Source organism: Candidatus Bartonella washoeensis Sb944nv (genome assembly GCF_000278135.1).
Classification (GTDB): Bacteria; Pseudomonadota; Alphaproteobacteria; order Rhizobiales; family Rhizobiaceae; genus Bartonella; species Bartonella washoeensis.
Genome location: NZ_JH725022.1, coordinates 181,200 through 411,885, shown reverse-complemented (window position 1 = coordinate 411,885; position 230,686 = coordinate 181,200). Strand labels below are relative to the sequence as shown.

The 230,686-nt window shown below is 37.9% G+C and carries 188 protein-coding genes, 2 tRNA genes and 3 pseudogenes (1 of these 193 running past the window's edge); 75 read left to right on the top strand and 118 right to left on the bottom strand.

Going from position 1 to position 230,686, the window contains the following annotated elements; genetic code table 11:
• Positions 1-96 precede the first annotated feature (96 nt).
• From MCQ_RS01750 to tatA, 9 genes are all read right to left on the bottom strand, one after another.
• Positions 97-957, bottom strand: coding sequence for a phytoene/squalene synthase family protein (locus tag MCQ_RS01750; protein WP_006923168.1), 861 nt, complete (start codon positions 955-957; stop codon positions 97-99).
• Positions 954-1,340, bottom strand: a complete 387-nt coding sequence (locus MCQ_RS01745; protein ID WP_006923167.1) for an Mth938-like domain-containing protein — start codon at positions 1,338-1,340, stop codon at positions 954-956. Before MCQ_RS01745 ends, MCQ_RS01750 begins: the two co-directional genes overlap by 4 nt.
• A 494-nt stretch (positions 1,341-1,834) precedes the next feature.
• Positions 1,835-2,275: a preprotein translocase subunit YajC gene (gene yajC / locus MCQ_RS01740; protein WP_006923166.1), complete on the bottom strand. Its 441-nt coding sequence runs from the start codon at positions 2,273-2,275 to the stop codon at positions 1,835-1,837.
• 363 nt (positions 2,276-2,638) lie between these two features.
• On the bottom strand, positions 2,639-3,811 hold the full coding sequence (locus MCQ_RS01735; protein ID WP_006923165.1) for a M23 family metallopeptidase: 1,173 nt from the start codon (positions 3,809-3,811) through the stop codon (positions 2,639-2,641).
• 164 nt (positions 3,812-3,975) lie between these two features.
• Complete coding sequence (locus MCQ_RS01730; protein ID WP_006923164.1) at positions 3,976-4,635, bottom strand: protein-L-isoaspartate(D-aspartate) O-methyltransferase; 660 nt, start codon at positions 4,633-4,635, stop codon at positions 3,976-3,978.
• A 133-nt stretch (positions 4,636-4,768) separates the two neighbouring features.
• Entirely contained in the window at positions 4,769-6,046 is a 1,278-nt protein-coding gene (serS, locus tag MCQ_RS01725) for a serine--tRNA ligase (RefSeq protein WP_006923163.1), read from the bottom strand.
• 60 nt (positions 6,047-6,106) lie between these two features.
• On the bottom strand, positions 6,107-6,889 hold the full coding sequence (gene tatC, locus MCQ_RS01720) for a twin-arginine translocase subunit TatC (protein ID WP_006923162.1): 783 nt from the start codon (positions 6,887-6,889) through the stop codon (positions 6,107-6,109).
• A complete protein-coding gene (gene tatB / locus MCQ_RS01715; RefSeq protein ID WP_006923161.1) occupies positions 6,886-7,326 on the bottom strand; it encodes a Sec-independent protein translocase protein TatB in 441 nt (146 codons plus the stop codon). The genes tatC and tatB overlap by 4 nt, the downstream gene beginning before the upstream one ends.
• A gap of 55 nt (positions 7,327-7,381) precedes the next feature.
• Positions 7,382-7,696, bottom strand: coding sequence for a twin-arginine translocase TatA/TatE family subunit (gene tatA / locus MCQ_RS01710; protein WP_006923160.1), 315 nt, complete (start codon positions 7,694-7,696; stop codon positions 7,382-7,384).
• 1,982 nt (positions 7,697-9,678) lie between these two features.
• Between tatA and MCQ_RS01705 the strand changes: the two genes are divergently transcribed.
• The 3 genes from MCQ_RS01705 (at position 9,679) to pgsA (ending at position 13,606) form a co-directional block, all read left to right on the top strand.
• Entirely contained in the window at positions 9,679-10,542 is an 864-nt protein-coding gene (locus MCQ_RS01705) for a 23S rRNA (adenine(2030)-N(6))-methyltransferase RlmJ (protein ID WP_006923156.1), read from the top strand.
• Positions 10,543-10,965: 423 nt separating this feature from the next.
• Positions 10,966-12,951, top strand: coding sequence for an excinuclease ABC subunit UvrC (gene uvrC / locus MCQ_RS01700; RefSeq protein ID WP_006923155.1), 1,986 nt, complete (start codon positions 10,966-10,968; stop codon positions 12,949-12,951).
• A 73-nt stretch (positions 12,952-13,024) separates the two neighbouring features.
• A complete protein-coding gene (gene pgsA / locus MCQ_RS01695) occupies positions 13,025-13,606 on the top strand; it encodes a CDP-diacylglycerol--glycerol-3-phosphate 3-phosphatidyltransferase (RefSeq protein ID WP_006923154.1) in 582 nt (193 codons plus the stop codon).
• Positions 13,607-13,706: 100 nt separating this feature from the next.
• Here the strand turns inward: pgsA and ndk are convergent, their stop codons facing one another.
• The 5 genes from ndk to MCQ_RS09165 all read right to left on the bottom strand — a co-directional run bounded on the left by ndk (position 13,707) and on the right by MCQ_RS09165 (position 24,472).
• The gene (gene ndk, locus MCQ_RS01690; protein ID WP_035007772.1) at positions 13,707-14,129 is read right to left on the bottom strand and encodes a nucleoside-diphosphate kinase; all 423 of its coding nucleotides are present in this window, start codon (positions 14,127-14,129) and stop codon (positions 13,707-13,709) included.
• 403 nt (positions 14,130-14,532) lie between these two features.
• The gene (gene bafA / locus MCQ_RS01685; RefSeq protein WP_006923152.1) at positions 14,533-17,118 is read right to left on the bottom strand and encodes a BafA family autotransporter; all 2,586 of its coding nucleotides are present in this window, start codon (positions 17,116-17,118) and stop codon (positions 14,533-14,535) included.
• 385 nt (positions 17,119-17,503) lie between these two features.
• A complete protein-coding gene (gene bafA / locus MCQ_RS01680) occupies positions 17,504-20,068 on the bottom strand; it encodes a BafA family autotransporter (RefSeq protein ID WP_006923151.1) in 2,565 nt (854 codons plus the stop codon).
• A 370-nt stretch (positions 20,069-20,438) separates the two neighbouring features.
• Positions 20,439-24,317, bottom strand: a complete 3,879-nt coding sequence (gene bafA, locus MCQ_RS01675; protein ID WP_006923150.1) for a BafA family autotransporter — start codon at positions 24,315-24,317, stop codon at positions 20,439-20,441.
• Positions 24,318-24,328: 11 nt separating this feature from the next.
• Positions 24,329-24,472, bottom strand: a complete 144-nt coding sequence (locus tag MCQ_RS09165) for a hypothetical protein (RefSeq protein ID WP_159052265.1) — start codon at positions 24,470-24,472, stop codon at positions 24,329-24,331.
• A gap of 461 nt (positions 24,473-24,933) precedes the next feature.
• Between MCQ_RS09165 and MCQ_RS01670 the strand changes: the two genes are divergently transcribed.
• Positions 24,934-26,223 carry an MFS transporter gene (locus tag MCQ_RS01670; protein ID WP_006923149.1) on the top strand — a complete coding sequence of 430 codons (1,290 nt, stop codon included), beginning with the start codon at positions 24,934-24,936 and terminating at the stop codon, positions 26,221-26,223.
• On the opposite strand, the gene MCQ_RS01665 is transcribed toward MCQ_RS01670, so the two are convergent.
• The 3 genes from MCQ_RS01665 to MCQ_RS01655 are packed head-to-tail and all read right to left on the bottom strand — an operon-like array spanning position 26,220 to position 27,120.
• Positions 26,220-26,483 carry a hypothetical protein gene (locus MCQ_RS01665; protein WP_006923148.1) on the bottom strand — a complete coding sequence of 88 codons (264 nt, stop codon included), beginning with the start codon at positions 26,481-26,483 and terminating at the stop codon, positions 26,220-26,222. The genes MCQ_RS01670 and MCQ_RS01665 overlap by 4 nt on opposite strands.
• Positions 26,484-26,521: 38 nt before the next feature.
• Entirely contained in the window at positions 26,522-26,674 is a 153-nt protein-coding gene (locus tag MCQ_RS01660) for a hypothetical protein (RefSeq protein WP_006923147.1), read from the bottom strand.
• The gene (locus tag MCQ_RS01655) at positions 26,674-27,120 is read right to left on the bottom strand and encodes a DNA polymerase III subunit chi (protein WP_006923146.1); all 447 of its coding nucleotides are present in this window, start codon (positions 27,118-27,120) and stop codon (positions 26,674-26,676) included. The genes MCQ_RS01660 and MCQ_RS01655 overlap by 1 nt, the downstream gene beginning before the upstream one ends.
• A gap of 413 nt (positions 27,121-27,533) precedes the next feature.
• Here MCQ_RS01655 and lptF point away from each other — a divergent pair, with 413 nt between their 5' ends.
• The 6 genes from lptF to rsmA all read left to right on the top strand — a co-directional run bounded on the left by lptF (position 27,534) and on the right by rsmA (position 35,065).
• Entirely contained in the window at positions 27,534-28,724 is a 1,191-nt protein-coding gene (gene lptF, locus MCQ_RS01650) for an LPS export ABC transporter permease LptF (RefSeq protein WP_006923145.1), read from the top strand.
• Positions 28,721-29,818 carry an LPS export ABC transporter permease LptG gene (lptG, locus tag MCQ_RS01645; RefSeq protein ID WP_006923144.1) on the top strand — a complete coding sequence of 366 codons (1,098 nt, stop codon included), beginning with the start codon at positions 28,721-28,723 and terminating at the stop codon, positions 29,816-29,818. The genes lptF and lptG overlap by 4 nt, the downstream gene beginning before the upstream one ends.
• Positions 29,819-32,173, top strand: a complete 2,355-nt coding sequence (locus MCQ_RS01640; RefSeq protein WP_006923143.1) for an LPS-assembly protein LptD — start codon at positions 29,819-29,821, stop codon at positions 32,171-32,173.
• Between the two features lie 101 nt (positions 32,174-32,274).
• Entirely contained in the window at positions 32,275-33,231 is a 957-nt protein-coding gene (locus MCQ_RS01635) for a SurA N-terminal domain-containing protein (RefSeq protein WP_006923142.1), read from the top strand.
• On the top strand, positions 33,231-34,244 hold the full coding sequence (gene pdxA, locus MCQ_RS01630; protein ID WP_006923141.1) for a 4-hydroxythreonine-4-phosphate dehydrogenase PdxA: 1,014 nt from the start codon (positions 33,231-33,233) through the stop codon (positions 34,242-34,244). The genes MCQ_RS01635 and pdxA overlap by 1 nt, the downstream gene beginning before the upstream one ends.
• Positions 34,235-35,065, top strand: coding sequence for a 16S rRNA (adenine(1518)-N(6)/adenine(1519)-N(6))-dimethyltransferase RsmA (gene rsmA / locus MCQ_RS01625; protein WP_006923140.1), 831 nt, complete (start codon positions 34,235-34,237; stop codon positions 35,063-35,065). The genes pdxA and rsmA overlap by 10 nt, the downstream gene beginning before the upstream one ends.
• A gap of 45 nt (positions 35,066-35,110) precedes the next feature.
• Here rsmA and gmk read toward each other — a convergent pair whose 3' ends face one another.
• From gmk to MCQ_RS01590, 7 genes are all read right to left on the bottom strand, one after another.
• Positions 35,111-35,776: a guanylate kinase gene (gmk, locus tag MCQ_RS01620; protein WP_006923139.1), complete on the bottom strand. Its 666-nt coding sequence runs from the start codon at positions 35,774-35,776 to the stop codon at positions 35,111-35,113.
• Between the two features lie 65 nt (positions 35,777-35,841).
• Positions 35,842-36,951: an endolytic transglycosylase MltG gene (gene mltG / locus MCQ_RS01615; protein WP_006923138.1), complete on the bottom strand. Its 1,110-nt coding sequence runs from the start codon at positions 36,949-36,951 to the stop codon at positions 35,842-35,844.
• Between the two features lie 108 nt (positions 36,952-37,059).
• Positions 37,060-38,322 (bottom strand): beta-ketoacyl-ACP synthase II, encoded by a 1,263-nt coding sequence (gene fabF / locus MCQ_RS01610; RefSeq protein ID WP_006923137.1) that lies wholly within the window; start codon positions 38,320-38,322, stop codon positions 37,060-37,062.
• Between the two features lie 101 nt (positions 38,323-38,423).
• On the bottom strand, positions 38,424-38,660 hold the full coding sequence (locus MCQ_RS01605) for an acyl carrier protein (protein WP_004860281.1): 237 nt from the start codon (positions 38,658-38,660) through the stop codon (positions 38,424-38,426).
• 264 nt (positions 38,661-38,924) lie between these two features.
• Entirely contained in the window at positions 38,925-39,662 is a 738-nt protein-coding gene (fabG, locus tag MCQ_RS01600) for a 3-oxoacyl-[acyl-carrier-protein] reductase (protein WP_006923136.1), read from the bottom strand.
• A gap of 19 nt (positions 39,663-39,681) precedes the next feature.
• Entirely contained in the window at positions 39,682-40,626 is a 945-nt protein-coding gene (gene fabD / locus MCQ_RS01595) for an ACP S-malonyltransferase (protein ID WP_006923135.1), read from the bottom strand.
• 76 nt (positions 40,627-40,702) lie between these two features.
• On the bottom strand, positions 40,703-41,290 hold the full coding sequence (locus MCQ_RS01590) for an undecaprenyl-diphosphatase (RefSeq protein ID WP_006923134.1): 588 nt from the start codon (positions 41,288-41,290) through the stop codon (positions 40,703-40,705).
• A gap of 350 nt (positions 41,291-41,640) precedes the next feature.
• On the opposite strand from MCQ_RS01590, the gene rpsF reads away from it, so the two are divergent.
• From rpsF to MCQ_RS01545, 9 genes are all read left to right on the top strand, one after another.
• Complete coding sequence (gene rpsF, locus MCQ_RS01585) at positions 41,641-42,048, top strand: 30S ribosomal protein S6 (RefSeq protein ID WP_006923133.1); 408 nt, start codon at positions 41,641-41,643, stop codon at positions 42,046-42,048.
• Positions 42,048-42,296 carry a 30S ribosomal protein S18 gene (gene rpsR, locus MCQ_RS01580; protein ID WP_006923132.1) on the top strand — a complete coding sequence of 83 codons (249 nt, stop codon included), beginning with the start codon at positions 42,048-42,050 and terminating at the stop codon, positions 42,294-42,296. The genes rpsF and rpsR overlap by 1 nt, the downstream gene beginning before the upstream one ends.
• Positions 42,297-42,454: 158 nt before the next feature.
• On the top strand, positions 42,455-43,435 hold the full coding sequence (locus tag MCQ_RS01575; protein WP_006923131.1) for a hypothetical protein: 981 nt from the start codon (positions 42,455-42,457) through the stop codon (positions 43,433-43,435).
• 24 nt (positions 43,436-43,459) lie between these two features.
• Entirely contained in the window at positions 43,460-44,041 is a 582-nt protein-coding gene (rplI, locus tag MCQ_RS01570) for a 50S ribosomal protein L9 (RefSeq protein ID WP_006923130.1), read from the top strand.
• A gap of 628 nt (positions 44,042-44,669) precedes the next feature.
• Positions 44,670-46,160, top strand: coding sequence for a replicative DNA helicase (locus tag MCQ_RS01565; RefSeq protein ID WP_006923129.1), 1,491 nt, complete (start codon positions 44,670-44,672; stop codon positions 46,158-46,160).
• A 6-nt stretch (positions 46,161-46,166) separates the two neighbouring features.
• Positions 46,167-47,561: a DNA repair protein RadA gene (radA, locus tag MCQ_RS01560; RefSeq protein WP_006923128.1), complete on the top strand. Its 1,395-nt coding sequence runs from the start codon at positions 46,167-46,169 to the stop codon at positions 47,559-47,561.
• 121 nt (positions 47,562-47,682) lie between these two features.
• Positions 47,683-48,252 (top strand): CvpA family protein, encoded by a 570-nt coding sequence (locus MCQ_RS01555; RefSeq protein ID WP_006923127.1) that lies wholly within the window; start codon positions 47,683-47,685, stop codon positions 48,250-48,252.
• Positions 48,253-48,340: 88 nt separating this feature from the next.
• Positions 48,341-49,834, top strand: a complete 1,494-nt coding sequence (gene purF / locus MCQ_RS01550) for an amidophosphoribosyltransferase (protein ID WP_006923126.1) — start codon at positions 48,341-48,343, stop codon at positions 49,832-49,834.
• Positions 49,834-50,586: an SDR family NAD(P)-dependent oxidoreductase gene (locus tag MCQ_RS01545; RefSeq protein ID WP_006923125.1), complete on the top strand. Its 753-nt coding sequence runs from the start codon at positions 49,834-49,836 to the stop codon at positions 50,584-50,586. Before purF ends, MCQ_RS01545 begins: the two co-directional genes overlap by 1 nt.
• Before the next feature lie 71 nt (positions 50,587-50,657).
• Here the strand turns inward: MCQ_RS01545 and pssA are convergent, their stop codons facing one another.
• The 5 genes from pssA to cysS all read right to left on the bottom strand — a co-directional run bounded on the left by pssA (position 50,658) and on the right by cysS (position 56,548).
• Positions 50,658-51,497 carry a CDP-diacylglycerol--serine O-phosphatidyltransferase gene (gene pssA, locus MCQ_RS01540; RefSeq protein WP_006923124.1) on the bottom strand — a complete coding sequence of 280 codons (840 nt, stop codon included), beginning with the start codon at positions 51,495-51,497 and terminating at the stop codon, positions 50,658-50,660.
• Positions 51,498-51,505: 8 nt separating this feature from the next.
• Positions 51,506-52,204, bottom strand: coding sequence for a phosphatidylserine decarboxylase (locus MCQ_RS01535; RefSeq protein ID WP_006923123.1), 699 nt, complete (start codon positions 52,202-52,204; stop codon positions 51,506-51,508).
• Between the two features lie 114 nt (positions 52,205-52,318).
• Positions 52,319-54,202, bottom strand: coding sequence for an ABCB family ABC transporter ATP-binding protein/permease (locus tag MCQ_RS01530; protein ID WP_035007679.1), 1,884 nt, complete (start codon positions 54,200-54,202; stop codon positions 52,319-52,321).
• 126 nt (positions 54,203-54,328) lie between these two features.
• Positions 54,329-55,000, bottom strand: coding sequence for a DUF421 domain-containing protein (locus MCQ_RS01525; protein ID WP_006923121.1), 672 nt, complete (start codon positions 54,998-55,000; stop codon positions 54,329-54,331).
• A gap of 39 nt (positions 55,001-55,039) precedes the next feature.
• Positions 55,040-56,548 carry a cysteine--tRNA ligase gene (cysS, locus tag MCQ_RS01520; protein ID WP_006923120.1) on the bottom strand — a complete coding sequence of 503 codons (1,509 nt, stop codon included), beginning with the start codon at positions 56,546-56,548 and terminating at the stop codon, positions 55,040-55,042.
• Positions 56,549-57,055: 507 nt separating this feature from the next.
• Here cysS and MCQ_RS01510 point away from each other — a divergent pair.
• Positions 57,056-57,427: a TIGR02301 family protein gene (locus tag MCQ_RS01510; RefSeq protein ID WP_006923119.1), complete on the top strand. Its 372-nt coding sequence runs from the start codon at positions 57,056-57,058 to the stop codon at positions 57,425-57,427.
• Positions 57,428-57,630: 203 nt separating this feature from the next.
• Here the strand turns inward: MCQ_RS01510 and MCQ_RS01505 are convergent, their stop codons facing one another.
• The gene (locus tag MCQ_RS01505) at positions 57,631-58,959 is read right to left on the bottom strand and encodes a dihydroorotase (protein WP_006923118.1); all 1,329 of its coding nucleotides are present in this window, start codon (positions 58,957-58,959) and stop codon (positions 57,631-57,633) included.
• Positions 58,960-59,023: 64 nt separating this feature from the next.
• Between MCQ_RS01505 and ygfZ the strand changes: the two genes are divergently transcribed.
• Together ygfZ and MCQ_RS01495 are read left to right on the top strand one after the other, a co-directional pair.
• Positions 59,024-59,890, top strand: coding sequence for a CAF17-like 4Fe-4S cluster assembly/insertion protein YgfZ (gene ygfZ, locus MCQ_RS01500; RefSeq protein WP_006923117.1), 867 nt, complete (start codon positions 59,024-59,026; stop codon positions 59,888-59,890).
• Entirely contained in the window at positions 59,890-60,510 is a 621-nt protein-coding gene (locus MCQ_RS01495; RefSeq protein ID WP_006923116.1) for a YfbR-like 5'-deoxynucleotidase, read from the top strand. Before ygfZ ends, MCQ_RS01495 begins: the two co-directional genes overlap by 1 nt.
• A gap of 464 nt (positions 60,511-60,974) precedes the next feature.
• On the opposite strand, the gene panB is transcribed toward MCQ_RS01495, so the two are convergent.
• The 11 genes from panB to rpoZ form a co-directional block, all read right to left on the bottom strand.
• Complete coding sequence (gene panB, locus MCQ_RS01490) at positions 60,975-61,796, bottom strand: 3-methyl-2-oxobutanoate hydroxymethyltransferase (RefSeq protein ID WP_006923115.1); 822 nt, start codon at positions 61,794-61,796, stop codon at positions 60,975-60,977.
• An 11-nt stretch (positions 61,797-61,807) separates the two neighbouring features.
• A complete protein-coding gene (gene panC, locus MCQ_RS01485) occupies positions 61,808-62,653 on the bottom strand; it encodes a pantoate--beta-alanine ligase (RefSeq protein WP_006923113.1) in 846 nt (281 codons plus the stop codon).
• A 26-nt stretch (positions 62,654-62,679) separates the two neighbouring features.
• Complete coding sequence (recO, locus tag MCQ_RS01480) at positions 62,680-63,426, bottom strand: DNA repair protein RecO (protein ID WP_006923112.1); 747 nt, start codon at positions 63,424-63,426, stop codon at positions 62,680-62,682.
• Position 63,427: 1 nt separating this feature from the next.
• A complete protein-coding gene (era, locus tag MCQ_RS01475) occupies positions 63,428-64,333 on the bottom strand; it encodes a GTPase Era (RefSeq protein WP_035007672.1) in 906 nt (301 codons plus the stop codon).
• Positions 64,326-65,033 carry a ribonuclease III gene (rnc, locus tag MCQ_RS01470; protein WP_006923110.1) on the bottom strand — a complete coding sequence of 236 codons (708 nt, stop codon included), beginning with the start codon at positions 65,031-65,033 and terminating at the stop codon, positions 64,326-64,328. Before rnc ends, era begins: the two co-directional genes overlap by 8 nt.
• The gene (gene lepB, locus MCQ_RS01465; RefSeq protein ID WP_006923109.1) at positions 65,014-65,826 is read right to left on the bottom strand and encodes a signal peptidase I; all 813 of its coding nucleotides are present in this window, start codon (positions 65,824-65,826) and stop codon (positions 65,014-65,016) included. The genes rnc and lepB overlap by 20 nt, the downstream gene beginning before the upstream one ends.
• Before the next feature lie 80 nt (positions 65,827-65,906).
• Positions 65,907-66,308, bottom strand: coding sequence for a holo-ACP synthase (acpS, locus tag MCQ_RS01460; protein ID WP_006923108.1), 402 nt, complete (start codon positions 66,306-66,308; stop codon positions 65,907-65,909).
• Complete coding sequence (locus tag MCQ_RS01455; RefSeq protein WP_006923107.1) at positions 66,305-66,907, bottom strand: DUF2062 domain-containing protein; 603 nt, start codon at positions 66,905-66,907, stop codon at positions 66,305-66,307. The genes acpS and MCQ_RS01455 overlap by 4 nt, the downstream gene beginning before the upstream one ends.
• Positions 66,908-67,005: 98 nt before the next feature.
• Positions 67,006-67,584 (bottom strand): orotate phosphoribosyltransferase, encoded by a 579-nt coding sequence (pyrE, locus tag MCQ_RS01450; protein WP_006923106.1) that lies wholly within the window; start codon positions 67,582-67,584, stop codon positions 67,006-67,008.
• A 17-nt stretch (positions 67,585-67,601) separates the two neighbouring features.
• The gene (locus MCQ_RS01445) at positions 67,602-69,830 is read right to left on the bottom strand and encodes a RelA/SpoT family protein (RefSeq protein WP_006923105.1); all 2,229 of its coding nucleotides are present in this window, start codon (positions 69,828-69,830) and stop codon (positions 67,602-67,604) included.
• 115 nt (positions 69,831-69,945) lie between these two features.
• Complete coding sequence (gene rpoZ, locus MCQ_RS01440) at positions 69,946-70,344, bottom strand: DNA-directed RNA polymerase subunit omega (RefSeq protein ID WP_006923104.1); 399 nt, start codon at positions 70,342-70,344, stop codon at positions 69,946-69,948.
• 576 nt (positions 70,345-70,920) lie between these two features.
• On the opposite strand from rpoZ, the gene MCQ_RS01435 reads away from it, so the two are divergent.
• Complete coding sequence (locus tag MCQ_RS01435; protein WP_006923103.1) at positions 70,921-71,589, top strand: uracil-DNA glycosylase; 669 nt, start codon at positions 70,921-70,923, stop codon at positions 71,587-71,589.
• Positions 71,590-71,633: 44 nt separating this feature from the next.
• On the opposite strand, the gene smpB is transcribed toward MCQ_RS01435, so the two are convergent.
• Positions 71,634-72,110: an SsrA-binding protein SmpB gene (gene smpB, locus MCQ_RS01430; RefSeq protein ID WP_006923102.1), complete on the bottom strand. Its 477-nt coding sequence runs from the start codon at positions 72,108-72,110 to the stop codon at positions 71,634-71,636.
• 17 nt (positions 72,111-72,127) lie between these two features.
• The gene (gene dapA / locus MCQ_RS01425; RefSeq protein WP_006923101.1) at positions 72,128-73,012 is read right to left on the bottom strand and encodes a 4-hydroxy-tetrahydrodipicolinate synthase; all 885 of its coding nucleotides are present in this window, start codon (positions 73,010-73,012) and stop codon (positions 72,128-72,130) included.
• Positions 73,013-73,257: 245 nt separating this feature from the next.
• On the opposite strand from dapA, the gene MCQ_RS01420 reads away from it, so the two are divergent.
• Complete coding sequence (locus MCQ_RS01420; protein ID WP_006923100.1) at positions 73,258-75,351, top strand: lytic transglycosylase domain-containing protein; 2,094 nt, start codon at positions 73,258-73,260, stop codon at positions 75,349-75,351.
• A 113-nt stretch (positions 75,352-75,464) separates the two neighbouring features.
• Here the strand turns inward: MCQ_RS01420 and MCQ_RS01415 are convergent, their stop codons facing one another.
• Positions 75,465-76,247, bottom strand: coding sequence for an energy transducer TonB family protein (locus MCQ_RS01415; RefSeq protein WP_035007667.1), 783 nt, complete (start codon positions 76,245-76,247; stop codon positions 75,465-75,467).
• A gap of 243 nt (positions 76,248-76,490) precedes the next feature.
• On the opposite strand from MCQ_RS01415, the gene MCQ_RS01410 reads away from it, so the two are divergent.
• The 5 genes from MCQ_RS01410 to MCQ_RS01390 all read left to right on the top strand — a co-directional run bounded on the left by MCQ_RS01410 (position 76,491) and on the right by MCQ_RS01390 (position 82,754).
• Entirely contained in the window at positions 76,491-78,668 is a 2,178-nt protein-coding gene (locus tag MCQ_RS01410) for a TonB-dependent hemoglobin/transferrin/lactoferrin family receptor (RefSeq protein ID WP_006923098.1), read from the top strand.
• A 228-nt stretch (positions 78,669-78,896) separates the two neighbouring features.
• A complete protein-coding gene (locus MCQ_RS01405; RefSeq protein ID WP_006923097.1) occupies positions 78,897-79,940 on the top strand; it encodes a hemin-degrading factor in 1,044 nt (347 codons plus the stop codon).
• A 17-nt stretch (positions 79,941-79,957) separates the two neighbouring features.
• Positions 79,958-80,845: a heme/hemin ABC transporter substrate-binding protein gene (locus MCQ_RS01400; RefSeq protein ID WP_006923096.1), complete on the top strand. Its 888-nt coding sequence runs from the start codon at positions 79,958-79,960 to the stop codon at positions 80,843-80,845.
• A gap of 20 nt (positions 80,846-80,865) precedes the next feature.
• Entirely contained in the window at positions 80,866-81,963 is a 1,098-nt protein-coding gene (locus MCQ_RS01395) for a FecCD family ABC transporter permease (RefSeq protein WP_006923095.1), read from the top strand.
• Entirely contained in the window at positions 81,960-82,754 is a 795-nt protein-coding gene (locus tag MCQ_RS01390) for a heme ABC transporter ATP-binding protein (protein WP_006923094.1), read from the top strand. Before MCQ_RS01395 ends, MCQ_RS01390 begins: the two co-directional genes overlap by 4 nt.
• A gap of 505 nt (positions 82,755-83,259) precedes the next feature.
• Here MCQ_RS01390 and MCQ_RS01385 read toward each other — a convergent pair.
• Entirely contained in the window at positions 83,260-84,240 is a 981-nt protein-coding gene (locus MCQ_RS01385) for a phage tail protein (RefSeq protein WP_006923093.1), read from the bottom strand.
• Between the two features lie 2,988 nt (positions 84,241-87,228).
• Between MCQ_RS01385 and thiC the strand changes: the two are divergent.
• From thiC to MCQ_RS01330, 9 genes and pseudogenes are all read left to right on the top strand, one after another.
• Positions 87,229-89,063 (top strand): annotated as a pseudogene (gene thiC / locus MCQ_RS01370) (phosphomethylpyrimidine synthase ThiC).
• Positions 89,060-90,010, top strand: a complete 951-nt coding sequence (locus tag MCQ_RS01365) for an FAD-dependent oxidoreductase (protein WP_006923088.1) — start codon at positions 89,060-89,062, stop codon at positions 90,008-90,010. The pseudogene thiC and the gene MCQ_RS01365 overlap by 4 nt, the downstream one beginning before the upstream one ends.
• Before the next feature lie 3 nt (positions 90,011-90,013).
• Positions 90,014-90,211, top strand: coding sequence for a sulfur carrier protein ThiS (gene thiS, locus MCQ_RS01360; RefSeq protein WP_006923087.1), 198 nt, complete (start codon positions 90,014-90,016; stop codon positions 90,209-90,211).
• A 4-nt stretch (positions 90,212-90,215) separates the two neighbouring features.
• The gene (locus MCQ_RS01355) at positions 90,216-90,989 is read left to right on the top strand and encodes a thiazole synthase (protein WP_006923086.1); all 774 of its coding nucleotides are present in this window, start codon (positions 90,216-90,218) and stop codon (positions 90,987-90,989) included.
• Entirely contained in the window at positions 90,986-91,591 is a 606-nt protein-coding gene (locus tag MCQ_RS01350; protein ID WP_006923085.1) for a thiamine phosphate synthase, read from the top strand. The genes MCQ_RS01355 and MCQ_RS01350 overlap by 4 nt, the downstream gene beginning before the upstream one ends.
• The gene (locus tag MCQ_RS01345) at positions 91,582-92,340 is read left to right on the top strand and encodes a hydroxymethylpyrimidine/phosphomethylpyrimidine kinase (protein WP_035007770.1); all 759 of its coding nucleotides are present in this window, start codon (positions 91,582-91,584) and stop codon (positions 92,338-92,340) included. The genes MCQ_RS01350 and MCQ_RS01345 overlap by 10 nt, the downstream gene beginning before the upstream one ends.
• Before the next feature lie 142 nt (positions 92,341-92,482).
• Positions 92,483-93,301 (top strand): uracil-DNA glycosylase, encoded by an 819-nt coding sequence (locus tag MCQ_RS01340; RefSeq protein ID WP_006923083.1) that lies wholly within the window; start codon positions 92,483-92,485, stop codon positions 93,299-93,301.
• A gap of 79 nt (positions 93,302-93,380) precedes the next feature.
• On the top strand, positions 93,381-96,008 hold the full coding sequence (gene pepN, locus MCQ_RS01335) for an aminopeptidase N (protein ID WP_006923082.1): 2,628 nt from the start codon (positions 93,381-93,383) through the stop codon (positions 96,006-96,008).
• Between the two features lie 286 nt (positions 96,009-96,294).
• Entirely contained in the window at positions 96,295-98,616 is a 2,322-nt protein-coding gene (locus tag MCQ_RS01330; RefSeq protein WP_006923081.1) for a sensor histidine kinase, read from the top strand.
• 3 nt (positions 98,617-98,619) lie between these two features.
• Here the strand turns inward: MCQ_RS01330 and MCQ_RS01325 are convergent, their stop codons facing one another.
• The 13 genes from MCQ_RS01325 to MCQ_RS01265 form a co-directional block, all read right to left on the bottom strand.
• Entirely contained in the window at positions 98,620-99,147 is a 528-nt protein-coding gene (locus MCQ_RS01325) for a methylated-DNA--[protein]-cysteine S-methyltransferase (RefSeq protein ID WP_006923080.1), read from the bottom strand.
• Between the two features lie 442 nt (positions 99,148-99,589).
• A complete protein-coding gene (locus MCQ_RS01320) occupies positions 99,590-100,417 on the bottom strand; it encodes an outer membrane protein (protein ID WP_006923079.1) in 828 nt (275 codons plus the stop codon).
• Positions 100,418-101,345: 928 nt separating this feature from the next.
• Positions 101,346-104,270: a bifunctional [glutamine synthetase] adenylyltransferase/[glutamine synthetase]-adenylyl-L-tyrosine phosphorylase gene (locus MCQ_RS01315; protein WP_006923078.1), complete on the bottom strand. Its 2,925-nt coding sequence runs from the start codon at positions 104,268-104,270 to the stop codon at positions 101,346-101,348.
• A gap of 101 nt (positions 104,271-104,371) precedes the next feature.
• Entirely contained in the window at positions 104,372-105,754 is a 1,383-nt protein-coding gene (locus tag MCQ_RS01310; protein WP_006923075.1) for a sensor histidine kinase, read from the bottom strand.
• Entirely contained in the window at positions 105,751-106,437 is a 687-nt protein-coding gene (locus tag MCQ_RS01305; RefSeq protein ID WP_006923073.1) for a response regulator transcription factor, read from the bottom strand. The genes MCQ_RS01310 and MCQ_RS01305 overlap by 4 nt, the downstream gene beginning before the upstream one ends.
• Before the next feature lie 80 nt (positions 106,438-106,517).
• Entirely contained in the window at positions 106,518-108,035 is a 1,518-nt protein-coding gene (locus MCQ_RS01300; protein WP_006923071.1) for a Do family serine endopeptidase, read from the bottom strand.
• A gap of 186 nt (positions 108,036-108,221) precedes the next feature.
• The gene (locus tag MCQ_RS01295) at positions 108,222-108,680 is read right to left on the bottom strand and encodes a cytochrome c-type biogenesis protein (RefSeq protein WP_006923069.1); all 459 of its coding nucleotides are present in this window, start codon (positions 108,678-108,680) and stop codon (positions 108,222-108,224) included.
• Position 108,681: 1 nt separating this feature from the next.
• Complete coding sequence (locus MCQ_RS01290) at positions 108,682-110,661, bottom strand: heme lyase CcmF/NrfE family subunit (protein ID WP_006923068.1); 1,980 nt, start codon at positions 110,659-110,661, stop codon at positions 108,682-108,684.
• 7 nt (positions 110,662-110,668) lie between these two features.
• Positions 110,669-111,148 carry a cytochrome c maturation protein CcmE gene (gene ccmE / locus MCQ_RS01285; protein WP_035007768.1) on the bottom strand — a complete coding sequence of 160 codons (480 nt, stop codon included), beginning with the start codon at positions 111,146-111,148 and terminating at the stop codon, positions 110,669-110,671.
• A gap of 191 nt (positions 111,149-111,339) precedes the next feature.
• The gene (locus tag MCQ_RS01280; RefSeq protein ID WP_006923066.1) at positions 111,340-112,077 is read right to left on the bottom strand and encodes a tetratricopeptide repeat protein; all 738 of its coding nucleotides are present in this window, start codon (positions 112,075-112,077) and stop codon (positions 111,340-111,342) included.
• Positions 112,078-112,337: 260 nt separating this feature from the next.
• Entirely contained in the window at positions 112,338-113,750 is a 1,413-nt protein-coding gene (locus MCQ_RS01275; RefSeq protein WP_006923065.1) for an ATP-binding protein, read from the bottom strand.
• Positions 113,750-114,415, bottom strand: coding sequence for a response regulator transcription factor (locus MCQ_RS01270; protein ID WP_006923064.1), 666 nt, complete (start codon positions 114,413-114,415; stop codon positions 113,750-113,752). Before MCQ_RS01270 ends, MCQ_RS01275 begins: the two co-directional genes overlap by 1 nt.
• Before the next feature lie 18 nt (positions 114,416-114,433).
• The gene (locus tag MCQ_RS01265) at positions 114,434-114,670 is read right to left on the bottom strand and encodes a hypothetical protein (RefSeq protein ID WP_006923063.1); all 237 of its coding nucleotides are present in this window, start codon (positions 114,668-114,670) and stop codon (positions 114,434-114,436) included.
• 344 nt (positions 114,671-115,014) lie between these two features.
• Here MCQ_RS01265 and MCQ_RS01260 point away from each other — a divergent pair, with 344 nt between their 5' ends.
• From MCQ_RS01260 to MCQ_RS01245, 4 genes are all read left to right on the top strand, one after another.
• Positions 115,015-117,165 carry a transglycosylase domain-containing protein gene (locus MCQ_RS01260; RefSeq protein ID WP_006923062.1) on the top strand — a complete coding sequence of 717 codons (2,151 nt, stop codon included), beginning with the start codon at positions 115,015-115,017 and terminating at the stop codon, positions 117,163-117,165.
• A 17-nt stretch (positions 117,166-117,182) separates the two neighbouring features.
• Entirely contained in the window at positions 117,183-117,779 is a 597-nt protein-coding gene (locus tag MCQ_RS01255; protein ID WP_006923061.1) for a DUF1214 domain-containing protein, read from the top strand.
• A complete protein-coding gene (locus MCQ_RS01250) occupies positions 117,772-118,311 on the top strand; it encodes a DUF1254 domain-containing protein (protein WP_006923060.1) in 540 nt (179 codons plus the stop codon). The genes MCQ_RS01255 and MCQ_RS01250 overlap by 8 nt, the downstream gene beginning before the upstream one ends.
• 623 nt (positions 118,312-118,934) lie before the next feature.
• Positions 118,935-119,720 carry a DUF1499 domain-containing protein gene (locus tag MCQ_RS01245; protein ID WP_006923059.1) on the top strand — a complete coding sequence of 262 codons (786 nt, stop codon included), beginning with the start codon at positions 118,935-118,937 and terminating at the stop codon, positions 119,718-119,720.
• 1,217 nt (positions 119,721-120,937) lie between these two features.
• Here the strand turns inward: MCQ_RS01245 and MCQ_RS01235 are convergent.
• Positions 120,938-121,276: a hypothetical protein gene (locus MCQ_RS01235; protein ID WP_006923055.1), complete on the bottom strand. Its 339-nt coding sequence runs from the start codon at positions 121,274-121,276 to the stop codon at positions 120,938-120,940.
• A gap of 370 nt (positions 121,277-121,646) precedes the next feature.
• On the opposite strand from MCQ_RS01235, the gene MCQ_RS09500 reads away from it, so the two are divergent.
• From MCQ_RS09500 to MCQ_RS01220, 4 genes are read left to right on the top strand one after another with little or no spacing between them, the layout of a single operon-like run.
• On the top strand, positions 121,647-122,012 hold the full coding sequence (locus MCQ_RS09500) for an ABC transporter transmembrane domain-containing protein (protein ID WP_245256372.1): 366 nt from the start codon (positions 121,647-121,649) through the stop codon (positions 122,010-122,012).
• The gene (locus MCQ_RS01230) at positions 121,927-123,198 is read left to right on the top strand and encodes a peptidase domain-containing ABC transporter (protein WP_245256371.1); all 1,272 of its coding nucleotides are present in this window, start codon (positions 121,927-121,929) and stop codon (positions 123,196-123,198) included. The genes MCQ_RS09500 and MCQ_RS01230 overlap by 86 nt, the downstream gene beginning before the upstream one ends.
• Positions 123,188-124,513, top strand: coding sequence for an HlyD family type I secretion periplasmic adaptor subunit (locus MCQ_RS01225; protein WP_006923052.1), 1,326 nt, complete (start codon positions 123,188-123,190; stop codon positions 124,511-124,513). The genes MCQ_RS01230 and MCQ_RS01225 overlap by 11 nt, the downstream gene beginning before the upstream one ends.
• A gap of 12 nt (positions 124,514-124,525) precedes the next feature.
• Positions 124,526-124,921, top strand: coding sequence for a toxin-activating lysine-acyltransferase (locus MCQ_RS01220; protein WP_244595342.1), 396 nt, complete (start codon positions 124,526-124,528; stop codon positions 124,919-124,921).
• Between the two features lie 1,132 nt (positions 124,922-126,053).
• Here MCQ_RS01220 and MCQ_RS01215 read toward each other — a convergent pair.
• A tRNA-Gln gene (locus tag MCQ_RS01215) sits at positions 126,054-126,128 on the bottom strand.
• A gap of 1,027 nt (positions 126,129-127,155) precedes the next feature.
• Between MCQ_RS01215 and MCQ_RS01205 the strand changes: the two genes are divergently transcribed.
• Positions 127,156-127,758 (top strand): superoxide dismutase, encoded by a 603-nt coding sequence (locus MCQ_RS01205; protein WP_006923050.1) that lies wholly within the window; start codon positions 127,156-127,158, stop codon positions 127,756-127,758.
• A gap of 70 nt (positions 127,759-127,828) precedes the next feature.
• On the opposite strand, the gene MCQ_RS01200 is transcribed toward MCQ_RS01205, so the two are convergent.
• Entirely contained in the window at positions 127,829-129,922 is a 2,094-nt protein-coding gene (locus tag MCQ_RS01200; RefSeq protein ID WP_006923049.1) for a S9 family peptidase, read from the bottom strand.
• A gap of 924 nt (positions 129,923-130,846) precedes the next feature.
• Here MCQ_RS01200 and MCQ_RS01195 point away from each other — a divergent pair.
• Positions 130,847-131,284 (top strand): Ros/MucR family transcriptional regulator, encoded by a 438-nt coding sequence (locus tag MCQ_RS01195; RefSeq protein WP_006923048.1) that lies wholly within the window; start codon positions 130,847-130,849, stop codon positions 131,282-131,284.
• A 100-nt stretch (positions 131,285-131,384) separates the two neighbouring features.
• On the opposite strand, the gene MCQ_RS01190 is transcribed toward MCQ_RS01195, so the two are convergent.
• The 3 genes from MCQ_RS01190 to MCQ_RS09765 form a co-directional block, all read right to left on the bottom strand.
• Positions 131,385-131,795, bottom strand: a complete 411-nt coding sequence (locus MCQ_RS01190) for a SufE family protein (RefSeq protein WP_006923047.1) — start codon at positions 131,793-131,795, stop codon at positions 131,385-131,387.
• A gap of 192 nt (positions 131,796-131,987) precedes the next feature.
• Positions 131,988-132,293 (bottom strand): DUF5330 domain-containing protein, encoded by a 306-nt coding sequence (locus MCQ_RS01185; protein ID WP_006923046.1) that lies wholly within the window; start codon positions 132,291-132,293, stop codon positions 131,988-131,990.
• Positions 132,294-132,754: 461 nt separating this feature from the next.
• A complete protein-coding gene (locus MCQ_RS09765) occupies positions 132,755-132,877 on the bottom strand; it encodes a hypothetical protein (protein ID WP_280176708.1) in 123 nt (40 codons plus the stop codon).
• A gap of 1,165 nt (positions 132,878-134,042) precedes the next feature.
• Here MCQ_RS09765 and MCQ_RS01180 point away from each other — a divergent pair.
• Positions 134,043-134,867: a peptidoglycan-binding domain-containing protein gene (locus tag MCQ_RS01180; protein ID WP_006923045.1), complete on the top strand. Its 825-nt coding sequence runs from the start codon at positions 134,043-134,045 to the stop codon at positions 134,865-134,867.
• Positions 134,868-135,440: 573 nt separating this feature from the next.
• On the opposite strand, the gene ppdK is transcribed toward MCQ_RS01180, so the two are convergent.
• The 3 genes from ppdK to MCQ_RS01165 form a co-directional block, all read right to left on the bottom strand.
• Entirely contained in the window at positions 135,441-138,113 is a 2,673-nt protein-coding gene (gene ppdK, locus MCQ_RS01175; protein WP_006923044.1) for a pyruvate, phosphate dikinase, read from the bottom strand.
• A 185-nt stretch (positions 138,114-138,298) separates the two neighbouring features.
• On the bottom strand, positions 138,299-138,955 hold the full coding sequence (locus MCQ_RS01170) for a DsbA family protein (RefSeq protein ID WP_006923043.1): 657 nt from the start codon (positions 138,953-138,955) through the stop codon (positions 138,299-138,301).
• Positions 138,956-139,040: 85 nt separating this feature from the next.
• Entirely contained in the window at positions 139,041-139,556 is a 516-nt protein-coding gene (locus MCQ_RS01165) for a DUF721 domain-containing protein (RefSeq protein ID WP_006923042.1), read from the bottom strand.
• Between the two features lie 209 nt (positions 139,557-139,765).
• On the opposite strand from MCQ_RS01165, the gene mutY reads away from it, so the two are divergent.
• Entirely contained in the window at positions 139,766-140,824 is a 1,059-nt protein-coding gene (mutY, locus tag MCQ_RS01160) for an A/G-specific adenine glycosylase (protein WP_006923040.1), read from the top strand.
• A gap of 53 nt (positions 140,825-140,877) precedes the next feature.
• Here the strand turns inward: mutY and MCQ_RS01155 are convergent, their stop codons facing one another.
• Positions 140,878-141,966 carry a site-specific DNA-methyltransferase gene (locus MCQ_RS01155; protein WP_420021777.1) on the bottom strand — a complete coding sequence of 363 codons (1,089 nt, stop codon included), beginning with the start codon at positions 141,964-141,966 and terminating at the stop codon, positions 140,878-140,880.
• Between the two features lie 395 nt (positions 141,967-142,361).
• Between MCQ_RS01155 and MCQ_RS01150 the strand changes: the two genes are divergently transcribed.
• The 6 genes and pseudogenes from MCQ_RS01150 to MCQ_RS01125 all read left to right on the top strand — a co-directional run bounded on the left by MCQ_RS01150 (position 142,362) and on the right by MCQ_RS01125 (position 151,862).
• Positions 142,362-143,063 carry an HAD family hydrolase gene (locus MCQ_RS01150; RefSeq protein ID WP_006923038.1) on the top strand — a complete coding sequence of 234 codons (702 nt, stop codon included), beginning with the start codon at positions 142,362-142,364 and terminating at the stop codon, positions 143,061-143,063.
• A gap of 582 nt (positions 143,064-143,645) precedes the next feature.
• Positions 143,646-143,732: pseudogene (locus tag MCQ_RS09900) on the top strand (DUF4102 domain-containing protein); the annotation flags it as partial.
• 560 nt (positions 143,733-144,292) lie between these two features.
• The gene (locus tag MCQ_RS01145; protein ID WP_006923037.1) at positions 144,293-144,640 is read left to right on the top strand and encodes a hypothetical protein; all 348 of its coding nucleotides are present in this window, start codon (positions 144,293-144,295) and stop codon (positions 144,638-144,640) included.
• A gap of 1,152 nt (positions 144,641-145,792) precedes the next feature.
• A complete protein-coding gene (gene thrC / locus MCQ_RS01135) occupies positions 145,793-147,190 on the top strand; it encodes a threonine synthase (protein WP_006923036.1) in 1,398 nt (465 codons plus the stop codon).
• A gap of 83 nt (positions 147,191-147,273) precedes the next feature.
• Positions 147,274-148,548 carry a M16 family metallopeptidase gene (locus MCQ_RS01130; protein WP_006923035.1) on the top strand — a complete coding sequence of 425 codons (1,275 nt, stop codon included), beginning with the start codon at positions 147,274-147,276 and terminating at the stop codon, positions 148,546-148,548.
• A gap of 440 nt (positions 148,549-148,988) precedes the next feature.
• On the top strand, positions 148,989-151,862 hold the full coding sequence (locus tag MCQ_RS01125) for an EAL domain-containing protein (protein WP_006923034.1): 2,874 nt from the start codon (positions 148,989-148,991) through the stop codon (positions 151,860-151,862).
• A 60-nt stretch (positions 151,863-151,922) separates the two neighbouring features.
• On the opposite strand, the gene MCQ_RS01120 is transcribed toward MCQ_RS01125, so the two are convergent.
• Entirely contained in the window at positions 151,923-152,507 is a 585-nt protein-coding gene (locus tag MCQ_RS01120; protein WP_006923033.1) for a YqgE/AlgH family protein, read from the bottom strand.
• Between the two features lie 71 nt (positions 152,508-152,578).
• Here MCQ_RS01120 and MCQ_RS01115 point away from each other — a divergent pair, with 71 nt between their 5' ends.
• Entirely contained in the window at positions 152,579-153,457 is an 879-nt protein-coding gene (locus MCQ_RS01115) for a protein-disulfide reductase DsbD domain-containing protein (RefSeq protein WP_006923032.1), read from the top strand.
• Between the two features lie 27 nt (positions 153,458-153,484).
• On the opposite strand, the gene rnhA is transcribed toward MCQ_RS01115, so the two are convergent.
• The 4 genes from rnhA to cyoE all read right to left on the bottom strand — a co-directional run bounded on the left by rnhA (position 153,485) and on the right by cyoE (position 157,111).
• On the bottom strand, positions 153,485-153,952 hold the full coding sequence (rnhA, locus tag MCQ_RS01110; protein WP_006923031.1) for a ribonuclease HI: 468 nt from the start codon (positions 153,950-153,952) through the stop codon (positions 153,485-153,487).
• Positions 153,953-153,957: 5 nt separating this feature from the next.
• Positions 153,958-154,917 carry a homoserine kinase gene (locus tag MCQ_RS01105; protein ID WP_006923030.1) on the bottom strand — a complete coding sequence of 320 codons (960 nt, stop codon included), beginning with the start codon at positions 154,915-154,917 and terminating at the stop codon, positions 153,958-153,960.
• 60 nt (positions 154,918-154,977) lie between these two features.
• Positions 154,978-155,973 carry a 4-hydroxy-3-methylbut-2-enyl diphosphate reductase gene (gene ispH, locus MCQ_RS01100; RefSeq protein ID WP_006923029.1) on the bottom strand — a complete coding sequence of 332 codons (996 nt, stop codon included), beginning with the start codon at positions 155,971-155,973 and terminating at the stop codon, positions 154,978-154,980.
• A 202-nt stretch (positions 155,974-156,175) separates the two neighbouring features.
• Positions 156,176-157,111 carry a heme o synthase gene (cyoE, locus tag MCQ_RS01095; RefSeq protein ID WP_006923028.1) on the bottom strand — a complete coding sequence of 312 codons (936 nt, stop codon included), beginning with the start codon at positions 157,109-157,111 and terminating at the stop codon, positions 156,176-156,178.
• 391 nt (positions 157,112-157,502) lie between these two features.
• On the opposite strand from cyoE, the gene MCQ_RS01090 reads away from it, so the two are divergent.
• Both MCQ_RS01090 and tldD read left to right on the top strand, forming a co-directional pair.
• A complete protein-coding gene (locus MCQ_RS01090; RefSeq protein ID WP_006923027.1) occupies positions 157,503-158,060 on the top strand; it encodes an invasion associated locus B family protein in 558 nt (185 codons plus the stop codon).
• Between the two features lie 119 nt (positions 158,061-158,179).
• On the top strand, positions 158,180-159,598 hold the full coding sequence (gene tldD / locus MCQ_RS01085; RefSeq protein WP_006923026.1) for a metalloprotease TldD: 1,419 nt from the start codon (positions 158,180-158,182) through the stop codon (positions 159,596-159,598).
• A gap of 893 nt (positions 159,599-160,491) precedes the next feature.
• Here the strand turns inward: tldD and MCQ_RS01080 are convergent.
• The 8 genes from MCQ_RS01080 to MCQ_RS01045 all read right to left on the bottom strand — a co-directional run bounded on the left by MCQ_RS01080 (position 160,492) and on the right by MCQ_RS01045 (position 169,106).
• The gene (locus tag MCQ_RS01080) at positions 160,492-161,745 is read right to left on the bottom strand and encodes a class I SAM-dependent RNA methyltransferase (RefSeq protein WP_006923025.1); all 1,254 of its coding nucleotides are present in this window, start codon (positions 161,743-161,745) and stop codon (positions 160,492-160,494) included.
• A complete protein-coding gene (locus MCQ_RS01075) occupies positions 161,742-162,488 on the bottom strand; it encodes a TlyA family RNA methyltransferase (RefSeq protein WP_006923024.1) in 747 nt (248 codons plus the stop codon). Before MCQ_RS01075 ends, MCQ_RS01080 begins: the two co-directional genes overlap by 4 nt.
• A gap of 1 nt (position 162,489) precedes the next feature.
• Positions 162,490-164,412, bottom strand: a complete 1,923-nt coding sequence (gene dxs / locus MCQ_RS01070; RefSeq protein WP_006923023.1) for a 1-deoxy-D-xylulose-5-phosphate synthase — start codon at positions 164,410-164,412, stop codon at positions 162,490-162,492.
• 228 nt (positions 164,413-164,640) lie between these two features.
• Positions 164,641-164,895: an exodeoxyribonuclease VII small subunit gene (locus MCQ_RS01065; RefSeq protein WP_006923022.1), complete on the bottom strand. Its 255-nt coding sequence runs from the start codon at positions 164,893-164,895 to the stop codon at positions 164,641-164,643.
• A gap of 7 nt (positions 164,896-164,902) precedes the next feature.
• Complete coding sequence (gene ribB / locus MCQ_RS01060) at positions 164,903-166,015, bottom strand: 3,4-dihydroxy-2-butanone-4-phosphate synthase (RefSeq protein WP_006923021.1); 1,113 nt, start codon at positions 166,013-166,015, stop codon at positions 164,903-164,905.
• 15 nt (positions 166,016-166,030) lie between these two features.
• Entirely contained in the window at positions 166,031-167,119 is a 1,089-nt protein-coding gene (aroC, locus tag MCQ_RS01055; RefSeq protein WP_006923020.1) for a chorismate synthase, read from the bottom strand.
• A 144-nt stretch (positions 167,120-167,263) separates the two neighbouring features.
• On the bottom strand, positions 167,264-168,082 hold the full coding sequence (fabI, locus tag MCQ_RS01050; protein ID WP_006923019.1) for an enoyl-ACP reductase FabI: 819 nt from the start codon (positions 168,080-168,082) through the stop codon (positions 167,264-167,266).
• Between the two features lie 121 nt (positions 168,083-168,203).
• Positions 168,204-169,106 carry a DnaJ C-terminal domain-containing protein gene (locus MCQ_RS01045; RefSeq protein WP_006923018.1) on the bottom strand — a complete coding sequence of 301 codons (903 nt, stop codon included), beginning with the start codon at positions 169,104-169,106 and terminating at the stop codon, positions 168,204-168,206.
• A 322-nt stretch (positions 169,107-169,428) separates the two neighbouring features.
• Between MCQ_RS01045 and pdxH the strand changes: the two genes are divergently transcribed.
• Entirely contained in the window at positions 169,429-170,052 is a 624-nt protein-coding gene (gene pdxH, locus MCQ_RS01040; RefSeq protein ID WP_006923016.1) for a pyridoxamine 5'-phosphate oxidase, read from the top strand.
• Positions 170,053-170,519: 467 nt separating this feature from the next.
• Here the strand turns inward: pdxH and ubiA are convergent, their stop codons facing one another.
• Positions 170,520-171,524 carry a 4-hydroxybenzoate octaprenyltransferase gene (gene ubiA / locus MCQ_RS01035; RefSeq protein WP_006923014.1) on the bottom strand — a complete coding sequence of 335 codons (1,005 nt, stop codon included), beginning with the start codon at positions 171,522-171,524 and terminating at the stop codon, positions 170,520-170,522.
• Between the two features lie 90 nt (positions 171,525-171,614).
• Here ubiA and purD point away from each other — a divergent pair, with 90 nt between their 5' ends.
• Positions 171,615-172,889 carry a phosphoribosylamine--glycine ligase gene (purD, locus tag MCQ_RS01030; protein WP_006923012.1) on the top strand — a complete coding sequence of 425 codons (1,275 nt, stop codon included), beginning with the start codon at positions 171,615-171,617 and terminating at the stop codon, positions 172,887-172,889.
• Positions 172,890-173,441: 552 nt separating this feature from the next.
• Here the strand turns inward: purD and MCQ_RS01025 are convergent.
• The 7 genes from MCQ_RS01025 to MCQ_RS00995 form a co-directional block, all read right to left on the bottom strand.
• Positions 173,442-173,969, bottom strand: a complete 528-nt coding sequence (locus tag MCQ_RS01025) for a DUF6101 family protein (RefSeq protein ID WP_006923009.1) — start codon at positions 173,967-173,969, stop codon at positions 173,442-173,444.
• Positions 173,970-174,119: 150 nt separating this feature from the next.
• Positions 174,120-175,529 (bottom strand): FAD-binding oxidoreductase, encoded by a 1,410-nt coding sequence (locus MCQ_RS01020; RefSeq protein ID WP_006923007.1) that lies wholly within the window; start codon positions 175,527-175,529, stop codon positions 174,120-174,122.
• Positions 175,530-175,531: 2 nt separating this feature from the next.
• Positions 175,532-176,494 carry an L-threonylcarbamoyladenylate synthase gene (locus MCQ_RS01015; protein ID WP_006923005.1) on the bottom strand — a complete coding sequence of 321 codons (963 nt, stop codon included), beginning with the start codon at positions 176,492-176,494 and terminating at the stop codon, positions 175,532-175,534.
• Positions 176,491-177,162 (bottom strand): ribonuclease HII, encoded by a 672-nt coding sequence (locus MCQ_RS01010; RefSeq protein ID WP_006923003.1) that lies wholly within the window; start codon positions 177,160-177,162, stop codon positions 176,491-176,493. The genes MCQ_RS01015 and MCQ_RS01010 overlap by 4 nt, the downstream gene beginning before the upstream one ends.
• Positions 177,163-177,415: 253 nt before the next feature.
• The gene (locus MCQ_RS01005; RefSeq protein ID WP_006923001.1) at positions 177,416-178,324 is read right to left on the bottom strand and encodes a 4-(cytidine 5'-diphospho)-2-C-methyl-D-erythritol kinase; all 909 of its coding nucleotides are present in this window, start codon (positions 178,322-178,324) and stop codon (positions 177,416-177,418) included.
• 256 nt (positions 178,325-178,580) lie between these two features.
• Complete coding sequence (locus MCQ_RS01000; protein WP_006923000.1) at positions 178,581-179,432, bottom strand: S49 family peptidase; 852 nt, start codon at positions 179,430-179,432, stop codon at positions 178,581-178,583.
• A 187-nt stretch (positions 179,433-179,619) separates the two neighbouring features.
• A complete protein-coding gene (locus MCQ_RS00995; protein WP_006922993.1) occupies positions 179,620-180,408 on the bottom strand; it encodes a tRNA1(Val) (adenine(37)-N6)-methyltransferase in 789 nt (262 codons plus the stop codon).
• A gap of 256 nt (positions 180,409-180,664) precedes the next feature.
• Between MCQ_RS00995 and MCQ_RS00990 the strand changes: the two genes are divergently transcribed.
• From MCQ_RS00990 to glyS, 4 genes are all read left to right on the top strand, one after another.
• Positions 180,665-181,681, top strand: a complete 1,017-nt coding sequence (locus tag MCQ_RS00990) for a polyprenyl synthetase family protein (protein ID WP_006922992.1) — start codon at positions 180,665-180,667, stop codon at positions 181,679-181,681.
• 101 nt (positions 181,682-181,782) lie between these two features.
• The gene (locus tag MCQ_RS00985) at positions 181,783-183,477 is read left to right on the top strand and encodes a tetratricopeptide repeat protein (RefSeq protein WP_006922991.1); all 1,695 of its coding nucleotides are present in this window, start codon (positions 181,783-181,785) and stop codon (positions 183,475-183,477) included.
• Positions 183,478-183,578: 101 nt separating this feature from the next.
• The gene (locus tag MCQ_RS00980; protein WP_006922990.1) at positions 183,579-184,523 is read left to right on the top strand and encodes a glycine--tRNA ligase subunit alpha; all 945 of its coding nucleotides are present in this window, start codon (positions 183,579-183,581) and stop codon (positions 184,521-184,523) included.
• Positions 184,523-186,745 (top strand): glycine--tRNA ligase subunit beta, encoded by a 2,223-nt coding sequence (gene glyS / locus MCQ_RS00975; RefSeq protein WP_006922989.1) that lies wholly within the window; start codon positions 184,523-184,525, stop codon positions 186,743-186,745. Before MCQ_RS00980 ends, glyS begins: the two co-directional genes overlap by 1 nt.
• Before the next feature lie 232 nt (positions 186,746-186,977).
• Here the strand turns inward: glyS and MCQ_RS00965 are convergent, their stop codons facing one another.
• The 8 genes from MCQ_RS00965 to MCQ_RS00930 all read right to left on the bottom strand — a co-directional run bounded on the left by MCQ_RS00965 (position 186,978) and on the right by MCQ_RS00930 (position 194,759).
• Positions 186,978-187,472 carry a F0F1 ATP synthase subunit B gene (locus tag MCQ_RS00965; RefSeq protein ID WP_006922987.1) on the bottom strand — a complete coding sequence of 165 codons (495 nt, stop codon included), beginning with the start codon at positions 187,470-187,472 and terminating at the stop codon, positions 186,978-186,980.
• Positions 187,473-187,483: 11 nt separating this feature from the next.
• Positions 187,484-188,050, bottom strand: a complete 567-nt coding sequence (locus MCQ_RS00960) for a F0F1 ATP synthase subunit B (protein WP_006922986.1) — start codon at positions 188,048-188,050, stop codon at positions 187,484-187,486.
• A 105-nt stretch (positions 188,051-188,155) separates the two neighbouring features.
• Positions 188,156-188,386, bottom strand: coding sequence for a F0F1 ATP synthase subunit C (locus MCQ_RS00955; RefSeq protein WP_004855165.1), 231 nt, complete (start codon positions 188,384-188,386; stop codon positions 188,156-188,158).
• 54 nt (positions 188,387-188,440) lie between these two features.
• Positions 188,441-189,199 (bottom strand): F0F1 ATP synthase subunit A, encoded by a 759-nt coding sequence (locus MCQ_RS00950; RefSeq protein ID WP_006922985.1) that lies wholly within the window; start codon positions 189,197-189,199, stop codon positions 188,441-188,443.
• A 7-nt stretch (positions 189,200-189,206) separates the two neighbouring features.
• Positions 189,207-189,632: an AtpZ/AtpI family protein gene (locus tag MCQ_RS00945; protein WP_006922984.1), complete on the bottom strand. Its 426-nt coding sequence runs from the start codon at positions 189,630-189,632 to the stop codon at positions 189,207-189,209.
• A gap of 651 nt (positions 189,633-190,283) precedes the next feature.
• Positions 190,284-191,711 carry a ribosome biogenesis GTPase Der gene (gene der / locus MCQ_RS00940; protein WP_006922983.1) on the bottom strand — a complete coding sequence of 476 codons (1,428 nt, stop codon included), beginning with the start codon at positions 191,709-191,711 and terminating at the stop codon, positions 190,284-190,286.
• Positions 191,712-191,715: 4 nt separating this feature from the next.
• A complete protein-coding gene (locus MCQ_RS00935) occupies positions 191,716-192,387 on the bottom strand; it encodes a DUF2659 family protein (RefSeq protein ID WP_006922982.1) in 672 nt (223 codons plus the stop codon).
• Between the two features lie 602 nt (positions 192,388-192,989).
• Complete coding sequence (locus tag MCQ_RS00930) at positions 192,990-194,759, bottom strand: SLC13 family permease (protein WP_006922981.1); 1,770 nt, start codon at positions 194,757-194,759, stop codon at positions 192,990-192,992.
• 376 nt (positions 194,760-195,135) lie between these two features.
• On the opposite strand from MCQ_RS00930, the gene MCQ_RS00925 reads away from it, so the two are divergent.
• From MCQ_RS00925 to MCQ_RS09280, 3 genes are all read left to right on the top strand, one after another.
• Positions 195,136-196,830, top strand: a complete 1,695-nt coding sequence (locus MCQ_RS00925; RefSeq protein WP_006922980.1) for a hypothetical protein — start codon at positions 195,136-195,138, stop codon at positions 196,828-196,830.
• Positions 196,831-196,984: 154 nt separating this feature from the next.
• Positions 196,985-198,346, top strand: a complete 1,362-nt coding sequence (gene nhaA, locus MCQ_RS00920) for a Na+/H+ antiporter NhaA (protein ID WP_006922979.1) — start codon at positions 196,985-196,987, stop codon at positions 198,344-198,346.
• A 467-nt stretch (positions 198,347-198,813) separates the two neighbouring features.
• Positions 198,814-198,987 carry a hypothetical protein gene (locus MCQ_RS09280; protein ID WP_181461106.1) on the top strand — a complete coding sequence of 58 codons (174 nt, stop codon included), beginning with the start codon at positions 198,814-198,816 and terminating at the stop codon, positions 198,985-198,987.
• 1,461 nt (positions 198,988-200,448) lie between these two features.
• Here the strand turns inward: MCQ_RS09280 and MCQ_RS00905 are convergent.
• The gene (locus MCQ_RS00905) at positions 200,449-201,705 is read right to left on the bottom strand and encodes an aspartate kinase (protein WP_006922978.1); all 1,257 of its coding nucleotides are present in this window, start codon (positions 201,703-201,705) and stop codon (positions 200,449-200,451) included.
• Between the two features lie 193 nt (positions 201,706-201,898).
• Here MCQ_RS00905 and ubiG point away from each other — a divergent pair, with 193 nt between their 5' ends.
• On the top strand, positions 201,899-202,645 hold the full coding sequence (ubiG, locus tag MCQ_RS00900; RefSeq protein ID WP_006922977.1) for a bifunctional 2-polyprenyl-6-hydroxyphenol methylase/3-demethylubiquinol 3-O-methyltransferase UbiG: 747 nt from the start codon (positions 201,899-201,901) through the stop codon (positions 202,643-202,645).
• A gap of 35 nt (positions 202,646-202,680) precedes the next feature.
• Here ubiG and grxC read toward each other — a convergent pair whose 3' ends face one another.
• Positions 202,681-202,938, bottom strand: coding sequence for a glutaredoxin 3 (gene grxC, locus MCQ_RS00895; RefSeq protein WP_006922976.1), 258 nt, complete (start codon positions 202,936-202,938; stop codon positions 202,681-202,683).
• Positions 202,939-202,986: 48 nt separating this feature from the next.
• Complete coding sequence (locus tag MCQ_RS00890) at positions 202,987-203,772, bottom strand: ComF family protein (RefSeq protein ID WP_006922975.1); 786 nt, start codon at positions 203,770-203,772, stop codon at positions 202,987-202,989.
• A 190-nt stretch (positions 203,773-203,962) separates the two neighbouring features.
• Here MCQ_RS00890 and MCQ_RS00885 point away from each other — a divergent pair, with 190 nt between their 5' ends.
• The gene (locus tag MCQ_RS00885; RefSeq protein ID WP_006922974.1) at positions 203,963-204,847 is read left to right on the top strand and encodes a methyltransferase domain-containing protein; all 885 of its coding nucleotides are present in this window, start codon (positions 203,963-203,965) and stop codon (positions 204,845-204,847) included.
• A 3-nt stretch (positions 204,848-204,850) separates the two neighbouring features.
• Here MCQ_RS00885 and MCQ_RS00880 read toward each other — a convergent pair whose 3' ends face one another.
• Positions 204,851-206,206 carry an L-cystine transporter gene (locus tag MCQ_RS00880; RefSeq protein ID WP_006922973.1) on the bottom strand — a complete coding sequence of 452 codons (1,356 nt, stop codon included), beginning with the start codon at positions 206,204-206,206 and terminating at the stop codon, positions 204,851-204,853.
• A 1,016-nt stretch (positions 206,207-207,222) separates the two neighbouring features.
• Here MCQ_RS00880 and MCQ_RS08530 point away from each other — a divergent pair.
• Positions 207,223-207,462 carry a hypothetical protein gene (locus tag MCQ_RS08530; RefSeq protein ID WP_146739232.1) on the top strand — a complete coding sequence of 80 codons (240 nt, stop codon included), beginning with the start codon at positions 207,223-207,225 and terminating at the stop codon, positions 207,460-207,462.
• 767 nt (positions 207,463-208,229) lie between these two features.
• Here the strand turns inward: MCQ_RS08530 and MCQ_RS00865 are convergent.
• Entirely contained in the window at positions 208,230-209,603 is a 1,374-nt protein-coding gene (locus MCQ_RS00865) for a glutamate--cysteine ligase (protein ID WP_006922972.1), read from the bottom strand.
• A gap of 69 nt (positions 209,604-209,672) precedes the next feature.
• Entirely contained in the window at positions 209,673-210,416 is a 744-nt protein-coding gene (locus MCQ_RS00860) for a 16S rRNA (uracil(1498)-N(3))-methyltransferase (RefSeq protein WP_035007645.1), read from the bottom strand.
• Between the two features lie 236 nt (positions 210,417-210,652).
• Between MCQ_RS00860 and MCQ_RS09275 the strand changes: the two genes are divergently transcribed.
• A complete protein-coding gene (locus MCQ_RS09275; protein WP_006922970.1) occupies positions 210,653-210,796 on the top strand; it encodes a hypothetical protein in 144 nt (47 codons plus the stop codon).
• A gap of 89 nt (positions 210,797-210,885) precedes the next feature.
• Here MCQ_RS09275 and MCQ_RS00855 read toward each other — a convergent pair whose 3' ends face one another.
• On the bottom strand, positions 210,886-212,766 hold the full coding sequence (locus MCQ_RS00855) for an AsmA family protein (protein ID WP_006922969.1): 1,881 nt from the start codon (positions 212,764-212,766) through the stop codon (positions 210,886-210,888).
• Between the two features lie 313 nt (positions 212,767-213,079).
• On the opposite strand from MCQ_RS00855, the gene folD reads away from it, so the two are divergent.
• Positions 213,080-213,979, top strand: a complete 900-nt coding sequence (folD, locus tag MCQ_RS00850) for a bifunctional methylenetetrahydrofolate dehydrogenase/methenyltetrahydrofolate cyclohydrolase FolD (protein WP_006922968.1) — start codon at positions 213,080-213,082, stop codon at positions 213,977-213,979.
• Positions 213,980-214,035: 56 nt separating this feature from the next.
• Here folD and edd read toward each other — a convergent pair.
• From edd to MCQ_RS00815, 5 genes and pseudogenes are all read right to left on the bottom strand, one after another.
• Positions 214,036-215,858: pseudogene (gene edd, locus MCQ_RS08655) on the bottom strand (phosphogluconate dehydratase).
• 58 nt (positions 215,859-215,916) lie between these two features.
• The gene (gene pgl / locus MCQ_RS00830) at positions 215,917-216,675 is read right to left on the bottom strand and encodes a 6-phosphogluconolactonase (protein WP_006922962.1); all 759 of its coding nucleotides are present in this window, start codon (positions 216,673-216,675) and stop codon (positions 215,917-215,919) included.
• 13 nt (positions 216,676-216,688) lie between these two features.
• Positions 216,689-218,164 carry a glucose-6-phosphate dehydrogenase gene (gene zwf, locus MCQ_RS00825; RefSeq protein ID WP_006922961.1) on the bottom strand — a complete coding sequence of 492 codons (1,476 nt, stop codon included), beginning with the start codon at positions 218,162-218,164 and terminating at the stop codon, positions 216,689-216,691.
• 118 nt (positions 218,165-218,282) lie between these two features.
• A complete protein-coding gene (locus tag MCQ_RS00820; RefSeq protein ID WP_006922960.1) occupies positions 218,283-219,566 on the bottom strand; it encodes an NAD(P)/FAD-dependent oxidoreductase in 1,284 nt (427 codons plus the stop codon).
• An 11-nt stretch (positions 219,567-219,577) separates the two neighbouring features.
• Positions 219,578-221,005: a glutamine synthetase family protein gene (locus MCQ_RS00815; protein WP_006922959.1), complete on the bottom strand. Its 1,428-nt coding sequence runs from the start codon at positions 221,003-221,005 to the stop codon at positions 219,578-219,580.
• A gap of 921 nt (positions 221,006-221,926) precedes the next feature.
• Between MCQ_RS00815 and MCQ_RS09270 the strand changes: the two genes are divergently transcribed.
• Complete coding sequence (locus MCQ_RS09270) at positions 221,927-222,259, top strand: hypothetical protein (protein ID WP_199805778.1); 333 nt, start codon at positions 221,927-221,929, stop codon at positions 222,257-222,259.
• 428 nt (positions 222,260-222,687) lie between these two features.
• Here MCQ_RS09270 and MCQ_RS09480 read toward each other — a convergent pair whose 3' ends face one another.
• The 6 genes from MCQ_RS09480 to MCQ_RS00785 form a co-directional block, all read right to left on the bottom strand.
• The gene (locus MCQ_RS09480) at positions 222,688-222,924 is read right to left on the bottom strand and encodes a hypothetical protein (RefSeq protein ID WP_006922958.1); all 237 of its coding nucleotides are present in this window, start codon (positions 222,922-222,924) and stop codon (positions 222,688-222,690) included.
• Complete coding sequence (locus MCQ_RS09160) at positions 222,912-223,367, bottom strand: ApeI family dehydratase (protein ID WP_006922957.1); 456 nt, start codon at positions 223,365-223,367, stop codon at positions 222,912-222,914. The genes MCQ_RS09480 and MCQ_RS09160 overlap by 13 nt, the downstream gene beginning before the upstream one ends.
• 17 nt (positions 223,368-223,384) lie before the next feature.
• Positions 223,385-223,711: a hypothetical protein gene (locus tag MCQ_RS00800; protein WP_006925633.1), complete on the bottom strand. Its 327-nt coding sequence runs from the start codon at positions 223,709-223,711 to the stop codon at positions 223,385-223,387.
• An 86-nt stretch (positions 223,712-223,797) separates the two neighbouring features.
• On the bottom strand, positions 223,798-224,394 hold the full coding sequence (locus tag MCQ_RS00795; protein WP_006922955.1) for a site-specific DNA-methyltransferase: 597 nt from the start codon (positions 224,392-224,394) through the stop codon (positions 223,798-223,800).
• Between the two features lie 583 nt (positions 224,395-224,977).
• A tRNA-His gene (locus MCQ_RS00790) sits at positions 224,978-225,054 on the bottom strand.
• 142 nt (positions 225,055-225,196) lie between these two features.
• A complete protein-coding gene (locus tag MCQ_RS00785; protein WP_006922953.1) occupies positions 225,197-226,288 on the bottom strand; it encodes a quinone-dependent dihydroorotate dehydrogenase in 1,092 nt (363 codons plus the stop codon).
• Between the two features lie 571 nt (positions 226,289-226,859).
• Between MCQ_RS00785 and mscL the strand changes: the two genes are divergently transcribed.
• On the top strand, positions 226,860-227,267 hold the full coding sequence (gene mscL, locus MCQ_RS00775; protein ID WP_006922952.1) for a large conductance mechanosensitive channel protein MscL: 408 nt from the start codon (positions 226,860-226,862) through the stop codon (positions 227,265-227,267).
• Between the two features lie 16 nt (positions 227,268-227,283).
• On the opposite strand, the gene MCQ_RS00770 is transcribed toward mscL, so the two are convergent.
• The 3 genes from MCQ_RS00770 to MCQ_RS00760 form a co-directional block, all read right to left on the bottom strand.
• The gene (locus MCQ_RS00770) at positions 227,284-228,666 is read right to left on the bottom strand and encodes a sensor histidine kinase (RefSeq protein ID WP_006922951.1); all 1,383 of its coding nucleotides are present in this window, start codon (positions 228,664-228,666) and stop codon (positions 227,284-227,286) included.
• Between the two features lie 18 nt (positions 228,667-228,684).
• The gene (locus MCQ_RS00765; RefSeq protein WP_006922950.1) at positions 228,685-229,260 is read right to left on the bottom strand and encodes a hypothetical protein; all 576 of its coding nucleotides are present in this window, start codon (positions 229,258-229,260) and stop codon (positions 228,685-228,687) included.
• 415 nt (positions 229,261-229,675) lie between these two features.
• On the bottom strand, positions 229,676-230,686 hold the 3' portion of the coding sequence (locus MCQ_RS00760; protein ID WP_006922949.1) for a DNA translocase FtsK. It continues 1,548 nt past the right edge of the window; the window shows 1,011 of its 2,559 coding nt (coding positions 1,549-2,559); its start codon lies off the right edge, out of view; it ends in the stop codon at positions 229,676-229,678.

The following is a 230,686-nucleotide window of genomic DNA, read 5'->3' as shown; positions in this document are numbered from 1 at the left end:
ATAAAAAAATAGATTAGAATCACAATATCACTGCTCATTTTCAATGAAAAATCTTTCTGTATCTTTATTGTTTTTTTCTGTTAGTGTTTTTTTATTTTACAATACCTTTGGAAGATGACCACTCACCGCTGCCTTTGTTATCAACCAATAGCGATGAAGCAATGGTAAAGTTGCGCTTTCTTGAAAAACTGCTGCTCCCAATTGTAATGCCTTTTGAAGAGATGCTGGTATAATTGCCAATGGAAGAAATGCTGGTTTAAGCGTTGTAGGCAAAACACTAAAATGCTCGTAAAACTTAGTATAATGCTCTCTTGATAATGCCACCATAGCTTCAATGATGTGGCATTTTTGTTCATTACTGATACAATTGGCCTCCAATTCTTCCCTATTCACCCCTAAAACTTTGAGTATATCGGCAGGTAAATAATATTGATAGCGTGATGGCATGAATGATAAAAGACGCAATATACCACTTAATCCCTGAGCAATTCCTCCATGTTCATAGGCATCTGCAAAATCTTGTTCCACATCAGGATCTAATATCTGACAAGAAAGTTGTAAAACTATACTTGCTGTCTCGCCACAATAGAATTCTAGATCGTGAAGAGTTTCTACCGGATTGTGGTAAAGATCTAAAATTTGTGCATCGCAATAACGTAAAAAAGCTGTCTTAGGTAAACTAAAAAGACTGATTGCCGTAAACAAATCACTCAAAATTGGATTGTTTTTACTCTCTTGCATTTCATTGTTAGCGATAGAATCATACCACCAACGTAATCGTATCTCACCGATAAGCGGATCATGCACACTTTCACGAATACGAGCAACTTCTGCATTAAAAGCATAAAGAGCGGCCAATGCTCTACGCTTCTTTTTAGGTGCAAATAAAACTGATATATAGCGATCACGATCTGTAGCACGTAAAATATCAAAACTATAAGGAAGAAAATTGATCATTCTACAGCAAACAATAATGCAGCAACTGCACGATCTTCTGCTAACAAAACGTTAAATGTACGTACTGCTGCCCCTGTACTCATTGTATCTGATGAAATATGCTTTCCCCATAAAAGCGCTCGTAACTCTTCGGGCAATGGCAATAATTCAACACCAGTACCTACCAATAAAACCTCAATCTTATCTGACTCTTCTAATATACGAGATATGTCCTTTTGGGTGGGAACTGGTCTTGCCATATCAATACCATAAACACCTGATGGTACACAAATAATAGATCCTCTATGCGACATATCAGCAAAACGAAAACCACCATTTCCATAAGCATCAATAGGTGCACGCCCTGGAAAATGTGCCTCACGGATTTGAATTGCATCAAACATCAGTAAGTGTCCTTTAATTTTTGAAAAATCAATCGCGTTTTTTCCTTCAACCTTTAGAGACCAGAAAAGAAACAATAATAACCCACATAGCAATATTTATGCAAAGTCTTTCATACAAAAATATTACCCTGACACTGCAAAAAACAATAGATGAATACTCTTACAGATAATATAAAAAAGTTTGCGATAAAACGCCGTCAAATACCACATCCATTTAAATATCATTCACTGAAAAAGAAATTCTTATCTCTCCCTTTTCGCTCAAAAAAGCAATTTCGATCATATGAAAAAATGGATTTAATTTAAAAGGCAATAAAAATTACCAGCATACTCTATAATAAAATAACTCTTTTTTCTGGGGGGGGGATAAAAAAGAATATTACGTTTGTTTATTGACTATAAAACCACCCATACAGTCAAAAAGCCCTTATACAAGGGCTCTGCATTTTTATAAAAATGAATTATAAAAAAAGATAATAAATTTTTATTATACTTCAGGATCGGCTTTCCTTTGATACAGCTTTCTTCTCTTTGTCCACATTCTTCTTCGTTACAGCTTTAGATTTTTGTGGTGTTTTTGTTTTAGCATTAAGTTTTGTTTTTTCTTCCGAAACTGGTTCTCCTTTAACCCGAACATCAGACAATGTTGAACGGATAACGCGAATACGCATTCCATCACAAATTTCCACCTCTAATTCACCAATTTCATCGTAAACTTTCGTAACCTTGCCGATAATACCACCACCCGTTATAACTGTATCACCACGGCGCACAGCATTAAGCATTTCCTGCCGCTTTTTCATTTGCACACGCTGTGGGCGAATTATAAAAAAATACATAATTCCAAAAATCAAAATGAACGGGACGAAAGTAACAAGTGAGGTCCCATTGGAAACACCGCCTGCAACTTGAGCATGAGCGTTAGTAATAAACATTTTTATCTCCTATAGATTAAACTTCAGGTATTTCCCACTCTACTAAAATAAGCTTTCCTAGAGGATCTATCATACAGAGCAATAACTACATAATGTAAATACAACTTCGTTGAAAGGCAATAAATCCTTAAGAGATAAAAGGCAACGAGAAAAAACTTCTAAAAAACAGATTTATTTTTCTTTTGGTATATCATGAATATAAGCAATCTCACTAATCAGAAAAACAATTTTTTCCTTTCAATGAGCCACACTCATTGCTCCCCCCAACGTATAACTTTTTCCACTGGAATAGGATTAAGTACATTGATTGTTTTGCTTGAAATTAATATAAGCCGTGAATTTTCAAAATAATGTCATCATGCGTTAATTTTCCAAATATTTGATAGGGTCAACAGGTAAAGAATTCTTACGCACCTCAAAATAAACACGGGGAGTTTTAACATCTCCTGAAACACCGGATTTAGCAATCTCATCACCACGTCGTATCCTTTGCCCTCTATTAACAACAAGCTTGCTGTTATATCCATAAATAGTAATAACATTGTCTTCGTGCCGAATCATAACAACATTGCCGAGCTCTTTTAACCCGTCACTCGCGTAGATAACGATACCGTTTTCCGCTGCCTTTACCGACGAGCCTTCAGGCACAGCAATATCTATTCCCCGATTAGTTGTTGTTCCTTTCTTTTGACCAAACTGACTTAATAAACGCCCTCGTACCGGCCAACGCATTTTAGAAATTCCTGTGGCTTGTGGGGTCTCATCATTATCCGTATTCATTACTGTATCTACCACACCTGTGTCATAGTTCAGTGAAGAAATCTGTCTGGAAGAATTCTGCACAACATTTGACTTGTCAACTTTTGCAGGAGGTACGGTTGTTGCAGGAGTTTTATATAGAGGTAGAACCTTCTGGTGTTGTATAGAAGACGTAACTTGAGACTGAAGTGAGGTTTCTGTTTTTGATGCACCCCAACCTTCATTGTGAGTATTGGAAGTTTCTACTGTACGCCTGTTTGGAATCATAAGTATCTGACCGATATAAATGGAATTACTACTTATACCATTTTCTAATTTTAATGCCTCTACACTGATCCCTATTTGCCGTGCAATGCTTAACAGTGTATCCCCGCTCTGGACAATATAAGAGCTTTGTCGAAACATAGGAGCAATATTCATCTGTGAACGAGAAAGTGTTCCAAGATTGCGTGGCGGCGTCCCCATGATTCGACTATTAGGAGAGAGCGTTTCACCTTGTTGTGAAGAATTATATGCAGAATCCTTAGAAGCCCATGAGCCATTACCCGGTTCCACAGGTGGTAATTCAGTGCTTTGTATCATACCATCATACGATAGCATTTGTGGATCTGTAGGCATATTTGAAGAAATATTTGACCGAGTAGAAACCGCACGATGAAAAAAACTATTAGCGAAACGCTGCGTACCAGAACTACACCCTGCGAGAACCGTTATCATCGCTAAAAGAGCAATCTCTTGATTATACCGAAAAATATTACCCAAAACCTTTAAACACATAGTTTTGCTCACTCGCCAATACTCAACTGACTCTATTAGAACTTTTTAATATTACCTAAGAGTTAAAATTAAGGTGTTTTACTCATAAATATCTTTACAATAAAATCAAAATGAATTTATCTTTAAAAAAGAGAAAATAGTTTACGATGTCTACATTCTGAAAATCACATTGCTTCTGCAATACCTTCAATAAAGGGTTGATAGCGCACTTGAAACATCTCTAAACATTCAAATCGACCACCAATTTTTGTATAACGCGTAACCGTTTGTACCCCCTCATCAGGTCCTATAGCTTGAATGAGAATTCCATTTTCAGCTAAAAGTTCTAAAAATTCCTTTGGTTCATCAGAACGTGATGGCCAAACAAGAATCCGATCAAATGATCCCAACCCTGTAACAATCCGGCTTCCATCAATTTGCCGTACAACAATATTTTCAATTCCCAGAGTTTGAAATTTTTGACGTGCTAAATCAACAAGTGTTTTATAGCGATCAACTGTTATTACACGATCACTAAGACATGCCATAAGAGCAGTACAAAAACCAGAACCTGTACCAACTTCTAAGACACGATGTTTTTTTCTTAACGATAAAGCAGAAAGAATCAAGAGCTGCTCTTCCAAACGCTCAATATATTCACCACACTCAATTGGAATAATTTTATTATCATAAGCGCTGTTATACCAAGGAGAAGCCACAAACTGTTGACGCGGAATTTTCTCAAGTGCCGTAAAAAAGCGAACATCATCAATTCCTTTGCTGCGCATTTTTAACACAAGAGCCGCCAACTCCTCACGAAATCGCAAAATACCCTTTTGCCCCATAGTATCATTCAATCTCCAATGGAGTAACTATCTTATCATCAGCACAAGTCATTTCTTAAAAAACTGCAAAACTTTGCGTTTGATGCGATTATATTGCAGTAATAAACGCATATCGTTTCTCCTTTTGCAAAAATTAAGCAGTAATATAACGGATACCATTCATATAGGGCTGTAAAACATCTGGAACAATAATTGACCCATCAGCTTGCTGATAATTCTCAAGAATAGCAATGAGACAGCGGCCAACAGCCGTACCAGAACCATTAAGACTATGAACAAAGTGCAATGTTTTTTCGCCTTCTTTACGATATCGGGCATTCATACGTCGCCCTTGAAAATCTCCACAAACTGAACAACTAGAAATTTCACGATAGCATCCCTGTCCAGGAAGCCAAACCTCAATATCATAAGTTTTACATGCAGCAAATCCCATATCACCAGTAGAAAGAACAACTGTACGAAAAGGCAAACCAAGACGTTTCAACACATCTTCTGCACACTCTGTCATACGTTCCAGTTCAATTAAAGACTGCTCTTTAGTGGTAATCGATACCATTTCTACTTTCCAAAATTGGTGTTGACGCAACATACCACGTGTATCACGACCTGCAGATCCCGCTTCTGAACGAAAACAGGGAGTTAAAGAAGAAAAGCGCAATGGCAAATCTGATACCTCAAGAATCTCATTGTTCACCAAATTGGTTAACGGCACTTCTGCTGTAGAAATAAGCCACCGTCCATCTGTCGTCCGAAAGAGATCGTCGGCAAATTTTGGCAACTGGGCTGCTCCGTAAACAATCTCATCTCGAACAAGAAGAGGTACCGAAACCTCTGTATAACCGTGCTCCTCAACATGTACATCAAGCATAAATTGACCCAATGCACGTTCAAGCCGTGCCAATGCCCCTGAAAGTATTGTAAAGCGTGCCCCTGACAAACGACTCGCCCGATCAAAGTCCATCTGCTTGAGATTTTGACCAAGATCAAAATGTTCTTTTGGTACAAAATCAAACGTTGGCGGTGTACCAAAATGTCTAATGATAACATTATCGCTTTCATCTTTACCCTCTGGAACATCATCCAATGGAATATTCGGGAGTGCTGAAAGAATCTTCTCAAAGCTTTCTGTCAACCGTTTTTCTTCCGCTGTAGCAGAAGAAAGAAAGCCTTTAATCTCTTCAACCTCAGCTTTAAGGCGTTCTGCCATTTTCTGATCACACGCAGCTAGAGCCTGTCCTATTTCCTTTGAGGCTATATTGCGACGCTCCTGCGCAGATTGCACTTTAGCAACATGTGACCGACGCTCAAGATCAAGTTTTATTAACTTTTCAGCTTGTGGCTCACTGCCTCTCTTTGCCAACGCTTCATCTAGTTTCTCAGGGTGTTCACGAATCCACTTAATATCAAGCATCAAAATTCCTCATTTGCATCGTTTCTATTCATTTCTTATCGCACAATTTATAAACCTCCCTTAAGAGGATTTTTTTCTCTTTTCCATACAATAAGCAATTAAAATTGAAATCTCGTAAAGAGCTATTGTTGGTAAGGCCACTGCAAACATAGTAAAAAAATCGGATGGAGTTATTATCGCCGCAATTATAAAAGAAGTAAGAATAGCCCACTTTCGATTAGATACCAAACCATGCGATGTTAAAAGTCCAACTTTTATTAAAAGGCTGGTGATAAGGGGTAATTGAAACATTAAGCCAAAAATCAGAATAAACGATGTCATAAAACTCAAATAATCAGAGATACGAACTATAAACTCTATTCTTAAATGAGCATCTGGAAGAAATTGCTGAGAAAGGCTAAACCAAAGCATTATCGGCGCTAAAAGAGTATAAACAAAGATAGCCCCAATACAAAATAAAATTGGTCCACCAATGAGAAATGGTAAAAAAGCCACACGCTCATTTTTATAAAGTCCTGGTGCAATAAAGCTATAAAACTGAAAAGCCGTATAAGGAAACGACAAAAGTACCGCCCCAAAAGCAGCAAGTTTCATCTTCGTTAAAAAAGTTTCCCATACTTGTGTTGATTGCAAACGAATACCCTCAGGATTACCATCTGATATTTTCATCGCCCACTGATAAGGCCATATCAAAAAATTCAAAATGTAATCTTTTACAAAAAAACACACAATAAAAGCTATCAAAAATGCAATCAGAGTCGCAATAATTCGCTGACGGAGTTCAATCAAATGTTCTAAAAGTGGTGCCATATTGGCATAAACTTCATCTTTTTTAACATTCATGACGCACCTTCTTTATCTGTAGAAGTTACAGAAATGTCCCCCGTATTAAGAGGATCACCAGATATGGTTAAATCTTCATTGGTTTTGTTGTGATCACATCCCAAAATTTCTTTATCTTTTCCCAGTTTATGGTGCGTTGTATTTACATCAAAATTATTGCAGATATCCTCTACTGCATCATGAATAGGATTAAAAACCTCTTTTAACTTCTTGTCGGGATTAAGATCATTAATATCTGATAATGTTTTTTGCCAATCATCGAGCTCAACTTGTCTTACTGCATCATCAAATTGGTGACGAAATTCATTTACTGTTGAACGCACATAAGCTATTGCCTTTGCCATTGTTCTTAGCACTTTAGGTAAATCTTTTGGTCCAACTACGATGATAAGAACAAGTAAAATCAAAAGAAACTCTGGCCCATCAATACCAAACATCACTTATACTCTACTTCCTGATTAAGAAAATAATGCACAATTTATGGCTGTGCCTTTATTCTTTTACGCGCTTATTTTTAGTAACAGACGTCTTACCTGCTTGAGAGGAAGAAGAACTTTTCCTGCGTGCTGCTATACGCTTCACCGATAATGGTTGAGATTGTTGAGGTTCAATATCAATTGTTTTGGAATAATCAGTCGTTTTAAGCTTATCCTCAACACTCTCCTCTTCTTCTTTCATGTTCTTTTTAAAAGCTTTAATTCCCTTAGCAACATCGCCCATTAATTCAGAAACCTTACCACGCCCGAAAAGCACAAGGATAATCAGTAAAATTACAATTAAATGCGTTGGTGAAAAAATATTACCCATTACTCTCTCTCACTGCTTTTAAATTTGATTTCATTTGTTAATGCTACGGACAGACGCTCACTGTGTAAAGAATGTAGCAAATATATTCATATCTTACTTGTATATTTTTTATCCAAGTTAAAAACAATCACACGTTTTTTATTGCCAACTAACTTTTTAGCCTCTCTCCACTTTGCTCAGCATATTATAATAAAGGCAGATAATTGAGAAATAATACGTACTAAAAGGCTTGAGGAATCTTCTCTTAAAGCTGTTTCACCTGATCTCCCTAAATTGCAAAATTCTTGTGCAACTATCATACATGTTTTGTCTTCTAAGACGGTGTCGTATGCACAATCGTAAACAACTCTTCACAATTATCAATGAAGAACAATATCACTGCTTAGCGAAAAAAAATTACATATCAAATCTGAAACATTGTCCGAAAACGTATTGTCTGAAAAAGCTTTCATTGATCCATCATAAGAGAATTTTAAATGAGAAAATCTACAAGTATTCGTGGCTCTTACTCAAGTTGCAAAAAAATGAATTATTATTATAAATCAACATTTTGTGTCACAAGAAAAACTCTCTATCCAAAAGTCATTGAACTATCGTGCGCTGTAAAGCTGTAACGATTTATATTTTGAAACATAAGTACGACGTTCTAATAATATTATGTGATCCGCTGACTGAGACATCTAAGATGATAATTAGCATTTATGCCAAACTTCACTAAATCAAAAATATGAAGTCAAGACTAAGCCATGCAGCACAAATCTCCTTATTCTAATATTTTTTAACCAAAGTTACAGCTGCTGGATAATACGCTCCCCAAAGGTCAAGGAAATTTTTACCCTTCCTTCTTCCTAATCAATAAAATGAAAATATCACCACCTCCACTTACCTCACGTAAAGATATGGTAAACGTCTGATATCATCGTTGAACTCAATAATTGCGCGCAAATGAAGAAGGCTTATGCTCAGCAATAAAGGATTTTTTAGGAAAAAACAGAAACACCAGTAATCATAGTTTTTATTTCTGACACTACCACAACATCTTGATGTTTATGATTTAATAATCCTTAGTTTGCTTGAGGAAGCTTGTATATCTCATGTCAATTTTTTAGAGCTATATTTCGATAGCATACCCAAACCCTAGCGATTTCGCACATGAAAATAAAATTTGAGATCCAACCAACAAAAATCATTACTTAAAATGTTTTCGTCGGAAATCTATCTACACATCATGCTCGCATTTTTTACTGCTCTTGTTCATAGACTTATATCGGCTTTTTAAAACACAACTAACAGGTTAGTTTAACAGAAATTTATCAGATGTGTATATAAATCTTCACAGCAATTGTAGCTTGCCACCAGTTTTTGTATCATTTAACAGCAGGTTTTGTACCAATTTGTTTTTTCAAAGGTTTTTAAAGAAGTTCTCAAAGGATCTTCAAAGACCTTTCAAAGCCTTCTCTCATTTTTACAATGAAAATACCCTTTTTTCTGATTTTAGCTCTTTTTCGCAATTTTAGGTGTCAAAATCTATTTTGAAAAACACGCATTTGATGGTAAAAGATATCGATAAAAACAACAAATTACCACGTATTCTTACCTAATCCCACCTCTTCCTACTTAGTACAAAACTGACAGTCAAACTACACTCCTGTGAAACAGTCTCATAAAGGAATTCCTTACAATATGACAAATGTCTTAAATCGAAGTGACTGTGATTGCTCTCTCACTGTCCATGATCTGGTAAAAGATTTAAGATATTATTGCTTGTTTCAGTTAATATAAATTGCATCGATATAAAACGATATAAAAATAGCATAGCCAATAACACAAATCTTTGACATTGATAAGATTCTGAATATGCGGAATTTTTTGATCAAAATATTATTTTATCTCTACAATAGAGCTTTTGTTGATAAAAAAGCTGTCGTTTTATGTTAATAAAGGGATCTGGTGGAAAATCATATGTATGATAGAGTTTACTCATGAATTATCGGCATATTTATCATGCTGGCAATTTTGCTGATGTTTTTAAACATATTATTGTCACTCGCATTGTAGAGTATCTTAAACGCAAAGAAAAAGCTTTTCGCGTTATAGATACGCATGCTGGAATTGGCGTTTATGATCTCTCCTCTTTAGAGGCACATAAAACAGGAGAATGGCGTGAAGGGGTTCTACGGCTCCTATCAGCTCCTATCCCAAAAGACTTAAAGGCACTCCTTTACCCGTGGTGCAATATCATTGATGCGCTCAATAGGGATAAAAAAGAAATCGTATTTTATCCTGGATCTCCTGTTCTTATTCGTCAACTATTGCGTAAACAAGATCGGCTAACAGCAATTGAATTGCATTGTGAAGATTATCACATTTTAGCAAGCCATTTTTCTGGTGATTATCAAACCAAAGTCTTGCATTTGGATGGTTGGCTTTCCTTAAATGCCCATCTACCACCAAAAGAAAAACGTGGATTTATTCTCGTCGATCCTCCCTTTGAAAAACCTGGTGAATTTTCCCGTCTTGTTGAGGGACTGGTGAAGGCCTATCGTCGTTTCCCTGGAGGAATCTATGCTTTATGGTATCCTGTTAAATATGACAAAGAAATTGAAAATTTTCTTCATGCACTTCATCAAACAGGAATACCCAAAATTCTGCAACTCGAAATGCGTATTCGAAAAAGCTCAATACCGCCGACAATGAATGGAAGTGGTATGATTCTTATTAATCCGCCTTATCTTCTTGAAGAAGAAATGAAAAAACTCAGCCCCTTTCTTATCGCTCGTCTTGGACAAGATAAAAATGCAAGAATGACTCATAAATGGCTCCAGAAAGAACATCTATTATGTTAGATTTTTTTGTTTTATTCTTACCTCAATCAAAATTGTCTTCGTGAAAATTAAGAGCTATTGCACTCCTTAGAAGTGTAACATTACGCGAATTCCCTGAATTTTTAGGTCATGCCAGTCCAAAATGCACATCATAGCTAAAAACAGGAATTTGATTTTTTTCTTTAAAAAGCCTATTTTTATTAGTCTCTTATCGTAATCAATTTATCCTTTAAATTCAATTCATTGAATAAAGGTTGTAACCTTGTAAAACTGTTTTCTGAAATTGCTTTCGTATTTTTTATGAAAAATAATAACTGCAAAATCGTATGATCTCATTACAATAATGCGTTATTTATAGAAAAAAAATATAAATACATAAAGAATAGTATTTGAGGGAAAAGCACGTTTTATATGACAATCATAAAATATTTCTGGTTAAATTAAATGATCTTGAAAAACAATACAGCTTGTCCCACGAATGAACTAGAAAAGCTATCTTTTCTCTCTAACATACCATGGGACAATGCCCATCTAGGAAACGATAGAAATCAATTCAAAGGTGCAAAACTCATACAAGAGTTTGTCAAACATCTCCCACATAGACCAGGGGTTTATCGGATGTTTGATGAAAATGGCGATGTTCTCTATGTTGGAAAAGCGCGTAATCTAAAAAAACGTGTTTCAAACTATACCCGTGAACAGGGGCATAATAACCGTATTACGCGTATGATTCGTGCGACATATCATATGGAATTTGTCGTTACTCACACAGAAACAGAAGCCTTACTCTTAGAAGCAAATCTCATTAAAAGATTGCACCCCCGTTTTAATGTGTTACTGAGGGATGATAAAAGCTTTCCTTATATTATTATTACCAATGACCATCGAGCAGCCGCACTTTATAAACACCGTGGTGCAAAAACACGAGAAGCCGATTATTTTGGTCCTTTTGCTTCTTCAGGTGCAGTTACACAAACAATCAACGTTTTACAACGTGCCTTTTTATTACGCACCTGTACCGATTCAGTTTTTGAAAACCGTACACGCCCGTGTTTGCTTTATCAAATCAAGCGATGTTCTGCGCCCTGTACTCATCAAATTAGTGACAGTGCTTATCGAGAACTCGTTAGAGAGGCCAAAGCTTTTCTTTCAGGAAAAAGCCAATCTGTTAAAAAGGATATGGTTCAAGCTATGCATAAAGCCGCAGAAAATTTTGATTTTGAACAAGCAGCAACCTATCGCGACCGCTTAACGGCGCTTTCTCATATACAAAGCCATCAAGGTATTAATCCTCAAAGGGTAGAAGAAGCAGATGTATTTGCAATTGCACAACAGGGAGCTATGACCTGCATTCAAGTATTTTTTTTTCGCATGGGACAAAATTGGGGAAACCGATCCTATTTTCCTAAAGCAGATCCATCTTTTTCTCGTACTGAAATTTTAACGAGTTTCCTTGCCCAATTCTATGATGATAAACCACTTCCAAAACTCATTCTTTTATCTGAAGCAATCGAAGAAAAAGCACTTCTTACAGAAGCATTCAGTCTAAAAGCAAATCGTAAAATACTCCTCTCCTTACCAAAACAAGGTGAACGCAAAACCCTTGTTAATCACGCCTATATTAATGCTCGTGAAGCGCTCGAACGCAAACTTGCTGAAACAGCAACACATACAAAATTACTTCAAAGTCTTGTTGAAATATTCCAACTGCCTCATGCCCCACGCCGTATAGAAGTCTACGACAATTCCCATATTATGGGAACAAATGCAGTAGGTGTAATGGTTGTTTCTGGTCAAAAGGGGTTTATTAAAAATCAATATCGCAAATTCAACATTCGTTCGACCGATATCATGCCCGGCGACGATTTTGGCATGATGAAAGAAATGATTAAACGAAGATTTTCACGCCTTATCAAGGAACATGGACTGCCTAATGACAGCAACGATACAAAAGATATAGACGACGATCCTTTTCCCATTTGGCCTGATCTTATATTAATCGATGGTGGAGAAGGACAAATAAATAGTGTGCATACAATATTATCTGAATTAAGATTAGATAATCTTATCACGGTCGTGGGAATAGCTAAAGGTGTTGACCGTAGAGCGGGCAATGAACGATTTTTTATAAAAGGAAAAACACCCTTTACTCTCCCTCCGCGTGACCCTATCCTTTATTTTTTGCAACGCCTCCGTGATGAAGCGCATAATTTTGCAATTGGAACGCATAGAGCAAAACGCAAAAAAGAAACATTCAAAAATCCGCTTGATGAAATTGAAAATATTGGTCCAACAAGAAAGAAGGCGTTACTTCATCATTTTGGAAGCGCTAAAGCTGTTGCCAACGCTTCTCTCGAAGATTTAATAAAAGTCAAAGGCATTTCTGTTATGATTGCACAAAAAATTCATAACCATTTTAATGAAAAATAATACTTGTTTCACAATCTTTGCCTTGTTACGTTTACCAAGTATATCGTATTTCACAAAGAATTGAAAATAGCCTATGAAAAATTATACTTTTTCTTTTCCAAATATTTTAACTTACGCACGAATTGTAGCTGTACCAATGGTTGTTTCTTGTTTTTTTTTAGAAGGACGGCTGCAATCAAGTGATATCGCACGTTGGGTTGCTGTCTCGATTTTTGTGGTTGCATCCATTACTGACTTTCTTGACGGCTATCTTGCCCGTATTTGGGAACAAACATCAAATATTGGTCGCATGTTAGATCCAATTGCAGATAAACTTCTCGTATCTGCCTGTTTGCTCTTGCTTGCCGCAGACAGTACAATTGCTGGATGGACATTATGGGCTGCCATTATCATTCTTTGTCGAGAAATTCTTGTCTCAGGATTACGTGAATATTTAGCTGAATTGAAAGTCAGTGTTCCTGTCTCTCGTCTTGCAAAATGGAAAACTTTTGTACAAATGGTAGCTATTGTCTTTCTTTTAGCGGGACCAGCTGGTAATAAAATTTTTCCTTATACAATAGAATTTGGCATCATTATGCTGTGGGTTGCAGCTCTCTTTACATTGTGGACAGGGTGGGATTATTTTCGTGCAGGCTTAAAACATGTCATCACATGAAAAATTGTAAAAAAACACTCTTTTAAAGAAATCTATAGCCTCATAAAAAAAATCCCGAAACATACATTTCGGGACCCTTTGGTTGTTATATGCGCTCTTATTAACCAACAATTTCCATTTCAGAAAACCAAAAAGCGATTTCTGTTTTTGCGGTTTCAGCACTATCTGAACCATGGACAGAATTTTCACCAATCGACAAAGCATGGATTTTACGAATTGTCCCTTCCTCTGCTTCTGTAGGATTCGTAGCACCCATCACTTCACGGTTTTTCGCTATTGCATTCTCGCCTTCTAAAACTTGCACAATTGTTGGTCCAGAAGACATAAACTCAACCAATTCGCTGAAAAATGGGCGTTCTTGATGAACAGCATAAAATTTCTCAGCTTCACGCTTGCTCATCCACACACGTTTCGATGCGACAACACGCAACCCTGCATCTTCAAGCATTTTTGTAATCGCTCCTGTTAAACTACGACGGGTTGCATCTGGTTTAATCATTGAAAAAGTTCGTTCTACAGCCATTTGACCACCTTTATTATTCACAATATTATCTCGCTGTTCTATAGCGAGCAAGAATCCTCTTGCCAAGTGACTCTGAGAAAATGCGCACGAATTTTCAAAAACGCATCACTAATCATAAAGTAAATTTCAATAAAATAGAAATGCCAATGGTACCTGATGCCTTCAGAATAGTGCCATTGCCTTTTTTACAAAAGTCAAATCTCTTTGCGTAGCCCGCGATACCCCTCCCCTTAAAGATTTCTCATCAAAGAGAAAGAAAAAATATAAGCAAAAACATAACATGCAGCAAAGCATACAGACTTTAATAACAAGTTTTCTTCTCTCAAAGAACATTATCCAGATACCAAATGGCTGCGTGCAAAACACCTCCACATTTAAAGCTAAACAGAGAGAAAACATACTGTTAGAAACTATAGCGCACACCCAAAATACCTTGAAGAGCCTGCTTTGTTTTACGCCCCTTGACATAATGTGCTTCCGCATAAAGCTTTAATCTGTCACTGACTAAACTGCTCAAACCAAATCCTAATTTACCTGCATTCCCTGACAAATCCGTGGTAAATTGATGCTGTTGATTAATCGTCGTGTGATTGTTATCTCTATTCTCACGCAACCATGCAGCCGTAATGTAAGCCAGAGATGATGTATCTCTGCCCAATCCAAATTCATACCCTAACGATAAGCCAACCTCACTGCGCAAGGAAATAAAAGGTTTGATATCACCAGTCATCTCATTCGAGAGCTTGATCTCTTTGCCTTCAACTTGCAACCACGTGAATTGCGCATAAGGTTGCAGCCAACCGCTCCCAGCCATCTTAAAGCGATAACCCGCTTCAAATGACGACCCAACGGCCCATTGATTATAATTTCCTTCAATGTCTAACCCATTCGTGGAAACAGCTTTCAGATTAGTTTGATATTGATTGTATTTCAAAACACCGTCCAGATACAATCCACTATGGTCAAAATAAGTTGCATAAGCTCCGATGCTATAAGTGTTTATACCACTGATCCCACCTCGTGCATGCGTGACATGGGCTTGATCATAACTGCCAAAACCACCAATATAAAATTCCCCATCCGCTAACTCGCTTAAACCACTTATCCCTAAGACGATACCCGTTTGCTCAAGTTTAAAATCTATATGCTCTGCAACGACAGTCTCTTTACTCTTGATCGCATATGTCCATAGCGCCGTATTTTTCTTATTTCTATCTAGAGTTCCTCGCCCTGTACGTACAGTTTGCAACTCATTGTGAAACACAAGCCCTGGTGTCACGGACATCGACAACACCGCATCCGTAGAGGGAGTGGTTAAAAAGTCAGAAACTGACAGCTCCTGGTTCAATTGTGCAGAAGGTTGATCTTGATCACTTGGGCGCACAAGCATCTGATCAGCTAAAGAGGAAGCATCTGCAGAAACAGCAGGCTGCTGTTGCACATCAGAAGAAGGATGCCTACCATCTGGACGTGACAACTCAATAGCTCGATCTTCTGGTAATGAAACACTCAAAGGAGCAGGATCTTGCTGAGCCTCTCTCAAATGCCGTGGAGGTCTTAAAAGGGTCGTCTCCTTTCCTTTCCCTTTACCATTACGAGATGCAGGGCGCTTCTGATGAGACTGCGTACGAGTGTCCATATTACTAGACGTAACAACAGAAATCTTAGATTTCTGATTTACACACTGAGAGGAAGTATTCGCACGGACCGCGCTTGCATTACTTATACCTAAATACCAAATTGTGAAATTACCATTAGAATCAGCACATCTCTTTCTTTTATACAAACTGTAAATATAAGTTCCACCATCAATAGTTGTAATTTCCTTACCAAGGTGATTTTCTAGAGTAAAATTAGCTCCTTCGTTTTGACTTCTATCAGTAACCAAATTAAGCTGGGTAGTGAAGCTACTCGTTTGCGAGAAAAGAGGTGTAATTTCCCGACCAGAATCGGAAACGGTTATTTTGTGATTACCTGTACCATTGTCAATCAATAAGTAATCGCTGCTATCACCTGTGGCACTAATATTGAAATAAAAATGTAAATTACCTGACAAATGTGCAACATGAAGGGAAATATGACGCGGATCATATGGGACAGAAGTAAAATGAACAGTTCCTTCATTCCCACTTAAACTATCCATATCAATCCGAGATTTATCTTTGTTATGCCGCATCCCAACAGAAGATAGTACTTCATCACTTCTTCCCTTTATAGAAACCCTTTCTTTTGTCATATGATTTGTTCTATCGCCAGCATACAAATAAAGATGTCCTCTACCATTGACCTCTATATTCCCACTTACTTCAGCACCAACATATAACCACGAACTGGCAGAGTCAGTAATCGTTAAGCCATCCACAATCCCACCCGGATATACAACTTGAGTAGCTTTATCTTTTAAGGTAGTATTAGCAGCTGTTCCTTCTTCTAAAACGTGCTGCCTACCATTCCCTGAAACCATGGTATTTTGTGCAAAACCGCCACCCGTTTTCTTGTCCCCCATATAAAGATTTTGTTCACCTCCACTCATAACTTTCGTATTCCAAGCTTTTCCACTATCATATATATTTTGCTGCCCTATAACTCCTCCATTTCCACTAGAAATTGTGGCATCATAAGCACTGCTTGGTTTCCCTACGCTTTCAAGATTTACAGGACTCTCCTCAAAAACAAACTGCCTACCCCCATTAACTTTAGTCCCCATCGCAGTTCCTTGGCGCGTAACTATCTGTTTTCCACCTGTTTCAATAGTGGCTCCCATAGAAGTGCCACCATTATCGACAACCTCTACACCGCCATCCTCGATTGAAATATTATTACTGACCAGAAATGTAATTAACGCTGAACCTTTTTGCACCTTCCTCCCATTCGTCACACTTGTCATCCTTGTTAGTGCCCCATTCTTGCTTTCAACCGCACTTGCGAATTGCACGAGACAACTACTAATCATCAATACTGAAAAACTCAATTTGCATTTATGTCGCATCATCCACACTCCACTCTAAATTATTAGACAACATCCCGCAATTACGCAGGTAGTCTCTTGTAGATTGTATCGTAATGTGTTTTATTTATGGTTAAATGCAATTTTTAGGTGTATTATTTGCTGCAATTACAACTATTAATTGTAAAATTACGTCAAAAAGAAGCTTCTAGTCTGAGGCTGTATAACTCAAAAAAATGCAAATTATGCCTTTGTATTCAAAGCATAATTTGCAAGACTTATAATAATCATTGAAAAACTGATATTGCCTTTAAGAGAGTGTAAGATCACCATCAATGTCTATACATTCTCAAGAGTGTATAGACATTGAATATTTAGCTCATGAAAATAATGAGATCTCAGATTAACCAGTGCGTAAAACGTATATTTAAAAACTATAACGTAATCCAAATATACCTTGAAGGGACTGCTTAATCTTATGCCCTTTCAGATAATGCGCTTCCACATAAAGTTTTAATTTGTCATTAACAAAACTGTTCAAACCTATTCCTAATTTACCCGCATTTCCTGATAAGTCCGTGATAAATTGATACCGGTTATTAATTGTCGTATGATTATTATTTATATTCTCACGCAACCAAGCTGCCGTAATATAAGCCGTTAATGAATTTTCTGTACCAACAATAAATTCATGACTTGCTGTTAACCCAACTTCACTACGGAATGAATTTAATGAACTTATATCACCTGTCATTCCGTTGGAAAGCTCGATTTTTTTACCTTCAGCCTGCATTCCTGTTAGTTTGATATAAGGCTGCATCCAACCTCTCTGTGCCGTCTCAAAACGACAACCAATCTCAAATGATCCACCTATCGCCCACTGATTATAATCACTTTGAATAGCTAAACCGTTCGTTGAAATAGCTTTCAAATTATCTCTGTAATAATTATATTTCAAAACACCATCCATATACCATCCGCGATTATCAAAATAAGTTGCGTAAGTTCCAATGCTATAACTGCTTATATCACTATCACCACCTCGTGCATGAGCAACGCGTACCTGATCATAACTGCCGAAACCACCAACATACAAATCTCCATGTGTTAGTTCGTTTAAATGATCAACGCCGAACACTATACCTGTTTGCTCAAGCTTAAAATGTGTATGACCTGTAGCAATGCGTTCTCTGCTCTTAATCGCATAAGCCCATAAATCTGTATTTTTCCTATTCTGATCCAGAATTCCTCTGCCAGTACGCGCAATTTGCAGCTCATTGTTAAAAATAAGCCCAGGAGCTACCGCTAGAGAAAGCACTGCATCAACTGAAGGAGTTGTTGACGCAGGAGCTAACGGATCTGTTGGATTAGGAAGTGAAGATTCTGGTCCACTAATGCGGTCCGCAGTCAAAAACCAAACTTTTCCATTTTTGTCTTTTCTCTCTTTCAAATCATATATATAGGTTCCACCATCGATAGCATTAATTTTTTCACCCGAGAGATCTGTCAGAGTAAACTGCGCTCCACCGCTTTGATCAGTAATTAAATCACGCTTATTTGAAAAAGGATCCGTGATTTCAACTCCAGAGTCAGCAACACTTATTGTGTGATGACCTTTTCCATTTTCAACAAAGAGATAATCACCACGGTTCCGTGCAAGAGTGGTATTGAATTTAAAATGTAAACTTCCGGAAAGATTATTAACATGAAGCTGAGAATAATAAGGATCAGAGCCAGTAAATGCAAAAATAACACTCCCCTCACCACTTAATTTCTGAATGCGAGAGCTTTTTCCATCAAACTCTCCTGTAATGGAGTATAATTTTGTATCTTGTCCATTTAAAATAACGTCTTCTAATGTGGTACGGTGTTGATCATTTCCAGCATAAAAATGAAGCTGTCCAGAATGATTTACAAGGGTTTTCCCTTCTAATGTTGCTCCTGCACGCACCCATGATTTTGCTTCATCATTAATCGTTAGATTTTTCACAGAACCATCAGCATATATTTCCTGAATAGCCGTCTCATTTAAAGAGACGCCTATAGCTTTCCCTCCTTCTAAGACACGCTGTTTACCACCACCAAAGATTTGTGTATCAAACGCAAAACCACCACTTTTGGTGCTTTGAGACTTTTTTGCAACCTCTTGTACACCTCCTTGCATAACTTTCGTATTCCAAGCACTTCCCCCATCGTATATCTTCTGTTGTCCTAGTGTTTTGCCTTGACCATAAACTACTGTATCCGCAGCACTACTTCCTTTAATCTGTCCTCCGATATCACCCTCCCCGAAAATAAGCTGCTCACCACCATAGATTTTCGTCCCTTCTACTTTTCCTCCATTCCTAACATTTTGCCGCCCACCTTCTTTAACGATAGCATTTTTTGAAAAACCTTGTTTTCCTTTTGAAGCCTGAACAGTTTCAGTTCCTCCATGTTCAATTTTGCTATTCTCACTAATACCTCCTGCATAAACATAGATCTCTCCACCATTTCTAACCGTGTTATTTATAGATAGCCCCGGACTATCTATCTTACCATTATTTGAAAAATAAGCTTTACCATTATTATCGAGCACAAAATTTTCCAAAAATGCCCCATCATTAACAAAAATGAGTTCAGGATTTTTACGCCCAGCAATATTTTTTTCTTGCGCATAGAATTCGGTATTGCCAGTACTCTTGCCAACTGAAACCTGCATTTTTCTGGCTAATATTTCACTACTCTTATCCGTAGCAATATCATTAGGCATTTCAAAAGCCCCTGACCCGCCACCTACTTCGACAATGGTATCACTTTTAGATGCCCTAATCTTTATGCATTTACCTGTTCTCATATCTCCATTGTTTTGACTATGGAATATTTTCTCATTTATGCTATAATTCGAAGGTTGACAAAAAAACAACGTCCCGCCCTCATCTGCAACAGCTGCTTGAATAAAACAGCTGCTAATCATGAGTACCCAATAGCCTTGTTTCCACTTATATTGCATAACTATATCCTCCCCCTTTCACGTCTGAGTAGACATCAAAGGTAATTAGCTCTGCAAAATTTATTTTCAACCTAAACTTTTAAGAATTCTCTTTAACACTTTATTAATATTATAAAAATTACTCTTTGTATTTGACCAAATTTTTGTTTAATGGAGAGTGTAAGGCAGTGCCTCCATTGCTTTTTTGACCGCCCACCCCCAATTTTATCAAAGAGAAAGAATAAAATACGAGAAAAAACCATTATGAGGTATATAACTTATTATAAAAATCTTTCTTCTCTCACAAATTATTTCCCGAGCACGTTTAACTGAGTGCTTCATTTTAAAATTAGCCATAAGCTAAGGATTGGTCAAAGAAAAAAACAGCGCGTTAGAAACTATAGCGCACACCCAAAATACCTTGAAGAGCCTGCTTTGTTTTACGCCCCTTGACATAATGTGCTTCCGCATAAAGCTTTAATCTGTCACTGACTAAACTGCTCAAACCAAATCCTAATTTACCTGCATTCCCTGACAAATCCGTGGTAAATTGATGCTGTTGATTAATCGTCGTGTGATTGTTATCTCTATTCTCACGCAACCATGCAGCCGTAATGTAAGCCAGAGATGATGTATCTCTGCCCAATCCAAATTCATACCCTAACGATAAGCCAACCTCACTGCGCAAGGAAATAAAAGGTTTGATATCACCAGTCATCTCATTCGAGAGCTTGATCTCTTTACCTTCAACTTGCAACCACGTGAATTGCGCATAAGGTTGCAGCCAACCGCTCCCAGCCATCTTAAAGCGATAACCCGCTTCAAATGACGACCCAACGGCCCATTGATTATAATTTCCTTCAATGTCTAACCCATTCGTGGAAACAGCTTTCAGATTAGTTTGATATTGATTGTATTTCAAAACACCATCCAGATACAATCCACTATGGTCAAAATAAGTCGCATAAGCTCCGATGCTATAAGTGTTTATACCACTGATCCCACCTCGTGCATGCGTGACATGGGCTTGATCATAACTGCCAAAACCACCAATATAAAATTCTCCATCCGCTAACTCGCTTAAACCACTTACCCCTAAGACAATACCCGTTTGCTCAAGTTTAAAATCTATATGCCCTGTAGCGACACTCTCTTTACTCTTGATTGCATATGTCCATAGCGCCGTATTTTTCTTATTTCTATCTAGAGTTCCTCGCCCTGTACGTACAGTTTGCAACTCATTGTGAAACACAAGCCCTGGTGTCACGGACATCGACAACACCGCATCCGTAGAGGGAGTGGTTAAAAAGTTAGAAACTGACAGCTCCTGGCTCAATTGAGCAGAAGGTTGATCTTGATCACTTGGGCGCACAAGCATCTGATTGGCTAAAGAGGAAGCATCTGCAGAAACAGCAGGCTGCTGTTGCACATCAGAAGAAGGATGCCCACCATCTGGACGTGACAACTCAACAGCTCGATCTTCTGGTAATGAAACACTCAAAGGAGCAAGGGGTAAACGTCTGTGATCGAAACGCACACGATTTCTCTTCGAACCTAACGCCTCATGAGCTGGATTTTCGAAAATTGTAACAGTTGAAAGAACAGAAACTGGTTGATTTTGACTTAAAGATCGCGGAGCTCTGTTCCTACTGCGTGGTAAACCGTTAATAAATGAAACATTATCAATAAATACCGCAGATAAAGACCAAATTTTTTCATTTTCATCATCACCCTCCCTCTGTTTTAAACCATACATATAGGTTCCACCATCAACAGCGCTTATTTCTGCACCAGAAAACTTTTTCAGAGTAAAATGTGCTTTTCCACTTTGATCAGTAATTAAATCAAGATTGGTTGAAGAAGGATCGGCGATTTCAATACCAGAATCTACAACACTTATTGTGTGATAACCACTACCATGCTGAATAAAGAGGGAATCACCCTCTCCTTCTGCTAGGCTAACATGAAATTTAAAATGTAAACTCCCTGAAAGTTCATCAATATAAAGCCGAGAGTAGTATAAATCAGAATCAGCAGACGTAAAAATAACTCTCCCTGCACCACCCAACTTCTGAATGTGAGTCCTTGCATCTTCATATCCACTAGCAATAGCATATAATCTAGCCTTTTCACCCTCTAAATTAATATTTTCGACTGTAGTTTGCTCCTCATCATCTCCAGCATAAAGATGGATCTTTCCAGAATGATGAACTGTTGTTTCTCCTCCTAACATCGCACCAGCAAAGACCCATGAATTAGCTTTGCCTTCAATCGTTAGATTTTTCACGGATCCACCAGAATAGACTTCTTGAACCGCATGGCTGTGTAAAATAACAGTATCCGCCTCACCTCCAGCGAAAACACGCTGCATACCACCCGCGAAAACCTCAGTATTGAATGCTAAACCACCACTTTTTTGTGCAAAATTATCATCATCTGGAAACCATTTAGCAAGAACTTGTATCCCTCCATTCATAATTTGTGTTCCCACCGCCAATCCATCATCATATACATTCTGTTGTCCCAGTATTCCACCTTGACCATAAATTCTGGTGTTATAAACACTGCTCCCCACAACCCCACCGTTCACATAACCATCTCCAGAAACAAACTGTTCACCGCCATAAATTTCAGCTTTTAATGCAGATCCCCCTCCCTCTACCCTTTGTTTTCCACCTGCGTAAATGATTGTAGATTCTGAAATTCCTTGTTCTACCACAATCTCAGAACCACCATCCCCAACTGTAGTATTTTTACTGAAACCACCTGCTTCAACATAGAGTATTCCAGATCCCTCAACCATGTTGTTAAAGGACCATTTAGGATTCTCTGTCCCTCCATCATCCGAAATATAAACTGTGTTATCATCACTGAGTACAGAGCTTTGTAGGATTTCTCCTCCCTGCCCCATAATGAAATCATCTGGATAAAAAGTGAAATCATTTGCATAAGAACTGACTATAGAATCTTTCAAAGATGCAATATCTTCTTCTTTTTCAAGAGTTTCAGTTATAGGCAATACTGTCTTAGATGGAGTGATTAAGGAAGCAGACGGCTTTTCTGACACCGCCAAATACCAAATTTTTTCTTCTCCATTCTTACCATTTCTCTGTTGCAAACTATACATATAAGCTCCCCCATCAACAGCCTCCACTTGTTTACCATGTTCACCGGAATGGTTTTTTAAAGAAAAATGAGCTCCTCCACTTTTGTCTGTAATTAAATCAACTGTGTGGAAGGAAGAATTGGTAATTTCAGCACCAGAATCTACAATGCTTATTGTATGATTACCTGCCCCTTTCTCAACAACAAGATAATCACCATACCTCTCTGCAAAATTGACCCTCAAATTAAAATCTATACTTCCCGAAAGATCAGCAATATAAAGTAGAGAATAGTACGAATTCAACTTATTAGAATCAGTAGAAATAGAAGTAGCAGTAAAAATAACACTCCCTTGACCACTTAATTTCTCAATCAGAGTGCTTGAGCCATTAACTTCAGTGGCAACAGAGTATAATTTTGACTCTTTTCCATTTAAAATAATTTCTTCTGCTTTCGTTTGCTGCCCCTTATCTCCAGCATAAAGATGAAGTTTTCCAGAATCATTAATTTTTACTTCCCCTTCTAATACCGCACCAGGATAGATCAATGAATTGGCTTTATCATTAATCGTTAGAGTTTTTACACGTCCACCAGTATAGACTCTTTGAAGAGCTCCTTCTTCCAAAGTAACGGTATTTGCCTTACCACCAGAAAAAACATTCTGCACCCCAGCTGCAAAGACCTTCGTATCTACTGCTAATCCCCCCTCATCTCCAAACCATGTATCAATATTTTGTTCTCCTCCACTCATAACATCTGTGAAAAAAGCCGCTCCACCATCATACACATTCTGTTGTCCCAGCGTTTCACCTTTTCCATGAATTTCAGTGTTATAAGCATAGCTATCTTCTCCTAAAATACTCTGCTCACCACCATAAACTTTAGCCTCCTCTGTTTGTCCTCCATACTCAACACTTTGCAATCCATATTTGCCAATATGAATACCTTTTGAAGTTTCTCCCTTCTTAACAATCTCAACTTGACCATTCTTAACTGTAAGATTTTCACTAACGATATTTTCGCCTATTTCTCCTAACTGCCCACTTAAGCCTACTGGAATTCTTGGTCTCTCTCCTGGTGCAGCTAATGCAACTGTATTTGCAACCTTTACAAAAAAACTACTGGTCATTAATGCCCAAAAACTCAGCCTCAATTTGCGTTGCATTCTCCACTCCATCATTGCAAATAAAAAAATCCGCATATTTTTAAGAGTGCATATACAAAAATAACATGACGCAACTGCTCAATTTGATGTTTTTCAAGACGATAAATCGTCCTACCCAAAGCATTCAGGGCACTAAGCTCTGAATAATCAAACATTATACAGTCTGTGTTTTTAAGCTCATGCACAATTAAAAGTTGAAATATTTTCTTATACAGCAAAAAAGTGTTCTAATTACATCTCGTTCTAATTACATCTCTATAAAGAGTTTTTTAATATTCTTGAGATATTAAAACTGATCCACGACACGAAGATTGCTTCCTAATACAGATAAAAATAGTGTCTGTATTTTAAAGGGAACAGCAATATAAGATTAAAGAAATTGCATCGTCTATAAAAACAGACCTTCTATCTTCTATGGCATTTAAAACGATGCCTTTATTGTATTCAATTCAGATACATTTACAGTGTAATCATCCATGCTTATAGTACCCTTATTAATTGTTCTCATGCACTAGAATCATAATAATATCGACTCGACACTGAATTGAAATTTTTATAGTTTAAGGTGTTAGTTTCATAATTTGATTTGTTATATACTGAAAGGGACATTCTATTCATGTCTATAAACTCAGAAATACAAGGCGCAAGCAAAAGAAACTCTCCTCGTCGAATTTTGTTTGCAAGTCTTATTGGCCCAACAATTGAATTTTTTGATTTTTATGTCTTTGCAACTGCTGCAGCTCTTATCTTTCCTCATGTGTTTTTTCCAACGCAAAATGACCAACTGGCTATTTTACAGTCTTTTCTGATCTTTGGAGCAGCCTTTTTTGCGCGCCCCCTTGGATCTATTGTTTTTGGACATTTTGGAGATAAAATAGGACGAAAAGCCACACTTATCGCCGCTCTTCTTACAATGGGTCTGTCAACAGTCATTATCGGTTTCCTTCCTACTTATGAAACAGCTGGATGGTGGGCGCCTTTCTTTTTAACTTTGTGCCGTATTGGACAAGGAATGGGATTAGGAGGCGAATGGGGAGGGGCTGTTCTGCTCGCAACAGAAAATGCACCACCAGAAAAACGTGGCTGGTACGCGATGTTCCCTCAATTAGGCGTTCCAATCGGTTTATTCTCTTCTATTATTGTTTATTTAGGTTTATTGCACTTCCTTGATCATGATGAACTTTTAGCATGGGGATGGCGTATTCCTTTTATTGGATCGATTGTTCTTATGATCATAGGGTTATGGGTTCGTCTTTCAATTAATGAAACAGTCGCATTCAAAAAAACCCTTGAGCGTAAAGAGCGTGTCAAAGTCCCTATAATAGAAGTCTTTTTAAAATGTCCAAGAATTCTATTTCTTGGGACATTTTCTGGAATGGCAACATTTGTTTTATTTTACTTGGTCACCGCATATTTGTTAAGCTATTCAACAAACTATTTGCAATTGTCATTTTATCAAGCTCTCCAAGTAGAAGTCATCGGTGCTGTTTTTTGTGGAATTTTTACTGTCCTAACTGGAAAACTCGCTGATCGTATTAGGCGCAGAACTTTAATGATTTGGATCACAATCATTACTGGACTCTATTCTTTCGCAATTCCTTATTTCTTAGACTCTGGAATTATAGGAGTTCTTGCCATGTCTACAATTGGTTTGTCGATTATGGGTATGATCTATAGTCCGCTTGGTGCTGTTTTGGCTTCACCATATCCAACAGCAATTCGATACACTGGTTCTTCTATAACTTTCAACCTATCTGGTATCGTAGGCGCATCTCTTGCACCTTATATTGCAGAACATCTGGTGCAACATTTTGATACTTCCTATATCGGGTATTACTTACTTCTTTCCTCCTTTATTTCACTGATTTGCTTCGTTGGATTTACGGAAGATGAAATATCCAATTAAAACATAGTAAAGAACAATAAAACGAGTACTGGCGGCAAAAATGCTGCCAGTTTTATTTTCAAAGGCATTGGTTGAGGCACTATCCACCACAATACTCCAGCAAACAGTGCACTGAGAAACAAAAACAATATGTCCACGATATTACCAATATAAGTAATAGGAAATATTTGTGATAGAATATGCGTTGTTCCCAACCATGAAACGCAAAGAAAAGCTAACATCACAGCCCATAAAATAAGCAAGAGCCGATCAACAATCATTATCATTCCGTTTGAATATTTTGCGAGAAGAAAAACAATTAGCGATTGTTGAACACATCTTTATTGCCCCCAGAAAAAAAATCACAATAAAAACCCAACGCCTTCCCCCCCGTTCCTTCTGCAATAAAAATCTCTGGATTCATTATGCCCATCAATCCTATAAAAATCAAAATAATAGACGTTACACGCATCAAACCTGTTTTTTCCAACCGCGATCTTCAGTCTGCTGCCAATAAGTTAAATTATGATTTTCCATTTTATATTTCTTCCACTGAGCACGAACGAGACCCAATTGCTCATCGCTTCGTCCATCAAATATCACGACAACTCGTTGATAAGCGTCAACATCCGAGCAAATTGCTCCCTCTATAAGAAAACGTATCTTTGAATCATTCGGATTTTCATGACTCGTGGTAAGAAATACAGGCTGAAAACTTGGATATTGATCACATTCCGTGCCATGTCCAATAAACGCTTCATCAGCATAAACCCATAAATGTGTATCTATAGCATCGCGTTGTTCTTTACTCACACATTGTATTGTGATCTTACCAAAACGAACGAGCGCACGCTCTACAAGTGTTGGCAAAATATCTTCCAGCGTTGACTGCGTCAAATGATAGAAAAAAATATCCATCCTCTTAGCCCTCATCACTCTTTATAAAAAAGCCAACATCTTTTTGGAGAAGCGTCTACGTCGCTAGTATATAAAAGAAATTATTAAAGACAAAATCATTCTTCTTTTTTACTGTACAAATTATCTTTTTTTTCATCGATGTTAAAGATATAAAAGAAAAAAGGCAAATTGTCATTCTAATTAAAAAAGATTTATTTTGGCTCGTTTTTTAGCTTCTTTGTAGACTACGTTTGAAAAGGGAATTATAATGTATGGCAGAATAAGTTGAATTTAATGGGCTATCTTATACTATTTATTTGGTAACAATGTACAATATATGAAAAGGTAGTTCTTAAATTTTAGTTATGTTTTTAAACATAAAATAGTATAGAGCACCTGCTCTCTAATTAAAGACTGAGGATGTTAGCTAATCTATGCGTATTATTGAGTTATACATCCTGAAACGCATCCTTATCCTGTTCAGTGCTGTCATGATTGCAGCAATCAGTATTAGTTGGACAGTGCAAATCCTTGCACGGATAAACTTTCTCACAACAAGTAGACAAACACTCGTCACAGTCGTGCAGTTTTCATTCTCATTGGTTCCTTCTGTTATTTTTCTTGTCATTCCATTTGCCTTAGTGATTGCAATTACGAGCACCCTTTCGGCAATGAATAAAAACTCAGAACTCGCCATTATCAGTGCCTCTGGTTTTCCCCAAAATACTGTTTGGAAACCAATTCTTCTTCTCGCTCTTCTTGCATCATGTGCATCTTTTTTTATAGCCAATTTTGTTGTTCCTCAAGCACGTCTTAATATGCGACAAATGCTAGCAAGTGCCCATTCTGATCTTATTAATCTCTTCATGAGTGAAGGTAGCTTCCAAAAACTAACCAATAATCTTTACATAGAAATTGGCGAACGCAATTCGGATGGAACTCTTGCACGCCTTTTCATTGCTGACCAGCGCGATCCTAAGATTGATCTTTTCTATTATGCAACAAAAGGATCAGTTGTGAGCAATAAAAATGGCAATTTTCTAGTCCTTAATAATGGTGAAATAGAAAGAATCAATCATCAAAATGACAGTGTTTCTATCGTTCAATTCAGCTCGTATACCTTTAGCCTAGCGGAATTCATCCCCCACGATAAAACACCCACACTTTATCCAAAAGATAGGCCTCTTTCTTATTTGCTGCATCCTGACCAGAAGGATCCCTACTACCAGCGCAAACCACTTCAATATAGGGCTGAATTTCACCGCAGACTTACAGAATGGCTCTATCCAATTGTTTTTTCATTAATTGCATTAGCAGCAGCAGGAGATGCATGCTCATATCGACAAGCACGTAACTCTGCAAATTTCTCCGCGATTGCCTTGTCTTTGTTGGTTTATTGGATAGGATATTTTTTTGCCGAAAAAGCAAAAAGTGATCTTGCATACGTTCCTCTGCTTTATATTACACCAATAGGAATGAGTATGCTCATTTTTTTCATGCTCTTAACAAATCATAAAATCGGTATTCCCAAAAAACTTAATGAAATTATTCAAACAGCTTTTCAAAAAGTGATGAACAAATTTGAACATCGAAAATCTCAATCTCCCTCGGATGAGATACCATGATTGGGTGGACGCTTGGACGATATTTTTTTATACATTATCTTAAAACGACCTGTTGTTTTTTTTGGAGTATTTTTGTTTTGGCTCTTTTAATCGACTTTACAGAAAACTCTGGTCGGCTATCCTATCTTCCCCATTTTACGGCAAAAGATGCACTTCTCATCTCCGTTTTACGCATCCCTTTTATCATGCAACAACTCATCCCCTTTATTGCACTCTTTTCTGCAATGACAATGTTGATCTCGCTTAATCGAAAATCTGAGCTTGTTGTAACTCGTTCAATCGGTATTTCTGCATGGCAATTTCTCATGCCTGCTTGTTTTGGAGCTTTTCTTTTTGGATTATTTTCAATTCTTGTCGTTAACCCACTTGCCGCATGGGGATTTTCCCAAGCAGAAAAAATGACGTCTCAATGGCACAGTAATAGTAATAATGTGCTAACATCTCTCAACAACACGCGTATCCCATGGTTAACACAACGTACAAATTCAGGCAGAACAACCATTGGTGCTAAATCTGTCACTGATCAAGGACTTTCTCTTATCGACGCAACCTTTGTACAATACAATGATAATGGAACAGTCAAAAATTGGATTAACACTAGAAAAGCAACATTGACAAACGGCGCCTGGTTGTTAACAAATGGAACAATCTATAAAATAGGACAAACTCCTGAAAAGTTTACTGAATTTCAAATAAAAACCAATTTAAAGCCCGATTTTTTAACTGAACGTTTAGCAAATCCCGCAACGATCCCATTTTATCAATTGCCAACAAAAATTATGATTGCACGCTCATTTGGCTATTCTGCCAATAGTTTTGATATGTATTTACAATCTCTGATCGCATTACCAGCGCTGCTTATAGCAATGACTCTCATTGCAGCAACTGTATCTTTAAACTTTACGCGCTTTGGACAATCTGGGACATTGATTCTTGGCGGCATCATCGCTGGTTTCACACTTTATGTGATTTCCGTACTCGTTCAAGCTTTTGGTAATGCTGGATACATTCCACCAATTATTGCAGCTTGGACACCAGTTGTTATTGCATTATTTCTGGGAATCTCCTTTCTACTTCATAAAGAGGATGGCTAGGTGAAACCATTAACGAGTAAGAAAATCAATTTAACAAAATTAAGAGCACTCGCTTTAAAAAGTGTTTTTGGTTTTATCTCAGGTGTATTTCCATCCTGTTATGCACTTGCGCAAAATCTGACTCCCCCTAGCCAAAATCGTATCCCTAATTCAGTACGTCCTCTCTTGCTCTCCGCAGAGGAACTCATCTACAATCGTGATGACAATACTGTTTCTGCACAAGGCAATGTCCAAATCGAATATGATAGCAATAAACTTGTCGCCCAAAAAGTCACTTATAATCAAAAAACAGGACGTATCATTGCACAAGGAAATGTTGAAATTGTTCAAAAAGATGGAAATAAAATTTATTCTAATCAGATTGATATGACAAAAGATTTTGGCGAAGGCTTCGTAAATGCCTTACGTATTGATACAGCCACCAATGTTCATTTCGCAGCAACAAGTGCTACACGCAGCAATAGCCAGACAACAGTCTTCGATAATGCAACCTACACAGCCTGTGAACCTTGCTCTTATAAACCAGATAGAGAAGTCTTGTGGAAAATTAGAGCAAGAAAAATCATATGGAATAACACCACCAAAAAAATTCGGTTTGAAAATAGCCGTTTTGAAGTTTTTGGTATGCCGATTCTGCAGTTCCCAACTTTTGAACTCAATGATCCAACTGTGAAACGCGCTAGCGGTCTCCTTGCTCCTCATTTTTTTTATGCTGATTATCTCGGCATAGGCATAAAAAACTCTTACTTTTGGAATCTCTCCCCCCATTATGATTTCACACTGTCTTCTACTGTTTATACCCAACAAGGGCTTTTAACTGAAGGTGAATGGCGTCAACGTTTAAAAACAGGAAATTACAATATTCGCTTTGCCCATATATACCAAATGAAACCCCATAATTTTGACAAAGATACGATTGATGCACAGCATAAAAACCGATATATGCTAGCAACAAAGGGGGATTTCCGTATTAATTCACACTGGACTTATGGATGGGATATTCTCACACAATCCGATCGACATTTTAGTCGTGCCTATAAACTTGAAAACTATAACAATCCTACACAACTTTCCCAACTTTATTTGAATGGCCTTGCTGGTCAAAACCGCTTTGATATGCGTTTTTACCATTTTAAGGTTCAAGATTTGATATTAGATGACTCCTATTATGAACGCCATTCTCGGCAAGCATGGGTTCTCCCTCGTATCGATTATTCTTTCACACCAGATAAATCAGTTTATACTGGACTGCTCACCTTCCACAGCAATATGCAATCAATTTATCGTCGTCATACCGATTTTAACTTTACCGATTGGAACGGCCATCCACTTAATGCTGCTAGGCTTTCAGGTGTCGCTGGAAACAGTTTTCGTTTAACAAACGAACTAGAATGGAAAAAACGCTTCACCACACATAGTGGACTTATATTAACCCCTATCCTCTCTTTACGTGCTGATATCATTACAACAAATATGCACAAAAACCATGGTGTTCATATAACAAACGCCTCCTCATCAGCATTCCGTGGTATGGCAACAGCGGGTTTGGAATTACGTTATCCTCTCCTCATTACATTTGGCAGTTCTACACATATTATAGAACCAACCGCACAATTTTTTATACGTAATAATGAACAATATATCGGACAAATCCCTAATGAAGATGCACAAAGCTTCGTATTTGATGCAACTACTCTCTTTCAACGTGATAAATTCTCTGGTTATGACCGCGTAGAAGGTGGAACAAGAGCCAATATAGGTCTAAGATATTCTGGAAATTTTAACAATGATTGGTCTCTTTATGGTCTTGTTGGACAATCTTTTCATATTGCAGGAAAAAACTCTTTTGCAGAAAAAGATTTTGTTAATGTAGGTATTCATTCTAGCCTCGAAGCAACACGTTCAGACTATGTTGCAATGTTTGGTGCAAATCATAAAAGTGGTTTTTCCTTGGAAACACGTGGAGGTTTTGATAAAAAAACAGGGAAAATTCACCGTAGTGAAATTGAAGTATCACAGAAATGGCAAAATTTTTGGGCGGCTCTACAATATGCCTATATCACAAACCAACCAGCTTATGAATATCCACAAGAGCGCCAAGAAATTTCTTTTCAAACCGGTATTAAACTAGCTAACTATTGGTCTATTAATAGCACTGCCGGTTATGATTTAGTATCCGGTGCATTTGTAAAGCGGGGAATTAATTTGAGTTATAAAGATGAATGTTTTGGGCTAACATTCGGTTATCAGCAAGTAACGAATCCAGGAAAAAAAACACCCTTGCAAAACTTTAATTTTTCTCTTTCATTGCGTACAATCGCAGATATTGGAAAAAAGATAAAATCAGATTTATAAACAGGATCTATAAGTATTTAACTTATCATTGTTTTTATGAAAAAAAACGTATATTTAAAATGATTGATGAGAATTGATAAACAATGCGAAGGCTTATTTACATGAAAAAATTTAAAAAGCGTACTCGTGCTTTATTTTGTGTTGCTGCTTTGAGTATAAGCAGTCTACTTGCAAATGAATTGTTAATTCCGTCAGTCTTCGCCCAGACTGCCATTGTTGTCACAGTCAATGGCAATCCTATTACAAATTACGATATCCAAAAGCGCGTTGCTTTTCTCAAATTGCAACAGAAGCAAGGGAATCTTTTTGCCCAAGCTAGAAATGAGCTTATCGATGAAGCCCTTAAAAATAGTGAAATCAAGCACCGTAATATTGAAGTGAATGATAATGAGGTTGAAAATGCTTTTGTGAACTTTGCAACACAAAATAATATGACGATTGATCAACTCAACCAAATTCTGACTGAAAATGATATCACAGTGCAACACTTTAAAGATTACATCCGTGGACAAATAGGATGGGGACGTCTTGTTAATGCACGCTATCAAGCTGAAACTGGTATGATTACGGAACAAGAAGCCGTACGCAGAATATTAAAAAATGGTGGTATTAAACCTTCAACAAATGAATATACACTACAGCGAATTATTTTTGTCATTCCTGCACATCGCCGTTCAGAAATCTTTGAAAGGCGCCAAAGAGAAGCGAACAATTTTCGCGCACGTTTCCAAGGGTGTAATAACGCCCAAAGCCAAGCGAAAGGTATTTTAGATGTTACTATCCGTCACTTGGGCAAATTTCTGGAACCTCAGCTTCCCAAAGATTGGGAACAAGCTATCCGTGCAACCCCTGTTGGAAAAATGACTCAATTTCAAGAAACATCTGATGGAATTGAAGCGCTTGCTGTGTGCAAAATAAAAAGAGTTTCTGATGATTACGTGGCTCGGCTGATATTTTCTCTTCAAGATAATAAGCAAAAAAGCCCGCAAAAACTTGAGATCTTAAGCGAGAAATATTTAAAAGAATTGCGAAAGGTGGCGCGTATTAAAAATTCATAATGACTGCACTTGTTGTTAGCGGTGGTGATCCTGCCGGAATTGGTCCTGAAATAGCACTAAAGGCGTGGAATTTGCGTGTTACCCGTCAAGTTCCGCCTTTTGTTCTTATCGCTGATCCAGATATTATTCGTGCACGTGCTCGTTTTTTACAGATCGATGTCGGAGTGGAATCTGTTTTAACAGATAATCTTGTAAAAAACTTCCAAGCAGCTCTTCCTGTAATACCATTAAAAAACCGGCAAAGTGATCAACTGGGATTGCCTTCTCATGATAATGCTGCTGGAATAATTGAAGCGATCAAACGCGGAGTTCAGTTGATTCAAAGTGGTCGTGCGTACGCACTCGTCACTTGCCCTATTGCAAAAAAAAGCCTTTATGATGCTGGGTTTGAATTTCCAGGCCACACAGAGTTTTTAGCTCATTTGGCTCATCAAACTTCTGGTAAATGCTATCATCCAGTTATGATGTTATCCGGACCTCGATTGAGGACGGTACCAATCACTGTTCATATTCCATTCAACAAAGTTTCCTCACACCTGAGCCGCCATTTAATCATTCAAACGGCGTTCATTACTGAAAATGACTTAAGAACGCGATTTAAAATAACTTCACCCCGTCTTGCTGTTGCTGGTCTTAATCCTCATGCGGGAGAAGAAGGTGCAATGGGAAAAGAAGATATTGAAATTATCACACCCGCTATTGAATATCTTAAAAATAAAGGAATCAATATTATAGGCCCACTGCCTGCCGATACAATGTTCCATGAACGTGCAAGAAGAACATATGATGCTGCCCTTTGCATGTATCATGACCAAGCCCTTATTCCTGTTAAGACACTGGACTTTGATACCACTGTCAATATCACTTTAGGACTCCCTTTTATTCGTACTTCTCCCGATCACGGAACTGCTTTTGACATTGCTGATAAAGGGATAGCCTCTCCCGAAAGCTTTATTGCTGCTCTTAAACTTGCAAATCAACTTGCCGAAAATAGTTTTATACCATGCCAATAGATAATCTACCTCCTCTTCGCGAGGTAATTGATACATATGGATTGCAAGCTCATAAATCTTTGGGCCAAAATTTCCTTTTTGATCTTAATTTAACCTCTAAAATTGCTCATCAAGCAGGAAATATAGAAGGAAAACCTGTTATTGAAGTTGGCCCAGGTCCTGGAGGTCTTACACGCGCTTTGCTTGCAAAAGGCGCCATTGTAGCAGCAATAGAGCGTGATGAACGCTGTATGCCAGCTCTCTTAGAGATAGAAAAACACTATCCGCAAAAACTAAAACTTATTTGTAATGATGCATTGAAGCAAGATTTCTCAAAACTCTTTGAAAAAGATGCAGAAAAACCACGCATTATTGCAAATCTTCCCTATAATATTGGCACAAAACTCTTATTAAATTGGCTGTTGGCTGAACCGTGGCCTCCTTTTTATGAATCAATGACATTAATGTTTCAACGAGAAGTTGCCAAACGTATTACCGCAAAACCTCAATCCACACATTATGGACGTCTTAGTGTCTTAACTGGCTGGCGTACGACTGCAAAAATTGCTTTTGATGTACCGCCTCAAGCCTTCATACCAGCACCTAAAATAACTTCTTCCGTCGTTCATATCATTCCACGAATACAACCTCTCGCCTGCTCTGCACAAAAATTAAGCTTTGTAACAAAAACTGCTTTTGGACAAAGACGAAAAATGCTTCGTCAAAATCTCAAAACGATTGGAGGTGAAATGCTATTAGAAAAAGCTGGCATTGATGGAACACGCCGCGCTGAAACACTCTCAATTTCCGAATTTGTGACTTTAGCTAATTTGGTGATCTAAAAAAGTGCAACTTTTTGTTCATCATCCCTTAAAAAAATGAAGGCCTTAATCAATCTTTTCAGCAATAAGCCCATCAATAAAAGATTTGAGAAAGGAGCACCGCTCGCGTTTTGCTGTTTCGGCTAAATAAATCGATTTAATAAGCGACACAGACTGATTTAAATCCTCATTAATGATAACATAATCATACAAACGCCAATGCTGCATTTCTATTCGTGCATTCTTCAATCGCAAATTAATTATGTCTTGGCTATCTTCTGCCCGACGATGTAAACGCGAAATGAGTTCTTTCATTGATGGTGGAAGAATAAAAACAGATACTGTATCCTCTGGCATTTTTTTTTGAAGTTGATCGGTGCCTTGATAATCAATATCGAACAATATATCTCTACCAGCACTCAATGCATTTTCAACGTTTTTACGTAAAGTTCCGTAATAATTTCCATGAACTTCTGCCCATTCAATAAACTCATCACCATCCCGCTTGCGTTCAAATTCTTGCTTTGAAATAAAATGATAATGAAGACCATCCACCTCACTAGGGCGTCTTTGCCGTGTCGTCATACTTATGGAGAGCTCTAATTGTCCATCTTTCAGAAGTAACCGAGAAAGGGTTGATTTACCAGCTCCTGAAGGTGAAGAGAGAATAAATAAAAAACCACGACGCTGATCTGTTTTCTCAGCACTCAATTCATTCTTAAAGAATGCCATCATACCGCTCTACTTTTTTAATTTTGCTTTAAAATTTTAATCATATCTTCTACATTCTAGAAAATTTAATGTGTCTGCTTTAATGCGCGCCATTTACGAACATTTATATTATGTTCATCCAAAGTTCTAGAAAAAACATGCCCTCCTGAACCATCAGCTACAAAATAGAGCACATCACTACTGGGTGAATGCGCCACTGCTTTCAAAGAATCTCTTCCTGGATTCGCAATAGCTGTTGGCGGTAAACCATCAATTTTATAAGTATTATATGGTGTTTCCCTCTCAAGATCTGAACGGTAAATTGCACGACCAGGAGGCTTTCCTTTTCCACCAAAAAGACCATAAATAACTGTTGGATCAGACTGAAGACGCATACGTTTTGCAAGACGATTATAAAAAACCGCAGCAACCTTTGGTCTCTCTGCTGCAATTCCTGTTTCTTTCTCAACAATCGAGGCCAATATAACAAACTCATCAATAGATTTGATTGGTAAATCAGGTGAGCGCGTAGCCCATATTGCATTAATTAATTTTGTTTGTCCTTCACGCAATCTGTTTATAATTTCTTTGCGCGTTGTCCCCCGAGTAAAACGAACAGTATCGGTCATCAAGCTGCCCTCTGGGGGCAAAATTTCCGGAAGATTTCCAATCAAAATTTCATTAGCAGCTAATCGATCAAAAACTTGTTGAACCGTCAAACCTTCTGGTACTGTAAACGTATATTCGATAGATTTTCCTTTCACAAGGATATCCATAATATCACGCATTGAAGCATGTGCTGGAATTAAATATTCACCAGCTTTAAGATGCGTTGTTTTCTGATGATAACCAACCCCATAAACAAAAACGTCAGCAGACCGAACCAAACCACATTTTTCAAGCAATGAAGCAATTTCACGAATTCCTGTCCCAGGATGGATAAGAACAACTTGCTCTTCCTCAGCCGTTCCCTTCCCTTCAAAAATACTTTTTCCAATATAAAGGGGGATACTTATGGCCAAAACAATAACCACAATCAGCATTAGAAAAAAATGACCGAGAATAACCAATGGATTACGTACGATAAATGACTTCCTTCGATTCTTATGCTCTAATATACCATCATTATCTGCTAAATGATTCGAAGAGGAAGCATTTACATCCTTCAGTGGTCTTTCATTTTTCACATCGGACATAACTATCAACCTCAACAACTTTTAGGTATTACAATAACTATAATCTCTCACTTAACCTTATAATAAAGTAGAAAACTTAGAAACACAGAAAATCAATAAGAATGTTGATTATTCACTACAACGCTGAATTACCAAAGATGCGTTTGTCCCTCCAAAACCAAAAGAATTAGAAAGAACTGTATCAATTTTTCGTTCACGTGGTTTGTGTGGGACAAGATCGATTTTTGTTTCAATTGATGGATTATCAAGATTGAGTGTCGCTGGAGCTATATTATCTCGTATAGCTAAAATACAAAAAATAGCCTCAGCCGCACCTGCCGCACCAAGTAAATGTCCCACAGATGACTTCGTTGATGACATAGATACTTGTGGTGCATAATGACCTAAAACACGTTCAACAGCTGCCAACTCTATGACATCAGCCATCGTTGATGTACCGTGGGCATTAATGTAATCAAGATCGCTCACATTCACTTTTGCACGCTTAAGAGCAGCCAACATACTACGTTGTGCACCTTCACCACTCTCTGAAGGCGCTGTAATGTGGTAAGCATCACCGGATAAACCATAGCCAATAATCTCAGCATAAATACGAGCACCTCGTTTTTTTGCGTGTTCAAGCTCTTCTAAAACGACAATCGCCGCCCCCTCACCCATCACAAAACCATCACGATCAGCGTCATAAGGACGCGAAGCCCGTTCAGGATCATTATTACGACAAGTAGAAAGAGCTCTACACGCAGCAAAACCGGCAAGAGATATTCTATTTATCGGAGATTCGGTGCCCCCTGCTACCATTACATCGGCATCACCGAATGCAATCAAACGTGCAGCATCACCAATTGCATGAGCACCTGTAGAACAAGCCGTTACAACTGAATGATTAGGACCACGCAAACCATATTTAATAGACACATAGCCAGAAGCAAGATTAATCAAACGTCCTGGAATAAAAAAAGGAGAAACACGCCGTGGACCTTTATCGCGAAGCGTATAACCGGCCTCAACAATGCCTTCAATGCCACCAATACCCGAGCCAATCAATACCCCTGTGCAAACCTGATCTTCATCACTCTTGGGAAACCACTCAGCATCTGCAAGTGCTTGACCAGCAGCAGCCATTGCATAAACAATAAACGCATCAACCTTACGCTGTTCTTTGGGTTCCATATGCAAATCAGCATTATACGTACCATTTGTTCCATCCCCTAAAGGGATACGGGCAGCAATCTGACATGGCAAATCGGACACATCAAATTCAGTAATGCGGCGAACACCACTTCTTCCTTCAAGAAGCCTTTTCCAACTATATTCGACATCACCAGCTAATGGAGACACCAATCCTAAACCAGTAACAACAACACGTCTCATAACTTTAACCTTGAATTGAGAGACACTCCCCAAAGCTCACTTCTCAAAACAGCCCCCAAAGAATACAGGCAAAAGCATTTCACACCTTTGCCTTTCAGTAATTACGCAGAAGCTTTATCAATAAACTTTACTGCATCACCAACTGTGAAAATTGTTTCAGCAGCCTCATCTGGGATTTCTACACCAAATTCTTCTTCAAAAGCCATAACGAGCTCAACCGTATCAAGGCTATCTGCTCCTAGATCATCGATAAAGCTTGCATTCTCTACTACCTTATCTGCATTAACGCCAAGATGCTCCACAATAATTTTTTTTACGCGCTCTACTGTATCACTCATGTTGAAATCCTCGAATTTATATTATTTCCTAATAATTTGGTTAGCTATATCGGGTCGTCTAATCAAGCAATAGATGCATTACTCTAAAAATTTTAGCAGAGATTTAAAACATCCTGTGGATATCCCCTACAAAATGAACTAATATGACATTCCGACATAAATTGATCAACCACCAAATGTTAAAGAAACAGATGGTTTCTTCCATTTCAATTGCTACTACTAAAATAATACGACCTATAAATCAATGTGGGAATAAAGCAATACTTAGATCATTGCCATCCCACCGTTGATGTGAAGTGTCTGACCAGTCATATATGCCGCTTCATCGCTCGCTAAATAAACAGCAGTAGCAGCGATTTCTTCTCCCATTCCCATACGCTTCATTGGAATCGCAGCCATAATGGCCTCTTTTTGCTTTTCGTTAAGTTTGTCGGTCATTGCAGACTTAATAAATCCTGGAGCAATACAATTGACAGTAATGTTTCGTGAGGCAATTTCTTGTGCTAATGCTTTAGAAAACCCTATCAAACCAGCTTTTGCAGCACAATAATTTGTTTGTCCAGGATTTCCGACAACACCAACAACAGATGTTATGTTAATAACCCTTCCATAGCGACGCCGCATCATGGAATGTGTCAATTCACGTGTTAAAGTGTAAGCAGCTGTTAGGTTGACAGCTAAAACATCATCCCAGTCTTTATCCTGCATACGTACAAAAAGACCATCTCGGGTGATTCCAGCATTGTTAACCAAAATATCAACACCACCCATTTCTTTTTCCGCTGTTTCAGCCAATTGTCTAATTGATTTACGATCAGAAAGATTCGCTGGAAATACAAAAACATCTTGTCCAAAATCTGCAGCTACTTCTTTAAGCTTGTCTTCACGGGTTCCATGGAGCCCAACAATTGCACCTTGTGCATGGAAACAACGTGCAATTGCCTCACCGATTCCTCCCGATGCTCCCGTCACAAGAGCTTTACGACCTATTAATTTAAACATTTTTTAGACTCCTTGCAGATTAAACGCCAAGCACCCGTAGTGCTACTTCTATTTCCTCAGCTGTTCCAATTGTTAATCCCTTGATATCCTTATTAATACGGCGCGCTAAACCTGTTAATATTTTTCCAGAACCAACCTCAAAAAGCATATCAACTCCATTGGCACCCATCCATTCTACCGTTTCACGCCATCGCACTCTCCCAGTCACTTGTTGGACCAGAAGCGTAACAATACGCTCTGGATCACTCTCTGGTGCGACAGAAACATTGGCAACAAGAGGAACAATAGGAGCCATTGCGTTAACAGTCAAAAGTGCATTCTTCATGGCATCCGCAGCAGGTTGCATTAAGGACGAATGAAAAGGCGCAGAAACTGGAAGAAGAAGTGCACGTTTAGCACCTTTTTTCGACGCAATCTCTACTGCTACCTCAACCGCTTTTGCTTTACCTGAAATAACAATTTGCCCACCACCATTATCATTGGCAATCTGACAGAGTCCTTCTCCAGAAACAATTTCACAAATTTTTTCCACATCTTTCTCATCCAAACCAATGAGCGCTGCCATAGAGCCTTCACCAACAGCAACAGCAGCCTGCATAGCATTCCCCCGAATCCGCAAAAGCCTTGCTGTATCAGTAAGACTAAATGTACCAGCGGCACAAAGAGCCGAATATTCACCTAAAGAATGACCTGCAACAAATTTCACTTTTGTTTCTATATTAAGGCCCAATTGTTCCATCACACGAATAACCGCCAAGGATACAGCCATCAATGCTGGTTGGGCATTTGCTGTTAACGTCAAAACATCCGCAGGCCCTTCAAAAATGATATCTGATAATTTCTCACCTAAAGCATCATCCACTTCTTCAAAAACCATCCGTGCTGCAACAAACTGCTCTGCAAGCACTTTGCCCATACCAACAAGCTGACTTCCCTGACCTGGAAAAGTAAAAGCTGCCACCATCAATCGACTCCTAAATTGTGCAATTAAATTGTTTTCTTTTGATCCTATTCATCAGCACAAATCAAGACAAAGCGACTTATTGAGGATGAATATCTCTCTTAAAATTATATTTTAAGGGCGGAATATGATATAAGAACTTAGGGAAATGGGGTGCTATAAATTGAATAACACACCAACTTATGAAACTTCCTAAAATTGTACCGGCTAGAATATCAAAGGGATAATGTACACCAACAAAGACGCGCCCCCAACAGATCAAGCATAAAAATATCGCTGCAAACTTAGAAGCAGCTTTGTATCGATAAAAATAAAGACTTGCCATATAAGATGCAATCGTTAAGGCATGATTACTAGGAAAAGAAGCTGTTGCACGATGCTTAATCAGCGGTGTTGTTAATCCCATAACAAACGGACGTGGATGAAAATAAATAAGAGAAATGAAATAGCCTATAAAAAGAGCAGCACAAACACTCACGCAAATGCTTAGTACTACGCGTCGTTCCCTATCACCACCGCAAAACCACAGTACAACAAGATGTAGTGGAATAATATAAATCAAAAACTTTGCACAAAAAATACTAAACAAAACTAAAACTGACCATGATTGATGAGTGCCAGCAAACATTTTAAAAAGTGCAACATCAATCTGGTTCAAAAAATCCATTCTTCTCTCCTTCCTTCATTCTTAAATAGCTTTACAGTATTGTCTCTCTTGTAGAAGAGTGAAACGTATAAAATAAGATTTAATAAATCACATTTTTTATACGCATAAACTTGCTATTTTTAAAGATAAGCTGTAAATGTCACATGTTCGTTACCGGCACTTTGGCTGGAGGTTGAACGGAGGACTGAAAAATAACCAGTAGGAAGTGCAGTATTTCCGGCCTCCCGTATCTCCGCTCTCGGATGTCTCGAATTGTAAACGCGTCCTTTCTTCTTTGGATCTCCAAAAAAGACAAGTCGCAGAGGCTTTGCGCTAAAACCGGTAAAGTTTAATTGAAGAAAGGCAAAATAATGGCTCTTTATGAACATATGTTTCTTGCCCGACAGGATATTGCACCGCAGCAAATTGATGAGCTTTTGAATATATACAAAGGTGTCATTGAAGCACATGGTGGAAAAGTTGGGCGTGTAGAAAACTGGGGTCTTCGTTCCCTCGCTTATCGTATTCGCAAAAACCGTAAGGCTTATTATGTACTGATCAATATTGACGCTCCAGCCGCAGCGATTGCTGAAGTTGAACGTCAGATGCGTATTAATGAAGACATTTTGCGTTACATGACTATTCGTGTAGAAAAACACGAAAAAGAAAAGTCTGCTATGCTCTCGCGTCTTGATCGGAATAGTCGCATTGGCCAAGATGAAGAGCGTCCTCGCTCTCCACGTCGTCAACGTGAAGATGTCATAGAAGGAGTAGAATGATGACTGAGCTTAATCAAACTGCAGTACGTCGTCCCTTTCACCGCCGTCGCAAAACATGTCCGTTTTCAGGTGCTAATGCTCCCAAAATTGATTATAAAGACATCAAATTGTTGCACCGTTATATTTCAGAACGTGGGAAAATTGTTCCTTCGCGAATTACAGCCGTCAGTCAGAAAAAACAGCGTGAGTTGGCTAATGCCATCAAACGTGCCCGTTTCCTCGGCTTGCTTCCTTACGTTATAAAATAATATTGTAAGTGTAGTCTGCAGCTGGGGATATTCCCAGCTGCTTCTCTTCTATGGTTCAGCGATGCACTTAATTGTGTATTATACGGACATATAATATAAAAAAGACCAAAGTTGGGGCATTACAATGCTCCTAACTGCAGAGAGCAGGACAGCGATAAATGAAAAATTTTCGTACTTATGAAATAATGACCGGTATTTTAGCTGGTTTATTTGCTGTCGTTATAGGAATGGCAATTATCAGCATCGTGGGTATTGCACCCTATTTTTCTCTCTTTCTTGGTTGCTTTCTTTCACTCCCAATTTTCATTGTTGCATTTGGTCGAGGAACATTAGCCAGTCTTGTTGCCTTAATAAGCGCTACTGTTGTTCTTGTCCTTGTTACTAATGTTTACATTGGTTTTGGCTTTATGTTATTATTCTTCCTTCCTGCTGTCTATGCTTCTTGGCTTCTTGGACTCGCACGACAAGCACAAAACGAAAATTCACTGATATGGTATCCATTATCATTAGTTATTTTTCATTTAACCAACTTTATTGCCCTTATATCTAGCCTCATTGGACTCTATGTCGAAACGCGTCCGTCCACACCTCTCATTGCAAAAAAAATCACTGCAAATATAGCACAAGCTATGCAACAATCACAATCAGTAAAGGAAATTGATGTACTTACCTTTAGCGAACTTCTAATGACACATGCAGCGACTTTGACAGCTATTGCTCTGGCTGTTTACAGTTTGATTTTTCTTATTGGTAATCTTTATTTTTCAATGATAACAGCACAATATATGAAGTGGCTGAAAAGACCCCGAGATGATTGGAGCCAGACTCTTCGCCTCCCAATTTCTGCAATTTTTATTTTCATTGTTGTGTGCATAGCCTCTATGATTGAATTGGGTTTTACCCTTAATTTAACCGCGCGTGTTTTCAGCACTGCATATACTATCGTCATATCAATCAGTGGCTTAGCATATCTCCACAATATTACAAAAGGAATAAAAGGTAGAATCGTTATACTCTCTCTTGTTTATATTGCTATTTTAACCGTTGTTTTTGCTCCACCTCTTTCTTTCATGTTACTTCTCATGGGTATTTGGGCAGCTCTTCAATACAACTTTCAATCACGCAAGAAACTTCACTGATTTATTTGTTCGAAAGGAAAAACTATGGATATTATTTTACTTGAGCGCGTTCCCCGTCTTGGTCAAATGGGTGATATTGTCTCAGTTAAAGATGGTTATGCACGTAACTTTCTCTTACCCCAAGGCAAAGCTTTACGAGCTAATGAAGCTAATAAAAAACATTTTGAAACACAGCGTGCGCAGCTTGAAGCTCGTAATCTTGAACGTAAAAGCGAAGCACAAAAAATCGCTGAAAAACTTGATGGTCAATCCTTTATTGTCGTCCGTTCAGCTGGGGAAACAGGGCAGCTTTACGGCTCTGTATCAACACGCGATATTTCTGAAATAATAACAAATGAAGGCTTTTCTATTAGCCGCAATCAGATTGAACTTAATCATCCAATAAAAACTATTGGCCTCCATACCATCACTCTTAGCTTACATCCTGAAGTTCAAATTTCTGTTATCATCAATGTTGCACGTTCAGTCAGTGAAGCTCAACGCCAAGCAGAAGGTGAGACTCTTACCTCTGCTGAAGCAATATATGATGTTCAGAAAGAGCCATTAGTGGAAAATCAAGAAGAAATGAATGAGGATGACGTAAACAGCTTAAACGAAGAAGCTTAATCATCATTTTTTCTCTCTATATGTATTTTTTAATATGTATTTTTTATCGTTTGTCGTTTATCATTGCGATATCATAAAATGCTCAGCTCCAAAAGCTGAGTATTTTATTATGGCAACACCTAAAAATGAATTCTTATGGAAAAATCAATCTTGAATGTATTATAGAAAGCATAAAATACTTAAAACTATGAATAAAGTGATGAAAAATGCTCCCATATGTTGTTTCATTAAAATAGAAACAAAAAATCTTTTGAAATCTTGCACTTTAAAAGGATGATTTTTCTATGAATAGTAAATTCTTATACTCCTATATCGTCTAAAATGATTCCAATCATATGACTTTAAACACTTGAAAAATAGATGTCGTGATTTTTTAAAAAACTGGAAATATAACTTTGAAAATTTATCCGATATTCTTACCGAAATTTCTAAATTGTAAAAAAATAAAATTAATATGCTACATATAAGTGATACACATATTATGAATAAAGGATTGAGAAATAAGAATCTTTAAAAACTTAAAGTGTGGCTTTTTAAAACGAAAATTTGTAATCTTATTCTTATGTACAAAACTCAATTTACTACTTAAAAGTAGCTCCAAACGCAAAATTTTAGTGGAAAAATTTTTATGGAAGAAACAAGCGTTGTCAATTTCAGCTCTTCACAAAAAGAAGATTCGTCTTCTTTTCGACAACTCCCGCATAATATTGAAGCCGAACAAGCATTGCTTGGGGCAATCCTTATTAACAATGATGCACTTGATCGCGTTTCAGATTTTCTCAAACCAGAGCATTTTTTTGAACCCTTGCATCAAAAAATCTATGATGTTTTGTTTCAAATTATCCAAAAAGGAAAACTTGCAAATCCAGTTACCATTAAATCCTTTATTCCAGCAGAAGAAAAAATTGGAGACATCACTGTATTCAATTACATTGTACGATTAGCAAAAGAAGCAGTCACTATCATTAATGCTGAAGATTATGGTCGAGTTATCTATGATCTTTTTATCCGACGGTCCTTGATTAATCTTGGAAACGAAGTGGTCAATACAGCCTTTGATGCTCCTGTAGAACTTACACCAACCCAACAAATTGAAATTGTTGAACAACGTCTGTTTGAGTTAGCAGAAAAAGGGAAATATGGAGGTGGATTTGAAAATTTTAATGAGGCTGTCAAAAAAGCTGTTGACATGGCTACCGCTGCAAAAAAGCGTTCCTCACAGTTATCAGGGATAGCCACCCACATTAAAACACTTGATGAAAAAATGGGAGGATTACAACCATCTGATTTAATTATCCTTGCTGGACGCCCTGGTATGGGGAAAACCGCACTTGCAACCAATATTGCCTTTAATATTGCCAATGCTTACAAGGGTGATGCCTCAACACAAGAAAATGAGGGAGGTATTGTTGGATTCTTCTCGCTTGAAATGTCAACAGAACAACTTGCAACACGTATTATTTCTGAACAAACAGAAGTCTCTTCTTCTGACATTCGACGTGGTAATATTTCAGAAGAGCAATTTTCAAAAATAATCCGTGCAATGAATCGGTTACAAAAAGCACCGCTTTTTATCGATCAAACAGGTGGTATATCAATCACACAACTGGCTGCTCGTGCACGTCGCCTCAAACGGCAACACGGTTTGGATGTCTTGATTATTGACTATATCCAGTTAATGACAAGCAATTCAAAGCGCTCGTCTGAAAATCGCGTTCAAGAGATTACGGAAATTACCACAGGATTAAAAGCGTTAGCTAAAGAACTCAATGTTCCTATTATTGCTCTTTCACAGCTTTCGCGCCAAGTTGAAAATCGAACAGATAAACGCCCACAACTCTCAGATTTACGCGAATCTGGTTCGATTGAGCAAGATGCTGACATCGTGCTTTTTGTCTATCGCGAAGAATATTATCTCAAAAATGAAGAACCCAAAATAGGGACTCTTGAATATGAAAAATGGCAAGATACAATGGACAACGCTTTTGGGAAAGCTGACGTTATTGTCGCAAAACAACGCCACGGACCAACGGGAACTGTTCATCTTGCCTTTCAATCTGACTTCACACGTTTTAGCGATCTGGCAGACAGTAATTATCTTCCAGAACAAATTGGTTAAATTACTATGGCACGCATTCGTGTTCAATTTATCTGCCAAAATTGTGGTACTGTCCATTCACGCTGGGCTGGGAAATGTAATTCCTGTGGAGAATGGAATTCCCTTATCGAAGAAAATATAAGTGGCGGCATCGGCACTGGCCCTGTGCAAAATATTCGTAAAGGGCGTATCGTTGCACTTACGTCTCTTTCTGGAAATATGGAGGATGCTCCACGTATCCATTCTGGCATTGCGGAATTCGATCGTGTTACTGGAGGTGGTTTTGTCCGTGGTTCAGTCTTACTTGTTGGTGGGGATCCCGGTATTGGGAAATCAACATTACTCACACAAACAGCAGCGGCTTTATCGCGAAAAGGACATCGCGTCATCTATGTTTCAGGTGAAGAAGCCATTGCACAAATCTGCCTTCGTGCACAAAGGCTTAATGTTGAAAATACAAAAGTTAAGCTCGCCGCTGAAACCAATGTTGAAGATATCCTCGCAACCTTAAGCGAACATAAAAACCTTGATATGGTTATTATCGATTCTATCCAGACCCTATGGTCAGATGCAGCGGATTCAGCACCCGGAACCGTCACACAAGTGCGTATCAGTGCTCAAGCAATGATCGGTTTTGCAAAAAAAACAGGAGCAGCCGTTGTTCTTGTTGGCCATGTTACAAAAGATGGGCAAATTGCTGGCCCTCGGGTTGTCGAACATATGGTTGATGGTGTTCTCTATTTTGAAGGTGAAGGTGCTCATAATTATCGAATTCTTAGAACTGTAAAAAATCGCTTCGGGCCAACTGATGAAATTGGCGTTTTTGAAATGTCTGATAAAGGATTACGGGAGGTGATGAATCCATCTGAACTTTTTTTGGGTGAAAGGAATGAAAAAGCACCAGGGGCTGCTGTTTTTGCAGGAATGGAAGGGACACGCCCAATCTTAGTAGAAATTCAAGCGCTTGTTGCACCCTCTTCACTAGGGACACCACGACGAGCCGTTGTTGGATGGGATGGAAATCGCCTTTCAATGATTCTCGCTGTCTTAGAAGCCCATTGTGGCGTTCGTTTTGGGCAACATGATGTCTATCTTAATGTTGCAGGTGGATATCGCATATCAGAACCAGCAGCTGATTTAGCTGTTGCAGCAGCTTTGGTATCCTCTCTCACAAATATTCCTCTCCCAACTGATTATGTATATTTTGGTGAAATAAGCCTTTCAGGAGCTATCCGCGCTGTTGCACATTCAGGACAACGCATTAATGAAGCTAGAAAACTTGGCTTTCAAGGATCTGTTCAACCGACTGCAACAACGGAAATGATAAAATCGCTAACCTTTCAACAAAAAACGTTCTCCGACCTTCCTGAGTTGGTCGCTTCCATTGCCGCAGGTCAAAAACGACCTGCATCACACCCATGATAATAAAGAAAAATATACAAAATACAAAAGATCTTTGCTATAAGAATAAAAATTGGCATAACTAGAAAAGTACTTTTTGCTGTTTAAACAAAACGCAATTTTACGCATAAGGAATAAACAAATGATCATAACAGTTCTTGATGGAATTGTCGTAGCAATCATCCTGTTTTCTGCCTTTCTCGCCATGCTCCGAGGATTTTCACGTGAAGTATTGTCGTTGATGTCTTGGGCAATTGCAGCTATTGCTACACTTTTTTTATTCAAACCCGTATTGCCCTTCTTTGAGCAATATATCTCTAACAAAATGGTCGCATTGATTACTACATTGGTTACGATTTTCATTATTATCTTAATTATTACTTCCATCATTACAATGAAAATATCTGATTTTATTATTGATAGTCGAATTGGTATACTTGACCGCACTATCGGTTTTCTCTTTGGAGCGCTGCGCGGCTTATTAATCATGGTCATTGGTATGTTACTCTTTAATTCACTTGTCAAACCTGAACAACAATCTGACTGGCTGAAAAATGCAAAAACAAAACCTATGCTGGATTCACTCGGTCAAAAAATTGGAGACTTATTGCCTAAAGATCTCGACACTGTACTCGAAAAAGCAGAAAAACTTTTTAAAAAAGATGATGCAAATACAAATGATAAGCATCCTCATGAAAATATGTCTCGATAAAACGGGAAATAATTTACAATTGGGGAAACGATCCAAATAATATATAACGTGTGATATTAACCATTTCTCACAGCATGACCGAAAGAATATGATGACAAAAATCGATATTCCCTTTCCGGGGTTTTCATTGGATGACGATACCCTTCATGAAGAATGTGGAGTTTTTGGTATTCTCGGCCATGAAGATGCAGCAACATTAACAGCTCTTGGGCTCCATGCACTTCAGCATCGTGGACAAGAAGCCGCTGGAATTGTTTCCTATCATAATAAAATGTTTCATCAAGAAAAGCATCTAGGTCTTGTTGGTGATCACTATACAAACCCCGCAACACTTGCGCGTTTACCAGGAGACCGCGCTATCGGCCATACCCGTTATTCAACAACTGGGGAAGTAGCATTACGTAATGTACAGCCCCTTTTTGCTGAATTAAAAGCTGGAGGTATTGCTATTGCTCATAATGGCAATCTTACTAACGGCCTTACATTGCGCCGAGAACTTATTGCCTCTGGTGCTATCTGCCAATCAACATCAGACTCAGAAGTTTTTCTGCACCTTATCGCTCGTTCGCGTTATGAATCATCATCTGATCGTTTTGTTGATGCTATTCGGCAAGTAGAAGGCGGATATGCCATGCTGGCGCTCACACGCACCAAGCTTATTGCTGCACGCGATCCAATAGGTATTCGACCTCTTGTGATGGGTGAACTTGATGGTAAACCAATCTTTTGTTCTGAAACCTGTGCTCTTGATATCATTGGAGCAAAATATGTCCGCGATGTCAAAAATGGAGAAATCATCATCTGCGAAATACAAAAAAATGGGGAAATTACTAAAAAAACTATCCCTCCCCAGAATGAGAAGCCAGAAAAACTTTGCCTTTTTGAATATGTCTATTTTGCTCGTCCCGATTCAATCGTTGGAGGACGAAATGTTTATATGACACGTAAAAATATGGGGATTCGTTTAGCGCAAGAAGCACCCTGTGAGGCGGATGTTGTGGTTCCCGTTCCTGATGGAGGAACGCCCGCTGCAATTGGTTATGCACAAGAAATTGGAATTCCTTTTGAACTTGGTATTATTCGTAATCATTACGTTGGGCGCACTTTTATCGAACCAACACAGCAAATTCGTGCTTTTGGAGTTAAATTAAAGCATTCTGCAAATCGTCCTATCATCGAAGGAAAACGTGTTATTCTGATTGATGATTCCATTGTACGTGGAACAACATCCGTCAAAATTGTGCGAATGCTTCGAGATGCAGGAGCAAAAGAGGTTCATATGCGTGTTTCTAGCCCTATGATTTTTTATCCTGATTTCTATGGTATTGATACGCCTAAAGTTGAAAGCCTTTTGGCTAATCAATACCCAGACTTAAAATCCATGTGCAATTTTGTGGGAGCTGACTCGTTAGAATTTCTTTCAACGGATGGCCTCTACCTTGCTGTGGCAGGAGAAAAACGAAACAACGCGGATCCACAATTTACTGATCATTATTTTACCGGACATTATCCTACACATCTAGTTGATCAACAAAGTATTCCTCAAGTTCATCAATCATCAGTTCTCAAAACAAGTAACTAATGATAAAAAATTTTGATTTTAGTCTCTTTGACCGTGTTGCACTTGTTACAGGTGCTTCAAGGGGAATTGGCTATCATTTAGCGTTAGAGCTTGCAACGCGCGGTGCTCATATCATCGCCCTTGCACGAACGATGAGTGGGCTTATTGAACTTGACAAAAAAATCCGAGAAAAAGGTGCTTCTGCAACGCTCATCCCACTCGACTTACATCACATGGAAAAGATTGATGCTCTTGGTGTTTCAATTGCTAAGCGCTCGGAAAAACTCGATATTATGGTCGCAAATGCAGGAATTCTTGGAACACTCTCACCAATAGGTCATATCGAAAATACGGTATTTGAAGATGTTTTTCAAATAAATCTCGTTAGCCAATGGCGCTTAATGAAAGCAGTAGAACCGTTATTGCGTAAATCTGATGCTGGACGAGTAATTCTGTTATCCTCAAGCGTTGCGCATATTGCACGCGCTTTCTGGGGACCTTATGCAGCCTCTAAAGCCGCTTTAGAAACTATTGCTCGCTGTTGGGCAGAAGAGCTAAAGCAAACCCCCATCAAGATTAACTGTGTTGATCCCGGTGCAACACGCACTGCCATGCGCGCGCAAGCTATACCTGATGAGGATCCTCAGACTCTCCCTTCACCACAAGAGGTTGCAGCAAAGATAGTACATTTATCATCACCTTATTTAAAGGAAACAGGAAAACTTTTTAATGTCCGTAAAAATCGGTTTATGAATTATCATGCCCCCGATTGAGAAGTGATAGAGAAATAACCAATCTGAATTAAATTTCTCTTTACTTCTCTCCACTCAAAAAATACGAAATTCTATGATTTTTGGATAGTTTTAACACTTGTCCCTTTTTCTTCCAAAGCAGCCCGTTTATTATAAGCCATAAAACTACAAGGAAGAAAAATCATATAGCCAACAGCTGTGATCAATAAAGTGTACCATGTATAAGTTGCAAGAAAACCTACATAAATAACAATGCCCAGCATACACGGTACAACGATATCGCGCCTCAAATTTTGATCAATTGTTTTTGCATTCCATACCGGTAAACGACTCACCAAAAGAAAAGCAACAATTACAGTATAAAGGCTAAAAAATAATGCCCACCCCCAACTTGGTATCAAACCGAGAGCCCCTAAATACATAGGCAATAAAAGCAATAATGCCCCTGCTGGTGCAGGAACACCGATAAAATAATTTCCCTGCCATTTTGGTATATCCATGTTATCCAACATCACATTAAAACGCGCTAATCGCAAACAACAAGCAACACAATAGACAAGTGCTGCAACCCAACCAACTTGGTGAGCTTGATTCAAAATAAAGGAATAAACAATAAGCGCAGGTGCAACACCAAAATTCACAACATCAGCAAGAGAATCCATCTGCGCTCCAAAAGATGAACTCCCATCCATCAAACGGGCGATGCGACCATCAGCTCCATCTAGGATTGCTGCCAAAAGTACCATTAAAATAGCAGCCTCATAGCGATTCTCAAAAGCCAAACGAATACTACTCATCCCTGCGCAAATTGCCAAAATCGTGATAATATTGGGGATAACATACCGCATGGGCGTGGGTGAACGCCAACGATTTCCAGAATCATCATGCTGTCCTTCAGGATTAAATGAAGAAAATAGCGAAAAAAATTTCATTGCCTTCCCTAATCAAATCTAAAATCAGTTTTAGCACTCATATCGTCAAAAGAACCTAAAACGGTTTCTCCAGCGATTGCTATTTGCCCAACCCCAACACGCAATTTGATTTCCGTCGGCATATAAATATCAAGGCGCGAACCAAAACGAATCATCCCAAAGCGTTGCCCTGTAATAACGGAATCATTTTCTTTTGACCAACAAACAATCCGCCGAGCGATCATTCCTGCTATCTGCACCATAGCAATCTTACCATGTTTACTGTCAATCACGAGCCCATTACGCTCATTAAACTGACTGGCCTTATCAAGCTCAGCATTTGCAAACTGACCTGGGCGATAAACAATAGACTCCACCGTACCACTTATAGGAACACGGTTAATATGGCATGAAAAAATATCCATAAACACGGAAATACGGATCATCTCTTCATTCCCTAATCCCAACTCCTCAGGCGGAACACAAGGTTCAATGAATGAGATCCGCCCATCAGCAGGAGATACAACCCAATTTGAATTCAAAGGAATCACACGATCTGGATCGCGAAAAAAATATACACACCACACCGTGAGAACAAGGCCACACCAGAACAATGGACTCCATATCCAACCAAGAATGAGCGAAATAACAAAAAATGCTATAATAAAAGGATAACCTTCTTTATGAATTGGCGCAAAGCTATTATGGACAGATTGTAGAATACTCATATAATTTCCTACTCATAAATATGATCTAAATACGTAATAAATCTTTTTGTTCCTCCTTCCTTTCGTATACCCAATCAATCACGCTCTATAAAGCTAAAGATCATTTCACACGGTTTATTTCTTACGATTAACAACGCCCAACTCATCTTCTTCACGCATTTTACGTAATTTTTCTTCTGCTTGCGATGCTTCAAGCTGCTTGTTCCACATTGAAGCATAGAGACCTTTTTTACGTAAAAGCTGCGCATGCGTCCCATTTTCAATAATACGACCATTTTTGAGAACCAAAATTTCATCAGCATTGATCACAGTAGAAAGACGGTGAGCAATTATCAATGTTGTACGCCCACGGCTTACGATATCCAATGCTTGTTGAATGTCTTGTTCCGTCGCCGTATCAAGCGCCGCAGTTGCTTCATCCAAAATAAGAAGGGGGGGAGCTTTTAACAGTGTCCGTGCAATAGCCACACGCTGTTTTTCACCACCTGATAATTTAAGCCCACGCTCACCTACCATAGACTGGAAACCTTTCGGAAGCATCTCAATAAATTTCGATATCTGTGCCATTTCAGCAGCTTTGCGCATCTCTTCATCTGTTGCACTTGGACGCCCGTAGCGAATATTATATGCTATCGTATCATTAAATAAAACCGTATCCTGCGGTACCATACCAATAGCTTCACGTAAACTTTTTTGCGTTACGTCACGGATGTCTTGTCCGTCAATTGTGATAGACCCAGCATCAACATCGTAAAATCGAAAAAGTAATCGAGAAATAGTCGATTTACCAGCACCAGACGGACCAACAATTGCAACTGTTTTACCCCCAGGGACTTCAAAATCAATCTCTTTGAGAATCTGGCGATTCGAATCATAGGAAAATTTTACCTGATTGAACCGTATGGTACCACCGCTTATTATTAATGGTTTGGCATCTGATTTATCAACGATTTCCTCCTGAACATCTAAAAGATCAAACATAGCTTCGATATCAGTTAAACCTTGTCGAACTTCACGATAAATTGAACCAATAAAATTCAACGGAATAGAAAGCTGCATTAAAAGCGCATTAATAAAAACAAAATCTCCTAAAGTTTGCGTCTCACGAAAAACTTCGTAAGCTGACATCAACATCAGGATAGTCATTCCAATACCAAAAATAAGGGCCTGACCAAAATTAAGCCAGCTTAACGATGTCCAAATTTTTGTCGCGGCTTTTTCATAACCTGCCATAGAAGAATCAAAACGTTGTGCTTCTAAAGTCTCGTTGCCAAAATATTTTACCGTTTCAAAATTCAAAAGGGAATCAACAGCACGTGTATTGGCCTCAGTATCTGCCGTATTCATTTTTTGCCGAATCTGAATACGCCAATCACTCGCCTTAATTGTGAACCAAGTATACAAACCAACCGTTGCCACTACTATGAAAAAATAACGCCACCCATAATTTATGTAAAAGACAAATGCCGTCAGAACAAATTCCAAAACTGTTGGTACTGTATTAAGAATTGAAAACCTAACAATAGCTTCAATCCCCTTCGTACCACGTTCAATCACACGGGAAAGCCCACCAGTTCGTCTTTCTAAATGAAATCGCAAAGATAATCCATGCATATGCACAAAGGTTTTATAGGCTAATTGACGAATAGCATGCTGACCAACAGTTGCAAAAAGAGAATCACGCAACTGGTTTAATCCAGCTTGAACAATACGTGCAACGTTGTATGCAAAAACGAGCATGATAGGAACAATCCAACTGGATGGAAACCATACGGGGACCTCAAAGTTCACATCAAGCGCATTCGTAGCATATTTAAAGAAATATGGTACAGATATGAGAATCAGCTTAGCTAACACAAGATAAAATATTGCCCATAGTACACGGATTTTTAGATCTCGCCGATCTGCCGGCCACATATAAGGCCATAGGTTATAAAGTGTGCGTAGAGTTTGGCCTGTATCTGACGAGACAGTTTTTACCATTTCATTCCGTTTCATAAATTCTTTACTTCTTCTACTATCCACTCAACGAGCACTATAATAATTTCCCCCTCACCATTTTCAGGTCGTCATTGCCTTTAATCTATGCACTTTCAGTAAATTACACATATTTATTATTTGAGGTTAGACCGTTTTTGAAAAAGGGACAAGAAATAATCCACCATAAGATTTATTATTTTGATCTGTATTTTCATACCATTCTGCCACAAATAAATTCTCAGCCTTTACACGCTTTTTTTTCAATTCTTCTTGCAGCCATTTTTTTGATTTACCAATCTCCTTAAGACCATTATCAATCATTTCGCCATTTTCTACTAAAATGATAGATTTCTTCTGTTCTTCCTTTTTAATAATAGAACAATCGCCATTAGTTTCCAAACGAACAAAAGCAGCTTCGTGTAAACTACAACCTTTAATACGCAACATTGTAATCAGATCATCCACGCTGATACCTAAATTCTTAATCTCATCCATCTGAAATACACCATCTAAAACGAGCGTGATATCTCGTCCTGCAATGAGACGACGAAAAAAAACTGAATAGCGTGCTAAAAAATTAAGAGAGCCAACTAAGGTTTGCCAAATGAATAAGACAAGCAGCAATTGAATGCTGCTAACATCAGAACTATAAATAACGCCTCCAATGATACTCCCCATTACAAAATTGCTCACCAAATCAACTGGTGTCATTTGACTAAGACTACCGCGCCCCGTAGTTCTTAAAATGAAGAGAAATGCGGTAAGGCCTACAAATAATTTAAGTGCGACATACCCATAATAATATAAAAATTCCATCAACTTTCTCCTGTTATGAAAGCTGCTAGAATAGAGAAATTAGAACCGTTTTATTTCCCATACAGTTACACGCTCTCCAGTCTGTGGATCCTTTTTATCTTTTAGGAAGACCCCCTCGGCAGAAAGCTCATCACGAATTGTATCCGCAGCTGCCCACTCTTTATTATGGATAAGTCTTAGCCTTTCGGCAATGCGCTGATCAATAAATTTTGAATCAAGAGAAGTTTTTGACATAAATAATGGGCATTCTATATCTCTAATCCATTCTTGCTGCAATAGTCCCAATAAATTCATTCCATTTGCAAGAGCCACAGCATTTTCTGCTTTATAAAATTTTCGCAAAAGAGCAAATGCACTCGGAGTGTTAAGATCATCACTCAACCTGTTTATCAAAGAGTCATCACAATCTTCATTCTTCTCCAAACATCCCCTTTCACGGCGTAGCAATTCATACCACCGATACAATTCGCTGCTGGATTGCATTAAACGTTGAGCTGTCCAATTTAACGGTTCACGATAATGCGTTTGTAACATCGAAAAACGCGCAGACAAACCAGCCCATTTCTGTTTCATTTCACCTGTTAAAATATCATTGAATTCAGAAAAATCACTCTCTAAGAGTGAACGAATAGTAATGAAATTGCCAAGACTTTTAGACATCTTCTTGCCTTCGACCTGCAAAAAACCGTTATGCATCCAAAGATTAGCCATTCGCTCAGTCCCAAAAGCTGAACAACTTTGTGCAATCTCATTTTCATGATGAGGAAAAATCAAATCAATACCACCGCCATGGATATCAAAAACATTTGCAGTTGGATCATCACACATTAATCCACCACCATAAGGTGCTAAAAGCTCTGCCATTGACATCGCAGAACATTCAATATGCCACCCTGGGCGACCTAAAACAGGGATTCCTGCCGGCGATGTCCAACCTGGTTCCCCCTCCGCAGAAGGCTTCCATAAGACAAAATCCATTTCCTCCCTTTTATAAGCAGCAACATCAACACGCGCACCTGCTCTCATTTCATCCAGGGAGCGTTTTGCAAATGTGCCATACCGGGGATGATCTCCCATACTACTAACAGAAAATAATATATGATTTTCTGCTCTATAAGCATGCCCTCTTTCGAGTAGCCTTTCAATTAAAGAGCGCATCTCTTCCAAATGATCTGTTGCGCGGGGTTGGCTGGTTGGTAATAAACAACCAAGAGCCATTGTATCTTGCTGAAATTGAGAATAAGTACGCTCAGTCAATTGACGAATAGCATCATTAAGTGCTAGCTCTGGATACTCGCAAGCTGCTCGTGCATTAATCTTATCATCGACATCTGTAATATTACGAGCGTATATAACATGATCATTGCCATAGACATGACGCAATAAGCGAAACAAAACATCAAAAATAATCACAGGGCGTGCATTGCCTATGTGAGCGTAATCATAAACTGTCGGACCACAAACATAAAGACGTACCTTACTAGCATCTATTGGTATGAAATTTTCTTTTTTGCGTGTTAGCGTATTATAAAATCGCAACTCTCTCATCATTATACTCCGTTGGCGATATTACTCATCGCTCTTCTAGGTGAATCTTACCAAAAGCCATCGCGTTATGCCGGTTTAGATCAAAATTTTCATATATTTTATGTAAAATTCTCAGAAGCACTCCATTTAACTCTGCTGTATCCATCATACGTCACAAAAACAATCATATTTTATTTGATTGAGCACAAGCGTCCCATTGATAAAGATCATATCTCTTTTTTGATAACAAAATCTTCAATGCACAAATACAAAGTGAATTTACATGAAAAACAAATTGCATGCAGAAAATCTGAAATTTCTAATCAAACAAAGCTTAGTTAGAATTTTTATCCCCGTGATACTTTTCTTATCGTTTCTTATGCCCTAAATTTCATAAAACATCCGCTATCGGTAATGATACAAAGACCATTTTTATGATATCCTTCAACATATGATTATTAATGATAAAGCCGTTTCATCTGCAATTGTATTTGTATAGGAATTCATTAAAAAAGAACAATAAAAATAATGCGTAATATATTGATAAATATCACTATTTTAATATTTTTTTTAACTTCAACATTAATTTTTGCGCAGCCATTTCCACCATACGATACAAAATTGCTACGACTTGCAGAAATTTTAGGATCCCTGCACTATCTGCAGAATCTCTGTAGCGCCCCAACAAACCAATGGTATGACCACATGGCTACAATGATCGAAGCAGAAAAACCGACCCTAAAAAGACGTGCTTATTTTTACGAAGCGTTTAACGAAGCTTATCGTGCTTTTTCAGAAAATTATCATCATTGTACACAGTCAGCAATTGAAGCAAACCAAAGATACATTAAGGAAGGTAGAATCTTATCCGAAAGCCTTATCATGAATCTTAGCAATTGATCTGTACAAAACTAACTATCACGCTATTATTTTTTCTATACTTAATGGCAATAAACTCAAAAACAAATAGCCTGATCAGCCAAATCTCATCCAATGTAATCGCTTTGATTGCTAAAAACACCCTCAAGATGCTCCGATAAAAGTATCATAAGTATCTCTATATACTCAAAAAATCATTTCCAAAGTTCATCACTTTTGTCTAGTTATGCTAAAGATTCTATAAATTTAATAGGCTCCCCCTGCGAAGGTGTGACAATTTCACCTTCCCACATAACGCGTATACCACGAATAATGGTCCCAACGGGCCAACCTTTGACCTTTTTACCATCATAAGGTGTCCAACCCGCCCGCGAACCAATCAATCCATTCGTCATAATCTCTTCTCGCTTAAGATCAACAATAGTCAAGTCAGCATCATACCCAACAGCAATGCGCCCCTTACAGCTTATGCCAAAAATGCGACTAGGACCATGCGAAGTGAGATCAACAAAACGTTCAAGCGACATTCTCCCCGCGTTTACATGCGTTAGCATAATTGCAACAGTTGTCTGTACACCTGTCATTCCTGAAGGAGAAGAGGGATAAGTCTTATACTTTTCTTCAAGCGTGTGAGGAGCATGATCAGAACCCAAAACATCAATAATGCCTTGCTGCACACCGTACCAAAGAACTTCACAGTGGCGACTTTCACGGATAGGCGGATTCATCTGGATCAATGTACCAAACCGTTTATAATCATCAGCCGTCAAAGTTAAATGATGCTGAGTAACTTCAATCGTTGCGATATCCTTATGATTTTTCAGAAAATTAATTTCTTCTGCTGTAGAAAGATGTAACACATGAATACGTGCCCTCATTTCATGCGCAATTTTTACTAAACGCTGAGTACATTTCAATGCGGCAATTTCATCACGCCAAACTGGATGCGACGATGCATCTCCCTCAATACGCAATATTTTACGCTCATTGAGCCGTGACTCATCTTCAGAATGAAAAGCGGCACGACGACGTGTATTTTTCAAAATAAGACGTACACTTTCATCATCATCCACCAAAAGATCACCCGTAGAAGACCCCATAAAGACTTTAATTCCGGCAGCTCCAGGAAGTCTTTCTAACTCGGCCAATTCATGTACATTTTCGCGTGTCCCTCCAACCCAAAACGCAAAATCACAATGCATCCGATGAAATCCACGTTTCACTTTATCGGTCAGAGCCTGTTCTGATATTGTCAATGGATTGGTATTAGGCATTTCAAACACTGCTGTAACTCCCCCTAAAACCGCAGAACGAGATCCACTTTCCAAATCCTCTTTATATTCATTTCCTGGTTCACGAAAATGAACTTGACTATCAATGACACCAGGCAAAATATGAAGCCCTGAACAGTCAATCACTTCACCAGCAGATGCACGCGTAAGATCACCAATTTGAGCAATACGACCATTTGTTACACCGATATCACGCTTACTGATTCCATCATGATTAACAAGCGTTGCACCTTTTAAAATTGTATCAAATGTTTTAGACATAGCCGTACTCCTTACTTGTCATCTCTTTACCGATTATGTAACTCTGAGCAGAAAGGCAAGAACCATGATCGAAAAACAAAATGCCATTCTCTTAAAAAATCGTAGCATTATTAAAGTTACGGGTGAAGAAGCTACACATTTTCTACAATCTCTTATTACGACAGACGTAAAAAAAATTGGTTCGCAAGAAATTTTTCCTGGGGCACTCTTATCCCCACAAGGAAAGGTTATTGCTGATTTTCTCATAGCCAAAATAAATCAAGGCTATCTGTTTGATATTGTTGAATCCTTAGCTGATACTTTCCAAAAGCGTCTTCTCCTTTATAAATTACATAGAAAAATAGAAATTACACAACCATTACAAGAAGTTATTACAGTTTTTTTGAACTATGGAATAGATATCTCAGATGATGATTCAAGTTTTATGGATAAGCGATTTCCAAGAAAAGAAAAAATCATACGAACTTATGGAAAAATACCTTTTTCTGTCTCAGAATATAATGAGAATTGGAATCGAATGCGTATTCGTTATGCAATCGCAGAAAGCGGTCAAGATTATGAAATAGGTAAAGTCTTTCCTCATGACGTTAATTACGATCAAATTGGGGGATTAGTATTCAATAAAGGTTGTTATATCGGACAAGAAGTTGTTTCACGAATGCATCATCGAGGATCAGCACGTCGCCGCATTTTGGTAGTCAAAGGCCAACAGCCTTTAACACCAACATCCACTATTAAAGCAGAAAAAAAAATACTTGGACAATTGACAACATGTGTCGAAAATGAAGGCTTAGCTTTAATGCGTATTGACCACGTCAAAGATGCACTGGACAAAGGTATTCCATTGACGGTAGAAAATGTTCCTGTAACAATAAGTATTGCTGAAAATATGAATTTTACCTTTCCTAATAGCACCATAGAGACTAACTGATGGCCAAAGCTGAATTGTCACAAGATGGAACAGTCCGTGCTTGGCAAAGAATGCTTTCTGGCCGGCGACTTGATTTATTGAATCCCTCCCCTTTTGATGTTGAAATTGAGGATATTGCGCATGGGCTCGCCCGCGTTGCACGTTGGAACGGACAAACACAAGGAGAACATCCCTATTCTGTCGCACAACATTCACTTTTAGTAGAACAAATATTTCAGAAACTTTTTCCACAATCACAGAACAATGAGTGCCTCTGTGCTCTTCTCCACGATGCACCAGAATATGTTATTGGTGATATGATTTCACCCTTTAAAGCTGTCATAGGAAAACAATATGAATCCATTGAAAAACGCATACAAGATGCCATCCACATGCGCTTTTCTCTCCCCATTAATCCCAATCAAAAACTCTTTAAAAAAATCAAACAAGCTGATCGTATTGCTGCTTTCTACGAAGCCATCATTCTTGCTGGTTTTAGTAGAGAAGAAGCTCTTCGTTATTTTGGTCATCCAAATTACATTTTGACCGATAGGCTCAATTTACAACCATGCTCCACACAACAAATTGAAAATGCCTTTTTAACGCGTTTTAAGGAGATCGATGTTCAGAGACTCTCTTAACAACTATTTTGGATTAACAACACTTTTGGTCATTTACCCTTTGTCATAGCTGAAAAAATCACACAGTATTTTACCCCTAAAATCGCACTCCTTTGATGAAAAATATCATACAACTATTTATAACTTTAGCAGGTTACTCTCTCAACTCAACCAGCAATAATATTCAAAAAATATACTGAATATATTTTAGAGTATTACCCTTTATCCATAACTCTCTGCAAACCGATATTCCCTTGTACATATTTTTTCATGTTCAATCTGATCTGTTATTGATATGATCAATGATATCATAACGTTTTTAGGTATATTGATGGCATATTATTGCGAGTGTTTGAGCCTAATGATATTGTTTTTTTTAGATTTATAGGATGAATCGCTATAAGGACAAAATCTTTTTCATAAGGTGTTTATATTAACCTCAGTAACAAACACCTTTTATAGCCTTATAGAGCTTTTGGCTTAACCTAACTTTTTTTAAGTTTATAAATTTCTGCCTCAGATGGAAAAGCACGTAACTTAACATCATTCGCATAGTTTTTGATCGCTATCTCCATTTCCTGTTCAAGAATACCATAACGGCGTACAAATTTAGGAACCCAAGTGCCATAACCCAACATATCCTCCATCACCAATATCTGCCCATCACATTGACTAGATGCCCCAATACCAATAGTAGGGATAGAAAGCATCTGTGTAAGTTTCACCGCTAATGGTTCTACAACCCCTTCCACAACAACAGCAAAAGCACCTGCCTCTTCAATCGCTGCTGCATCCGCTTCAATCTGCCGCCAATTACTTTCATCGCGTCCTTGCGTCTTAAAGCCACCAAAACGATTCACTGCCTGTGGTGTAAGACCAATATGGCTCATAACGGGAATACCGCGTTTACACAAAAAATCAATCGTTTCTGCCATATAAACACCGCCTTCAAGCTTAATTGCACCACACCCTGTTTCCGCAAGAATACGTGACGCATTGGAAAAAGCTTGTTCTGGACTTTCTTCATAAGAACCAAAAGGCATATCAACAACAACCAATGCCCTCTTAGAGCCACGCATAACTGCCTTACCATGCAAAATCATCATATCCACACTAACAGGGAGCGTTGTATCAAAACCATGCACAATCATACCAACGCTATCACCAACCAAAAGCAAATCGCAATATGGATCAGCAATCCGCGCACTATAAGCCTGATAAGCCGTTAAAGAAACAATTGGTTCTTGTCCTTTTTTTAACCGTATTTCAGAAGCAGTCATACGCTTTATGGTTTTATGTACACTCATTTTAAGCCCTTCTATTGCAATATATATTGATCAATAAGTCTAACCTCACCAAAACGGACAGTTAATAATAAAACTGCAGGTTTATCTAATATCCCTTTAACCATAGATAAAGTTTCCATATCTCGTAAATCTATTGATTCAATGATTGCGCGCGATTCACGCTTTAAAATACTACGAACAACTTTACATAATTTATCAACGGAGCGTTCACCTTGGCGATAAAGCCTTTCAACAGCTTTACCGCTTTCGGGAATAATTTTTGCTGCTTGGCGATCTTCTAATGTTAAAAGCTGATTACGTGAAGAGCTGGCTACACCATCTGCATCACGTAAAATAGGTACACCAACAATTTCAATAGGAAAAGCTAAATCTTCAACCATACGACGAATAATCAAAATTTGTTGAAAATCTTTTTCTCCAAAAAAAGCCTTATCTGGCTGAACAATATTAAAAAGCTTAGCAACAACGCTGGTCACACCGCAAAAATGTCCTGGACGTAATCTTCCCATCAAAATACGCGATAATTTTTCCACCTTTACAATGGTTTCATTTCCCGGCGGCCATATTTCTTCTGTAGAAGGTGCAAAAACATACTCAACACCCGCTTTTTTCAACAAAGCACAATCACCTCCCAAATCTCTTGGGTATTCATCAAAACCCTCATCAGGACCAAATTGCTTTGGATTGACAAAAATAGATACCACTACTCGATTACATATTGCCCTTGCCTGCTCCACCAATGCAAGATGGCCATTATGCAATGCACCCATTGTCGGCACAAAACCAATAGATCGTCCTAAACGTCGTTCTTCTCTCATAGATTGGCGTATTTCAGCAATTGTTTTTAAAATTTGCATATTTATATTTATCCATTTTCATCAAATTAACACACGAACGCCCGCGTACGAAATCGTCTTTCAAACAATTCTATCAAATTAGTGCGAACCGATGGCTGTTTTATACTCCGTGGCTCCCAAACATGACGTGTTAAAAAAAAATCTGTTAAAATAAACCCATTTTTTATGTCACTAAAATCAACAGGGCGGACAGTTCTTTGTACGAGAAATTGTGGTAAACGTAAAAGCTTCTCTCGCCAAGGATACCCAGCATCCTCGCATACAGCCCGTCCTGATTTTGGTGAAACATAATGAAGTCTTTCCCGACATCCTGTTGCAGCACAATGAGACAAATCAAGACCATAACCAAGTTCTTCAAGAAGCCGCATCTCAAAACGCACTAATAATTCAGCGTTCAAAAACGGCTCATCAAAATGCCGCATAAAAAGATGTAAAATATCATATAAAATAGGATGAGGATCACGCTCAGGAAGAAAACGTAAATAAAACGCTATTAACTGCAAAGCATAAAGAGCCTCTGGTAAAAGAATTAATCGTGCAGCATAGTGTTCAAGTGCTTCAATTCTGAATAGCCCTAAATGTTCGTCTAAACGCGCCCACCACTCAGCTTGGACAAAATTTCCAGGTTGAAGAACCGCAGCCATACGACGCGACCGCCCCCCCTTTACTACACCCATATAACGACCATGCTGACGCGTCATAATTTCAAGAATAACACTTGTTTCACCATGCTGACGCGTACCAAGAACAATCGCTGTTTCTTTCCATTTCATTTTATTTTAAAAAATCTAATCCCATTTCACGGTAACGTTCTGGATCGGTATCCCAATTGTCTCGTACTTTTACGAATAGAAAAAGATGAACCTTCTGATCCATGATTTCCATTAATTCCTTTCGCGCCGCTTGACCAATGGCTTTAATTGTATCGCCTTTGGCACCTAAAACAATTTTTTTCTGGCTATCACGCTCTACATAAATGACCTGATTAATTTTAACCGAACCATCTGAGCGCTCTTCCCAATTTTCTGTTTCAACTGTTGAAGAATAAGGGAGCTCATCATGAAGACGAAGAAAAAGTTTTTCACGCGTAATCTCAGCAGCAAGCTGACGCATAGGCATATCCGAAATCTGATCTTCTGGATAATACCATGGCCCCTTTTGCATCATTGTACTCAACGAATGAAGCAAATCCTTACAACCAGAACCATTCAATGCCGAAATCATAAATGTCTGCGAAAACTTTACGCGTTCATTAATTTTCGCAGTTAATGTTAAAAGGGATGATTTAGCAACTGTATCAATCTTATTAAGAACAAGAATCTTATCCTTTCTGATATTTTTTACAATATCTAACATCGCACAAACTTCATCTGACAGACCATTCTGAGCATCAATTAAAACTAAAAGAATATCAGCGTGCTTAGCGCCACCCCAAGCTGCAGATACCATAGCCCGCTCTAACCTCTTGTGAGGACAAAAAACACCTGGTGTATCAATCAGCACAATTTGTGTATCATCATGAATGACAATACCGCGGATTAAAGTTCGTGTCGTTTGCACCTTATGCGTTACAATTGAAACCTTCGTTCCCACTAACTGGTTAACCAATGTAGACTTACCAACATTAGGCATCCCAATGAGCACAACAAAACCAGAACGCGTTTCGATAACGTCATCCATGATCATTTTTTTCCATTTTTTCCCATATACCCTCTCGTCGTAAAATTTTTTCAGCTGCTATTCTTTCGGCATATCGTTTAGAACTACCCTCTCCAATTTCCGGCGCAAACCCCAAAATGCTTACCTCTACCATAAAGACAGGATCATGATCTGGACCAAAACGCTTTATAACCCGATATTGTGGTTGTACACCGCCTTGTAAATGTGCCCATTCCTGCAACTCTGTTTTGGCATCACGCCGACCAGCATCCATCTGCTTTGCTCGACTTTGCCAATATCTTCGAATAAAGGGCCGAACACTCTTCAATCCTCCATCAAGATACACAACAGCAATCAAAGCTTCAATCACATCGGCATGCATATTCGTGAGACGACGGCCCTTTAAGTTCCTCATCTCAAAACCAACATGGATCATATCAGGTAAACCCATTTCTAGCGCAATATCGGCACATGTCTGAGCATTTACCAAACCATTCAAACGTACCGATAATTCACCTTCACTTGCTTGTGGAAACAATTGATACAGCATTTCCGCAATTAAAAGCCCAAGAACGCGATCTCCTAGAAACTCTAATCGTTCATAATTTCCCTGTTCTGAATCATGTACACTGGAATGTGTTAAAGCTTTTTTTAATCTCTCTTCATCTTTAAAACGATGCCCTATTAGTCTTTCAAGCTGATCAATGACTAGACGATTCATCATTGATCCCCTGCTTAGTAAGCGGCAAATCATGAACAGTATTAATAAAAGAAAACAAACGATTCCAACGCACATCAAACGGCCAACGCCAAATCTGCCAAGCACTTGAACCATTACTGATAGAGAAAAAAATCAAACTTGCTCTACCAATAAGATTTTCCTCTGGAACATAACCGACATCCAAACGGCTATCGTCTGAATTGTCTCGGTTATCACCCATCATAAAATAATGCCCTAGTGGAACTTCAAAAACTTTTGTATCATCAACTTGCGGAATAAAAGCTAAATCAAGCGTATCGTAACTAACACCGTTAGCCATCGTCTCACGATAGACGTCAACAGGATATTGAACCTCTGTTATATCAGAATTATCAATTTTTCCCATAAAATGACGTGAAACAGCCTCATCATTGATATAAAGGACCCCTTGACGAACTTGTATACGATCACCTGGGAGACCAACAACGCGTTTTATATAATCAATATCCGGATTACTTGGTAAACGAAAAACAACAACATCTCCACGCTGAGGCTGAGAGGCCCAAATACGTCCTGAAAAAAGAGGGGGAGAAAATGGTATGGAAAAACGAGAATAACCATACGCATACTTAGAAACAAACAGATAATCTCCTACAAGCAAAGTAGGCCGCATTGAACCGGAAGGAATACTGAAAGGCTGAAAAAAAAGTGTGCGAATAAGCGCTGCTAAAAACAAAGCCTGTATCAAAACAAAAATAAATTCAAGAATTCCGCCTTTTTCTTCCTTTTTATGCATTTTCTCTTTCTGGATCATCACTGACTGCCTTCCCATCACAGATATAACTTTTTTTCATCATAATGTTCAAATAGCAAAAGTACAATCTCCCCAAATATCTATCCCCGTGGAAGTGCTTCGATAATAACAAATGCTTGCGCCCAAGGAAAATCATCCGTTATGCTGAGATGGATGACAGCATCGTAATGAGGAGGCAATAATTTTTGAAGCTGCATCTGCGCACGATTTGTTAATTTTATAATTGGTTTGCCAGACGGTAAATTGACTACCCCCATGTCTTTCCAATTGACACCGCAAGCGATTCCCGTGCCTAAAGCCTTAGCACATGCTTCTTTGGCAGCAAATCTTTTGGCGTAAGAAGAAGATTTTTTTTTAAGACTTTCAGATTTATTACGCTCAATATCCGTAAAAATACGTTGGATGAAACGGTCACCATAACGAACTAACATTCTTTCAATGCGTCTTACATCAATCAGATCATTTCCAAGACCAACAATCATAAAATATCACCCGAATTTTCTTTGCACAAACGTTTTTTTTTCATAATTTTTTGATGTCGCTTTTGTTGAAAACGGGAGATTGCTCTGTAAACACCTATATAAGATAAACCTCCAAAAATAGAACCTAACAGGATACCACCTAAGATCATTGGCCTCATGATTGAATCCCAAGCCCCCTTAAAAAGAAGAGGTACATTTGAAAGCGTCAAGCCATCAAACAGAGCGCGAACTTGAGAGAGAGAAATCTCATTCACATTGCTAAAAAGGGATAAACAGAAATAGCCTACTTTATAATCAGCCATAACAATCAGCAAAAATGTGAGTGGATTAGAAAAAATCGTCCCGATAATCGCTGCTGCAAAATTTCCACGCAAAACCCAAGAAAAAAATATTGCCAAAATAATATGCATCCCAAAAAGAGGCGAACAAGCTAGGAAAATGCCGATAGCAAACCCTAACGCTACCTTATGCGGCGTCGCTGATATACGCAAAATACGTTTACGTATGTAGGAAAATGAGCGTGAAAATGAACGACGTGGCCATAACCAAAGCCGAATACGCTTTACAAAATCTATTTGTTCTCGACGACGAAAAAGCATACGACTCTCAATATACATTTTGTGACAATGAAATAATCCATATCATTTCAATTAATTGCGCAAAGTTTTTGCATAAAAACAAAAAAAAATAAAGAAAATTAAATATTGCGACTTCCTGGCTTAATCGCTGGCAACACAGAAAGTTCAGCAGGGAGGGCATCACTCGCATAAGATGCTATCTCGTATTCAGCAAGTGCAATCAACGGAACTCCAACATCAACCTTACCACCAGAACGGTCAAGAATACACGCACTTGCTAACACATCTGCTCCTGCTGCAACCAGAGCCTCAACTGTCTCACGAATGGAAAGACCTGTTGTCACAATATCTTCAACAATTACAATCTGTGCTCCCTTCTTGATTTTAAAACGACGCAATTCAAATACACCATTTACACGCTCTACCCAAAGAGAAGGAATACCAAGATGACGTGAAGTTTCATACGAAGGAATAAGACCACCAATCGCAGGACCAACCACATAATCAATTTTTTCCTTGATAGATTTTTTGATTTTTACAGCCAACGCACGACACAATTTTTCTGTCAAGTCAGCATGCATGAACACTTTTGCTTTCTGCATATAAATAGCACTATGGCGGCCGGATGTTAAAATAAAATGCCCTTCCAGAATGGCATCTGCTTGTTTAAAAATATCAATCACATCTTGTGTATTCATCGCAAAATCTCTCTTTATCATCCATGAACCCGCCGTACAGTACTAACTGAACCGGCATCTTTTAACTGAGAAAAAATACGATTCAAATGTTTTAAATCCCAAACTTCTAAATCAATTATAATTTCTGTGAAATCTGGTGCTGTACGAATAAAAGATAAATTTTGAATATTGGCATCGTTAGCAGAAATCACTTGCGTAATTTCAGCCAAAGAACCAGGACTATTAACAGCCAAAATATTAATCCGAGCAGGAAAACGTTCACTCATTTGGGCATCTATATCCCAGCGGACATCAATCCAGCGTTCTGGCTGATCATCATATGCCATCAATGCCGAAGACTGTATCGGATAAATAACAATTCCCGCACCTGGTTGCATAATGCCAACAATCCGATCTCCTGGCACAGCTCCTTCAGGAGAAAAACGTACGGGAATATCTCCACGGGTTCCTCGAATAGGTAATGCTTTAGATCGATATTTTTCCTCTGAAGTTGCACTCTTTTCATTTTCTGGAACTTTGAAAATCATCCCCTGAGCATTTTCAATGTTGAACCAACCTTCTTCTCCAGGTCTAAAAGACGACTTCTGTACCACACGATGATCTTGATAATCAGGATAAACCGCTTTAATCACATCGCTAGAGGGTAATTCACCACGACCAACAGCTGCCAATACATCTTCCACATCTTTACGTGCTAAACGTGGCAAAACTTGCTTAAGAACATCTTTTGAAAATTGTTTTCCCATATACTCAAAAGCACGTTCGAGAATACGATATCCCAAACCCGAATATTGCTTACGCACCGCTGCACGAGTTGCTCGACGAATCGCTGAACGTGCTTTCCCAGTTACAACAAGAAACTCCCATGCCGCTGGCGGAACTTGAGCGTGTGAACGTATAATATCAACTTCATCACCATTTTTTAATTTAGTCATTAAAGGCATAATGCGACCATTGATTTTTACTCCTACACAAGAATCACCAATATCGGTATGGACTGCATAAGCAAAATCAATAGGTGTCGCACCTTTTGGAAACGCAATCAAGCGGCCTTTTGGAGTAAAACAAAAAACTTGATCTTGAAAAAGCTCAAGCTTTGTATGTTCTAAAAACTCTTCCGGATTATCTCCATCTGACAAAGATTGAATCGTTTGACGCAACCATGCATAAGCATTGGTTTCGTTTGATAACCTTGAAGCAGAATAATTGGATCCCTGATCTTTATAAATGGAATGTGCCGCAACACCATATTCAGCAATTTCATCCATAGCAGCAGTTCTAATCTGCAGTTCAACACGTTGTCTTGAAGGCCCCACAATCGTTGTATGAATGGAACGATAATCGTTCTGCTTTGGTATAGAAATATAATCTTTAAAACGACCAGGTACCATTGGCCACATCGTATGAATAACACCAAGAGCACGATAACAATCATTCACTGTCTCAACAATTACGCGAAATCCAAAAATATCGGATAATTGTTCAAAAGAGAGTGCCTTACTTTCCATTTTACGAAAGACGGAATAAGATTTTTTCTGGCGGCTTTTAACATCTGCTTTAATGCCATGCTCAAAAAAAAGTTTTGTCAATTCGTTTTCAATTGTGGAAAGCAAATCACGATTGCGTTTTGACAATTCAGAAAGGCGATTGGTAATCGTACGATAACCTTCTGGATTTAAATAAAAGAAAGAGAGATCTTCTAATTCCTCGCGCATATCCTGCATCCCCATACGACCAGCAAGCGGCGCATAAATATCCATTGTCTCTTCAGCAATGCGCCGACGCTTATCATCACGCATCACACCAAGAGTGCGCATGTTATGAAGACGATCAGCAAGTTTGACTAAAAGAACACGCACATCATCAGAAATAGCGATAAGAAGCTTACGGAGATTCTCTGCCTGTACTGCCTTCTTCGATACAAGATCAAGCTTATTAAGCTTTGTAAGACCTTCAACCAACTTACCAATTTCAGATCCGAAAAGTTGGTCAATTTCTGCTCGTGTAGCGTTCGTATCTTCAATCGTATCATGCAAAAGAGCAACAGCAATTGTCGCTTCATCCAACCGCATATCTGTCAAAATAGCCGCTACTTCTAAAGGATGAGAAAAATAAAGATCACCTGACGCACGCTTCTGATGAGCATGCTTACGCATCGCATAATCGTAGGCTTTATTTAACAAAGCGATATCTACGTCAGACTTGTAACGTTGAACACGCCCAACAAGCTCACACTGACGCATCATACGAGAATATCCTTTATTTTTTCACAAACCGTAACCCTTATTAAAAAAGAAAAGAAAAATAAGCACCATTACCTGACAACATATATCGGGTTTCTGCAATATAAATCGCCGCAATTTAGTAATCGTCGCTTTTCTCGGGAACCACCAAACCTTCGATACCTGCTAAAAGATCTTCTTCCGACATATAATCGAACGAACAGCTCTCTTCTTCTGATGATGTACCAAAAACACTTTCAGATTCACCTGAATGAGAAATATATTCATTGGCCATCTCTGGCTCATCCACTTCCACATGCTTCTGCAACGAATGAATAAGATCTTCTTTCAAATCAGCAGGAGATAATGTTTCTTCTGCTATTTCACGCAAAGCAACAACGGGATTTTTATCATTATCGCGATCAACCGTAATCTGCGCGCCCTGTGAAATCTGACGGGCTCGATGCCCCGCTAAAAGCACCAATTCAAAGCGGTTATCGACTTTATCAATACAATCTTCTACCGTTACGCGAGCCATTTATGCTTCTTTCCTAAAGATTTAAAAATTTTTATAGTGGTTATCGAGTATATACAATAATCAAAATAAAACACAAGAAAAACAACACAACCTTTAATATTTTTTTGCTCTAAGAGCTTATTGAAGAAAATTTTTGAAGCTTTATAAACAGTGCATAATCTATTCAAGCCAACTATCAATGCCATTCGAAAATAAAAGGTTCCAAGAGTACCGAATTCAAACAAAAAAAAGTACACGCACTTGAAAAAATACTCTCTCTAGAGCCTCTATGCTTTAAAGGAACATCAACCATTCTAAATTATTAAAAATCTTTCACAATACAACAATTCAATGTACACTATTTATGATAATATATTCATAAAATAAGGAATTTTATCCTATGAAACACCGTGTTCATAAACATCTTAAAATCACTAAAAGATTATCTTTCTTTGCAAAATAATCGGCAATGATTTTATGTTAACTATGTTATAAAGAGTCCGTTCATATTTATCATAGACTGTTTACAAAAATACGGGCCCTCATATAACCCATCATAACTTAAAAGATTTATAAAAATGATTGATTTCTGTCACCATGAATAGCCAATCAACATCCCTTTGCCCAGAACCGCCGCAAAATTGTAATTTATGTCCCCGCTTACACAAATTCATTGCCGATTGGCGTATAAAAGAACCAAACTGGTATAACGCACCGGTAAGTCCATTTTTTCCCTATAAAGGTGCAGCCACAACACGCCTTCTCATTGTCGGTCTTGCTCCTGGATTACGTGGAGCAAATCGAACTGGACGGCCGTTCACTGGTGATTATGCAGGACACTTACTTTATTCTACTTTAAAAAAGTTTGGTTTTGCCCAAGGCACCTTTGAAGAAAGAGCAGATGACAATCTTGAATTGATTGATGCAGCAATTGTTAACTCAGTTCGTTGCGTTCCACCAGAAAATAAACCCACCGGCACAGAAATAAACACGTGCCGATATTTCTTTTCACCGCTTTTAACAAATCTTCCCAAACTTAAAGCAGTCATCACCCTCGGTACCGTTGCTCACTCTTCAACACTACGCGCTCTCAATGTAAAAACCTTAGCACATCCTTTCGGACATGGCAAAATAAGTAACATCGGTAGATTGCGCATCTTTTCAAGTTATCACTGTTCACGCTATAACACCAACACAGGTCGCTTGACGGATGCTATGTTCCATCGGATTTTTGAAGCAGCAAAAATATATCTGGATCAATGCTAATTTTTTTTAGCAGCGCTATAAAAAAGATATACAAACCAATTTTGTCATCCATATCTTTTTAAAAGTCGTGCTTTTTCACGCCCCCAGTCACGTTTTTTTTCCGTTTCGCGCTTATCATGAAGCTTTTTCCCACGTGCCAAAGCAATCTCCAACTTAGCGCGCCCTCTTTCATTAAAATAAAGTTTGAGCGGAACAAGCGTCATTCCTTCACGAGAAGTCGCGTTAAAAAAACGCGCCATTTCACGTTTTGAAATTAATAATTTACGTAAACGACGCGGCTCATGGTTAAAACGATTAGCCTGTGTATATTCAGGAATATAGCTGTTAACCAACCATAACTCCCCATTTTCAAAGCTAGCATAACTTTCGGCAATATTCGCATGATTGGAACGCAAAGACTTCACTTCTGCCCCCTGAAGGACAAGACCAGCTTCAACATTATCAAGAATTTCAAAATTGAACCGGGCTTTGCGATTATCCGCAATTATTTTCCGAATTGGTGTGTTCCTTTTTTTGTTCATGGCTACATCAATGTCATTTACTCTTTAATAAGACCAGCATGATGCAGAGCCGCATCAATAACCTTCTTTGTAGTATCTGCTAATGAAACAATTGGTGAACGAACAATATTGCAACAAATTCCTAATTTTGCAGCAGCATATTTAATACCTGCAGGACTTGGCTCAATAAATACTGCTCGATTAAGAGGCATCAAAAGATCATTTAATTTTAGCGCTGTTTTATAATCACCACGAAAACAAGCAGCATGAAGCTCTGCACAAAGTTTTGGAGCAACATTAGACGAAACAGAAATACACCCCATACCCCCATGTGCATTAAAACCTAATGCTGTACAATCATCACCGGAAAGCTGTATAAAATCCTTACCACACTTTTCACGTTGTTCACTGACGCGCTCAATTTTGCTCGTTGCATCCTTAACACCAATGATATTTTTGAAATCGCGACAAAGATCGCTCATCGTTTCCGCAGCCATATCGATAATGGAACGACCGGGAATATTATAAATTATAATCGGAATAGAAATCGCTTTTGCAATGGAAGAAAAATGCGTATATAATCCCCTCTGATTAGGTCGGTTATAATAGGGTGTCACAACCAAAACTGCATCTGCACCTGCTTTTTCTGCATGCTGTGCAAGTTCTATAGCCTCACTTGTACTATTTGATCCTGCTCCAGCCACAACAGGAACACGTTTAGCAACCTGCTCAACACACAATTCTATAACCCGCTTATGCTCTTCATGACTTAAAGTTGGTGATTCACCCGTCGTACCAACAGGGCTGACACCATTAATACCTTGTGTAATCTGCCACTCAACAAAATTGCAAAATGCTTTCTCATCAATAGCGCCATTATCATCAAATGGTGTGATAAGCGCTGTCACAGCTCCCTTGAGCATGATAATCTCCCTATAATGTTCACTTTATTTTTATCGCCTTTGTAAATTACCAATGATAGAACATAGTCTTGCTCTATCATTGAAGCAAGATGAATTTCACTGAAGCCCTCTTAAGATTAGCATCTATCTCTTTCAATTCCTAACGTTCCCTTAAAATATCAGGCATACATTAACCCGTTTTTCACGCTTCTATTCTAGAAATTCTTGAGTGTTTCCAAAAAGCAAGGTGTCAAGGTCTTTTCTCTATGCGTGCATTTTCCGCCTCTCTTTTCGTATCAACATTTACTGCATTTATACCAGCAACAACAATTTTATTTTCAAACGCATGTGCACAAACACCCCTTTTGCACGGGAAAGCACCAATCCCTTTGGTGCGCCCGACCCCCTTTGTAATGAAAAAACAAACTCAGAAACCTCTTCAACAGTTTCATACGACAACGTACAGTACTCAAACTCTCACGCAACTTAAAGCCGGCCTAGATGCACTTTCAAAAAACAATATTGCAAAAACAATCAGCCTTCGTAATTCAATGGAAAAAAATAGCCTTGATCGCCATATTTTGACATGGGCAATCGGTATATCAAGCCAAGCCAATATCCCAAGCTCTGAAATATTCAATGCAATCAACGAACTCAAAGGATGGCCAGGCATAGCCACTATGCAACGCAATGCTGAACGTGCTTTTATCAATGAAACCAATTTTGCGCAGGTGATCATCCAAAAATTTGTTCATCATCCACCCCTCACAGCACAAGGTATGGCTATATTCGCTAAAGCGCTTATCGCAACTGGACAAACCACTCGTGCTCGACAAATTATCGCGCCATGGTGGCATAAAACGAAGCTCAATGCACAAGAAGAAAAGCTTGTACTTCAAAATGCAAGCGCTGCATTAAAGCCTATTGACCATCTAAAACGCATGCATTTTATGCTTTATACACATCGATTTGATTCAGCGGAGCGCGTTGCAAAATTAGCTCATGCTCAATCTCTTTTTAATGCTTTCGTTGCCGTCGAAAAAAATGATCCTAAAGCCGCACAAAAATTACGCACTGTAAAGCGATTATGGCAAAAAGATCCTCTCTTACAATTTGCTCAAATTCGTCATCTTCGCAAAACCGGACAATATAGTGCAGCCGCAACACTCATGATAAGCACACCAAGAGATGCATTACGTCTTATGGACCCACATGCATTGTGGAAAGAACGACGCGCCCTTTCTCGCGAAATGCTCGATTTAAACAAACCTAAAATTGCTTATCAACTCGTCGCAATACATACTGACATGACATCTTCATTGGCAGTCGATGCCGAATTTCATGCAGGATGGTATGCCCTACGGTTTCTTCATGATCCTCAATTGGCAATGCAGCATTTTTCACGCATTCCCCAATTATCTTCTGCACCTCTTTCCGCATCCCGTGGATACTATTGGATGGGACGAACAGCAGAAGTTTTAGGTGAACATAAAAATGCCCAGCATTATTTTCATCGTGCAGCCCATTTTAGTGCAACTTATTATGGTCAATTAGCAGCTTCACGACTTAATCAAAAAAAGCTCGAAGTCTCGTTTCCTAAACCAACAACCGCTGAGCGACAACATTTTAGCACACGAAAAGCTATTAAAGCAATTCAACGCCTTGAATCAGCCGGCTATACTGATTTTGCTAAAATTTTTTATAGAGAACTCGGAGAAACAATAGAAAGCCCTGGTGAATTAGCTCTTTTGGCTGTGATGGCAGAAAAAAATGGTGACTATTATACTAGCCTTAAAATTGGAAAAACTGCTGTTTTTCAAGGTAAAAATGTCGGTGCACTTTCCCACCCTCTCGGGGCTATACCACCCTCTGCCAATATTTCTACCGTAGGAAAAGCGCTTGTCTACGCCATTGCCCGCCAAGAAAGCGAATTTAATCCAACAGCCATATCAAAAGCGGGCGCACAAGGTATACTACAATTGCTGCCTACGACAGCAAAAGCACTTGCAAAGAAATACTCGATAGCATGGTCACCGAAAAAATTCAGCAGTGATGCCAGTTATAATGCTACATTAGGCGCCCACTTTCTAGGAGAACAGTTGGAACGTTTTAACGGATCCTACATATTGACTCTTATCGCTTATAATGCAGGCTCGCGTCGTGTCAGTGAATGGATACAACGTTACGGAGACCCTCGAGGTCAATCTCTTGATAAAGTCATCGATTGGATTGAGCGCATCCCCTATACAGAGACACGTAATTACGTTATGCGTGTCATGGAAAATTATGAAGTTTACAAAGCCAGACTTACAGGAATCACAGACATAAAAACTGACCTTGTTTCCGGCCGATGGAAGTAAATGTATTCCCATTGAAAAAATGGTTCATTCTGCCTCCTCCTTCATAAACCACAGAACTATAACAACCATAAAAATATGCAGTATATAAAGTTAAGATGAAAATTGTGCAAAAATCAACTAAAGATTAAGGACACTCTGATAATTTTGTTTACCTTTGATGCAGGTGGCGGAGGAAAATTGCCAACACGTTGAAGTGCCGCCATAGCTAAACGATCAAGCTCCGGATCACCAGCAGAAACCACAACGCGGCTAGAAAAAATACCCCCCTGCTCATGTATCCTAAATTCTAACTTCACCACTCCTTTTGCACGGCTGGTACGCTGTCCGACAACATATTCTTTTTGCCTTTCTAATTGCGCTTGTACCTTTGCCAACCATTGCATTAACAGTGCATCCTCAAGCGCTGCTGCATTACCTCTCTGACCGGTAGTAGACGAATGCTTTGCTTTTACCACAGCCCGCTTTACCACAGCCTTTGGCATCGGTATCGTTTTTTTAACGAGCGCTTTATGCTCTACTTTTTGAGGAAGAGCTTCTTCCAAAGGCTTCTGAACAGTAAAATCATCTTTTTCTACAATATGCTCAAACTCTTTCGGTTGTACTTCATCAACTGTTTCTAATATCTCTGACTCTTGTTCTGAAAAATCTGGCTGCAATATTTCTGGCTCTGTACGAACATTCGATAAATCTGTCTCAATATCTGAAAAATCTAAGTCAATATCCGAATATACAGTCTCTTGAGCAAAAGCCAGCATCATCGCCGATGAGCGCACACCATTACTTACACCAATACTTTGAAAATAAAACTGTGCACCCAATACTATATGCAGAAAGAACGCACCAACAAACGCACCAATCCAAAGAATTAATAATCGCCTCGTATTTGCAAAATTCATCGTTTCTTCTACCGTTATTCTAAGCTTAATACTGGTGTGCAACTTCATTAAAACAGGCTATTTTGAAATTGCAACTTTTTTCTTGACTGATTTTGTCATGTTTAATATGGTTTTCCGGTGATTTTGTACTGATGTCAAAATCATTATCTGTTTAGCTGGCGAATTTTGATCAGCGTCCAGCTTTTTGTATATGAATAAAATTTCAAGACAAAGAGGGGATATTAAAAAAGGTTATGATGTGTTATGCAAATAAGACGAAAAAATATCTATAAAAGCTGTGTAATTTTAAGTGCGTTATCGGTCTGTATACCTTCATTTGTTTTTGCGCAAAATAAAGAGCGGGGTGCTGTAACTGAACTCAACCCAATCGTTATTAAAGGGAAAAAGATAGAAGATGTTTCAGGTTCTGTAACCATTTTGACCAATCGTAAAACTGCTGAGGATATTAACGAAAAACAAATAAGTGATGTCCATGATGTTAGTCGTCTTGATCCGTCCGTAACTTACAGCACAGGAAAAAATAGTTTTGTCATTCGTGGTTTAGATGCAAATCGTGTCCTCACAACTATGGATGGTATCCCTCTTCCATGGTTCGATGATATATTGCGTGGGAACGGTGGTAACACAACATTTGACTTTGGTGCACTTTCCACATTTGATGTTATACAAGGATCCGATTCTAGTCTTTATGGATCTGGTGCACTGGGGGGAGTTGTTGCTTTACGTACCCTGAATCCAGAAGATCTCATTACTGAAGAAAAGAATTGGGGTAGCCTTGTAAAAGGTGGGTATCATTCTGTTGATAAAAGTTGGCGTGTAGATCAGGCTATTGCGCTGCGTAATCACCAAACATTTTTTCTTTTTCAAGGATCTCATGTAGAAGGTCATGAACGTAAGAATATGGGAACCGTAGACGGTTATGGAGAGCGTACACGTAAAAACCCTGCTCAGTTTGACCGAAATAATTTGCTCTTTAAAATTCATCAATACTTTAATGATAATCATCGACTTGGTTTTACCGCAGAGCGTTTTGATGATGATATCAACACGCATTCATTGGATGCTTCTAAAAGATATGCTCCAGGTTCCGTTTATGATAAAGACAAAAAACTTCGTGAACGCCTTTCTCTTTCTTATAACTATAACGGCAATGAAGATTCTGTTCTTGATGCATTTCATGGGCAAATGTATTGGCAAAGACAGTCAAATCGTTATATTATGACTGGATTTCGTGTTGCGGCCCCCAACGGGGATTATTTGAGAGACAATTTTTTACGTAACACTAATTATGGTTTCAATGCTGATGCTCTCAAAAAAGTTCATATTGGCACTGTAGATCATAAATTAAAGCTTGCTACTAATGTTTTGTCATCTAAATTTCATCATTATTTGTTAGGTAAAGATAATTGTCATGTGAAGGAATATGCACGGGGATGCCTCTTTGTGCCGGCTAACCGGTCAGATTCACCAGATACGAATGGTTACAATTTGGGTTTTGTTTTCGAAGATGAAATTGCCTTTGCTGATAACCGTTTCCGTGTAACACCTGGAGTTCGTTATGATTGGTATAAGTATGTCCCTCAGAAAACACCTTCTTATGAGAAAGCTCTGATTTCTGATAAATTCCCTCCAGAAAGAAGTGGTTCACGTTTTTCTCCCAAATTACGTATGGAGTGGGATGTTCGTAATCAAGTAACACTTTATGCTCAATGGGCTCAAGCTTTTCGTGCACCACGCATTTCAGAACTTTACGTCTCTTATATAAAACCCTCTGCCTATTATGTGAAAGGAGAGCCTAATCTTAAAGCAGAAACGAGCAATGGGTATGATGTTGGTGTACGATATGGAAATGAAAATTTCGGCGGTGCACTCAGTGCCTTTTTCAATCAATATAAGGACTTCATAGATACTGTGGATAAAGGGCCTTCAGAAGAATTCAGATTTTCGCGTCGTCATTATGCAAATCGTGCAAATGTGCGTATTTTTGGTGTTGAAACAAAAATGCACTGGGTTCTTAATAATGGTTTTCATGCCAATTTTGCCCTTGCTTATTCACAAGGAAAAGACCTTGATAAAAATGAATATCTTAACTCAATTCCAGCTTTAAAAGCAGTCATCGGAGTAGGGTATGCAAAAGAAATCTGGGGTGCAGATGTCGTGCTTACCTCATCTGCCAAACGTGATAAAGTTGCTGAGGATTCTGATTATCAAGAGATTCCTGGATACAAGATCGTTGATGTATCAGGTTGGTTGAAGCCATTCGGCGAAAAAGGCCTTGTTGTAAGAGCAGGTGTTTATAATCTGTTCAATGAAAAATATTGGGATATATCAGATCTTCCTTCCGGTAAGAGTACAACACCAAAGGATTATTTCAGCCAACCTGGTCGTAACTTTAAGGTTTCATTTGTGCAACGGTTTTAGTCACTTCCGTTAACCGTTAGATCAATAAAAGGATAAATTATTGTGTTTTTATTGTTCTTTGAGAAAAACAATTAAAACTGTTTTTGATTTATCGGTTTTCAGTTGTTCTGCTGTTTATAATGGCACCTTGTTTGTGGTGGGTTGAACCATTTTTAATGAATGGTTTAACCCGCTTTTAGCGAATGGTAAATTAAGTTAACGCTTGGATAAGTAACAGAAGGAAAATCCATGTCATACACAGCAGAGACAATTATTCGTTTGCATGAAGAAAAAAAGGAGATGCGTAACCGTGATTTTGCGGTCTCTATTGGCATATCTGAAGCAGAGCTTGTTGCAGCATATTGTACAATTGGAAAAGCTAAAAAATTACAAGCTGATATTACCACTCTCCTAGAAAATGCCCCTAAACTCGGAACAGTTATGGTATTGACACGCAACGAACATGCTGTTCATGAAATAACAGGGTGTTTTGAAAAGATTGTTCAGAGCCAACATGTTCCTCTGACACTCGGTGAAATTGACTTGCGTATTTTTCCCCAAAATTGGAAATTTGGTTTTGAGTATGACGTAACTATTCTCGGAAAACCTATGAAAAGTCTACAATTTTTTGATCAGTATGGTGTTGCTATCTTAAAAGTCTATTCTAAAGATACGACAAATATGAAAGAGTGGGATGGACTTGTTGGAAAATTGCTTCATGAAGATCAATCATCTGTTCTCGATATTCTTCCTGCTCCAACTTCAGCTCAATGTGATATTGCAAAAATAGATGTTGAAAAATTCCGAGATCGTTGGCGGCAAATGACTGATGTACATCAACTTCATGAGATTATTTCTGAATTTAAAATTAATAGACACGAGGCTGTGAGATATGCTGGTAATGAATTTGCGACTCAATTAAAAATAGAAGCTGTTGAAATGATGCTCAACCAAATCGCACAACAAGAAGTACCGATTATGTGCTTTGTTGGCAATAAGGGATGTATTCAAATTTTCAGTGGGCAAGTAAAAAACATTAAACAAACGGGTCTTTGGCTTAATGTTCTTGATCAAAAATTCCACTTGCACTTATTAGTTTCCGGAATTGATAATGTATGGCGTGTTTGTAAACCCACAAGTGATGGTTATGTCAACTCACTTGAAATTTTCGATAAACATGGTGAGATGATTATTCAATTCTTTGGTCTGCGAAAGGAAGGGCAAAAAGAACGTGAGGATTGGCGCTCTTTATTGAATAGTTTGCCTCTATACCCCAAAACAGCAGTAGCTTAAAAAGGGTGAAGCCAAACATGTTTACACCTCTTTTGCGTAGAATATCAAACATTTTTATTATTTGTGTACTGCTCTCTCTTATCCACTTTTCGAAACAAGTGATTGCTGAACCCACAAATCGTTTCCCTGAAAATGCTCGGATTGTCTCTATTGGTGGCTCACTTACAGAAATTGTCTATGCATTAGGGGGTCAAGATCAACTTATCGCTCGCGATAGTACAAGCGTCTATCCAGAGGAAGCTCTTAAGCTTCCTGTTCTTGGGTATATGCGCGCTCTCTCACCTGAGGGTGTTTTATCACTTGCTCCAGAGGGCATATTGCTTGTTGAAGGAAGTGGACCTCCTTCAACTCTTGATATTCTAAAAAAAACATCAATACCTATAGTGATCATACCAGAAGATTACTCCCGTGAAAATGTGATAGAAAAAATCCGCCTTGTTGGTAAAGCTATTAATCGAGAAATGCAGGCAACTGTATTAATTGAAAAAATAAATCGTGATTTCGTCAACAATGATGCGCTTTTGGAAAAAATAACCAAACCAAAGCGCGTTCTTTTTGTTTTATCAGTACAAAATGGACGTGTTATGGCATCTGGAACAGGGACAGCTGCCGATGGTATGATAAAACTTTCAGGTGGAATCAATGCCATTACCGATTATAAAGGATATAAGCTGCTCAATAACGAAGCGTTATTGAAATCAAATCCTGACGTTATTTTGCTTGTCAAGCATGGTAGAAAATATTCTAGCATTGATAAAATTTTAGCCATACCAGCAATTCAAGCAACAACTGCTGCAAAAAATCATGCTATTAAACAGATGGATGCCATGTATCTTTTGGGATTTGGTCCACGCACTGCAGATGCCTCAAAAGAGCTTATACATATGCTTTATGGTACAAATTAAAACGATAAGAGTTGATAGAAATGGTAGATAATCCATCCATGGTGCGTGCTCCTGAAACAGAAGAAAATAAAAAACTAAGCCGTACACGCTTGGGAAAAATTTTATTATTATGCTTAATAGTGTTCCTTACCTTTAGCATTTTTGGCGGGCTTTTACTTGGTGCATCAAGCGCTTCTTTCATTGATCTTTTTCGTGTAATGCTTACGCAAGACTTTTCGGTGAGTAGTAAGACACGTGATTATCTTATACTTATCGATATAAGGCTTCCCCGTCTTATCTTAGGAGTTTTGGTTGGAGCAGCGTTAGCTGTCTCTGGTGTTCTCATGCAGGGGCTTTTTCGTAACCCTCTTGCAGATCCAGGAATTGTCGGTGTATCAGCAGGTGCAGGTCTTGGAGCTATCTTAGCAATTGTTGTTGGTATTGCCTTTCCTTCTTCATTGGCACCTTTTCTAGAGCCCTACAAAGTTATCATAGGCGCTTTTTTTGGTGGACTTCTATCAACAACTATTCTTTATGCAATAGCAACGCGCAATAGTTGCACTTCTATTGCAACAATGCTTCTTGCAGGTATTGCTCTTGGTGCTCTAAGTAGTGCTGTTGTTGGAACATTAATTTTTATCGCAAATGACCAACAACTCCGTGATATTACCTTTTGGAATCTTGGCTCTTTAGCGGGTGCAACGTGGTTAAAAGTTTGGCTTATTTTTCCTTTTATCTGTGTTGGTCTTCTCTTTTCTCCTTTTTTATCACGAGCTCTTAATGCTCTTGCACTTGGAGAAGCTGTTGCTGGCCATATTGGTTTCCATATTCAACGGGTTAAAAACATTGCTATTCTCCTTGTTGCACTTATGTGTGGTAGTGCAGTTGCTATCAGTGGCGGCATTGGCTTTATTGGTATTGTTGTTCCACATATTTTGCGTCAGTTGATTGGTCCTGATCATCGCTATCTTATTCCCTGTTCTGCCCTCTTGGGAGCGGCATTACTCATTTTTGCAGATACGTTTGCGCGCTTAATTGTTGCCCCTGCGGAATTACCAATCGGAATTGTTACAGCACTCTTTGGGGCACCTTTTTTCCTTTGGATCCTTATATGCAAACGAGGAACAAATTTTTCATGATAAAAGCAGTCAATATCTGCGTTCAACGCGGAAAAAAACGAATTCTCAACCATGTTAATCTTCAAGCTAAAAGTGGTGCTCTTACTGTCATTATTGGTCCAAATGGATCTGGAAAAAGTACTTTTGTCAAAGCACTGAGTGGGGAAATTCCCTATAACGGAAAAATAACCTTAAATGGTCATGATGTTATCCAGACAAAAACGTATGAAATGGCAACAATGCGTGCAGTATTACCACAATCAACAACGCTAGCGTTTCCATTCTTAGTTCATGAAGTAGTGACACTTGGTGTTTCTGTAAACCAATTTACTCTCGCAAAAAGTGAATTGCAAAACCTTCCACAAAAGGCTTTAGAACGCGTCGGTCTTGCTGACTATAGTGATCGGTATTATCACCAATTATCAGGTGGGGAACAAGCTAGAGTACAACTTGCTCGTGTGCTTTGTCAAATCTGGAAACCTGTTTATAATAGTATCCCTCGTTGGATGATATTAGATGAGCCTATTGCTAACCTTGATATCCAACATCAGCTCATTGTTATGGATATTGCCAAAGATTTTGCCCGTTGTGGTGGTGGCGTTCTAGCTATTCTTCATGATCTCAATCTTGCTGCACATTACGCAGATAAAATGATATTGCTAAAACAGGGAGAAGTTTACTGCGAAGGAAGTACTTCTGCCGTTTTAACAACACAAAATTTGCGCGATGTTTATCATTGTTCCTTAACCGTTTCTGAATTGCCTAAGGCAGATATTCCTTTTATTTTGCCACAAACTGCATTTCCCCTATGAGATAATCTCATTCTACAAGTCTATTTGATTAAATCAAAAATTGAGATGTATGATAAATATTCAGATACATTCAAAAATTTCTTTATTTTAAAATTAATTCTTTCATATGAAATTGCAACATATACATTATAAATACATGAATTCTTTTTATCCTACATTAAAAATATTATAATTTTATATGCTCTAGAAAACATGTTAATAAAAAGATACACCTGTAGATAACACTGAGCAACACATCTACATTGATCTTGCTTCATTTTTTGATATAAGCATACCGATGAAAGAGAAATAACTTTCAACTCATTTTTTGTTGTCATAAGCTATATTCTCGTCATTACAGATATCTGGAATTACAAACTGAGTAACGATTCAGACATCTTTTTGACAGTTTTAACTCTTTTAAATGGTGCAATGTGTCATTTATTCCTTGCATAAAAAATAACGCGGATTTTCTCCGCGCTAATAATATTATCAATGACAGATAATATTTATCATCCGATAAATCTCATGATTTTATGGCATAAACGACAGTTGTATTAATAGGCCGTGTTTCTGACTCACCCGTAGAAGAAAGAGACACTTTGTGTGTGTGCGCGCCAGCTGATTGTGTTGTCCCTGTAATCGTTTGATAGTGATAACTAGGGTTCCTTCTACCAATATCATTAGCACTCCATCCAACTCCAGCATATTGAAAATTGTGCGTATGTTGACCCGCCGCTTCAATGGTACAATCATGCGTATGTGATTTGATGCTATCTTGCTGCACATTTGTAAAATGTCTATTTGGATCTAAACCGCGTCCATCATCAAAGCCGCGTAAAAACATCCCTCTAAAGTCTGGAACTTTAAAAGTTGTATCACTGTCTTTTCCCCATTTATCGCCTATCGCTTTGAATAATTGCGGATAATCTTTGCGTTCATAAGTAGCACCATCGCATAAAAGCCAACCGCTCGGCAATTGTTGCATCGCAAAGGTCGCAATAAACCCGCAAGGAAAAGTTTCTATCTTTGGTGGTGGAATGGGGGTAGGATTTAACAGATACCAACCATCGCGATCTACAATTGAAACATCATCATTATAAACTATTTCATAAATTCCATCTGTTTGTAGCTCACCACCTTCTAATGGGATAATACCTACATCAGTTGCTTTATAAATAAGCTTCTCTTCTATGCTATTAACGGTTACTGTCGTCGTGCCAATATTCACTCCACGAGCTTTAAAACGTATAATGATATCATTCTTGTATTTTGCTATAGGTGAAGCTGTAGTTAGCGTAATTGATGTTGTTTTGTCTTTTGCATCCACGACAAACTTTGAATCAATAGAACCACCCCTATCTGCTAGATATTCACGCACACGCTGCATCATAGCCCGAGCACTATCATTGACAGAACTCGGCGGCTGACCTTCCGCCCAATTAATGATACTATCGGAATTAGCATTTTCATCAGCCGTTAGCGACCAATCGTAAATATTAGACATTATAACCCCCCGTTCTTATTAATAACTCTTCTCACAATTTTTCACTAACTCTATGAGGAAACTGTCCTTCAAATGAATCAATAATGCTAAATCTGCAAATGTTCACTTGGATCCCCCCTATTATCATCGGTTGATACATCATCTTTCTTGCATCACCTGTACTTATTAGATGTTTTTTCTTTATTTCCTCCGCTTCAGTGAGCCAATCTCAGCATATTTTTTAAAATAAAATCAATATTAATGTCTTTATTTTGCTTTGCAATGTAATCTCTAACCTTGTGTTGCTCGTCTATTATTGCCTCGTTATAATGATACGGTTATATTTTCGAAACTCCCATCTTCTTAACTTATAAATATTGTTGATAAAATCCCTTTTTGTGGATCAGATAAAATTAACGTGGAATGTAACTTCCTGTAAAGCTAACAGGAAACTTGTTGATGTCTTTGAAATCCTGATGAGGGTTGATGCAATTGTCTTATGCTCTCAACGCTTTAAAATTGTCTCATCAGTCATATCTTATTGATACCATAGTACTTATGTTTCGCATATGTACTTTGAAAATTGCACAAATCACCTCAATTTCTTGAGCTGTTGTCGCAAAATCTTCATAAACTTTTTCACTATCTTTATAAAAAAGAGACTATAATTTCTGTTAACTGTTTTCCGTATCAAACAAGCTAAAAAATTTGCTCTGAATTCTTTACACTTCTCACCGAGTTTTTATCTGCATGCAAATACCTTTTAAACATATTTTGTTCCGTTTTTTGTTCCGTTAAACCTATTCTTGAAAACTTGTTTTTATTAAAATCATCCCCCGCTTCCCCCTCTTCTTGAATGCATCCTTTTCCTACTCTGTAACGCACCGCAAACTATGGTGCTCCATACGGGCCCCCTCCCTGCCTCTCTGACTTAATTTTCGAACAACATACCCATTATGCTAAAGATGCATCAAAAAATATTGCCGATAAAGTCCAAAATATATATTTGATTGTTTCACGTGAGCTTAAAAACACTTACCCCACGCTGGCTATTATGTGATGTTCAAATCGCACCCTTAACCTTTGAAGCTCCACTTTCTATAACCAGCATACCCCCAAATTCAGCACAATAACCCCTTTTTTGTATTTTATTATAGGTAAAGCTTTTTTGCAAGAGCAATAAATTCTTCTCTGCAACATCTTGCAATTATTGGTATTGTCCATTTTCATCGCAAGACAAGAGGAAACATTTGCCAAACTTTTTTGATAATCGATTCTGCCGCATCAAACCAACATAGCAAAATAAGCTCTAGCAATTTAATACTTGCAATAATTGTGATCAAGATCTGAAAATTGAAAGACGCTGCCACCATCTCAAGCTTTAATCGATAATCAACCTGATAATAATCCTTTCAAAAATTATAGTTCTCAATGGCGTATTTATCTCTTCCAAAGAATGATCAACTAGCGAATTTTGAAACTGCCGAAGGTAAAGAATGATCTCCGATATCCCTCCTATACTACATTGATAACCTTTTAAAACAGCTATCAGAGAAAAAAGACCTTATCTTTCCATAACCATACTTCTCCAAGCTATACGCACCACTGCCATTGCTTATAAAAATAGGAATAAGCTTTGCCTATAATCTTAACCTGCCGTTCTCAACTGAAGTAATTTTCATCCCTCCTATCATCTTAATCACTCTCCCATCCTCACCTGTTAGCTGTAATAGCAACATCTTACCCAAGCAATACCACGTAAGCAGTAAGACAATCAATCTATGGCTTGTTTTTCTAAATAGGATATCAATCCTTCATAATCCTATTTTATTATCGGCATTCTCAGCTGCTCATACTACCGCCTCTTTATTAAGTACGAGCATTTTTTAGGAACACCCTTTCATCCTATCCTAGTTCTTAGTGACATCCACTTTCTTTTTGTTTGTAGAGTTGACGCTGTATTTCCTGATTTAATAAATACTCACTCCAGATAATAAAAAAATCTTGCATTTGCAGTAATTTTCAACTGCACTACGCTATTGACAGATAAACACGACCAGCATTGTTATATGTCGTAACATTCATAGCTTTTTCTGTATCAATATTATTGGAATATACGAGCGTAGATAGTTTAAATAGTACGATAAGCTTTACAAAGAATACTTGGAGTTTGAATCTCTTCAAAAGCAAGAACAAACAAAAAAATTGTATTTTGTATATAGACGTAGCTATCAGAATATAGTCTCTCAATTTGATATCATAATGCATTGTCATATACTCATTTTTTTATGTGGATGCTTTGTGAATTTATTGCGGAGTGATTATCAATAAGGAGATGCGGTAGGCAATGTTAGCCAATGTAATAAATAGTCTATGTTGTGAGTCTAATTTGGAGATAAACTTGTTTTATTTGGGCATACAATATGTTCATGAGCTTTACAGGCCCAATGTTTTATTACGCGGAAAAATTTCTTAATCCTTTAAATGAAAATGAAATTAGCCCCAAAATACAAATCATTGATTTAGTATCACTTATGAGAACCGTTAATGATGAAAACACTAAACAAATAGCTCAGTTTTACATAGAGCTAAAAATGATATATTATATGATCAAACCAAGAAGAATTCATAAAATGTGGTAATGTTTTGTCTTCTATAACAAGCCACTGTATAGCACGGTATTAAGCTCGTTACTTATCATGAACTCTGCTTGGATTCCCCCAAAAAACTTATTAAAATCGTTCAAAATATATCTTTATGATTGACAATATAGATATTTAAGCCAACCATGTCCATGCGAGAAAAAATGTTTTAAGTGGGGGCATAACGCGAATGTTGTTAAGAATATTACATCGATTTTCAATAAAATTTGTTGAATTTTATTGAGCGCTTTTGGGTATAAAGCAACATTGCCCTCATTCATTCAAGCGCGCATAATTGATAATTTGAATACATCCCCATTAACATCGCAACCTATTTTTGAACTGTGTATCTATAAGGAAAAAGTTTGTGCAGAAAAATACTCCATCAATCAATTGTAGCCCCTTTCCTGCTTCACGCAAATTTATCAACAGAGCCTTCTCTTTTCTGATGTGCGCGTACCATTGCGTGAAATTTCATTGACTGATGGCAGCGAGGAAAAAACTCTAAATATTTACGATACTTCCGGCCCCTACACAGATAAAGATATGATCATTGATATTACAAAAGGCTTGCCAGCAATTAGCTCATGTTGGCTGTCTAAGCGTGCTGATACTGAACCTTATCCTGCTCGATCAGTCAAACCTGAGGATAATGGATTGGCTTCTGATAAAAATCCTACACCAACCTTTGAACATAGGCAGCCCATTTTGCGAGCAAAAAATGGCAAAGCAATTACACAAATGGCTTACGCGCGCGCGAGCATTATTACAGCGGAAATGGAATATGTGGCTATACGAGAAAATGAAGGATTAGTAGTAAAAGAACGGCAGAATGTACCATCAAATGAAATATTTGCTAGATCAATACCAGAAATTTATACTGCGGAATTTGTTCGCAATGAAATTGCTTGTGGACGCGCCATTATTCCCCAAAACATCAATCATCCAGAGTGCGAACCCATGATTATTGGGCGTAATTTTCGTGTTAAAATTAATGCCAATATTGGTAATTCAGCAGTGACTTCATCTATGGCAGAAGAAGTTGATAAAATGGTTTGGGCCATTCGCTGGGGAGCCGATACAGTGATGGATCTCTCAACAGGTCGGAATATTCATAATATTCGTGAGTGGATTATTCGAAATTCGCCAGTACCCATAGGAACTGTTCCACTTTATCAAACACTCGAAAAAGTACAAAGCATTGCAGAAAATTTAACATGGGATATTTTCCATGACACCCTCGTCGAGCAAGCAGAACAAGGTGTTGATTATTTTACCATTCATGCAGGACTAAGATTACCTTTTATCCCCCTAACTATTGATCCGATAACGGGTATTGTTTCAAGAGGCGGCTCTATTATGGCAAAATGGTGTCTGCATCATCACAAAGAAAGTTTTCTTTACAAACATTTTGATGAAATTTGTGATATTGCACGTACATATGATATCTCTCTTTCCTTGGGAGATGGATTGCGCCCTGGCTCTATTGCCGATGCTAATGATGAAGCCCAATTTACTGAGCTTAAAACTTTGGGAGAATTGACAAAAACTGCTTGGGGAAAAGACGTACAGGTTATGATTGAAGGGCCTGGACACGTACCAATGCATAAAATTAAAGAAAATATGAAAAAACAATCAGATCTCTGTCATCAAGCACCTTTTTATACTTTGGGACCCCTTACAACTGACATCGCACCAGGATATGACCATATTACATCGGCCATTGGTGCTGCTATGATTGGATGGTTTGGAACTGCTATGCTGTGTTACGTAACACCTAAAGAACATTTAGGATTGCCTGATAAAAACGACGTTAAAACTGGTGTGATCACTTATAAAATCGCTGCGCATACTGCTGATCTTGCCAAAGGTTTGCCTAGAGCACAATTGCGCGATAATGCCCTCTCACGTGCACGATTTGATTTTAGATGGTATGACCAATTCAATCTTTCTCTTGATCCAGAAACAGCCCGCGCTTTTCATGATGAAACAATGCCTAAAGAAGCCTATAAATTAGTGCATTTTTGTTCCATGTGTGGGCCAAAATTCTGTTCGATGCGTATTTCCCATGATATTCGTGATACAGTGGCAACAAGAAAAACAAAAATCGAAGGTATGGTTGCCATGTCCAAGAAATATAAAAAGAATGGTGATCTGTATGTAGATGCTATTCTTGCTCAAAAAAAGAGTGTCAACAGTTGAAAAATATTCTTATCAAAGGTGCAGGGGTAGGCGGTTTAACAGTTGCCTTTATGTTACAACACAAAGGTGTTTCTGTTACTGTATCGGCTCCTCCTCATTCTCCTATAGGAACTGCAAGTTGGTATGCAGGAGGAATGTTAGCGCCTTACTGTGAAAAGGAAAGTGCTGAACAGATTGTTGAAGATCTTGGTATACAAGCCATAAAATGGTGGCGCAAAACGCTCCCTCATCTTGTAATATCAAAAGGCACTTTAGTCGTTGCACCTACACGAGATATAGGAGAGCTTGAACGTTTTTCAGAGCGCACACACAATCACAAAACCATAAATGGTGCAGAAATAGCTCATCTTGAACCCGATCTTGCAGAACGTTTTAACTGTGCACTTTTTTACGAAGATGAAGCACATATTGATCCTCGCAAAGCACTCATTACTTTGAAAGAAGACCTGATAAAAAATGGAGCATGTTTTGTTGATGTGGAAATACCAGAAACAAATTTTGATATTGTTATTGATGCAACGGGAATAGCACGTTTAGGAAAAGACAAAAATATACGGGGGGTGCGCGGGGAAATGCTACTCGTGCGCAGCACAGATATTAAAATTTCTCGCCCAATTCGTCTCCTCCATCCACGGTTTCCACTTTATGTTGTACCTCGACAGAATAATATTTTTATGATTGGCGCAACAATGATTGAAAGTGATTTTGATGGTGCTATCTCCGTGAGATCAATGATGGAATTGCTCAATGCTGCTTATACTTTACATCCCGCTTTTGCAGAAGCAGAAATTGTTGAATCTGGTGTTGGAATACGAGCATGCTATCCTGATAACTTTCCTTGTGTGCACAAAGATGGTAACCATATTTCCATTAATGGATTTTATAGACATGGTTTTCTCTTGTCTCCTGAAATGGCAAAACGAGCAATAAAATTGGTGTTGGAGTAAAGCATGCAAATATTTGTCAATGGTGAAACAATCCAAACAGCAGTTACCACTCTCAATCTATTACTTGAAGAATTGGGCTATGAAGGAAATTGGCTCGCTATCGCTGTTAATGCTGAAGTGGTTCCTTTAGATGCACGAAGCCAATTTGTTTTGCATGAAGGAGATAAAATTGAAATTTTAAGCCCAATGCAAGGAGGCTGAGACTATGTTAAATCTTTATGGACAACAATTCTCTTCCCGTCTTATGTTAGGTACAGCCCAATATCCTTCACCAGCAATCCTTCGGGATGCTATTCATAAATCCGGTACAGAAATTGTGACAGTTTCATTGCGTCGAGAAACCGCAGGTGGAAAACAAAGCGGGCAATTTTGGCAATTTCTTAAAGAACTTGATGTAACATTACTTCCAAACACCGCTGGTTGTTACACTGTTAAAGAAGCCGTGACGACAGCCAAACTCGCACGAGATCTTTTTAAAACAGCTTGGATTAAACTTGAAGTTATTGGCAATTCCGATACTTTACAGCCAAACGTTTTTTCCTTAGTCGAAGCTGCAAAAATTCTAAATGATGAAGGATTCCAAATTTTTGCTTATACAACGGATGATCTTATTGTTGCTGAAAAGCTCTTGGATGTTGGTTGTCGTGTCATTATGCCTTGGTGTGCTCCTATTGGATCTGCCAAAGGACCTCATAATACCGATGGTTTGCGTTCTATCCGCGCTTATCTGCCTGATATTACTCTTGTTATTGATGCCGGCATTGGACGTCCATCACATGCCGCAATTGCTATGGAACTGGGTTATGATGCAGTACTTCTTAACACAGCAGTTGCTAAAGCAGGTGATCCTATCTTAATGGCTGAAGCATTTTCTCAAGCTGTTCAGGCAGGACGTATGGGATATAAAGCTGGCATTCTCGAAGCACGCAATGTAGCTGTCCCTTCAACACCAGTTATTGGGAAAGCAGTATTTTCATGAAACTGGACCCATTTTACCTCATCGTTGATAATGCTGATTTGATTGAACGTTTTGTTCCTTTTGGGATAAAACTCGTACAATTGCGTATAAAAAATGAAAATCAACAAATGATCCGTCAACATATCAAGCGTGCAAAAAACACATGCGATAAATTGGGAGCACAATTAATCATTAACGATCATTGGGAAATGGCAATTGAGGAAAAATGTAATTTTATTCATCTCGGACAAGAGGACTTGAATAATGCTGATCTTCCCGCAATTCGTAAAAGTGGCATAAGATTTGGTCTTAGTACACACGATGAACATGAATTGGATATCGCGCTATCTGTGTATCCTGCGTATATTGCACTCGGTCCTATTTATCCAACGATCTTAAAAAAAATGAAATGGATGCCGCAAGGATTAGAAAAACTCAAACAATGGAAAAAACGGATTGGTGCTCTCCCTTTAGTTGGCATTGGTGGTTTAACACCAGAACGCGCAGTTGATGTTTTAAAAGCAGGAGCAAATAGTGCTGCTGTTGTGACTGATATTATCCTCCATAAACAACCTGAAAAGCGTGTCCAACAATGGATAAAAGTGACACAAACATGGCGTTGATACCTTCCATTCTTATTGTTGCGGGCACCGATCCAACAGGAGGTGCTGGTGTTGTTCGTGATATAGAAACAGCTACACATTTTCAAATAAAAGCAAATTTAGCAATAACCTGTGTTAACGTACAAGATGATAATCAGGTTGTTGAAATTGTTCCAATGGATGGCAAACTGATCGCCGCGCAAATGCGCAGTGCTCTAGAGGCCAATCCCATAAGCGCAATAAAAATCGGTATGACGGGAACACAAGCAATTATAGAAGCAATCTGTAATGTATTGGAAGACTATCCTCATGTTCCAGTTATTCTGGATCCTGTACTTGTCGCCTCATCAGGAGGAAAACTAACAACGGAAGCAATCATCGAAACTATGATCAATAAACTGCTTCCTCACGTTGATCTTTTAACACCTAATAGAGAAGAACTCGCTCTTCTGAGCCAAAGCCCATTGGCTTCTTATCATAAGCAAACAATACAACAAGCAAAAAAACTTCTATCATTTGGTCCACACTCTATATTGATAAAAGGTGGACATGCAAATGGTCCTCTTGCAATTGATAGCTTAGTTAACAAAACTGAGATAATGAATATTTCTACTCCCCGCGTAACAGGAACAATGCGTGGAACTGGTTGCATCCTATCAAGCGCTATTGCTGCACATTTGGCATTAAATGAATCTCTCATTGAAGCCGTAAAAAAAGCAAAAATATATACCCACACATTGCTTTTAAACCACCACCAAAAAGAGCTCTAGACTTAAACGTCTTAATCATGCTTTATCGGTATTCTTATAATCAGATTAGCTATAATCAGATTAGCAACGAAAATATCATACAGCTTGAAGAATAATTCTATCTGGTCTATTCATTAATATATCTATAGGTAAGAAAAATACAATGTTAAACCAAACTCAGTGCTCAATCTCATATGAAGAGCTTCTAAGTTTTTACAAAGAAAGTGGTGCTGATGCCGTGCTGGCTGATGCGCCTATTGACCGCTTTAGTCAATCAGAGAAAAATGTAAAGCAGGTAATCGACACTTCCCATCACCAACAAATACCAGCAACCATAAAACAGCATAACTATCCACTACCTAACTCCGATACCGCACAATACGCACTCTCAGCTATAGAGATGGCAGAAAAGGCCAATACACTTGATGAATTAAAGTCTGCTCTCCTCGCTTTTAATGGCTGCTCCTTAAAACTGACAGCGAAAAATACATGTTTTGCGGATGGAACAGCAGGAAGCCCACTTATGCTCATTGGAGAAGCACCAGGACGCGAAGAAGATATACAAGGAATTCCTTTTGTTGGAAAAGCGGGAATGTTGCTTAACAGAATTCTCGAAGCAATTGGCCTCACAAGACAAAATGTTTACATAACGAACACGATTCCTTGGCGTCCACCAGGCAATCGCACACCAACACCGAGAGAAGTTGCATTATGCCGCCCTTTTGTTGAACGACATATTCAACTTGCTAAACCTCGTATCCTCATAGCACTAGGAGGAGTTGCTGCACAATTTCTTACCGGAATTCAAAATGGAATCATCCGATCAAGGGGAAAATGGCACACTTATGTAGGAGAAGGTGAAGTAAAAATACCTGTTATGCCAACCTTTCACCCTGCCTATCTTTTACGAACACCAAGTCAAAAAAAGCTTACATGGATGGACTTTTTAGAAGTAAAAAATCGCTTAAATAACCTCTCGTAATTCCTTCAGCTTACCTTGCACAACAATATAAATAGTCTTTCGCTCATTTGCATTTTTAAAATACACTCAGGAAAAAATTATGGAACAGCCAACAACGCCGATTTATCGTTTGGAAGATTACCAACCAACCCCCTACACTATCTCTAAAACACAGCTTTCCTTTTGTTTAGAACCACAAAAAACCTTTGTGACAGCAACATTGTTCATTGAGGCGCGCCAAAATACAAAAGAGAGAATGCCTCTTGTGCTTTCTGGAGATGATCTTACATTAATTTCTGTTGCTATTAATGGCGAAACATTGGCCAAAAACACTTATAACGTCACTCCTTCATGTTTAGAAATTATAACGCCACCAACCGCTCCTTTTACATTGCAATTAGTCACTAAACTGAATCCTGAAACAAACCGCCAACTCATGGGGCTTTATCTTTCAAACGGTGTTTATTGTACACAATGCGAAGCAGAAGGATTTCGTCGTATTACTTATTTTTATGATCGCCCAGATGTTCTTTCTACCTATACAGTAAAAATTGAGGCAGATTCTCAGAAAATCCCCATCTTGCTTTCCAATGGCAACCTTGTAGAATCAGGAATTCTTGAGGGCAATCGCCACTTTGCCGTTTGGGAAGATCCCTATCCCAAACCATCTTATCTCTTTGCTTTAGTTGGTGGTAACCTTGATAAACTAGAAGATTATTTTACCACTATGTCTGGTCGACGTATTAAACTCGGCATCTATGTAGAAAAAGGAAAAACTGAACGCGCAATTTATGCAATGGATGCGCTCAAACGCTCTATGCATTGGGATGAACAATATTTCGGACGCGAATATGATCTTGATGTTTTCAATATTGTTGCTGTTTCTGACTTTAACATGGGGGCAATGGAAAACAAAGGGCTTAATATCTTTAATGATAAATATGTTCTTGCAGATCCTGAAACAGCAACCGACTATGACTATAGAAATATTGAACGCATCATTGCCCATGAATATTTCCATAATTGGACCGGTAATCGCATTACCTGCCGTGATTGGTTTCAGCTCTGCCTAAAAGAAGGATTAACAGTTTACCGTGATCAGGAATTTTCTTCAGATCAAAATGTGCGTAGTCTCCAGCGAATTGAAAATATAAAAACATTGAAAGCTAAGCAATTTACCGAAGATTCCGGTCCACTCGCCCATCCTGTACGGCCTCGTCAATATAGCCAAATCAACAATTTTTATACCGCAACCGTCTATGAAAAAGGTGCAGAAGTCGTTCGCATGGTGCATACTATTTTAGGCCCTGTTCTCTTTCGTAAAGGGATGGATCTCTATTTTCAACGTCATGACGGACAAGCTTGCACAATTGAAGACTTTATCACCTGTTTTGCTGAAGTCTCTGGTAGAGATTTCTCACAATTCATGCTGTGGTACGAACAAACAGGCACGCCCCATGTAGAAATTGAACACCATTATAGTGATGGTGTTCTCACAATTCATGCAAAGCAACACAGTCCAGAAACACCACAACAAAATATAAAAAAACCTATGCTCATCCCTATCGCTTTTGGACTCTTAGGACACCAGGGAGAATCTCTAGCTTATGAAGCTGATGCAAATATTCAATCAGATGTTATGCTTCTCTCCAAGGAAAACCAAACGTTCACATTAAGGGGATTAAATGCAAAACCTGTTTTATCACTGCTCAGAGACTTTTCTGCACCTATCATTCTACAAACCCCATTCAATGAAAGCGAACTCATATTTCTTGCACAAAACGATAGTAATCAATTCAATCGTTGGCAGTCGTTGAATCATTTGATGACGCAAGCCTTGATTCAAGCTATTCAAGATGAAACACGAGCAAAAGAGGGTATGCCCTCTGCCTTGCTAAAATTGATTGAAACTATCATTACAGACGAAAGTCTTGAACCCGAATTTCGCGCATTTTGTTTAAGTTTACCGAGCGAAGTTGAGCTTGCCCACACAATCGGTAAAAATGTTGATCCAGAGTGTATTCACCATGTGCGCAATCAGTTTTTGGCTTCACTCGCACATACGTATCAAGAACTCTTCACAAAACTTTATGTGCAAATGCAAACCAATGAGCCCTATTCACCAAACACTGTACAAGCTGGGAAACGAGCATTACGTAATATTATACTAGACTATCTTTCCATCGCTGAAGCCCAACCAACCCGTGCTGCCACACAATATGCAACAGCTAATAATATGACTGATCGCATGGCCAGTATAACCATTTTAGTGCAGCGTTTTAAAGAAAGTGAGCAGGCACAAAATGCCTTAAATGATTTTGAAAACCGCTATCGGCATGACCCTTTGGTCATGGATAAATGGTTTTCCATTCAAGCAATAGTTGCGGGAACATCAACACTTGATCACGTTCAAAAACTCATGCAGCATCCGCTCTTTTCACAAGATAATCCCAATCGTGTAGGAGCTTTGATTGGTGTCTTCGCATCTAACAACTTAACAGGTTTTAATAGAGTTGATGGCGCATCCTATCAATTTCTTTGTCAAATCATTCTTGAAATTGACAAAAAAAATCCACAGCTCGCTTCCCGATTATTAACAATGATGCGTTCTTGGCGACAATTAGAGCCAATTCGGCAAAAGAAACTTGAAATCGCATTAAAAACAATTGCAATAGCTCCGAAATTGTCAAGCGATGTAGCAGATATCATCAATCGCATACTCGCTTAAAAGAAAAACGATTTTAAATCAATATATTATAATATTTCTTATGAAAGAAAATAAATTATCTCTTTGTAACTGCAACCCCATAAACAAGCAATTTAAACCTTTTTATGGAGAATGTTAGGGTTCTTTTTTATTTCCATATTCCATGCTCATAAGAATAAAATTACTTTTTTTTAAAAAAAAAGACTGGACAGAGGACTCGTGTTTTGATTCATTGTATTTATGGGGTTAACTATGAATACAGAAACAATTTTTCAATCACATTATTCCATAATTAGAGGAACTAGAAATGGCTAAATTGGACGCATATAACGCGCCAACAGATATGCACGCCACTTCAAAACCCAGCGCTCAAAGTTGCAAGGCACGGACAGCGCATATCAACCTGCTTTCTGGCTCCACTTATCAAAAACTTCTCTTTATTGAGCCTTGGCTACGGCGTTTTATTCCTATCATAATTGTTGTATTCCTCGTTTTGCTAGCAGCAATTCGTTTTGTTTCAATCTATGATTGGCGCGATACAATTGATAAAAGTACACGTTCGACCCTCACTCTCTTAGCTTCTCATATTACCAATATAATTGATCGTGACTTACTTTCAGCTACTCAGCAAGAAAAAAACGCTGTTCTTTCTCATAATCATTTACAAAATATTCTTACCAATTTTCGTAACAAAGGTCTTATCAAAACCAACACTGTTATTGCTATTGTCGATCAAAAAGGCGATGTTCTAGCCTCATCCAGTTCCGAAATAATTTTAGGAAAACCCTTACAAGATTTTACCTCTGAGAGTACTGCTTTACGGTCTCTCGGACAAGATGCTGGAATCATGAAAATCACGATAGGAAAAGATACCCCTGCTCTCGCTTCCTTCAATCAAACAGAAAATAGACAATATGGTGTATTCATCAGTGAAAAAATGCAACATACTTACGTAGAATGGCGCAAATTTTTTTCATTAAACATAACTCTGTTCATAGGAACTACAGGCATTATCCTGGCTCTCCTCTATGCTTATTATAATCAAATTATACGAGCACGTAATACAGATCTAGCTTCAGAAAAAATTCAAAACCGCATTGATATGGCAATGATGCGTGGACGCTGTGGACTGTGGGACTGGAATATGGCAAGTGGACGTGTTTACTGGTCACGAGCAATGTATGAAATGCTCGGCTATGTGCCTCAAGATGCACTGCTCTCAATTTCCCAAATCACCGCCATTATTAATCCAAATGATGCAAATTTTTTTGATCTTGCTCAGGAATTAATGAGCGGTAAAAAAAAGCATATCGACATTAACGTCCCCATGCGTCATGCTGATGGTCATTATGTATGGATGCGCATTCGTGCCGAAGTTACTGAAGAAGAAGAGCCCCATTTGGTTGGTATTTCCTACGATATTAGTGAACAACGTCAATTCGCTGAACAAACAGCGCAAGCCGACCTTCGTATCCGCGATGCTATTGAAAATATTTCAGAATCTTTTGTATTGTGGGATTCAGAAGGACGTTTAGTCATGTCCAACAGCAAATTTTGCGAATATGCCGCTATCCCTAAACAGATTCTACAATCAGGCATCCAACGTGCAACAGTCGAAGCCATGGCACGCCCTGCAATCAGTGAATATCCCCTCAAAGATGATGGTACTGGTAACTTAACCAGTATTCGCCAAACAGCAGATGGCTGTTGGCTCAAAATTAATGAACGACGTACCCAAGACGGAGGACTTGTTTGTATTGGTACAGACATTTCTGAGCTTAAACAACAACAAGAAAAATTTGAAGACAGTGAAAGGCGCCTTTTTTCTTTCATTCAAGAACTCAAACGTGCACGAGGAAATGCTCAACAACGTGCAACAGAAGTTGAAAAACTTAATAAAAGTCTGCAAGCAGAAAAAGAACGCGCAGAAAGTGCTAACAAAGCTAAATCAGAATTTTTAGCCAATATGTCTCATGAATTGCGTACTCCACTTAATGCTATTCTCGGCTTTTCAGACATCATGTTGCAATCTACCTTTGGCCCTCTTGGTTCACAACGCTATGAGGAATATATGCATGATATTTACAATTCAGGAACCCATCTTCTAACCCTTATTAATGATATCCTTGATATGTCTAAAATCGAAGCTGGAAGATTTACCCTTGATTGTAAAAATACCAATCTTGAGCCCATTATCAGTGAAGCAGTGCGAACACTCACACCACAAGCCCAAGAAAAAAATATTTCTGTTACAACGAATATTGCTCCAGAACTTCATGCTGAGGTTGACTGCCGTGCCATGAGACAGATTTTCCTTAATCTTATCTCTAATGCTGTTAAATTTACACCTTCTGGTGGTAGTATTGATGTCTATGCTTTCCAGAAAAAAACCAATCTTGTTTTCAGAATTAAAGATACAGGAGTTGGTATTCCTCAATCCGCAATAAAAAAACTTGGGCAACCTTTTGAACAAGTTGAAAATCAATTTACAAAAACCCACACTGGATCAGGACTTGGATTGGCCATCTCACGCTCTCTGTTAGAACTCCATAAAGGAAAGCTTGAAATTACTTCTAAAGAAATGAAAGGTACGACTGTAACCATTACAATGCCAATTCAGCAAAATTAAATTTTAAAAACAGTATCCTTTTCGTTCTCGTTGCAACAAAATTTTTTTCCGTTGCATCCCCCAGCGATAACCTGAAATAAAACCATTTTTGCGTACTACACGATGACAAGGAATAACCAACGCCAATTCGTTACGCGCACAAGCATTAGCAACGGCACGGAAAGCTTTCGGCATACCAATATGTTGCGCTAACTCTTCATAAGAAATTGTTTCACCACATTGTATTTTACATAATGCAGCCCAGACTTTCTGCTGAAAGGCTGTACCTCTTATATCCAAGGGAAAATCATAATTCCTTACCAAATGAGGCGTTTCTACCATTGCAACAATATGTGCGGTCTCTCTGTTAAACACATCGTCATTAACATCTTTTTGCACATCATCAAAACGCGCCATAAATTGGCGTAGTAGTTGCTCAGTAGTGTTTCCTAGCGATACATTACAAATCCCTTTAGGAGACTTCGCCACTAAAAGCCCCCCTATCGATGTTTCTCTCAGATACAGAACTCTTTTTAAAGGAGCGTTTAGCATTCTGGTAAACCTCTATTTCCAGTGTACACCGCAAATAGAGCAAAAAGAATAAAATTATCCCACTTTTATTTCTTATAAATAAAAATGATGTAGAAGTGCATCTTTGAAAATTTTACAGGGAAAATAATCAAGCAAACCTACTCTCTCAATTTATATCTCTTCACAGGCATTAAATATTTCGCACACACGCAAAATAACTCTACTTGTCCTTGTGCAGCAGTAAGATAGGATTATTTACTAAAACCATACTTGCTTTTGGCTTAAATATGTAAAATATCTGCAGTGTTAATATACTTAAAAAAGAAAAATTGGTTGAAATAGATAATTTAAGCCTCTCAGACAACCTCTCCTCTCCATCCTAGAATATCTTTACTATAAAATTTATAAAAAAAGCCCTATCTCGTGGATAGGGCTTTTCTCAAATATTTAACCTTGCACTAAATTAAAATTTGTAAGCTACACCAACACGAAAATCATTCGTTTTGTAGCCCATTTCAATTTTTTCATTTGCAAATTTCTTCTTACCAAAATCTGAGTAACGATATTCTGCACGCACAATAACATTATCAGCCATTGCAAAATCAACACCGCCGCCAAGGGTATAACCAACCATAGTCTTTTTTTCATCATGCAGTAAATCAGACAAATTAACAGCTTGCTTACTTGTCGTATCAGCTGCCTTTGCAAAGATGTTCCGGAGCTGCGTATAAGCAACGCCCCCCGCAATATAAGGCATCATACGATCAACAGCAAAACCAACTCGCACCCTTGTAGCACCAAACCATTTTTGTTTTAAAGTATGATGCACAACTTCACTAGACGTTGCTGCATCATCCCGATGCGCTATCCCTCGACTCGTTCCTTCTAGAGTATCTCGCATTGCTTTTTTTTGCTTTTCTTCCAACGACTTGATATCTTTGCTATCTTTTTTACCAGATAATATTATATCCGTATCAATACCTATAATAAAGCCATTGTCGATATCAATATTGGAACCCGCATAAATGCCACCTATGAAACCAGAAGGTTTAGGCAAAAACTCCTTGTTCATCGGAACAAATTGTCCTGCACTCTCATTTTCTAAATAACTTAAAGTAGATTTACTTGAAAAACCACCAATTTGGCCCCCAAGGTAAAACCCTGCAAAAGAAAAAGTAGGAACAGAAACAACAGGTACTCGCTGCTCAGGAACTGCAATATCAGCTGCTCGTACTGCAGAAACTGAAATCAAAGCCAAAGCAGATGTTGTGATTAAATACTTTTTAGTCATAATTGCTCCCCTAAAAGCTAATGAACATAACGTGGATGGTTTCATATTTTTTTCAAAAAATCTGTAGCAAAAATGTCACAGTTATAAAAAAAATAAAACCTTAATGATAAAATGTAAGCAGACTTAAACAGACTATGCTATAATAGAAATTAGCATAAGAATTTCTATATAATATTGTATATTGGCTATATTGATGGAAATTCGTCTTATTATAAAGCTTTCGTAAGCGCGTGTATCTTTTAAAAATACTCGAAACTATTTTGAATAGTGTTCATATCATCTTTTGAAAGAAAATGAGGTCTAACATAGTCGACAAAGCCTCTTGTCCTGCTTTGCTTGATATATCTTCATTTCTAATATGGGTAAAAAAAACGATAAATTAAGATTATTTTCATTTAAAAGTAAAAAAAGCTTATTTTAATTTTCTGAATGAACCATAGCAATTAGAACTAGATCATTTAACATAGAAACCTATCTTAACCAGCTTGAAAAACCAACCGAGAATAGCTCTAAACTATTTTTTTAACTTTAACTATTTGTTCCAATAAAACAGATAGCTAAATGAAACATCAAAAATTAACATAGAGATTAAAAAAATAAATGGAAGTACACCAAGTCATGTAAGAATTCGATTTTCGTCAAAAAAAGTACTCTTGAAACAAAAATAGAAGACAGGGTTATTATAATAGTATTTGGTAAAAATTTATATAAAATTCTAAATAAAGACCAAAAAAATTATAAAATCAAAATATTTTTAAAAAACATTTTTTTAATAATTTAATTGATTTCTTATTTTGAATGAATACCATTTTTATTCTGCACATTCCTTTGTTTTATATCTAGTTATAATAATTTCTAGTTATAATAATTGTTGGTATCCTAACTAGCAACCATATACATTTTTCTCATAAAATTATCACCAAATATTTTAATCCTTCATCACGTGTGTAAAAATTGAACGTACTGATTGCCCTGTTTCCTCAATTAATTTTTCAATGCGAAGCAAATCAGGTTCTCCAACACTTGTTAACAAAAGGTCGCGTAATCCAAGTGGCACATCATGAGGATTAAGAGTATCATTTAAGCAAAGGCGTATAATTTGACTCACGTTTGTATAGAGACTATAGGCACGACATAAGTCAGAAACAAATGACTTATTAAGAAAACTGTTCGGCAAATGAGCTAAAATATCTGCTGTCGTCGCTCCAATTTTAAACTCAATCACGTGAGTAATAACAGCAAATTGGGCAATAAATTCTAGATCCATGATACCACCAAGCATATTTTTCAAATCCCATTGATTTTCCGGTGGTTTTTCTTTTTCAATCAAAGTACGCATATCGCGCACCGCTTTTACAACACTTTTCTTATCACGAGAAAAAGCAATAATTGCACAAACTTCATTTTCTAATTCTTGCAAAAAATTAGAATCCCCAGCCACACCCCGCGCCCGTGTTAAAGCAAGATGTTCCCATATCCACGCTTCTTTACGATAATATTTCCTAAAAAATTGAAAAGAAACAGCAACAGGCCCTTTATTACCTAATGGACGCAATCTTAAATCAACAGGATAAAGGATACCTTGGCTTGTATGAGTAGATAAAGCCGCAACAAAGCGTTGTGCTAAACGGATATAATATTGAGAGACATAAAGAGGCTTTTCTCCATCAGATATTTCTGCATCCTCATCATGTTCATAAAGAAAAATAAGATCAACATCAGAACCAGCAGTTAATTCACGACTTCCAAGCTTACCCATACCCAATATACCAACACGTCCCCCTTTAATACTGCCATGAAGAGAAGAAAACTCCTTTTGGACAACAGAAAACGTTTTTGCAATCATAAGATCAGCAAGTGCCGTAAATGCAAAACCTGCTCTATTTCCTGTAATTGCACCATTCAAAATCCGAATACCAATCAAGAAACGTTGCTCATCAGCAAAAACTCTGAAATGATCAAGAATTTGTTCATAAGAAATTACACCTTCAAGAAAATATTCAAGCCGATTTTCTAAATAAGCTCTTGTTGGCAACTCTGAAAAAATTTTTGGATCCAGCATCCCATCAAAAACATGTGGTTTGCGTGTAATAATTTCCGCAAGACGTGGAGCAGCTCCCATGATAAGCACCAACATATCCAAAAGAGAGGGATTAGACTGCAATAAACTAAAAAGCTGTATCCCTGAAGGTAATCCCTGTAAAAAACTATCAAAACGCAACATTGCTTCATCAGCTCGTTTTGTCGCGCCAAAAGCTTTCAAAAGTGCTGGAGTTAATTCTGTTAATCGTTCACGCGCTTCAGCAGATTGAGTAGCTTTATAACGCCCACAATGAAGTGTACGCATAATACGACAAATATCACTCGCTCTTTCAAAACCTAAACGGCTCAATGTTATTAATGTCTCCGGATCATCTTTTTCACCTGTAAAAACTAAATTGCCAATTTCTAAACCAAGTTCTTGCTCATTCTCAAACAGCGCTGCATAATGTTTTTCAACGACCTGAAGCGTCTTTAATAAATCATGGATAAAACCGCTACTCTCTTGATAACCCATCAAATATGCAACACTGGTAAATTGCAAAACATCATCTGGAAGGAAATGCGTTTGTTCATCTGCAAGCATCTGAATACGGTGTTCCACATTTCGTAAAAAAGCATAACTTTTTATAAGACTATCTCTTGTTTTCTCACTAATCCAACCAAGCGTGTGAAGTTCTGTTAACATTGCAACTGTTTGACGTCCACGTAATTGAGGAAAGCGCCCCCCAGCAATGAGTTGTTGTGTCTGGACGAAAAACTCAATCTCACGAATACCACCCCGTCCTAACTTTACATTATGACCATAAGCAGCAATTTGACCATAATTTTTATACGCATGGATTTGACGTTTAATCGAATGAATATCAGCAATCGCAGCATAATCTAAATATTTCCGCCACACATAAGGAAAAAGCTCTTTGAGAAAATTAAAGCCTGCCCTTTTATCACCGGCGACTGGACGTGCTTTAATCATAGCTGCTCTTTCCCAATTTTGTCCACGCCCCTCGTAATAACGCAACGCAGTCCTTACCGGTAAAGCTAAAGGGGTTGAGCCTGGATCTGGTCGAAGCCGAAAATCAAGACGGAAAACGTATCCCTCGGCAGTACGTTCTTGAATAATACGGATTAATCGGCGTACCATTTTAGAGAATATATCGATACTTTCAGAAAGATTACCAATATGCGGTGAAGTCTCATCAATGAAAACAATAAGATCAATATCAGAAGAATAATTAAGTTCTCCTGCCCCTAATTTTCCCATTCCTAAAATGATTAGACCACAGTCTTTTTCTGGATCATCACGACTCGACAAACTGATCTTACCGTGATCATGGGCTTCTCTTAAAAGAAAACGAAGAGCTACACCTAATATCACTTCGCCCAAACGCGTCAACCAAGCACATGAAATTTCGTAAGTAAAAACACCGCTCAAATCAGCTAAAGCGATGAGAATATGTGCTTCCCGTTTTTTATGTCTTAAAGCAGCCATCAATGAAGTTTCATGTATAGATTCATTCTTATCGATAAGTGTAATATCATCTATAATTTCGCTCAGCCTTGTTTCTATATCAACATTCAATAAGGGGCTGAGATATGATGGATTAGCGATTAAAACCCCACGTAAAAAAGGTGATAAGGTCATGACCGCACTTATGAAGTCAATCTGTTTTCCCTTGTCTGAAATATACGAAACAAGGGGTTCTAAATTTTCTTTCCTTGCTTGCTCTTCAATATCTTTGAGCCATTGAGAACCACTCTCATCAAGAGGACATAAAGGAAGAAGCTGTGTTTTTAAAAAAGCATTTTTCATCTGCACTCCCTTGAAAAGCATTTCACCTTTCTTTCATCACACTATATTCAAAAAAAAATAGTCGTTACGTGTAAAAATAAAAAAATGAAGCAAAGCTAAATTCAAGGAAATAATAAAACAGCCCTAAGCCCTGGGTTTGCATTTTCAAGTAATAGTTCACCCCCATGAAGTTTCATAACAGCTTTTGCTATACTTAAACCAATACCAAACCCGGGCTGTGTACGACTTTCTTCAAGACGAAAAAATCGTTCTGTTACTTTTTCACGTTTATCCGCTGCAATTCCTGGACCATTATCGCTAACAACAACCAACACATGTTCATCCCGATATTCCATTGATAAGCAAACTTTCGCCTTTCTTCCATCTTTAGATGCATATTTAATCGCATTATCAATAAGATTAAAAATCGATTGCGCAATAAGCTCACGATTCAACTTAAGCTCTTTATCAAATGTATCCCCTAATCGAAGCAAAACACCTGACTCTTCCGCAAAAGGTTCATAAAGTTCAACGGCATCTTCAAGGATTAGCTTCATATTCATTGTCTCAAGATGCTCAATTGCACTGCTAGCCTCAATGCGCGAAATCATTAAAATAGCATTAAAAGTGCGAATAAGTTGATCTGATTCATTAATAATACCATCAAGTGCTTGTCGATACTCAAGCTTTGTCTTTTGCCCCGAAAGGGCTGCTTCAGCACGATTTCTAAGGCGCGTCAGCGGTGTTTTTAGATCATGAGCAATATTATCCGATACTTGACGCAAACCAATATTTAATTCTTCAATGCGGTCTAACATAACATTAAGATTAGCTGACAATCGATCAAACTCATCCCCTACCCCAGAAACAGGTAAACGCCCACTGAAATCACCATTCATCAGGCGCTGTGATGCAGCTGTTACATGATCAATCCTTTGCAATGCGCGCCTACCAACAAAAAACCATATAAGTAAAGCCCCTCCAACCATTGCTGCGAGAGCAATTACGACTGCTTTACGAATAACCGCTACAAAACGCTCTGGTTCATCCAAATCTCGCCCCACAAGAATCTTCATAGCATTGGGCAAATCAACAATAAGTGCCAAAGCGCGATGTTCACTTGTTTTGCCATGTTCTCCAAAACGTGAATACAAAAAAGAATTCGAAAGAAAACCATTCTGATTCAAAAGACCTAATTCAATACGCGCAACATTACCTGCTAAAATGCGCCCCATAGGGTCAGTAACAAGATAAAGAAAAGCTCCTGGCTGTCGTGAACGGTAATCAATAGTGCGTATCAGTAAAGATAACCCACCATAGTTATAAGCGTTTTCGATACGCTTTAACTCTTCACGTAAAGCCTGTTCGGTTTGTTCAGTTAACAATGAAACAGAAAACGCCGTCATATAAATAGAAAGCCCTGTTGCAACTAACCCAAACAGTAAAATATAAAGTGCTGAAAGTCTTAGCGCTGTTGTGCGCATCATATTGATTAAACAATTCATCTTTTATTATCTGGTGCTTTCAACATGTATCCAGCTCCACGCACAGTATGGAGAAGTGGCACATCAAAATCTTTTTCAATTTTTGCTCTTAAACGGGATATATGAACATCAATGACATTTGTTTGTGGATCAAAATGGTAATCCCAAACATTTTCTAAAAGCATAGTACGTGTAACAACCTGCCCAGCATACCGCATTAAATATTCTAGCAAACGAAACTCACGTGGTTGCAATACGATATTTCTATCACCTCGTTTCACTGTATGTGCCAACCGATCAAGCTCAAGATTGCCTACGCAATAAAGAGTTTCTGCCTCTTTAGGATTTTTCCGCCGTTGCAATACTTCAACACGAGCAAGAAGTTCAGAAAAAGCATAAGGCTTTGTTAAATAATCATCACCCCCTGCACGCAAACCCATCACACGATCATTTACTTGCCCTAAAGCTGAAAGAATAAGAACTGGTGTTTCATTGCCTTTAGAACGCAATTCCGCAATAATGGAAAGGCCATCACGGTGTAAAAGCATCCGATCAACAACCATAACATCATAATTTTCCGTCTCCGCTAAACTATATCCAGTATCCCCATCATATGCAACATCAACCGAATGCCCTGCTTCCCCAAAAGCTTTTTCGAGATAACGCCCCGTCTCATGATCATCTTCGATAACGAGTATCTTCATAAAACGCATCTCCGTTATTTTATTAAATCGTGTTGTAGAACAGAAATCTACAAAACCTCTGTCCTACCCTTAACGAAATGTTATTTTTTGAAAATTGGAAGAGCGACAAAACGATTTTGATCATTTGTTCGCACTTGTAAAAGTATAGCTTTGCGTCCTAGCTTTTGAGCATTCTTGATTGTATCGGTAATATCAGAGGCCTTTTTAACAGGTTTATTATTAACTGTTACAATCACATCACCAGGGCGTATCCCTTTATCTGCAGCATCTGAATCCGAATCTACATCAGTTACAACCAAGCCTAAACCATCATCAGAAGGAGTAACAATTAAACCATAATCTTCTAGTGTTTCATCTGAATCACTGCGCCCATTCGAATATTTTAAGCTCTCTTTTACACTTTCATCTTCAGGCATAGAATCGAGTTTAACCTTGATATTCTCCTCTTTACCAGATTTCCAAACACCTAAGGTCACTGTTTCTCCTGGTCCAATATTTGCAATACGCCTTGCTAGATCACGGACATCATTAATCCTTTCACCATTCACCGAAATAATTACATCACCTGTCTTGATACCAGCCTTTGCTGCTGGTCCCTTTAACGGATCAGTAACTAAAGCACCTTTGGCTTCTTTTAAACCAATTGAATCAGAAATTTCCTTGGTCACAGGCTGAATCTGAACCCCAAGCCACCCACGCTGAACTGAACCTTTTTCGATAAGTTGTTGCACAACCTGTTTCGCTGTTGCTGCCGGAATAGCAAAAGCAATTCCAACATTACCCCCAGAACCAGAAGGAGAAAAAATTGCTGTATTAACCCCAACAACCTTCCCATCAAGATCAAAAGTTGGACCACCCGAATTTCCTCGATTAACAGCAGCATCAATTTGAATAAAATCATCATAAACATCAGTGCCAATATCGCGTCCACGTGCCGAAACAATACCTGCTGTTACAGTTCCACCAAGACCAAAAGGATTACCGATAGCAACAACCCAGTCACCCACGCGAAGCTTTGAATCATCACCAAAATCAACATATGAAAATTTTCTCTTTTCATCTACTTTCAAGACGGCAAGGTCGGTTCGCTTATCCGTCCCAATGAGCTTTGCATTCAGTTCCGTGCCATCATCAAGAACAACAGTGTAACTCGTGCCATCAGAAATCACATGATTATTAGTGACAATATAACCATCAGAGGAAATAAAAAAGCCCGATCCAAAAGCTATAGGACGGGGTTTGTTCCAACGTTTTGAAGACTTGTTTTTAGACTTATCACGGTCATGAAATTCTTCAAAAAACCTTTTCAACGGGTGTTGATCTGGTAATTGATCAATACCTGGACCGCTAAAAAAATCACTAAAAACCCAATCCTTTTTCTTTTTATTGCTCTTCACTTGCACTGAAACAACAGCAGGTTTAACTTGAGAAACAATATTTGCAAATCCCTGCTGTTGCACCAATGAAGTAAATACAGAATTTGCATGAGCCTTTGTTACCCACAAGCTTGATCCACACCCACTCAAAAATAGTGAAGTTTCTAAAGCAGCAGAAAAACTCACTGCAGCTAGTGTTGTGAAAAAAGTTTTTTTAACCATTTGCTATATGCTCCTATTCAGTCATATTTTTATCCAGATTCTGATCACTTATAAAACACTAGACCTTACCGTTTTCTGTCTAAATTGTTAAAGTTTTGTAAGATTTACGGTCACAACAACGGATAATTATCAATAAAGCTGTATTACTAATTGAAAAAACACTGATTTTTTTATGTAACATCTCTTTTAACGAAACGGTATTTTTGGCTGTTTTGCTTTATCAACATTTAAAGTAATTATTTTTTCGTGTTTGTACCGTCTTATTTGAAAAAAGATGATTGCTGTACCAATGATGATAATTATCAAAGGAGACAACCATAAAAACCATGTTGTTTTATTAAATGGTGGTTTCAAAAGGATAAATCCACCATATCGCCCAACGAGAAAATCAATAACCTGCTGATTGCTCTCACCCATTTTCAATCGTTCACGAATCAAAAGCCGTAAATCACGTGCCAATGCAGCATTTGAATCATCAATTGATTGATTTTGGCAAACTGGACAACGCAAATGTAATGAAATCTCACGCGCACGCAATTCCAAAGCTTTATCCTGTAAAATTTCATCTGGCTCGACTGCTATAGCTAACGACAGAGAAAAAAGAGTTATAAAAAAAAGCAAAGTCCAAAACATTCCCTTTTTCATCTCAATGCCTTTTTAATAAATTAAAGCAAGAGGCTATACGTTGATGCAACCCAATACGGAACCAATAACCAAAAAGAGAAAAACATCCACCCATAGCCATCATCAATGCCCCTAACCAAATACAAATTACGTAAGACTTCCACCATATATGCACAACAAGCCCCTGATCGTCTATACGTCCTGGCACAATATATAACTGAGATAAGCCATGACTTTGAATACCAACTTCCGTTGTTGACGTATTCTGACTTGAATAAAATCGCTTTGACGCCGTTACATTACGTACTACGTTTTCATTTTCATATATTTTAAAATTAAACTCCATTGCAGAATAATTTGGGCCAGTGCCTTCATGCACCTTGTCAAAGCAAATCGTTCTACCTGCTATTGTAACAATATCTCCTATATGCATAGTTAGAATACGCTCTTGCGAGAAATTCGCAACACAGACAATACCGAACAATGTAATGCCTAACCCCATATGCGCCATTGCAGCGCCAAAAACTGACCATGGCAATCCCAAAAATCTCTTAACGCGCACCGAAAAAGCTATCTTGCGAGGCCCACTCTTTTCCCACAGATCAACTAAACTGCTTAAGAAAACAAAGACTGCAAGTCCAACCCCTAAAACTACAAAAATATCACGCAAAGATGTTACATAAAATGTTATAAAACAGATTAAAAAGACTAATATAAAAACAAACCACAACCGCTCAACAACCGCAAGAAAATCACCGCGTTTCCATGCCATCATTGATCCAAACGGAACCAACAACAACAATAACACCATTAAAGGCCCACAGGTAAGGTTGAAAAAAGAAGCCCCTACAGAAATTTTTTGCCCAGTTAAAGCTTCAATCAAGTAAGGGTAGAGTGTACCGATTAATACTATCGCTGTTATTGTTGTGAGCAATAAATTATTTAAAATAATAAAACCTTCACGCGAAATTGGCTGAAATAATTTCCCTGTTTTCAAAACAGGTACGCGCAATGCAAAGAGAAGAAAAGCGCCTCCCGTGAAGAAGGATAGAAGTGCAAGAATTGCCCAACCACGTGCTGGATCAACAGCGAAACTATGAACAGATATTAAAAGGCCTGAACGAACAAGAAAAGTTCCCATAAGAGAAAGAGAAAAAGTAAGAAGTGCTAAAAATAAAGTCCAACTTTTCAATGTTTCCCGTCTTTCAAGAACAAGAGCAGAATGCAAAAGAGCTGTTCCTGAAAGCCAGGGCATAAATGAAACGTTTTCAACTGGATCCCAAAACCAATAACCACCCCATCCCAACTCATAATAAGCCCAATAGGACCCAACCATAATACCCAAAGTTAAAAAACACCAAGAAAGAAGAAGCCAAGGACGAACCCAACGCGCCCAATCCCCATCAACATGTCCCATAATCAATGCAGCTATTGCAAAAGAAAAACAAAGAGAAAAACCAACATAGCCTAAATAAAGAAGCGGTGGATGAATTGCTAAAGCGATATCCTGCAAAAGAGGATTGAGATCATTTCCCTGCAATGCTGGTGGATTAACGCGTAAAAATGGATTGGATACAAAAAGAATAAATAGAAGAAAAGCGCTCGTAAGAAAACTTTGGCAGCTTAAAACTAATGCTTTAAACTGTTCTGGTAAGTGTTGGCTAAACAACGCCATCAATGTACTAAAAACAGCTAGACTTAAAACCCATAAAAACATAGATCCTTCGTGATTACCCCAAACACCAGTGATTTTATAAAGCATCGGTTTTTCCGAATGAGAGTTCTCAATAACATTCAAAACAGAAAAATCAGATACCGCATGTGCGTGAACAATAATCAAAAAAGATGAGAGTAATAATACAAAAGTAATACACGTTAGGGGAACTACTGTTTGCATCAACACACGATCTTTCCACCAAACACCCAAAGCAGATAAAAACGCCTGCAATAAACTCACTGCAAACGCTGCAGCTAAAAAAATATGACCCAGTTCAACGAGCACGATTGAATTATTTCTCCACACTGTGATATTTGTTCAAACGATCAGCTGCTTCTTTAGACATATAAGTCTCATCATGTTTTGCCAAAACACGCTTACCAATAAAAAGCCCTCGTTTATTAAAATATCCTTCTACGATAACGCCCTGCCCTTCACGAAAAAGATCCGGCAATATGCCAGTGAAAATAACTTTTTCGTGTTTTACGTTATCAGTTACGAAAAAAGTAACTTTCATCTTGCCAAGATATTGAACCGTCCCTTTTTCAACAAAACCGCCTAAGCGCAAAGAACGCCCCATTAGAATATCTTCTGTTGTAACTTCAGATGGCATTCGAAAAAAACTCACCGTATTACGCATTGCGTACATGATAAGACTTGTCGCAACTCCCACAACAAAAAGGCATAAGAAAATCATCAGCAATCGCTTTTTTTTTCGCTGCTTTAAAATAACTTTCAATGAAGGAGAATTCTTGAAGGATTGACTGTTCATAGATACTCTACGAAAAACACTTTTATAAATGCGTTGTATAAACATTCGTTCATCATTCATAAGCCTTATCTTTTAAAAAGCTTCGCACATCTTGTATACGGGTGCAACTTCTTATCCAATATCTCTGTTCTCGAATGATGCTTTCCCAATTTTAATACTCTTAAACTGATAACAATCGCTTTCTGAGCATTCTAATCAGATGAATCGCGCAACTGAATTATCTTTGCTTCAACACGCAATCGCCCTGGAAAATCCTTAGGCATTTTATCAAGAAAATTTTCTAAAAACTGAATTGCCTGCACAGACTTACCTGCTTGCCGAAGTGCTTCAGCTAATAATAAACGAGGATAAAAATCATTTGGCGCCAAATCCACCGCCTTTTGAAAAGCATTTTGCGCTTCTTGCGTAATCACTCCCTCCTCATAACCAACCAATGCCAATCCATACCCAACAAGTCTTGGAGCAGATTCTCCATTCAAGCGAAGTGCATCTAAATAAATGTTCACAGCATCTTGGAAATGACCTTCCTCGAGATATCCTACTGCCAACGCGTCCGCTAACCTGCCATCATGAGGTGCACGAAGAAACAGCACTTGTAAACGAACAAGCTGTTCACGTTTACTGAGCATCTTTGGATTCTTATCCATTAACTCACTAAAGAAATAACTTTTAACTTCTGGATTGCCTGTTAAACCGTAAATGCTCCATGTTATAAGAAGAACAAAAAAAATACTAAGAGCTCTAATAGATCGTATATTTTCATAACGCTTGCAAGACTTGTCAGATCCAACCAAACACGTGCAAATTCTATAAATATTAGTATCTGAAATACTCTTATTTTTTTTGAAATCGCACTTAGAATGCAACGAGAAAAAAAGAGAAATCGTCAAAAAAATAAAAAAAAGTGCAACCCAAATTAATAATAGCATATCATTTTGCTACCAAAACAAGAATTAAAAAATCGTCATCAATTATTCTACCTTCCTATTCATTAGAACATTGATGTAAAAGATAGAATACTATTTTTTCACATATGGAATTATAAAGTTTATTTCTCTATGCTATTTACAAACAGATATAACTTCAGAATTCTGAAATCATTCCCTACTTTGTGCATTATGCGCACAAATATGACCCCATTCTTACAAACTTTAATACATACATGCCCTGAAACAGAAAGAAAATATGTTTACCGTCTTGGTAATAAAACCTTTGCATATAACCCGCCCAAATCAGAACGCGATAAGAAAAGATCTCCGCCATATTCGTTAACCATATCTGAAACAATCGCTAATCCTAAACCTGTCCCTGGCTTACTTTCATCAAACCGCCAACCTCTTTTAAAAGCTTCATCAATTTGTTTTTCTGTTAAACCAGAACCATCATCTTCTACGAGGATACTAAAAAATTCTGCTTCTTCAACATTTTCTTCTAAACAACAAGAAATCAGAACTTTTGTATGAGACCACTGAGCAGCATTCTCAATCAAATTCCCCACAACTTCCTCTAAATCTTCCCGCTCACCAGAAAAAATAATATCATCGACCTCCATGACAAATTGAAACTGTTTCTCAGGATTAAGCTTTTCCATAACCCGCACCAAACGATCAATCACTGTGCGAACAGATGTGTGATAAACTACACTGTCTCGTTGTGCTGCAATTCGAGCACGCTGTAGATAATGGTTTATTTGCGACTGCATCATTTGAGACTGCTCTCTCAATAAAATGGCCTGTTCTCCACACATCTTATCAACCTCATTCATAATAACTGATAAAGGCGTCTTCAATGAATGAGCAAGATTACCAACCTGTGTGCGAAACCGTTCAATAATACGTTGATTGTTATTAATAAGAGCATTCATCTCTTGTGCTAACGGCATAACTTCACTTACTAAATCCGTATTCACGTAATTAACTTTGCCTTCACGAATATCATTCAATGCTTGTCGGATAAGCTTCAATGGTTGAAAACTAAAGAAAATAATAGCAATATTAATAAAAACACTGCCTATACCAAAACTCCACAAAAAAATTTGCAAAGTTCGCTTAAATTCCTGCACTTGTGCATGTGCCTCATCAATATTCCCAACGAGTCGAAAACGAGCAATGTGATTCTGATTATCAAGAACAACATCACTTTCAATGACTTGTAGATTCTGATCATTGCTTCCTTTTATCCGATAAGAGCGAAAGAATTTATTGTCAAAAGGTATATCGACATTGCTGGGCGAAAATATTTTCCCAGTTCCTAATGATGGAGATGTCAGTCTTCCTTGTAGATTAGGTGATACAGCAACAACTTCCCAATACCAACCCGATGTTGGATCTGAATAACGAATATCATCAATCCCAAAACTTCCTCTCAAATTACCATCTGATGACACAGTTACTGTTGCAATAAGACTATAAAGCTGAGCAAAAAGGATACGCTCTAGACTTTGTTCACTTGAGCGCCGATAAAATAAAATACTGACTGCAGAAATCGATGAAAGCGAAATAACAACCCATAATGTTGACAAAATCATAACACGTAAGCTGAGAGATCTACCGACAAGAAAAAAAACACCTCTAAGCCAGCCCTTATGCTTTACAACTCTCATTAATCACCTGGCTTTTTCACTCTATAGCCCATTCCACGAATAGTCTCAATTAAATCCACCCCAAGCTTTTTCCGCAACCGTCCTACAAAAACTTCAACTGTATTCGAATCCTTGTCAAAATTCTGGTCATAAAGATGTTCGGTAAGCTCAGTCCTTGAAACAACCCTATCACAATGATGCATGAGATACGAAAGAAGTCTGAATTCATATGAAGTTAATTTAATCAACTGACCATCAACAAAAACACGAGAAGTTTTGGTATCTAATAAAACCTGACCACAACATAATGCGCTCGTCGCATGGCCTGTAGCTCGACGAATTAACGCCCGCAACCGCGCCATCACTTCCTCTAAATGAAATGGTTTAACAACATAATCGTCAGCACCTGCATCAATGCCAAGTACCTTATCAGACCAGCGATCTCGCGCCGTCAGCACTAAAACAGGCATCAAATACCCTTCTTTGCGCCATTTTTCAATCACACGAATTCCATCTAGACCTGGCAAGCCTATATCAAGAATCACCGCATCATAAGACTCTGTACTGCCTAAAAAATAAGCCTCTTCACCATCGAAAGCGCTATCCGAAACATATCCCGCATTTTTCACAGCTTCCGCTAATTGATGATTGAGATTGTGATCATCTTCAACAATTAAAATACGCATCACAACATCTGCTAAATACTAATCGGTAGGAACGGAAACTTCAACACGGCGCAGCTTTTTACCCTCACGAGCAGGCACAACGACCACGACCACACACATATCTCTTCCATCCTGAACAATGGGTGTGGAACGTACTAATACCCCACTGTGTTGAACAGCAACTTTCCTACCTACTTCAGTACATTCGGCAGCCAAAACAGAATCCGCACCAAGAAGAACTGCTATCATTATAAATAAGAAAATTCTTTTCATCATAGATATTTCATAATCTACTGTAAATGAATATAAAATGAATAATTGCTTTTTATCTATTCAAAAATCACAAAAGCAGAATAACATAACCTCTGTATAACAACACGTTGATAATACCCTAAACTCTAATGATTTCAAACTAAAATCTTCTTAAAAAATTACATAATAATTGAAAGAGAAAATTTAAAAAAATTATAAAAATCGAAAAAATAATCTACAAAAATAAATTGTCGTCATTCTAAAATAAACTCTTTCTCTGTTGACACTATAGCAAAACACTACCGTCACTCCATATAATCATTACAGATTTTTTTGATTGTATCATTTTTTCACAGACTCTCTTTTAAATGTTTCATTTTTTTAAAAAAAAGAAAGCACAACATAATAAACCATTCCAAAGTCCTGTACTTATTGAATTAGATGCGTTATTTGACACAACACTTTATAGCATCTGCTCTGCGAACAGTTATTTCTGGAACAAGGCAAAAATCGCCTCACAGTGTTTCCATATCCGAGGATGGAAACGATTTATCATCGAACTTCTCGATGAAACACTGACATTAGGATTGATTGGGTTTACGCTTTTCACCATTTTTGGCATTTCGATTTTCGAATTGACAAAAAAAGATTGGTATTTTCCTAAAAATTTTTCCATTCTTTTTCTCGACCGATATGGAAATCCCATCGGTCACCGTGGTGCACTACCAACTGTGTCTGTTCCTGTTGAAGAGATGCCCGATTATGTTATTAAAGCGGTTCTCGCAACAGAAGACCGTCGTTTTTTTGATCACTGGGGTATTGATTTACAAGGCCTCACGCGAGCTATCTCACAAAATATGCAAGCTAAAAGTGTAGTTCAAGGTGGCTCAACTCTTACACAACAACTCGCTAAAAATTTATTTTTAACAAATGAAAGAACCATAACACGCAAAATCAAAGAAGCTTATCTTGCCCTTTGGTTAGAAGCAAACTTCAGCAAAAAACAAATTTTGCAACTTTATCTTGATCGTGCATATATGGGTGGAAACAATTTTGGTATTACAGCTGCTGCAAAATTTTATTTTGATAAAAACATACGCAATATATCCCTTAGTGAATCCGCTATGTTAGCAGGACTCTTCAAAGCACCAACCAAATATGCTCCTCATAGTCATCTCTTCGCCGCCCAAACACGTGCCAATGTGGTCCTTTCTAATCTTGTTAATAGTGGTTTCATGACTGATAGTGAAATTATCAATGCCCATCGTTATCCTGCAAGAGCACTGACAAAAATAAAAAATCCTCAGCCTGATTATTTTCTTGATTGGGTCTTCGACGAAGTTAAAAAAATGCGTGATCAACTTCCTAGCCATAGTTTAATTATTCAAACCACTCTTGATCCTGATATTCAAAAAGCAGCAGAGGAATCAATTGCATATCATTTACAGCAATATGGTCAACAATATCGCGTAACACAAGCCGCCACTGCTATTCTCGACAATAACGGCGCTGTCTGTGCAATTGTTGGTGGAGTGGATTATAACAAAAGCCAATTCAACAGAGCCACACAAGGTGGTCGACAACCCGGTTCTTCATTCAAACCCTATGTTTACGCAGCCGCAATGGAACGTGGATTGTCTCCCTCAACAATCGTTTTAGATGCCCCTATCAATTGGGGAGGCTGGTCACCAAAAAATAATTCCGGTCATTATCTTGGTAGAATCGATTTGGCAACTGCTTTAGCTTTTTCCATCAATACAGTACCTGTCTATCTTACATATCAATATCTTAACCGCGATACCCAACCCATTATCAATCTGATCAAAAATATGGGGATTCATGCGCATATTTTATCACATAAAACTATGGTTCTGGGCACCTCCAATATGACCCCCCTGGATCAAGCAACTGGTTTTAATGTCTTTGCTAATGGAGGAATGGCTGGAAATCGCCACGCTTTCACGCAAATCAGAACAACAGATGGACATGTGGTATGGGATTTCGAGCACAATGGTAATAAACCACATCGAGTCCTCAGTGGACAATCAGCAGCCTATATGAACCAAATGCTGGTTGGTGTCACAACACGAGGATCGGGTAAACGTGCCGCCCTCCCTATGACTCTTGTTGCTGGAAAAACTGGAACATCACAATCCTATCGTGATGCTTGGTTTGTCGGTTTTACTGGTAATTATACTGGAGCCGTATGGATGGGAAATGATGATTTTTCACCGATGAATCGGGCTTTTGGTGGTGGTGTTCCTGCCATGATATGGCATCGCATTATGCTTTCTGCACACCAAAATATCATGCTCAAACAGCTCTACGGCGTCGAAAATTCTCTCCTCCCTTATCAACCATCAACCCTGCCTTCCCACAATGATTCTGAGTTTATTCCCCCAATTCCCTCTACACTCTCCCCTGAAACATTGAATATTGTGCGAGTGATTAACAGAGATCTGAAAAAAACACCTGTAATCTCTTTGAAAATAAAAAATACTGAAGATTCAACACTTTGAATTCGAGATATTCTATAATGTTTGTTAAGATCATTATTCCCTTTTTTCTCTTCGCTTTTTCCATTTTATGTGGAACACTTAGTGTTGATTATGGTCTCAATTCCTTTAAAAAATTTGGGCAATTCACAATTGGAGGCTGGAGTTCTTATCCTCAAGTGGGAACTGCCAACACCGATCCCTATACGCGTGCACGCGCTGCCAAAAGAGGAGAAATTTCAATTGGGCGCACAGAAGGGCTCATTTTCCAAATTTGGAAAGATAACCACGGGCGTCCACTACGCCCTCATTGCCATTATTTGCTCAAAGGACACATCCCTGAAACACGTCTCTTTACCCTTTATACAGCTGACAAATCCCTCAAACCTTATACTTCATCCAAGAAAATACCTTTCGAACTTTATACCGACAATATTATCTATGAAAGTGATGGCTCATTGCGCATCAACATCTCACCCCTTCCGCAAACTGGCAATTGGCTTGCAACGGTTAGTCAAAAAGAATTCGGACTTATTCTTACCTTATACGATACCCCCATCATTTCCGCAACGGCATTACAAAAACTCACGATGCCTTCTGTAGAACAAATTCCAACAGGACAAAAAAACTGTGACTAGATTTATTCACGCCGCACTTCTTGCAATCATTGGTGCTATCATTGTCCATATTTGCGTTTTATTGTTAATACCTTATTGGGCACAAAATAATATATGGACACAGCTTCAAAAATCCGGAGATCCTTATCAATTTGTTGACTTGGATGCTCATAATCCTATTCAAAAATCTACTGATCCGCTCTTTCCTCTTAAAGTCTGTAGGTTTAATCTCGAAAATGGCCCTGTTCATTTAAAAGCTGCAAAGACAACACAATTTTGGTCACTCGCTGCCTACACACACGATGGAATTATTTTCTATAACCTTAATGACCGAACAGCCCCTGATGCGACACTTGATCTTATCATTGGAAAACCTATACAAATCATAGAACTCAAACAATCAAAATCTAAAAGAAATACCAACTCAGTTTTAGTCGCTCAAAATTTGAACGAAGGTTTTGCACTCTTACGCATCTTTGCCCCTTCTTTACTTGCTGAGAAAGAAAGTGAAGCCTTCTTTTCATCTGCAAGCTGCCGCACGTTTCATGGATGAAAATCACACCGCTCTCTGCCTGACAACAGTACTATTTGTGAATTGGGCAAAAATATACCCAAATAATCAAGTTCAAACGTAATCAACTAAATATCAGAATGAGAATGCAATCCTTATTCTAATTTTTTAAATACATAATTTTCTCTTGTGTCAAAAATCAGAAAAAAGAGCTATATTATGCTCTTCTTTTTAAGCATTCGTCTGCTTATACAACTATATGGCATGAATGAACTATATCGATGACAATTATGAAATAAATGCAATCTCTATTGCACCTCAATCATATCATGGTCAATAGAGAATATACCTTCAGCAAAAAGAGAATAAATGAGAATAACAATGCCCAAATTTTCGATAAGCACACGCATCGCAAAACTTTTGATTTGAGTTTAATTTTTACGTTGTTATAGCCATTTTCCAAAAAATTTAATCAATCTATAGAGATCATGACTGTGTCCGGCGTGAATTGGTGAGAATAGCTATAAGAAATTGATAGGAGACAGAGCATCCTTGATCTTAAAAATAAGTGCTTTACTTTTGTGATATGACTAGAAACTCTTTGTGAGATAAAAAATCTGATGAAATTTTGCTTTTGGTCCATGGTTGAGGGGGGAAAAAGCTTTATGAAAAAAACATATGTTCGGTTAATCTCAAGGGCAGCAGTATGGTCCCCCCGTTTTGGCGGATTGGCATTTTTGATTTTGTTATTTTCAGTCCTTTTACAGCGCTTTTCCGCAATTAACGTAGTTGATTTCATACTTTTGATAATAATTTCTGCCTGCTGTGTTGTTGTTTCTCTTTTTCTCGCTGAAAAAGCACTTTACAGCTTGTGGATGTATGGTGCTTTGGGTGGAATGAAAGCTTTAAGAGGGATCATTTATTCTTTGATCACTGCTACACCATTGGTGCTCTTTTGGGGATTTTGGTTTGCTTTTCCAGCGCTTCATGATGTTTCCACTGATACGCAAAACCCACCCGCTTTTTTTCGCACGATACGTCCCAGCGATGCTTTACCGCTTAAAAGTGTTTTAGTTGAACAAGCGGCATTACAGATGTCGATATGGCCGGAAATGTCCGGACGTCGTTATGATGGTTCACCTGATCGTATTCGCGAATCTGTTCTCAATGTTTTAGCAGCTTATAATTGGCCTGTTATGGCTCAACGAGAGTTTCAAGCTGAAGAGAATGAACTGTATATTCAAACAATGGCAAAAACTTTTTACCTTGGCTTTATTTCGGACATTGTCATTCGTTTAACTGATGAAGGGAATACAACTTTTGTTGATATGCGCTCTGCTTCACGTTATTTGCCAAGAGATTTGGGGACGAATGCTGCTTTTATTATCGATTTTATGGATGCACTTGATACAGAAATCGCGTCACTCCCTCTTTCTCAAGATGATGAATAACAATCAAGAGAGATAAGGCATTTTATGTCCATAACAATTGCCTATTTTTCAATAAACATGATACATAAGCAAATAATCACTTTTCAAAAACTATAAATTGATAATCCTTATACAAAAGATAATAATCTCAAAATAACTCATTCTTGAAATAATTAATAGGAAATAAAAAACAGAACTCTTGATGATAATGCTTGATATTTATAAAGACACTGTCTTACTGTAATCAGTAAACATTTTTTTAAAGGTGAATAGTATAATAATAACTATGTAATTATTATAACAAATATATCTCAATAATAAAAAATAAGTTTTTATATTTATTAATAATATATAAATTAATGTTATAATTTATTTTATACATTTAATATGCTATTAAATAAATTAAATTTATAGTATATATTCATAAAAATTATTATAAAAACAATTACAAAAATTAAACCTATCACTAACAATAATATATTTTTTTTGTATTCTTTTGTATTATAATTTTTATATTTATTTAGTAATAATAAATAATATATAATTGTAACTACACTTATTATTGAAAATAACATATTTACAACAAAATTACTAAAATCTGTCCACATTAACAATACCCACTACAATAATCGACAATAAAAATATAAAATACATAGATATTTTATATAATATTAGTTTATAAAATAATAAAGTCCAAAATATATTGTAAAGTATATGATAATTATAACAAATCCTAATTTAATAGAATTTTTCCAAGTAGGGAATTTTAATTTAGAGGAAAATATGCTTAAAAATAGAAATATATTTGTTGCAAGTAACGCATTTTTAATATTAAATAAAATATCATCCATAATAAATTCCACTTAAAATTATATAAAATAAATAAATATAAAATATATTTAATTAAATTGTATTAATATAAAACTTAAATAGGGAAAATAATATAAAGAATAATATAAAAAATGAAATTATTCTTATTAATGATTTTATTTTAATGTTTTTTTCATTACATCCCTTAGATTTATAATACAATTCAAATAAATATATAAATATACTTAAAAAGCAAACTAATAAAAATAATTCATTAATAATATTTAAAATATACATAATGTACAAATTTCCAACTTAATATAATTATAATTTAAATTATTACTAATAATATATTTTAGTTACAAATGTTTGTAGATATATTCACTAAAATATATCTACAATATCATTAACAATTTAAAAACTTATTATTAATAATAGCACGCGTTATACTGAGCATTTAAACCTATACCTGCTCCTACCCCATAGCCAAGACCTGCACCGATTCCTCCACCGGTTCCTGCACCTAAAATCATACCCAATCCGCCTGATGAAAGACCTCCGGCTATACCGCCTACAAATACTCCACCAGTTCTTCCTATATCTCTTCCCACCACTCCGTATGAATTTGCTGTAGAGAGATAATCGCCGACAGTACACCCAGGCTGTGATCCACTACTTGAAAAATTAATTGATGAAATATCAGACCAAGCATTAGACGAACTATGAGACAAACCAGTATTAGACCAACCACTAAGCCAACCAAACATACAAATTCTCCTTATATTATTAAAATAACTGTATCAGAACAATACAGCTGGAATTTTATTATTATTCATTTTAGCAAATGTAAAATATAATTTGTATAAATAACAATAAAAATAATTTATAAACAATAAATACATTATGCTTATATTGTATTTATACAAAACGTATGTTTTGTTGAGTAATAATACTATTTACAATACTGTTTAAATATGCGACATCAATCGCTCTTTCTCTTAAACAAAATCATAAATTCAAATGAATCACTCACAAGAAAAGCTAGTATCGTTCTCTTGGTTTACAAGAACGACAAAGAAATATATTTATTATGTCATCGAACTCTGTTGCGTTGCTGTTGTTTTGCGGTTGCTGGGCTTGGTAAATCCTTTTATTTTTCAAGCGATTATTGACCGTATTCTCCCCTTCCAGCGTGCGGAAAGCCTCTATGCTATCGTTGTCCTTATGATTGCTATCATGCTGTTTAGCACGGCTCTTAGCTCTCTCTCAGGATATTTAGGAGCTTACTTAGCCAATCGGCTAACTCTAGAATTTGTAAGTCGTATTTATACCCATGTGTTAAGCCTCTCCTTGCCTATTTTACGCACTTGGCAAGTAGGAGAACTGTTCACGCGTATTGGAGAAGTTGATACAATTCGTGTTTTTTTTAACTGGAACCATTGCCACAATCGTATTGAATTTTCTCTTTGCCATTATTTATATTGCTGCACTCTTTTCCATTAGTCCCAAACTTACCTTTATTGTCCTTATCATTTTACCCTTGCAAATGGGTTCTTTAGCGTTGGTCGGTCCCTTCTTGCGCCGCCAATTACGCCGTGCTTTCACTCTGCAAGCTGTCCATAAATCGCGCCTTATTGAAAGTTTTACTAATCTTGAAGCCATCAAAGCACATGTAAAGGAACCAGCCCATACGATACGCATGCAAGAAACTTTAGCCCGTAGTTTAGATCAAAGCCTTACAACCAATAAATTACATCTTCTCAATGGAGCCATGAGTCATATCTTTGGTGATCTTTTCATTATTTTTATTATCTTTTTTGGTGCTCAAGCAGTTCTTCAAAACCAAATCACACTAGGGCAACTTATTGCCTTTCACCTCCTCGCCGGCAATGTTTCTGGTCCTATTTTAAGCCTTGCCTCTTTATGGGAAGAATGGCAGCACTTAAAAATCTCTCGTCTTCGTTTGGGCGATATTCTTAACGCCCCTTCAGAATGGGAAAATGAAAAGCCTCCCCTTCAGCTCACCACAATACCTCATCTTGAAGCCCAAAATATCCGTTTTTCTTATGGAGAGAAGCCCATTATCAATCATCTTGATGTCTATTTACAACCTGGGCAACCGATTATGTTACTTGGTCCTTCAGGGTGCGGAAAAACAACCTTGGCGAAGCTCCTTTGTGGTCTCTATCCACCAACAAGCGGGAAGATATTGATTAACGCACAACCTTTACAGAATTTTGATTTCCGTAGCGTGCGTAAAACAATCGCATATTTTCCCCAAAATCCTTGCCTTTTTTCCGGAACCATTCTTGAGAATATGCTTCTCGCCAAACCCGATGCCACAAAGGATGAAATAGACGCTGCACTGTATGCTAGTGCTTGTCAAGATTTGATTGCTCAGTTGCCTCTAGGACTCAATACTCAAGTGGGAGAGCAAGGTGGATTTTTATCAGGTGGTCAACGCCAACGTTTGGCTTTGGCCTGTTTCTTTCTGATAAACCCAAGCATTCTCATTTTGGATGAACCTACTTCCGCATTAGATGACACAGTCAGTGCACAGATTGTTAAGCATTTATATCAACTTTCGCAAGAACGCATCGTTCTCGTCATTACTCACAAACGTGATCTTTTTCCCCAGCATGCAACTGTCTTAAACTTCACTGATCTGGAAGCAAAAAATGGCCGATAAAGCTCCCTATTTGCGCCCTTTATCGCCAACGCTTCATATGGTGGTTGCTGTTTTGATCGCCTTATTCCTCTTTATTGTGATCGGGAGCTTTATCGCAAAAACAGAGATTGTTGCACAAGGACAAGGAAGTGTTATTCCCACCGCTTACGTTCAGCTAGTGCAAGCACAAAACACAGGTCGCATTGAGCAAATTCTGGTCAAAGAAGGTCAATTTGTCCATCAAGGCGATCTTCTTATTCAATTGGACCAACGTGAAGCCCTCAATGAGCGCGCACGTGTTCAAGCAGATATCGCACAACAAACCCTTCAAGCACAAATCGCAACAGCTATTTTAACAGCTTTAAAGGAAAGCGATCCTTTGGATAAAGACTTTGTAACCAAAGGGATTACCTATCTGCAAATCCCTTCCTCCAGCAATACGACTGCAAGAATGGAAGGGAAAAAACTCATTAGCGCTACCCTTCAATCTCTTCAAGATAAATTAAAAGCACTAAAAGCCCAATCTGATCGCATCGTGCGCAACGGTGCTACACAACATGCGCAATTAGATAGGTTAGAAGATGATCGTCAATTAAGCCAAGGAAAACTAAAAGCTGCAAAAAGCCTGATGGAAACAAAAGTCATCAGCCAAGCACTTTACTTAGAGCGTTTACATGACCTCAAAAATGTTGAGCATGACATTTTAACCAATCAAAGACGTTTGGAAGAAAATGCCGCCGAAATAAACACCCTCCACCAACAACAGCAAAGCCTCATTTCCGATGAAATCGCCCACTACCGTCAACTTTCGCGTGAAACAGAACTGAATCTTCAAGGATTAAAAGCAAAGCTTGATAGCACGCAATACCGCCTTGACCACTTATCACTCTATGCACCCGTTGATGGACGTATCGATGATTTAACTATCCACACTTTGGGTGGCTTTGTAGAAGCTGGTAAAACTCTCATGCGTATTGTCCCTGTTGCGGGTGGCCTCATTGTCGAAGCATTTTTTGATAATCGAGATATTGGTTTTTTAGAAAAAGGCCAACGTGTTTATGTAAAATTTTCCGCCTTTCCGCCTGAACGTTTCGGCGTTATTTACGGCACTGTCGTTAATGTAGGCGCTACAGCACGCTATGATAAAGAAATTAATGGTGCCTATGCCGTTTTAATCAAAATCGACCAAGATCATATCACTTTGAATGGTAAACAGCTTAAATTTATCCCAGGCATGACCGTAACAGCTGATGTCATCACGGCAAAACGGCGTCTCATTTCCTATTTCTTTGAGCCTATTACTAAAATTTTAGAACAATCTCTAAAAGAAAGATAAAGATTAATGTGTGTGAATGAAAATCCTTTACCATCATCCATAGATCCTGTTCCAGCTTTAGGAGCTATGGTCATTTTAATGCTTACATCCCCCTTATACCGCCGTTGGCGAATTTGGGATATCGAATTCAATATAGGACCAGCCTTACGCACTGGCCAGTACAAACTCTATAAAAACGAGCACGGAGAATTTTGCGCTTTTATCACTTGGGCTTTTTTAGATGAGAAAAATCATCAATCTATGCTTGAAAAGGGAGAACTTTTACCCAATGCCAATTGGCAAGGTGGAAAGTATATGTGGTTCATTGATTGTGTCGCGCCCTATGGACAACGCTACTGGCATCGTACGCGACATGCAACGGCATGTTTTTCCCAATCAGCATTATTGTTATGCTGTCCGACGCAATGAGGACGGTGGGATACGAAAAATTACCCGCTGGTGTTGCTATAGAACGCAAACTCCATCCAAATAACTTTTGTAAACGAAGTAAACATGAATCATTTTGAACCTTCCTCTCCCATACGCTCTTATAAATAAGACTTATGAAAATCGATTGTTTTGAGGATCTTTGTTTATAATCAAGGCTGGTTTTACTGTCTAAAGTCACGACTACGAGTGATATTTTTAGCGTAACAGATTGATATGAATGGTTATAATCAGTGTTGGCGCATTGGTTATGCCTTTTAAATCTGTTGAAACCATTGGCCTTGTCGCTTTACTTAATCGGACTTCATACATTCTAAAACCCAAAGAGAAAATCTGGAGGCCATAATGCCCCCAAACCTATCAAACAAGGAGCAGATTGACATAAGGATTCATAAGTCAATAGATTTAAAATCGTTCTTATTTACGCATAACACACGCTATCTTTCGTCTAATCGCTGCTAACCACTTTTTAACCATTGCCAAAACATTTTTATACGTAAAATGAATTCTTATCATTCGACCACTTGAAGTTGTTAAGCAGCAAAGTAAGCTCTCTAGATAACCGTCATCACGATATAAGAAGCCTTTTATAGCCGAAAATATTGAAAAGAGACATTGGCACACATTAAGGTAGATCTCTCCATTCAAAATGATCCCCCAAAAAACTGACGGAGTATCCGAATTTGAACTATGTAAATAGGCCGAAAATATCAACAAATCAATGCGGACTGAGAACTCTAGGGAAAAAAAGCAAGAAACAAAGATTTAGAAATAATACGATGAAGATAGTTCAGTCACCCTTAAAGATATCACGGCTATAGTAAAACTGAATTAGTACAGCTTCTTCCTTGTATGGAGACCTATTGGAGTGAATAAAAAACACGAAGGGAACTAAAAAACAGTAAATAGATTGATTGAAAAAATGAGCAAAAATTCGTCCATAAATCTGGAAACAACAGTTTAGCAACCAAAGCGCTTTTCAAGCTTCGTTAAAATAATACAGCACCAATCTATACAAAAAAAGCTGCTATAAAAAGACTCACATCAATCAAAATTACAATTTTAGGATAAATACAAAACAAAAAGAGCCAAAGATCCTAAATGCCTCTGATTGTGGCTGGGGTACCTGGATTCGAACCAGGGAATGCCGGTACCAAAAACCGGTGCCTTACCGCTTGGCTATACCCCAAAAAAAGAACATACTCACATGCACGCGCCTACCTTATAGCGATTCCCGTGAGGGTGTGCAATATCTGAAAATCAAAGCTCTTATTTTTTATCATAAAGTTTTTAAGTCTTATTCGTGTCTCATTGATGCAAAATTCGTAACAAAAATCGTACTTATTCATACCTCTCAAACAAGAGCTGATTATCTTCCAGCCTTTTGTATTTTGCCATTTTCTCTGCTTATACTATTTTCCATTGATAGCAAAAAAATTTAAATTTATATTTCACTAACGCATTTAATAGCCTAGCATCAACTATGGCATATCATAGTATCTTTTTTGATGCATTCAAACCTAAGCTATTCAAATGAAATAAGGAAAATCTAAAGCTTTGTGTATTAATCATCTTGTCTTCTTGACCATATTCTTGATTTTCGGTTATTCATTGCACGAAATTCATCTTTCCTCTCCCCATACAAAGTAGAGCTTTGGCCGATAATGCATGACAAACGTATGAGATCACCATAGCGAATGCGGTTTTTGGTTAATATGTGTAGAATGCCAATCATAATTTGGCTTATGAAATGTTGTCAGTTTATGCAAAAAATCAATGATATCTGCAAAAGGAAATGGCTAATAGTCCTTTGAAAAAAACTGTGACAAAATAAGGACAGATTTTATGGTGAATAGCCTAAAAAAACTTTGTAAAAGTAAGTGAAGACATTTTACATAGAGCTAAATGTTGAAGAGAGATATTTTAGGTAATATATACATCAACTGAGTGCTGTTTAAGTTACTTTTCATTCATTAAAAATGAGATATTGATGTTTTTGGTTAGGTGAAGAGCCCGTGAATTGCTGTAGAGGCATGATTATATAAATCCATGAATTTTGATGATTAAGCACATACATCCAGAAAAAGCGCTTTATGAAGAGATGATCATTAAAATTAAATTGGTACACACAATATTCAATATTTGCTTTTAAACACTGTAAATGCCAAATTAAATTTATGGAGTGAGCTTAACAATTAGAAATGAGGAGATTTTAAATGGCTTTTGAATTGGCCGAGTTGCCTTATGATTATGATGCCCTTTCACCTTATATGTCACGCGAAACGCTTGAATATCATCATGATAAGCATCACCTTGCTTATCTTACGAATACCAACAATTTTGTGAAAGATTTAGGCTTAGAAAATGAAAGCCTTGAAAATATTGTAAAAAAAAGCTTTGGACAGAATATTGGTTTGTTTAATAACGCAGCGCAATACTACAATCACAACCATTTTTGGCATTGGATGAAAAAAGGTGGTGGTGGTCAAAAGCTGCCTGAAAAATTAGCAAAAGCCATTGAATCTGATCTGGGCGGTTATGATAAATTCCGCGCAGATTTTATTGCTGCTGCTAGTGCCCAATTTGGTTCTGGATGGGCGTGGGTTGCTGTTAAAGATGGCAAACTTGAAATTATGAAAACCCCTAATGGAGAAAATCCTTTGGTCCATGATGCTCAACCTATTCTAGGTGTTGATGTATGGGAACATTCCTATTACATTGATTATCGCAATGCGCGCCCAAAATATCTTGAAGCTTTTGTGGATAATTTAATTAATTGGGACTATGTTTTAAACCTTTATGAAGATTGCAAACTTTAAGCTTTTTGCGCGGTTTTAATCTTGTGTCAAAAGCTCCATAGCTCGTCATGTTATGGAGCTTTTTAGCAAGTTAACAGAAATTTTTTCTCGCTATCTTTAGGATATATGCGTAAATATACGCAACTTCTTCCAACTTTGAAAAACGCCCTGCTGCACCTGCATGACCTGAATCCATATTAATGCGTAATAAAATCGCATTATCGTCCGTTTTTAAGTCGCGCAGTTTTGCCACCCATTTTGCAGGCTCCCAGTAAGTTACACGAGGATCAGTTAATCCTGCAATCGCAAGGATAGAGGGATACCTTTGTGCTTTGACATTATCGTAGGGTGAATAAGAGGCTATAAGATTATAATCCTCTCGCGATTCAAGGGGATTCCCCCATTCAGGCCATTCTGGAGGCGTTAATGGCAGTGAGTCATCTAACATAGTTGTTAAGACATCAACAAAAGGCACATTTGCTACAATCCCAGCAAAATCCTGTGGCGCTATATTTGCGATAGCACCCATTAACATTCCTCCTGCCGAAGCACCGTAAGCGATAAGCCTGTCATGAGCAGTGAATTTATTGTTTACAAGATAGCGTCCACAGGCAATGAAATCTGTAAAGCTATTGTATTTAAAGAGGTGTTTTCCTTTCTCATACCACGAAACTCCTTTTTCTTTTCCTCCACGAATATGAGCAATAGCATAAATAAAACCTCTATTAACCAAAGAAAGTACATTGCTATTGAAACTCGCAGGAATGGATATGCCATAGGCACCGTAGCCGTAGAGAAGACAAGGTGCACTGCCATTAAGAGCAATAGTTTTATGATAAAAAACGGAGATAGGGATTTTTTCACCATCATCTGCAATTGCCATAATACGTCGTGTTACATACTCATCTTTATTATGCCCTGAAGGAATTGTTTGCGTTTTTAAGAGCATTCGTTTGCGACTTTTCATCTCATAGTCAAAAACTTGATCAGGTGTTGTCATAGATGAATAGGAAAAACGTATGGTTTGGCTATTATATTCTGCCGCACCTTGTAAACCTAACGAATAAGCTTCTTCTGTAAAAGCAATGGAATGAATTTGCTGGGTAGTACGCTCCATTACTTTTATACGAGGAAGCCCCTCAAAGCGTTCAAGCCAAATAAGAAAATCTTGATAGGCATCATGGGATAGTATCAAGCGTCCCAGCTGATGGGGTACAAGCTCAGACCAATTTTCTGATTGCGGAGATGTGTATGGCGCTACCATGATTTTGAAGTCTTTTGCGTTATCTAAATTGGTAAGAATATAAAAGACATCACCACCTTCTGTAAGTGAATATTCAATACCTTTTTGTCGTTTCCGTACGCATTGAGGAGCAGTGAACGGCGCTTCAGCAGGGATCAGCCAAATTTCTGACGTTTCATGATCATGAATGTTAATATAAATAACGTCATTAAGCTTAGAACCACTTACGTGTAAGAAAAATCCTGGGTTATCTTCACAAAAAATAAGCTTATCTTGCGATTGATCTGTGTGTAATCGGTGATAATAAAGCTGCGAAGGTCGGTGGTTTTCATCCATCTTAGTATAGAAAAAACCTTCAGATTTAGCATCCCAAACAATATGTCCAGATGTATCAATAATTGTATCCGTGCAATCAGCCAATGTTTCTAAATTACGAATTTTAGCGACGTAAAATTCTGATCCTTTGTCATCATAAGTCCATACAACATGTCTATGATCAGGAGACTCTTGAACTAAACCAAAATTAAAATATTCTTTACCTTCGGCCAAAACATCACCATTAAGGTAAACGTTTTTTTCTCCTCCATTCCTAGGTGTCCGAAAATAATGTGGTTGCTGGCCTCCAGTAACATAAGAAACCCCATAAGCAAAAGGGCCATGTTTTATAGGAACGGAACTATCATTCTCTAGAATGCGGCTTTTCATTTCGGCAAAAAGCAAATCTTGTAATGGCTTTGTATCAGCCATTTGTGCAGCCTGATAGGCATTTTCTTTTTCAAGATGATTCCTAATATTTTCTTCAAGACAGCTAGGAGTTTTAAAAACATCTTGCCAATTAGATGCACGCAACCAGTGGTAAGGATCTTCGCGACAAATACCATGATGCACGTCTTTATAAACCATTTTGGATGCTTTAGGTGGAAGTATGGAAGAGCTTGTCATACACGTTCCTATGTTAAAATATGTCAATGATTTCGTTTATATGTTAGAAACATAAAATTTATGCAAGTGCGTAAATCTATACGTCCCGCTCACTTGCAAACGTATAGCTGTGGTAACTTCCCAATTACCTATGCACTTCTGTTTATCACATATTCAGAGGTATTGTCTTCTAAGAAGACAACCTTGCTTTGATAGATAAGTTAAGAAAATGAAGCTATTCAGTAGCGAAATTGAATTTTTCTTCAAACAGTAGAATTTGTTTCTGGATATACACAATAAAATTTATTTTAGAACAGAAAACATATTTTAGATGTTGATATTACAAAGCTGGGGAGGAAAAAACCCCCGATGCCATGCTGATAATGTAATTTTATATTATTCTAGTGTTCATTATCATATAATATTCCGCATCGCTTTATATACTTCAATCTCTTATTTTATCCACTGTATTTTTTTGAATTTTAAAAATCATTTAAGCTAATTTATTATGTTCAGAAAAGATCATCTTATAATACCAAAAATTGATTTTACAAAACTAAAAAATAAAATGTAATAATATAAATATATAAAATAAAAGTCTTAAATCATATATTACATTTTTAAATTTAATATTTTTATTTCTATGTTCTCTAAAAATAAATAAATTCATTCTATATTATTTTTTTAATTTATGATATATTTGGCTTTTATGCATGATCTTTTATAGAAAGTACTATATTCTAACAGGAAAGAATTTATTTCTTCTTACCCTATATTATGACAAAAAGTAGGTATTTATTTGATTTTTTTGTGTTTTGGCGATTTTATAAAATAATTGAATTGACAAAAAAGATTTTTGTACAATATGAAACCTACGTGCATGGGATCTCTGTATTGGAGTATAAGTGCCAATGAAATCTCAATCTTAAATTAAAGGAAAAAAGAATGGAACATCGTCCAGTCTTAGAGACTGAAAGCAATTTAGTTATTACATTAGTTGCTGATATTGTTGCTGCTTACGTCAGTAATAATTCAATCCGACCGACTGAAGTGCCAAGTTTGATTGCTGATGTTCATGCTGCTTTTCGTAAAGCAGGGAACGTAGAGTTAACAGAAGTCGAAGTCGAAAAGCAAAGACCTGCCGTTAACCCAAAACGTTCGATCTTTCCCGATTATCTCATTTGCCTCGAAGACGGGAAGAAATTTAAATCTTTGAAGCGCCATCTCATGACACATTATGGAATGTTGCCAGAAGAATATCGTGAAAAGTGGCAATTGGATAGTTCTTATCCTATGGTTGCACCCAATTATGCAAAGGCACGTTCAGCTTTAGCCAAAGAAATGGGACTTGGACGTAAAAGCAAACGGAGAAAAAACAAATAATCGGATTTTAAAAATGATGCCTCTAGTATGTAAACGTGCTTTTGCGGGGCTGTGTTTTCCGTGAGAGTTTTGTCAAGTTGTTACTCTGAAAGTTCGGTTCTTATACGTAACCCTCATTACGAATTCGTTGAATCATCGATTTGAGGCCATTTGAGCGTTGTGGTGTAAGGTTTTCACTTAAACCAAGTTTTTCAAAGAGCCCTTCAGCATTAGCATCGCGAACTTCAGAGGCTTTTTTTCCTGAATAGAAGGCGAGAAGAATATAGATAAGTCCACGCACAATGTGAGCATCAGAATCACCTTGAAACGTTAATGTTGGATTTTCGGAATTATCACGCGAAGATAAAAGCCACACTTGGCTTACACAACCAGGGACTTTGTGGCCATCGTTTCGAGCACTTTCTGGAAAAGGCGGTAATTCTTTGCCAAGTTCAATCACATAACGATAACGATCTTCCCAGTTATCTAGAAGAGAAAAATTTTCTATAATATCATCGATCGTTTCTACCATAACCTCAATCCTGTCCTGCCATGTTTTATTTTTTGATGATGATGCTAATGTATTTCCTAAGAAAATAAGTCTTTATTCCTTTTAGCATGAAACCAATAGTGAGTATTAAAAAGTTTTGTTTCAAGGGAGTGCTAGATGATTCTATTTTTGTGTTGACTTTTGTACATCGGCTTTGGGAGAAATGTCTTCAGGTTAAGGTACATTCTTGTCAGCTAATATACTTCCGAAATACTCGTAAGCTGCTTTTGCACCATAACGTGCACGTTCACTCAGTGAACTTAGAAAAGATTTGCCGACTTTACAGGCTTCTATATTCCGTTCACAAAATGTTCCTACATCATTTAGAGTCTCTTTAAAAGCAGTCATAACATCGCTCGTTGTTGTCTCACTTTCTCTTTGGGTAGAGAAATGATTGTTACTTGGCTTTGCTGCAAAAAATGAAATGACAACAAAAACAAAAAACAAAAAAAATGATAATTTGATTAAAAAACGTATCATGGGCAACTAGTGTACCACAGTTGGAAATAGAAACAAAAGCAACAGTTTATACTTTTTTTTATTTATAAAAAATTTATAAAATTTGCATTCATGGAATTGAGCATTCGTTTATCAAATCTGTATTATTAACTATGTTATAATCATTAAATGATGCAGCTATTCACAGACATAATACATTATCTTTTTATTAGGTTCTGTACATCTAACGCTTTAAGTGAGAGAATAATGCAAGCATAAACCAGTATTCTCATAAACGAAAGCTTTTATCGAATCACCAGAAGATACATCCAAAGTAGCAGAGTTTATTGAAGCAGAATTTCAGAAGGTAACATTTTTTGTAAAGGTGTCCATCATTGTTCTACAGTGCCTTCTTGTTTGAGTGAAAAAGAAGAACAGCGATGCAATTTTGTTTCCTTATCTCATCTCTTTATGCATCTGAAAATAACCTTTATAATAATAACTTATGTATTTTCACCCCCTTTAACAAGCTGAAGGGTTTGAGTCATATCGTTCCAGTTTCGCAGCATGAAGAGAAAATACAAAGCTTGCAAAGCATCCATCCCAGCATGATTCTCGCAGTCCATCTTCTCTTTCTTTTTCCCAATGCTTACCTCTGCATGCTAACCTTATCTATAGCTTAGAACAGAGACGACGTTGGATAAAGATAGCCTCGATCCTCACAGATTTACCATCATAACCAATAGTTCTTGGTAAGCGTTTCTAAAACGGCTGCCAACCCTCTTTCTGAAACCAAGATCATAACGTTTATTGATACCGCACTATACCTCTAAGGAAAGTGAAAGCTTTTACACTTTTAAAATAAAATGAATGTCTTTAACAGAATGATGAGGATGGTTTTCAGTTCTCACGTGCATCCCAGAAAATTACCTTACTAAACGGTAAATTCTTCACCATTCCACACACTTGATGTCATACTAATCTATAATAATATGTCCGTTTTTTAGAAATAGGACGTTACCTATCACTCAACCTTTTATTTCAAATCTATTGAGGTGTACACAATAGGCACCTTAATATCAAATTTGCACAGTCAAAGAGAAATTATTGGAGATATATGGGCTTGCACTTTTATCACACTATAATGGAGGCAAATACACTGTGATAGAGAAAATAATAAGGTATATAGGGTAATAGGCGAAGCTTAGAATACTTTCTAGCTTCTTTTATCATTTTCTGTTGCTACAAGGAAGCCCCAATATAAAATTGAGAGATGTAAGCAAGCTGTGTACCTATTCCTGCAGATATTTTTTGAAAATAACTTTAGCTAAAGTTTACGAAATTTATCGAATATTAGTAGAATAGATTTATATCGGCACATGATTTGTAGTAACTGGGCTAATCCACCGTTAAACGCAAACGTAAGTTCAAGTATGCAGACATTTGAGAGAGAGACTGCCATTAACTTTCCAGCATTCTATGGTATCTCAACTTAATTTCAAATGCTATCAAAGATATATGTAAAAAGGATGTCATGAGATGATGTATAGACTGTCGTTTAGATAATCATAGAAAATAAATTTATACGATGATGAGATGGAGAGAAGTGGATAAAGGCTATTGTTGATTTATAAATGATACTTCTCATATTGCGATTTTATTTATTTTAATGATTTGAAAGGTTGGAGAATAACAACGTAGGTGCATTTCTCCCTATCACTAAAAATGTGAAGTAATTTATGTTTGTTTCCGTGAATAAATAATCGTTATTGGAAATTAAAAATAAAAGTAATGAAAAATAAACGAAAGACACGCAGAAAAAAAACTGAAAAACAGCGTAAATACTATAGTAGTATTTTTATAACAATTCTTCTTATAAGCGGTCGTTTTATTTTTTGGATAGCAAAATTAATTTATTTCTATACTCGAAAAAATACTTTGTTTTTTATTGGATCTCTTCTTTTTATAATTACTTTTGGATTTATTTCATTTAATGCTTTATTTTCGCAAATGCCTCAAATGAAATTTACATCGGTTGTAAATATAGAACAAAATTCGATTTTTCCCACCCCAAAAGCAAAATTTCAAGAAAATACACGTGTTACTTCTGTATTACTTCCGAGTCACTTAAACAAAAATTCATCTTCGAGTTCTTTAGCAGAAAGCACACTAAAAATGCAAAAAAAGCTCGCAAAACTAGGACTTTATGATGGTCCTTTAGATGGATTAGAGGGACCTAAAACACGTCGTGCCATAGCATTATGGAAACAACAAAATGCTGACAGAATGCAAAATAGTGTTTTATCCAAGCCCATAACAGATGAAATTGCGGCATTAATTGAGCGTAGCGAAATGGAGATGGTAAATGAGACAATAAAGACTAGAGATATGACTCGCTCAAAAGAAACTGTTTTAGAACCTCCTGTTGCAGATATTATACAAGTACAAAAAGCTTTACGTATTTTTGGTAATCACGAGATTATTGTCACAGGTGTGGAAGATCAAAAGACAGGTGAAGCCTTAAAACAGTTTCAAAAAATGTTTGATCTTCCCATAACAGGTAAAATTAATCATTCAGTTTTGATGAAAATGCGTGAAGTTGGTCTGTTAAATTGAAGAGAACCGTTTATCTTATCAAGGTAATACATTTATTTATAACGATGATTCATTATTTTTCATATTGAATTAGCCCGTAAATACAGCAAGTTTTTCTTATTTTAACCCGTCTTATATTAAATCAATAGCAACCGTTTCGTTGCATATCACAAGCGGAATTGGCGTATGAATAAAAATCGTTCAAGAAAGAAGTGAATATGCCTCTTACAAACTGTCTCAATGCAAGAGTAACGCAACATTGAAAGCTAAAATAGTATGATGGCGCCAGCTTGCACCTTTACAAGTGTAAAGATAGTGTCAACAATAGATTTTGCATTATACCCTTCACGGAGCTGGCCGTAAAATGGACTTGGAAATATTGAGAGATGTATCTGTTAAATAAACACTGAAAGCATAAAGGTAGTGCGCTATCCCACATTATAAATTTTTTCATACACTTCTCAAAGACATGCTTTCTCTCTTCTCTCACACACACAAGCCATAGTCTATCCGAAAAGTTTGTTTTTTTCTTCAATGAAAGAAATAAAGCAATGAGAATAATTTTTTTATAGTACCATAGGAGCCTACAACATTTTATCCTTTATGTCTTTTTGTAATTGCTGACTGTGCTGCTGCTAAGCGCGCAATTGGCACCCGAAAAGGAGAACATGAAACATAATCCAAACCATTTTCTTCACATAAAGCAATAGACAAAGGATCGCCTCCGTGTTCACCACAAATTCCCAGTTTAATTTTTTCACGTCGTGAACGGCCCCGCTGTGCAGCAATAGAAATAAGCTCCCCTACTCCATCACGGTCAATCGATATAAAAGGATCTTGTTCTAAAAGTCCTTTTTGAAAATAAGTTGCTAAAAAGGGAGCCGCATCATCACGAGAAATTCCAAAAGTAGTTTGCGTCAAATCATTTGTTCCAAATGAAAAAAATTCAGCCGTTCCAGCAATTTCATCTGCTCGAAGAGCTGCCCTTGGAAGCTCAATCATCGTCCCAACCATGTACTGAATAGTGCTTCCCTTTTCCTTCATCACTTCACGAGCGACCTGATCAATACGGGCTTTTACAAAATCAAGTTCAGATTTAAGTGCAACAAGCGGCACCATAATTTCAAGCATAACAGGAGAGCCAGATTCTTGATCAGCTTCTGCTGCTGCTTCAAAAATGGCCCGCGCCTGCATCTCCACAATTTCGGGATAAGTAATAGCTAAACGGCATCCCCTTAATCCAAGCATAGGATTAAATTCGTGCAGCTGCTGCGCGCGTTCAGCAAGAACTTCAGTAGAAACTCCCATAGCCGTTGCAACATCAAGAATTTCTGCATCTGTTTTTGGCAAAAATTCATGGAGTGGTGGATCTAATAAACGGATAGTAACAGGCAAACCAGACATAATTTCAAACAATTCAGCAAAGTCTGAACGCTGCATTGGTAAAAGCTTATCCAAGGCTTTGCGACGCCCGCTTTCATCATTGCTTAAAATCATTTCACGCATAGCAACAATACGATCCCCAGAAAAAAACATGTGCTCTGTGCGGCACAGACCAATACCTTCAGCCCCAAAGGAATGCCCCATACGCGCATCAGACGGTGTTTCAGCATTAGCGCGAATTTTGAGACGCCGCATCCCATCAGCCCACTCCATCAATTTTGCAAAATCTCCGCAAAGCTCAGGTTGCAACATCGCAACCTCCCCTTTAAAAATTTCTCCGCTTCCACCATCAATCGTAATAACATCGCCTTTTTTAAAGCTTTGCTCTGAAGCAAACATTGTGTTTGTGTTATAATCAATCCGTACACTCCCTGCACCAGAAATACATGGCTTTCCCATACCACGCGCTACAACAGCAGCATGACTTGTCATACCACCACGCGTCGTTAAAATCCCTTCTGCTGCGTGCATACCATGAATATCTTCTGGACTTGTCTCTACGCGGACCAAAATAACTTTACGGCCTTCTTTCGCTGCAGTTTCTGCCTCTTCCGAAGTAAAAATAATTTCACCCGTTGCTGCACCCGGAGAAGCAGGTAAACCACGTGCAATAACAAAACGATCAGCTTTCGGGTCAAGTGTTGGATGTAGAAGTTGGTCTAGTGATTTTGCATCAATTCGCATTACCGCTTCTTCACGGCTTATCAACCCTTCCTCAACCATTTCAATAGCCATTTTTAAAGCCGCACGTGCCGTTCGTTTTCCTGAACGAGTCTGCAGCATCCACAATTTACCCTTTTCAATTGTAAATTCAAGGTCTTGCATATCGCGATAATGCTGTTCAAGCTTCTGTGCGATCTGACATAACTTCAAAAAAACCTCCGGCATGATTTTTTCCAAGGATGCTTTATTTGAACCTGCAGCAATACGCGCATTTTCTGTGATGTTTTGTGGAGTTCGAATACCTGCCACAACATCTTCACCCTGTGCATTGACCAAAAACTCACCGTAAAGCTCTTTCTCCCCTGTTGATGGATTGCGGGTAAAAGCAACGCCCGTTGCCGAATCCTCACCCATATTGCCAAATACCATCGCCTGTACATTAACTGCTGTTCCCCAACTTTCAGGAATATTATGTAAATGACGATACGTAACTGCACGTGCTGTCATCCAACTTGAAAAAACTGCTCCAATTGCTCCCCACAATTGTTGTTCAGGATCTTGCGGGAAAGGTTTCCCTAACTTTTCTTCAACGTATGCTTTATAAGAAACAATAACATCTTTCCAATCAGCCGCTGTCATTTCTGTATCGACAGCATAACCATTGTGTACTTTTGCATCATCAAGAATCTCTTCAAAATATGAATGATCTAATCCCAGAACAACATTAGAATACATTTGGATAAAACGACGATAACTGTCATAAGCAAAGCGTTCATTATTGGTCTGTAAAGCAATTGCTTGCACAGTCTCATCATTCATACCAAGATTAAGGACCGTATCCATCATTCCCGGCATAGAAGCACGAGCTCCAGAGCGAACAGAGAGTAAAAGCGGCCTTCTTTCGTTACCAAATTCACGTCCTGTTTGTTCACTAATGTGCTTAAGCGCCTGTTTAACAACTTCCTGTAATTCTTTTGGATATGACTTGCCATGTGCATAATAAAAATTACAAACTTCTGTCGTAAGAGTAAATCCAGGAGGTACTGGCAGACCAAGATTACTCATTTCTGCCAAATTAGCCCCTTTGCCACCGAGAAGATTGCGCTCACTTGCACTTCCTTCTGCATTGCCATCACCAAAACTATAAACCCATTTTGTCATCCTAAAAATCCTCCCATATCAGCATCAAAACATCATTTGATCCGGGCTAATGATTAAAAGCAATGCTTTAATTTAAAATTGGCTAAACCAAAGAAAATATTGCTTCAGAAATCCGTAAAACTTATTCCCCACCGAAAGAAGGGCATGACCACAAATATCAATACCCATCTTCTTAAAGAAAAAATTTAGTTTTTAAGAAAACTATCAATCACCGAAAAAAAGTATTCTACTGACATAACACCTTCATACTTATTACCATTAATAAAGAATGTAGGTGTTGCTGTAACACCAAGCTCTTTACCACGCTCAAAGGATGCATTTACTTCATCTAAAATCGACTGATTTTTCAGGCAAGCGTTAAAACTTTCATCCGTAAAACCTGCCATTAAGCCAATTTTCTTTAACGGTGTTAGAGCGTCTTGCCCCCAAACCCATTCATTCTGTTTCTGAAAGAGAACCTCTATCAAAGGAAAATAGCGATCTTCTGGTACACACCGTGCTAACATAAAGCCTGCCGTTGCACGAGGATCAAAAGCAAAATCTCGGAAAATAAGTTTTACTTTTCCTGTTTTGATATATTTTTTACGAATTTGCGGAAGTACATCATTATAAAAATGCGCACAATGCGCACACGTCAATGAAGCATATTCAATAATTGTTACTGGTGCATTCTCCTCTCCTTCAACTCTATCCTTAACTTTGCCCGATTGAAGGAGCTTGACCATATCAACAGTTGAAACTGGTTTAACTTCACCAGCTAAAGTGGTGGTTGCACTGATTTGTAGAGTTGCCATTAAGGCAAAAATTACCGCGAAAGACAAAAAAGAACGACAGTTTATCATAAATAATACTTTTCTGTTGTGATTAAACGAATAAGAACTCAACACTTTTTCATATACTAACGAAAAATATATAAAACACCTCGCTCTATTTATTATTTTTTTCTGCAAAAATGCAACAGCCAAGTTCATAAAGTGATTGTCGCAAACTTTTATCTTCAACGCTCTCAAGCATTTTTTCCACGCATTTTTTGTCTTTTTCATTCAGAGCTAGTTCACTCAAAGCTAGCTTCGTCTGCAAGTGATTGTTAAGAACAAAGATGCGCTTTTGCTCAATCTTGATGCGGTCAAGAGCAACATATCCAAAAAAAACATTAATTCTGTGAAGCAATTCATCTGTTTCATGCATCAATTTTAACGCAGCAAACCCTTCACAAGCCACAATAAGTGTTGCAGGTTGGAAAATTTCATCTTGATCTGCGCGACGTTTCCAAATAATTTTGAGTGGCATTGCATATTCACTGATATCATGGCCTACAATCTGTGACCAATGCTCTATAAGTGCCATATTAAGTCCCGTCCGCTTGCGTAAAACTGGATCAAGCATTTTAGATACCGTTTCAGCAAGAGAATAAAAATGGCGCTTTTGAAATTGTTTGCTCATGTTTCTAAATCATCATCAAAACATTTACTAAATTATAACAGTTTTTTCTTTCATCTAAGAGCGATTACCCTCAAAAATAATCAAATATCAAAAAAAACGATATTATCTAAAGAGAATCCCTCTAATAAATGATCAAAAACGAACCATAAATTGCAAAATAAATGCTTTTTTCTTTTGCATTTTATATCTCCCTGTGATTGACAACAATCATGCATGAAATTTCTTCGCGCCTTCTTTCTTGGTATGATAAAAATCACCGGCATTTACCATGGCGTATTACCCCCAAAGAACAAATGCAAGGTATTCGCCCTGATCCCTATCGCGTTTGGCTCTCTGAGATTATGCTTCAACAAACAACTGTCAAAGCTGTTAAGCCTTATTTTAAAAAATTTCTGAAATTTTGGCCTAATCTCTCTTCTTTAGCAAAAGCCTCACAAGATGATATCTTGAAAGCGTGGGCTGGCCTTGGTTACTATTCACGCGCACGCAATCTTAAAAATTGCGCTCAACAGCTTGTTGAAAACTATGGGGGACAATTTCCACAGTCCGTAAAAGCATTGCGTACTCTATCCGGTATTGGGGACTATACTGCTGCAGCCATCGCTGCAATTGCTTTTAACCATCCTGTAGCTGTTGTTGATAGTAATGTTGAACGTGTTGTAACACGGCTATTTGCTATCACCTCACTATTGCCCAAAGCAAAAGCTGAAATTAAAGAAAAAACACAAAAAGTCACTGATTTAAATCGCCCTGGCGACTTTGCTCAAGCCATGATGGATCTGGGAGCAACAATCTGTACACCACGCAAACCATCTTGTTACCTTTGTCCTCTTCAAAGTTTATGCCAGGCAGAAAAGATGCAAATAGCAGAGTCTTTTCCAAACAAAGCCCCTAAAAAAGAACGCCCCTTTAAAATTGGTGCCGCTTTTGTTGTCCTTAATGAAAATAAGCAAATTTATCTAGAAAAACGACAGGGTAAAAAACTACTCGGTGGGATGACCCAAATCCCTAACAATATCGGAATAAATGAACAAAAAAGACTCGAAAACGCTCCCTTTACTGCCGATTGGCAATTCAAAGGGCAAATTACACATGTTTTTACCCATTTTTCTCTGAAACTTGACGTTTACTCTATTAGTGGTGTTTGCGAAATGAAGGGAAAAAATGGCTGGTGGTGTGACATTAATCGTCTTGCCGAAGAAGCTCTTCCTACTGTTATGAAAAAAGCTATTGCCGTAGCAATTCCCAATTCTTTCAAGTTAAAATAACGCTTCTCACTGAAGAAATGAAATATTCAGTTCAGCGCGAACTAATTTATTTCTTATAAAACACCCATTTTCAACATCTGTGAACGTATTATCATTCTTAAATCATTTATTGATTTCAACTGACCATTTTCCTCGTAATACCAAAATGTCCAACCGTTACAGCTTTGAGAATCTTGAGCCTTTCGTCCCATTGCATGAATAGAACCAGCTTCACCACTATACATGATAGTGCCGTCGGCTCTTACAATAGCAGACACTTGCTTCTTCCGATCATAAAGAACTTCTCCAGGATGGAGTAAGCCTGCCTCAAGTAGACTGTTGAATGCTACACGCGGTTCTACTTTTTTTCTATCCAAAATCGCTATTTCTGGTTCCTCTAAAGGTTTAACTGCAGCAATCCTCTCACAAGCCGCATCAATATAGTGTTGCTCACGTTCAATACCGATAAAATCACGTCCCAGAAGTTTAGCAACAGCACCTGTTGTCCCCGAACCAAAAAACGGATCAAGAATAATATCACCCGGTTTACTAGAAGCCATAATGATACGCGCTAATAATGTTTGTGGTTTTTGTGTTGGATGTAATTTCCGGCCTTTCTCATCTTTTAAACGTTCAGCACCAGTGCAGAGAGGAAAAAGCCAATCTGAACGCATTTGTAGATCTTCATTCGCAGCTTTTAAAGCATCATAATTAAATGTGTATTTTTTATCCTTTTGATCGCGAACAGCCCAAATAAGGGTCTCATGAGCATTTTGAAAGCGACGCCCTCGAAAGTTAGGCATGGGATTATTTTTACGCCAAATGATATCATTCAACATCCAAAAACCTAAATCTTGTAATGCTGTACCAACCCGAAAAATATTATGATAAGATCCAATAACCCAAATTGTCCCGTTGGGCTTCAATACACGACGACAAGCAAGCAGCCATGCACGCGTAAAAGCATCATAAGCAGCAAAACTTTCAAACTGATCCCACGCATCATCAACCCCATCAACAAGCGAATGATCTGGACGGTATAAAGCCCCATCCAATTGTAAATTATAAGGAGGATCCGCAAAAATCATATCAACCGAATGTTTGGGAAGTTTCTCCAGTACTGCAACACAATCTCCCTTGAAGATTTTATTGCGCCATGACATCTGTGAGGGAGTAGGAACAAAATCTTTTTGAAGCTGAATAACTGTCATAGAAAACCCAAAAAAACGAACTGAAATTGTCCTATAATCAAAATGATCGTAGGCCCGCATTACCGATCTATATTTACAAAATAGAGTAAATGTATCGTTAAGCTCCTTTAAAATTGATATTCATTTTTGCAAAATTTATATTTGTTTTGGCTCTTTTAATGAAGAATAAAGCAATGTTGACTGATAAATCGTTATTTTTCTTTTCTTCTATGCTCTGTTCACATATCCTTTGCTTCATCAAAACAATAAGAATCATTTTCAAAGCATATTTTTATGAAATAAAGTCTTTTCAATATCATTGTCAGGCAAGGGCTCAAGCTAAGAAGAAACACGTGAAGGAATATCTCATGCCTCAAATAGATCTCATTATTTTTGATTGTGATGGAGTTCTGGTAGATTCTGAATATCTTGCAGCAAAAATTGGATCTCAATTACTTAAACAAACAGGATATGAAATATCACCCGAAGAATTAAGTGAGCGTTACGCAGGACTAATCTTTCTTGATATTCTTAAAAAAGTTGAACAGGAAACAGGAAAAGCAATTTCTGCTCATCTCATAGATCAAATGTCAGATCTTTTTCGGGCACAAATAAAAACTGAACTCCGTGCTATTGATGGCATAAGAAAAGCAATAAAAGTCATCCAATCCCGCTATTCTTATTGTATTTGCTCCAATGCAGCCAGTACGGATATAAAAGAGATGCTCACCACCGTCGATCTCTATGATCTTTTTGATGATAAAGAGAAAATATTTTCTGCACCTGAAGTTGGAACAAAAAAAACTAAACCTGCCCCAGATGTTTTTCTTTTTGCCGCACAACAATTACATGCAAAGCCAACAAATACTATTGTTATAGAAGATTCTGTTCATGGCGTCCACGCTGCAACAGCAGCAGGCATGCGCGTCATCGGATTCACGGGAGGATCACACAGCTATCTTGGCCACTCTAATGCACTTGCAGAAGCGGGTGCCGAAACATCTATTGCTAAACATGCCCATTTAATAGAAGTCTTAGAGGCAATGGCAGTCTGGAAAGATTTATCATAAAAAATACCTTAGAAGAATATCAACCAACAATCTCTTAGTAACATTTTTACGAAGATATCCTTACCCTCAACAACCATATCTCTAAGAGCTAAGATATATCTATCTGCATTGGTAGCGTATAATAAATAAACTCTCTGCTTCATTGTCACAACCAATGAAACCTTTAACTTTATCCAATTTGATGCTAACTATTTTGCAAAAATTATAATTTCGTTTCGTATCCATGCCATAATATAACCTGAAATTAATACAATTGGAAAAAAACATGCTCTCCTTTCAGGAATAATGACACAAGTCAACACAATACTCGAATAAAATTGAAATATGATCCGAACATATAACCCACAAAATCATTGTCATACACAGACAAATTTCATCAATACACCTAGTATGTGATTTGTTATAATCTATTGATTAATGAGTCCATGACAATTTCCATATCGCCATTTTACAATAAAAAACTAATTTATAATAATAATTTATCGTTTTGCAATTTGAATGAGAGCCCCAAAGGCAGTAAGATTCCCTCATTCCACCCCTTTTTATATTGAATCAATAAAAACCATTTAAGAAAGCAGTAATATACCTCTTATTAACCGTCTCAATGCAAAAGCTGTAGCAACATTGGAAGCTCGCAAATACAATGATAGTGCCAACTTGTTATTGCATACTGAATTCCAAATAGAACATTCATTAAATTATCTTATCATGATTTTGAAAGAAAATTTATAAAATCCATTTTATAGCTGAATGTTTTTTTAATGCATATAACCGAGAATATTCTCTCTACATATACAATCTATTTAAATAAGATAAATATTCATAACTTAGATAAAAATAGTATTATTTATTTTCATTCTCTTTAAAATGAATAATTACAAATTTTTTAATAATTTTATTATTTAATAGAATTATCTACTCACGTAGAGCATAATATGTTTTCCTATAATTATTAAATAAAATATTGTAAAAAAAACAAATCAAAAATTATAAAAAATATTCTTCATTATTTTTAAATATATGATTTCTTTAAAATCACATAACATGAATATATTAAAATTTAATTATATCAAAAAGTATTTTTATACTTGACAAAAAAATACATAATAATCTATATTTTTTTCGCCGGCATAAGTTATAGATGCAATTTGTATTTTTTATTATATTTATTTTATAAGCAAATGTATCTATTTACATAATTTAACAATATAAATTATTTGAGGTGAATTATGGTGAAATTATTTAAAAATAAGATGCTAAGTATTTTTTTAACAGCTGCTTTTTCTTTTTTGCAAATTGTGAATGTTAATGCAAATCATTTAAAAAATAGTTTTCAACAAGAATATTACTCTGCTTCTGTAGTAAAAAAGGAAGAGAATACAGTAATCAGTACAGCTTCCCTCTCTATCCCAAGTTTAAAAAGTGAAGTGAGACAAGAAGCTATCACTGAAGGAAAAATTGAAAAGGTAGCTGGACCGCTCACATTGGGAGTAGGGGTTATGGTTGCTGGATATGCAATGAGTGCAATAAGCACAATAATAGGATGGATAACGCAAATAATAGCATTCTTCAGATAAAGCCGTTTAGTGTTATTTTTTAAGAGACAGCTTCATTATGTGCTAGAATAATTAAAACACATAATGAAGCGCATTTCATTTATTACACACAATAAAAGCCCATCAAACACCCAAACTTCTCTGCTTTATTGGCTTTTTGGATGTCGCTGCTTCTTTATATTAAATAAAAAAGTATTTTAAAATTATGTATTAAATATTACTATATTTTTTGCTATTTTCCTTTCACAAGTTGTGGCCAATCATTAGAGAAATAACCCTCAAAAAGAGGAGGTTTTTATTTCCGTAATAAAATAAGGAAAAAATCAAGAGACTGGCCTAGCAGTTCTCTATCTTCCAAACTTAAATTATGGAATGGAAAATGATGCTATCATTGAAGGAAAAATTGAAAAGGTATTTGAACCTATTACAATAAGATTCTTTACTACAATAGGAGCTCTAGGTTTTGGCTTCTTGACTGAATCTATTCTGGGCATATTTACTGAAATACTCGGATGAGCAACAGGTAAAGTTCAAACAAATAAAAAAGTCAAATAATTTAAAATTATTCGGCTATTTTTCTTCTGTTAAAGAAGTATTTTTTCAATTGCATCCCGCCTTAATTAATTAGGAGGGATTTTTTTGTGCTTTCTATGAAGCATTTTGCTAAAAATAGCCAAAATACTATGCAAAACAGTACAATAGCGACCGGTATAAAAATTGATAATTTATACTGAAAAAATATTCCAGATGCATAATATGGGTGTTACAACGCTATAAAATTTCTCGATAAACTCTCTAAGATGAGTCTAAGCTGGAAGAACTTGATTGTGATATGAGTCTTTGATTATACAAATAAGAGTAGAAAAACAGGCATAAGAAATTAAATCTACTAAAAATTCCTCGCAGATACTACCCTCTCTCCTCGTTTACAATATTCAAGTAATTGAATAAAGAAGCAGAAGTTAAAAATAAATTATCCCTTCCAACATAAACAAAAAATCTTTAATATTCAATTTATTACATCTCAATATTCGAAAAAACAATACCATTGATTTTCCGTTATTTATAAGCATAATCAAACAAACTTCCATTTATTTAACGATTTAAATATTATTAAAAACGTGAAATATACAACTTCATTCGTTCACCGAAAATAAATGAAAGAAAAGATTCATGAAATATATCAGCACGAGAGGTGAAGCCCCTATTTTAGGCTTTACCGAAACGGTTATGACTGGTCTCGCCAGTGATGGTGGTCTTTACCTTCCAGAAAAATTTCCTCAATTATCACCCGATATATTACGGACTCTGCGCGGACAATCCTATACGACAATTGCTAAAACCATTCTTTGGCCCTTTGTGAATAACGAAATCGAATACGTATCCTTTGAGAAGATGATTGTCGAATCTTATGCTACCTTTCGCCATCCAGCAACCTGCCCATTACTGCAAACTGGTCAAGATGAGTTTATCCTTGAACTTTTTCACGGTCCTACTTTGGCATTTAAAGATGTTGCAATGCAGTTTCTTTCTAGGTTAATGGACTATTTTTTAACTAAACAAAATAAACGAGCAACAATTATTGGTGCTACATCAGGTGATACAGGTGGTGCTGCGATACAAGCCTTTGCTGGAAGAAAAAATGCAGATGTTTTTATTTTGTTCCCTAAAGGACGCGTATCACCCATTCAGCAACGGCAAATGACCACCAATCAAAGTGATAATGTTCATGCTATAGCCATTGAAGGAAACTTTGATGATTGCCAAGCACTCGTCAAAGCGATATTTAATGACCAAAATTTTTGTCAAAAGAGAGCCCTTTCAGGAGTTAATTCTATAAACTGGGCTCGTATTATGGCGCAAATTGTTTATTATTTTTCATCCGCACTTTCCCTAGGAGCCCCTGATAGATCTGTTTCATTTACTGTTCCTACTGGAAATTTCGGTGATATTTTTGCAGGGTATGTCGCCGCTCGTATGGGATTACCTATTGCACAATTGGTCATTGCGACAAATGATAATGATATCCTTGCACGCACATTAACCAGTGGTACTTACGAAACACGACCTATAACCCATACAACATCACCTTCTATGGACATTCAAATTTCTTCTAATTTTGAACGCTTGCTGTTTGAAAGTGGTAATCGTGATCCAGTATGGATTCGCAATGCGATGGAAAACTTGCAACAATCAGGACGTTTTACTCTTGATGAAACACGACTCCAAAATATTCGTTCCATGTTTTGTGCTGGGAAAAGTAGCATGGCTGAAACAGCACAAACAATTGACAGTGTTTATAGAGAAAGTGGCTATCTCGCTGATCCACATACAGCCGTTGCACTCAAAGTAGCGCGCGAACACAAAAAAACGCATATTCCAATGATCATTCTTGCCACCGCTCATCCTGCTAAATTTCCTGATGCAATCCAAAATGCCTGTGGTATTAATCCACCATGGATATCTTGCTTGAATGGATTGATGGAATGCGAAGAGCACTTTACAAGTCTTGCTAATGATGAAAAAATAGTAAAAAATTACATTTCTTTAAAATCACATGCATCTTATTAAGCTTAGGTGCATTGATTTAAATCACAAATATTCCAATGCCTTTTCAAAGAGGTATTTGGCTTGTTTAATGGAGTCGTAAGCACATGGGTGTAGATATCAGTCGCCTGAGTAACGGTTTGACTATTGCCACACAGACAATGCAACAAATTGATAGTGTAGCGCTCGGAATATGGGTTAAAGTAGGCTCACGCAACGAAACCTTTACACAACATGGCATCGCACATCTCCTTGAACACATGGCTTTCAAAGGAACCGAAAACCGCACAGCTTTTCAGATTGCAACTGATATTGAAGATGTTGGCGGCGAAATCAATGCTACCACCAGTACTGAAACCACTGCCTATTTCGCACGCGTACTTAAAGATGATATCCCACTGGCTATTGATATTCTAGCCGATATTTTGATGTTTTCAAAATTTGATGAAGATGAATTAGAACGAGAAAAACAAGTGATTTTTCAGGAAATTGGTGCTGCTCGCGATGTTCCTGATGATGTTGTTTTTGATCACTTTACTGAAACAGCCTTTCGCCATCAGTCGCTTGGTCGCTCTATTTTAGGGACCCCCAAAACAATTCAATCATTTACATCTGCTGATCTTCATAATTTCATGAATAAACAATATAGCGCAGACCGTATGATTGTGGTTGCGGCAGGAGCTGTACAACACGAAAATTTCCTGCAAGAAGTCGAAAGCCGTCTTAGCACTTTTCGTTCTCATTCAACAGCTCCTCTTACAAACCTTGCGAATTATGTCGGTGGCGATTTTCGTGAATATCGCGATTTAATGGACACACAAATTGTTCTTGGTTTTGAAGGGCGTGCCTATCATGCTCGTGACTTTTATGCTGCCCAAATTCTTTCAATTATTCTTGGTGGAGGCATGTCATCACGTCTTTTCCAAGAAGTAAGAGAAAAACGTGGATTATGTTATTCTATTTATGCTTTTCATTGGGGCTTTTCAGATATTGGACTTTTTGGCATTCACGCCGCCACCGGACAAGAGGGATTAAAGGAGTTGCTTCCTGTGATTCTTGATGAACTCTCTAAGGCAAGCAAAAACATTCATGCTAATGAACTTCAACGAGCACAAGCACAATATCGTGCTAACCTCACAATGTCACAGGAAAATCCATCCAGTCAGGCGCAGCTCATTGCTCGCCAAATGCTTCTTTATGGTCGACCAATTCCCATATCTGAAACAATTGAACGCTTAGAACTCATTACCACCCAAAGATTAACTGATTTAGCTGATCGTCTTTTTATTAATTCCACTCCGACATTAGCAGCTGTCGGGCCTGTTGGTCCTCTCATGAATTTTGATGATTTAACATCAACTCTTTTATATAATATAAAGTAAGATTCAATATAGTTTTTTCCAAACACTTTAGAGTATATTGGGATATAAAAAAGTATTTTTAAAAATAACGGCGTCATGACATGCACATGTCTTATGCTAAAATTCATCACAACTTAATAAGTTTGGGAAATATTTATCAAAGAGGTATACAAAACTACTCAATTTACGCTCCATGTGCTAAAGAATCTAATAAATGAAGATGTAACGCGAGATCTGAAAACTAATGGCTTAATTTTTCTCTCCAAAAATATAAAGTCTCATAAATTTAAAAGCCTGCTGAAGAAAACAGATATCTGATTTATCTTTGTGTAAAATCGTGTAACTTTTTCAAAAGAAAATGATAGCCGCTTGTTATGTAAAACAAATTGTAAAAGGTGGACGTATTTTTTTTAAAATCTAAGTTAAAATTAAACATCAAAAAAAATTGAGAGTAAGACATTGTGACGAGTTTGCGTAAAATAATTTATATCATTTTTGTTTTAATAGTCAGCTCTTTTGTCCACTTGACGTCAGCACAAGCAATTGAGCCAGTTAAAATTTCTTCTCAAGATGCTGCTCTTGATCTCTCAAAAGCAATCGAAATTCACCATACAAACAGCCCTATCTTTCAAACAAGTACAGCACCAGGACCAGATGGTATTGTATGGCGCATTGAGGTCCAAGCAAAAAGTGAAAATTTTTCTGGAAACTGGGCAGTATTTTCTCTTGCAAATCCAACAGATGAACAAATTGATCGCCTTATCGTTGCCCCCCATTATCGCATGGCACATTCAGGTTTTCTTTGGCCTGATCTTGGATCAGCGCGGATTCAATCCATTACTCCAAGCGAAGGCTTTTCCCTTGATCGCCAAGCCAGTACAAACTCAGATATCTTTCGGATTACACTCAATCCTGGCACTGTCGTTACATTTGTTGCCGAGCTTAACTCTGCAAATCTACCACAAATCTATTTATGGCAACCTGAAGCTTACAAGGATGCAATCAATTCTTATACGCTTTATCATGGTATTCTTCTTGGTATATCAGGTCTTTTAGCGCTCTTATTAACTGTTCTCTTCGTCGTTCGTGGAACAGGACTCTTTCCTGCAACAGCTGCTGTTGCTTGGGCGGTCCTTTTTTATATTGGTATTGACTTTAACTTTTTAAATAAATTCTTTGCCGTTACATTAACAACGCAACCAATCTGGCGTGCTGGAACAGAAGTAGCGCTTGCTGCTACACTTTTCATTTTTCTCTTCACCTACTTATGTCTTAATCGCTGGCACTATCATTTTAGTTATGGCGCAATCGCTTGGACCATAGCTCTTTGTGGTCTGGGAACCTTTGCTATTTATGATCCAACCAGAGCAGCTGGAATCGCCCGTTTGTCATTTGCACTCACCACCGTGATTGGTACACTCTTAATTAGCTATTTTTCGATCAGAAGCTATGACCGTGCAATCATGCTTATCCCAACATGGTTGCTTATTAGTTTTTGGTGTTTTGGAGCTTATACCTGCATAGCGGGACATTTAGACAATGATATTATACAACCAGCTCTAGCAGGCGGATTGGTGCTCATTGTTCTTCTCATTAGCTTTACTGTCATGCAACAAACTTTTTCCAATGATGCTTTCCATGAAGGAATATTTTCTGACCTTGAACAACAAGTGCTAGCAGCAAAGGGAGCTGGAAATATTATCTGGGACTGGAATGTCGAACGTGATCATATTGTTGTTCATCCAGAGATGGCATCCCTCTTTGGTACCGGAACCCACAAACTTAATGGACCTATGCGTAACTGGATTTCAGCTTTGCACCATGATGACCGTGAACGCTTTCAAGCCATATTGGATATCATTCTTAAAAATAAAAAGGGACGCATTGATCAAATTTTTCGACTTTCTTCCGGTGGTGGCTATTATCATTGGTTTTCTCTCCGTGCACGCCCAGCTATGCAAAAAGATGGAAAAATCACGCGTGTCATTGGGACCATTGTCAATATTACTAACCACAAAAAAGCCGAAGAACGCTTATTGCATGATGCAATTTACGACAGCTTAACGGGACTCCCTAACCAACAAATTTTTTTCGATAGACTACAAAACTACACTTCGTTGGCTAAAGCAAATATCAAAATTAAACCAACCGTCTTTATGATTGACTTTGACAATTTCCGTCAAATTAATCGCAAACTAGGTATAGCTGTTGGTGATACTGTACTGCTCATTATAGCGCGCCGTTTGAGTCGTCTTATTAACTTTCAAGATACCTTGTCACGTCTTTCCGCAGATCGTTTTGCAATCATTTTACTCAGTGAAACTGAACCACAGAAAATTGCAGCATTTGCCGATCATTTGCACAAAACAATCTCAGCCCCTATTTCACTTACAGAAAGAAAAATAACGCTTTCAACATCAATTGGACTGGTCACGTGGAGTGAAAGTAGGTCGACTGCTAAAGATATTTTAAATGATAGCGAACTCGCAATGATCCGTGCAAAACAAATGGGTGGCAACCATATTGAACCTTTTCGCCCTAATTTTCGCACTTTAGGCCTCGAGCATAACACTATGGTGCAAGACATTCATCATGCCATAAAACGTAATGAAATAAAAATCCTCTATCATCCTATTCTTAATTTATCAGACGGACACATTATTGGTTTTGAGACAATTGTAGAATGGCATCATCCAAATTATGGAAATTTAAATGTCTCTGATTTTATCAAGATCGTAGAAAACGAACAAATCGTTATGGATTTGGCACAATTTATTATTGATAATGCCGTTATTGATCTTACAAATATACAAGAAAAATTTTTCCAAAAATCTTTTTTTATTTCAATCAATTTACCAAGCGCCGAAATGGTTCATCCTCGCTTTATAAGTCAATTGCGTTCCACTCTGCTTCGCTACCCACTCAATAAAGGAAGCTTGATGATAGAAATATCTGAGTTTGTCTTGAGAAAAAATCCTGAACAATCAGCACACTTTCTTGAACAAATTAAAGCACTAGGAATGAATCTCGCATTGGATAATTTTGGAACAGGTTATTCATCACTTGCCTATCTCGTCCGTTATCCATTCGACATGGTTAAATTGGATCGTTCGCTTATCGCAATCGATTCTCTCAAGAAAAAACTGGTTCTCAAGTCCATTATCAACATAGCGACTGACCTTAATTTGCAAATCATCGCAGAAGGCGTTGAAAATGAAAAAGAAGCGATATTCCTACGTCAAGAAGGCTGTAAATATGTTCAAAGCACACTCGTTACTAAGCCAATTGCCATCGAAGAATTAATTACTCTCGTTCAAAATCACTTCCCTTATTAAAATTAAGACCTCGTAGATAGGACACTGTTTAATACTAAATTTGTGAAATAGTGAAACTCTTTACGCATGACCCATTTCAGAAGCAAGATAAGTCGGATTAATTCCCATGCGAATTAAACTTTCATCATACTTGCAACTTAAATTGCTTTCAAAAAGAAAACTAGGCGATGTAGGGCTGATTAACCAACCGTTTGTGGAAATTTCTGCCTCGAGCTGTCCTGCTTTCCATCCAGCATAACCTAGTGCTATCAAGGCATGTTGAGGGCCTTTTTCGCAACTGATCGCTTTTAATATATCAATCGTTGCAGTAAAGCAGATCTTATCTGCAACAAGAACAGTTTCTTCACAAGCATAATCATCTGAATGGAGCACAAAACCACGGGAAAGATCAACAGGGCCACCATAGCGTACGGGAAAATTTTTTATCGGTTCAGAAAGATGTTTTTTTTGGGCACTGTTTATTATCCCAAGATGAAGCAAAAGCTCAGGAAAATTAATATGGTGCAATTGATTGAGAATAATGCCCATAGCACCAGCATCAGAATGTGCACAAACATAAATAACAGAACGAATAAAGCGTTTGTCATTCATCCCAGGCATTGCTATGAGTAACTGCCCACCTAAAAAGCCATTACACTGCTTCATCAATCTGTCATTCTCCATAATTTACATGTTAAAACTGAATTCAATTCATAAAATAAGAAAATAAATCTCCAATGAAAAAAATTCAAATATTTCTAAACTTACAAAGTATATCAACTTTCTTTCATAAAAAACTCTTAATTACTCTAAATTTAATATTCGTATTTTTAGGATTACTTAGCTTCTCTTTAAGCGCTCAAACAAAACAAAAATCATATCTTCTTGCAACACCTTGGTATGAATCAGATGGTGGCCGCATCAGAATAGCTATCACCACCCCATCTCTCTCTGGAATAAGAAACGGTATTATTGAAATTACACTTAAACCTGGATGGAAAACGTACTGGCGTAATCCAGGAAATTCAGGTATGGCACCATTTTTTAATTTCGAGCAACAGGTTTCTTATGAAATATTTTATCCTACACCACAACTTTATGAAACAGAAAATGATTGGTCAATAGGTTATAAAAATAAGGTTTTATTGCCTTTTACTATTTCCAACGCACACAATAATTTAACTGGTTCTTTAACTCTTGGATTATGTAATGAAATCTGTCTTCCATTTACTGTTAACTTTAATTTTTCTTCATCGATTGAAAAAAACAAACGTCTCCCTTCATCCTTGTTACAGAAGGCTCAAGATACCTTACCCCGCACAACCAATCATGCATTAAAAATAAATGCTGAAAAAAATAACAAAACCCTTTTCATCAAAATACAAAATAATAGTAAAATTACACCTATCTCTCTCTTTTTAGATGGAGGAGAAATGCAAATTGGACCAGCAAAAAAAGTAAGTGATAAGGTTGAGTGTACAGTTTTTAGCGCCCCGATTTATTTCATACCAGATGAAAAAAACCAAACAGTTTTTTATACAGTTTCCTTTAAAGATCACGCATTAAGTGGTACATTCAAACTCCTTAAGAAATCAAATCCTCCTGCTACTCCGTGATAAAAGAGCAAACTTTCCAAACAAAAACTATACTAAAAAATATCCGTTTTCACGATATTCTGCAATTGCTTTACGTGCAAGCGTGTCTGCACGTTCATTATCTGGGTGGCCAGCATGGCCTTTTATCCAGTGCCATCTGACAGTATGACGCGAACAAACCTCCTCAAGAGTTTGCCATAACTCTCTATTTTTAACAGCTTTTTTTGATACAGTACGCCAATTATTCTTCTTCCATCCTTCAAGCCATAAAGATATACCGTTGCGCACATAAACTGAGTCCGTATAAAGATCGACAAAACAAGATTCTTTAAGTGCCTTCAATGCACAAATTGCTGCCATCAGTTCCATTTGATTGTTGGTTGTTTGTGCTTCTCCACCATAAAGCTCACGTTCATGACTATTCCAGCGTAAAATTGCTCCCCACCCTCCAACTCCAGGATTACCTGAGCAAGCACCATCTGTATAAATTTCGACGATTTTTTGCTTATTTAACATAAAATTCAAAAACCTAATTCACTCAGCGAACTTACATTACTGAAAAAACAAAGCTTGTGCCAATATTCCCACGGATCTTTCTTAACAACAAAACTACCGGGCGGTGTATTAAACCAATCATAAAGACGCGTGAGTAAAAAGCGTAAAGCTGCACCACGCACCAAAAAAACAATTGCGTTCAATTCTAAAGGCGTCAATGACCTTATCTTTTGATAATTTTCCAATAGCCCACGTGCTTTAGCAAGATTATAGGAATGGTCCTGTTCAAAACACCAAGCATTCAAACAGATAGCTAAATCATAGGCCCAAAAATCAGTACAAGCAAAATAGAAGTCTATAATACCAGAAAGACGACGATTCAAAAAAAATACATTATCATTAAATAAATCGGCATGAATAATACCTGTTGGCAAATTCGACGGCCAATTTTTTTCTAAAAAAGCCAACTCGGTATCAATTTTTCTTCCAAACTCTTTCAGCAACATATCTTCCTTTGTTTGACAATTTTCCCATAATAGTTTCCAATCGACAAGAGAAAGAGTATTCCTACGGTTAAGCGAAAAATCCTGTCCTGCTAAATGCAATTGCGCTAAACTACTACCCACTTTACAGCAATGATATACATCGGCTTGACGAACCCACATTCCTTCCAGAAAAGTAATAATAGCAGCAGGACGTCCTGCTAATTCTCCGATTATTGTCCCATCACTTTGAATTACCGGTTGAGGGCAAGGAATTCCACGCCGCCCTAAATGTTGCATAAGACTACAAAAAAAAGGCAAATCACCTTTTGAAATACGTTTTTCATAAAGCGTTAAAATAAACTTCCCTTCAGTTGTATAAAGCATAAAATTAGAATTCTCGATACCCTCCGCTATGCCTTGATAGGACAGAAGTGAACCTATCGAATAACGTGTTAAAAATTTCTTCAAATCATTCTGATGAATATCAGTATAAACTGCCATTATTTTGCTTTCGTTTTTACCCCTTTATGTCTCATCATTTTCATTTGTTAACGACTTAGCTCAACCATTAACGAAAGCCATATCTTTAGGGGTCAAAATGACATCACGCAATTCCCTATTAACTAAAAATGTCTCCGTTTCTACTGCAGTTTCAGTTAATTCTATTCTAACGTCATAACGCTTACGAAAAGCTGTAATAATTTCATTAACAATAACTTCAGGAGCGGATGCACCAGCTGAGAGACTTACGACCGAAAGAGCTCCAAGACGATCAAAATCAATTTCGTTAACACCTTGCACTAAAATAGCTTGGCGCGCACCAAATCTCTCAGCAACTTCTACCAAACGTCGTGAATTAGAAGAATTTGGTGCACCGACAATTAAAAATAGATCACTTCCCAGCGCTGCCGCTTTAACAGCTTCTTGCCGATTCGTAGTAGCATAGCAAATTGATTCAGCTGCCGGTGATTCTAACATAGGAAAACGCCGTTGCAATACATCAAGAATCTCCGCTGTATCTTCAACAGAAAGTGTTGTTTGCGTGACAAATCCCAATTTTTGCGGATCATCTGGTTGATAATATAAAGCATCCTTTACTGTCTCAATTAATGTAACAGCCCCTTTTTCAAGCTGTCCCATTGTTCCTATGACCTCTGGATGACCAGAATGACCAATCAATATGACATGACGGCCATGTCGTTGATGTCTTATCGCTTGTTTATGAACCTTAGAAACCAAAGGACATGTTGCATCAAGATATAGCAGATTATATCGACGTGCTTCTTCTGGTACCGATTTTGGTACCCCATGGGCAGAAAATACAACGGGTTGACTACGATGCTCTTCTGGAATCTCATTAAGCTCTTCAACAAAAATAGCTCCACGCTGCTGCAAACCCTCAACTACATAACGATTGTGTACAATCTCATGACGAACATAGACTGGAGCACCATATTTTTTTAACGCAAGAATAACAATCTGAATCGCACGATCAACTCCAGCACAAAACCCCCTCGGACTACAAAGCCGCATTGTTAAAGAAGAAAATTCTAACATAATTTATCCCTTGATATCTATAGACTTTATCATATACCTCAACTTACTATTGCTATACATCATGCAGGCAGTATAATAGATAGGGTAGTAAAAATTACGAAACACTCCCTCCTCTATGACACAACATTCCAACCTTTTTTAGGTTATTTTTGTACTTTATTAAAACACAATTTTTAATTTTCGTTGCTTGGCTGCATCAGATTTAAGAGATGAAAAACCTCCAAACTAGAGATTCAATTAAAAGAGCTCCGAATATAGCGGCCAAATAAAATAACGAAAAGAAAAACGTTTTTTTTGCCAATAAAATAGTTGAGTCATGCGTATCAGTTTTCCATAAACGATAGGCAAAATAAATAAAGATGATGCTCAAAATTGTCGAAAAAATACCATAGGCAACCCCTGCAAAACCACTCATAAAAGGTCCAGCGGCGCATATTGTCATAAGGATAGTATAAAATAAAATCTGTTTTTTTGTTGAATATTCTCCTCGTACATTAGGCATCATAGGAATACCCGCTGCATCATAATCAAGAGATGAAAATAAAGAAAGGGACCAAAAATGTGGGGGGGTCCACATAAAAATGATTAAAAATAATAAAAAACTCTCAATATTCACCGTACCCGTTGCTGCAACCCATCCAATCATAGGTGGGAAGGCTCCAGCTGCACCACCAATAACAATATTTTGTGGCGTTATACGTTTTAGCCAAATTGTATAGACAACAATATAAAAGAAGATGGTAAACGCAAGAAGAAATGCTGCAAACCAATTAATGAAGCTTCCCATAATCAATACCGAAAGCATAGAAAGAGCCATGCCAAAAAAAAATGCCTTCTTGGAGCTGATTTTACCGCTAGGAACAGGGCGATTTTTAGTACGTTCCATCACTGCATCAATATCAGCATCATACCACATATTAAGTGCTCCAGCACCACCACCACCTACAGCAATACACAAAATTGCTAAGAAACCATACAATGGATTTATAGAAACAGGTGATACAAGCAATCCAACCATAGCTGTAAATACAACAAGCGACATAACCCGTGGTTTCAATAACGTGATATAATCATAAATACTAGATTCTGGACGGAGCAATTTACCATTGTCAGCCGGTAATTCTTCTGAAACAGACATTCCCCTCAAAACCCTTTTTTTCCTCTGTCATACACAAGCAAATATTGTCTCGTATATACGAATGACCAATTAATATGAGTACTTTTGAGAACATAGAGGATAGTCCTCTTATACGCATTCATTAAAAACAGATAGAAGCATTTGCAATAAAAATACATTTTTTCAATACACATTTTTTACATTCATTAAAAACGTATCATAAAAACAAAATACAACCTAGCAAACATTCTAAAGCAATGTTCAAATCTTTTTCTCCTATAAGATACTGTTTTTTTCAATTTTTCTTTTGTGTCTATGGATTAATATGTTTTGGTAGATACCGGTTTTGTGTTATAATTTTTGTTTGAAAATTCACTTTTTATATAACTCACTGCACGAGTGCTTAGTGTTGATGAGGGTAAGGTTTTCTGTGATACTTTATAAATTGCTAAAAAAAACTTTCTTTATTGGTGTTGTTATTTATACACTTTGTAATATTTCTACCAATTACGCCGTTGCACAAACATCCAACACGCAAAATGTCCCTGCTCCACAAACTTACGGTGCATGGACAAAAGTTTGTTCTTTGCCACCGGGTACACCTAACATACAATGTGAAGTTGTACAAAACGTATACACAAAAAATCGCCATGATATTAGCTTCCGTGTTACGTTTTATAAACTCCCTAAAAATCAAGGAGCTTTGATGCGTGTTTTTGTTCCAATTCGTGTTGAATTGCGCCTTGGTGTTGGAATCAAAATTGACGATAAAGATATGGGGAAAATGGAATATCGTCGTTGTCTTGGTGATAATTGCGTTGCTGAAGCTCTTCTTAAAGAAGATATACTACAACTGTTTTTAAAAGGTAAAAGAGCAACCTATTTCATCTTCACAACTCCCGAGCAAGCAATCGGAGGCATTATTGATCTCCAAGGACTTAGTGATGCTTATGCAACTTTACCAAGATAATACAATATAGAATTAACATATATTGACCAATAAAATCTTATACTATAGCTCATTTTATAGCTTCTCAAACAAAACAAATGGAAATCTTCTAGACACCATAAAAATATAGGATAGCCACTATGAAATCCCTGATTGACTATTTTGATATTGCCTCATCTAAAGTGCAATCACTTGTACAAGAATCTCTTCACAATGCTGACGACGGTGAACTTTACCTTGAGTATACAGAAAGTGAAACTCTTTTGTTTGATAATGGACAGCTTAAAAATGGCTCATTTCATCAAGATATGGGATTTGGTCTACGAATTGTTGCTGGAGAGGCTACTGGATATGCTCATTCTAGTGAATTATCAGCTGCAGCGCTCAAACGTGCCAGTGAAGCGGCTAAAGCTGTTACCTATAATAATCATGTAGGATCTTATAGTGCAGCACCTCAACAAACAAACAAAAGACTCTATCAACCACATAACCCTCTTGATACTCCATCATTCGAAGAAAAAAGTACACTTCTGCAAAACATTGATGCTTATTTACGTAAAAAAAATGATAAATTGCATCAAGTCACTGTTTCTCTTTCCGGTTCACTCCAGCATGTTGAAATTTTACGTGCTGATGGGTACCTTGTTCGTGATATCCGCCCTCTTGTGCGACTTTCTATATCGGTGGTTGCAGCTGAGGGGGATCGGCGTGAAAATGGTTTCTATGGATGTGGTGGCCGGCAAGCATTTAGCAAATTCATTAGCGAAGAAAATTGGAAAAAAGCTGCCGATGAGGCTTTGCGTATGGCTTTAATAAACCTAGAAGCAGAACCAGCACCAGCAGGAACATTTGATGTTGTCTTAGCTAATGGATGGCCCGGCGTTATGCTTCATGAAGCCGTAGGTCATGGATTGGAAGGGGATTTTAACCGCAAAAAAACATCTGCTTTCGCTGAACTTTTAGGCAAACAAATTGCCGCAAAAGGCGTAACAGTCGTTGATGATGGTACAATTCCCGAATGCCGTGGTTCACTTACTGTCGATGATGAAGGCACACCATCAGGATATAATGTTCTTATTGAAGATGGAAAACTTGTTGGCTTTATGCAAGATAGACTCAATGCTCGACTTATGGGTGTTAATCCAACTGGAAATGGACGGCGTGAATCCTATGCATATGCACCAATGCCACGGATGACAAATACGATAATGTTGGGAGGAGATAAAACACCTGAAGAAATTCTCTCCTCACTAAAAAATGGTATTTATGCTGTTTCATTTGGTGGCGGACAAGTTGATATCACTTCTGGAAAATTCGTCTTTGAATGTACTGAAGCTTATCGAGTAGAGAATGGCAAAATTATAGCACCAATCAAAGGTGCAACCCTTATTGGAAATGGACCAGAAGCTATGAAACGCATTACAATGATTGGGAATGATAGCAAACTTGATAATGGCATTGGTATGTGTGGAAAAGCTGGACAAAATGTCCCTGTTGGTGTCGGGCAACCTCATCTACGAATCAATAATATGACAATTGGTGGAACAGCACTTTCATAAACTCATTCTGTACAAATAATTTCCTCATCTAGAGGGCGATTGAAACATAGATCCGCAATCCCATAAAAGAAGAAGCTTTTTTATCTAATCGCTAGAAGATGCATCTAAAGTGGTGACGTTTATTGAAGAAGAATCCGACAAGACGATCTTCTTTGTATTTGTAAAGATGTTTATCATTATTCGGCAGTGTTTTCTTATTTGAGTGAGAAAGAAGAACAGCAATACAATTGTTTACTTTCTCCCTTTCTTTTCATGCATCTGAGCATGACTTTATTAGCAATAGCTTTTGTATTTTTATCCCCTGCAACAAGCTGCGATGTTTGGAAAATATCACTCAAATTTTCTAGAACGAATAAAAGGTAAAAATCAGCTCTAAAACATTCATCACAGCATGAATCTTTGTAATAAATCTTCTCTTTCTTCCCACCCCTTCCCTTGCATGCTAAACTTATCTATAGCTTCCAGCGTAGGGATAAGGCTAGAGAAAAGGGATATCAATCCTCACAGCATCTCCATCACAACCAATCCTTTGTAAATGCTTCCACACCGCAAAGATAGATCCCTTTCTGATACTAGATTCATAAAGTTTATGGATGCTACGCCACTTATCTGAGAATAAGAAAAAGCTCTCACCATTTTAAAACATCATGAATACCTTCAATAAAACGACAGAGATATTTTTTAGCCTTCATATGCATCCCAAAGACTTATCCCCAATAAAGCTTAGATTACTCGCCAATTCCTGCACTTGATGCCATGCCTTTCCTTCGTAACGGTTCTGTTCTTTACAAATGAAATTTTCCCACCACTTTATCTCTTATCTCAAAGTTTAACGAAGGCTAGAGAATCTCATCAAAGGTCTTTCACTCAACAATTTTTTGTATCCTTCTAAGCTAAAGTTTCCAACTTTTATTCATTCTACGCTTACGCAAAACAGCAACAATTTCAACATGCGGTGACCATAAAAATTGATCAATCGGTATGATTTTTTCTATTGTATAACCACCTGCAACAAGAAGAGATAAATCACGAGCAAACGTAACAGGATTGCACGAAACAGCCACCACACGTGGGATTGTTGCCTTCGCCAATTCACGCACCTGCTCTTGTGCACCAGCGCGTGGAGGATCAAAAACAACGTACTCAAAACGCTCAAGTTCTTTTGCAGAAAGTGGACGACGAAAGAGATCACGTTTTTCACAAGTTACTGTTTTTAAACCAGTCGCAAAACGTGCTGCCCGATCTAAATTTGCTAATGCTGCCCCATTATTTTCTACCGCATAAACATTTACTTTTTTTGCCATGCGCAACGCAAATGTTCCCACTCCTGAAAATAAATCAACGGCATTCTTTGCTTTTTTTAAATGAGCTAAAATAATATTGCTCATAATATTTTCTGCTTCAAAAGTCGCTTGAAGAAATCCAGCAGTGGGAAATTCAACACAAACATCTCCGAAATAAACAAACGGTTTTTCTCGTTCAACTAAAACCTCACCTTCAACAGATAAACGTGTAATTCCACGTGCAAGAGCTGTATGAATCATTTTCTGACGAATGCGCTCTTCCCGCACAACACACCCATTTAAAGCAACGTCTAAGCCATTTTCAACAGAGGTTATCGTAATATGAAACCGTTTGTTATGATTGCTTACAAGAGTACAAAGTACCTTGATATCCTCTAATTTAGACATAATCTCTAAACGTGTAACTGGGCATTCCTTAAGTGTAATAATATCATGAGATAGATAACGGTTAAAACCAATAACACAACCTTGCTGGGTAGCTAATGCTGTTAAAGTGATGCGCCGGCGACTGTGATATCCACATTCAATTAAAGGAGAGACAAAGATATCAATCCCATACCTTTTAAGCGCATCAACAACCAATTGACGTTTCCAAGAGCAATAAGCATCGCTACGCCAATGCTGAAGCACACACCCTCCACAATTCTCAAAATGTTGGCAAAGAGCTTCAATGCGTTCTGGTGATTTTTCTTCTAGCGTAATAAGTTTTCCATATTTTCCACAAAGAGTAATTGTGGCCACCTCTCCTGGTAAAGTAAAAGGAACATAAACAGAGTCGTACAGTGTATTGGAAATACCATAACCTCTCGCTCCAATATGGTCGATTATAACTCTGTTGTTCACTCTTTTTTTTCTCCAAATAACAAATATTCTACATTGCCATCACCACCTGCTATAGGTGAAGGAAGCAAACCTTTTGCTATCCACCCTCTTTGAGTGTTTAGCCAATCAAAAAGACCTTCAGCAGTTTGTTTTGCTATCGATAGATTTCTCAATATCCCACCCTTACCAAGAGCTTCTCGACCAATTTCAAATTGTGGCTTTACTAATAAAACCGCTTGAGCTCCCCTCCTAGCTAGAGACAAAACAGGAGGCAATGCAAGTTTAAGAGAAATAAAACTGACATCTGATACTATGAGATCAATTTCCCGACCACCTAAATGTTTCTGTTTCAAATCTCTAACATTTAAGCCCTCTAATAAGGTTATAGCACTGTTGCCAGATAAACGTGCATCCAATTGATTATGGCCCACATCAACAGCAATAACATGAGCTGCTCCGCGCTCTAAAAGAACTTGCGTAAAACCACCTGTCGATGCACCAATATCAATGGCAGTCACTTTATCGGTTATAATTGGAAATGCATCAAGTGCACTGATCAATTTTAACGCCGCGCGTGAAACATAATTTTGTGCAGGATCGCAAACTACAATTTCTGCGTTATCAGAAATAATATGCCCAGCTTTTAAAATTATTTCGCCATCAACCTTAATAGTTTGGCGGATAATAGCGTCACGTGCCCGTGAGCGCGTCGTAAAAAAGTTTTTTTCAACTAAAAGAACATCAAGTCTTTTCTTAACGCCCATTTCATACTCGAACTTTCTGCTCTGTCCGAATTTTGCGTCCTAAAGCAGTAAAGACAGTATTAATAATACCTAAAGCATCAAGCCCAATACGTGAAAGAACTGTCTTTGGTGAACCGTGATTCAAATATTCATCAGGAAATTTTAATGTGCGAACTTTCAAACCATGTTCTAAAAGCCCTTCTTGCGCCAAAAACTGTAATAAATGCGCTCCAAATCCACCCATTGCACCTTCTTCAATTGTCACCAATACTTCATGCTCACGTGCCAAACGACGCATCAAATCTTTATCCAAAGGTTTTGCAAACCGTGCATCCGCAACCGTCGTAGATAATCCCTCTGCACGCAACTCATCAGCAGCTACCAAAACTTCTGTCATCCGCGCTCCAAAACAAACCAAAGCTATCCTGTTTCCCTCACGCAAAACACGTCCTTTTCCAATCTCTAGTACCTCACCACGCTGTGGCAAATCCATACCAACACCTTCACCACGCGGATAACGAAAAGAAATTGGCCCCTGATCATAAGCTGCAGCAGTACGCACCATATGCATTAGCTCGATTTCATCAGAAGGCGCCATCACAACGAATTCAGGAAGAGTGGTCAAAAAAACAATATCAAAACTGCCAGCGTGCGTCGCACCATCTGCCCCCACGAAACCTGCTCGATCAATCGCAAAACGCACCGGTAACTTTTGAATCGATACATCGTGAATAATCTGATCATAAGCACGTTGTAAAAAAGTAGAATAAATTGCAACAAAAGGTTTATAACCTTCACAAGCAATACCAGCAGCAAAAGTTACCGCATGCTGCTCAGCAATACCAACATCAAACATTCTTTCAGGGAATTTTTCAGCAAAAGAATCAAGACCTGTTCCTGTCGGCATTGCAGCTGTTATACTAACAATTTTATCATCATGACTGGCTTCCTCTATTAAAGCTTTAGAAAACACCTTAGTATAGGAAAGAGCATTGCTTTGTGTCTTAATCTGTTTACCTGTAACAATATCAAAACGATTAACACCATGATATTTATCAGATGATGCTTCCGCAGGTGCATAACCCTTGCCCTTATGAGTTACTACATGCACCAAAACAGGACCATCAGGATATTCACGAACATTTTTCAAAACAGGCAATAAATGCCCCAAATTATGGCCATCTATTGGTCCAACATAGTAAAAGCCAAGCTCATCAAATAAAGTTCCTCCAACCAAAAAACCACGTGCGAATTCTTCCGAACGACGTGCTTTATCTAAAAAGAACTTTGGTAATTTCTCACTTAGTATCTTTACTCGTTCACGCAAATTACGGTATGATGGTCGGGAAACAAGCCGCGCAAGATGGGCACTCATAGCACCTGTAGGAGGTGCAATAGACATGTCATTATCGTTAAGGATAACAATCAAACGAGCATCTAAAGCGCCTGCGTTATTCATCGCTTCATAAGCCATACCAGCAGACATAGCACCATCACCAATTACAGCAATAATGTTTCGCCTTTCCTCAGCCTTCAAAGCACTAGCAACCGCCATACCAAGACCGGCTGAGATAGAAGTAGAAGAATGTCCCGCCCCAAATGGATCATACACACTTTCTGAACGCTTGGTAAAACCTGACAATCCACCATCTTGACGCAATGTGCGAATTCTATTTCTACGCCCCGTCAAAATTTTATGGGGATAGGTTTGATGACCAACATCCCAAATAATCCTATCGTCAGGTGTATTAAAAACATAGTGCAACGCAACAGTAAGTTCAACAACACCAAGCCCAGCACCAAGATGACCACCTGTTATCGAAACCGCATCAATTGTTTCAGCTCGCAACTCATCAGCCAATTGCACCAAATCAGACTGGGGCAATGCTCGCAAATCCTGTGGCAAACGAATACAATCAAGAAGTGGCGTTATTGGCTTAGACAAAAATAGAGCTCCTTATATTTATTAGAATGAAAAGATAGGCGCACATTTTTCTCTATTTTGTTCACAGTGTGTCGTATTTTATACTGGAATACTTCACATATTCGAGATTATCTACAGATTTTCTTATTTCCAGCTCATTACATAAAAAGAAATTAATAAAATCTGTTGTCCATAAATGAGGTCTCTTTACCTTTTTTAACTCAAAAAATACAGAAAAATTACTGAAATTTATTCAGGATCAAGCGGCTCTACTCCTTCTGGAAAACCTGCTTCTGAAAGCTGAATTTTCTCAACTTTAGCTTCAGCTACTTTCAAGAGTCTCTCGCAATGCTTTTTAAGAGCCTCACCACGCTCATAAATATCAATTGATTGTTCTAAAGGAACATCACCGCGCTCCAAATTTTCAACAATCATTTCAAGCTGCTTAAGTGCTTCCTCAAAACTTAATGCTGTAATATCCCCCTTTTTTATCTCTTGTTTCATGCAACCCTCACAAGATATCGGTTCTGGATATACGAATCCCAAAACCTTCTAAACCTACATAATGACGCTCTTTAGAAGCGTAAACAATAACAGAACTAATCCCTAAATGTTTCAAAATTTGTGACCCTAAACCAATTTGGCGCCATTCTTCTTCGCGCTCAATCGCCTGTACATGGTTTTCTAAACCTTCTTTTGCCATTTTCTGAACACTAATAGCTGGTTGGTGACCAACACCAACCGATCCTTCACGCAAATAAACAAAAACACCACGTTTTTCCTTTTCCATCATACGTCGCATGATAGCGATAATATCCGATGATTGACCAAAAACATCATTCATAATGTTTTCACGATGCAAACGCACAGGGATATCTTCACCATCACGAATATCACCAAAAATGATTGCAACATGCTGAACTGCTTCCCAAGGGAGTTGATAACTCTGAACGACAGCTATTCCTACCGGTGTTTCAATATGCATTTCTCCAACATGCCTGATTAACATTTCCTTACGCTGACGATAAGCAATTAAATCTGCAACCGTTATCATATGCAATCGATTATCTTGTGCAAATTTTGTAACTTCATCTCCGTGTTTAACGCTGCCATCATCATTGACCAACTCACCAATAACACCGACTGGCGGCAAACCAGCTAATTTACATAAATCAACAGCCGCCTCCGTGTGACCTGAACGCATCAGAACCCCCCCTTCATGCGCAATCAAAGGGAAAATATGTCCTGGACGGACAAAATCGTGAGGACCGGCATTGGGATTAGCAAGATTACGAACCGCCAATGTACGATCGTGTGCAGAAATACCCGTGGTTATCCCATGTTTAAAATCCACAGTAACAGTAAATTGGGTCCGGTGTGCTGAATTATTATCTGGCACCATAGGAGCAAGATGAAACCGTTGCGCTTCTTCTTTTGGCATAGGTGCACACACAATACCTGTTGTGTGGCGAATGATAAACGCCATCTTTTCCTCTGTACAATGGACAGCGGCAACAGTTAAATCACCCTCATTTTCACGGCCATCATCATCCGTAACTACAACAATTTCACCGCGTTCAAAAGCTCGAAGCGCAGAAACAATTTTTTTCTGATCATAAGTCATCACTTACCTTTCAAATCAACCAACCTGACCGCGATGCCTTAAATAATGATCAGCAATAGCACAAGCGACCATCGCTTCACCAACAGGAACAGCGCGAATTCCAACACATGGATCATGGCGTCCCTTGGTTGTAACATCTACATTGTTACCATCAACATCAATTGAACGACGGGGAACCAAAATTGATGAAGTAGGCTTCACGGCAAAACGTGCAATAATTGGCTGTCCGCTCGATATTCCACCTAAAATACCACCAGCATGATTGGACAGAAAGAGTGGTTTTCCATCACTTCCCATCCGCATTTCATCTGCATTTTCTTCTCCCTTTAGGCAAGCTGCTGCAAAACCATCACCAATTTCAACACCCTTAACTGCATTAATCGACATGAGTAATGATGCAATATCTTGATCAAGCTTTGCGTAAATAGGCGCTCCCAAACCCGCCGGAACATTTTCTGCAACAATCTCAACAACAGCACCAACAGATGAACCATCTTTACGTAATTTATTAATATAATCACTAAAAACGCGCACCATCTCTGCATCAGGTGTAAAAAAAGGATTGTTATCAACCTCTGACCAATCCCAATGATCGCGATTAATAGTATGAGGACCAATGGCTATCACAGCGCCCCGGACAATCAGGCCAGGAACAATTTTACGTGCAAGTGCACCTGCTGCAACACGTGCTGCCGTCTCACGCGCTGAAGCACGTCCTCCACCTCGAAAATCACGAATGCCATATTTAACATCATAAGTATAATCCGCATGACCTGGACGATACTGATGAACAATAGAACTATAGTCTTTCGAGCGTTGATCTGTATTTCGAATAAACAGAGAAATTGGCGTACCCGTTGTCACGAATGTCGTGCCATCATCTTGGACAATAACTCCTGAAAGAATCTCTACTTGATCTGATTCTCGGCGCTGCGTTGTATATTTGGATTGTCCCGGTCTGCGTTTATCAAGATATGATTGAACATCTGACAGAGTAAAAACAATCCCCGGAGGACAACCATCAATGACACACCCGAGAGCAACCCCATGACTTTCACCCCATGTTGTTACACGAAACAAATGTCCAAATGTATTATGCGACATGAAAAATGACCGTTTCTTTGTCAAATATATGCAACGACAGCGAATGTCGAACTTTGCACCAACAACCTCTATCTCAAAATATTATTCGGCCGTTTTAGATTCAGTCAAATCACTGCTGTTAATTAAAGGCTTATAAACCAAACTTTATTCTTTAACGACAGAAATGTCTGGTGCATCAACGGCTTTCATGCCTATGATGTTATAACCTGAATCCACATGATGCACTTCACCAGTAACAGAACGAGACAAATCGGAAAGAAAGTAAAGAGCAGAATCACCCACCTCTTCAATTGTTACTGTACGCCGTAAGGGAGCATTATATTCATTCCATTTTAAAATATAACGGAAATCACCAATACCAGAAGCAGCTAGCGTTTTGATTGGCCCAGCAGAGATAGCATTAACGCGAATACGCTTAGGACCTAAATCGACTGCTAGATATTTCACGCTTGCTTCAAGAGCCGCTTTTGCAACTCCCATCACATTATAATTGGGAACAACCTTTTCTGCACCATAATAAGTCAGTGTTAAAATTGAACCACCATCCGACATCAATTTCTCTGCACGCTTCGTCAGAGCCGTTAAGGAATAAACAGAAATATTCATGGTCATCATAAAGTTCGATTCGCTAATATCAATATAACGACCACTTAATTCATCCTTATCAGAAAAACCAATAGCATGAACTAAAAAATCTAATTTGCCCCATTTCTTCTCTATTGCTCTAAAAACCGCATCTATTGATGCACTATCAGAAACATCACAATGACCACAAACAACCCCCTTTACTTCCTCAGCCAAAGGCTCAACACGCTTTTTCATCGCCTCACCTTGATAGGTAAAAGCGAGCTCCGCACCTGCGTTACTCGCCGCTTTAGCTATGCCCCAAGCGATAGAACGATTATTGGCCAATCCCAAAATTAAACCACGCTTGCCGTACAATAAACCATTACCCTTAGCCATTAGCACTGCCCCGTTACTACTCGAATTAATATTATTTATCTGCCTATGGCATAGGTCAACTTTTTCTTCAAGTGATTGCTTTAAAAGCAAACCAAAACTGCAGCGTTTATACAGTTAAAAATTATTCTTTCTGCATTTGCAAAAACTGTTCTAACGCGGCATCGCCACCTTCTGGCAACATGACACGAACATGCACATAAAGATCGTCTCTTTTACCATTTTTTAAACGGAGTCCTTTTCCTTTCAACCGTAAAACACGATCAGAACTTGACCACGCAGGAATAGTTAAAACCACCCGCCCTTCCAAAGTCTCAACTTCTTCTTTTGCTCCAAGAACAGCATGTTTAAGGGGAACTGGTAAATCAAGATGAAGAGCCCTTCCTTCAAGCCGCAAGCGAGGATGTTTTTGAATATGAATAGTTATCAATGCATCTCCTGCTTGTCCGTAAGCCACCTCTTCTCCCTGGCCTTTTAAACGAATGGTTTGCCCATCTTCAACATAGTCTGGCAGCTTAATTTTTAACTTTTTCCCATTAGGAAAAACTGCTTCCACCTTTTCTGCACCAACCATCTGCTCCAATGTTATCGCAAGATTTGCACGAACATGAGCCCCTTGTTGAGACCGATTATATTGTGCAGAATTTGAAAAGCTCCCTTTTCCTCCAAACAGATCACGAAAAATATCGCTCGCATCAAAATCTGCACCACCTGAAGAACCAAAATCAAAACCCTTCGCTCCTCGTGAAAAAGGATTGTGTCTATTGCTAAAATTTTCACCAGCACCATAAGTTTGATAAAGTGGTTTTCCCTCCATATCAATTTCACCACGGTCAAATTGTGCTTTTTTGTCTTTATCCCCTATAATTTCATAAGCTTGATTAATTTCAGCAAACTTTTCTTTAGCTTTTGCATCATCCATATTATGGTCTGGATGATACTTCTTTGCTAGTCTTCTGAATGCCGATTTAATCTCTTGCGGTTTCGCGGTACGTGTCACACCCAAAATTGTGTAGGGATCACGCATATTGTCCTCTTTTCACTTTTTTGTTCTCAAAATATCAACTGATGTGTTATTTAATATCCTTCATAGCTTAATCAGTCTATTTTAGAGAATAATTTTCTCTGTTTATGTTTATAATGTCTATAAAGAAACTAAAATACCATCTACAATAGACATTTTTTTAATATAGCGCATCCCATTCAATGCTAAAGAAAAAATAATTAAAACACTATAAAAATACATAACAGAATTGATTTTTTGAAAGAGAAAAAATAGCGCTTTACCTCTCTATGATAGAATAACTTAAAGAATGCCTCACTCGTGCTCACTGATGTTCGGAGATACTATGAGCAATAAAGAACAAACAGACAATGACTTCATGCAAATGGAAAAACCTTTCGCACTCTTCGCAAAATGGCTTGAAGAGGCAACTGCGAGCGAAATAAATGATCCCAACGCTATGGCATTAGCAACAGTTGATGAAACAGGCTTGCCTAATGTTCGTATGGTTCTTCTCAAAGACTACAGTCCCCAAGGATTCGTCTTCTATACCAATTATGAAAGCCGCAAAGGACAAGAAATTTTAAAATCAATGAAAGCATCATTAAGTTTTCATTGGAAATCGCTTCGCCGTCAAGTCAGAATTAGAGGAATCGTTGAAAAGGTTACACCTCAAGAAGCAGATGCGTATTTCCAATCGCGACCACGTGGCAGTCGAATTGGCGCATGGGCATCCAAACAATCTCAGCCATTAGAAAACCGTTTTGCCCTCAAAAAAGCAATTGCCAAATATACTGCTCATTATGCAGTAGGTAATATACCACGCCCATCTTATTGGTCTGGTTTTCGTGTTAAACCCCTTTCTATTGAATTCTGGCGTGACCGTCCGTTTCGTTTACATGATCGTCTACTCTTTACACGCGATTCTGTTGAAAATGTCGATTGGCAAAGACAACAGCTTTATCCCTAATTCTTCAGGCATTAAAGAGCATGAAGCCTTTGTTTATATAAAGACTAAACAGCTATTCACAAAACTAAGAATAGATTATTAATTTCAGTTTAAATCGGAGAATTGCATTTTTACCATAAAACTTATTTGAAACGATCTTTCACCTACTATACCATTTGATAGAAAGGTTACAGTTATAAGCCCTATCCCAATGAAAATGCTGTTTTATGAGAACCTCCGTAAGGTGATCAGCGGTGTTCAAACAGAGCTTAAAAAGGTAAGATGATCTTGCACATTCTGAAGTTCGGAAAAATAAAATTAGAATAAGAGATTATTTTTAATTTATTTCTAAAAAATAGCAATTGCGCACGAAAAAGAGCTCTAAGACTAAAAGAAAAAAATTAAAAATCAATGAGAAAAACCTTAGGTTTTCATTCTCTTTACTTTCAAGCATCACATAACATACGATTTTATTTTTTAACTTTTTGTTAAATAATAGGATGAAGTATCATTCCTATACCACCGCATACCAAACCAGCAAAAATCACAAAACCAATAAATGAATTCGATTTGAAAAGCTTTAGGCATTGTGAATTGTCATCGATATCAAGAACTTTAATTTGAATAAACATATGGATACTTGCAACAAGAATGCCAAAAAAACTAAGAATGGGAACCTGTGCTAAATAAAATGCTAAGCTAACGAAGACCACAAAACCACTATACAAAAATACCAAAGCACGTTTGGTGGCTTTACCAAAGAGAAGTGCTGTGGAAAGTACGCCAACAGTAGCATCATCCTCCTTATCTTGATGCGCGTAAATTGTATCATACCCTATTGTCCATAAGATTGATCCTACATAAAGTAAGATCGGAGCCCAATTCAGACTTCCAAACACAACTGCCCATCCCATTAATGCCCCCCAATTAAATGCAATACCTAAAAAAAATTGTGGCCAATATGTTATGCGTTTCATAAAAGGATAAAGTGCAACCGCCACTAATGATGAGAGACCTAGAAAAAAACTATATCTATTAAATTGCGATAAAACACCTAAACCAACCAAACATTGCACCAATATAAAAACTTTTGCCTGGAATCGGCTTACATGGCCTGTTGGCAATGGACGAGAACGTGTCCGTTCTACCTTAGAATCAATTTTATGATCAATAAGATCATTCCAAGTGCACCCCGCACCCCGCATAGCTATAGAACCTAGAAAAAAAAGAAAAAGATACCAAAACCAATTCATTAACATTGATAAAAGAGAGTACCGATGCATCTCATAAGAAAGAAGAGCCATTGTCGTTGACCAGAAACAAGGCCACATCAACAACTGCCATCCGATAGGCCGATCCCAACGTGCCAATTGAGCATAAAACCACAAAGAAGGAGGCAGCAAATGGTAGACCCATTGGTTGGAAGGAGCATCTATAACCCTTCCCTGACTCTCACAAGATTGAATATGTGTAATATTCTTACTTTTTTTCATCAAATGGCTTCACCTTTAGTCTTGCGATAGAAGCATTTCACTCTTATGACAAGAAACTGATTTGGTCATATTCTATGATAGGAACAAACAATGAACATTCTTCTTATCGGTTCAGGCGGACGAGAACATGCTTTAGCATGGAAAATAGCAGCATCGCCACTGCTAAAAAAATTATATTGCGCTCCTGGAAATCCTGCAACAAAAGAATTTGGTGAAAATATTGATTTAAACATTGATAATCATCCTCTCGTCATTGATTTTTGCAACACACATTCTATTGATCTTGTCGTTGTTGGACCAGAAGCACCACTGGTTGCAGGTATAACAGACTCCCTTAATCGCGCTAACATCTGTGTATTTGGACCTACTCAAAAAGCTGCTCAGCTGGAAGGTTCAAAATCATTCACAAAAGATTTATGTCGTCAGAATAACATTCCGACAGGAACTTACCAATGCTTTCATGATGCTTCCAAAGCTAAAGACTACATTCGTCAACAAGGGGTCCCTATTGTCATTAAAGCCGATGGCTTAGCTGCTGGTAAAGGTGTGGTTGTTGCAATGACAATGGAAGAAGCATTTAAGGCAGTTGATGCCTGTTTGAAAAGTGCCTTTGGCGATGCAGGAGAAAAAATCGTTATAGAATCCTTTCTTGAAGGTGAAGAAGCAAGCTTCTTCTGTCTTTGTGATGGCAAAATTGCTCTTCCCTTTGGATCTGCACAAGATCATAAACGTGTTGGTGATGGTGATATAGGAGCTAATACCGGTGGCATGGGAGCTTATTCACCAGCCCCCATCATGACCCAAGAAATGGTTAATCGTACCCTCAAAGAAATTGTTGAACCAGCTTTGTCCGGTATGAATAAAATGGGCGCTCCCTTTAAAGGTATTCTCTTCGTTGGATTAATGATAACGCAAAAAGGACCGGAATTAATTGAATTTAATGTACGATTCGGTGATCCCGAATGTCAGGTTTTAATGATGCGCTTAAAAGATGATATTCTTCCGCTTCTTCTCACCGCAGCCCAGGGAAACCTTGAAAACAAACCCCTTCAGTGGTCTGAAAAAACTGCCTTAACCGTTGTTATGGCTGCTAACGGTTACCCAGACGCTCCTCAAAAAGGTACTGTCATTCGTAATGTTGATAAGGTCAACGCTCTTTCTGATGTAAAAGTTTTTCAAGCCGGCACAGCACTACGCAATGGAGAACTCATTGCTCATGGTGGACGCGTTTTAAATATAACAGCAACAGGAGAAAACGTTACGCAAGCGCAAAAACGTGCCTATGAAGCTGTTGATTGTATTGATTGGCCAGAAGGCTTTGTTCGCCGTGATATCGGATGGCGAGCAATTGCGCGAGAAAGCTAAATCCTTTGAAGATTCTTTTTTATGACTTGATAGCATGGTATACAAATTTGCTAACTCTTCTGTATTGCTCACAATATTGCATTTTCCTTAAAAAATAAAATATTGTGCTCAACACAAAACAAGAGATTTTCCTAATTATGAAATTGTGATCATCACTTTTCAATCATCATCTCTTGTCATGTTTATTTAAGACCCATTTGTTCATCATTTTTTACAAACAGCCTTTCGCTTAATTAAACTTGAAATAAGCATCTCATGGATTGTCATTGTCTTTGTACCGAGAAAGCTATAAAAAAATTCATTTAAAATCCCCCTACAAATGTTTCAATTATGCCGCAAAATCAAAGCCTAGCTGCAGCAATAAGGTGTCCCCAATGTTATTCAAAGCTGATAACTGAGATTCTGGAAAAAAGCGTTAGTATTGTAACAACAACGGAGAAAACATTTAAAACAGTTCATGCCTGCTAATACGATATTTCAAACAATGCAAAATATCGCAAAAAAATAAATACATCCAGCAGAACAATAGTAAAAAATGTATGCGCATCAATATTAATGTAGCAAAATCCGATTCGCGATCATTAAACGCAGACCCAAGGGATTTCTATAACGCAGTAAAAAGCGTCTTTGTTTAGAATGCAGTGTTGTACAAAAAAATTGACGTAAATCAGAACGATCTTTAACAACCATAATACTATTATCTTCATTGATCATAAGCATAGGGAGGTCATAAGTATCGGCCCATAATCGCCAATCCAGAAGAACATTATTCAAATCTCTAGAAACTAAAAGCGGAATACAAGCCTCTTCATCTGTATGAAGCAACTCTAATGCAACTGCTCTTTCTCCCGAACGTGTTTTCACTGTACGTGCTGCAATCCCTCTGAAATGATAAGCCAGTATTAAACGAGATAAGTTTGAGGGAGAATCAATTTTTAAAAAAACCCCGCGTTCACTCAACGAACAAATTATTTTATTGCCCGTTTTCAATGAAAAATACGTTGTCGTTTGTGGCAAATGGCACGGATCTAACCGAAATTCAAGCCCCGCTTTTGCCTGATTAAAGCATTGATTAGCCATATTAAAGTGTCCCAATTTATTTTAATAATATACACCCTCTAACAGCTTTTCCCCACCGGATTATTAAAAGATTGAATAAAAAACAACTGATTTCTTTTTTGGTTATTGAAATCTAAACAAAAACACATGACAAAGTTTATCACTCTTGAATTATAAGATTTTTCCAGGATTCATAATTCCTAAAGGGTCAAGTATTTCCTTAATCTTCTGCATAATGTCCAATGCAACAGGTGATTTGAAAGTGCGAAGTTCTTCACGTTTAAGCTGACCAATTCCATGTTCAGCAGAAAATGTACCTTGATAATGCATTACTAAACTATGAATCCGGTGATTCATTTGTGACCATAATTGTAAAAATACTGCAGGATCAGCCCCAATAGGCTGCGTAATATTGTAATGAAGGTTCCCGTCACCTAAATGGCCAAAACAAACCACCCGCGCTCCTGGAACAATCTCTTCAACAATAAGAGCTGCCTCAGCGATAAAATCAGGAATAGAATCAATAGGTACCGCAATGTCGTGCTTAATAGATCCACCCGCTAATTTCTGTGCATATGACACACTTTCACGTAATTGCCAAAAAAAATCTTGCTGCTTTAACGATTGCGCAATAACTGCATCTTCTATCACAGCATTATTTAACGCTTCTTCCAAGATAGTACTTAACACTGATAACGCCTCATCATCACCCTGCAATGATGAAATATTAATCAATACATACCATTCATGCTCATGTTCAAAAGGGGATTTCTCGCACGTATTATAGCTTAAGGACAGCTGCAAGCTCAGTTTTGACATAAGCTCAAAACCAGTCAACATTCCCCCTCCCTGAGATTGAGCAAGAGATAAAAACTCTAGAGCCTTCACTGGACTATGTAATCCTACAAAAGCAACTGCTTTTCCTTTCACCTTTGGAAAAAGCTTTAAAACGGCTGCTGTTATAACTCCTAAAGTGCCCTCTGCACCAATGAAAAGATTTTTCAAATCATAGCCACTATTGTCTTTCTTCACAAAACGTAAATCATCCAAAATACGTCCATCAGGCAAAACGACTTCTAAACCAAGACAAAGCTCACGCATATTGCCATAAGCTAAAACAGCTGTTCCTCCAGCATTAGATGAAAGGTTTCCACCTATTTGGCAAGAACCTTCTGAAGCCAAAGAAAGAGGAAAAAAACGACCCCATTCATCCACTTTTTTCTGTAAGTCCTGTAAAATAACACCAGCTTCCACCACAGCAAAATTACCCTTAAGACTCATACATCTAATCTTGTTCAATCGCTCCATAGATAAAAGAACACCATACCCATTTTCATCTGGCTGTTGACCACCTACAAGACCTGTATTTCCACCCTGAGGCACAATCGGTGTGCGGGTCTGGCTAGCCAACTGCATAATTGATGAGACCTCTGCGCAAGAAGATGGCCGTAAAAGTAATGGTGTTTTTCCATGAAACCGTCCGCGCTCTTCAAGTAAATACGGTGCAATTAATACCTGATCTGTTATAGCGTTTGCAACACCAACAATTTTTCTAAATCTCTCAATTAAATCCTGCTCCATTTTTATTTCTCCTTTGGAGCCGCTGCACGTACTAAACGATCGTTGATAGCCTCACCTAATCCGTATGATGGGATGGATTCTACTGCAATAGATTTCACCTTGAGTGAATCCAATTGCTTTATATATTCAAATAAATGAGCTGCCGCCTCTTCTAACTGCCCACTCTCGCTAAGATTTAAAACAGAAATGGCATTTTCAACACCCATAGTGCGTTTGGGACCAAATGCCAAAAGAGCTTCGCCGCTTTCCACATTTTGCACATTCAAACGAACCGCAGCATTGGGCGCATAATGCGACTTTAACATACCTGGTGCTTCAATTGCTGTCCACTGATCACGCCGTTTTAGTGATTTTCCTATGACTTTTTCAATTTCTTCAGCAGCGAGCCCCCCAGGACGCAAAAGATAAACACTTTCATCACAAACCTTAATGATCGTTGATTCAAGCCCTATCTTAGAAAACCCTCCATCAAGTATTAAAGGAACAGATAGCCCTAAAGACGCAAAAACAGCTTCAGCAGAAGTCGGGCTCAGACGTCCTGATTGATTCGCACTAGGAGCAGCTAAAGGTCGGCCAAAACATCGTACAACTTCCGCAAAACCGCTATCTGGAAAACGGACAGCCAATGTATTAAGACCAGAAGTCGCTAAAGGATGGATATTATGATGTGTCTTTAAAGGTAAGACTAATGTCAAAGGCCCTGGCCAAAACACTTCCATTAATCGACGCGAGAGACGATCAATTTCTACGTAGCGTTCAGCCATAATGATACTACTCACATGAACAATAAGAGGATTAAATTGCGGTCGCTTCTTTGCAGAAAAAATAGACGCTACTGCTCTCCCATTGGTTGCATCACCAGCCAATCCGTAGACAGTTTCTGTCGGCAGTGCTACTAATTTTCCCCGTTCCAGAAATGCAACGGCCTCTTTTATCGAAGCACTGTTGAAAGGCAAAATCGTCATGAGATATCATTCCTATAGCGCTCTTTGAGTGGTGAAAAACTATAGCGGTGCAATCCAACAACTGGACCATATTTAGCAAGAGCTAAACGATGCGCTAGCGTTGCATAACCAACATGCTTCTCTAAACCATAACCTTTATAAACCTGACCTGCATTTTCCATCATCCGATCACGTGTTACTTTCGCAATAATGGATGCTGCTGCAATTGAAGCCGAACGCTGATCACCTTTAATCAAAGCAGTTGCCGGACATGGCAACTGTAAAGGAATATCACGCCCATCAATCAGTGCATAGTGGGCTGGAACGGCTAGTCCTGTAATACAACGACGCATTGCTTCTAAAGTTGCTTTTCTAATATCAGACTGATCAACCGTACGAGCACAAAGGCTAGCAATCGAAACGGCTAACGCTCTTTGCAAAATTTCATAATAAAGTCCATTCCGTCGTTTGACAGAAAGTTTTTTGGAATCATTCAATCCATCCGGAATATGGTCTTTATCTAAAATAACTGCTGCAGTTACTACGGGTCCGGCAAGAGGACCACGTCCAACTTCATCAACGCCTGCTATATGAAAAAAACCCTGTTTCTGCAAATTCAATTCGCACAAAAAGTCTGGCTTCCGCGGTAGATTAAATATGTTTGATAAGTTATCGATACGATGAGGCATACTCTATTTTTGCACCACCGCCCATTTTCTGCAAGCCCTACAGCAAAAATAGCGCATCCACTGTATTTCTATACACCTCATACTAATACAAAAAAGAAAAAACTAAATTCATGAAATATCTAATGGATACCCAGTCTCTTACCGCTTTTTACAGCCTCCATGTAAACCTGAAAAACACAAGTTCTAAAAATTACCCAGTTGTTGCATGCAACATCATCGTTACTAAGCAAACTCTTATTTTATATCATCTCCTTTAAAGCGTTCCTAAAGTTATGACAGGTTTAACAAACCAATCTGGATGCATCGATTTGATAAAAAGAGCAGCATTTTGGGCTGCTTGCTGATCTTTAAAAATTCCAAAGCAAGTTGCACCAGCCCCAGACATGCGAGAAAAAATAGCTCCACTCTTATCTAATGCAGATAAAACTTTAGACAGTCGAGGCGCAATTTTTAATGCAGGAGCAAAAAGGTCGTTACGCGTCTTTTGCAAAGCTTCAACCAATGAATAAACTGTCTTCAGAGCTGCTGGATCAATTTTCAAGGGAGAATGATCGCGCTTCTCTAAAGCTTTAAAAACAGCTTCCGTTGCAAGATGTTGCCCATGATTAACCAATACCATTGCAAGAGAACAGGCTTCCTTGAATCGTGTTATATCTTGCCCAATTCCTTTAACAAAAAGCGGCTGTTGATATTCCAATGCGAAAAGACACATTGGCACATCAGCACCAAGTACTAAACTCATTTCCGCTAATTTTTCACAAGAGAAATCAAGGTTCCATTGCTGACGCAATATGCTTAAAACACCAGCAGCATCACCCGAACCGCCTCCAATCCCCGAAGCAACCGGCAACATTTTAACAAGTCGAAAAAAGGCAGGCTTAGCATGTTCAGGAAATGTCTTACGCATCAAGTTATGTGCGCGAACAACTAAATTGCCTGTATCAGAAACAAGCCCATCAGCAAAAGGACCTGTTAAAACAAAATGATCATTTCCAAAGGGCGCATAGCTTAAACAATCACCGCTGAGACTAAAATAGACCAAACTTTCTATTAAATGATAACCATCAGTGCGCTGCCCCACAACATGTAAAGCTAAGTTCACTTTAATGGGTGTAAATATGTAAGAATGCCCTCTGAATGAAGTTTGTACATCTGATATCATCTGACGTAATATTTACCAGTGTGCGGATCTTTCACCAATGTAGCTCTTATCTCTACATATGGTTTTTTTTCTGCACAAAAAATATGCTGTAATATCCTGTGTAATCGCTTCCTAAAAAAACAGTAAATGTAAAGAGCTATAATCACAATTAAACTTGATGCAATTAATCGTATCATCTAAAGTCCTTTTCCATCCACAATCATCTTTAGGCAAAATTACTAACGATAAGCTGGCACATATCAAAACATACTTCTAGTCACAAACCATAACGCTGCCAGAGTGCCCGCTCTTGTGCTGCCATCCATGCACTATCAACCGCTGTATAAATCGCATTAGCTGTAACCCCTGAAGGAGCTTTAGGTCCTAAAAAACTTTTCGGAGGAGAAATTAAGCGAAGCTTCGTATCGTTACCAAACCGCTCTTTAAGTACAGAGCGCACATCATTCAATCCATCAATCAAACCTAGTTCAACACCTTTCTTTCCGCTCCAAAACATTCCTGTAAAAATATTTTGGTCATCTGATAACTTCGATGCTCGCCGCTCCTTAACTAAATCGATAAATGTTTGGTGCACTTCAACTTGCAAAGATTTCAAATGTTCAATATCTGCCTTCTTTTCTGGCTGAAATGGATCCAATGCAACTTTGTTCTTTCCTGCTGTATAAACACGTCGCTCAACGCCAATTTTCTTCAAAAGTTCAGGAAAACCAAAGGAAGCTGAAACAACCCCGATAGAACCAACAATGGAAGAAGGATCGGCAAAAATTTCATCTCCAGCACAAGCAATCATATAGCCCCCTGATGCTGCTATATCTTCAATAAATACAAGAACCTTTTTATTTTTTTCCTCTGCTAAATCACGAATACGTTTAAAGATAAGCCGAGATTGGACAGGAGAGCCACCTGGAGAATTAATAATAAGGGCAACAGCCGGCGCTTTTTTATAAGCAAAAGCCTTCTCTAAAAGGTTTGCACACTTGCCTAGTGAAAGCGTACGCGCCATCAATGAAGTTGAATCCATAATCGCTCCATGAAGGCGCACAATAGGGATTTCAAGTTTACTAGAACCAAAACGACGGGGAACAAGATTTTTGATAACGTCAATCAAAATAGAATTTCCTTTATAAGTTAGAGTGAGCCAAATAAGCAAGGGAGATAAAAAAGACCATAACTGTACATATAAAGTGCCAATAAAAGCCTAAATCATAAACCCAAGTCGGCTCAAAATTAAAATCTCCTTTTTAATAAAGATTCATTGTGAATTTAAATGATAAACTGGAAAACACAAGATATCACTAAAAAAGTTCCCACAAGCTTATATGTCCATTATTGATTGCATCAATCCGCGGTGAAAAAGTATGCTTCCCCCCTTCATGCATAACCAACGGAGGCAATACCGATAAAGCTGCTCGACTTCCTCGTTTTGCATAAAACAAAACACGAATTGCGGCTGTTGCAGCGCGCGCGTGAACAGGAATTATACAAATATTCCCAAAACGCCCCTCTAAAGCACGCAATATATCTATCAACGATTGCGGACGTGCAATTAATCCCAAATATCCACCTGGTTTAACAATTGCTGCCGCGCTTCGTAACCAATTCTCAAACATCGCTTCAGGCATCACATGTGCTTCAGATTTTTGCTCATCAGGTGTTTTGCGATCCGCAGGATTATTAAAAGGTGGATTCATAATCGCAAAATCAAAAGCATTATTCGCTAAACCTGCTTTTAAGCGTGCCTTACCTTTGAGGGTAATATCCGCTTTTAATAAGCAAATTCGATCCGCAAGTTTCTGATTTTGTTTTAGCACAAGTGTTTTTTGAGCATAAGATGCCATAAAAGCCGACCGCTCAACCAATGTAACATGAACGTCTAAACAACGCGAGGCGACAGCCAATCCTGCAGCACCAGCACCAGCACCTAAGTCAACAACCTTACCCTTAAAACTATTGGGAACCAAACTAGCTAACAACATAGCTTCCATACCGGAACGGTGACCACGTAAACGTGGCTGAACCAAATAAAACCTCCCACGATGAAACGCATCAATTGTTTCATCTCTATGATTCTCTGTTTTATTCATTTGCAAGCCCAATATTCATTCTTATAACCTGCACCTTCACCTGTAAACCGTTGTCTAAATGAAGCTGTTTCAAGTTTCTCCCTTAATTTCATAACAATGACATTACTTAAAGTCTAAAAAATATTCCTTACAAATATCATTTAAGACTTATGCCTCAAAGCGCTATCAAAGCTTGAGTCAAAGCAAAACCCCCTTTATGCTATGAGTAAAAATAAAATTCATATATGTTCACTGCAATACTCTAGGAGTAAATACATTGAGTGCTGCCACAAAACCAGATCAGATAAAAAATAATCAAACGTCTCTCCAATCCCTCATTAATCTTACCAAAGATGACATGGAACGCGTAAACCAATTTATACTCTCTATGGCAAAATCAGAGGTTGAAATGATCCCTGAAATTTCCAACCATCTGATTTCATCAGGTGGAAAACGATTGCGCCCAATGATCACGTTGGCTTCTGCTCATATGTTTGAGTACAAAAATGATGGACATATAAAACTCGCAACAGCAGTTGAATTTATGCATACAGCAACCTTATTGCATGATGATGTAATTGATGAAAGTAATTTACGACGCGGAAAATCTACTGCACGAATGGTTTGGGGAAACCAAGCAAGCATACTTGTTGGCGATTTCCTGTTGGGACAAGCTTTTAAAATGATGGTTGATGTTGGTTCTATAGAAGCGCTCTCTGTTTTAGCAAACGCTGCAGCAGTTATTGCTGAGGGAGAAGTTATGCAACTTTCTGCCGCAAAAAATATAGAAACCAGTACTTCTGATTATCTCAAAATCATCAACGCAAAAACGGCTGCACTTTTTTCAGCAGCAGCTGAAGTTGGACCAATTATCGCTGGATGTAAACATGAAAAACGTTTTGCATTGCGCGAATATGGAACATTGCTAGGGTTAGCTTTCCAATTAATTGACGATGCACTTGACTATGGTGGGGCCGCTAAACACTTAGGGAAAAATATAGGTGATGATTTCCGGGAAGGTAAAATTACTTTGCCTGTTATTCTTGCATATGCACGAGGCAATACGACAGAAAAAACATTCTGGAAACAGGCTCTTGAAAATGGTAATAACCATGATGAGGCCTTCGCATACGCACAACATTTAATAGAAAAATATGATAGCCTCACAGATACGATAGAACAAGCACGCACCTACGGGAAACGGGCAATCGACACTCTTGCTTCAATGAATGAAAGCCCTGCTTGCAATGCTTTAGTTGAAACTGTCGAATTTTGTATTGCCCGCGTAAACTGATTATTTGCAAGAATCAAAATATTTTTCAACAAAATAATTGGAATGATTTATAAACCGTACAGTCTACAGTCGATTGATTATCTTAAATAAGGATTAGCTCTATGCACAATGCGACAGTATCCCGCTTTTTTACTCTCTTTGTAGGGAGTATTATGCTGATATCATCCCCCACCTATAGTAAAATTAATGCCGCTATTAATGCAAGCTCATTTACAGGTGCCTATCTAGCTGGGAGGGTCGCAAATCATGAAAACAAAACAGATCTTGCTATCAATTATTTTAAACAAGCTCTCACTTATAAACCTGATAACATTGAAACACAAACAGAGATTCTCGAAGCGATGCTCTTTTCTGGTGCTTTTAACGAGGCTGTTAAACAAGCCCAAAAACTGAAAGAGCAAGGTAATATGACGCCTTTTGTTTCCTTGACGTTATCGATAAAAAGTCTCATGCAAAAAAACTACAACAACGCCAAGCTTCTTCTGCAATTAAAAGTACCTCCAGCAACCAATAATCCAATACCTGAATTAATTCATGCTTGGGCCACATTTGGATCTGGGCTCCAATCTCAAGCAATTGCTGATCTTGAAAAAATCCAACCGCCTGCTTGGTATGATTTTTTTATACGTTACCACCTTGCACTCATGTGTGACCTAGCAGGACGTAAGCAAGATGCAAAAAAATATTTCACTCAAGCGCTCAATAACAAACAGGGGCCTCTTATATCTCCTAATACCTATGAACATGTTATCATAGCTTACGCCTCATTCCAATTGCGTCATAAAATGCGCAATCAAGCCATTGAAACCCTTAAGTACGGCGAAAAAATGCTTTTAAATCGAGAAATACTCAAAAACATTCGAGAAAAAGTTGAAAAAAGTACTTCCTTAGAAAGGCTCGTCAAAACAGCTCAACAAGGAGCGGGTGAGGTGTTATATAACTTTGGAACAGCACTCAACCACAAAAACTCAGGGCGAATTGCACGTATTTTAAAACAATTATCTTTAATCTTATCCCCACAAAATGATGCAACAATGTTTCAACTGGCAAATATTTCTGCCAAACTGAATGACCTCAATCAAGCAATGAAACTTTACCGTGCTTTACCACAAAGCTCCCCTTATTATAAAGTTGGACAGTTACGGCTTAGCTTCATTCTTGCAAATAAAAATAATTATAATGAAGCCATCAAATTACTTACATCTTTAAAGAAAAAATTTCCCAATGATCGGCACATTTTGATAACGCTTGCTGCTTTTTATATGCAAGACAATAAATTTGTCGAAGCTACAAAAATTTTGAACCGTGCTATTGCACAAATAAAAAATTTTCAACAAGATGATTGGAAGCTCTTTTATCAGCGCGGAATCGCTTTCGAACGTTTAGATCAATGGCCAAAAGCCGAACTTGATTTGCGAAAAGCGCTTGAATTTGTGCCTGATCAGCCCCAAGTCCTTAATTATCTAGGCTATTCACTTGTTGAGCGGAATGAAAAGCTTGAAGAATCGCTCTATATGCTGCAAAGGGCTTGTGCAGTACAATCGCAAGATAGCCATATCCTAGATTCTCTAGGGTGGGCCCATTACAAGCTTAAAGAATACGATAAAGCTGTTCAAATATTGGAAAAGGCTGTCAAGTTACAACCTGAAGATCCAACATTAAATGATCACTTAGGTGATGCCTATTGGCAAGTTGGACGTAAACGTGAAGCAATATTTCAGTGGAATCATGCAATTGATGGAGAAGCAAAAGATTCTAAGAGAATCCAAGAAAAACTGAAATTTGGCTTGCAATAAACAATGATGCTTGACCATAACCTTATGAAACAATAGACAGTTATGAAGGCTGAAATTCCTTTGGTCGTTATCTATTGGTCAAACATTCAAGAGTATAAAGCGTGAAACTGCCTGAATATCTCAATCCTACACGTTCTTTTCAGGGACTGATCTTAACTTTGCAAAATTATTGGGCCCATTATGGATGTGCAATTTTGCAACCTTACGATATGGAAGTCGGAGCTGGAACTTTTCATCCAGCAACAACACTGCGCTCACTTGGACCACGCCCTTGGAAAGTAGCTTATGTCCAACCCTCTCGACGCCCAACAGATGGCCGATATGGTAAAAATCCGAATCGTTTACAGCACTATTATCAATTCCAAGTGCTTCTCAAGCCTTCGCCCCCTAATTTACAAGAACTTTACATTGAGTCGCTACAAGCTATCGGTCTTGATACGAAACTTCACGATATTCGTTTTGTTGAAGATGATTGGGAAAGCCCAACGCTCGGGGCTTGGGGGCTTGGATGGGAATGCTGGTGTGATGGAATGGAAATTTCTCAATTCACTTATTTTCAACAGGTTTGTGGCATTGAATGTGCTCCAGTTTCAGGAGAACTCACTTATGGGCTGGAGCGTTTAGCAATGTATATCCAAGGTATTGATAACGTCTATGATCTTAACTTTAATGGCTCAGATGGAGAAAATCAAATAAGCTATGGAGATATTTTTTTACAAGCAGAACAGGAATATTCACACTATAATTTTGAATTTGCTAATACCAAAATGCTGCACCAGCATTTTATTGATGCAGAACATGAATGTCTTGCACTCCTCGAGGCGGGAAAACCAAATAAAGACAATGGTTCACATCTGTGTGTTTTCCCAGCGTATGATCAATGTATTAAAGCCAGCCATATCTTTAATCTTTTGCAAGCACGTGGCGTGATTTCTGTAACCGAACGACAAAGTTATATTCTTCGCGTTCGCGATCTTGCTCGCCGCTGTGGAGAAGCCTTCTTACTCACTGAAGCTGGACAAATAAACACTAATGGAGAAGCTTAATGTCTGATCTTCTTCTTGAACTCTTCAGCGAAGAAATCCCTGCTCGCATGCAGCGAAAAGCTGCCTCCGACCTTAAAAAATGTTTTACGGATAAACTTTTGAATGCAGGTTTGACTTATAAAGCTGCTCGTGAATATTGGACACCCCGTCGACTAACATTAGACATACGCGGTCTTTCTATACGCTCAAAAGATATCCATGAAGAACGCAAAGGACCGAGTATAAACTCACCACAACATGTAATTGATGGCTTTCTACGTGCAACAGGACTGAATGATATTTCTGAAGCACACATTGCACATGATCGTAAAAAGGGCGATTTTTATATCGCTAAAATCATAAAAAAAGGCCGAAGTGCAGAAGAAATTATTGCTGATATTTTACCAGACATTATTCGCAACTTTCCATGGCAGAAGTCTATGCGTTGGGGCCAAGATTCAGCAAACAGTGGAGCACTGAAGTGGATTCGATCTTTACAAAACATTCTTTGCGTCTTTGGACCAGAAATTGGTGAAACGCACGTTATTCCGTTTACAATTGGTTCTCTCAAAAGCAATAATCTAACCTATGGTCATCGCTTCTTAAGTGACGGAAAACCACTTCAAGTCCGCCGCTTTGACGACTATATTACTCAACTTGAAGTCCATAAAGTCATTCTGGATGCAGAAAGGCGAAAGAATATTATTTTAGCAGATGCTCAAAATCTGTGTTTTGCAAACGGCTTAGAACTGGTACAAGATAGTACCCTCTTAGAAGAAGTTGTAGGACTCGTTGAGTGGCCCGTTGTTCTTATCGGTGATTTTGACAAGTCTTTCCTTGATATCCCTCCGGAAATTATTCGCTTGACCATTCGAGCCAATCAAAAATGTTTTGTAACACGCAAACAAGGAGAAAAGATCCAGCTCTCTCATCATTTTATTCTCGTTTCTAATATTCTTGCAAGCGATGAAGGCAAAGAAATTTCTAAGGGAAACAGTAAAGTTGTCTGTGCTCGTCTTTCCGATGCACTGTATTTTTGGCAAACAGACCAACGTGATTTGCCCGATATTAAAAACTTGAAACCCTCAATTCAGAGATTTGATCTTGATTTTAAAAAACCTCTCGATCAAAGAATGGCACAGCTTGATCACTTGAATGTTACTTTTCATGCAAAACTAGGCACACAGGGTGCAAGAGTGGAGCGAATTGCTGCCTTAGCACAAAAAATTGCACCTTTGGTGCAAGCCGATCCTCTCTTAGCTAAACGTGCAGCAATACTTGCAAAAGCTGATTTACAAACAGAAATTGTTGGAGAATTTCCTGAACTGCAAGGACTCATGGGACGAAAATATGCCCTCCTTCAAGGAGAAGATCCTCGTGTAGCTGAAGCAATCGAAGATCATTATAAGCCTCAAGGGCCAAAAGATCGTATTCCGCAAGAACCTCTTGCTATAACAGTTTCATTAGCTGATAAAATTGACATGCTCGTTGGCTTTTGGCTGATTAATGAAAAACCGACCGGTTCAAAAGATCCCTATGCATTAAGACGAGCAGCATTGGGAATTATCAGACTTGTGCTTTTGCGTGATTGGAAAATTAATCTTATGCCATTGTTTAATCTGGCAATGGATCTCTTTTTACAACAGAAAAACAAATATGAAACATCTCAAATAGAATCTGAAAAATCGCAAAATCGACTTCTAGAGAAAAAAGAACATATTTTATCAGATCTGTTGTTCTTTTTTCATGAACGTTTAAAAATCTATCTAAAAGAGGAAGGCGCTCGTTATGATGCTATCGAAGCAGTCTTAAACAAAGACGCTGATGATTTTTTATTGGTTGCACGTCGTGTTGAAGCACTTATCGCCTTTATCAATACAAGTGATGGAGGCAACTTTTTAGCCGCTGTAAAACGTACTGTAAATATTCTTGAGAATGAATGCCAAAAAGGCTCAACAATAACAAATGAAATTACCCCTGAACTCTTTATTGAAACAGAAGAAAAACAACTCTATCAAGCAATTATTGAAGCAGAAGAAAAAGTTCGTGACTACATCAACGCCCAAAATTTATCATGCGCACTCAATACGCTAGCGCAACTGGGAAAATTCATCGACACATTTTTCGAAAAAGTATTGGTAAATGATAAAAATCCTAATGTGCGTACCAACCGTCTCGCTCTTCTCAACCGCACCCACAGTATTACACAAACTGTTGCAGAATTTTCAAAATTCGTAATCTAAAATTAAGCACCATGAACTAAAAAAATAATGAAGATAGAACTCTTTTGTTTTCTTAGCAATCTTATCATTAAATATTTCAAAAATAAGTTCCAAAAATCGCAAAATTTGTAAAGTAAACAACTCATTATTTATTAAGAATATAAGCTGAAAATTATAAAACACAAAAAGTGCTACAAATCTCGAAAAATAACTCTCCTCCAAAGGATTCCTCCTTTGAACATACCTCATATCTCTAATTAAGATATTTTTTCATTTTTGTGAGATATTCTTCAACAAAAGACTCCTTAATCAGTTCATTTGCTTTGTTAGAATCTAATTCCTTCGCGATAAGCGTGCGGGCAGCGGAAATTGCTAAATCGATAGCAGATGAAGAAACCATGCGTACCGCATCAGCTTCCGCTTGAGCAATTTTTTGCTCTGCCAACTTATTGCGATTCTTTACGTATTCTTCTGCTTTTGTACGCGCTTGAGAGATAACAGCTTCAACTTCACGCTTAGCTGCAGCAATAATCTCTTGCGCATCCTTTTCTGCTTCCGCATGTTTGCGCTGATATTCGGCTAAAAGTTCCTGAGCTTCTTCACGAAGACGCAGGGCCTCATCAAGCTCATCCTTGATACGCTTTGCCCGCGCATCAAGATGGCGCACAGCCATTTCTGGAACCTTGAAATAGACCAAAAGAGCCAGAAAAAGAACTAATCCAACAAAAGCCCAAAAAGTATCTGTCATCGTTGTAATCCTCAGTAACCTGCAGTTTTAACAGCTGAACGAACAGATTCTTTACTGACATCAACATCAATCAATTTTTTCACAATTTCAAGAGCCACTTCTTCAGCAATTGAGCCAACATTTTGCATAGCTTTATCGCGAATTTTCGCTATCTGCTTTTCAGCATCTGTTAATTTTTTCTCTAAACTTGCTTCAATTTCTTTTCGTTCAAGCTCAGCCTTTGCTTTTATTTCCTCACCAGCTTCTTGGGCTATAACGTGGGCTTGTGAACGCGCTTCTGCTAATTTCCGCTCGTAAGTTTCAACCACGCTATCTGCTTCTTGTTTCATACGCATTGCCTGATCTAAATCGGATGCGATTCGATCCCGACGTGTTTCAATAACACCGCCAATACGTGGTACAATCACACGAGAAATGAAAAGATAAAAAAGCCCAAAAGAAAGAGCCAACCAAAAAAAATGTGAACCAAAATGCACAAAATCAAAGGGAGGAAACACACGATCCGTATGCTCTGTTGCATTTTTAATATGCCCTACCGGTGTCTCTATGCTCCGTGCATAAGCGCTAGAAATAAACATTCTATCCCATCCTTCAAACAGCTGACTCACCTTTTTTTCCAAAGCAAAATCAAAAGAGCATGCCCGCCTCTCATAAAAAAGCAGGTATACCCCTTTCAAAAATGATTAAACCGCAAAAAGAAGCAACAAAGCAACGAGCAATGAAAAAATACCCAAAGCTTCCGTCACAGCAAAACCAAAAACCAGACGACCAAACTGACTATCAGCTGCTGATGGATTGCGTAATGCACCAGAAAGATAGCTCCCAAAAATGTTTCCAAGGCCCAAAGCTGTCCCCGCCATACCAAAGCAAGCAAGACCAGCACCAATATATTTTGCTGCAAGCACCAATTCCATATTATTCTCCTTTAAAGCGAAATTACACCATTCGACGGAAAACCGCCAGTTCCATTAATGTCCCGGATGGACTGCATCATTAAGATACATACAAGTTAAAACCGTAAATACATAAGCCTGAAGAAATGCAACCAAAAATTCAAGAGCAGTAATCGCTACGGTCATGATAAGCGGTAAAATCGAACCACCAACGCCCATGATACCTAACCCAATCATTGAGACAATAAAACCAGAAAATACTTTGAGGGTAATATGACCAGCAAGCATATTAGCGAAAAGACGAAGTGAAAGACTAATAGGGCGAGAGAAAAAAGAAATAACCTCAATCATCGTAACAAGGGGTAAAATCACAACAGGAACACCACTGGGAACGAATAGTTTTAAAAAACCGATTCCATGCTTATAAAAACCATAACAAATGACCGTCAAAATCACCAACATTGCCAACGAGAACGTAATCATAATCTGAGAGGTAACGGTATAAAAATAGGGGAAAAGACCAATAAAATTAGCAACCAAAATAAAAGTAAACAGAGAAAAAACTAAAGGAAAAAATTGCATTCCCTGCACACCAGACGATTCTCGCAAAGTTGATGCCACAAATTCATACGCCATTTCTGAAAGAGATTGCATCCGTGTTGGAACTAATCCACGACTTGATGATGAAATGAAGAGGAAAGCTGAAGTTACAACAACTGTCGCTACTATAAAAAATGATACATTTGTAAACGAGAAATCCATATTTCCTATGGAAATATTAATCAGCCGTGTAATCTCAAACTGATGGATAGGATCTGGAGCGTGCGATGTCACTTTAACCTCATTTATCGGACCTTTTATCAGTCCCTTTATCTTGGCGCAACGCGCCTTTTTGACCTAACTGACTGGGAGCAATGTACCCCACAGACCGAAGAATACTCAATACACCAGCAGCAAATCCAAGAAAAAGGAAAAATACCAAACCCCATGGCATTGTCCCTGCTAGCTTGTCAAACCCTAACCCCAAAACAACACCTACAATAACACTCGCCAAAAACTCACTTGACAGCTTAATCGCACGGGCTATCATCCCTTGTGGCTCTTTTTCCTCATTCTCATTCTTCTGCTTCTTTAATGCTTCTTTGCGCATTAAAGCTAAACTTAAACTCTTACTACGACATTGCAAATCCTCTGAATGAGAACAGTCTCTTTGCCTTTTCTCTTTAGCCTTTTCTTTTGGCACAATGGGGTTTTTGCCCTTTGCCATCATTGGCTCCTTAAATCAAAAAGCAAAATCAAAACGCATTTCACAAGACCGTGAGTAACATATTGTTCTCAAATTTATTCGTCAAGCCACTAAAAGAAATCTATCACAATTTATCGCATAAATAACATATCTTCAATTTTATAAACTCCAGAAATTCATACATCTTCAAATCCCCCCTCTTCTGCGTGATAATACGTTACTACCTCACCTTAAGTACAGTTATACTCATCCTCATGTGAAAACTCTAGAAACATATTGAGAAAATACCCACCCGAATAGATCAATTGTCATACATTCTCTCCATCTTTAGTAAGCGAAAATTAGCATTAAGGTTTATTCGTCTTTTTACCCATTCACTTCGTTCCTGTGTTTTAAAATTAATAGCTTTGTAAATATTTCCATTCTTGATTCTGCATAAATAGCTATAAACAGCAGCATTTCTGCCCCCCCCAACAACACTTATTGGCTGATGGTAAGAGATTCTTTTCGCAGAAAAAGAAATGTTTTTTCCTTATCTATTGAAGATAACATCTTTATTTTTTAGGTGATCAATTAATTTTTCGATATTAAAACTCAATAATTCATGAAAACGTTTATTCTTTTACTTGCTCCTCAGTGCAAATTTATGAACTTTAAATAATAGAGTGGGTATCATTTCTTTTTGGAACGCCCTACAAAAGGATTTTCAGAGGCCCGTAATGATATGCGAATTGGTATACCTAGCATCTCAAATGTATCGTATAATCCATTGACAAGATAACGCAAATACGATTGAGGCATAACCTTTGGTCGCGAGCAATAAATCACAAATCCAGGAGGACGTGTCTTAACCTGCGTTATATATTTAATCTTAAGTCGGCGACCAGAAACTGCAGGCGGTGGATGATGCGCAACGACAGTTTCAAGCCACCGGTTGAGTTTTCCAGTGGAAATACGACGATTCCATACACGGTGCATCATCATGATATTTTCCATAAGTTTATCAATTCCTTGGCCATATTGACCCGATAAAGGAATAGCTCTCAAACCACGAACTTGAGGAAGAAGGCGAGCACATTTTTCATGTAAATCAACCAATGTTATCTGACTATTTTCAACAAGATCCCACTTATTGAAAGCAATAATTGGAACACGCCCTTCACGAATCACAAGATCAGCAATTTGTAAATCTTGCTTTTCAAAAGGCGCAGTTGCATCAAAAACGATTACAACCACTTCAGCAAAACGGATTGCACGCAAAGTGTCAGCAACAGAGAGTTTTTCTAATTTTTCTTGAATTTTCGACTTTCGACGCAATCCTGCAGTATCAAAAAGTTTAATATGACGACCACACCATTCCCAATCCACAGAAATAGAATCACGGGTCAATCCTGCTTCAGGTCCTGTTAACAAACGCTCCTGTCCCAACATCCTATTAATGAGGGTTGATTTTCCCGTGTTTGGGCGACCAGCAATTGCAATCCGAAGGGGTTTACTTTCATCATAAACAGAATCTTCCTCCTCCAAATTATGCACATAATCATCAACAGAAGCGGACTGTCTAGAAATATGTTCTTCTTCGTCCTTGCTTTCAAAAGCTCTCTCTTTACCAAGAGAACCGACAATTGCATCACGAAGATCTGAAAGCCCCAAACCATGTTCAGCAGATATTGGACAGGGCTCCCCCAAACCCAATGACCACGCCTCATATTCTCCCCCTGTTGCCAATTTTGACTCCGATTTATTGGCAACAAGCACAATAGGTTTCCCCGACTTGCGAACTAATGAAGCAAAATTTAAATCACTCGGCATTATTCCACTTTTCGCATCAAACATGAATAAAATAAGATCAGCTTCATCAATGGCGGCTTTTGTCTGAGAACGCATACGACCTTCGAGTGTATGATCACCCGCTTCTTCTAACCCAGCTGTATCAATCACATCAAAACGCAGATCTTGAAGTTTTGCCGCATGAATACGCCGATCGCGAGTCACACCTGGCTTATCATCAACTAAAGCCAATTTTTGCCCAACCAAACGATTAAAGAGCGTTGACTTCCCAACATTGGGGCGACCAACTATAACAATGGTAAGGCTCATCAATTTATTCCTTATTTGCCTTGCCCTCAGCTTGTATAAGCTCAAGCATAATTCGCGCCCTATCTGCTATTTTGGATCCTAGAGTACCTTCTTCAGAAATCTTCCTAAAATAATAAACCGCATCATCTATTTTATCTGCTTTATAAGCAGCTAAACCCAAAGCCTCTCTCGCAGACATACGCATAGGGTCAACATCACTTGCTATATCTTTGACGCGTTTTTGCACATCATCAAAACTCCCTGTATCAACCAAAATATAAGCTGCCCGAATTTTTGCAACTTTCCGCAAAATTTGCGGTGCTTTTTCATCAGCTGCGACAGAATCAAAGACCTCTACCGATTTAACAGTATCCCCTTTTTCCATAAGTAAAGAAGCCTCATGCAAACGAGCAAGAAAAGGATACCCCCCAACGTTAGAAGCTTTAACAGTTTCCAATTGTTTCATCGCTTCATCAAAACGACGTGTACCCGCAAAATCAAAGGATTTTACAAATAAATCACCAATATAAGCGGCTTTTTTCATTTGCTCATGATGATAAATTTGATAAGTGACTACCGTCAGCAAGAAAATAATAGCTGCAACAATAATAGAAAAACCATAACGTTTCCAAAAAGCAAGAGCCTTGTCCTGACGAAACTCTGCATTCACTTCAGCAATAAAACTATCATACGACATATAATCATACCTTGAAAAACAATTACTTTCCGCGCTTTTACGCATAAATGAACAAAGATGGTAGCTCTAATTAAACCAAAATCTAAAAATTGACAGCCTATTCGTTCCAAATAAATTGTATATCCAATCAGATTAGGCTTTTGCAAATACATCCCTCAAAAAATGTTACTGCCTTTTGATTCATATTACAGCTTTTACATATCTTCATTTTGTAAAAACAATAAATTTATCACCACCTTAATTTCCACATAGTATATCCACAACCCACTAATTAATATGTACGAAGCATCCTTTTAAAAACTGAAAAGCAACCGTTGCATTGGCTTTTCAAAATCCTTGGTTGTGAAATTACATTGGGAAGCCAATTTATTAAAAAACTTGAACAAAAAAATATGACGAAATTTCTATCATTGGAAATATCGGAAACCAAATAAACAAGTATTGTTATCTAACATCAAAGAAATGCTGGAGTTTATAATAGAGGCTTGATGCAAAACGAAAATTCCAAGCAAAACTCTTTACATAATGTATTCTCTTCAACTTAGCTTCATCCAATTAATAACCCGTTTCACTGATTACTTAGAGGTTCCGCAAATGTTCTATTATAATGGCCAAATCCACATGAGCATTGGAACCGCAACAATTACTATTAATATTGCCAACGGAGCACCAAAGCGTGGATAATCACTAAAACGATATCCTCCAGGCGCCATCACAAGCATATTACTTTGATGTCCAATAGGGGTGAGAAACTCACACCCCGCACCAATTGCAACAGCCATCAGAAAAGCTTCAGGCTTATAATGAAGAGAATGAGCAAAACTTGACGCAATTGGTGCAACCATCATCACTGTTGCTGCATTATTCAAAAATGGCGTTACCAACATAGCTGTAATCAACATAAGTGCTAATGCACCAGATGGTGGAAAAAATACTGCTAATTGACTAAGCCACTGACCTATAAGATCTGTGCATCCTGTCTTCTCTAGTGCTTCACTTACCGGAATAAGCGCTGCTAATAACACTAATATTTGGCCATCTAATGCCTGATACAAATCACGCGCTGGAAGAACTCGAAAGATAACCATTGCAGCGGCAGCAGAAAAGAAAGAAAATGCAACTGGAATAATCTGAAAAGCCGTAAAAATGACAGCTATAAAAAGAATAGCTAAAGATACGAAACCATGTCGTAAATTGCCAAACACAATATTCCGTTTTGCTAAAGGCAAACATTTCAGTTCCCTTAACAAAGTTGGAATAACCATATCCTGTCCTTGCAAAACAATCACATCTCCAAGATGGAAAACAATATCACCAAGCCTTCCCCGTACTCTTTCATGTTGGCGACTTAACGCAAGCAAATTCACATTATAATGATCAAAGAGTGAAAAGCTTTTCGCACTGATACCAATAAGAGGCGAATTATGTGTGATGACTGCTTCAACAATATCAATGTCGCTATCCTTATCTCCTGCGGAAATAGCTCGATCCGTAGAAAATTCTAAACGAGCAGCACTCATCACACTATCTAGCCCTGTATGCGAGCCTTCCAGCAAGACAATATCGTTTTCAGACAAAACAAAATCTGGAAGTGGTGAAATAAATACTTCGTTTCTGATGATTTGAATCACCATAACATCACCGCCTGATGGCTTAACCAGATCAACAATGGTTTTTCCTACAATTGGTGAATTTATTGGAACATGGACTTCCGAAACATAATTACGGATATCAATAGCATCATCAAACGAAGCACCTGAACGTACACGCACAGGTAAACGCCAAGAAAAAAAGATCAAATATAGAACACCAACAGTAGCAACAGCTGCACCAACCGGCGTAAAATCAAACATAGAAAAAGGAGCACCTGTTAAACGTTCTTGCATAGCTGAAATAACGACATTGGGGGAAGTCCCTATCTGAGTCATAAGACCACCCAACAAAGAACCAAATGCCATTGGCATTAAAAAAATAGAGGGTGAAATCTGAGAACGACGAGCAAATTGAAAAGCAATCGGAAGCATAATAGCCAAAGCTCCAATGTTTTTAACAAACATTGATAAAAACACCACAGAAATAACCAAAAAAGCTAATTGAAGGCGCACTGAATTCACTTCTGGCCATATCCGTTGAATAATAAATTCCATTATTCCAGAACGCGATACAGCCGTACTAACAACAAATACACTCCCCACAATAATAACAATATCATTACTAAAACCACTAAATGCCTGCTTCGGGCTAACTAAGCCAACAGTGCAAGCAATCAATAATGTACAAATAGCGACAAGATCATAACGGAACCGATCCCAAATAAAAACGACCATCATGAGACCAATGATAGAAAAAGCCATTATTTGATTTTCTGTCATGTTTCCCATCTCTCCCCATTAAACTGCAATAAATAAAACTATATCTTTTGTGTTTTAACTGTTCCTATAAATAGCGGCAAGATAACAGCAGACATAAGCTCACTTTAGAGTGATAAATATGGTCAGCACATACTTCTCTGCTTAGTTATAAACGCTTTTTTATAAAATGTTGAAACCAAAGAAAATTGCTGACAGTTGACAAAAACGTTTTGCAAAAAAATTAGAATGACTCTCCACGTAAAAGAGGATAAAAATAGATAATTATTGAACTGGTGCACGCTATGTTTGAGCCCTTGTCATTGCTTAAAGAAATTTGTGTACATTCTCAGAGTAAAACAAAGTATCACAGAGAGTGATAAAAGCGAAAGAAGAAATGATGGTTAATCTTAATGGTCGATACCAATGGAATCTGAAATACTGGCTAACATGTATTAGCGGATTTGTTGCTGTTCTGACGATGATAGTTGTTGGCGGTTTTTATATAGCAAAACCCTATCTTGACAGTTTTGTAAAACAAGAAATAGCCCACCGTTCAATAAGAGCAGAAACAGCTGAAGTCAGCATCATAGGCAAAGTCAACTTGACAAATGTTACTCTGCCAGTTCCTGCAGATGTATCACTTAAAATTGGTGCCATTTCAGCCCGTCCTCCTCTTTCTTTTATTCCTGGTACTTTCACACTTTATGATATTGACTTAAAGCATAATAATATTCACATAAAAATTCCCCAAATTTCTCTTAACAGCGTATATCTTAAAAAAAAGGATACAAAAATTCTATCCCACATTCTGCAATCGATTATGCGTATTGAACTTTCCTCAATTGTTGCACCAGATATACTACTTTCTATAGAAGATGAAAATAAAATCACCGAAAAACTTGAGATAAAGGACTTTCAGCTTTTAGGTTTTAAAAATGGTCATATTGGTTCTGTCGGCTTTAAAAATATGAACCTTAATATGACAGCTAAAAATGGTGAAAAAAAAACGCATATTATCAGCAAAAGTGATGCAATAAAAGCACATGATATTGACATCTATAACTATGCTGATTTTATTATTTTTGGAAAAAAGAATTCTATCAATCAAGTAAAAAACGTTACTGGTCCTATTTCTCTGAAAAATCTAATCGTTGATATTTCTGAAGGAGAAGAGAAAAACATCTCTTTATCTCTTGGTACATTTAAAACATCTGGTTTTAAAATGCAACCATTGGAGCAAACAACTGAAAATTTGATCAAAGCTTATCTTAACGAAAAAAAAGTAACTAACAAAAAAACTGAGAAAACAGCACGTCGTGATATTCTCATAAATAACTTGCTCGCTATTACCTTAGCCGATGCAGAAGTGAATAACCTCAAGATCGATACACCACGATTTAAAGAAACACTCGAATCATTCCAATTCACACAAAGCTTATGGAAGCAGCCTATACCAAAAAAACTTCTTATCTCTTTCAATAACCTTTCAATTTTACCTAAAAAAATGAGAAAAGAAGATTTAGAGCTCTTAAAAAAAATAGGTATTGAACACTTTGATTTTTCAGAAAAATTTGATATTTCTTATGACGAGAGAGAGCGTACGCTTTCTCTTAATGCAATGTCTTTCAATATAGAAAATATTGGATCTGGAAAAGTATCAGCGAAGCTTGTTAATGTTGATGAAAAACTTTTTTCTGCTCAAAAAGATTTAATGATTACTGCTTCTCAAGACCTTGGTATCACTGATATTAACATTAGCTATACAGATGCTGGTTTCATTGATAAGCTTTTTTCTTATCTTGCACAAAATCTTGGTGACACAAAGCATGATCTCAAAAAAGAACTCTATGACAATTTCTATCTGATGATGACACAAACCCCAAAAATATTGCTAAAAGATCATGAAAAAGCCGAAAATATTTCAAATTCTCTTGGAGACTTCGCTAAAAATCCACAAACATTAACCATAAAAATAACAGCAAAAGATAACAAAGGCCTTACAATGGTAGATCTGGGAACCGCACTTCAAAATGATTTTTCCACTGTTCTGAATAAAGTAAATCTAAGTGTCAAAAATCAATCATCACCCTAAAGCATTTGTTCAGTTTAAAAAATGATAATCTTGCTCATAAGATTTAAGAGCTTTATTCCTCTTTTTTTCTTTTGTGTGGTAGAATAGAATGATACGTGTAACAATCTACGCAAAAGATATATATTAGCAGGAATGTTGATAGTTGGAGTTGCTTATGTCTGCTTTATCCTCAAATCGCTTGCCAAATCGCGCCTCTCTTGTCACAAATAGGGCACTCTCTGCTCTTGAGCGTTTTCTCCATATTGAGGCGCTCAGTGGTATCGTTCTTTTATTAGCCGCTGCTGCCGCGCTCATTTTTGCTAACTCTCAATATGCTTCTCTTTATGAATCATTTTGGCATACGCCTCTTGGCTTTAACTTTGGCCATTTTTCACTTTCATGGGATTTACATTTCTGGGTGAATGATGCTCTCATGACTGTTTTCTTTCTCGTAGCCGGAATGGAAATTCGGCGAGAAATTCACGAAGGCGCTCTCGCCGATTTTAAACAAGCAATTTTGCCAATTGTTGCAGCAATAGGCGGAGTTTGTCTCCCTGCAATTATTTATCTTAGCTTCAACTTTAATGGTGGCCATACACATGGTTGGGCCGTGCCAACAGCAACAGATATTGCCTTTGCCCTAGGCATTCTTGCTCTTCTTGGGAAAAAAATTCCTGCTAACCTTCATGTTATTCTTTTATCATTAGCAATTATTGATGATATCATCGCTGTTCTTATCATTGCTTTCTTCTATTCAACTAACATTGATCCTAGTGGTTTAACCATTGTAGTAGCAGGGATTGCTCTGGTGCTCTTTTTTCAATGGATTGGTCTCGCATCGGCATGGCTCTACATTCTACCTGGTGCCATCATCTGGTGGGGCTTAATGATAACGGGCGTTCATCCATCACTGGCTGGCGTAATTCTAGGTATGATGACTCCGGTTTTTCCTACTCGTACTCTTGTAGCTCCGCTCACAATATTGAGCAATGCAATGCAAATCCTTCAAGAAAAAAATATAAAAACAGATCTGCACCATATCTCAACTGCATTGAAAAAAATACGCAAAGGGCAACGTGATATGATTGCACCAGTAATACGTGTTCAGAAAGCATTACATCCATGGGTTGCATACGGTGTGATGCCAATTTTTGCCTTTGCAAATGCTGGTGTTAGTTTTGCAAATTTTGACCTTTCTTCTGACAAATCATTCTTTGTTGTTCTCGGTATTGTCATTGGCTTATTTATCGGTAAACCGTTTGGTATTATCACTGCTAGTTATCTAGCAGTAAAATCAGGACTATGCCGCTTGCCTCCTCATATAACATGGACAGGCATTTTGCTGATTGGATTTTTAGCAGGAATTGGTTTTACAATGTCTATCTTCGTTTCAATGTTGGCTTTTAAAGATATTGTTTTGCTTGATTCTGCAAAAATTGGTGTGCTCTGTGGTTCTGGTTTATCTGCTCTTGTCGGCCTTGGGTATGGGTTCATTTATATTAAGCGCAATAAGCGCAGTAAAAAAGGTGCCTCATAATTCTCAATGAATTAAAAAAATTCCACTTTTTTATGGAAACCGAGTTTTACGCAATTATAGGGATGATGATAAGGAAAACACTTTGCTTTATAATGATAATTTATTTTTTGCATGTTGAAGAGACCCCTAATACCGTAAGATTCTTTTATTTCAAATCTTTTTATATTGAATCAATTAAAACCATTCACTTACGCGTCACAAGCGGAACTGGCATGTAGATAAAAAACACTTGAAGAAAGAAGGAAAAATACTTCTTATGAACCGTCTCAACGCAAGAGCTGTCACGACATTGAGAGCTAGAAAATAGTATAATGGTGCCAGCTTATACCTTCATAAGCGTAAAGATCGTGTTGTTCAATGAATCTATCGTTATATCAATCACGAGTGTCGTCGTGAAATAGGCTTGGGTCCCATTGAGAAATATTTCTTTTAAAAAAAAGCACGGGAGCACGTGAATTGCAATACAATTGCGTTCTGTTTTATATGAGCGGCGTATTCCCATTAAAGAACGTGAAAAACAAAAGCATGAGGCAATACACAATCTTTATTATTTAAAAGGTGTTGCTGTGGATGCTTTTAAAAGTCGTAAAGCCGAATTAAAAGGAAATGATAAAAATGGAAGCTGGTTTTCACCTGTATAGCTTCATATTCTCCCCCAATTAGGCAGTCTACCTGTTTCAGAAATTACGCAAATAGATAGATGGAACACTCTTCCACCCATTTGGCATACAAAAGCTTGAACTGCTCATAAAGTATTGAATCCATCTTAATCTATGCCTCAAACAGACTGCTGCGTTGGGATTAGATGTTGTTTTGCAAGCAAAAGAAAAAGCTTTATTAGGTAAACAACGTTATAAAAAACCATTAATAGATCGGCAATGGATTTGGAGAAATATCCGCGCTTTTTATACAATACTTTGCAAAACAATAATCCATAAAACATCTGGCTATCCTTATAAATGTTGGTAAACATCCTTTGCATCATATTCGTAAAGACAAGATTGATGGTGATCTATGGAAAATTCCTGCTAAAAATATGAAAGGTCGACATAGTGCTAAAACAGATTTTCGCGTACCTGTATCATCAAAGACAATAAAGGTGATTAAAAAGATCCGTTGTCTTTCCAAAAGTGATTTCTTGCTTTTTCTGGACGTAGTGGTCTTAGTAGAAATTGTCTGTCACAATACATGCAACGTTTTTGACTTGAAGTGAAGCACTCGAAACCCCAACTACAACCTTGGTAAAAAGACTGCAATGAACAATGTGTTGCGCATCTCTTGCTTGTCGATTATCCTATATACGCCGTTTATATCCATTAACTAATCAAATCTGCATGATGAAATTGAAATGAAGATATAATATTCTATGCCAATCACCCATTATCGTAATTGCAATGAATCTTTTTTATGCAGCTTCACGATAAAGTTGAATAAATTTCAAAAAGGCAATGCACTTTTCCCACTTATTCATCAATGAAAAAACAAAATATACTTAGAATACTTTTTTATAACTATGATCAGCTACAGCATAACAAATCAACCAACCTGCTTTTTAAACAGTTGGTATAACAAAGTGGATTATCTTTTGATTCATTGAGAATTATGAGACACTTTTTTACGCTTGATATAAATAAGCTTATATCCAAGGCTAACAAAAGTAGATAAATTAGACCTTCCCCTCAATCGATATGCCAAAGGAAAAAGAAAGCTTTTGCACATTTTCTAAATTGAGAGTATTCTTTTACCAGTAATTGTTAAGAAAATCTTTATTCCAGATATTTATTTTATCCTCATGAAAAGGATAAAATTCTCCTACGCGATAAACATAAAGCTCTAAATGAGCCTTTGAGAAAAGCAAAATATCAATAGAAAATATTTTATCCATTATATTTTGCGTAATTGCATGAATAACCCGATGAAAACAATTTTTGTGAGCACTCTGATATTAACCACTGCATTTATACAGCTTCCCTCGCGTAATACGCATCTCTGAACAGCCGCACCTCCCCTTCCCTAATATACCCCGCTCGTAGGAAACCTCCATATTCCTACAAATATGAATATCTCATAGTATTTCGAATGTGCTTGGAATTAAAAAATTCTTATCTCTTATCAAGTCCATAAACAGCATGTAATGTTCTGACCGCAAGTTCAGTGTAAGCGCTATCAATCAAAATAGAAATCTTAATCTCGGAAGTCGTGATTGCTTGAATATTAATACCTTTTTCAGACAGAGCCTTAAATGCTGTAGCCGCAACACCTGCATGACTGCGCATTCCAATACCAATAACAGACACCTTGGCAAGGTCGCTTTCAAATTGAATAACGTCAAACCCTATTTCTTTACGATTTTTCTCAAGAAGTGCAACGGCTTTATCCACATCTGCTGATGGTACAGTAAAAGTCATATCAGTTTTTGAGCCATCTTCAGAAATATTTTGCACAATCATATCAACATTAATTCGCTCTTCAGCCAAGGGGCCAAAAATTGCTGCGGAGATCCCTGGGCGATCTGCAAGTCGACGGAGCGAAATTTGCGCTTCATCCTTAGCAAAAGCAATACCAGTAACATTCTGTTGTTCCACGATTTCATCCTCATCGCAAATAAGTGTTCCAGGAGAATTCATTGGATCTCCCACGCCTAAAGCATCGGGATCCTCAAAGCTTGAACGCACAAAGGTACGGACTTGATGAACCATAGCCAGTTCAACAGAACGAACCTGTAAAACCTTCGCCCCAAGAGAAGCCATTTCAAGCATTTCTTCAAAAGCCACTTTGGGTAAACGGCGTGCCTTAGGTTCTACGCGTGGATCAGTTGTATAAACACCATCCACATCTGTATAAATATCACAACGATCAGCCTGTATAGCTGCCGCTATTGCAACAGCGCTTGTATCTGATCCACCACGCCCCAAAGTAGAAATCCGATTATCTGGTGCTAATCCCTGAAAACCAGCAATAACTGCTACCTGACCTTCCTGAAAACGCTGTATTAAAAAAGATCCATCAATATCTGTAATACGGGCACTACTATGTGCATTATCAGTATGAATAGGAATTTGCCAACCAAGCCATGAACGAGCATTTACTCCCATTGCTTGAAGTGTAAGGGCTAATAAACCCGCCGTAACCTGCTCACCAGAAGCAACAACCACATCATATTCGTAAGCATTCTCATGCGTTGGAGAAGCCTCACGCGCCCACTGAACAAGCTCATTGGTTTTCCCCGCCATTGCAGATACAACAACTGCAATCTCATTGCCTGCATCCACTTCTCTTTTGACATGCCGCGCAACATTATGAATACGTTCAATGTTTGCCACAGACGTTCCGCCAAATTTCATGACAATCCGCGCCATCAATAACACTCTTACCTTTACGTTTCTTATCTCAAACGACAGTGAGAATAAGGCCTTCCCCCGTATCAACAAACTCCTTTCTCACATACCCAATATCTATCATTTGCGCAAGCCCAGTATGTATATGTTAATTTCCCTTGACTTTGGATAAAATCCACTTGATTTGATGATTAAAAAATAAAAGGAGAGCAATATGATAAATGAAACACGCACCACTATTGATCAGAATGAAATTGATCATTTTTCTCGTATTGCTGCGGAATGGTGGAATCCAAAAGGAAAATTTCGCCCCCTTCATAAATTTAATCCAACGCGTCTTGCGTACATTAGAGAAAAAATCTGTCTAGCATTTAATCGTAATCCTGTTTCACTCACACCTTTCAAAAATTTGAAAATTCTCGATATTGGCTGTGGGGGAGGTTTATTATGCGAACCAATGGCACGTCTTGGCGCTACTGTTATAGGAGCTGATGCTGCGCAAACGAATATTGAAGTTGCAAAAATCCATGCAAGCCAAAGCGGTCTTTCAATTGATTACCGTACCACTACTGCAGAAATGCTGGCCGCTGAAGGAGAGCAATTTGATATCATCCTCAATATGGAGGTTGTTGAACATGTTGCTGATGTCAATCTCTTCATAGCAGCTACAGCAAAAATGCTTAAACCAAAAGGACTGATGTTTATCTCAACACTTAACCGCACATGGAAAGCATGGGGGCTAGCTATCGTAGGTGCTGAATATGTTTTACGCTGGCTTCCTAAAGGAACTCATGATTATAAAAAATTCCTAAAACCTCAAGAACTTAAAAATTTCTTATTACAAAACGATCTGACTGTCATTGATGAGATAGGCATTACCTATAACCCCTTAAATGACAGCTGGAATCGCTCAAAAGACATGGATGTTAACTATCTGCTCCTCGCAAAACGACCTTCATAGTGCAAACCATAAACTACAGCTATTTCATGCCTTCTCTATTTCGTGCCTTCCAGTAAAGCGTCGAGTTTTCCCTCATCATCTAAAGCGTAGAGATCATCGCAACCGCCGACATGATAATCACCTATAAAAATTTGTGGAAATGTATTACGGCCATTTGCACGCTGCACCATTTCTTGACGAAGCGAAGTTGAGGCATCAATGTCTGTATATTTTACACCTTTTTTATCAAGCAAATCACGTGCTTTTGCGCAATAAGGACAGTTAGGGCGTGTATAAAGTATTATCTCTTTCATAATATTATTTTCCAATGTTTTTTAAATAGTATCAACTTTAAGTCACTCTCAATAATTGGGAAAAACGGAGGCTTCTTCTAGAACTCGCGAAAATGTTAGAACATCAACCTGCCGTGCACCTGCACGTTTTAATGTTGCAGCCGCCGCAGTAACTGTTGCACCTGTGGTGAAAACATCATCAATCAACAAAATAGAACGTCCCTTTAGATATTTCTTAACTTTACGCGGCACCTCAAAGGCATTTAGCATATTAAGTTTTCGTTCTCTAGCAGATAAACTAACCTGTGGACGTGTATGTCGACAACGCGTGAGCCATCCGGGCTTAAAATTTTTTTTCTGTGTTACTGCAATATAACGAGCAAGCTCAGCAGATTGATTGTAACGTCGCCCCAAAAAACGACGAAAATGCAAAGGAATGGAAATAATGACATCACAATCATCAATAATCTCGCGCCCAGCAAACACCATCCAATTGGCCATAAAAGATGCCAGTTCTATATGATCACCATATTTCAATCGTGTTACAAGGGTTTGCGCCACTCCCTTATGAACGATAGCCGAGCGAACACGCGAAAAAGGAGGAATCTTTTGAAGTGCTTCACCACTGAGAAAACCATCCCCCATATCACAAACAAAAGGAATCCCCATAACAGGACAATAAGGTTTGGTGATAAATTGAAGACCTTTCCAACACTCAGAACAAATTGTACCATAAGCAGAAACTCTTTGCTTACATCCAGGGCAAATCGGTGGATAAAGAATTGTTAGTAAGCGTTCAACGAGCTTACTGAGTATATCCCCACCACTTAAAGCCATTTCTCGAAAGCATAACATCATCAATTCAGGCTTTTATAGCTTCCCTACACACCAAAGTTTTTTATGTATTTTTTAAATTTAATTCCTTTAAAAACTCTTACCTCTTATAAATTTGTTTTTCTTTCACATCATAAACTTGACAGAACTTGCGTAAAAATGAACCTTTGTAAAATATACTTTGAATCATAGAGCGAAAGACCTCAACGACATGTCATACTCTTTAATTTTTGACCATGCCCGTATTGAACAATTCCGCAAACGTGCTTTCCAAAAAGCAAAAGAGGGATACGATTTTTTACTGTCCTATATGGCTGAGGATCTCTATAAACGTCTCAGTACTGTTGATCGTCATTTTACATTAGCTCTAGATCTACACAGTCATACAGATCTTGCAGCACAAGTTTTAATGAAATCTGGAAAAGTCCATTCCATAGAACGCGTCGAAACCGACATGCTCTATCAAAGCCATGACAAAAAATTTCATTTACGTCATCGAGAATTCCTTGATTTTCCTCAATATTATTGTGACCTTATCGTTTCACTACTTTCATTACAATTGACCAATGATACCCCTGGTGTTCTCACTCAGATAAAAAATATCCTTAAACCAGATGGATTATTTCTTGCTGTTATGGTTGGAGCTGGTACATTAAGAGAATTGCGGGAAAGCTTACTGCAGGCTGAAACTGAAATTTACGGTGGAGTTAGTCCAAGAATTTATCCTTTTGCCGATATTCGTGATGCCGGAGCTCTTTTACAGCGTATTGGTTTTGCCTTACCCGTAGCAGATGTTGAAGAAATCACTATACGCTATAATACAATGTTTGATCTTATGCATGATCTTAAAGCTATGGGGATGCAAAACGCACTCATTAATCGCTCACGACGCCCCGTGTCTAAACGTTTTTTCCTTCGCGCTGCTGAAATCTATGCAAAACGCTTCAGTGATCCCGATGGTCGCATTCGCGCACATTTTTCTTTCATCTGGCTCTCAGGTTGGGCTCCGCATGAAAGTCAACAAAAGCCTCTAAAGCCAGGCTCAGCTCAAATATCTCTTGCAAATGTTTTAGTAAGAGCACGGAAGAAACTATAAAAATTATTTTTCAAAAATACTTTTATCCGTTGTACGCAACATCTGACTGGTTATAGTGCCAGCCACCATTGAATCACTTACATTTAAGGCTGTACGTCCCATATCAATTAAAGGTTCAATAGAAATGAGTACAGCAACCAAAGAAACAGGAAGCCCCATAATTGGTAACACAATCAATGCAGCAAAAATAGCACCACCACCAACACCAGCAACACCAATAGAACTCAATGTGACAACACCAACGAGAGTAGCAATCCAGGTAGGATCAAGAGGATTAATACCTACTGATGGTGCTATCATGGTTGCAAGCATCGCTGGATAAAGACCTGCACAACCATTTTGTCCAATTGTTGCCCCAAAAGAAGCTGCAAAACTTGCAATTGATTGTGGTACACCGATCCACTGCGTTTGTGCCTCAATGTTCAAAGGAATACTTGCAGCACTTGAACGGCTACTAAAAGCAAATGTTAAAACCGGTAAGACCTTTTTGAAAAAGCGAAATGGATTAATCCCCGATATACCAAGCAATACAGCATGAACTCCAAACATGAAGATAATACCAATATAAGAAGCAATGACGAAAACCAGTAATTTTAAAATATCTGCAACACTTGAAGTCGCTCCTACCTTAGTCATAAGTGCAAAAATACCATAAGGTGTCAAAGCAATCACAATACGTACTAACCGCATAATCCAAGCTTGTGCAACCTGAATAAATAAAAGGGCTTTTTCCCCTTGATCTGAATCATCTTTCTTTAAAAGAGTAACCGCTGCCCCTAAAAATGCCGAAAAGATAACAACACCGATAATTGATGTACGCTTGGCCCCACTCAACTCAGCAAATGGATTTTTAGGAATAAAGGATAAAATCATCTTTGGTACGCTCATATCTCCAAGTTGAGAAACACGCGATTCAAGAATAGCAGCCACATTTTGCCCTTCATGTACCAAACCATTCACTGTTAATCCAAAAAAGTTAACCACCAAAACGCCCACCAATGCTGAAATAGCTGTTGTAAAAAGCAATATTGAAATTGCCATTATACTAATTTTGCCAACAGCATAAACAGAATGCAAATGAGCAACTGCTGAAACAATAGAAATAAAAACCAATGGCATAACAATCATTTGCAGTAACGAGATATAACCATCGCCAACAATGTTAAACCATTCAACAGATTTCAAAAGAGTCGTTTCCCCGCTCCCATAAATAACCTGCAAAACAGTTCCGAAAATCAAGCCAAGAATAAGGCCAAGCATGACACGCAGAGAAAGACTCCACTGCATGTTCTTAGTTTGAACAAGCCATAACAAAAAAATAACAAATAAAAATAAATTGATGAAAAAATTAAATGTCATTGCCTATGCCCATTATTGTTATGCTTGTGTTTATGCTTGATATTGAATAGCATGCATGACTTAAAATCAATGCGTAATATTCGGAAATAAAATATAAAACTTACGCTTTTTTTATAAAATCATTATTTTTTAATTTATCGATTAAAAGAGAATTTTTTATCTACTAATAACTGTTTAAAGAAGATAAAAAATCGAATGAATAACGTTATCATTCTTCCTGCTACTTAAAACGATAAGCTCTTTAGTAACGAGCAAGAAACTTGTAGACAATTCCATGACTTGTTTTTCTTAATATTACAATATCAAACCATCCTTACCAATTTTATTATCGACATTTTCAGAAGCTTTCAACGCCATCTCTCTTTAAATATGTATCAATTTGTTGGAAACAGCCTTTACACTTTCTTTCCTAGCTCTTTATGGAACCTCTTCTCTGTTCTTTGAAACATCTGTTGTAAATTCTCTTCTGTCATAAAATATTTCTTCTAAACACAAACGCAAAGAGTTTTGGATTCATAATGTTATGTCGAAACGCACTATGATACGTGCTGAATGTGCCATTAATACAATTTGTAATAAATTACCAACACAAAAAATACATACAATATAATCAGTGTGAACAAATAACTGACATTTATGAAGTAATAGCTGTATTCAAAATTTATCTGTTTATGAAAACAAGGAACTAAGTTTTCTATAATGTGTACTGTGATATTTAGAGCTTTATCTTCTATAATATTATCTGGATATACTAAAGTAAAAAATCTAAATGAATACAACAAACTTTATCAAACATATATAATAAAAAATACAAAGTTTTAGAGTTCCGCAACAAGACGGAAATAGCAAAAGAATATGTAGAAGTATTCACGACGAAGCTAAAGCATGTCACACCTACAGAATATGTTAAGGGGCAGTTTTGGAAATATTTAATAGAATTGCGAACTGATCCTCCAAAATTTGATATCCTAAAGCATTATCATATAGCGTTTGTTTTAGGGGGACACTTTGCCAATTTGTGGCAAGATGATAGAGAAAAATCAACGCTAGTGTCTAACAACTTAAAAGAAAGACTCAAGATTTTTCAAGCTAATGCAATCAAATACGATGCTGCTTGGAATAATTTAGAAGGCATTTTCCTCCTAGCAAAATTTGCAACAAACATTGATGATCCAATGTTTGATTATGCAAAAAATTTCTATCTTCTCCAAATGGCATTATTCGAGAAGAGAAAATTATGGGGACAGAAAGAATAATAACACGCAATTCTATAACGCGTTTTTAAAATACAGCTGCCGTTTGCGGTCTTGCTATACAGCTATACCATTTCATAACGCGAAAAGAGAGATAATATCACTAATGAGATTGCCCTTTTAAAAGATGGAAGCAATACAATATATCTTTAATCAACAAAATAAGCGCTTGTTACCTTATCTGAACAAAAATTTAGCTCTTGTATTTTTTATTTCAAATAACAGAACATCTTGTATATCCGTAGTGAATAAAATAACATGTATTGATACAAAAAGAAAAAGTTATAAGGTAAATCAAATACTGAGGAACAAAAAAAACATTTATGTCGAAAGCGTATTTCAAAAAAATATTTTTTTCGTACAATATTTTGATTTATAAAGATAATTTATCCTTTCTTTACTTAACTAAGTGTACTGCAGACAATAATATGTTCTCATTTTATAACTGTCTTAAAGTAAATTAAAAAATATTCGCTTATACATTACAGGCAGGATGAGTATGTAGAAAAAATGTTTAAGAAACAGTGAAATATGCCTCTTTAACCCTCGTTTTAATGCAAAAAAAACAATTTAAGTTGAGAAAGTATCACCATAGTACTGATCTATTGCTTGTATAAGTAAAGATGACAACACTTAATAAACTTTGCATTATACTTCTCATCAATGACACTGAGAAATGCAATGTTTCTTTTAAAGAAAGCCTGTGAGTTAACAGCAATAATGGTGTACACTTCTTTAGAAAATGCAGTGATTTTTTTTACTTCAAAATCCTAATAGGCGCATTCTAAAAAAACTGGTTCAATAGCCTTTCCCCAAATAGAATGGTAATTGGATAAAAGTTTATCAGCAGCTGTCTGCTCCATAACAATCACCTCTTCCAAAGGATTGAGAAAAATTGTCTCATCACAACCATCAACATCATACTTCCGGCGATTTTTTAAACCTTTGCGCGAAATAGCAATAACTTGACGTGCTAATTCTAAAATTATGGTCTGACGAAAAGGTGTTTTTAGACCTTCTTTTGGAACACGTTTGCGTAGCTCTAAAACTTCTTCAAAACACCAATCTTTTGTCAATGCCTCTGCCTCATTTAGCGCTTCACTATCATAAAGAAGACCAACCCAAAAAGCCGACAACGCACAAATATGCTGCAAAGACCCACTATCAGCGCCTCTCATTTCTAAAAATCGTTTTAAGCGTACTTCGGGAAACAAAGTCGATAAATGATTAATCCAATCTCCTATATTTGGCGTTGAATTTACAACCTGCCCCTTTAAAGCTCCATTCATGAATTGGCGAAATGTTACATGTGTACAATCATGATAATGACCATTGCGGACAATGAAATACATTGGCACATCAAGCGCCCATTCAATGTAATCCAAAAAACCAAAACGCTCAGAAAATATAAAAGGAAGAACCCCAGATCTCTTATTATCCGTATCGCACCAAATTTTAGAACGCCAAGATAAAAAGCCATTTGGACACCTTTCAGTAAAAGGTGAACTGGCAAATAATGCCGTCGCAATAGGCTGTAACTTCATTGACACTTGCATTTTTCGTCGCATGTCAGTTTCAGATGCAAAATCAAGATTAACCTGAACAGTCGATGTTCGATACATCATATCAAGACCACTTTTTCCAACTTTCGGCATATAATTGGTCATAATCTGATAACGAGACTTGGGCATCCGCGGAGTTTCGGCTAATGTCCACTTTGGGCTAGCACCAATACCAAGAAAGCCAATGCCCAATGGCTCTGAAATTTTCTTGAGAAGAGCTAAATGCTCCATTGCTTCGCAATAAGTATGACCAATTGTTTCCAGCGGTGCACCAGATAATTCAAATTGCCCTCCAGGTTCCAAAGAAATAGCACCTTGACCAACTGATCCTATGAGCCCGATAATATTCCCTTCATCTAAAATGGGTTTCCATCCTAAAGCTTCTTGCATTCCCTCTAAAAGCGCACGGATTCCTCTTTTGCCTTCATACGGAACAGGGCGGAAACCATCTTTATAGAATGGAAATTTTTCATGTTCTGTACCAATACGCCAATCATTTTCTGCTTTACACCCCCCTTGGAAATAGCTAACCAGGGAATCTAAGTTATAAATTTCACTTTCATCAGTTATATCAAGCGCCATAACTTATTTTATCCTATCATTAGTTCTATCACTTTAAAATGAACCGTTTAGAATGATTTTACAAGCTTCTCAATCAATTGACCAATCCCCCACGCTAGCATTAAGAAGGGCCAAAGCGGCAACAGCTGCAGTATCAGCGCGCAAAATACGCGGACCTAATGATATCGGAATCACAAAAGAATGTTTTTTTAAAAAGCTCCGCTCTTCTTCACTAAACCCACCTTCTGGTCCAATAAGGACGCCCGATGCTGTAATTTCTTGCTCTCTTAAAATAGGAAATGGATTTTTCAATTTGTGCGCTTCATCACAAAAGAACAAAGGTCGTGTCTGATCCCAACGTGCTAAAAGCTCTGCTAACGACACAGCAGGTACGCATTCAGGCAGAGATAAAATACCACACTGTTCAGAAGCCTCGATAACATTAGCTTCCATACGGGCCATATTGATACGAGTAACCTGCGTGTGATGTGTTACAACAGGCTGCAAAACTGATACCCCCATTTCTACAGCCTTTTGTACCATGTAATCCAAACGTGCATTTTTCAGTGGAGCAAAACAGTAAATGAGATTCGTATGCGCCGTTTGCAATCTTTCCTGATAGGTAAGTTGAGCCACAACAAATTTTTTTCCAACCGTGACGAGTTTAGCAAGCCACTCACCATCCTGTCCATTAAAGAGCAAAATTTCAGCCCCTTCTTGCATGCGCAAAACACGTACAAGGTAAGAAGCTTGAGGACCCTCTATTGTTATTTCTTTATTCAAAGCAAGTGGCTGCCGAATAAATAATCTTTTAAGTTTATAATTCATGCGCATAAAAATTGTGCCAGAGCTAACTATAATCGTTACGAAAATGAAGGAAAATATATAACAAAAAGAAAAAATTATATCTATAGAACTATAATCTATAAAGGAATATAGAGTTTTTTCAGCTTTATGAGATAATAACGGGAACAAACAGAATGCTAAGTGATTCTGCTCTTGTACAAACTCATCATAACAGGTCATTTACCATTGCGTTTTGTGATTTATTGCATGATTGGAGGAAAAATATGTCTGCAAAAAAAGCCACAGTTATTACTATCACCACCCTTCTAGCCTTTATTTTGATTACTGTAGGAATTGGCTCCGTTGGAGCCGATGGAAAACATACAATCGCTGAAGATGGCTATGGAATCTCCTCTCAGATTCAATAGGCATGAGCTACATATCATTCAAATTTTTATATTAACATAATATCTTTCAACAATTTTCTAAGATTTTTATCAAAAATGAAGAACAACGATCAATCTGCATCAATGTCTTTTTTGATCCAAAAATTGCCGCGTTCTTGCCCTTTAGAACTAAGAGAAAAAGTGAAAGGCCATGCAAGACTGTTAGTAAGACATTGGATATTTCTACAAAGAGTTTCTGAGCTATCCCCTTTTCGTAATTGCGCCTGCAATCTTAATTCGTTCTGCCTCTCCTGAGTAATAGCAGCTGCAATCACTCCCTGAATTGATAACTTCCAGTCAGCCGTGCGCATCAATGATTCTGCTATCGTCATTGTTCCGTCTGAAAATCTTGTTTGAATATCCCAACGATCAAATGCTGTGGATAAGGAGTCATTACTTACTAATAGAAATTGTTCCTTTTCTGAAAGTTTTGTCTGCAAATCATCTAAATCATACCCTAACAGACGGCCAGAAGACATATTCAGTATTAATTCACCCTGCATCTTTGCAAAAATTTCCGACCAACCACGAGCAAGCGTGCGTAGTGTCATGGTAAAATTGGCTTTGCTCTGTACCAATGGAATAATTCCTAGAGCCTCTGAAGCAGCTTGCGTATCAATGGAAACACCTGAAGTACGTCCTTCAATACGCACTTTCTGATGAACTGGTGCAATTTCAATATTGCTTTGAAGTGATCCACCAAAAACATTCGCATGCCCAAGGTCAAAAATAATATGCTTATTTCTTATTTGTATCGCAGCAGCTAAATTAGTAAATGCAATATTCCCTACTTTCGCCTGAGGAGCAGAAAGTCTTACATCTACTCCAATGCGATCAAAAATCTTCATATCAAGGAATGTCTTCTTTTCTTCAACTAAAGGAAATCGCGACTCAAAGAGATTAAAGTCTAGGTTATCAAATGCTAAAGATCCAATTACGATTGGTACCTTATCATGAAAATCAATTTCTAAAGCTCCACGTGCACTTGCTTTACCCACTGTAAATGCCACATTATTCATTTTGATATGCATTGGCTGCGCTAAAAAATCAGACTCCCATACAATGGGTATTTTCAATCTCTGTCCCCAAAAATGATTGCTTCCAATCCAGGCCAATGTTTGATTCCACGCTGGAGAACGCATCGATATCTTCCCGTCAAAAATATAATATTCAGATAATCGTGCCTGCCCTGTAAAGGTTATACCACCGCGAACAGAATTGACGCTTGCCTTAATCTGGCTTTTCCCTCCTGCTAAAAGCAACAATGCTTGGTTGGCATCAATCGATAATTTCGTCAACTCCCCGTGCCAACGTGCATCTGCACGAAACTGAATTTCTTGAGTTGATTCTGGCCAATCTAAAGTTGCATTTAATCCTGTTATTTTTTCTGGCACACCAGAAATACTATCATGATAAACGAGCATGCCATTTTCAATAACAATCCGTCCAAAAGGTTGATTCAAAAGACGCTTGATATCTGGCTGTTCAGGGTTATGCTTAATTATTTCACGAACATTACGTATCGCTAACCCTAATGCACCTTGTGACCGCGAAAATCTCTCAAAAAAATCAGCTACTGTTTTAACCGGCTTTTCTATAACAAATTGTGGATGCACAATCCGCGTCTCTGAAAAAGAAACATGCCCCCGAAGAAGATCTACCAAAGAAAGCTCAACTTCTATCGATTCAGCTTCCATCAACGGTACAGCATTATTAATTTTTGATGTTAAACTAACACCAGAAAGAAATGCTTTAGGATAAGGAAAGAGTTTTAACTGTGGTGGATTCCGTAATTGCACCTTATAACCTGTCCACGCACTCAACTCCTGAGCCAAACGAACACGAATCGTATCTGTTGACACAAGATAAGGTAAAATGAAAATACCTACTCCAAACAAAAAAATAATTGTAATAAAAATCCCGCTCAAAAATTTTATTATTCTGGCGTGCACAATCTTCCTCTAACCTTCACCCCTGTAACAAATTAAAAGCATATCTCAATAAAAAAACTTGTTATAATCCTAAAATCCGTCATATCTCATTTAATAATTTAATTATTCTTGTTTTTATCCAAAGTTTATTGCAACAGCAATATTGCTGCTTCTTAACAAAGCAATTATTTTAAAGTCTTCTGAACACCAAAAAATATATAATACTATCGAAACCACTCTTAGCATTCCCAGGATTAATACTGCTACAAAGCTCTATTGTATCGTCAGCAAATGCTTTACAAAAACAAACAGCCCTACTGAAAGGATCGCTGCCATGAACAATATTATCGACGGAAAAAAGCTCGCTGAAGAGATTATTGTGAAAGTTAAAGCTGAAACAACAAACATGCGTAATAACTATAAGATACAACCTGGTATCGCTGTTATCATTGTTGGAGACGACCCCGCAAGTCAGGTATATGTCACATCAAAGAGCAAAAAAGCCGAAGAGTGTGGTTTTTTTTCAATCAAACATATGATTTCCAAAGAAGTACAAGAAAAAGAGCTCCTTCAACTCATTGCAGCATTAAATTCTGATCCAAAAATCCATGGTATTTTGGTGCAACTTCCCTTGCCTGCGCATATTAACACTAACCGCATAACACAAGCCATTGCTTTCCAAAAAGATGTTGATGGTTTTCATTATATCAATGTAGGAAAACTTGCAGCGAACGCACTTGAAGACGCTATCATTCCCTGCACACCAGCTGGTGCTATGATGATGATTGAACAACAATGCGGACGAGATTTATCTGGTCTTGATGCCGTCGTTGTTGGACGCTCTAATATTGTCGGCAAACCTATGGCTGCACTCTTAACAGCAGCTAATGCTACTGTGACGATTGCCCATAGTCGTACCCGCGATCTTGATGATGTATGTCGTAGCGCTGATATTTTAGTAGCAGCTGTAGGCCGCCCACAAATGATTAAAAAAGACTGGGTTAAAAATGGCGCTATTGTTATTGACGTTGGCATTAACCGCATTGCTGCACCAGAAAAAGGTGTGGACAAAACGCGTCTTGTTGGTGATGTTGATTTTGAAGGAATAAAAGGAAAAGTTGCTGCAATTACCCCGGTTCCAGGAGGAGTTGGACCTATGACAATTGCTATGCTTATGGTTAATACGCTCAAAGCCACTGCTCGATTACATAATCTGCCCGTACCAAAATTCTAAGAATTTTACGCACTTTCATTGCACGCGCATTACTTTTTACCTTTTTTGCGCTTTACTCATGCTATAATAACAGATGCACCTTGATCTGCACGATTAACTGATTGACGAAAAACACGAAAGAGCTCGCGCCCAACACCATGTTCATTCTTTAAAAAATAAGGGGGCATAATCGTTTGTGCATTAAATTTTACCATATCTTCTAAAACAGCTAACTTGCCCACATGGAGCATCAAGACAAACGATGTCACCATCCTGTAAACGTGAAATTGGACCATGATCTAAAGCCTCTGAGGTCACATGAATTGCGGCAAGGATTTCTCCTGATGCACCTGACATACGACCATCCGTTACCAATGCTACCTTTTGTCCACGATTTTGTAAAACACCTAAAATTGTCGTTAATTTATGAAGCTTTGGTATACCATTCGCTTTTGGCCCTTGATAACAAACAACAGCAATAAAGTCTTTATCATTTAACTCTCCGGCTTTAAAAGCCTCCTGCAATCCTTCTTGATCATTAAAGACAAGAACTGGAGCCTCAATCTGCCAATGCTCAAACTTAACAGCTGAAACTTGCATAATAGCTGTCCCCAAATCTCCGGATAAAACACGAATACCACCATCAGGCTGAAACGGCTTTCTCCATCCTGCTAACACTTTATGGTTACCACTTTTATTTAAAGCAGGCTCGTGCACCACATTACCATCAGAGCCAAACTTTGCTTCAATCGCATAAGCATTGAGATCTTGACCAAAAACTGTATGAACATTATCATGAACCAAATTTTCCTCAATAAGCTCACGAATAATAGACCCCATACCACCTGCTGCATGAAAATGGTTTATATCAGCTAAACCGTTAAGATAAATCCTTGCTAAAAGAGGAAAAACTGAAGAAATTTCTGCAATATCATGCCATGTTAATTGGATACCATCAGCAGCTGCCATAGTAATTAAATGAATCGCATGATTGGTAGATCCCCCAGTTGCATGTAATCCTACAATGGCATTCACGAAAGAACGTTCATCAATCATCTTGCCAATAGGCGTATAATCATTACCCAAAGCCGTAATTTTTAAGTGCGCGTTTGGTAGCTTCCTGTGTAAAGCATCACGTAATGATGTATTAGAATTAATAAAAGAGGCTCCAGGCATGTGTAGACCCATCATATCCATCAGCATCTGATTTGAATTAGCAGTCTCATAAAATGTACACGTTCCTGAACCATGATAAGAACGTGCTTCTGATTCCAACAATGTTTGTCGATCTACTTTTTTTCTGAATAAAGTTGGAGTATTTTTGTCTTTTCGTCATTACCTTGACCACTTGTCATAGGACCTGCAGGAACAAAAATTCCTGGTAAGTGGCCAAATGTAAGTGCTCCAATCACTAAACCAGGTACAATTTTATTACACCCCCCAAATAAAGTACTGCATCAAACATATCATGAGATAAACTTAAAGCCGTTGCCATTGCAATCACTTCACGTGAAAAAAGGGAAAGCTCTATCCCCGCATTCCTTTGTGTTACACCATCACACATCGCAGGCTCACCATCTGCCACTTGTGCCACACAACCAACCATACGAGCAGCCTCTTTAAATTAAGTGACGAAAAGTCTCAAAAGGGTGATGTGCTGAAAGTATATCATTATATGCAGTGATGATACCAATATTCCCAACAATATTACACTTCAAACGTTTTTGTCTAATGGACCACAGGCAGCAAAACCATGAGCCTGATTAGCACACCCCAAAAAACTCCGCTTAGGACGATTTGCTTGCGCCTTTGCAATAAGGCCTACATAAATTTCTCGCGTTGGGAGAGAACGTTCATAAATTCTTCGTGTAACCGTAGCGATTGTCTTTGAAATTGCCATATTTATTCCTTATTTATACGCACATTTTTATACGCACATTCTGATACCTAAAAAAGATTCAAGTCTCGACAGCTTCTTTATCATGTTCTGCTTCACTTATTTCATCTTCTGTAGGCGACCAATAAACTTGAACAAGATGATTGGCATTGCGTAAAACTGCTCGAACAGGCATTTCTATTTCAGATCCGTCCCGACAAACTACTTCAAAACAATCGCGTTTCTGAAAACCCTCAAAATGGAGAATAATGCAACGAGATTGCATTATGACTGGCAAAGTTAGCGTAAGTCTTGGCTCAAAAGCACTCTTCGCATGAAGTGGTAAAACAAGTGCCTGTGTCTGAAGATCGAGCGCTTGTTTCAAACGATCAGCATCAGGAAAAAAAGAAGCAGTATGTCCATCATCACCCATTCCCAAAACAACCACATCAAATGGTCTAGGCAAAGCATTGATACGACTAGCTGCTGAAAAAGCTGCAAGCTCGGCAGTAATTGCCTTCTGATAAAGTCCTACAAAACGGGCTTTAGCAGCAAAATTTTGTAATAAATAGCGCCGTACAACATATTCATTTGAACGCTCATGATGAGCAGGTACAAAACGTTCATCAACCAAAGTAATAATGATATTTTTCCAATCAATATCAGCTTTTGACAAATAATGAAAAAACAATTCTGGTGTTTTCCCACCAGAAACCGCTAAAATCGCTCGTTTACGCTCAAGAATAGATACACTAAGCTCTGCTGCGACTCGATCAGCCAATGCCAAAGCTAAATCCGTGGGTGTTTCAAAATTTAAACGGTCGATACTCATTCCATACATTATTCTTATCGCTCTAAACTAAGTTGTTCCATATGCGCCTATCACGTTCCATCAAAAGAGTCGAAGCAGATGGCCCCCATGAACCAGCACTATATCCATGAATAGGCTGCTTTACTGCCTCCCATCCCTCAAGAATTGGGTCAATCCAACGCCAAGCAGCCTCAACTTCGTCACGACGCATAAATAATGTTTGATTTCCGCGAACAACGTCCATCAATAAGCGTTCATACGCATCAGGATTACGCTCAGAAAACGCAGACGCAAAACTCATATCCAATGGAATATGACGAAACCGCATACCACCAGGACCTGGATCCTTAATCATCAACCATTGTTTTACCCCCTCATCAGGTTGAAGACGAATAACTAATCGATTAGAAAAAATTTCATCTAAATCCGTATCAAAAATATTATGGGGGATGGATTTGAAAACTATAACGATTTCAGACATACGCGTGGACATACGCTTACCAGTTCGTAAATAAAAAGGTGTATCCGCCCAACGCCAGTTATTAATCTTAATCTTAAGCGCCACAAATGTTTCGTTCTTACTGACCTTTTCTCCCAAATCGTCAAGATAAGATTTTACAGAAACACCCTCCGATATACCAGCAAGATACTGCCCACGCACAGTATTTTGTTCTACATTATGAACATCGAGAGGCATTAAAGAATTCAAAACTTTAAGTTTTTCATCACGCACAGCATTTGCACTGTTGGTAAACGGCATTTCCATAGCAACCAAACAGAGCAATTGTAGCATATGATTCTGTACCATGTCGCGTAGCGCACCTGCACTCTCATAATATTCTATCCGCCCTTCCAATCCTATAGTTTCAGCAACCGTTATCTGAACATGATCAATATAATTGGAGTTCCATAACGGTTCATAAAGTGTATTAACAAACCGCAATGCCATTAAATTTTGAACAGTTTCCTTACCAAGATAATGATCAATGCGGAAAATTTGATTTTCATCAAATACTCTTGCAAATGTATCATTGAGTTCAACTGCTGTTTTTACATTGCGACCAACAGGTTTTTCAATGATAATCCGTGTTTGCTGCGTCACCAAATCGTTTTGTGCCAATCGCATTGCGATATCACCCAAAAGTGGCGAACCAACTGCTAAATAAAAAGCCCGAATATCAGCAGCTTCTTTTGATAACAAGAGAGCTAAATCTCCCCACCCTCGGTTTGAGGTAATATCAATAGAAACATAGGTTAAACGTGCAAGAAAACGATCAAGCTCAATTCGGTTGAGATCTTTTGGATGAACATACTTCTCTAGAGAAATGCGAACAAAATTTTTATATTCTTCACTACTCAACGAAGAGCGTGAAACCGCAATGATACGTGTTGGCTCACTAAATTGTCCAACACACTGACAATGATAGAGAGCAGGTATAAGCTTGCGTGATGCCAAATCGCCATTACCACCAAAAACAACACAATCAAAGGGAGAGACTGGAATAATTTTACTAACCATAAACTTGTCTATTTTCCCATTTGATTATAAAAGTTTAAATAGTGTGTATAAGCTCACTCATTAAAGCAGACAGATGCTAAACAAGCCATTAATTTTCTTCACTTCAAACGATATCCAATTAAAAATGATCCATCAAGGAAAACCAACGCATTGCTAAAAATACAAATGGATAACGAAAAACTCTTCCTCCTGGAAAAGAGGAAATCTTTAAATCCTGAAAATATGCAAAACGTTCACGCTTTTCTGTCAGCCACTCAGCATATAATTTTCCCATAAAAGGGGCAAGCATAACTCCATGCCCTGAATAGCCACCACAATAAGTGATACCTGGCATCAGTTGGCGAACATAAGGCATACGTTCAACAGTAATTGCTACCGTCGCACCCCAACAATGCGTCAGATTTATAGATTCTAGTTGAGGATAAATTTCAGCAATCTGCCTTCGTATACGTTCATCTAAATTTATAGGGTGTTGATTATCATAACTTTCTACTCCGCCAAATAACAAGCGATTATCAATGCTTTTGCGAAAATAGCGAACCATAAAACGAGAATCATCCACAGATTCACCCCCCTCAAGAATCGAACACTGCTTTGATAATGGCTCCGTTGCTCCAATATAAGACCGGATAGAAATAATATTTTTCTCAATAAAACACTGAAGTCCAAGCTTATATCCATTGGTTGCCAATAAAACATGCGCAGCCTTTATGTCGCCTCGTTTTGTTCTCACTCTATAATGGCTGCCATTGCGCTCTATCGCAGTGACTTGTGTTTTTTCATAAAGTTTAGCGCCAACATTTTTTGCTTTTTTTGCCAACAAAACAATCAGCTTTAAGGGATTTACATGGCCAGTGTTAGCATCATAGATACCACCATAATAAAAAGATGATCCAAGCCGTTCAGCTGTTGCAGCTTTATCCATAAAAGTAAGTCCTTTATACCCATAACGCTGCATTGTTTCAACATGCCTCTGATACGCATTTATTTTACGTTTTTTATGGATAACTGAAAGCTGTCCTGCCTTAAAGTCGATAGAGCAATCAGATAGTGCATCCCAAGATAAAACATCACTTTTAGCTTCCTCCGCTAAATCAAACAGCACTTTACTTCGTTCAAAACCATACTGTTTTTCTAATGTTTCTATCCATTGTCGATGACCTGTTCCTAATTGGCCCCCATTGCGTCCCGAAGCACCATCGCCAAAACGCGAAGCTTCAAGCAAAACAACACCCACTCCAGCTTTAGCTAAATGATAAGCCGCTGAAAGCCCTGTAAATCCACCTCCAACAATAACCACATCACATTGTTTTTGTTCGTCTAAAAATGGATAAGAGGGGCGTTCCTCTAAAGCATCCTCATACCAAGAAATTCCTGGCGAAATTTGATTATAATCAATCATCGTGATAAAATTTAAACATTAAGTAGAAGATATTCGCGCTCCCACGGGCTAATCACTTCCATAAAAGTTTCAAACTCTTGTCGTTTGATAGCAGCGTAAGTACTTACAAACGCATCCCCTAAAATAGCACGTACAGCCGTATCTTGTTCAAACAAATTAACCGCTTCAATCAATCCACGAGGTAATTCAATATTGTCAGCATTCACAGTTTTTTCTGCCGGCTCATCTGGTTCAAGCTTTTGCTGCAAACCAATGAGACCACAAGTCAAAGAAGCTGCGAGAGCTAAATAAGGATTAGCATCTGACGAAGGAAGTCTATTTTCAACACGCCGTCCCTGCGGAATAGAACGTGGCACCCGAAAAGCTGTTGTACGATTATCATATCCCCATCGCAAATTAACAGGTGCTGAAAGATCTGGCATAAGACGCCGATAAGAATTCACATAAGGAGCAAGCATCACAAGAACCCCAGGCATATGTCTTTGTAACCCACCAATAAAATGGCGAAAACAGACATTTTCGCTGCCATCCTTCTCTGTAAAAATATTAGAACCCGTTTTTTGATCAATAACCGATTGGTGAATATGCATAGCAGATCCAGGTTGTCCCTGAATAGGTTTCGCCATAAACGTTGCATACATATTATGTTTAAGTGCTGCTTCACGAATTGTTCGTTTAAACATAAAAACTTGGTCAGCTAATTCAACAGGATCACCATGGCGTAAATTAATTTCAAACTGACCAGCCCCTTCTTCATGAATGAGAGTATCAATTTCTAATCCTTGTGCTTCTGAAAATTGATAAATATCATCAATGAGTTCATCAAATTCATTAACACCAGCAATAGAATAACCCTGCCCACCACCAATTGAGCGTCCAGAACGCCCCACTGGAGGAGTTAAAGGATAATCCGGATCCGGATTCTTTTCCACCAAATAAAACTCAATTTCTGGTGAAACAACTGGTTTCAAACCCATTTGAGTATAAAAATTAATCACTTTCCTTAAAACATTCCGAGGCGTATAATCAACAACCTGCCCATTTTGATAAACAAGATCACAAATCACTTGTGCAGTAGGAGCATCTTCCCATGGCACAATGCTTAATGTAGAAAGATCAGGCTCAAGACGTAAATCACCATCCGTTTTGGGATATTCGAAGCCATGGCCATCTTCAGGATAATCTCCTGAAATTGTTGCCATAAAAACTGCTGAAGGTAATGCCAATGACGTCTCTGATATAAACTTTTTAGAAAGCATCATCTTGCCACGTGCCACACCTGCTTGATCAGGCGTAATACACTCGATATCTTCTACATCTCGGAAGGCAAGCCATTGCGAAACCTGTTCCCAATTGTTTACACCGCGTAAGTTTTTTAAAAAATCGGCAATAGGCTTACATTTTTTTCTTTTCATTTGTTCACTATTTCTTACAGCCATAAAACACCAATTCAGAAAACAATTATCCCCATTTTTTAGAATCATTCATGCATAAACACTATGCAAAACCTCATCGTAATTGATTCTAAGGATGACATAACCTTTATCAAAATAAAATACACTTTGCGCTTTCTAAAGCCGCCAATTCTAAAAAACTAAGTGAAACAATTGGTACTGCATGCGATACATCGGTGCTAACGTTCTCTTTAAAAACACACAGATATTACAAACAGCTTCAAAAAACAGCCTTACCAATGAAGTATACTAGCTAGAGGGTTGCGTGCACAACGCAATAATGACACACTGATTCCTGCAAGCGTACTTCACATATTGTACGCGTAGCCTGTACGGAGTCTGCCGCTCCTAAATACTTAAACGTAATGCTACTGGGTCGTACAGTGACCGCAGGTGCACCCTTAAACACCGGTTCCTACCATATCATAACGCTTGACAAAAGCATCATGCCATCATAGCAACCGCTTTGCGTATGGATTCAACAACATAGTTCTACAAACTGTTGACGCATTGCCAAACTAAGAGTTTTCTTGCCCACCTACGCCAATGAGACCATCACTATCCTCTTTTTGAATCGTAAAACAAAATGATTTACCATTAGCGATAAACCATCTGCTCAAAGTCCAGCTAGCTTAAACTTATAGCATTCTAAACCTTTAGGCTTACTCTGCCCCCAAGTGGGGCATAGTCAGATATATCACTTCCGTCACGTATTCACGCGCTGAGACAAAAAAATCCGAAACTATGAGGCAACGCTGCGTTTGTATGCAGCGTTGTTGTTAGGAATAAGCTTCTATTGAGATAGTTCTGATGGGAAGCACCCACAGCTAATGGTATAGGGATTAATTTGGATTCTTTTGAAATGTTATATATAAATTTAATGTGCCGCCCCAAAACATATCATCAGTGAACCCACTTAAAAGAGCAAAAAGAAGTTTAAAATCAAATGCATATTTCAAATCAGGTTCAACATTGAGAAAAACAATCAATGTGAATTTGATGACAAAAGCGATAAGAATAAATATCAGTGTCAACGGCGTACCAGGCCGAATAATTAAATCCGTTCCCTCTTTGATTTTTAAACGCGGAGCGGCACGTCAGAGAAACCAGCCAACGCCAACGCCGATCATCAGCCCCGCCAATATTGAGATTGCTCCTCAGCGTGGGAACGCCAGCTCGTTAATCACATCGCTTGCGCCCAAAAAAGAAAGATTAACGGCAATAGAAAAAGGCAGTTAACCTTCATTTCCCTATCTTTCAATGCGCTTATTCCCCTCGTAATGAGAAAAATAAGCAAAATCCAGACCCATAAAGAAGGTCCGGTCAGAATGTTAAACAATGACATATTATGCACCGTGGTGTTTGACTCGATAAAAATATTGCATGATATTAGGAAGATATTTAGAAAAAAGAATACCAGCACAAATTAAACCCATAGTGACCCACAAAAGCTGGGGGATCCATGCAAAAAAAGCCACGAGAAGACCATTGGCAAAAAAGATGATTACCAAAATCCATGTAATATATCTATTGATGAGATAAAATAGGATATGTTTGCGTTTTTCTTCAGAAACACCAGCACTGGCATAAAAAATGGTAAAGGGTTTCTTTACCAGCAAGCTAATCAATGAAACCAGAGCAAGTGACAGATAGCAAAAAACTGTGGGTTAATTCAGTAAAAGTGTAGACCATCCAGCGAAATAATTAACAAACAGGACAATAACTGTCAGAATGTTAGTAATCATCACGGATTCTCCCTGTCGGACAATTTTAATATTCACAGCAATAATGGACAATAAAATCACAGTTAAGATGAGAGAGCGTTCGACCAGAGTTAAAACGTTTCCATTGATAACCCAGGAGTAAATACTCCACGGAATAAAAGAGATTATTATGTTAAACATGGCGCATCCTCCTTTTTATATTTGATAGAAAACTTACCGCAAGTGCTTCGTTTTTTAGTTTCTGTATGAATATAAAAAACGCCACCTAGTTCACGCTCTGTATCCTGTTTAATGGTCAACTGATAGGTATCTCCCGGATAAACTGCTTCAATGAACTTTACTTTTTTCAGCGTAACAGATGCGATATTTTTCGCCCTACCCTGCGTAGACAAAGCCAGAATCATCTCAATCAATAGTGAACCAGAACATACGGCGCGGGTGGGGAAATGTTCATCAAAAAGCGGGTGATGCGCATTAAAGGAAAAATTACAAGAATCTCCGGTTACGGAGAAAATCTTACATAAATAGCCTAGTAATGGAAGAGCGGCTTTCTCAAAACACGAGCCAGAGAAGCAGACCTTACTGACAATGATGATTGCCTGCGCAATTAACGGCCCTGCCATTGTCGTATGGGCTGGCCTTACAAGTGAATACGATAGGCCTCATTAATGCGTTCAATATGTCCTTCAACGCGCAACCGATCGCTATCAAAATGGGCGGTAGAGAAAAACTGTTCAACCATAACAGGGAGATAGCGATAAGTGAGATCCGAGTTTTTAGCCACCACGGTGGCGAATCGAACTGAAAACTGATGCAAGGCTTCGAGTAACAAGCCCTGTTTCAAATAATTATGGGCTAAATCCCAGTGAGAAATATCGATTTGCCCGCAAGCACGCATCGGTGCGGTTAAGGTGATACTCTGACATATACCCAATAAATTTGGCTCGGTGCGATGCTTTATAGCCATGATTGGAGGAATGAGAGCTAAACCGCGATTGATAGTGTGCGAGAAGTATCAGCATACGACAAACGAAAAAAGCTAACAATCCCAGCTCAAGAACAGCCCAATGTTTGCTCATGATGCTTGCAATTAGAAAATCGACATTGGGTTGCAGTCCTGTATGATCCGAAATAGATCGTGCAAGCGAACTGAAGGGGCGCATAGGCGCGTTCCCACACCAATTGCGCAACAAAATTCTCTTCGCCAAACACCTCATCACACACTTTGCGCAAATTATGCACTTCATGATCATCAATCGAGATAAAGATCACCCCATCATCACGCAATAAGCTTTGAGCCAACCTTAAGCGCGGGTAGATCATATTCAGCCACGCCGTGTGAAAGCGCCCCATTGTCTCGGGATTCGATTTTGTCGTTTGGCGCATCACCTCCTTATAGCGCGCTAGCGGGTCCTTAAAATCATCCTCATAGACAAAATCGTTCCCCATATTATAAGGTGGGTCAATATAAATCATCTTGACCCCTTGAAAATAAGGCCGTTGGATAAGCTTTAAGACTTCGAGATTATCGCTTTTAATATAAACATTATGCGTGTTGTCAAAGTCTACACTTTCATCAAACTTAGGCCGCAACGTTGCCAAAGAAGGCTTTTGCGCAAGTTTTATAGACTTGCTCCTTTGCCTTTCCATTCAAACTTAATTCTCAAAATCATTTTCGATATATTCACCGCATAAGGTTTAAAAGCTGATCTATATCTAGCTTGCCCTCCCGAAAACATTGCGGAAAGGCGGCCTTTAACTTATCTATGTCTTGCTCTTGTGGGCTTTGGCTCAAGCCCTCTATCTTCTTCTTATCCGCTATAATCGTCATATCGGCGCTCCCCTACGCTAGAATAAATTATAAGATGCTATTTTCTGCCATAACAACAATTTTATATATAATAAACAATGGTTTAGATGCTACTTATAGTGTCTTCTCAATGAAGTTCGTCGGTTTGTATCTTGTCTGCACCCCATGAGGTGCATTCGAACTTCAGAAAGTGCTATTTTTATAAAAGATTGAAAAACAAGGGGAAAATAAGCCAAAACCTTCTGCAACCAAGTCTTCACTCTTTTAGACAAATTGGCCATTTTTGGCAAAAAACGCATAAAATCACTCGTGCAAGGTCTTTGCTCTGTAACGGCTCAAACACCAAAAAGGCCGATAACTGCGGCTTTTAACCACAGCAAAAATAGCACTAAATAAAAATTAGAACAGTCGTAACAAGATAAATGGTACGGTTGGTGGGATTTGAACCTACGACCTCTGGTGCCACAAACCAGCGCTCTAACCAGCTGAGCTACAACCGCACAAAACAAACTGCCAATGCCTTATAAGTATTCACTGTTTGATAAATACTTAACTCTTCATCTTCTGTGACATAAGGAAGATCAAAAGAGTTTGCAAGCCCTTAAAAAAAAATCCTACATTTTTTATCAAAAAACAACAATTTTATTCCAAAGAAAGCGAACGTTTTGCCCAATCTTCAGTACTATGATCACGATAAGCTTTTATAGTATCAACGCCATCTTGCTGCATAAGTTGTAAAACTTCTTTCAAAATGGTTACAGCAAGGTGCGGCCCTTCATAAACCATTCCACTATAAAGTTGTATCAAATCTGCACCAGCCTTAACTTTTTCCAAAGCTGTATAAGCATCCCGTACGCCACCAACACCAATAATTGCAATTTCTTTACCCAATTTTTGACGCATCTTTGCCAGTACAATCGTAGAACGCTCAAACAGTGGACGTCCTGATAATCCTCCTTCTTCGCTAGCCAATAGACTATTTGTCAGTCCTTTACGTGAAAGAGTGGTATTAGAAATAATCAATCCATCAAAATCAGAAAATTTTATTTCTTCAGCCACATCATCCAATTCCTCCTCTGACAAATCAGGAGCAATTTTTAAAAAAATCGGAACAAGAAATCCGCACTTTTCTTTTTGTTCACTGCGCGCTTGCGAAATCGCGTTTAACAAAAGCCGTAAACTATCACGCACCTGTAAATCACGTAAACCCGGCGTATTAGGCGAAGAAATATTAATCGTGAAATAATTGGCAACATCATAAAAACAAGCAATACCAGCAGTATAATCGTCGATTCTATTAACCGTATCCTTATTAGCTCCAACATTGATCCCTACGATACCAGGCCATTTATATGAACAAAGTCTGTTATAAACAATTTGATGCCCATCATTGTTAAAGCCCATTTTATTAATAAGCGCTTCATCTTCTATCAAGCGAAAAAGCCGTGGCTTCTGGTTTCCAACTTGAGGTCTTGGCGTAACTGTACCAATCTCAGTAAAACCAAATCCTAAACGTAAAACAGCCTCTATAACCTCTGCATTCTTATCAAAACCTGCAGCAAGACCAATAAAATTTTCAAATTCAAGACCTGCAACAGTTACAGATAAACGCTCATCAACGATCTTCTTACAACTGTTCAACCCACTTTTAAGACCCAAAATTGCTAAACGATGTGCATACTCTGGATCCAACATAAATAAAGCAGGACGACCAATACAACGAAAGAAACTCATAAATCTTTCTCCAGACAATAAAAATTAGCCTTTGCATCTTCTTAACAACCAAAACTACAGATCAAGATAACACACTCTTTACATGAGGAAAAAAATCTCCACGGCAAGAAAAATAACGATATCATTAACAATCAAATTTATGTTTGCAAATACTAACCAATAAAGACTTTTTTGCCTTATAATTTCCTCTCTTTTTCCGAAAGAATAAAGAGCATTAAAATTTGAGCAATCTGTCAACAAAATCAAAAAATAATCTAAAAATACACATTATTTTCAATGCATTATAATAAATGCCTTAAAACGATCTTATAAATCAAGCACATTTTCTCTTTATATATTTGCAGTTTTTTTGATAAAAAAGCTTCTCTTCAGGTTGAAGCTCTATAAGATGCTCCAGTATTAATCAAAATAAAGCCCCTCGCTAAAGTCCTTTAACACATCATAATACTTTTGGAAAAGAATTTTAATATTGTAATATAACTCTATAAGAAAATAGAAACGACCCTTTCCTTTTTTAGCAAAAGCCATAGTTAAATTTACCATATGTCGCATACACAAAGGGGAAAACGCAATGCTTAAAGAATTCAAAGAATTTGCCTTAAAAGGTAATATGATTGATCTGGCTATCGGTGTCATTATAGGGGGTGCTTTCGGTGGCTTAGTCAACTCACTTGTCAATGATATTTTTATGCCAATCATTGGGCTTATCACGGGTGGAATTGATTTTTCTAACATGTTTATTCAACTTGCCGGTGAAAAACAAGCTACATTGAGTGCTGCCAAAGCAGTTGGAGCAACAATTAGCTATGGTAACTTTATAACTTTACTTATCAACTTTCTTATTATTGCTTGGGTTCTTTTCCTCTTTGTTAAAGGAATGAACAAAGTGCGCCGGAAAGAAGAAGAAAGTTCAAAAACAATGTCTTTAGAAGAACAACTTCTGTCAGAAATCAGGGACCTATTAGCTAAGAAAAAATAAATATCTATGTATAAACTTACTCATGGAACACAGGAAAAAACATCTCTACAGTTGTTCCATGATTGGGTTTTGAAAATAATAAAAATTGACCACCAATCTCTTCCACCATTGCCTTACACATCGGTAATCCTAAACCAGTCCCAACAAAAACGCTGTCACCAGATCGGCCGTTTTTGCGCTTTATTTGACCATAAGGTTGCAGTGCTTGTAAAATCTCTTCGTCACTCATCCCAATACCATTATCACTCACTGAAATTTTCACTCGCTCATTTTTTCTATAAGAAACGTGGACAATAATTTGCCCACCCGATGGTGTAAAACGGATGGCATTGGAAAGAAGATTCCATATAATCTGGCGGAATATTTGTTGTGATACACAAATAAATGGCACATGAACCGGTGCAACAATACGCATGATAATGCCACTATGATTGGCTTGTGTTTCAAGAAAAGCCATACTAGCACGCAAACAAGATGTCACATCAAATGCTTCAGCTATAAGGGGGGTATTAATCTGATTATTTGAGCCAAAATGATGTACTTTTGAACACTCTAGTAATTGATTCACCAGCGATAATATATGTTTTCCAGATGAGATAATGTCACGTAAATATCCACGATAACGCTCATTATCTATTGAACCAAAGCAGCCATCCCTCATAATTTCTGCAAAACCAATGAGAGCATTCAAAGGCGTTCGCATTTCATGAACAACCCCAACCATTTTATTTTCTTCTGCTTTTTTATCTAAGGGTAGACCCCGTCCTGTCATATCATGCAGTATAACAGCATAATTATCTCGTCGTGCCAAAGGTACGATTACTATAGAAACCGTTATATTCTTATGGCTTTTTGTCAATAAATCAGCAGTTTCACCGCGATTAAAAACCTGATTTTGTCCCTTCAAACGGATCCACTCAAAATACTTTTCAACCAAAGATCGACTTTGCAAAGTAAATAATGATGATAATGGCTGTGCCAGTAATTCATTTATTTCATAGCCCATTAATACCAAAGCAGCACTACTAACCGATTGAATGCAACCTTGTCCATCCAACCATAAAACGCCATCCGTAGCTGTATCCAACAATGATAAAACCGCTGCTGGTTCTTTTATGAGCACTTGTTCTATAACATTTCCAGGCAATGTCTGTGCACAAGGCAATTGAACCACCGTTTCTTCAACAAAAGACTTTCCCCTTACCGATGACTTCAATTCGCCACGCAACCGTTCTGCTATCTCATGAAAAGCTGAACGCTCACTCTCTGAAAGACTCGATGTTTTTATATCCGGCTTTTCAGCTCTTCCTTCTTGTACTTTTTCTTGCATCTTCAAAACACCAAAGCCACGAAACCCTTTAAGCATCTGTTTGGCATCAAAAATTGGCAAAGCAAACAATTCAACATCAAACCACTCTCAACAACCATCAACAGGCGATTGAACAGCCTGTTTACTCCAAGGCATAGCCGCTTCAATAAACCCGCTGAGTACTTGATATCGTTCATCATTAAATTGATTGGCAAGCTCATGAAAATTAGATCCTAAAATAGAAGAGGATACATGCCAAATAATTTGTGCTAAATCTTTTGAAACATTAAAAAGCCATCCACTTTTATCCATTTTCCAAGTAAAATGTCGTGGCACAAGTTCTGGCATAAAACAAAAAAATTCTTTTTCACATTCAAACTCTTTTGCCTCTAATGGCGGGCATAACACCAAAAAACTTTCCGGATTTACCTTCAAGCGAATAATGCTAACCTGTTTACTGATACCTCCTATGGATAAAATGGTTTTGACAATTACCCCATTATCAATTGTCTGTAGCAAAATTTTGACCATTTTATCAACAGAACAAAAATGAGATGGAGCCTCTAACACAGTTGTATTTTCATTAATCATTGCAACAGACGTTACTGCGCCATCCAAACCAGCAATAAGAGAAATATCTTCTTCCCTAGAAGATCCAGCAAAAACGCTTTGCCTAAACCACAAACATTAATAGAAATTACAGAAAATTTAGCGATGCGCTTTAAACCACACAACGCAACAATCGCACATTTTACACCTTTTAGTATCTTGCACCTTTTAGTATCTTGTCCTGCTCTACTTGGTCAAAAAAAGACCTTTCTTGAATCATAGCCGCTAAAAAAGGAAAAAAAGCCATCTGCCCTCGCATGAAGGCTTGTTTAACTTCTTTACATTTCAGATAATCTAAAAATGCGAAAGGCAGTCTGTGACCTTTCGTTGTCTTAATCTGATCTCCCTGCCAATAATTTTAATATAAGATAGCTTTCCTGCTCTGTTGTTTCCTATTTAATCTTTTTAATATTTCACAATAAAAAATAAGCGCGAGATAATTTCCATTCTCATAAACAAAATAAAGCTTCAGGCTTTGAAATTACTAGTATTATACACTCTTAAAAGAATCTTGATGATTATTATAACCATGAAGCAAAATTTCACGTTTACCAACATGATTTGCAGCCCCAACAATACCTTCTTCTTCCATCCGCTCAACAAGAGACGCCGCCTTATTATAACCGATTGCAAGTCGACGCTGGATATAAGATGTTGAACATTTCTTATCACGCATTACAATTTTAACAGCTTGCACATAAAGTTCTTCACCATCTTCACCAAGGTTTTCTGTTGTAACATTTTTAGTAACAGAATCAGCAATTTCTAAATCATTATTATTGTCTTCACTGTCCGTTACTGTCGCTAAATAATGAGGTTTTCCTTGTCTTTTAAGATGTGCAACCACAGATTCAACTTCCTTATCAGAAACGAAAGGTCCATGAACACGTACAATGCGCCCACCACCAGCCATATGAAGCATATCTCCTTGGCCCAAAAGGGTTTCAGCACCTTGTTCTCCCAAAATTGTGCGACTATCAATTTTTGAAGTTACTTGGAAAGAAATGCGGGTCGGAAAATTTGCCTTAATCGTACCCGTAATAACATCAACAGAAGGACGCTGTGTAGCCATAATAAGATGAATACCAGCAGCACGCGCCATTTGTGCTAAACGTTGAATAGCATTCTCAATTTCTTTACCAGCCACCATCATAAGATCAGCCATTTCGTCAACAATGACAACAATATAAGGAAGCTGCGTTAAATCCATTGCCTCTTCATGATAAAGCATTTCGCCACTTTCTTTATCAAATCCCGACTGTACAGTGCACATAATGGTTTCGCCCTTTTTCATGGCTAGTGCGACTCGGGCATTAAAGCCGTCAATATTACGCACACCTAACTTAGCCATTTTACGGTAACGCTCTTCCATTTCACGCACTACCCACTTTAAGGCTGTCACAGCTTTCTTTGGATCAGTTACAACAGGCGTTAGAAGATGTGGAATGCCGTCATAGATAGAAAGCTCCAACATCTTAGGGTCAACCATAATGAGGCGACA

What these genes read in the sequence shown, in the direction of transcription:
- tatA (WP_006923160.1), bottom strand. Translation starts at nt 7,696, where the DNA reads ATGGGTAATATTTTTTCACCAACGCATTTAATTGTAATTTTACTGATT.
- MCQ_RS01495 (WP_006923116.1), top strand. Translation starts at nt 59,890, where the DNA reads ATGGCCAAAGCTGAATTGTCACAAGATGGAACAGTCCGTGCTTGGCAA.
- MCQ_RS01170 (WP_006923043.1), bottom strand. Translation starts at nt 138,955, where the DNA reads ATGATAAACTGTCGTTCTTTTTTGTCTTTCGCGGTAATTTTTGCCTTA.
- folD (WP_006922968.1), top strand. Translation starts at nt 213,080, where the DNA reads ATGAACAATATTATCGACGGAAAAAAGCTCGCTGAAGAGATTATTGTG.
- rpoZ (WP_006923104.1), bottom strand. Translation starts at nt 70,344, where the DNA reads ATGGCTCGCGTAACGGTAGAAGATTGTATTGATAAAGTCGATAACCGC.
- era (WP_035007672.1), bottom strand. Translation starts at nt 64,333, where the DNA reads ATGGATGACGTTATCGAAACGCGTTCTGGTTTTGTTGTGCTCATTGGG.
- MCQ_RS00820 (WP_006922960.1), bottom strand. Translation starts at nt 219,566, where the DNA reads ATGATTGATTATAATCAAATTTCGCCAGGAATTTCTTGGTATGAGGAT.
- thrC (WP_006923036.1), top strand. Translation starts at nt 145,793, where the DNA reads ATGAAATATATCAGCACGAGAGGTGAAGCCCCTATTTTAGGCTTTACC.
- MCQ_RS01535 (WP_006923123.1), bottom strand. Translation starts at nt 52,204, where the DNA reads ATGAGTATTCTACAATCTGTCCATAATAGCTTTGCGCCAATTCATAAA.
- ubiA (WP_006923014.1), bottom strand. Translation starts at nt 171,524, where the DNA reads ATGAAAAAAAGTAAGAATATTACACATATTCAATCTTGTGAGAGTCAG.
- ccmE (WP_035007768.1), bottom strand. Translation starts at nt 111,148, where the DNA reads ATGAACAGTCAATCCTTCAAGAATTCTCCTTCATTGAAAGTTATTTTA.
- MCQ_RS00945 (WP_006922984.1), bottom strand. Translation starts at nt 189,632, where the DNA reads ATGGCAAAGGGCAAAAACCCCATTGTGCCAAAAGAAAAGGCTAAAGAG.
- dapA (WP_006923101.1), bottom strand. Translation starts at nt 73,012, where the DNA reads ATGCTCAAGGGAGCTGTGACAGCGCTTATCACACCATTTGATGATAAT.
- MCQ_RS01410 (WP_006923098.1), top strand. Translation starts at nt 76,491, where the DNA reads ATGCAAATAAGACGAAAAAATATCTATAAAAGCTGTGTAATTTTAAGT.
- MCQ_RS01300 (WP_006923071.1), bottom strand. Translation starts at nt 108,035, where the DNA reads ATGGTTAAAAAAACTTTTTTCACAACACTAGCTGCAGTGAGTTTTTCT.
- MCQ_RS01445 (WP_006923105.1), bottom strand. Translation starts at nt 69,830, where the DNA reads ATGATGCGTCAGTGTGAGCTTGTTGGGCGTGTTCAACGTTACAAGTCT.
- MCQ_RS01345 (WP_035007770.1), top strand. Translation starts at nt 91,582, where the DNA reads ATGGCGTTGATACCTTCCATTCTTATTGTTGCGGGCACCGATCCAACA.
- MCQ_RS00785 (WP_006922953.1), bottom strand. Translation starts at nt 226,288, where the DNA reads ATGAGTTTCTTTCGTTGTATTGGTCGTCCTGCTTTATTTATGTTGGAT.
- MCQ_RS00885 (WP_006922974.1), top strand. Translation starts at nt 203,963, where the DNA reads ATGTCATACTCTTTAATTTTTGACCATGCCCGTATTGAACAATTCCGC.
- rpsR (WP_006923132.1), top strand. Translation starts at nt 42,048, where the DNA reads ATGACTGAGCTTAATCAAACTGCAGTACGTCGTCCCTTTCACCGCCGT.
- lptG (WP_006923144.1), top strand. Translation starts at nt 28,721, where the DNA reads ATGATTGGGTGGACGCTTGGACGATATTTTTTTATACATTATCTTAAA.
- MCQ_RS01665 (WP_006923148.1), bottom strand. Translation starts at nt 26,483, where the DNA reads ATGATTGTTGATCGGCTCTTGCTTATTTTATGGGCTGTGATGTTAGCT.
- MCQ_RS00965 (WP_006922987.1), bottom strand. Translation starts at nt 187,472, where the DNA reads ATGACAGATACTTTTTGGGCTTTTGTTGGATTAGTTCTTTTTCTGGCT.
- MCQ_RS00800 (WP_006925633.1), bottom strand. Translation starts at nt 223,711, where the DNA reads ATGGCTATAAAGCATCGCACCGAGCCAAATTTATTGGGTATATGTCAG.
- MCQ_RS09165 (WP_159052265.1), bottom strand. Translation starts at nt 24,472, where the DNA reads ATGTTTGATTATTCAGAGCTTAGTGCCCTGAATGCTTTGGGTAGGACG.
- MCQ_RS01730 (WP_006923164.1), bottom strand. Translation starts at nt 4,635, where the DNA reads ATGGGGCAAAAGGGTATTTTGCGATTTCGTGAGGAGTTGGCGGCTCTT.
- MCQ_RS01155 (WP_420021777.1), bottom strand. Translation starts at nt 141,966, where the DNA reads ATGTCATGGCGCAATAAAATCTTCAAGGGAGATTGTGTTGCAGTACTG.
- MCQ_RS01510 (WP_006923119.1), top strand. Translation starts at nt 57,056, where the DNA reads ATGCGTAATATATTGATAAATATCACTATTTTAATATTTTTTTTAACT.
- fabD (WP_006923135.1), bottom strand. Translation starts at nt 40,626, where the DNA reads ATGGTGGCAGCTTTTACTTTTCCAGGTCAGGGAAGTCAGCTTGTTGGT.
- MCQ_RS01090 (WP_006923027.1), top strand. Translation starts at nt 157,503, where the DNA reads ATGAGGGTAAGGTTTTCTGTGATACTTTATAAATTGCTAAAAAAAACT.
- MCQ_RS01150 (WP_006923038.1), top strand. Translation starts at nt 142,362, where the DNA reads ATGCCTCAAATAGATCTCATTATTTTTGATTGTGATGGAGTTCTGGTA.
- pdxH (WP_006923016.1), top strand. Translation starts at nt 169,429, where the DNA reads ATGAGCAATAAAGAACAAACAGACAATGACTTCATGCAAATGGAAAAA.
- MCQ_RS00905 (WP_006922978.1), bottom strand. Translation starts at nt 201,705, where the DNA reads ATGGCGCGGATTGTCATGAAATTTGGCGGAACGTCTGTGGCAAACATT.
- MCQ_RS09480 (WP_006922958.1), bottom strand. Translation starts at nt 222,924, where the DNA reads ATGTTTAACATAATAATCTCTTTTATTCCGTGGAGTATTTACTCCTGG.
- MCQ_RS01505 (WP_006923118.1), bottom strand. Translation starts at nt 58,959, where the DNA reads ATGTCTAAAACATTTGATACAATTTTAAAAGGTGCAACGCTTGTTAAT.
- rnhA (WP_006923031.1), bottom strand. Translation starts at nt 153,952, where the DNA reads ATGTTAAATAAGCAAAAAATCGTCGAAATTTATACAGATGGTGCTTGC.
- MCQ_RS00985 (WP_006922991.1), top strand. Translation starts at nt 181,783, where the DNA reads ATGCACAATGCGACAGTATCCCGCTTTTTTACTCTCTTTGTAGGGAGT.
- MCQ_RS01200 (WP_006923049.1), bottom strand. Translation starts at nt 129,922, where the DNA reads ATGACAAGCTCTTCCATACTTCCACCTAAAGCATCCAAAATGGTTTAT.
- MCQ_RS00795 (WP_006922955.1), bottom strand. Translation starts at nt 224,394, where the DNA reads ATGGAAAGGCAAAGGAGCAAGTCTATAAAACTTGCGCAAAAGCCTTCT.
- MCQ_RS01420 (WP_006923100.1), top strand. Translation starts at nt 73,258, where the DNA reads ATGCGTGCATTTTCCGCCTCTCTTTTCGTATCAACATTTACTGCATTT.
- MCQ_RS01330 (WP_006923081.1), top strand. Translation starts at nt 96,295, where the DNA reads ATGGCTAAATTGGACGCATATAACGCGCCAACAGATATGCACGCCACT.
- MCQ_RS01605 (WP_004860281.1), bottom strand. Translation starts at nt 38,660, where the DNA reads ATGAGTGATACAGTAGAGCGCGTAAAAAAAATTATTGTGGAGCATCTT.
- MCQ_RS01185 (WP_006923046.1), bottom strand. Translation starts at nt 132,293, where the DNA reads ATGATACGTTTTTTAATCAAATTATCATTTTTTTTGTTTTTTGTTTTT.
- MCQ_RS01120 (WP_006923033.1), bottom strand. Translation starts at nt 152,507, where the DNA reads ATGAAGCAGTGTAATGGCTTTTTAGGTGGGCAGTTACTCATAGCAATG.
- MCQ_RS01265 (WP_006923063.1), bottom strand. Translation starts at nt 114,670, where the DNA reads ATGATGAAAAGAATTTTCTTATTTATAATGATAGCAGTTCTTCTTGGT.
- MCQ_RS01005 (WP_006923001.1), bottom strand. Translation starts at nt 178,324, where the DNA reads ATGATATCAGATGTACAAACTTCATTCAGAGGGCATTCTTACATATTT.
- pgl (WP_006922962.1), bottom strand. Translation starts at nt 216,675, where the DNA reads ATGTATGGAATGAGTATCGACCGTTTAAATTTTGAAACACCCACGGAT.
- MCQ_RS00995 (WP_006922993.1), bottom strand. Translation starts at nt 180,408, where the DNA reads ATGAATAAAACAGAGAATCATAGAGATGAAACAATTGATGCGTTTCAT.
- MCQ_RS01750 (WP_006923168.1), bottom strand. Translation starts at nt 957, where the DNA reads ATGATCAATTTTCTTCCTTATAGTTTTGATATTTTACGTGCTACAGAT.
- MCQ_RS01565 (WP_006923129.1), top strand. Translation starts at nt 44,670, where the DNA reads ATGGAAGAAACAAGCGTTGTCAATTTCAGCTCTTCACAAAAAGAAGAT.
- MCQ_RS00880 (WP_006922973.1), bottom strand. Translation starts at nt 206,206, where the DNA reads ATGACATTTAATTTTTTCATCAATTTATTTTTATTTGTTATTTTTTTG.
- MCQ_RS01190 (WP_006923047.1), bottom strand. Translation starts at nt 131,795, where the DNA reads ATGGTAGAAACGATCGATGATATTATAGAAAATTTTTCTCTTCTAGAT.
- MCQ_RS01340 (WP_006923083.1), top strand. Translation starts at nt 92,483, where the DNA reads ATGTTAAACCAAACTCAGTGCTCAATCTCATATGAAGAGCTTCTAAGT.
- panC (WP_006923113.1), bottom strand. Translation starts at nt 62,653, where the DNA reads ATGCAAATTTTAAAAACAATTGCTGAAATACGCCAATCTATGAGAGAA.
- uvrC (WP_006923155.1), top strand. Translation starts at nt 10,966, where the DNA reads ATGATCTTGAAAAACAATACAGCTTGTCCCACGAATGAACTAGAAAAG.
- MCQ_RS00960 (WP_006922986.1), bottom strand. Translation starts at nt 188,050, where the DNA reads ATGTTTATTTCTAGCGCTTATGCACGGAGCATAGAGACACCGGTAGGG.
- grxC (WP_006922976.1), bottom strand. Translation starts at nt 202,938, where the DNA reads ATGAAAGAGATAATACTTTATACACGCCCTAACTGTCCTTATTGCGCA.
- nhaA (WP_006922979.1), top strand. Translation starts at nt 196,985, where the DNA reads ATGTCTGCTTTATCCTCAAATCGCTTGCCAAATCGCGCCTCTCTTGTC.
- tatC (WP_006923162.1), bottom strand. Translation starts at nt 6,889, where the DNA reads ATGAATGTTAAAAAAGATGAAGTTTATGCCAATATGGCACCACTTTTA.
- MCQ_RS01435 (WP_006923103.1), top strand. Translation starts at nt 70,921, where the DNA reads ATGAATAGCCAATCAACATCCCTTTGCCCAGAACCGCCGCAAAATTGT.
- MCQ_RS01255 (WP_006923061.1), top strand. Translation starts at nt 117,183, where the DNA reads ATGTTTGTTAAGATCATTATTCCCTTTTTTCTCTTCGCTTTTTCCATT.
- MCQ_RS01405 (WP_006923097.1), top strand. Translation starts at nt 78,897, where the DNA reads ATGTCATACACAGCAGAGACAATTATTCGTTTGCATGAAGAAAAAAAG.
- MCQ_RS01310 (WP_006923075.1), bottom strand. Translation starts at nt 105,754, where the DNA reads ATGAATTGTTTAATCAATATGATGCGCACAACAGCGCTAAGACTTTCA.
- acpS (WP_006923108.1), bottom strand. Translation starts at nt 66,308, where the DNA reads ATGATTGTTGGTCTTGGAAATGATCTGATTGATGTAAGACGCATTGAA.
- MCQ_RS01670 (WP_006923149.1), top strand. Translation starts at nt 24,934, where the DNA reads ATGTCTATAAACTCAGAAATACAAGGCGCAAGCAAAAGAAACTCTCCT.
- radA (WP_006923128.1), top strand. Translation starts at nt 46,167, where the DNA reads ATGGCACGCATTCGTGTTCAATTTATCTGCCAAAATTGTGGTACTGTC.
- MCQ_RS01545 (WP_006923125.1), top strand. Translation starts at nt 49,834, where the DNA reads ATGATAAAAAATTTTGATTTTAGTCTCTTTGACCGTGTTGCACTTGTT.
- MCQ_RS09160 (WP_006922957.1), bottom strand. Translation starts at nt 223,367, where the DNA reads ATGGCAGGGCCGTTAATTGCGCAGGCAATCATCATTGTCAGTAAGGTC.
- MCQ_RS01525 (WP_006923121.1), bottom strand. Translation starts at nt 55,000, where the DNA reads ATGGAATTTTTATATTATTATGGGTATGTCGCACTTAAATTATTTGTA.
- yajC (WP_006923166.1), bottom strand. Translation starts at nt 2,275, where the DNA reads ATGTTTATTACTAACGCTCATGCTCAAGTTGCAGGCGGTGTTTCCAAT.
- MCQ_RS00930 (WP_006922981.1), bottom strand. Translation starts at nt 194,759, where the DNA reads ATGACAGAAAATCAAATAATGGCTTTTTCTATCATTGGTCTCATGATG.
- rpsF (WP_006923133.1), top strand. Translation starts at nt 41,641, where the DNA reads ATGGCTCTTTATGAACATATGTTTCTTGCCCGACAGGATATTGCACCG.
- fabG (WP_006923136.1), bottom strand. Translation starts at nt 39,662, where the DNA reads ATGTTTAAATTAATAGGTCGTAAAGCTCTTGTGACGGGAGCATCGGGA.
- MCQ_RS01115 (WP_006923032.1), top strand. Translation starts at nt 152,579, where the DNA reads ATGAAAAAAATTCAAATATTTCTAAACTTACAAAGTATATCAACTTTC.
- MCQ_RS01195 (WP_006923048.1), top strand. Translation starts at nt 130,847, where the DNA reads ATGGAACATCGTCCAGTCTTAGAGACTGAAAGCAATTTAGTTATTACA.
- MCQ_RS01225 (WP_006923052.1), top strand. Translation starts at nt 123,188, where the DNA reads ATGGCCGATAAAGCTCCCTATTTGCGCCCTTTATCGCCAACGCTTCAT.
- MCQ_RS01105 (WP_006923030.1), bottom strand. Translation starts at nt 154,917, where the DNA reads ATGGCAGTTTATACTGATATTCATCAGAATGATTTGAAGAAATTTTTA.
- MCQ_RS09765 (WP_280176708.1), bottom strand. Translation starts at nt 132,877, where the DNA reads ATGGACTGCGAGAATCATGCTGGGATGGATGCTTTGCAAGCTTTGTAT.
- pyrE (WP_006923106.1), bottom strand. Translation starts at nt 67,584, where the DNA reads ATGAATACACAAGATGTGATTGATATTTTTAAACAAGCAGATGCCATT.
- MCQ_RS01280 (WP_006923066.1), bottom strand. Translation starts at nt 112,077, where the DNA reads ATGCTATTATTAATTTGGGTTGCACTTTTTTTTATTTTTTTGACGATT.
- MCQ_RS01395 (WP_006923095.1), top strand. Translation starts at nt 80,866, where the DNA reads ATGGTAGATAATCCATCCATGGTGCGTGCTCCTGAAACAGAAGAAAAT.
- MCQ_RS01575 (WP_006923131.1), top strand. Translation starts at nt 42,455, where the DNA reads ATGAAAAATTTTCGTACTTATGAAATAATGACCGGTATTTTAGCTGGT.
- pssA (WP_006923124.1), bottom strand. Translation starts at nt 51,497, where the DNA reads ATGAAATTTTTTTCGCTATTTTCTTCATTTAATCCTGAAGGACAGCAT.
- mltG (WP_006923138.1), bottom strand. Translation starts at nt 36,951, where the DNA reads ATGTCCGATGTGAAAAATGAAAGACCACTGAAGGATGTAAATGCTTCC.
- MCQ_RS01275 (WP_006923065.1), bottom strand. Translation starts at nt 113,750, where the DNA reads ATGAGAGTTGTAAAGCATAAGGGCTGGCTTAGAGGTGTTTTTTTTCTT.
- MCQ_RS01555 (WP_006923127.1), top strand. Translation starts at nt 47,683, where the DNA reads ATGATCATAACAGTTCTTGATGGAATTGTCGTAGCAATCATCCTGTTT.
- MCQ_RS01270 (WP_006923064.1), bottom strand. Translation starts at nt 114,415, where the DNA reads ATGCGTATTTTAATTGTTGAAGATGATCACAATCTCAATCATCAATTA.
- MCQ_RS00860 (WP_035007645.1), bottom strand. Translation starts at nt 210,416, where the DNA reads ATGCGCATGAATTATAAACTTAAAAGATTATTTATTCGGCAGCCACTT.
- ubiG (WP_006922977.1), top strand. Translation starts at nt 201,899, where the DNA reads ATGATAAATGAAACACGCACCACTATTGATCAGAATGAAATTGATCAT.
- rnc (WP_006923110.1), bottom strand. Translation starts at nt 65,033, where the DNA reads ATGAATCGTCTAGTCATTGATCAGCTTGAAAGACTAATAGGGCATCGT.
- MCQ_RS01020 (WP_006923007.1), bottom strand. Translation starts at nt 175,529, where the DNA reads ATGGAGCAGGATTTAATTGAGAGATTTAGAAAAATTGTTGGTGTTGCA.
- MCQ_RS09275 (WP_006922970.1), top strand. Translation starts at nt 210,653, where the DNA reads ATGTCTGCAAAAAAAGCCACAGTTATTACTATCACCACCCTTCTAGCC.
- cyoE (WP_006923028.1), bottom strand. Translation starts at nt 157,111, where the DNA reads ATGTCTGTTTCAGAAGAATTACCGGCTGACAATGGTAAATTGCTCCGT.
- gmk (WP_006923139.1), bottom strand. Translation starts at nt 35,776, where the DNA reads ATGGCATTCTTTAAGAATGAATTGAGTGCTGAGAAAACAGATCAGCGT.
- MCQ_RS01205 (WP_006923050.1), top strand. Translation starts at nt 127,156, where the DNA reads ATGGCTTTTGAATTGGCCGAGTTGCCTTATGATTATGATGCCCTTTCA.
- MCQ_RS01320 (WP_006923079.1), bottom strand. Translation starts at nt 100,417, where the DNA reads ATGACTAAAAAGTATTTAATCACAACATCTGCTTTGGCTTTGATTTCA.
- tldD (WP_006923026.1), top strand. Translation starts at nt 158,180, where the DNA reads ATGAAATCCCTGATTGACTATTTTGATATTGCCTCATCTAAAGTGCAA.
- fabI (WP_006923019.1), bottom strand. Translation starts at nt 168,082, where the DNA reads ATGGCTAAGGGTAATGGTTTATTGTACGGCAAGCGTGGTTTAATTTTG.
- mutY (WP_006923040.1), top strand. Translation starts at nt 139,766, where the DNA reads ATGCATGAAATTTCTTCGCGCCTTCTTTCTTGGTATGATAAAAATCAC.
- MCQ_RS01025 (WP_006923009.1), bottom strand. Translation starts at nt 173,969, where the DNA reads ATGGCTAATCAATGCTTTAATCAGGCAAAAGCGGGGCTTGAATTTCGG.
- rplI (WP_006923130.1), top strand. Translation starts at nt 43,460, where the DNA reads ATGGATATTATTTTACTTGAGCGCGTTCCCCGTCTTGGTCAAATGGGT.
- MCQ_RS00925 (WP_006922980.1), top strand. Translation starts at nt 195,136, where the DNA reads ATGGTTAATCTTAATGGTCGATACCAATGGAATCTGAAATACTGGCTA.
- MCQ_RS01390 (WP_006923094.1), top strand. Translation starts at nt 81,960, where the DNA reads ATGATAAAAGCAGTCAATATCTGCGTTCAACGCGGAAAAAAACGAATT.
- MCQ_RS01745 (WP_006923167.1), bottom strand. Translation starts at nt 1,340, where the DNA reads ATGTTTGATGCAATTCAAATCCGTGAGGCACATTTTCCAGGGCGTGCA.
- MCQ_RS01705 (WP_006923156.1), top strand. Translation starts at nt 9,679, where the DNA reads ATGAATTATCGGCATATTTATCATGCTGGCAATTTTGCTGATGTTTTT.
- MCQ_RS01325 (WP_006923080.1), bottom strand. Translation starts at nt 99,147, where the DNA reads ATGCTAAACGCTCCTTTAAAAAGAGTTCTGTATCTGAGAGAAACATCG.
- rsmA (WP_006923140.1), top strand. Translation starts at nt 34,235, where the DNA reads ATGCCAATAGATAATCTACCTCCTCTTCGCGAGGTAATTGATACATAT.
- ppdK (WP_006923044.1), bottom strand. Translation starts at nt 138,113, where the DNA reads ATGACAAAATGGGTTTATAGTTTTGGTGATGGCAATGCAGAAGGAAGT.
- ribB (WP_006923021.1), bottom strand. Translation starts at nt 166,015, where the DNA reads ATGACTTATGATCAGAAAAAAATTGTTTCTGCGCTTCGAGCTTTTGAA.
- MCQ_RS00865 (WP_006922972.1), bottom strand. Translation starts at nt 209,603, where the DNA reads ATGGCGCTTGATATAACTGATGAAAGTGAAATTTATAACTTAGATTCC.
- MCQ_RS01635 (WP_006923142.1), top strand. Translation starts at nt 32,275, where the DNA reads ATGAAAAAATTTAAAAAGCGTACTCGTGCTTTATTTTGTGTTGCTGCT.
- lptF (WP_006923145.1), top strand. Translation starts at nt 27,534, where the DNA reads ATGCGTATTATTGAGTTATACATCCTGAAACGCATCCTTATCCTGTTC.
- MCQ_RS01245 (WP_006923059.1), top strand. Translation starts at nt 118,935, where the DNA reads ATGAAAAAAACATATGTTCGGTTAATCTCAAGGGCAGCAGTATGGTCC.
- fabF (WP_006923137.1), bottom strand. Translation starts at nt 38,322, where the DNA reads ATGAGACGTGTTGTTGTTACTGGTTTAGGATTGGTGTCTCCATTAGCT.
- tatB (WP_006923161.1), bottom strand. Translation starts at nt 7,326, where the DNA reads ATGTTTGGTATTGATGGGCCAGAGTTTCTTTTGATTTTACTTGTTCTT.
- MCQ_RS00955 (WP_004855165.1), bottom strand. Translation starts at nt 188,386, where the DNA reads ATGGAATTGGTGCTTGCAGCAAAATATATTGGTGCTGGTCTTGCTTGC.
- pdxA (WP_006923141.1), top strand. Translation starts at nt 33,231, where the DNA reads ATGACTGCACTTGTTGTTAGCGGTGGTGATCCTGCCGGAATTGGTCCT.
- MCQ_RS01530 (WP_035007679.1), bottom strand. Translation starts at nt 54,202, where the DNA reads ATGAAACGGAATGAAATGGTAAAAACTGTCTCGTCAGATACAGGCCAA.
- MCQ_RS01660 (WP_006923147.1), bottom strand. Translation starts at nt 26,674, where the DNA reads ATGCGTGTAACGTCTATTATTTTGATTTTTATAGGATTGATGGGCATA.
- thiS (WP_006923087.1), top strand. Translation starts at nt 90,014, where the DNA reads ATGCAAATATTTGTCAATGGTGAAACAATCCAAACAGCAGTTACCACT.
- MCQ_RS01180 (WP_006923045.1), top strand. Translation starts at nt 134,043, where the DNA reads ATGAAAAATAAACGAAAGACACGCAGAAAAAAAACTGAAAAACAGCGT.
- ispH (WP_006923029.1), bottom strand. Translation starts at nt 155,973, where the DNA reads ATGTTAGAATTTTCTTCTTTAACAATGCGGCTTTGTAGTCCGAGGGGG.
- purD (WP_006923012.1), top strand. Translation starts at nt 171,615, where the DNA reads ATGAACATTCTTCTTATCGGTTCAGGCGGACGAGAACATGCTTTAGCA.
- pepN (WP_006923082.1), top strand. Translation starts at nt 93,381, where the DNA reads ATGGAACAGCCAACAACGCCGATTTATCGTTTGGAAGATTACCAACCA.
- MCQ_RS01400 (WP_006923096.1), top strand. Translation starts at nt 79,958, where the DNA reads ATGTTTACACCTCTTTTGCGTAGAATATCAAACATTTTTATTATTTGT.
- MCQ_RS01045 (WP_006923018.1), bottom strand. Translation starts at nt 169,106, where the DNA reads ATGCGTGATCCCTACACAATTTTGGGTGTGACACGTACCGCGAAACCG.
- bafA (WP_006923152.1), bottom strand. Translation starts at nt 17,118, where the DNA reads ATGCGACATAAATGCAAATTGAGTTTTTCAGTATTGATGATTAGTAGT.
- ndk (WP_035007772.1), bottom strand. Translation starts at nt 14,129, where the DNA reads ATGGCTGTAGAACGAACTTTTTCAATGATTAAACCAGATGCAACCCGT.
- lepB (WP_006923109.1), bottom strand. Translation starts at nt 65,826, where the DNA reads ATGATCCAGAAAGAGAAAATGCATAAAAAGGAAGAAAAAGGCGGAATT.
- MCQ_RS00935 (WP_006922982.1), bottom strand. Translation starts at nt 192,387, where the DNA reads ATGTCGTATGATAGTTTTATTGCTGAAGTGAATGCAGAGTTTCGTCAG.
- cysS (WP_006923120.1), bottom strand. Translation starts at nt 56,548, where the DNA reads ATGAGAGAGTTGCGATTTTATAATACGCTAACACGCAAAAAAGAAAAT.
- MCQ_RS01015 (WP_006923005.1), bottom strand. Translation starts at nt 176,494, where the DNA reads ATGACGATTTTGCCTTTCAACAGTGCTTCGATAAAAGAGGCCGTTGCA.
- MCQ_RS01355 (WP_006923086.1), top strand. Translation starts at nt 90,216, where the DNA reads ATGTTAAATCTTTATGGACAACAATTCTCTTCCCGTCTTATGTTAGGT.
- MCQ_RS01315 (WP_006923078.1), bottom strand. Translation starts at nt 104,270, where the DNA reads ATGAAAAATGCTTTTTTAAAAACACAGCTTCTTCCTTTATGTCCTCTT.
- MCQ_RS01305 (WP_006923073.1), bottom strand. Translation starts at nt 106,437, where the DNA reads ATGAAGATACTCGTTATCGAAGATGATCATGAGACGGGGCGTTATCTC.
- MCQ_RS01145 (WP_006923037.1), top strand. Translation starts at nt 144,293, where the DNA reads ATGGTGAAATTATTTAAAAATAAGATGCTAAGTATTTTTTTAACAGCT.
- serS (WP_006923163.1), bottom strand. Translation starts at nt 6,046, where the DNA reads ATGCTTGATATTAAGTGGATTCGTGAACACCCTGAGAAACTAGATGAA.
- MCQ_RS01130 (WP_006923035.1), top strand. Translation starts at nt 147,274, where the DNA reads ATGGGTGTAGATATCAGTCGCCTGAGTAACGGTTTGACTATTGCCACA.
- MCQ_RS01065 (WP_006923022.1), bottom strand. Translation starts at nt 164,895, where the DNA reads ATGAAACAAGAGATAAAAAAGGGGGATATTACAGCATTAAGTTTTGAG.
- MCQ_RS01455 (WP_006923107.1), bottom strand. Translation starts at nt 66,907, where the DNA reads ATGCTTTTTCGTCGTCGAGAACAAATAGATTTTGTAAAGCGTATTCGG.
- MCQ_RS01165 (WP_006923042.1), bottom strand. Translation starts at nt 139,556, where the DNA reads ATGAGCAAACAATTTCAAAAGCGCCATTTTTATTCTCTTGCTGAAACG.
- MCQ_RS01385 (WP_006923093.1), bottom strand. Translation starts at nt 84,240, where the DNA reads ATGTCTAATATTTACGATTGGTCGCTAACGGCTGATGAAAATGCTAAT.
- mscL (WP_006922952.1), top strand. Translation starts at nt 226,860, where the DNA reads ATGCTTAAAGAATTCAAAGAATTTGCCTTAAAAGGTAATATGATTGAT.
- panB (WP_006923115.1), bottom strand. Translation starts at nt 61,796, where the DNA reads ATGAGTGTACATAAAACCATAAAGCGTATGACTGCTTCTGAAATACGG.
- der (WP_006922983.1), bottom strand. Translation starts at nt 191,711, where the DNA reads ATGAGCCTTACCATTGTTATAGTTGGTCGCCCCAATGTTGGGAAGTCA.
- MCQ_RS01655 (WP_006923146.1), bottom strand. Translation starts at nt 27,120, where the DNA reads ATGGATATTTTTTTCTATCATTTGACGCAGTCAACGCTGGAAGATATT.
- MCQ_RS01010 (WP_006923003.1), bottom strand. Translation starts at nt 177,162, where the DNA reads ATGCCTCATCGTATCGATAACTTATCAAACATATTTAATCTACCGCGG.
- MCQ_RS00890 (WP_006922975.1), bottom strand. Translation starts at nt 203,772, where the DNA reads ATGTTATGCTTTCGAGAAATGGCTTTAAGTGGTGGGGATATACTCAGT.
- MCQ_RS01295 (WP_006923069.1), bottom strand. Translation starts at nt 108,680, where the DNA reads ATGAAAAAGGGAATGTTTTGGACTTTGCTTTTTTTTATAACTCTTTTT.
- glyS (WP_006922989.1), top strand. Translation starts at nt 184,523, where the DNA reads ATGTCTGATCTTCTTCTTGAACTCTTCAGCGAAGAAATCCCTGCTCGC.
- ygfZ (WP_006923117.1), top strand. Translation starts at nt 59,024, where the DNA reads ATGATCGAAAAACAAAATGCCATTCTCTTAAAAAATCGTAGCATTATT.
- MCQ_RS01415 (WP_035007667.1), bottom strand. Translation starts at nt 76,247, where the DNA reads ATGAATTTTGCAAATACGAGGCGATTATTAATTCTTTGGATTGGTGCG.
- MCQ_RS01735 (WP_006923165.1), bottom strand. Translation starts at nt 3,811, where the DNA reads ATGTGTTTAAAGGTTTTGGGTAATATTTTTCGGTATAATCAAGAGATT.
- MCQ_RS01590 (WP_006923134.1), bottom strand. Translation starts at nt 41,290, where the DNA reads ATGGATTTTTTGAACCAGATTGATGTTGCACTTTTTAAAATGTTTGCT.
- bafA (WP_006923151.1), bottom strand. Translation starts at nt 20,068, where the DNA reads ATGCAATATAAGTGGAAACAAGGCTATTGGGTACTCATGATTAGCAGC.
- pgsA (WP_006923154.1), top strand. Translation starts at nt 13,025, where the DNA reads ATGAAAAATTATACTTTTTCTTTTCCAAATATTTTAACTTACGCACGA.
- recO (WP_006923112.1), bottom strand. Translation starts at nt 63,426, where the DNA reads ATGAAATGGAAAGAAACAGCGATTGTTCTTGGTACGCGTCAGCATGGT.
- aroC (WP_006923020.1), bottom strand. Translation starts at nt 167,119, where the DNA reads ATGTCGCATAATACATTTGGACATTTGTTTCGTGTAACAACATGGGGT.
- MCQ_RS01075 (WP_006923024.1), bottom strand. Translation starts at nt 162,488, where the DNA reads ATGGGCGTTAAGAAAAGACTTGATGTTCTTTTAGTTGAAAAAAACTTT.
- MCQ_RS01235 (WP_006923055.1), bottom strand. Translation starts at nt 121,276, where the DNA reads ATGTTTGGTTGGCTTAGTGGTTGGTCTAATACTGGTTTGTCTCATAGT.
- MCQ_RS01260 (WP_006923062.1), top strand. Translation starts at nt 115,015, where the DNA reads ATGTTTCATTTTTTTAAAAAAAAGAAAGCACAACATAATAAACCATTC.
- MCQ_RS00815 (WP_006922959.1), bottom strand. Translation starts at nt 221,005, where the DNA reads ATGGCTGTAAGAAATAGTGAACAAATGAAAAGAAAAAAATGTAAGCCT.
- bafA (WP_006923150.1), bottom strand. Translation starts at nt 24,317, where the DNA reads ATGCAACGCAAATTGAGGCTGAGTTTTTGGGCATTAATGACCAGTAGT.
- MCQ_RS01350 (WP_006923085.1), top strand. Translation starts at nt 90,986, where the DNA reads ATGAAACTGGACCCATTTTACCTCATCGTTGATAATGCTGATTTGATT.
- purF (WP_006923126.1), top strand. Translation starts at nt 48,341, where the DNA reads ATGATGACAAAAATCGATATTCCCTTTCCGGGGTTTTCATTGGATGAC.
- smpB (WP_006923102.1), bottom strand. Translation starts at nt 72,110, where the DNA reads ATGAACAAAAAAAGGAACACACCAATTCGGAAAATAATTGCGGATAAT.
- zwf (WP_006922961.1), bottom strand. Translation starts at nt 218,164, where the DNA reads ATGGTTAGTAAAATTATTCCAGTCTCTCCCTTTGATTGTGTTGTTTTT.